The sequence below is a fragment of the Gardnerella sp. DNF01180P genome, from assembly GCF_049244205.1.
GTDB lineage: Bacteria > Actinomycetota > Actinomycetes > Actinomycetales > Bifidobacteriaceae > Bifidobacterium > Bifidobacterium swidsinskii.
Genome location: NZ_CP058386.1, coordinates 115,343 through 346,028 on the forward strand (window position 1 = coordinate 115,343; position 230,686 = coordinate 346,028).

Sequence of the window (230,686 nt, forward strand, 5' to 3'; positions counted from 1 at the left end):
ATGGCAAAATTCAAGGTATTGCAGATATGCGCGACGAAACGTCTGGTCGTACTGGTCAGCGTTTGGTTCTTGTTCTTAAGCGTGATGCTGTTCCAAAAGTTGTTTTAAATAATTTGTATAAGCATTCGCAATTGCAGCAAACTTTCGGCGCAAATATGCTTGCTTTGGTTGATGGCGTTCCTAGAACTTTGAGTTTGGATGCGTTTATTCGTCATTGGGTAACTCATCAGCTTGAAGTAATTGATAGGCGTACACGTTACTTAAAGCGTGAAGCTGAAGAGCGAGATCATATTTTGCAAGGCTATTTGAAAGCTTTGGATATGATTGATGAAGTTGTGGCTTTAATTCGTTCATCTAAAGATGTTGAAACTGCTCGTACTGGTTTAATGAATTTGCTTGATGTTGATGAAGTTCAAGCGGATGCCATTCTTGCAATGCAACTTCGTAGACTTGCAGCTTTGGAACGTCAGAAGATTCTCGACGAGCATGAAGATTTGATGATTAAAATTGCTGATTACAACGATATTTTGGCAAGCCCAGAACGTCAGCGCAAAATTGTTGGCGATGAACTTGATGAAATTGTTGCAAAATATGGTGATGATCGCAGAACTAAGATTCTTCCATTCTCTGGTGAAATGAATGTTGAAGATCTTATTGCTGAAGAAAACGTTGTTGTAACAGTAACTCGCGCAGGTTATATTAAGCGTACTAAAGCAGACGAGTATCGTGCTCAACACCGCGGTGGTAAAGGTATTAAGGGTGCAAAGCTTCGTGAAGATGATGTAGTTGATCACTTCTTCTTAACTTCTACACACAATTGGTTGCTCTTCTTTACTAATCGTGGTCGAGTTTATCGTCTGAAAGCCTACGAACTTCCAGAAGGATCTCGCGATTCTAAAGGTCAGCATGTTGCTAATTTGTTGCAATTTACTCCTGGAGAAACAATTCAAGCAGTGTTATCAATTCCAAATTATGATGTTGCTAAATACTTGGTATTGGCAACTCGTTCCGGGAAAGTTAAGAAAACTGCATTGCAAGAGTATGATTCTCCACGTCAAGGCGGTTTGATTGCTGTACGTTTGATGGCAAATGAAGAAACAGGTGAACCTGTCGACGAGCTTATTGGTGCAGCTTTGTGCAATTCAGAAGATGACATTATTCTTGTTTCTAAGCTTGGAATGAGTTTGAAGTTTAGAGCAGATGATGAACAACTTCGACCAATGGGTCGTCAGACTGCCGGCGTTCAGGGTATGAGATTCCGTGAAGGTGACGAATTACTCGATATGGACGTTGTTGCGGCAGAAACTAGTAAAGATCTTCTTGTTGTTACTAATGAAGGTTTTGCTAAGCGAACTGCTATTGAAGAGTATCGTTTGCAAGGAAGAAACGGCTACGGTGTTAAAGCTGTTCAACTTGCAGAGGGTCGTGGTTCATTAGTTGGAGCTTTGATTGTTGAAGAAACAGATCAAGTAATGGCAATTATGAAGTCCGGTAAGGTAATTCGTTCTGACGTTAATGAAGTGAAGCGCACTGGTAGAACAACTCAAGGCGTAACCTTAGCTAAGCCGGATAAAGGCGATGAAATTATTTCTATTGCCCGTAATGAAGAAACGGATGACGAAGAAAATCAATTAGAAGAAAAAGAAGCTACTTCAGAAAATGAGGAAGCTTAAGAAACTTCTTATGTGGAATAATATTAATAATATTATTCCACAAAAATTTGAGAGTACTAATAAAAACTGTTCTAGTCTGTTTTTATTGGTACTCTCATTGGTATAATGACACTGATTATAGGCAAATTAATAAGAGAAGGAACACTGAGATGAGCGAAAATTTTGAGCCATCGCAAAATCCGATGAATATGAATGAGGAATCTGCAAGATTTTTGTCTAATGACACAGAATTATCTGCAGAAAAAATGGTTCCTTCTAAGGAAGTTAATTATTCAAGTGAAGAAAATAATTTTGATGAAATATCTGGTAATTCTTCTTTAGGAAATATTGTTAAAAATTCATCATCTTCTGGACGTGTTAGTGGTAGTTCCAATACGTATCGTCGTACAATTGGTGGTGCTGCTTCATCTATTTCCAATAAATCAAATGCAACAAAATCGGGACGTGTTCCGCGTGCTCGTCGTATGAGTCTTTCTTTAGTAAGAGTAGATGCATGGTCTGTAGCAAAAGTAACATTCCTTTTAAGCGTTGCAGGAGGAATTATTCAAGTTATTGCTGCAGGTTTAGTGTGGTTGTTCTTGAATATGATTGGTGTATTTGATCAAGTAACGCAGATTGTTTCTTCTACTGGTTTGGATAGTAACGGTTTTAATCTTGCAGATGTGTTCTCACTCCCAACAGTATTAAGTACTGTGACTATTTTTTCAATTGTAGAAATAATTATAATAACCGTATTATCTGCAATAATTGCTCTTCTATATAACGTTGTTGGTTCATTAGTTGGAGGAATTCACATTACTTTAGGTGACGACTGATAGTGTGAATAATTTAGCTTTGGATAATAAAATTCCCACTGTTTACTACGAAGCAGTGGGAATTTTTTATAAGAAAAATAAGAAATTAACGTTTTACTAGTTCGTCACGAATATCTTGTAACAGTTGAATAGTTTTTTCTTCACGCTCTTTTCTTTTTTCTTCTTCAGTTTTTTCATGTTCAATTTGCAACAAATCTGCACCAATTTCACGCAATTTATTAATAGGTAAAACAATGCAGAAATAAACTGCTGTAGCAACAATAAGGAAATTCAATAATGCTCCAATTACTGCGCCAAAAGAAATTGTTGCACCATTCATACTAATAGTTAGAACACCATTAAGTTCTGGCTTTCCACAAATCATTGCAATAAGAGGATTAATAATATAATTAACTATCGTTGTTACTACTGCAGTTACTGCACTACCCATAACAACACCGACAGCCATGTCGATTACGCTGCCTCGTAAAATAAATTTTTTAAATCCTTTTATCATTAGTATTTTCTTCCTTTTATATATTATTGAATATTAGATTGTGAGTTAAAATCTAATATTTGTTCTTCGTAAGTAGATTTGTCATTATTTCTGTTGTCAATATATAAATTATGTCGCTGGAACGAGCGCAAAATTGTAACAGAAAGTAGTGGATATATAATTGCTGCAGCTAATACATCCGTAGGGAAATGAGCAGCGACAATAATACGTGAAACAGCAACTATAACAACAAGAATTGCGCTAAAAAGTAATCCAAATTGAATTGATGATGGTTTATTGATGTAAAGAATCAACATTGCCATAACGCAAACTGCTACAGCTGCTGAAGTGTGTCCACTTGGGAAACTTGGATCAGTTGGTAATTTAATATTCAAACCAATGTGGGGACGCGGACGATTTACAGCAAATTTAACTGCAAAAATGTAAATCATAGGAAGAAGCGAAATTAAAAGTTGAATTATTGTCATCTTCCAATTTTTATTTACAAATAATGAAAGCACTGCTAATAAAACGAGTATTGCTATGCAACCCTTAGTTGAAAAAACTAAAGCTAATATTTTTGAAATACTGAGAATTACAGAGGGAACACTCTTGTGGAACCAGGAGACTATGGATGATTCATAAGTGCGCTCTTTACTCGTAACTAATAGTGCTTTTCCTAAGAACGGAATAACAACTGCGAGTAATAGTGTAAAAATAGTAGCGGAATTTCTAGTGAAAACCGATAATCCGCTGTGATTACTGTTATTTTTCTGCATCATACTTGTTAAGATTACACGCACAATGATGTAAATGCACGTTGGAGAGTACGAAATAATATGTATAAAAAAGAAAATATATTAGAAGAAAAGCGTGTGGTAGTTGAACACCGTACCCGGTGACGAGTACTATGATGAACAGATAGAAAGGGTTTACCATGAGCGTGTTTGACCGATTTGAGAAGAGCGTGGAAGGTGCAATGAACAGCGTCTTCGCAAAATTCGGCTCCAAAGATTTGCAGCCAGTCGATTTTTCGAGTGCTTTGGAACGTGAAATTGACGCTGAAGCCATGCCTATTGGCAGAGATCACACAGTTGCTCCAAATGAGTACCGTTTTAAGCTGAGTACGCCTGATTTTGATCATATTGAACAATGGGGTAGTGAAGCATTAGCTAATGAGCTTGCAGATAATCTTACTCAATATGCTAAGAGTCAGCATTATGCTTTCGTAGGACCTGTAGTTGTTATTTTTGAAGAGGATTTGGAATTAACTAAAGGTAATTTCCATTTGACATCTGAATCTGTTCAGGGTAATGCTGTTCCTGTTACTACTGAGGATCAATCGCAGAATCACCCGATGCTTGAAATTAATGGTAACCAGTACTTGCTTACAAAGGATCGTACTATTTTAGGACGTGGGTCTGGTTGCGATATTGTAATAGATGATCCAGGTATTTCTCGTCATCATCTTGGTATTGATATAACTCCTGACGGTGTTATTGCTCGTGATCTTGGATCTACGAATGGTACATATGTAGAAGGTCATCAGGTTCCTGCAGCAACATTGGTTGATGGCAACACTATTACTATTGGTCGTACGCGTATTCTTTATTGGGCATCGTCTCAAGACCAGGAGTAATAAGTATTTCCGAGCTAGGAGACGATAACGCGCATGATGTTTACTGAATTAACGTTTGCAATACTTAAGTATGGCTTTTTAGTCTTACTTTGGATTTTTGTATGGTGCGCTATCCGTTCGCTTCGCTGCGATATTGAAGTATTTAGTCCTAAAAAATCTCGTTTTTGGAAGAAAAGTTCTCGTCGTAATTCTCGTGAAGCAAAGTTTTCACAAGTTATGCAAGTGCGTGAGACGCCAGTATTTGCCAAAGCAGAAAATCAAGAAAATACATCCGGTTCTCCAACTTTGTTAGTTGTTATTGATGGACCTTTGGCAGGATCTTCATTCCCATTGAACGCTGCTGGTGTGACTCTTGGTCGTGCTGCTTCTAATACAGTCGTATTAAATGATGAATTTGTATCTTCACACCATGCTCGTGTTTATTTTAATCAATCAGTTAATTCTTGGGTTCTTGAAGATTTAGGCAGCACAAATGGAACCATGATTGGTCATAATCGTGTTACTGAGCCTGTTATATTAGCTCCGCGTACTTCTGTGCGAATCGGCGCAACAATGTTTGAATTGAGGTAACAAATGAAACAAATCAATTCAAATAACGAAGAAGAAATTCAGACCGCAGTTACTGGGCAAATAGAAAAAATATCATCTATAACAGATAAAAATGATATTAAAGAAAATCGCGCAAATTCTGTAGAAAAAATACTTTTTATGTATGCTACGGCTGTCAGTGATGTTGGAACTGTTCGTAGTAATAATCAAGATTCTGCATTTGCTGGTGAACATTTAGCTGCAATTTGCGACGGAATGGGTGGTCATGCTGGAGGAGATACAGCTTCTACTATAGCGATTCGTTCTCTTGCACATATTGAACAAGATTCAAGACCGCATGATGTTAAAACTGTTTCTTCAATGATGGAAACATCGATTATGGCTGCTCATGATGCGATTGTTGGTAAAGCTAAGCGTGAGCGCCGTCTTGCTGGAATGGGAACGACAGTTACTGCAGTAACTCTTGTAAGAGGATACTGGGTTCTGGCTCATTTAGGTGATTCTAGAGCGTATCTACTAAGAGATAATCATCTTATGCGCATGACTACTGATCATAGTTATGTTCAGCATTTGATTGATACAGGTCATATTACGCCTGAAGAAGCGCGAAATCATCCTCAACGAAATGTTGTTATGCGAGTACTAGGTGATTTTGATATAGATCCTCGTCCTGATATTGCTTTGCGTTCAGCTCATCCTTCTGATCGTTGGCTTCTTTGCTCTGATGGATTGTGTGGAGTTCTTGAAGATTTAACTATTCAAGATGTGATGAGTAGTATTTCTAATCAAGAAGAATGCGCTCAAAAATTAGTATCTATGGCACTTCGTGCTGGTAGTACAGATAATGTTACAGCCGTTATTGCAGATGCAACGCTTGCACTTGATGCTGATGCATTTGATCTTCCGCATCAAACTCCACTTATTGGAGGAGCTGCAAGTAAGGATCTCGAGTCAATTGCAGATATCGTAAATAAAGCAGTAGCTTCAGCACCGGCATTGCGCGAAGATAAGAATTCACCAGCTCAAAGAGCAGCTGCGCTAGCTCAAGATGATGATAATTCTAAAAATCCAGATGAAGGAACAATATCTATTACAAGAATTGTGCAACCTTCACACATTCGTGAAGAAGTTGGAGAATTACATACACCTGACACTAATGAGATTCCTATAGTCAAAAAAAAGAATGGTAAAGTTTCAACAGATCCTCATGATCCAGATGTTGCTCGTGCTGTTAAACATGAGCAGGATGAGGCACATCGTGCTCATTCATTGAGGCGTAGATGGACTCGCATAGGCATATCTTTGGGAATATTACTAGTATTATTTGTTATTTCTGGAGTAGGCTACGGAGTATATGCGTGGACTCAAACGCAATATTATATTGGAAAAGACAGTAACAAAGTTGTTATTTATCAAGGAGTGCCAACAAATATTTTTGGTATTGCATTATCTCACAAAGTGGAATCTACTGACATCCCTGTTAATAAACTAGATAAATCTTGGCAGGATCAATTAAAAGAAGGTATTAGTTTTGGCAGCTTAGTTGAGGCTCGTGGTCATGCTTCGTTAATTCGTCGAGAAATGCGTGCGCGAGAACAAGAAAAACTTAATGAACAGAATCAAAAGAAATTAGAAAATAAAATAAATAAAAATAAAGATAACGCGAAGCAAGGGGGTAAAACCTCATGAATATGATTGCTACGCGTATCAGACAGATAGCATTGTTGCTTTTTGCAACATTGCTTTCTGGCATGGCATTTTTACAGATGTTTTTCCGTATTGACGGTTATATTTCTGCTAATTATGCAGCAATGTTGATTCTCGTTATGGCACTGTTTTTCGTATTTTGGGGTGTTCTTCTTGTTAAACAGCCATATGCAAGTCAAGCTATTTTACCTTGTATTATGCTTTTAACTGCAATTGGAACAGTTCTTATAGCTAGAATCGATAGGCAAAATAATACAAATGTTGCAATAAAACAAATGGTGTGGATTTGTGCAGCATTAGTATTATCAATTATTTTCGTTATTCTTTTGAAAGATTATCGCATTTTAAGGCGTTTTTCTTATGTGAATATGGTTATAGGCTTGATTCTTTTGCTTTCACCTATGGTTCCTGGATTAGGTAAAGAAATTGGTGGAGCGAGAATTTGGATAGGTTTTGGAGATCACACAGTGCAACCAGGAGAGTTTGCTAAGCTTTTCCTGTCATTCTTCTTTGCTGCGTACCTGTTTAATCATCGTGATCGACTTGCTGTAGGTGGAAATAAGGTTTTGGGAGTTCACCTTCCTCGCTTACAAGACATGGGACCTATTGCTTTAGTATGGGCAGCATCAATGGGTGTGCTTGTTATCCAGCATGATCTTGGAACGTCATTGATGTTCTTCGCAATGTTTGTGTCAATGTTGTATGTGGCAACAGGTCGCAGAGGATGGATTGCTGTTGGGGGTATTGCTTTTGTAGCTGGATGCTTGATGGCAGTAAAGTTATTCGCACATGTGCAATATCGTGTGGATTCGTGGCTTCATCCATTTGATAATGCGGTTTATAATCGTTTCCCTGGTGGCTCAGCGCAAATTGTATCTGGATTGTTTGGTTTGGCTGCTGGAGGAACAACCGGAACAGGTTTAGGACAAGGTCATCCTTCTATAACACCGCTAGCTAATTCTGATTTTATTTATGCTTCTGTTGGTGAAGAGCTTGGTCTTACTGGGCTTCTAGCCGTATTGGTTTTGTATTTAATTATTATTGCATCCGGAATGATTACTGCAATGAAAATTAAAGATGGCTTTGGAAAATTATTAGCTTCAGGGCTTGTTTTTACTATGGCTTTCCAAGTGTTTACTGTTGTTGGTGGAATTACTTTGGTTATTCCATTAACCGGTTTAACTTTGCCGTATATGGCAGCTGGAGGTTCTTCTTTAGTAGCAAATTATTTGCTTGCATCTTTGCTTATTGTTATTTCTCACGCTGCAAATAAACCTGAACCTGCTCCTGTTTCCGATACTTTCCAATACGCTGCCTTAGCAGCGTTGCGCGAGCGTGAATTGCAAGAGCGAGCTAATACGAATACAAATAATAGTGAATATAACAATACAGATTATGAAAATAATATAGATGCTTCTGCTGTTATTTCCTCTTCAGAAAGAGGTGATAACAATGAATAAAAGTCTTAGAGAACTTTTTACTGCAGTATTGGTACTTTTTGTAATACTTGGTATTTCAAGTACAATTATTACTTCTATTAAAGCGAATGCTCTAAATTCTGATCCTCGAAATCGCAGAGCTTTATACCATGAGTTTGGCGCTCCGCGTGGAGCAATACTTACATCAGATGGCACAGTTATAGTGAAATCTGAACCATCTAAAGATGCTTTTGTGTATCAACGTCAGTATTCTAACGGATTAGTATATGCTCCAGTTACTGGATATTTTTCTATTAGCCAGCGTGCAGATAGAGGAATTGAAGCTTCCCGTAATAGTTTATTAAGTGGAGAATCAGATGCTCTGTTCTGGCAAAGATTCCGTTCATTATTTACTGGAGCAACTAATCGCGGAGCTTCTATAGAAACATCAATTGATTCACGTTTGCAAAATCTTGCTTACAATCTTCTTAAAGGCAAAGACGCAGCTTTAGTTGCAATTGAGCCAAAAACCGGAAGAATTCGCGCCATGGTAAGCACTCCAAGTTATGATCCGAATGATCTTGCTCTTCACAATATTAATGAAGTAAATAAATCGTATGAGAGAATAACATCAGATGTGTCAAATCCTATGCTGAATCGTGCTGTTTCTGAGCTTTATGCTCCTGGCTCTACGTTCAAAACTGTTGTTGCAGCAGCAGCATTAGAATCTGGAAAATACAAGCCTGATACGAAAATACCTGCTGGTGCGAGCTATGTTTTGCCTGGAACCAAGACGTCTCTTACAAATGTCACTTACCAAGCGAATGGCGTTGATGGAAAAATATCTTTTGAGGATGCTTTAGCATATTCGTCTAATACTGCTTTTGCTCAATTGGGTAATTCTTTAGGATCTGACGTAATTGTAAAGCAGGCAAGAAAGTTTGGATTCTTCGATTCGCTGCCTATTGATGGTTCTGATTCTACTGGATTCCCAATACGATCCGTGAAATCTACTTTTTCTATTAAGCCAACTCCAGATAGACTAGCTCTGGAATCAATAGGTCAAGGTGATGCTAAGGTTACACCTTTGCAAAACGCTATGATTGCGGCAGCTATTGCAAATAATGGAACATTGATGAAGCCTACTCTTGTTGATTGTGTAAGATCTAGCGATTTGTCAGTATTGTCACAAACTAGACCAACCGTTATGAACCAAGTAATGAGTAGTGACAGTGCATCTAAATTAACTTCTATGATGCAGGCTGTTGTTACAAAAGAAAATCCTAATCTTGCTTTACCTAATATTCATGTTGCGGCTAAAACAGGTACTGCACAGATTGGAATGTATAATCAAGCTGCTAATGGTTGGGTTATTGGATTTGCTCCTGCTGAAAATCCTAGAATAGCTATAGCGGTTATAGTACATAACACAAGTACATTTGGTAGTTACGCGGCAGGACCTATTATGCGACAAGTGATGGAGGAGGCGCTTAAACAATGAAACTCGTTGAAGGACAGTTAGTTCATCATCGTTATAGACTTGATCGCCGCCTTGCTCAAGGCGGTATGGGAGAAGTTTGGAAAGGCTTTGATATTCAACTTGGGCGAATTGTTGCCATTAAGGCGTTACGTACAGATACCGTAAACGTTGAAGCAAAATTACGTCGTCTTCGTGCTGAAGCGCATAATTCAGCAAATTTAGCGCATCCTAATATTGCAGCATTATTTGACTATTATGAGCACGATGGTATTGGATTCCTAATTATGGAATATGTGCCAAGTAAATCATTGGCAGATTTGTATCATAAAGAAAAAATAATTGATCCTACCAAGTTACTTCCTATTCTTATTCAAACAGCTCGAGGACTTTTTGTAGCTCATTCTCATGGCGTAATTCATCGCGATGTAAAACCTGCAAATATTATGGTTTCTGATACTGGCAATGTGAAAATCACAGATTTTGGTGTGTCATATTCCAGTGACCAAGAACAGATCACTCAAGATGGCATGGTAGTTGGAACAGCTCAATATATTTCTCCAGAACAAGCACAAGGTGAACAAGCTACTGCACAATCTGATATTTATTCGTTAGGTGTTGTGGCATATGAAGGTTTGTGCGGACATCGTCCATTTACTGGAGCAACGCCGGTAGATATTGCTGCTGCACATGTTAATGATCCTGTACCACCTTTGCCAGAAAATGTTGATTTGCAATTACAACAGTTTATTATGTCTATGCTTGCAAAGAATCCAAAAGATCGTCCAAAAGATGCATTAGTTGTGTCGAAAGTATTATCTCGTATTGAGCGCAGACTGCTAGATCAAGAAACAGCCTTCAACAATACAACAGGAGTACTTTCTACAAATTTGCGACAACGAAGATGTATTAAAAGTATGCCGCAAAACCAAGTAAATATTATTAATATTTTTAATATCAATGATCGCAAGGAGCAGCAATGAATACCACAATGCCCACCTCATTAGCGAATGGTCGATACGAATTAGGGGAGCTTATTGGCCGCGGCGGCATGGCGGAAGTGCGTGTTGCTGTTGATAAGCGCTTAGGTCGTACAGTTGCTGTGAAAATCATGCGTTCCGATTTAGCGAACGATGAGATTTTCCTTTCGCGATTCCGCAGGGAAGCGCATGCCATTGCGCAGATGAACAATCCTAATATTGTGAATATTTATGATTCTGGAGAAGAATCTGTTATAGCAGAAAATGGCTTAGAAGAGCGTTTACCGTATCTTGTAATGGAATACATTAAAGGTAAAACATTACGCGATATTCTAAAAATGAATGGAGCTTTAAGTCAGAGAGACGCTGAACAAGTTATGCTTGGCGTACTCAATGCTTTAGAGTACTCACACAGAATGGGTATTATTCACCGCGATATTAAGCCTGGAAATATTATGATTTCCGAGCAGGGCATGGTGAAGGTAATGGACTTCGGCATTGCTCGTGCTCTTGACGATTCTGCAACAACTATGACACAGTCTCAAGGTGTTGTTGGAACAGCACAATATTTGTCTCCAGAGCAGGCTCGTGGTGAACAAGTAGATATGCGCTCTGATTTGTATTCTGCAGGGTGTGTGCTGTATGAAATGCTAACTGGACGTCCTCCTTTTATTGGAGATTCAGCTGTTGCCATCGCATATCAGCATGTTTCAGAAGTGGCGACACCTCTTAGCACACTTGTTCCAGGCATGCCTGCTATGTGGGACAAGATTTGTGCTAAAGCAATGGCAAAAGATAGACAAAATAGATATGCCACAGCATCAGAGTTTAAGAATGACATTCTAGCGTTTATGAACGGTGGAGTGCCTGTTGCAGCAGCGTTTAATCCATTGACTGATTTAGCTAATATGAAGGCGCGTAAGCAGGCTGAACAGGATGCTGCAACTATGGCTATGGGCATGACAGATGGTGCTGCAACTCAATCGTTCAATCCTATTACTGGTCAAGTTGAATCTGCAAATATTGCATTTTCTCCTAGCACGCGCGCGTCACAAAGAGCAACAATGCAAGCGCAACGTCGTAAACGAGTAGTAATCGGATCTATAGTTGGAGTATTAGTAACAGTATTAGTTCTTCTGGGTGTGCTGTTTATGCTCAATCGAAGTCGTGCTACTGGAGATGTTGTAGTTCCAACATTTATGGAGACAACAACGCAGGATGCTGCTCGTGAAAAGTTGCGTGCACTTGGTTTGGTCCCAGATATTCGTGAAGATGATCATTCTTCTCAACCTGAGGGAACTTTTACTAAGCAATCACCGCGTGGAGGTGAGCATGTTGCTTCTGGATCCAAGGTGACTGTATGGTTCTCGGTTGGACCACAATCAACTCGCGTGCCAGATGTAAGTGGTAAAACGCAAGAAGCTGCTCGTAAAATGCTTGAGCGTGCTGGGTTTAAGATTGCTAATGTTCGAGTAGAAGATAGTGCAGATATTAAGAAAGATCATGTAACTCGCACAGATCCTGACGCAGATTCGTTTGCTGATAAGGGTACGTTAATTACTTTATATATTGCATCTGGTTTAACTAAAATTCCTGACGGTCTTGTTGGCCAAAGCAAAGACATTGTGGTTAGCCAATTAGAGAATTTTGGTTTTACTACGGATGTAGTTAAGGAAGATTCAGATAATGTGCCTGAAGGTTCTGTAACTCGACTAAATCCGTCGTCTGGTTCCTCTGTTAAACCACACAGCTCTATTACTGTGTATGTTTCTCAAGGTGCTTCGAAAGTTGAAGTTCCTAGTATAGATCTTGGTACTGTTACCTTCAAACAGGCGAAGAAAATACTTGAAGCAAAAGGTTTGAGAGTAGTATCTGATTCAATGGCAAAAGATGACGATATAGTCATGAGTATGTCTGAGGAAGCAGGAAGCAAGGTTGAGAAGGGCAAAGCGATTACATTAGTTACACGTCCAAGCCTTGGTTCTTCATCTGATTCAGACTGATTTAGATTTGTATTAGATTAAGTCTGTAAAAATAATGTATATGCTGCTTGTTCTACAAGAAAAGTAGAACAAGCAGCATTTTTGTATCTCTAATTTTTGTATCTCTAATTTTTGTATCTCTAATTTTTGTATCTCTAATAAAATCCGTATATTACTTATAAAAATTGATGCGTGAAAATAGATTTGTATAAATAGACTTATATTAGGTTGCAAAGTATGTGATAAAACGAAAAAATAGCTGTTTAAGATATGTTTGTTTATTTAGACATAGTTTTACAGCAATGCGTTATTTTATGTGTTTCTATAGGCTTTTATTTTATTAATATAAACAAAAGGCGACTGCGCTTCATACGCAATCGCCTTAAATGTTTTTATTTTGTAAGTTTTAAAGCAATCGTAAGAATATTTAAAACTTACTACTTAACCCGTTATCATACAGTTGTTGAGTAATTAGACATCTGCTGAAGGAATGGAATTGTAGATGCGCCCCAAGGGAAAATCCACTGGAATAATGCTAATACAATGAAGAAATAAATCAGAATCGAAAGAATCCAACGAATCGCTGTAATACCTGGTTGTATGCGCAAAAGACCGCCAAAAATGCTTGCATCAGGCTTTTTCTTTAATCCAGAATGAATAGCGCGAAGTTCTGGCCATTGCCAAGCAATTGCTCCTGCTACGAAAATCATCATATACACTAATAAAACAACCACCATAACTGGCACTAGTGAAGAAAGACGAGAAACTAGAGATTGTTGCTCATTGTTAATAAACTTCACTTTTCCTTGCTCATCAATAGTAGAAAGTTCTTTTGGAATGCCATCGCTAATCTTTGCCCAATAAGCGAATTTTGCGTAGCTAATCCAGCGATGAGTTGCAGCAGTATACTTAGGTTCGCACGTTGTAAGAGTAAGCATACGTTTTGTTGGTTTCTCACCAGGATGATCAGGATTTGCATCAATAACTTCACCGTGATCTGGTGTAACAATCTTGTAAGAAGTGTACTTATAGACGAACCAATAATCCTTTGTACGAACTACTATTGCGTCGCCAGGCTTCAGTAAGTCTACATCTCCCAATGGCTGACCATAACCATTTCGGTGACCTGCTACTGCAAAATTACCTATTGCACCAGGCATTTGTGTGGTTGGATAATGACCTAAACCACGCTTGCTTAAGATGTCTGGCGTAATGCCTTCTACAACATTTCGTTCCCACTGATTTCCAAAACGTGGTATGTATAAACGAGCTACAAGGTCTTCAGACTTTGGTTTGCTTAAAGCAGGTGGGTCAGTATTCTGTGGTAAAGCAATCTTCGTTTTATCACCAGTTTTTGGGTTTTGCCAAGATATTGCTTGACGTGCCTCTACTTGAGTGTGCTCAGCCTGCTCTCCAGTCCACCACATTTGCCATGCAATGTACAATGCGCAAATAACTGCAAAAGCTATCAACAGTTCGCCAATAATTCCAGCGGCTTGCCACCAGAAATTCGAGCTGCTACGCTTCGTTTTTCCTTCCTGCATATTAGCAGATTGCATAGTGTGCTACTCCTTTATTGATGTATGAAGACTTTGCAACATATTTTATTTGTTTAGCACTTTAGGAACTGTTGCGTACCTTAATGGTTGCAACAAAGCCGATGCTTCAGGGAATCGCAGATTATTCTTTTTCTCCACTTTCCATCCTAATCCAAACGAACTTACATACTCCTTGTAGGTGTGTATGGCTGGTGAATTGTTTAGAGCATCAACCATGCTATCCATTGGACCAATAGCAGATATTTTATACGGTGGCGAGTACTGATGACCTTGCAACATAAGAACGTTACCAATACAAACAACTGCGGAGTTAAATAATACTCGCTGATCCTGAATAGTTATTGCTTCTGCTCCGCCGCGCCACAAAGCATTTACTACAGCTTCAATATCTTGCTGGTGGATTACGTAATCATTAATGGTTCCGGATGTTCCGGAACCATTAACTGCGCCTTTCCATAGAGGAGAGTCGTTGAGAGTTACAACAATTCCAGGTCCTTCAAGTTTTGGAAGTACGGTACTACTTCCAGTATCAGAAGATTCTTTTCCTTCATTAGTGCTGCTACCAAGCGTTTTATTAAGTAAATTAATTTTAGAATCTAAAGATTTTATATCTTCTCGTAAATTTTTTGTGCGCTGTGAATTTCTTTCAACCATTTGACTCGTATTAGAAGTCACAAAAGCAGAGCGGTTTACGCGCAAGTTAAGAACGAATAAATAGCCGGTAAGAAATACTGCAACGGCAACAGCAAAACTGCTTAACAGCGAGTGTTGAGCACGATGTTTCCCAGTTCTCTTAGCCATATTTTATCTTCATCCTTCACGCGTTCGAGTGTAACCACTATTATAGCGTGTAGCCGATTGATTGGAGAGTTACAGTTATGGCTGATGAAGAATTGCACACGACTGCAGCTGACGACGCTGCAAAGAAGAGCGATACGTCAAATGAGAATACTTATGGCGTTCCTATGGACGAAGTTGAAGCAGTGTTGAATGCTACTGCGGATAAAGCAGCGCTTTCTCCACAGATTCAGCAAATGATGCAGAGACAAGCTGAAAATAGGCGACGTGTCGAAGAAAGCATTAAAGGCACAAAAGCTAATGCTGCATGGTTTGTGCCGCTGTTCTGCACATTAATGGTCGTTGGATTAATTTGGGCTGTTGTTTATTATTTGAACCCTGTGCTTCCAATTCCTGGAATTGGTGCATGGAATTTAGTTATTGCATTAGTAATAGTAATGACTGGATTCATTATGACAATGTGGTGGCGTTAGTCTGTAAAACAAACTGCTTAATATGTTTTAAAAGTAGCTATGCAAATGTTGCGTAGCTACTTTTTATTTTGGTGCTGCTACTGCTCGAATAAGTATATGGTTTTTATTGCTATCAGTTGTTGCAATAATTCTTGTATTTCCGCCATCTTGTAGGTTTAATTTTTTGCGTAATGCTTCTACAGGTATTGGAAAGTTACGAGTAACAATATTTGCATGAGTGATATCATCAAAAGTTTGTTTTATTTCGCGTTTATTCATGCTGCATATATTTTCAATTTTCCATATTTTTCCTGGAAATTCTGAGTAGTATTCTTCCGATACGTAAACATGACTATTCGCACTGATTTGTTGTATATTGTATTGAGTTTCTAACAATGAAAAACAGCCAGCTTTCATGATTGCTGCATTTGGCTCATAAACGTATTGCGACCATTCTTGCCAGTTATTTATATCTAAATTTTCATATTTTTTATTATTTTCTTCTTTATTATTTAAAACATTTGATTCAGGCTGTATTGATACCTGATTTGTTGAAGTATTGTAAGTTGCTTGTACAACAGTTATCTGATCATCGTTTGCGCAATATACTGGTACTTTTGTGTGCTGAGAGTTGCTGAGTATTATCAATAGTTCCTTGCACTCGTTACTATGTGCGACTATATGTACGGCTTCTACATTGCCACTAAAATCGCTAACTGTTTTGTGCCAATCAAGCATTGGAGAAAGTTTAATAATCACTATTTCTGCTTTAGTGAGCAATTGATTTTTAAGATCTAATACGTTTGGAGTGCAATCTTCAATAGCGTATGTGCGAGATCCTTGTTTGTTACGACGAGCTGGATCGACGTATATTATCGTTGACTTAGGAATATTTTTGAGTGCATCAAGGCTATTGTTGTTGTAGCACTTTACGTTTGTAATACCAAGTGCATTCATATTGTGATGTGCAATGCTAGAAAGTTCGTTTTGCTGTTCAATGCAAATAGCAGAATCGAAAACTTCAGACATTATTGTGCAATCAACGCCAAAGCCGCCAGTAAGATCCACAAGTGTGCTACTAAAATTTTCTGAATTTAATTTGCTGAGTAATTCTTTTGCAACATTTGCTTTGTATTGTGCTGTTGATTGAGAAGAACACTGTTCCATAGAAATATGCGCAGGGTATATAACTTCGTTGCAGGAAGCCCATTTCGGTAGTTTTTGTTGCGCAATCTGTCTACCTGCTATTTGGTTAATTGCAAAAGGTATGTCGATATTTGCGTTGCGTGGTGCTTTAAGAGCAGCTTTGCTTGGTGACAATTGTGCGTTTTCTTTAATAAAAGTGAGTGTAGAAGCGTTTGCTGGTTCGATTGTTTTTGGAACTTGAAGTGTAGGCATGAATCTCATTCCTTGTTGAGGTGTAGAAAATTTTAGAGCAAGTAAAAGTTAAAATTATGTAGTCGATAGTTTAGTCCACAAAAAACTTAAATTGTGGATAACTCTTATACACTTGTGCACAGGTTCAAAAAAGGCAAGTTATCAACGTTTGTGATTAACTATGTGGATAACTTATATAGTTGTCACCAATTTAGGCACAACTTATACACAATCCTGTGCACATTGGTGGAAAACTACACACGTGTAATTTAACAAATTATGCCTTCAAACAAAACATTGCACAAGCAGTGAGAATAGCAAATAGTGATACAAAATATACTAAGAAACGCGTATTAAACGAAGCTTTTTTAAGTAGCGGATTTTGTACGCCGAGCAATGCTGCAATTGCGGTACCAGAAACTAAGCCTCCAACGTGTGCTTGCCAAGCGATATTAGGCACAATAACTGGCATAGCGAGAGTAATAGCAATCCAAATAATTGTTCCTCGCATGTTTTCTCCTAGTCGCCATTGCGCTACGAGAAGTGCGCCTATAAGCCCCATAATAGCTCCCGAAGCACCGTATGAAGCGACGAACCAATTATTAGTGAGTTTGCACCATACAATATCAGCTACGCTTCCGCCAAAGCCGGATATTAAATATAATCCAAAAAACTTCCATTTACCGAAGAATCGTTCTAATTCAACTCCGAGCGACCAAAGACATAGCATATTGAAGAAAATATGGGTTAAATTTGGTGCGTGAACAAACATTGATGTGAACCAAGTCCAAGGTGTCTGTAACGCAGTGATTGGAAGAAACGCAGTATAGCTTATTAGAGTCGAATAATAATTTGGATAGGCAAAGTTCAGTATCATTTCCAATATCCAAATAAAAATGCATGAATATACTAAAATGGCTGTGGTTGTGTTAAAACGAAATCTTATATTATTTAAAATATTTTTAATATCAAAGTTGTGCATATGCTTATGATATCGGTTTTACTTCACAAATTTAATCAATAACATTATTTAAAAAAGATGCAACTCTGAAGAAAAGCAACTATGATAGTTATTACGCGACAAAAAGCGGTATAGATTGTTGACTTGGACGAGCAGGTCAGCTTAACCGGAAAGGAGCCATCATGGAGAACAGATCCTCTGGCGGTTGGAAGTTCTTTGCACTGCTCTTCGGAGCACTGCTCGCAGGTATTGCTGCGTTGTATGTGTACAAGCAGCATAATCCTGATTATGACCCTTGGGAGGAACCATGGGAGAACAGTTCTTCGCCAATTGACCTAGGGTTAGAAAAAGAAGAGAAAGAAGCTAACGATACTCCTGCCGCCGAGGCATAAGTGACATTTGCTTTATACAGTCCAAAATGAAGGCGATTGCGTATATTCGTAGTCGCCTTCATTTGTAATTACTAAAGAATTGTTGTAAACAAAAGCGTTTGTCTTACATGCAATTTAACTAAAATTTACACAAATAAAAGGCGGAAACTGATTAACAGTCTCCGCCTTTTATTTTCTATGTATTGCTATTGGAGAATACTCAATTACTCAGCAACAGGTGTTGGAAGAGCACCAGTGTGCCAAATGCGATCGAGGTAATCTTCGATAGAGCGGTCAGAAGAGAAGTAACCAGAGTTGGCTACGTTCAAGACTGCCATGCGAGCCCACTTCATTGGATCGCGGTAAGTTTCCTCAATCTGAGCCTGAATATCCATGTAAGAGCTGAAGTCAGCCATTGCCATGAAGTAATCATGGGTGAGCCAATCGTTAACGAGTGGCTCGTACACGCTCTTGTCGCCATTGGAGAAGGTGCCGTCAGCAACCATGTCAACAGCGGTCTTCAAGCGAGGATCAGACTCGTAGTACTTACGGGAGCCGCCGTGATCGTATCCTTCAGCGTAGAGCTTATCAACTTCGTCAACGGTCATGCCGAAGAGGAAGAAGTTCTCTGCGCCAACGCGCTCGCGAATCTCAACGTTTGCACCATCGAGAGTACCAACAGTCAAAGCACCGTTCAAAGCAAACTTCATGTTACCGGTACCAGAAGCTTCCTTACCAGCCTGAGAAATCTGCTCATCCAAATCGGTGGCAGGAATCAAGTTCATAGCCAACTCGATGTTGTAGTTTGGTGGGAAGAACACTGCAAGCTTGCCCTTGCATGCTGGGTCGTTATTCACCACGCGAGCAACATTGTTAATGAGCTGAATGGTGAGCTTTGCCATAGCATAGCCTGGAGCAGACTTAGCGCCGAAGAACACGGTGCGTGGAAGCATCTTGTCTACGTCGATTGTGCCATTCTTGATTCCAGCGTATGTGGAGATAACCTGGAGGATCTTCATGGACTGGCGCTTGTACTCGTGCAAACGCTTAACAATGGTGTTGAACATTGTGTCTGGGTTGATCTCAAAGCCATACTTCTGCTTTGCAAAATCAACGAAGGCAAGCTTGTTCTGCTTCTTAACTTCAGCAAACTTCTTAACGAACGCCTTGTCGTCAGCCAATGGCTTCAAGCCTTCAAGAAGCTCCAAATTACCCTGCCATGCGTCTGTGCCCAAGCCCTCAGTAATAAGAGCAGACATGCGTGGGTTGCTCAAGCGCACGAAACGACGAGGAGTTACGCCGTTAGTAACGTTCTTGAACTTATCTGGGTAAACGCTGGAGAAGTCCTTCAAAGTGACATCCTTCAACAACTCAGAGTGAAGTTCAGCAACACCGTTAACGTAAGAACCGCCGTAGGTAGCCAAGTAAGCCATGCGAACTACAGCACCTTCGCCATTTTCGTCAGCGTCGGTAGCGATGCGCATGCGCTCAACCTGATCCTCAGCAACGCCCTTACCGCGAAGCTCGTTGCGGAACTGCTCGCTAATGCCCTGAATGATTTCAAGGTGGCGTGGCAACAGTTCGCCAATAAGCTTGGCTGGCCAAACTTCCAAAGCTTCTGGAAGCAAGGTGTGGCAAGTGTAGTTGAAGGTCTTGGTGGTGATACCCCAAGCGGTGTTCCAATCGTAGTCGTACTCGTCCATAAGAACGCGCATAAGCTCTGGAATGCCGATAACTGGGTGAGTGTCGTTCAACTGGAAGTTAATCTTGCTTGGGAAGGTAGTGAGATCCGGCTTATCCTGACCTGGGTAGAATACGCGGATTGCATCATGGATAGAAGCAGCTACGAAGAAGTACTGCTGCTCAAGACGCAAAGCCTTACCTTCTGGAGTGGAATCTTCTGGGTAAAGAATCTTAGAAATGTTTTCTGCTGCAACCTGTGGCTTTACAGCATCCAAGTACTCGGACTTGTTGAAGGTGAGCAAATCAAACTCATCGTAAGACTTAGCGGTCCACAAACGAAGAGTATTTACGCGACCAGAATTATAACCTGGAACCATGTAGTCAACTGGTACTGCGCGAACAGACCAAGCTGGCTTCCAAACGCGCTTGCCGTTTTCCTCTACAACTTCACCACCGAAGTTGACGCGCTGGTCACGACCATAATCAATGTGACCCCATGGCTCTTCGTTGCTAAGCCAGTAATCAGGGGTTTCAACCTGCTTACCTTCTTCATCAAAGCGCTGCTTGAAGATGCCGTAACGATACTGGATGCCGTAGCCAAATGCTGGAACGCCAATAGAGGCGAGTGAATCGATGAAGCAGGCTGCGAGACGACCCAAACCGCCATTACCTAAACCTGGCTCATACTCAGCATTGATAACTGCCTTTGGATCGAAGCCAAGCTTAGTAACAGCCTTATTGAATTGGTCAGTAAGACCAGCGTTCAACAAAGCGTTCTCAAGCTGCTTACCCATCAAGAACTCTGCGCTCAAATAGCCCACAGCCTTGGTGTTGCCATTAACCATGTCATGCTGAGTCTGCATCCAAGAGTCCATCAAGTGACGACGAACTGCGGTAGCAGCGGCAACATACACATCTGCCGTAGTGGCCTGCTCTGGCGTTACACCCTGGGTGTACTTGAGGTGCTCTTGAAGTTCTTTGGCAAATGCCGTCGCAGTAGTTTTGGCTTTCGGCGCGACGTGTTTAGTCATATTTGACTCCTTGTGCCGTTTGATATATTTCCTAAAAGTGTGCAGCCTAAAACTTTGTGTTTAGACAATTAAACCATCACCATTTTGCAGATAACCTTTGCAGATAACTACAAGAGGCATGTGAATGCACACAATAACCCCAAGAGTACCACAACCTAATCCCTTTAAATATTTGTATATAACGTCTTAATACAAATATATTGCTGAAAGTAGGTTGTTTAGAAGATAATAAAAATATGTCAGTAATACTTGAACGAGATATAAAACAAGGACAATGTGCTTGGCAATTCTGGCGTGAATCTGCTATTAAAGCACTTGGCAATGGCATAGAAGCCATGCAAATAAATAGTAATATTTTAAATATCTCTTTAAACGACGAAGCTTTAGCGGTTAGATATTCGCTATATCTTCTTGAGGATAAAGTGCCTGGGTGCGCAGTAGAAGTAAGAGTTGCGCCTTTTGGTGCAGTAAAAATTTTGGAAGGACCAGCTTCGGATCCGCATAATCTCACACCGCCAGATGTTATTGAACTTGAGCCTAAAGTATGGCTTAGATTAGCGAGTGGTGTTACTAAATGGCATCAGGAACAGGACTTTGGCAACATAAGTGCAATTGGCGAGCGTGATGATTTAAGCGATATTTTGCCGCTGTAAGTTGGCTTTATTGTAGCTTAATTGCGTATTTACAGCGTGTATTTACAAATATCCTGGGCAAACAGTATTTCGAATGCCCAGGATACGTAAATAAAATAATTTTAATAAATTTAATTTTTAATTGTCGTGTTTGTGTATGAAGTTTGGAATTGGCATAGGGATATGATGATGCGCTGGCGTGTGCGCTCCTGAGTTTGTAGAAGAGTTTTCGCTGCTAACGGCTTTTGCAGCTGCTTCCGCAGCCCACTTGGCATACTCGTCTAAATCATCTTCGTTTGAAGCATCAACGGCATCATTTTCTTGATCTGTGTCATTCTCTTCTGGAAGATATGTATCTTCCTCATAGCTTTCGCTCGACGCAAATGGATCGAAGGATCCTTGTCCGGGTTCGCTGGAATTAAGTTCCTTAGCAAGCTCGTCATAATCCGTATCGGTCGTCAGGTATTTGAGCTTACGGGCAATTTTCTGTTGCTTTGCCTTCTGTCGTCCGCGGCCCATCTGACCCCCTCTAAAAATTAAGTAACAATCAGTTCATCACACAAGAGCGTACCACTTAACCGCAACCGAGTATATTGTCTGTGTAAACTTTTACCATAAAAGCCATATTTTCAGCGTAAAAATACGCACAATTAAGGAGCCTAAAATGCCGGAAGAAGCACAGGTTACAGCTGCTGGTAATGAGATGAGCGCAAGCTTCCTTGCAGCGCGTAAACGTTCAGATGCAACGCTTGAAAAGTTACAAGCTAGCCCTTCGTCTTTTACTATGCTTACTGGAGATCGCCCAACTGGTCGTTTGCATTTAGGACATTATTTTGGATCTATTCGTGAGCGTGTTGCAATGCAGCAGCGCGGAGTAAAAACCAATATTATTATTGCAGATTATCAAGTAATTACTGATCGTGACACCACTGAGCATATTGAAGATAATGTTTTGAATTTAGTGCTGGATTATATGGCTGCCGGAATTGATCCTGAAAAAACAATGATATTTACTCATTCCGCAGTTCCTGCAGCAAATCAGCTTATGTTGCCTTTCCTTTCGCTTGTTACAGAAGCAGAATTACACAGGAATCCTACTGTAAAGTCGGAAATGGAATCATCTGGACATGCTTTAACCGGATTGCTCCTTACGTACCCAGTGCACCAGGCTTGCGATATTTTGTTCTGTAAAGCTAATGTTGTGCCGATTGGTAAAGATAATTTGCCGCATGTTGAAATCACTCGTACGATCGCGCGTCGTTTTAATGAGCGATATGCAAAAAAGAATCCAGTGTTCCCAGAGCCGGCAGCAATTTTGTCTGATGCTCCTGAAATTCCAGGATTGGACGGACGAAAGATGAGTAAATCTTACGGTAACTCGATTATGCTCGGGGCTACTGCCGAAGAAACTGCCAAATTAATTAAGAAGAGTCCAACTGATTCTGAGAGGATGATTACTTTTGATCCAGTAACTCGTCCGCAAGTTTCTGCGCTTCTTACTACCGCAGGTTTAGTTACAGGTAGAGATCCTAAAGATATTGCTGCAGAAATTGGTAACGCTGGTGCTGGCGCATTGAAAGCTTACGTAATTGAAAATGTAAATAATTTCTTGGCACCTCACCGTGAGCGTCGTGCAGAACTTGCAAAAGATATGGATACTGTTCGAGACATTTTGCATGATGGCAATAAGCGTGCAAATGCTATTGCAGAAGAAACGCTTTCCCAAGTGCGAGATGCTATGGGAATGAAGTATTAATTAAATTTCAATAAGTAAATTAATAAAAAATAAAGCCGCTCGCAAGAAAACTTGTAAGCGGCTTTTTGTTAAAAATTAACGAACTGAAACTTAGAACATCACACGTCGTAACGCCAGCTTTTATCTGTAATAACGCGTGCTACAGCAAGACCAATAGGTAAGCAAATAATTACCATGAAAGCGCGGAAAGTCCAGTCTAACGCTGGAAGCGTGTGAAATTGACCAAGATAAAACATTGCGCGATACATATAAAGTCCAGGAACCATAATTACGATAGATGGAACCGTAAGACCTATTCGTGGATAACCCAAATATTGAGGCGCTAATCCGTGACGAACGATAGTTCTCCAAGTAGAAGCTAGCAAACCTGCCAATAAAGCACCGCTGAAAGCTGCAATTTCGGCAGCAACTCCAAAATCTGTCATAGTTAAACGCAATGTGTCAGTAATAGCGCCAATAACGCCAGCAACTAAGCACATTCGTTGTGGAGAATTAAACAGAACTGAGAAGCCCCATACTCCGGCAAAAGCTGTAATAAATCGAAGAACTGCGTTAAGCCAAGGATTTAATCCGAGAGGAGGGAAGCCTTGAGGATTGAGATGTACAAGGCTTGCAACTGTCCATCCCGCAAGAGTTCCCATCAAAATAATAGCCATTGTGTAACAAAGTCGTTGAATTCCTGAAGGGAAATCAATTTTTGCAATATCTAAACCGCCTGTAATAAGAGGGAATCCAGGAATAACAAACAACACTGAGCCAATATATGCAGTTGTGTGATTGAGCGCGCTAGGGTCAAAGAAGCCAATAAGACGCAAAGCCCCAATGCATGATAGTGCACCTATTGCAACAGCTACGAATGTAACTACAAACTGGTTTAGATGCTTCATAAACATTCTGCGACGAATATAGTGACCGATTCCTGCTCCAATAAAAGCACCAATCATGTCGTAAATGCCACCGCCAAGCAAGAACGCAAAGGATGCGCAAGCAACTGCCGAAGCAAGACCAGCAAACCACGGTTTGTATAGCGGTTTCCTATTTTTAATCAAATCAAGACGGTCGTGTACTTCCCTAACTGTAAGAGGATGATCATTTTTAGATTCGTCATTACTATTAGATGCGTTTACGTGCGAAAAATGTTCAGCGTAAGCACTTTCTGGCTGCAATGCAAAAATGCCGCGTGGTTTTTCTTTTTTTATAGCTTCTTGCAACGCTTTCTTTTTTGCAATTTTAGTAGCATTTTCTTCAGACTGCTTAGCTGTTTGTACAATGGTATGTTCGTCGTCGCTCGCTTGCAATGTGTCAACTAATTCCTTAGAAACAGCAGCTTTAGAGTGATATAAAGAATCGTTTCCAAGCTTGACGTTAAACCAATCTGCAAAATGTTCTAGAAGCCAAATGCGCTCAGTGTTAACACCTGTGGTTGGAAGATCTACAACTTCAGTAATTCGCTCATGCTTATCAGTACAAGTTGCCTCAATATCTGTGAGATTCACGTCTGCGCGCACATGTACACCCATTGGTTCGCCGATTCTGTGCATAAGCTCGCGAACTCGGTAGCTTCCTGTGCCTGCTCCTAAACCGAGCGCACCGACGCGAATAATAATACTCGATTTCGCAGCAATTCCTGCTTGCGTAACTGGCTTATCCCAATCTCGCTCAACATCGTCCATATCGAGTGGAATAGCATGAGTATGAAAACGCCCAGAAGGTTTTCCGACTATATGACCAGTCGAAAGAATTTCAGGCTTATCGCAATCGCAGTTGTTGATGCTGTTGTCGTATTCATTATTCTCAATATTATTCTCTGCTGTACTCACAATTTTTTAGTATACGCAACCCCGTTGCCGAGTTATATTTTGTTGCTAAATCAGCATTCTTTACTACGTCCGGTGGTAGTTTCACAATTAACTTGGTATCTCGCTGGAAACAAGGCTGTGGGCTTGCAACTTCTGACCTACATAACCGCGGAGGAGCTGCGGAAGTCAGACGACCAAGCAACCTTAGTCTGGCGTAAGGAGGTCTGATGGCAACAGAAAATCAGCAGGTTACTCCGGCAGACGCAACTATTGTTACGTCTGGTTTAGGGCGAAAAGGCCCAGAGGAACGTGACCTTCCAGCATCACTTAAGCAAGACATGGATTTGTGCTTGCATATTCTTCGCGATGTTCTTGGCGAATTCGATGAAAAATTATTAGCAGTATTCGACGATGTGCGTTTGAATGCTGTAGAAGCTAGTGCGGCTCATTTTGCGCAAATGGTAGACGCAAAAGTAACTGCAGATGATGGCTTAAGTAAAGCTGTTAGCAAGCTCAACGGAATGAATTTGCACGATACGCAGCTTTTAGCTCGTGCTTTCGCAACATATTTCCACTTGGCAAATTTGTGCGAGGAAAATTATCGTGTTTCTGTACTTCATCAGCGTGAATGTGAAGTTGAAGATTCATTGCCTGTTGATCCAGTTAACGAACTAACTTGTGCTTATCACAAGTTGCTCACTGAAATGAGCCCTGCTGAAGCGAAAGAATTGCTTGCAAAGCTTGAGTTTCATCCTGTATTTACCGCGCACCCAACTGAAGCTCGTCGTAAAGCCGTTGCAGGTAAGATTCGCAGAATTTCGCAATTACTAAGCGAACATCATCGTTTAGGCGGATCTGATAAGCGCGAAAATTATCGACGTCTCTATAACGAAATTGATGCGCTTCTTCGCACTTCTCCGATTGCTTTAAAGAAGCCGACTCCAGTTGAAGAATCTGACACCATTCTCGACATTTTTGACGCCACTTTGTTTGACACGATTCCAGTCGTGTATCGTCGATTTGACGATTGGCTGCTTGGTAAGAAGGCTGGATTAGTTCCTCCGCGTTGCCCTGCATTCTTCCATCCAGGAAGCTGGATTGGTTCAGATCGAGATGGCAATCCTAATGTGACAGCTAAAGTGAGCCGTCAAGTCGCTCGAAAGTTTAGCGATCACGTGCTAGCAGCTTTGGAGAATCGCACGCGCGAAGTTGGCAAGTGCTTAACTATGGAAACTCGCACAACTCCTCCAAGCGTGGAGTTGCTTGAGTTGTGGAATCGTCAGCGCGAAATGAGCGAACAGCTTACAGAAAACGCTTCAGACGTTTCTAATAGTGAGCCACATCGTGCAGTAATGTTGGTAATGGCTGACCGTTTGCATCGCACTATTAGCCGCGATACGGATTTGATGTATCATTCTTGCGAAGATTTCATTGAGGATTTGCAAATTGTGCAACGCTCTTTGGCAGAAGGCGGAGATCCTCGTGCTGCATATGGTCCTTTGCAGGATTTGATTTGGCAAGCGCAAACCTTTGGATTCCACATGGTTGAAATGGAATTCCGTCAGCATTCTCTCGTGCATTCTCGCGCTTTGGAAGATATTCGCGAACATGGATTGCATGGCGAACGCGGTCCGCTTCAGCCAATGACTCGTGAAGTACTCGATACGTTCCGCGCTTTGGGAGCAATTCAAAAGCGCAACGGTATGCGCGCTGCTCGACGTTATATTATTTCCTTCGCAAAGTCTGCTCAGCATGTACGTGACGTATTTGAGCTAAATCGTCTTGCTTTCGCTCACCCACAGGATGCGCCAACAATCGACGTCATTCCGCTGTTTGAGCAGTTGGAAGATTTGCAAAACTCTGTAAATGTGCTTGAGGAGATCATTAAAATTCCTGAAGTGCAAGCTCGTCTTAAGGCTACTGGCCGCAAGATGGAAGTTATGCTTGGCTACTCGGATTCTTCCAAGGATGCTGGTCCTACTTCCGCAACGCTTGCTTTGCATTCTGCTCAGGAGCGCATTGCTAAGTGGGCTAAGAAGCACGATATTGATTTGACACTGTTCCACGGCCGCGGCGGTGCTGTTGGTCGCGGTGGCGGTCCTGCAAACCGTGCAGTGCTTGCTCAGCCAGTTGGTTCCGTCAACTGCCGCTTCAAGCTTACTGAGCAGGGCGAGGTTATTTTCGCACGATATGGCAATCCAATTCTTGCTATTCGTCACGTTGAATCCGTTGCTTCTGCAACTTTGCTTCAGTCTTCGCCAAGTGTTGAGAAAACTAACACTGATATGACGAAGAAGTATGCGGATATGGCTGCAAAACTTGATGTTGCAGCTCATGAGCGTTTCCTTGATTTGCTGCAAACGGATGACTTTACTCCATGGTTCTCTACGGTTACGCCGCTTAGTGAGATTGGTTTGCTTCCAATCGGTTCTCGCCCAGCTAAGCGCGGTTTGGGTGCGAAGTCGTTGGATGATTTGCGCACAATCCCGTGGGTGTTCTCCTGGGCTCAGGCTCGCATTAACTTAGCAGCATGGTACGGATTGGGTACTGCTTGCGAAAAGTTTGGCGATTTGGAAACTTTGCGTCGCGCTTACGAAGAGTGGCCGCTGTTTAGTACTTTTATTGACAATATTGAGATGTCTTTGGCTAAAACGGATGAGCGTATTGCTCGCATGTACTTAAGCCTTGGAGATCGCGAAGATTTGAGTGATAAAGTACTTTCAGAAATGCAGCTTACTCGCAAGTGGGTTTTGCAAATTGTTGACGACAAGTGGCCTTTGCAACATCGTCACGTGCTCGGTCAGGCAATTCGCGTGCGCTCGCCTTATGTTGACGCGCTATCTGTAATCCAGTCGCTTGCATTGCACAAGCTTCGCAACAAGGTAGACAAAGAAGAGCTTAGCGAAAGCCAGCAGGCAGAGTTCATCTACCTTATTCTTTGCACTGTTTCTGGTGTTGCTGCAGGCTTGCAGAATACTGGATGATTTTATAAGTTTATATGATTAAGAAAAGCCTTCGTACTGCTTTATTAGCTGTGCGTTGGCTTTTCTTTTTATAATCATATTTTATAAATTTTGTTAGCTTTTATAGCATATTTTCTATTTAACACAGTAACGATAGAATATGTTTTATAAGTCGAAGTGTTTTTCAAAATTTGTTGATAGCTTGTATTTGTCACCTTTGCGCAAGCGCATCAATACAAGGAGGTAATAATGCACGAGACAGTCAAAGAAGATCTTTTAAAAGAAGATTCACTTTTGGCTACATCTGTGTGGAGCGCGATGCTAGCTGGTAATCGTAAGTTTGCAGAAGGCTCATTAAATTGCCATGGACTTAGTGAAGAAACGAGATTATCTCTTATTGAAGGTCAGCATCCTGGAGCTGTTGTTCTTTCCTGTGCTGACTCGCGCGTGGCTCCAGAATTTGTGTTTGGTGCCGGTTTAGGTGATATTTTTTCTGTTCGCACTGCAGGCGAAGTGCTTGATGATGCTGTAATTGCATCTTTAGAATACGCTGTAAGCGATTTGGGAGTAAAAGTGCTTGTTGTTCTTGGACACGAGCATTGCGGTGCTGTACAAGCCGTTTTGCCGAATGTGCAAAAGCTGGTTTCTAAATACGGCGAAGATGAAGCAAACGAAATAATTGAGTCTAGCGAGTCAATATTGCTTCGTTCTTTAGGACCGGCTGCGCTCGCGGGTATTGAAGAAGACTTGAGCACGGACGATATTGAGCGCATTCACGTGTCTAATATGTTGACTGAAATTTGCGACAAATCTCAAATTATTCGTGAAGCCGCTTTTAACGATAACCTTATGCTAGTTGGCGCTAGGTATAGAATGAGTGATGGTTTAGTAGAGGTTCTTTCATGCTAAGTAGCATGTAGTCGCATTTTTAACAGAATTATTAATACGTTGTTAGGTTACAGATATGAATCAATCATCTAAAGATACGCTTGATGCAAATTCTGCAAATTCCACTAATTCTGCGAACTATCTTTTCTTGCTTGTCGGAGCTCCTTTAGTAGCTTTTATTATTGCAGCTGCTCCTGCTTTACAAGGGCAACATCCTTGGTTTCTCATTGATACAACAATTCGAGGTGTTTCCGGCTTGTTGCTACAAGCTATACCTTTTACGCTCATAGGTGTGCTTGTTTCTGCTGCAGTAGAAACTTGGGTAACTGCTGATTTTATTGAGAAACATGTTCCAAAATCTACAGCAAATGGTTTCTTGGCTGCCATATTAGCCGGCGTCTGTATGCCGGTTTGTGATTGTGTAGTCGTTCCAACGTTTTCTCGTTTAGTTGCAAGAAAACTACCATTGCCGTGCGCCATAACTTTTCTATGTGTAGTTCCTGTTGTAAATCCAGTATCTGTATTGGCAACATTTTATGCGTTTTCTGACGCTCCAGCTGTTGCTATTATGCGTATTGCGCTAGGTGTTGGTATTGCATTACTGGTTGGATTAACTTTTGTTATATTTCCTTCGAAAATCAATATTTTGCGTAAGAAAATTTTAGTAGAAAACGAATCTTCTTTACATTGTTCTTGCGAATTGAATAACGAAAGTAATCTCACAAAAAATAATATTGAAAAGCATAGTATTTCTGCGCAAATTCGCAAATATGTGCAGCATATACATCAGGATTTAATAAAATTAATTCCAATTATTGTATGTGGAACTATAGTTGCTTCTGTAATTCGCGCATGGCTCGGAGCTGATCCTGCTTCTCGCGTGCAAGTGAGTAATGTTTTCATTGCTATTCCTGTAATGATGGCTATTGCGTACGCAAGCTCTCTATGCTCCAGCTCAGATGCTGTAATTGCAAGAAGTTTAGCAACATCATTGCCTATGTCGTCGGTGCTAGTATTTCTGCTGTTTGGTCCTATGCTTGATTTAAAGAATACGCTTATGCTCGTTGAGGATTGCCGTGGTAAATTTGTGTGGCGCTTAACATTAACTATTGCTTTTGCGTGCTTCCTAGCGTCATTATTAGCTCACTGGGCTTGGGGGTTCATCGCATGAAAAAGCAAAAATGTGTTGAGCATAATGCTTGTAAAAAAATCACTTTAGCTCAATTGGTAGAAGCTATTTTATTGCTATTTTTTGCAGTCATAATTGCGGAAGTTACTTTAAGCGGTAGATATACGCTTTTTACTACGCCTAGAGCATATTATTATTTGTTAATTACTGCTATTTTGCTATTTATTTTGTCTATATGTGCTGCGATTGGATGGTTTTCTGTTTCTTCGCGCGATGTTTGGCGTATGTTTGTAGCTTTCGTTGTTCCTGCGCTACTTATTATTGTTCCTTTGCGTTACGCTCAAAATATTAGTGTAGATGGATTCGACCAGTATGCTGGCGGTCGTGCTATTGCTATTCGTAGCCAAAATTATCCTTTGCCAGGATTGTATGAAAAATCTCATGAGATAACAGTTGATGATGATGATTTCGGCTCCTGGTATGACGAAATCGATCATAATGCTGCAAAATATGATGGATATGCGATTACTCTTACAGGTTTTGTCAGCAGAGATTCTACGTTGAATGCAAATCAATTTAGGGTATCTCGTCAGCTTATGTCATGCTGTATTCTCGACATGTCTCCGTTTGGATTAGTTGCCGAAAAATCAAATATTGGCGAAATTCAAGATCATGAATGGGTGCGTGTTCGTGCACGCGTTTCTAGAGGCAATATTGGCATTCCTGGATATCAGCATCCTGGAGTTGTGCTGCACGTTATATCAATGCAAACAGCTCAAGCTCCAACTGGATATTTTTATCGCCCATAAATAATTTATCTTCGTTAATGGTGATAATTATTTTAGAATTGTTGATATCGCATAGAAGTAAACTAAGATAACAAGTATGGCGATTGGTTTTAATATTCTACTCATTATGATTTTTTTGCTATTTGGTTCCGTATTTGCGGCAACCGAATTAGCTTTAGTGAGCTTGAGAAGTTCGCAAATTGATCGCATGGAATTGCAGGATGCGCGTGGTGCTAGAGTTGCAAAAATTGCCCGCGATCCTAACACTTTTCTATCTGCTCTACAAATTGGAGTAACTCTTTCTGGCTTTCTTTCTGCATCGTTTGGTGAGTCTGCTTTAGCTCCGTATGTTGTGCCGGTTGTATGTTCATGGGGTGTTTCTTCGCACGTTGCTGGTCCACTTACAACAATCTTTCTAACTCTTGTTATTTCTTACTGTTCTATTGTTATTTCTGAATTAGTTCCAAAACGTATTGCTATGCAGCGTGCTGAGCAGATTGCGCGAGCGGTTGTGCCGGCGGTTGATGTTTTCTCAAAGATTTGCAAGCCTTTAATTTGGCTTATTGGAAAGAATACTAACGGTTTTGTGCGCATTCTTGGCTTTGATCCTAATGAGAAGGAAAGCGAAGTTTCTGACGAAGAATTGCGCGTGCTTGTCAATAGCAATAAACGTTTAAGTCAGGATGAGCGTACTATTTTGGATGATGTGTTTGATGCGTCTGAAACTATTGTTGCTGAAGTAATGCGTCCTCGTGCTGATGTTGAGTTTTTGGATGGTTCATTGAGCCTTGAAGAAGCTGCCGCGAAAATTCGTGAGCTTCCGTATTCTCGCTACCCTGTTATTGGCAAAGATTTTGATGATGTTATAGGTTTTGTGCATGTTCGTGATTTGCTAGATGTGCGTGATCCAAATGCAAAAACTGTTGCAGATGTAACTCGCGAAGGAATTAGTCTTCCTGGAACTTCCAAACTATTGCCGAGCCTGGAACTTCTTCGTAAACGTGGTATTCATTTGGCTGTTGTCATCGATGAATATGGTGGAACTGACGGTATTGTTACGCTTGAGGACATGACAGAAGAGCTAGTTGGAGATATTCGCGATGAATATGATTTGCCTGGTGAAACTGAGCAAAATAATGTGAATAAAACAACTGCTTTTGTAAATGGTGTTGCAAAAATTGATGGCGGTATGACCATTGAAGATTTTGCTGACATTACCGGCATTGAGCTTGAGGACGGTCCGTATGAGACTGTTGCAGGCTACTTTTTAGCGCATACTGGTTCAATGGGAAGTGTTGGAGCTGTTTTGCATGATGCGGATGGTTACGATATGACTGTGACTGCGGTTGATGGTAGGCGTATTGCGACGATTGAAGTGCGTCGCCGCGCGTAGTTTAAGCCATAGCAGTAGAATAATAACGGTATTAACAAACCTAAGGAAGGATAGAACATGGCTTTGTTGCATATTTTGCCAGGTCTCGACGAAGCGGCCAGTGAAAAGGCTGTTGCCATTTTACAGAATCGTTTAAGCCACGAGCAGGAAGCTGCTTTGGTGCTCAAGCATGCGCATTGGAATGTTACTGGTCCAGATTTTATTGCAGTGCACGAAATGCTTGATCCACAGGTTGCTGAAGTTTTGGCGCAGGCGGATGAAACTGCTGAGCGAATTGCAACTTTGGGCGGCTCTCCACTTGGCCGCGCAGACGATGTTGTTGCTGCTCGCACATGGAAGCGTTTTGCTTTGACTGGTCGCAAGTCTACAAAGGAGTATTTGCAAGCGCTTATTGAGTACTATAACGATATGATTGCAGACGATCGCAAGGCTATCGCGGAACTTGATGAGCTTGATTTAGTTAGCTCAAATATTATTCAAGATCATGTTCAACAGTTGGAAAAGTTCCAGTGGTTCATGCGTAGCCATCTTGATTAATTATTCTCTGTTTAATTTTTTTGATTCAAACCGCAACACGCTGTTTTCTTTTTATGGCGTGTTGCGGTTTGACATTTTCTGTGTCTGTGCTAATGTAACTACTTGTATGTTTTAGGCATACGAGTTGGGCCCGTAGCTCAGGTGGTTAGAGCGCATCCCTGATAAGGATGAGGTCGGAGGTTCAAGTCCTCCCGGGCCCACGATAGAATGACATCATTCTTTCGAATGGGGCTATGGCGCAGCTGGTAGCGCATCTGCTTTGCAAGCAGAGGGTCAGGAGTTCGAGTCTCCTTAGCTCCACGAACAGGGTTCTGATTGATTTTTCAATCAGAACTTTTTGTTTATCAATTTCTTTCTTGTCGCGTGCCCATTCAATTTTTGGGGAATAACCCAATTTTTTACTGATTACCCCTAATAAAATTAGGGTGACACCCTGATATTTGTCAGTGTTGTAAAAAATATAAAAATGTTTAAATAGTTGAATCTCTTCCCAGAGATTGCGGCATATATTTTGCTGTGGAACTATACACAATATATTGTTAACTTGAAAGGTATTAAAGAGAGATGAAAACCATAAAGGTTTTCATTTTAGACGGAAGGATGTAAAAAATGATTTATAAGATAAAACAAAATATTGCTGATATTTCTGCTGGCGTAGTTTCTTTATTAGTAGCTTCATTTGTTAAAGGTCAAGGTTGGAATATTCAAAATATTATGATTTGGCTTGCAACATTCGTAGCAACATATATCACACTACGTCTATTATTTATGCTTTTCAAAATTGTAAGAACTCTTTTCACTAAAGAACAGTAAATTTTAGGGTTATAGGCCGAATCTATGGCAAATAAATTGGCCTATAACCTAAATTTTAAAAAGATATGAAGCATAAACTTATTAATTTAATAATTCAAATAGTACAATTAGTAATTGTTGGAACTCATTATGGTGCTTTTTTGGAAGCATAATATTTACATGAGAATGCTTCTCATCAAGGCCTATTGGTACAATAATTACATATAAATAAACATAAGTATCTTTACGCCGTGTATTGAGTGCGCTATTTAAGTTGCGCCCAATGGGTTAACAAGGCGTGAAATCGTGTGTTAGCAGCGTCTTAAGCGGTTAACCTGATCAGCGTAAGGAAAGTGTATGCGTAAACTTTTAGCATATTGCCGTCGTGCACCTCAATTAACAGTCGTAATTCTTGCTTTTCCGTTTATTGCGGCTTTGTACTCATGCAATTTGCCTATATTGGCTACTTTTAATGAGAAAATTTATAATCTTTCGCAACGAATTTTTGATTTCTTAAATCTTGGTTGCGATATTTCAATAAGTATTAGTCTTGGCAAAACTATTATCGCTATTCTCGTTTTATATACCAGCCTTATTTCTTTGCGCAACATGATTAAAAATTTATTGCGCGGAACTTTAGGTATTGATTTGCTAGCTTTTGTTGCATTACTTGCAACGCTTTGTATTGGTGAGTTTTGGGCAAGCTATTTGATTGTTGTAATGGTTTGGACGGGAGAGGCAATTGAAGATTTTGCGCATATGAAAGCCCAGCGCAATCTGTCTCTTTTAGTAAGCGCAGCTCCAAAAACTGCTCATCTTATGACTTTGCCAGGTATTGAGTATGAAATGGATAATAATCAAGCAAATGATGAATCATACGAACCGCCATGTTTGAGTGAAAATCAGTGCAAGCCTAGCTCGTGTGTTCTGTGCCGGCATGCTGAATTCAGAAAAGTGGATGCCGCTAATTCTAAGCAATCTAATATTAGCGAGCAAAATTGCGACTATAAACACAATATTTGTCCATTTTTGCAATCAACTACAGACGGCGAAATCTCCTCAAATTTGCAGCGTTACAAAACGGTTCCAGTTGATGAATTAAATATTGGAAACGTAATTATTGTGCTTCCTGGCGAAACTGTGCCAGTTGATGGTGAGCTGTTAAGCGGTTCTGCAATTTTAGACACAAGTGCTATTAACGGAGAATCCGTTCCTAGAGAAGTCTATGCGGGAGCTGCAGTGCTTTCAGGCTGTGTAAACGGTGGAGTTGTGCTTATTATGCGCGTAACAAAGCTGTCTAAAAACTCGCAGTATCAGAAAATCATGCAGCTTGTTGAGTCTGCTAGGTCTTCTAAAGCTGCAGTAGTTAGATTTGCAGACATGTTATCTGTGCCGTTTACAGTATTATCTTTTGCGATTGCTGGCTTTGCTTGGGGCTTTTCTGGAGATGCTCTTAGATTTGCGCAAGTGCTAGTTTTGGCAACCCCATGTCCTCTGCTTATTGCAGTTCCAGTTGCTTGCATGGCTGGTACTGGGCGTTTAGCGAAACTTGGAATTGTTGTTAAAAGTCAGGATGTGCTTGAGCAATTAAGTCGTGTAACAGACGTATTTTTTGACAAAACTGGCACGTTGACGGTTAAACAGCCGCAAGTTGTAAACGTAGACGTAATCGATACTACCCAGAAGGCTGATCGTATTGTAATGCTCGCAGGTGTTCTAGAGACGTATTCTCAGCACATACTTGCAGGTGGTATTGCTAAAGCGGGAGCAAGCTTGTGGGAAAATGCTCACCCATCGTCGGTTCCGCAACTTCCTAGCGTGCGAGAATACCCTGTAGTGCACAGTGTTAAAGAAACTGCAGGTCAGGGTATTCAGGGCGTTGTAGACGGTATTTTAGTACGTGTAGGCAGACGCAAGTACGTTACAGAGCAAAACACGAATCAAACTATAGGCAAATCTCTCGCAGCAGACGAAATGGCAACCTACGTGTCTTTTGACGGCGTGCTGGTAGGAAGAATCGTATTAAAAGACGTGCCGCGCGATAATGCGAAATCAACTATTGACACATTGCGTACACTTGGTGCGCGCTCAATATCTATTCTTACTGGCGATAGTTTGCAAGCTGCAACAACAATTGGTAAAAGTGTTGGAATTGAAACAATATATGCAGATTTACTTCCGCAAGATAAATTAGCGCATGTAAAAAAGCACAATTACAATGCAGCCAAAAGTAAGAAAGATTCGACTGTAACAATGATGGTTGGAGACGGTGTAAACGATGCTCCAGTGCTTGCAGCTGCCGATATTGGCGTAGCAGTAACGGATGGCACAGATACGGCAGCATCTGAATGCGCACAGGTAGTTATTATGAACAACGATATTTCTTCTGCTGCAAGCGCAATAAGAGTAGCAAAACATACTAAACGCGTTATGGTTCAGTCAGTATTGATGGGCATTGGATTAGCAATTATAAGTATGATTTTTGCGGCTTTCGGTTTTATTCCAGCAGTTATTGGCGCAATGATGCAAGAAGCAATTGATGTTGTTGCTATTATGTGGGCTTTAACAGCATTGCGCGAACGAAAATAAAAATATTTTTTGGCAATATTTTTACGATATTCATTACGACACCTTTAATAATATTCGTTTGAGTATTTTATCGTTTGAGCATGTTGTAAGACGAAGTAATGCGCTAGTCTAATTATGAAAGCATACGAGTTAGCTGCAAACGGTAACGGCTCAAGCTTGTACGTAACTTATTTCTGGCGAAGAATTACATATAAACGCTTTACAGTTACGCTGCTGAGTGATTGAGGCAACCTATGCTTGTAGGCCGCGCTAAATAGCGCGAAAACGGCGAAAAGTGCCGTATAATACAGCTCAATATGGGGATAATAATGGAAAAAAATAACTTAAACGAAAATGTTTCACAAGAAACATCTCAACTGCGTATTGCTGTAATAGGAGCAGGTCCTGCAGGAGTGTACTCTTCCGATATCTTCTTACGTCAGATTGCAAAGCGTGGAGAAGAATTGGGATTAGGCTCTAGCGCTCGCATTGATCTTTTTGAAAAATTGCCAGTGCCTTTCGGCTTAGTGCGTTACGGAGTAGCTCCTGACCATCCAAGTATCAAATTTATTGCGGATGCGCTTGAAAAGACGCTTGATAATCCAAATATTCATCTTTATGCAAATGTTGAATTTGGTAAAGATATTGCATTAGAAGATTTACTTCATAGATATGATGCTGTGTTATTTGCAACGGGTGCTGTGAAAGATAGGTCTCTTCGAGGAGTTTCAGGTGCCGATTTAGACGGAGTGTATGGAGCTGCAAAATTCGTAGAATGGTACGATGGATACCCAACTAGCAATCGAGAATGGCCGCTTGAAGCCAAGGAAGTAGCTGTTATTGGTGGCGGAAATGTGGCAATGGATGTTGCTCGTGAGCTTTTACGAGATCCTGATTATTTGCGCGCTCATACGGATATTCCAGACGATGTGTATGAAGGATTGAAACAAAATCGCACTCAAACTTTACATCTATTTATTCGACGAGGTGTAGCTCAAGCGAAATTCTCAGTGCAAGAATTGCGTGAAATGGAAAAGTTACAGGGTGTGCAAATAATTATTAACGAAGATGATTTTGAACTTGACGATGAGACTATTGAAGTAGCCGGTAACGATAAGCTCACGCGTCAAATGGTTGAGGAGCTTTTCGCTATTCGCGATATGGCTGAAGACATGGAAGATGGCGGAAACGTTGATTTTGAGGGGAAGCCAGCCAACAAACGCTATATTATCCACTTCAACTGTGCGCCGGTAGAAATTCTTGGTGAAGATGGACATGTGAAGGCAATACGAGTTGAGCGCACGACTACAAGCGCCGATGGCAAAATGACTCGTACTGGAGAGTTCGAGGAATACGCCGTTCAAGCTGTATACCATGCCATTGGCTACCATCCTGCAGAAGTTGCAGGTATTGCTTACGACGAAAAGCGTACTTTGCTTGCAAATATTGATGGGCGCTTAGTGGAGTCTGTAGAAAATGGCGAAGTTCGTGAGCGATTGTATGCAACTGGCTGGGCTAAGCGTGGGCCGGTAGGATTAATCGGCTCTACAAAATCTGATGCTCTTTTGATTGTTAATAATATGCTTGAAGATTTATCTAAAGCTGGCAATGCTGGGCGAATCGCACCTGATCGCGATGAAAATTCTATAGATAAATTATTGGCAGAAAAGGGCATTAAACCAATTGATTACGCCGGTTGGAAGCGAGTTGACTCTTATGAGCGTGAACTTGGAGCCAATGAGCAGAGAACTCGAAAGAAAGTTGTTTCAGCTTCTGAACTTGTAAATATTGCTTTAGGTAGCAAATAATGCCCTAAATAAACTGAAAATATTACTTAGTATTTAAGTTTGTAGTTAGTAAATACGCAGTATATATTCAGAAAAATTTAAGTTCGCATTATTAAGATAGCTCATATGTTGAAAGGCTTGAGAATACACTATGGCAGCTTAAAAGCCGCACTATTTTTTGTTGTTGTGTGGCTTTTTCTTGCCTTATGTTGGGTTCTTACTGGCTCGCATCTGTCTTCACTAATATGGTTCATTATTCCTGGTATTGCATTTAGTGTTTTTGCTTATTGGGGCTCAAGTAAGCTTGCGATTATTGCTATGCATGCTACAGAGGTTAGTGAAGAAGAAGAGCCTGTGCTTTACGCAATGGTTAGAGATTTATCTGCTCGAATTGGTAAACCTATGCCGCGAGTAATGGTTTCTCCCTACGAAAGTCCTAATGCTTTTGCAACTGGTAGAAGTGAGCGTCATGCGAGTATATGTTGTACTCGTGGTTTGATTAATATTCTTAACGAGCGCGAGTTACGTAGTGTTATTGGTCATGAATTAACTCATATTTATAATCATGATATTCGCGCTTCTTCGCTGGCTACTGCTACAGCAACAGTATTAACGTACGTTGGTTCTTGGCTTGTTTATGTCGGTGATACATATCGTCGTGATATTCGCAAGTATTGCAAATTTATTGGTAAGTTTTTGAATATTTTATTCGCTCCTATTGCTTCTGTTATTATCAATGCAATTATTCCTGGTTCGCGTGAATTTGACGCAGATAAGGGAAGTAGTGAAATTACTGGAGATTTTGCTGCGCTTGCTTCCGCACTTAATAAAATTACTTACGGCATGCAGCTTCACGAGATGAAATCTACTGCTGGATTGCAGGCTGTTGCTTCTTTGATGATTATTTGTCCATGGGATAATAACGCTCCTGCGCTTGTGCGTTTGTGTACTGCGCGTCCTACTGTTCAGGATAGGATTGGGCGTTTAATGAGCATTGCTGCATGAATATTTTGTTTGTTGAACTTGCTTGTCTTGTTTATTGAGTTCATAAACTGATTCCTAAATATTGAAGCGGTAAGCTGTGCATGATACCCTTAGATGGTTGTTGAAACTAGTTTGCTTTTAAGTTACAGCATGCGGATGTAGTTCATCGGTAGAATGGAAGCTTCCCAAGCTTCAGAGGCGGGTTCGACTCCCGTCATCCGCTCCATTCAGATTGTAAAATTGTATAAGTTGTAGTTTTTGTACATTGGATGTATAAAAACTACAACTTACGCGTTAGTTAAACTTTCTTTTTCTTGCAATTGTCACGATTGTGCTAACAAACAGCATTAATGCAACGCTAAGTACAATTGGAATTATTTGTATTCCAGTACGAGGGAGTGCATTATTGGCTATTGTGGATTGTTTGTGTAAATGAGGGTCTTTCTTTACTAAAGTATTCGTCCACGCAACTTGTTTACCGTTTTCGTCAATAAGGACAATCGTATGATTGCCTTTATATTCTTCTGGGATAACTACGTCGAATACAATTCTGCCATATTCATTAATGTGAACTGTTACATATTTCATTCCATTTGCGCTATAAAGAAGTTTAGGGTTGGAATATATGTAGGCATAAGCTTTTACTGCTTTTTCTAGTTGTAATCTGCGCATGAATTCTGATGTTGCATTTACTGTAACAGTGATATGGTTATTTTTTCCCGCATAAGCAATGTTATTATTCCCGACGGTGAGAGTGTTGCACAACGCTGGAAGTAAATCTGCAATACTCTTTGGTGCTGATGGAATCTGTTGCTGTAATGTGTGTGATTCTGAGTTTGCGTTAAGCTCTATGTGGTTTTCGCGCATAGAATCGTTACTAACTGCAGGAGTTTGTAGAGTTTTGGAAGGATGTGTTGGTTCGGGAAATCCCATGCTTGGAATTTCCTTATGGTCTTGATCGAACTTATTAGTCTGTGGGGTTGTGCTATTTGCAGACTTATCAGGTTCGCCATTGCTAGAGTGTTCACTGTTGTCAGAATGAGATTCTGGTGTTGGTGGAACAGGTTGTGACTCTGGTTTAGGCGCAGGCGTTGGTTCCGGTGTTGGTGGTACAGGTGTCGGAGGTACGGGAGTTGGTGTTGGAGTTGGTGTCACTGGCGTCGCTGGTGTTAGCTCGGTCCATGGTGTTGATTTCTTTGCAGGAATTAACTCGGACCACGTAATACTCTTTTTAGCTGGGTTTAGTGGTGTTGCTGGAATGATTTCTACAATGTGAGCTTTAAGAGTTACTTTCTGTTTTGCTTTGTTTGCAAAGGTTATTTCTACAATAAATGTTGTTTCTCCAGTGTTTGTTGTGTTTGGTTGTTTTACAACTTGTACTGTGCTGTTTTCTGGTAAGTTTTTTAAGTATGGTTTGAAGTCGAAATTATCGGGGATTTTATTGTCTTTTTTGACTTCTATTTTCTTGCCGGATTCAGCAGTAACATTTGGAAGTTCCTCGATATTAGCCAATCGTTTATGAATAGTTATTGGAACTATAATAGTTTCTAATATTCTACCAGATAGTACGAGTAGTATTTTCCCTTCGTAGTTGCCGCATTGAGAAGTGTCAATTTTGTCGTATTCTGTAATGTCTGTAATGGTAGAGCCTTGCGGTATATCGTTAGGATTAAGAAGATGCTTTATTGTTGTGCCTTTTGGCAATGGATCATTTTCCATAATGTCAATATTCGTAATTTTAGGTTCGAAAGCTTGTTCGTCAGTTTTAATAACTGGCTCGTTAACTAATCCGTCGAGTGCATCAATTTTGCGACCGGTTCCCTCAATTTTATTGCGTTCGCCAACTGTGAATCCTTTGAAACTATCCATTCTAGGCTCAAAGTAACTACGAGATCCGTGACCTTCTCCAGATCTTCCTATGCTTATTGCACCTTCGAAATTTCCTATTCCGCCTATTACTGTATCGTTATCAACTTTATAATGAACGGCATAACCTTCTTTAGTTAGTTTATCGCCAAAATCAGATGTTTCCCAAAGCCATCTGTTGAATATATTACCTTTGATTCTCGGAGCGTTAAAAGTATAAGCTTTAATATTAAAAGTTGCGCCACTACTTTTAGCTCGAATTAAGGCTCTTTGTGCTAAGTACCCACCTAAAGAGTGACCTGTAACATATAAATTGCTTACAGTGTTCTTTTGTTTATATTCATCAATTAATTTATCTATATCAGCAGCTTGGCCTGGGTTTGAGCCAGTTCCAAGCAAGACATCATTCCATACATCTGTTGCGCCTTTAGTGCCGCGAATTGCTAATACTTGCACGCCGTTTTGCTTAATAAATGGGTACGCAGGATTCACATTTTCAAAAAGGATAGCGTCAAACCCACTCCCGAAGTGGTAGGTTTCCTTAACTTTCCAGAATGGTGCAAGCTCGTTGTGCATAAGGCGGTACTCATTGCGATTTTCATAAATAATCCTGAGCGGTTTTGAGTAGTCAAGTACTTCTTTGACGTAGCTGTCTTCCCTATACACAAGCTCCATAAAAAGCGCCATATCGCGAGGGCTAATATCCCACCTGCGAGGATTGCTATCGTTTTTGTCATCTAATCCGTCGCCGTCGGTGTCCTTAATAAGTGGATGCGAATTATATCCGTAATATGTGCGTCCGTTTTTTACGTAAGTGTAAAGCTCTTCGCTGTTCTTCAGACCGTCGCCGTCGCTATCTTGATCTGGATCTAGCGCGGCTTTATGGTAAAGCAAAGAATCAATCTGATTATTTTCCAAACGAATTCGACCAGTAGAAATGTCGTGAGCGGTTTGTGCGGTAAGAGGTACGTGCACTGGTGATGTTTCTTCTGCCGCTGCGGTTGTTGCTAGCGAAGGTATGTAAACCAGCGATGAAATGATCAAACCAAAAGTTAATACAATTCCACTAATTGTGTGAACGGTACTTACTTTTCTCATACTGCTATTCCTTACTTTTTGTACAGACTTCTACTTTATTTTGAAAATATTTTTGCGAGCAGCACAACAGATTTAGCTCAACGTGTTGGTTTTATCAGATTTAACAACTTTATAAAATTGTATCTAGTTGAATCAGATAATTTTAATAAGTACCAAAAGTTAATACTTAAGCTGATGCGGTGTAATAGGAAAGAATTTCATTAGATTAATTGATATAGGAAAAGCACTGAGCTACTTGTGATATTAATGAATCATCGGTAAATCAGCACTTAGCTTATTGTTAATAAATTACACGAGATAGCTATCTATTGCTGGTGCTAATTAATAATCATTAATTAGCAGTAATTAGAACGTGCGAACATCGTAGAAGTTGTTAAGTTCTTCCATCCAACGTCCAGTGCCAGAAATATCTCCTCTAGTACCTACGGTGAAACCTGGGAAATTGTTCATACGGGCCTCAAGATAGCTTCGAGAGCTATGTCCTTGCGCAGAATTGCTGACGCTTATAGCTCCAGCAAAATTGCCAACAGAACGAATAACCTTGTCGTTGTCTACTTTGTAATGAACAGCGTAACCTTCTCGAGTGAGCTTATCGCCAGTATTGGCGACGGCACGCAACCAACGGTTGAAAATATTTCCCCAAATTTGTGGTGAATTGAATGTGTAAATTTTCTTAATCCAGTTGTAGCCTTTGCCTTTAGCACGAATTAAAGCACGCTGTGCAAGATATCCTCCGAGGGAATGTCCGGTAATATACAAATTGCTAACAGTATTTTCGCGACCATAACGCTCAATCAACTGCTCAACATCTTTAGCTTGATCTGGGTTATGACCTACAGCTATTGCAAAATCATCATCGTAATCATTAAATTGGGAAGTTCCACGAATTGCTAGTACTTGAACAGTGCCTTGTTCTAAGAATGGGTATGGACTTACATTTTCAAACAAAACAGCATCAAATCCTCCCCTTTTGTGGTAGGTTTCCTTAACTTTCCAGAATGGTGCAAGCTCGTTGTGCATAAGGCGGTACTCACTGCGATTTTTGTAAATGTCGTGAAGCGGTTTAGTGTAATCGAGTACCTTATTTATGTAATTATCATCTCGATAAGAAAGTTCAGAGAATAAAGCCATATCGCGAGGACTAATATCCCACCTGCGAGGATTGCTGTCTTGATTATCTGGAATACCATCGCCATCGGTATCGTTCATCATAGGGTGAGAATTGTACCCATAATAAGTCTTACCGTCTTTAGTGTAAGTGTAAATTTCCTGACTATTAGTTAAGCCGTCACCATCTAAATCAGCTTGTGGATCAAGAGGCTTCTTGTGATATAAAGACATATCCAAAGCCCCAGGTAAATCTAAGCCTATAGTTCCATTTGCGATTTGTTTAGCTGTTTCAGCAGTAAGTGGAGTTTTTGCATAATTATCTGCGGTTGTTGCCATTGCTGGCATTGCGAAAGCAGATAGGCTCAAGAGCATGCATAGGCTAGTTAAAAACCCTGTTACTGCATTGCGTTTCATAGTATCCTCCCATATTTTGTTTAGTTTTGTAGTCAACAAATGTATAGGACGACTGTTTACGATTTGTAGCACCTCTTTGTTAACTACGTGCGTTATATAAATTAATCGAAATTTATTTTGCCGCCACAATTGCTATTCTACACAGTTCATCAATTGTATAGTCTACATAAACAAAAGTCCATACTTCTAAATAAATGTTGTTGCTCCTTTTTTGTTTACTAAAATCATTGACGATGTGTATAAGAGTCATAGAAAACATCTATATAACTAGAATTATCAATAGCCATAATCTATTCTTAATAATGAAAATAAAAGCGCAACGAAGGCGCAAATGACCTATTTAGGAGAATGATATGAGTTTAATGAACACACATATTCTTCCATTCAAAGTAAATGGTTATAAGAATGGCGAATTTGTTGAAGTAAGTGATACTGATGTTCTTGGCAAATGGGCAATTTTCTTCTTCTATCCAGCTGATTTTTCATTCGTATGCCCAACTGAATTGGAAGATCTTGCAAACCACTATGAGGAATTGCAAAAGCTAGGCGTTGAAGTTTACTCAGTCTCTACGGATACACATTTTGTACACAAAGCATGGCATGACGATTCTGAAGCAATTGCAAAAGTAAAGTACACTATGTTGGGTGATCCTTCCGGAGCTCTTTCGCGTAATTTTGACGCTTGGAATCAAGAATCCGGTTTAGCTCACCGAGCTACATTCCTCGTGAATCCGCAAGGTGTGATTCAGTTCTTTGAGATGACCGCAGACGGAATTGGTCGTAACGCCGACGAGCTGCTTCGTAAAGTTAAAGCAGCACAGTATATTGCAGCGCACCCAGGCGAAGTTTGCCCAGCAAAATGGGAGCAGGGCGAAGAAACCTTGGAACCTTCTATCGATTTAGTCGGCAAAATCTGATTTTTGCAATTAAATATTAAAGAATATTTTTTTAAAGAATCATCTCAATGCGTAGGGAGCTACGTTCATAGTTTCCTACGCATTTCTCTTATTTTTGCTTGTGACTAAAATTGCGGAAGGAAGTAAACTATGTCTTTGTTGAATGCATCATTAACTGCTCAGCTTTCAGAATTACTAAAAAAGATGGTATCTAAAATAGAAATCATTTCTTACGTTGATAATTCTGAAACATCTCAAAAAGTTAAATCCTTACTGGAAGAAGTATCTCAGCAAAGTGACAAAATCAGTATTTCTGAAGTAAATAATAATGAAATTAGCAATGTAAAGCGTAAGCCAAGCTTTGAATTGCGTAGAAAACTAGATAATCCAGTAAATGGAGAATCTACTGTATCGGTTAGTTTTGCGGGATTGCCTTTAGGGCACGAATTCAGCTCTTTAGTACTAGCACTTCTACAAGTAAGTGGCTATGCGCCAAAAATTAGTGATGAGCAACGCGATGCAATACTAAAGCTTGGTTCACACAATGTGACAACATACATGTCGGTAATTTGCCTGAATTGCCCAGAAGTTGTGCAATCGCTTAACACCATTTCTATTATTAACCCTAAAATCCAGCATACTGTAGTTGAAGGTAGCGCTTTCCGTGAAGAAGTAGATAAACTCGGTGTAATGAGCGTGCCAGCAGTTTTTGAAAATGGCAAACTTATTTCCTCCGGACGGGCAGGAATTGACGAACTTGTATCTGTGCTCGCAGAACAAGAAAAATCTGTTGAGCAAAATGAGAATGGCAATAATGGTAATAGCGTTTCTTCGGCAAATGTTGCGCTCGCAGAAAAAATGAATTCGCAAAATCCATACGATATTGTTATTGCTGGCGGCGGTCCTGCTGCTTCTGCTGCCGCAATTTACACTGCTCGTAAGGGTTTGCGTACAGCTATGATTATGGATCATCGTGGCGGACAGGTTGTAGAAACTGAAAGTATTGAAAATCATATTTCCCAAACGCATACGACTGGTTCTCAACTAGCAGCAGATTTAACTAAGCATATTTCGCAATACGATATTGACGTATTTACTCCTGATTGGGCAGACTCGCTCGATTTATCTAAGGAACCATATGGGTTACATACTATTCATGCGCGTTCTGGCGGATCTTTGAAAGCGCGTGCAGTGATTATTGCAACTGGCGCGACTTGGCGTACGTTGGGCGTTCCTGGAGAAGATGAGTATAGGAATAGAGGCGTATCATTCTGCCCTCATTGCGACGGCCCACTTTTCAAAGATAAGAATGTTGTCGTTGTTGGCGGCGGAAATTCTGGTGTTGAAGCTGCTATTGATTTAGCAGGAGTTGCAAAACATGTGACGGTGGTTGAGTTCATGGATGTGCTTAAAGCTGATCAAGTATTGCTTAATACTTTGCATAAATTACCTAACGCTGAAGTTATTACGAGTGCTGCCGTAAGTAGTATTGAAGGTAATGGTAGTAAAGTTACTGCAATACGTTACATAGATCGCAATAAAGCAGACGATGATGAAAACAGAGAACATATTGTTGAAACCGATGGGGTTTTTGTGCAAATTGGTTTAGCTCCGAATACTCGTTGGCTTGTAAATAATATTTCTCTCAATAATCGAGGAGAAATTATTACGAATCGCGCTGGATGCACTGATACTCCGGGTGTTTTTGCTGCTGGAGATTGTTCAGACGAACCGTATAAGCAGATTGTTACAGCGTATGGTTCTGGAGCCAATGCTGCGTTATCTGCATTTGACTATCTTATCCGCAGCCCGCAAAATAAATAATTTATAAAATTTATTATGCAATAAACAATGGGGGGCGTCTTATGAATATTAGAGCGTTAGAATATCTAATAGCTTTTGCACAAGAAGGAAGCTTTACCAAGGCGGCTGTTCGTATGCGCGTCTCTCAGCCTACTCTTTCAACGCAAATTAAAAAACTTGAAGAGACTTTAGACGTAGAACTTATTGAGCGCACTCCCGGGAAACAAATCTTAACTCCTGCTGGGAGGGAAGTGGTTTATTACGCTAAACGTATTCAGGCAGATATGTCACGTATTCGACAAGCTGCAAGACGCTCAGAAGATCCATGGTCATCTACAGTAGTTTTGGGTGTGTTCCCAACGTTAGGACCATACTTACTTCCAAGAATTATGCCTGCACTCAGGCGTTTAAAACCAAAACTTACTATTCGTTTTATAGAAGAAAAATCAGCGAAACTTATTGATTTGCTAGATAGTGGTCAAGTCGACGCAGTTATATTAAGCGAAAGTTTGAATGCGCCTTCAATAAAAGTGTGTCATGTTTTTGACGAAGATTTTCTTCTTGCGACTTCTACAAATTCTTTGCTAGGACACGAGAGTAAACCAATTGAACTTTCAGATTTGTCTACTCAGAAAGTGCTTTTACTAGAAGATGGGCATTGTATGCGTAGAAGCATGCTCGATGTATGCCAAAAAGTGGGGGCGAAGCAATCAGAATTTAGGGCAACGTCGTTAGAAACTTTGCGATATATGGTTGTAGGTAGCAAAGATGTGACATTATTGCCGCGTCTTGCAACTGTACCTCCAATTGTGCAACCAGTTGGTTTGATGTTGCGTGAGTTTAAGAATCCTAAACCTTATCGATCGTTATATTTGAATTGGCGCGCAGCTTCTCCAGTAGACAAAATTATGGAAGGATTGTGCACAATAATTAGTTCAGCATGCTCTGATTTGCATAAAAAATAAGTAGGATATTCTGTTTAAAAATAAAAATAGGCACTTCTGTTTGCTAAGTTAGCTACAGAAGTGCCGTATTCTTCTTCTCTTACTTTTTATTCTCACTTTATTTTGAGAATTATCTGCCTCGTTTTATTTGCTGTGTTTTATTTGTTGCTAAATTAATGATTTATAATTCAATTCCAAGATAGCGTGCTACTTGATTCACATCCTTATCTCCACGGCCGGAAACTGTTACTAAAACAATGTCATCCTTACTCATCTTTGGAACCATCTTCATAGCTTGTGCTATTGCATGTGAGCTTTCCAAAGCTGGGATGATTCCTTCAACTCTAGAAAGTGCGCGAAAAGCTTGAACTGCTTCATCATCAGTGATTGCGTAGTATTCTGCGCGACCAGAATCCTTTAAATATGAGTGTTCTGGGCCGACTCCAGGGTAATCCAATCCCGCAGAAATAGAGTAGGCCGGAAGCTCGTTACCGTCATCATCCATAAGAACATAAGTTTTCATGCCATCCGTAATGCCAACTTTTCCATTCGTCATAGTAGCAGCATTTTGAGGAGTATCAGCGCCTTTACCTGCGCCTTCAGCACCAATCAATCGTACAGACAGATCCTCAATATATGCTGCAAAAGAACCAATTGCATTAGAACCGCCACCAATGCAAGCAATTACAGCATTCGGCAATCTGCCTTCCTTTTCTAGGATTTGCCTTCTCGACTCTTTGCTAATAACGCTTTGAAAATCGCGAACCATTTGTGGATAAGGGTAAGGTCCCACTGCGGAACCAACGATGTAGAAGGTATCATCCAAGTGCTGTGCATAATCCATAAATGCTGCAGTTACAGCATCTTTTAAAGTTTTTGTGCCTTCTTGAACAGCATGAACTTTTGCACCGAGCAAAGTCATTCTAAAAACGTTAAGTTTTTGGCGTTCGCAATCAAGTGCGCCCATAAAAATTTCGCATTCCATACCGAATCGTGCTGCTGCAGCAGCAGTGGCAACGCCATGCTGACCGGCTCCGGTTTCAGCGATAATGCGCTTTTTACCCATGCGCTGAGCGAGTAAAATTTGTCCGAGAACATTATTCATTTTGTGAGCGCCGAGATGGTTTAAATCTTCGCGCTTTAAATATACTTTTGCGCCGCCTAAATATTTTGTGAAAGATTCAGCATAGTATAAAGGTGTTTCGCGACCGTCGTAATCTTTTAATAATCCAGCTAATTCATTGCGGAACTCTGGATCGTCTTTGTATTGTAAGTAAGCTGCTGCTACTGCGTCGAGTGCTGGACGAATCATATCTGGTACGTACTGTCCGCCAAATTCACCGTAATACATGTTTTGTTCAACTGCGTTTACCATAATTTTGCCCTTCTTGTGCGTGCCGAGGAAATCGGCATTAAGTTTGTTCTTTATTATTTTTATGTTGATTATTCTGTAAATTTGAAGGGCGTGTGCTCAGATAACAAAAAAGCTGGATGGCAGCTTATATGCCATTCAGCTCAAATAATGTTGATGATGAATCCGGCATAGCCCCGTTGATTGTTTAAAATCAGCAAGCCCACACCGATATGTGAACTCGCTTTTAACTACGCCAGCTGCGCCAGAAACGAGTATTCATGTTCATCAACCTCCAATCTTGTTGCACAAGTTTAGCCTTAGCTGTGACAATGTCAACCTTTTAGTGTTAATTCGGCGTTTCGTGCAGAAAAAATTTAACCCCGGCGTCCATGCGCCGGGGGAATAAAGGAGAGAAGAAAAGAATAAGTTTTAGGTGCTCTGCACCTGTCTTTTTGTCGACAATATTATATAATCACACTATTCTGAGCAGAACAGTAACGCTAACTGATAATTACCTGAGAATTATCTACTTTTCTTCTAAATCTTGCTATTTTAGGAATTACTTTTCTAAAAACGGAATCATTTTTCTAAAAATATTATTCGCTTAAATCAGCGCGATAGAAATGCTCATACGAACGTGACGGAGTTGGACCGCGCTGACCTTGATAGTGCGATCCGTTAACGGCTGAACCGTATGGGTTTTCACATGGTGAGCTTAACTGGAAGAAACACATTTGACCAATCTTCATGCCAGGCCAAAGTTTAACTGGCAAAGTGCTAACGTTTGAAAGCTCCAAAGTAATATGACCTTCAAAACCTGGATCAATGAAGCCAGCTGTGGAATGTGTCAAAATACCAAGACGACCAAGCGAGCTTTTGCCTTCCAAACGTGCAGCAATAGTAGCGTCAAGTTTTACATACTCCCACGTAGCGCCGAGTGCGAACTCTCCAGGATGAAGAATCCATGGCTCGTCAGGAGCTACCTCGAACTGTTCTGTAAGTTCACCCTGATTTTCTGCAGGATCAACATACGTGTAAGCATGGTTGTTAAATAAGCGGAAAAAACGGTCGAGGCGCACGTCAATCGACGCAGGCTGTACCATTTCCGGGGTCCATGGGGTCAAATCAATATGACCCTCATCATGAGCTTTGAGAATGTCGTGATCAGACAACAGCATGACGTCAAATCTCCTTGCAATAAAGCTTATACATCAGTAACTTCATTGTTCGCACGAAATATTTATTGCTATTTTGCGCGAAAAATACAATACGCACAATTGTAGCGCGTGCCGCGGTCTGTGAGTATTCTGCAAGCTATTTCCTGAAAACAAATAAATATTCATGAGCAATAAGCAAAAAATTATACTTGATACTATTTGTCTTCCAATACCCAGTTGCTTTACAGTTATGCTGTTCCTTAATGATTATTTCTTTGAGCGTAAATCCTACATTTTGAAATATTTTCATTACTTCAAACGACATAGGTATCATGCAACCTTTTCGCCTTGTGTCTCCCATCAATATCGCACAAAACTTCCCAGACTTTAGAACTCTATAGCTTTCAGATGCTACTTTTTTCATTTCGTCTAAAAATGGATTAATGTCCAAAAGCGATAAATCATCTGGAATGCATTCGCTATATTTAATTATATTTGCATATGGTGGGTGAGTGCAGACAAAATCAATGCTTTCATTATCTAGAAAATCTAGATTTCTAGCGTCTCCTTTTTTAATGAAAACCTTTCCGTTAGCTCCTTCGTGTTCAAAATCTACTTTTTCGTTGCACCTATTAAGCGCTAAATCATTAACATCCACACCGATGATATTCCTGTTAAGCAACTTTGCTTCCACAAGTGTTGTGCCTCCGCCAACGAATTGATCTAGTACTAAATCGTTTTCTGAAGAGTATCTCAAAAGAAGATTCCTAACAACATAAGGCGACCAGTTCCCGCGCCACTTTGCGTCATGAGTAGCCCAGTTTCCTCTGTTCGGGAATGACCAGTGAGTGGTCATTTCCAGTTCAAAATCATCTGGTTCCCAGCGCGCTATATGATTCTGAGTCACCTAAAAATCTCCTTCATAATGTTATGTTCCATATCGTAAATGTTGTAAAGATTTGGCATGACATCAAAGGTTTCTTCAAGATTATTACGCGCGCTTTCCCACCCCTTGCCGTCTGTAAACCATACGAATGTAAAGCCTTTTATATCTTTGCTTTCTAGTGCGAGTGTTTTATAGCTTCTAGAAGTTTCATTTAGTTTGCTTCCTCCTGTGCTGTAGAAATTTGTCTCTATCCCGTACACTGTTCTGTCTGTTTTTACAATAAAATCAAATCGTTTTTCCATTTTTCCTTGATTTGAAATTGATGAAAGATCGACATTCCATTTATCAGAAATTTCATGAATATACATTTCTTTAAAATAATTTTCATTTTTTACGAATCCTGCAGATTGTATGAAGCTTTCCACAAGATCTTCCATAAGATGACCGCCTCGATTCTTTCTTCCATTAGAATCAAGACCTGTTTCAATACCCGTGACATAATCAACTAGATTTGTAACAATATGATGCTGTAAAAGCTCAAATAATCCAGTTTTACGCATAAAGTATTTATATTTTTCGCGTTCAAGTTGTGATAATGAACTGAATCTTTTAGGATCAAAATAAAAAGTATTATTTTCACTATTATCTTGGCAGTATATTTCGTAGGATCTAACAGCCAAAAGTATTGGCACACACTTTATTACTTCTGGATATTTAACTAGTAATCCGTCAAAATCTTTTTCGATATTTTGTGAACCAATAAGTGAATTCAATATATTTAATTCAACTTTTATTGAATCAACATTAGAGTAGACTTTGTGAAAATCTACATAAAAATCATATGTTGCAATGCTTTCGCGAAATGTTGAAAGCCAATTGTTAAAATTTCGTTCCATAATGTTTCTCCATAACTATTTCTTGTGATAACGATTATTTCCGTAAGCGCAATTACTTTTATGAACCAAATTATTGTTCAACAAAATTAACTAGAAATTCGATATCAATAGTTCTTTTATTTTTCCGCGACCTTCCGATTTGCTGTTAATCATCCTGGTAGCGTCAACGCGTTTAATAGAGCATGAAGAGTAAATTTCGTCAAAGAAGTTATCTGCGTAATTAGTATTTTTTGGATCTGAATTGCTAACAACTATTTTCGCGCCTTTTTTATCTAAAAGAGATACAAAATTAGCAAGCTCTACCTGATTTTTATCATCAAAAGATTGGCTTGTATAGGCTGTAAAATTCGCTGTTTTTGTAATTGGTCTGTATGGTGGATCAAAGTAAACAAAAGTATGCTCATCAATAAAATCGGCTGATTCCTTGTAATCTCCGCACACGATTGTTACATTTTGCAATTTTTTAGAAATCGCCCTTAAATTATCTTCGTCGCAAATTAGCGGATTTTTGTACATACCCATTGGGACATTAAAATGTCCTTTTTTATTCACTCTAAATAATCCATTAAAGCAAGTTTTATTAAGGAAAATCATTAGTGCTGCTTTTAGGGTATTTTCTGACGAATCTCCAGAACCGATAGAATTAAATAATTCTCGCTTACTTAAGTAATATTCCTTGCGTGCAGGCGTATTTAATGGCAAAAATTCGTTTGATAACTTTTTAAGAGAAATAATCAGCTCCTCGATATTATCTCGAATTACTTTATAAGTATTAATAAGATCAGCGTTAATGTCGCTTATGTACACTTCTTGTAAATCGTACAGGCTTAAAATATCAAATAGCACAGCTCCGCCGCCAATAAATGGTTCTGCATACTTGGTAACTTCTGAATTTGTAAATCTATAGTACTTCTTAATTTCATTAAGAAGTTGACTTTTCCCACCGGCCCACTTCAAAAAAGGTTTTAGTTGTGCCACTTTAATCAAATTCTCCAAGCCTAATATATTCAATTTCCCTTGTTCAACTATTGTACTATCAGCTTTACAAATAAGATTTAGCTTATTTCCAACACTCATAATTGTTTCTCCCCCAAAAGCATACGTTTTATTTTCCCTATATCAGATATTTCACAATAGAATATGTTTTATGTAAAAATATTTCCCTTTAAATTCAATTGTTGAATATTACTTTATAAGTAAATGTTTCAATATCAATAAAATATAAAAATTGTGGATAACTTTAGTTTTTATATCTGTAGTTTATAAAGAAATATGAAAACAATAAAAACACAAAACGCGGCACAGAAACGTAGGTTATGTAAAAAACTACGTACTGTACCGCGTATTTGCAAAACAGCTTAATAATGTATTTTATTAAGCGGCAATAGTTAAGGCGTTCGCTGCTTTACGTTTTGCAATGAAACGAAGCACGCATTTACGCAATTCGGAAGCAATTAACACGACCATTGAAAGACCAAGGCACTCGAACCATTCCGTTACACTCAAAGGAACAGTGCCAAATGGCTCATTCAAGAACGGTATGTAAATTACAGCCAACTGAAGCACAATAGAAACTGCTATAGCACCCCAAAGCCAACGATTTGCAAATAAGCCTACAAATACGCTTTGTGAGTCTGAACGAGATGCTAACGCATTCAGCATTTGCGCAAACACAAGAATTGTAAAGCCCATTGTGCGAGCGTGAGTAAGCTGAGCAGCGTGATCCATAATTCCAACAGAACGGTCTGTAAAGAATCCGCCTGCCAAATGCATATCCATACCGATTAACGTAATAGCAGCCATGATTATGCCGATAAATACAATATCTCCCCACATTCGTCGGTCAATAACGCTATCGGTAAGCTTTCGGGGCTTTCGATCCATTACGTCGTCAGTTTGCGGATCAACGCCCATCGCGAGTGCAGGAGCTGCATCCGTAAGCAAGTTAATCCACAAAAGCTGAGTTGCAAGCAAAGGCAAAGTTACACCAACAGAGTTTGGCTGTGTAATTCCCAGTGCGCCAGCGAAAACAACGCCGCCGAAAACAGTACAAACTTCGCCAACGTTAGAACTGAGCAAGTATCGCAAGAATTTACGAATATTGTCGAAAATTCCGCGACCTTCGCGCACTGCTGCAACAATTGTAGAGAAGTTATCGTCAGCCAAAATCATCTTGGCAGACTCTTTAGTTACTTCTGTACCAGTAATGCCCATAGCAACGCCAATATCGGCAGACTTTACGGCTGGAGCATCGTTTACGCCGTCACCAGTCATAGCAACAATGTTTCCTTGACGTTGAAGCGAAGAAACGATAGCTAACTTGTGCTCAGGGGCTACTCGCGCGTACACGCTAGTTTTACTGATAGCTTCATCAAAAGCAATATTATCGTCGTTGCGTGAAAGCAATTCGTCAAGTTCGTCGCCTGTAAGTGCATGCTCATCTTTTCCAATAATTCCAAGATCTCGAGCAATACGCGTAGCCGTAAGAGGATGGTCGCCTGTAATCATAACAGTACGGATTCCAGCGCGATGAGCTTGAGCTACACTATCTCGAACTTCAATTCGCGGAGGATCAATAATTCCAACCATACCATTCCAAATCAAATCAGATTCTAGTACGTCACTTTGTTCCGCAACGTCCGCGATTTGACCTGCAGCGTTAGAAACCATGCCATCAACTTTTGAAAGACTATCGACTCCAAGCGGCCTATAAGCCATTCCAAGCGTGCGGTAGGCTTCTCCAGAAAGACGTTCAACAGTTGCTAAAATATCTTCGCGATCGCCGTCAGTAAGCGGACGCACGGCACCAGCTACTGCAATACGCGTGCAATAAGAAAGCAGCACGTCCGGAGCGCCCTTAGCGCAAACAATCAGATTTCCAGAATCCGAACCATCTTTAACAACAACAGACATACGTTTGCGTTCAGAAGTAAAAGGTACTTCCGCAACTCGAGTCAAATGAGCGTAACGTTTGTCCGCTTTTGTTTTACGAGCTGCTACTATTAGCGAAACTTCTGTAGGGTCTCCCACGGGCTGCCAACTTTTAGTAGTTTCGTCATAATGCAAATCGCCGTCGTTAGCCAAACATCCGGAGCCTAACGCGCCTAATACTTCTGTAGCAAGATTTTGTGGTACTGCTAAATCTGCATCCGCAGAACCAATTAATATCATGCGTCCTTCAGGCTTGTAACCGCTTCCTGTAAGCTGAACTTCGCCGCTAGGTGTTACTACGCGTTCAACAGTCATCTCGTTTCGAGTTAAGGTGCCTGTTTTATCGGAGCAAATAACAGAAGCAGAACCAAGTGTTTCCACGGATGAAAGCTTTTTTACAACAGCATGATGCTTCACCATTCGTTGCACGCCAAGCGCAAGAACTACTGTCAAAATCGCAGCTAAACCTTCTGGAACAGCAGCAACAGCTAGGGAAACAGAAAGCAGCAGAGAATCAATAATATCTTGAATACTGTGGAAGCCTTCAATCAGCCACATGGAAGCAAGAACAACAGCTGCAATAATGCACACCGCAATTCCAAGAACTTTAGAAACGTGTACCATTTCTTTCTCGAGAGGTGTTGCTTCGTCATCTGATTTTGAAAGCATATCCGCGATTTTGCCAACTTGTGTGCGCATACCTGTAGAGGTGACTACAGCGCGACCGGTTCCTTGCGTAACAGCAGTTCCGTTGAAAACCATATTTGTGCGATCGCCTAAAGCTTTTGCAGACGAAAGCGTATTCGGACGTTTGCTTACTGCAACAGATTCGCCTGTAAGACTTGCCTCAGCTACGCGTAATGAAGCCGCTGCTATAAGTCGACCGTCTGCAGACACGGCATCTCCTTCGCCAAGCACTAAGATATCGCCTGGCACAACTTCTGCAGTATTAATGCGCACCACGCTACCATCGCGCAAAACTGAAGTTTGCGGAGCACTCATTCTAGCTAAAGCTTCGACTGCTTCTTCTGCTCGCGACTCTTGAATGTAGCCAAGCACTGCGTTTGCAATCAAAATAATGATAATTACGATTGAATCAAACGGCAGAATCTCTCCACCGCTGTTTCCTTTATGTTGTGCGCGCTCAACAAACCACGCAATTGCAGAAATAATAGTTGCTGCAATAAGCAAGTAAACGAGCGGATCTTTAAATTGATCAAGGAACCGTTTCCATGCTGGAATTTTAGGAGCAGCAGCAAGTGCATTTGGACCGAATTGATTAAGTCTTTTTGCAGCTTCCTCAGAGCTTAAACCGCATGTAATATCTACGTTAAGTGATTTAGCTACTTGCTGAACATCGCACAATGATGGATCTTTGCTATTAGCTGAAGAGTCAGCTGTTTTATTGGATTGATCAAGAGCGTGATCAACCATATCTTCCCCCTTGGGAGTGCCGCGGAGTAGTCAATAATCGCAATGCTAACGCTATTTTTAGCGCTTCGTATTGTAACTATTGCGCGGTTGTGGAATATTGCAATAGTTTGCAACAATTAAGTACCGTTCTATTATGCCATACAACGCGCCGAGCTTAGAATCAGCAGACTTTGCCAGCTTCAGAAAGCTATTAAACAATGCCTTGGGGGCATGTGAGAATAGGAGTATGACTACGAAAAAAGGGCCGACCAAGGGGTCGGGTGGAAAACATCGCAATGCTTTGCGCGGAAAAGGTCCTACTCCGAAGGCTGAAGATCGCGTGTATCACAAAGCTTATTTTGCTAAGAAAGCTGCTATTAAGCGCACATTTGCAGATCCGCGTTTGGCTGCGCGCCGCAGAGTGGATAAGCTTGGTAGTGATTCAGATGAGTTAGTAATTGGTCGCAATGCTGCTTTAGAGGCGTTAAGAGTTGGAGTTCCAAGCACTCAATTGTATGTGGCTAATCGCATTGAGCATGACGATCGCACGCGCGAAATCGTGAAGTTAGCAGGCATGCAGGGTTTGCGTTTGCTTGAAGCGGATCGCCTTGAAATGGATCGTATTGCGCATAGTACGAATCATCAGGGCATTATTTTGAAAGTTCAGCCTTACCAGTATCACTCTTTGCAAGAATTGGTTGAACGAGCGGAAAAGAAGGCGCGCGCAATGGAAGCTGCTGATTCAGATTCTGCTCGCATTAATGCTCGACCATTGTTTATTGCTTTGGATGGCGTTACGGATCCTCAAAATTTGGGTGCTGTTATTCGTTCTGCAGCAGCTTTCGGTGCTAATGGTGTGATTTTGCCTGAGCGCAGAAGTGCTTCCGTAACTGCTGCTGCTTGGAAGGTTTCTGCTGGTGCTGCAGCTCATTTGCCAGTTGCTAGAGTTGTTAATTTAAATAAGGCAATTCAAGGTTTGCGAGAGCGCGGATGGTATGCAATTGGTCTTGATGGCGGCGGCGATAAGCTTGTTGGAGAAACTGGCTTTGAAACTGATCCGTTAGTTGTTGTGCTCGGCTCTGAAGGTAAGGGCATGAGTCGCCTTACGAGAGAAGCGTGCGATGCTATTGCTGGAATCCCAATTTCTAGCGCGGTTGAATCTCTTAACGCTTCTGTTGCAGCAGGCATCAGTTTATACGCTGTTGCTAACGCTCGTCGTTTGGCTGCATTGAATCAAAACTGAAATTTTCAAACTTTAAAATCACGCTTGCACTGTATTGTTACGGTGTTAGCGTGATTTTATTTGGTTGGGGCTTTGGATTTGCTGAAGTTTAGTACTTACGCAATTTTGAAAGAAATAATTAAATAGAAATATGCATATTAGCGAAAATACTATAGAAGAAAATAAAACACTTATGAACGAAAATACTGTTACAAATACAGGTACAAATACGAACACAAGTACGTCAAAAACAAAAAAAACTTTAAATGTGACAAAAACTTTAAAAACAACAAATAAATTATGGTTCGTAAAGAATGCTCGTTCACTTATTTTTATTGCATACCTATCTGTCGTCGTAGCAGTTATGTGCTTCCACGAGCCTTGGTTTGATGAAGCTCAAAGTTGGCTTATTGCACGCGATTCTTCGTTTGCTGATTTGTTAACTCTTCGCCCACATTATGAAGGCCATCCGCCGCTTTGGACTTTGCTTCTTTCCATACCTGCAAAAACAGGAGTTCCGTACGAAATTGGTCTTAAAGGCGTGCAACTTCTATGCACTGCGCTTTTGGGTGGCTGGCTTATTTTCCGCGCGCCTTTTAGTAAATTGGCTGTGTTTTTGCTTCCGTTTACGTATTTTTTGTGCTTCCAATATGGCGTTACTTCACGCCCGTATGCTCTTCTTTGCGCGGTTTTGTTCATGGTTGCGCATTATTGGAAACAATCTGATTCTAAGTCTTCTGATACTTGGAAACTCGCTTTAAGTCTTGTACTTTTATGTGCAATCAGCGCGTATGGCATTGCTTTAGCAGCAGGTTTTGCTTTTGCGTGGATTTGGAGAGTTGTAAAATCTGCAGGAATTAAAAAAGCTTTCGCTGAAATAGTCTCTAACACTAACAGATTAGTAAGCTGGATAATCCTTGCTTTAGTTGGAATTGCAAGCATTATTTGCATTTGGCCTGCTGCTAACGCTTTCGCATCGCGTGAAACATTCGACGGAAATTCTCCTCTTACGCAATTCTTGTCATTTATTTTCGTTATGCCATCAGAAAGTATGTTCACTCAATTTGCCGGCGATGTTTCTTTACGTAGACTTATGCTAAGCGTACCTTCCGCGATTATTTGCGTTATTATTTCGATTTTAATATGGTCTTTCGCTGTAAGAATCGCTTATCGAAGAGGCATGCTTGTTTCTTTGATACTTCCTTACTTGACTTTTGCGGCAATTGCCACGCAATATTTCACTTTGCATCACGCAGGAATCGTTTTTGCATTCTTCGTATCTCAACTTTGGATGTGTATTGCGCGTAAGCCACTGGAATCTAAAGATATTCCGGCGATTATTTTTAGGTTGTTCAAAGCTGCAAATAAAGCTGAAAATAGCAATAGTAAATCTGCAAGTAAATCTGCCGGAAGCAAAGTTATTGCTGGCATTATTATTGTTGTTTTATTATCCCCAAGCTTGATTTGGAACGGGTATTCTTGCGTTAACGATATTCGATTCGACTATTCAGGTTCGCGCGCACTTGCGCAATTTATTAAGCAAAATCATGCTGAAAACATGCGATTCGTAACGTCTTGGCTACATCAAGATGAAAAAACGGATAAACAAGGTAATGTTATTGTTCCTGAATTTGAAGATATTCATCAATATTCGTGGCAGCTTATTACAGCAAATCCTTATTTCTCGAAGAATCTTATTGATTGCAGTTATAAGAATAGCTCGTTTATTACAAATGAGCAGCCATCTCAAGAACAGGCATCAAATGAAATGGGTGCTTGCAAAGCAAAGAAAGAACCTAAATTCTTTGTCACAGAATCAGATAAGCCTTGGTATTATTTTGTGTATTTAAACTACAATATCGACCATTATACTGAGCATACTATTGCTAAAACAAAATCATCTTGGAAAGCAGGAGTCTCAGAAGGAAGAATTATTGTATATGAGCGCAAAAAATAATTAGCGCATTTATATAATTATATTTAAATATATTTAATTACATTATGAAAATGCCCCTGCGTAAGTTAACTAACTTATTTAGGGGCATTTTTATTACAGTGTCTTACTTTTTAATAGTAGAACATGCGGTTTTATTTACCAGAAACCGAATGGATCAAATATTCCACCATCGTCACCATCGTCATCTCCACGTTGTTGTAAATCGTCATCGTCACCATCGTACGAGTTACTTCCGCGTTTTTTACCAGGCTTCTTTTGGTTTTTCTTTAATTTCTTTTCTTGCTTATTTGTGCCATTAACAGCAGTTTCTTCTTGGTTGAATGTAACTTGCAACTTAAGTGTGTTGCCGTTACGAACTATTGTGAGCGTAGCTTTTTGATTGAACGCTGTTGCTCTCACATACCCGAGGAGTGCGTAATTATTGGATACAGGCTTATCGTCAAAGGCAACAATAGTGTCATTGGCTTTGAGTCCGGCTTTTTCAGCAGGGCTTCCTTGATTGACAGAAACAATTTGAGCTCCTCCGCGAGTAATTCCTTCGGACTCAACTGCTGTGCTTTTAATCATGATCCCTAGTGCTACGTGCTTTACAGAACCATTCTTAATAATTTCTGTAACTACTCGTTTCACCAGATTTGCTGGAATTGCAAAGCCGATGCCGATAGATCCTGTAGTCTCCCCTTGAGCTGATGTCGCTGCAATAGAAGAATTAATACCTATGACCTTTCCGGCAGCGTTAAAAGTTGGGCCGCCTGAATTTCCTGGATTAATAGCTGCATCAATTTGTACTGCATTAGTTACAATTTCAGAGCGGCTTTGGTCGTCCATAACTGATACTGGACGATTTAAAGCCGAAACAATGCCTGTGGTAGCTGTATCGTCATATCCAAGCGGATTTCCGATTGCCATAACCGGTTCGCCAACGGAAAGCAGATTAGAATCTGCAAATTGGACTGTCTTTAAATTATTTGGTGAATTGTCTAATTTAAGTACTGCCAAATCAGTAGTTTTATCTGCTCCGACTAATGTAGCTGAATAAATTTGACCATTAGAAAGGGTTACTTGAATTTCTTTTGCATTAGCAATTACGTGATTGTTTGTTACAACATAACCTTTTGAATCAATAATTGCTCCAGAACCCTTCCCCATGCCTTTCTCTAAACGAGTTTGTATAGAAACAACGGCTCCGGAAACATTTTTTGCAACTCCTTGCCAATCCGGAGATTGTCCGCCTTTAACTACTGCGGTCCCAGGGCCAGAAGAATGAGAGCCGATGTTTGCGAAAGAGCCGCTTTGTGGAATTGAAATAAGACCTTGCGAGATTACAAATAGAACTACAACTACGCAAACTATTGCAGAAATTGCGGAGGATAAAATGGCAACAAAAGCAGTTGACGAAGAGCTTTTTGTTTTTCTTTTGTTACCTTTTTTGTTTGTGTCGTTTGTATTTGCTGCATTTGTGCTAATAATGCTTGTTTTTGCTATATTTTCATTTTCTTCGTTACTTGCATTATTGTTAAAATTCTGTTGCGCTGGTGTTTGATTGCCAACTTCATTATTTGGGTAAGAATTATTGTCTGTGCCGTAATTATACGGATTTCCGAAGCCGTTAAAATTATTATTTCCGTAGTAATTTTGTGATCCAATGTATTGCGTAGGAGCATTGTTGATATTTGTATTATCCGCATCGTTATTTTGGTTTACGGCGTAATTGTTAGCTGGATACTGTGTAGTGTTTGTACCAACTTCATTTTCGTTATTTGTTGGGCCGTAAGCTCCGAATTCAGGAGCTGGGCTATATGTTTGTGCTGGTTGCGTTGTTTGCGTTGGTTGTGCTGGTTGCGTCGGTTGTTCCTGCTGCTCGTAATATCCATTATTTGCAGTTTCATTGGATTCCTGCTGATTTGCACCATACATATCGTCAGCCATTCATCCTCCTTACAAAAGACTCTTAACACACCATAATAAACCATGCCATTATCTATGTAAGAGATAGTATGTTTTTTTATAATTTTTTAAATAATTTGCCTTGTAAATTTCATAAATTTTGCAAATTAATTTGGATATTGTCACAGAAAAATATAAATTGTGTGTGTTTTTTATTTATACTCGTCATGCCTTCTAATAAAGTAAATGCTATGACAAGTCTTCTTGAACATCCACGCGGAGCTGAGCCTGGGAAGCCTGGTGACCGCAAAGAATTTTCGTTTACAACTAAAACGCGACTTTCCAATACTGCTGAAGGTAAAGGTCGTGACGGTGCTCGCTATGGGCGCACCGGCGTAATTCACACGCCTCACGGAGATATTCAGACCCCAGCATTTGTACCTGTTGCAACGCAAGCTGCAATGAAGGCAGTGTTGCCAGAAAGCATTAAGGATTTGGGCGCTCAGTGCATGCTTTCAAACGCTTTTCATTTGTACGAACGTCCTGGCGCGGATGTTCTTGACGAAGCTGGCGGATTGGGAAAGTTTATGAACTGGGATAAGCCAACCTTTACGGATTCTGGCGGTTTTCAGGTTCTTTCTTTGGGTGCTGGTTTTAAGAAGACCCTTGCAATGGACGTTACTGGCATGAAGTCGGATGATGTTATTGCAGCCGGTAAGGAGCGTATGGCTTTTGTTGACGAGGATGGCGTAACTTTTAAGTCTCCTCTTAACGGAGCTAAGCACCGTTTTAGTGCTGAAATTTCTATGGGAATCCAGCATAAGCTGGGCGCGGATATTATGTTTTCTTTCGACGAGCTTACTACTTTGATGAATACTCGCCGATATCAAGAGGAATCTGTAGAGCGCACTTTCCGCTGGGCAAAGCGTTGTGTTGCAGAGCATCAGCGTTTAACCGAGGAGCGTGTAGGCAAGCCGTATCAAGCATTGTATGGCGTTGTGCAGGGTGCTAATTATGAGGATTTGCGTAGGCATGCGGCCGAGCAGATTGCTTCTTTAGATTTTGATGGCGTAGGCATTGGTGGCGCTATTGAGAAGCGAATTATTGGTGATACTTGCGCTTGGATTTGCGATGCTATGCCGGAAAATCGCCCACGCCACGTGCTTGGTATTGCAGCCGTGGATGATATTTTTGCTTGCGTTGAAAACGGCGGAGATACTTTCGACTGCGTGGCTCCAGCTCGCTGCGGAAGAAACGGAGCAATTTTTACTCGTCATGGTCGCTACAACGTAAAACGTGCAGAGTTTAAGCATGATCAGCGTCCGCTTGAAGAAGGCTGCGATTGCTACACTTGCACGCATTATTCCAGAATGTATGTGGATCATTTGTTGCGCGCTAGTGAAATGAATGGATTTACGCTTGCAACCATTCATAATGAGCGTTTCTTTGTGAAGCTGCTCGACGATATTCGAGCTTCTATTGACGGCGGATATTTTGAAGAGTTCCGCGATGAGACTCTTGCACACTATTACGAAAACGGTTCTAAAGGCTGAGAGTAGTTTTGAGCGCAAAATGCTAGGTTAAATATTGCGAATTTATGTTAAATATGATAGCCTTGCACTTTGTATGCGAACGTGGCGGAATGGTAGACGCGCTGTCTTCAGGTGGCAGTGAGCGTATGCTCGTGCGGGTTCAAGTCCCGCCGTTCGCACTAGTTAAAAAGGCTGGAATTGCAAGGGCTTTGCCTCTTACTATTCTGGCCTTTTGTGCAAATATAAGGCAACTATATTGCAACTGCAATGCAAAAAAGTGCGAGTATTGTACAAACTTTTATTTATTACAAGCGACGGTGATGTAATGAACACTAACGATGAACTAAATATCAATAATGTAGGTGACAATTCTTACGATCCACATATTGGTCGCGAATCTCACGTTGTGCCGGGTCGTTTTGGTGAGCCTTTAAAAGTTATGAATGCACAGTATTCGCAAGGGAATGCTTCAGCTCATCCAACGCATCCGCTGCTTTTGCTCCTTCACGGTTGGGGTTCTAACGAGGAAGATTTATTGGATTTGTTGCGAGTAGTTGCACCATATAATGATGCAATCGCTTTACGTGCTCCACTTAAGCTGGCAGAAGGCGCTTACAGTTGGTTCCACGATGCTGTGCCGCAGCGAGAAGATTTAGATTACGATATGTATGCTGCTGCTGTAGCAATTGACGAATGGGTGCATGAAAATATTCCAGCGAATCGCGACATTGTGCCATTTGGTTTTTCGCAAGGCGCTGCGCTCGCGGTGCACGTTTTGCGTTTGAATCCTTCGCGCTACCGTGCGGCCGTTTCGCTTTCCGGGTTCATAGCGCCTAGTGTTCCTGCTTCCTCGGAAGAAATCGCATTACAAGATAACGATTTAGCTGAGCGTAATACTCCTGTATTTTTCGGCTACGGATTAGAGGATGGCGTGATTCCTCCTTACGAATTCTCGGCTGCTGCAGCGTGGCTTGAGGAGCACACTTGGCTTGAAGAACGTCGTTATCGCGGGTTGGATCACGCTGTTGATATGAACGAAATTGGCGATATTCGCAAGTGGTTCGTAACTCACGATATTTCTTCTGGGCTTATGTAAATTTACTTAGATTTATGTAAATTTATTCGATTTTGTTTTTTCTTAATCTGTAAATTAATTTGTAAAGTGATTTCATGAATATGCGCGATGAGATAGTATTTGCAATGAATCAAGCCTTGAATTTGGCTCGAGAGTCTGCTTCTGCAGGCGAAGTCCCAGTTGGAGCAGTTGTGCTTGATGGTAGCGGTAATATTATTGGCAAAGGCGCAAATATGCGAGAGCAGAGCGCTGATCCTTTGGCTCATGCTGAAGTGCTCGCTATGAAAGATGCTGCTACCTCGCGTAAATCTTGGAATCTATCTGACTGTACTCTGGTAGTAACTCTTGAACCTTGCCCTATGTGTGCTGGAGCTGTGCTGCAAACGCGCCTTAAACGCGTGATTTTCGGGGCGTGGGATGCCAAACTTGGTGCGTGTGGTTCTGTATGGGATATTTTGCGAGATCCTCATGTTGGCTCACGTCCGGAAGTCATTGGTTCAGTATGCGAATCTGAGTGTGCTCAACCCTTGCGAAACTTTTTTGCGCATCAACGTTAGATAAGTGTTGCATTATTTTTTAATGTTGCGTTTAATTCAAGATAACGCAGTGCATGAAAAGTAATTTTTAGCGTGTTCCCCTTGTGTTCATTCTAGCAAAATGTTATAGTTGCGGTAACGTTACCGCATGAGGTAAGTTGAAGAAACCGACAATTGTGGGAACGTTATCTCAATTGCGGATTCTATTCAGCGCTGATGAAGCTGCTCATTGAGAATAAGATTGCACAGAGGCTCTTATGCATGGTTGCATAGTGCTGTTTTTCTCCAACGAGAGGAGTATATGGAAAAACGTAGTATAAAACATGGAGTACAAGCTAAAATCAAAACATATCGATAACAGTGCAAAATTGTTAACACTGGTTGAGCATAAGAGATGAGCTGGAGGTGTCATGTCGTACATTACGATTCGCGATGTTGCGCAACGTGCTGGTATATCAGTATCAACTGTTTCTCGCGCATTGAATAATACGGGTCGTATATCGGCAAACACTAAGGCGAAAGTTGAGCGTGCAGTTGCGGAACTAGGTTATATACCAGATTCTCGCGCTCAGGCGATGCGGTCATCTCGTACTAAGACAGTGGGGCTACTTGTGCCAGATATACGCAATGCGTATTTTGCTGAGCTTGCGTATACTGTGCAAGACTCGTTGTTTGATGCCGGCTATTGTGCGTTTATTGGAACATCTTCTGAGAGTGCAGCTCGTCAAGATTCATTCATTACAAGTATTCTTTCTCAACGCATTGATGGTGCGATTATTGTGCCTCAAGGTGAGGAAACTGATGCTATGAGAATGTTGATGGAGCAGCATCTTCCACTTATGTTTATGGATCGACATGTGGAGTCTCGGACTGGCGATTTGACGCATGTGCCAGTTGTGGATTCGGATCCAGAGCAAGGTATTCGTGAAGCATTATTGGATGTTAAACAACATGGTTTTTGCTCAGTTGGCTACGTGTCGGGTCCAATTATCGCTTCACCGTCACTGCAAGAACGTGAACAAGTATTTCGTACAGTGGCTTCGGAGATATTTGGCGAAGAACATGTATTTGTAGAATCTACGGGATTTGAACAATCCTCATGCGCTAGCGTGTTGCATCGCATGATTAGCGTTGGTGTAAAAGCACTTATTGTCGGTTATTCGCCAGATGCGCTGCGAGTGATGGATGTAATGGCTCGTGAAGGATTAGTGATAGGCAGTGATATTTCACTTATCTCGTTTGATGATGTTGAAATATTCCGCTTAGCAACGCCGCGTATTTCTACTATTTCGCAACAAGTTCAGCGCATTGGTCGTACTAGTGCTGCACTTTTTTTGGATATGTTAGAACATAATGTTGATGTTCAATCGCAGCGAGTAGAAACTATGTATATTCCGCGTGAATCGTTAGGAAATGCGTAGCTGTAAGGCTGTTATTCTATAGCTTGACACTATTGTTATTGATTTTTGTACCGTGACTTTGTAAGCGTGTGCAGCAATCACCTGAGCGTACCGTTGTTGTTACGTTTTTGCATGCACATTGCGGCATAATTCTCATCCAAAGTACAAGCGTAATGTAGCGTAATTTATTGCATTTTCGTGGCAGCAGTGGTGCTGTAGCGAAGAAAGAGGTAAGACATGACGGAACTATCGCTAGTAGGAGTATCGAAAATATTCGGTAATTCTACGGTAGTTGACAATGTGTCTGTAACAGTAAAACCAGGTGAAGTGCATGTTCTCCTTGGTGAAAATGGTGCGGGCAAGTCAACAGTTATTAAGATGATGAGCGGCATTTATCAGCCAGATAAAGGTCATATTGAGATCAATGGTGAAACAGCGCGAATTCCTAATGTGGATACTGCTCGCAAATTGGGCATTGCTGTGATTCACCAAGAGTTAAATTTGGTGCCAGAACTTTCTATTATGGAAAATTTGTTCCTTGGTATGCTTCCTACGAAAGCTGGTTTTGTTAGTCGCGCGACGATGCGTGCTCGTGCGGAATCTGCATTGCAAGTTATCGGTTTAGATGAAGATGTCAATAAGCCAATGGGACAACTTGGTGTAGCTCGTCAACAGATGGTAGAAATAGCCAAAGCACTTATGCAGCATGCATCTATCCTTATTCTTGATGAACCAACAGCTGCTCTAACAAAACCAGAATGTGAACAGTTATTTAACATTATGGAAGATTTAAAATCCAAAAATGTTGGAATGGTGTTTATTTCTCATCATTTAGATGAAATTGCGCGTATTGGTGATGTTGTAACCGTACTTCGCGATGGCAAATACGTCGATACTGTTGATGCGCAAGTTCCTGAGAAGGAACTTGTAAAACTCATGGTAGGTCGTGATATTACAAATCAATTCCCTCATGGCAAACGTAGTCAAGGCAAAGAGCTGCTAAAAGTAGAAGGCTTAACGCGAAAAGGTACGTTAGAAAATGTATCCTTCAGCGTTCATGCTGGCGAAGTTGTGGGTCTTGCAGGTTTGGTAGGTGCTGGTCGTACCGAAGTTCTTCGTGCAATATTTGGTGCAGATAGTTATGATTCAGGTTCAATAACTGTTGATGGTAAATCTATTGCAAAAGCGAATATTGCAGGAAGCATCGCAGCTGGTCTTGGTTTAGTCCCAGAAGATCGTCGAGTACAAGGGTTGATTCTTGAAGCATCTGTTGCAGAAAATTTGGGAATTTCTACATTAGTTCCTACAGCACATGCAGGATTTGCGGATTTGAAAGGGCAGCGTACTCGCGAGGAAGAAACTGCAAAAAAATTGCGTATTCGTATGGCAAACATTGATCAACTCGCTGGTTCGCTATCTGGCGGTAATCAACAAAAAATCGTGTTCGGCAAATGGTCTATGGCGAACGTGAAAGTGCTATTGCTGGATGAGCCTACTCGTGGTGTTGATGTTGGTGCTCGTGTAGAAATTTACGAGTTGATTAACAGTATCGTAGAAAATGGAGGTGCTGTGCTGATGGCATCCTCAGATTTGCCTGAAGTGCTTGGCATGTCAGATCGCGTATTGGTGATGTCGAACGGCAGAATCAGCGGTGAATTAGCTGCAAGCGAGGCTACGCAGGAAAGTGTGATGGAACTTGCAGTGACTCACCTTAATACATCTGGTATTTGAGCATACAGGAATGAGTAAAACCTTACTGCTTTCAATATGAAACTGATACATGAGCCATATTGAAATCTTAAAAATTAAAGTTACCAATCAAACGTAAAACTTGCATACAACAATTTATTGCACACAGCAGTGCAGTGAGTTATAGCAAAATTTGTTAAAGGAGTATAAATTATGGCTGCTACGAGTAGTGCAAAATCTGAGCATTTGGGATACGGTGCAGTTGATAAAGGATTTTTGCCTGCAGCGAAAAAGTTTGCATCACGCAATGGCGCTCTTATCGGCTTGATTATCTTGTGTGCTGCGCTTTCGTGTGCCACGCCAGCATTTTTGACAAGTGTGAATATTCTCAATGTGGGTATTCAAGCTGCGACAGTTGCTATTTTGGCATTCGGTCAAACCTTTGTTATCGTGTCCGCTGGTATTGATTTGTCAGTAGGTGCGGTGGCTGCAATTTCTAGTATGTTGGTTGCGTATACAGGCGTTTCTATGGGTTTGCCACCAGTGTTAACTGTTGTTGTAGGCATAGTAACCGGTGCTCTTTTTGGTCTTATTTCAGGTGTTGCAAACGCTTTTCTTAAGTTACCGTCGTTTATTGCTACATTGGCAATGATGTCTGTTGCGCGTGGACTTACCCTTGTTGTTTCAGACGGTCGTCCTATTTCCACTTCTGGCATGGTGAATTTCTTTGGTGCCAAGATATTAGGTATTCCAATGCCAATTGTAATGATGATTATCATGGGTGTTATTGCTGCAGTAATACTGAACTTCACCACTACTGGTCGTTCTATGTATGCTGTTGGTGGAAATATGGAGGCTTCTCGCCTTTCTGGTATCAATATTCATAAAACGCAAATTATGGTGTTTGTTTTTTCCGGTATTTTCGCTGCCATCGCTGGTTTAGTTATTGCCGGTCGTTTACATTCCGCTCAGCCTCAGGCTGCCGCTGGCTATGAAATGGATGCTATTGCTTCTGTTGTTATCGGTGGTGCTTCGCTTTCGGGCGGTAAAGGTAAGATTTCTGGCACTTTCGTAGGAGCAATTTTGCTGGCTGTAATTCGTAATGGCTTGAATATTTTGAATGTTTCCTCCTTCTGGCAGCAAGTAGTTATTGGTTTGGTTATTGCCTTTGCTGTGAGCCTTGACACTTTGCGCCGCAAGGAAGATACGCACTGACAGCAAATTAATACTTTTTATAAACTTGATCTTCTCGTAGGAAGGAGGTGAATCTTGCAAATGTTGATTCGTAAGTGGCGAGTAATCAATATTTTCAGCAAGAATTGAGACGATTTGGAATATTATAACTGAACTTTATAACTCAAAACTACGTAACAATAAGGTAAAGAGATGGTGAAACATCAGCCTTATGTCACTGCAACATTGTGGATTTATCGAACTAAAACTTGCGGTAGCACAGGGCAATAATCAAAGGAGATATGATGAATTATCCAATTATGCGTCGAGGCGTAAAGATTGCTTGCGCGGTTGCAGCAGCATCTGCACTTATTGTCAGCATGAGTGCATGTGGTAGTACTAATGGTGGCGATAAAGTCGCATTGCTAGTTTCTACTTTGAACAATCCGTTCTTTGTGGATTTGCGTGATGGTGCCCAAGCTGAAGCAAAGAAACTTGGTGTTGATTTGCAAGTTTCCGACGCTCAGAATGATTCTGCAAAGCAGCAGGATCAAGCGCAGAATGCTCAATCACAAGGTGCAAAAGTTGTTATTATTAACCCTGTAGATTCTGATGCTGCTGGTCCTGCAGTTGCCCCGTTGCTAAGCGCGAACTTGCCTGTGATTTCTGTTGACCGTTCTGTAACTGGTGAAAAAGTTACTTCGCATATTGCTTCCGATAACGTTGCTGGTGGTGCTCAGGCTGCTGACACGCTAGCTAATAGTATGGGCGAAAAGGGTGAAGTTTTGATTTTGCAAGGTATTCCTGGAGCGGCTTCTACTCGCGACCGTGGCAAAGGATTCAAAGATCGTATTAAGAAATATTCAAATATTAAAGTTGTAGCAGAACAAACTGCTAACTTTGACCGTGCTGAAGCATTAAATGTGGCTACTAATTTGTTGCAATCGCACCCGAATGCAACCGGCATTTACGCCGAAAATGACGAGATGGCATTAGGTGCCATTCAAGCATTAGGAGCTAAAGCTGGTAAAGAAATTAAAGTAGTCGGTTTCGATGGCACTGCTGACGGTATGAAAGCTATTAAGGCCGGCGCAATGGCTGGAACAATTGCTCAGCAGCCAAAGGAACTTGGTCGTTCTGCCGTTGCTGCTGCTGTAAAAGCTATTAAAGGGCAAAGTGTTCCAAAGACTGAACCAATTACTGTGAAAACAGTGACAGTAAAGAATGTGGGTGATTTTGAGTAATACATATTTTGCATAAAACTATGTAATTCTGTATATAAACATTAAAGTTTATGTTGAGTAGTTTTATGGATTAATATAGCTAATGCAAAATTTATATGGTGTTGAGAGCATTCATGATGCTTTCGTGAAAATAATCGCAACAGTAAAATTTATTAATACCGTATGCTTTAGTGTTCTCAACGCCATTGTTTTCTTAATAAGATTTTTTATCATATATGTTCGTGGTGGCGCACTTGTTATGAAGGTGATGATCATTGTTGATGTCACTTTCATGAGCCACGATATGGGGTGAATTATGTTAACTCATGGTATTTTGAACGCACAATTAGCAGCTGCTATTGCAAAATTGAGGCATAAGGATCAATTTGTTGTTTCTGACTGTGGCTTGCCTGTCCCAGCGGGCGTAGAAGTTATTGATTTAGCTTTGGTTTTTGGAATACCGCGATTTCCTGATGTGCTTGCGTCAATAAAGGATGATCTTGTTCTTGAGTCTGGTATTATGGCGGAAGAAGCTTGTGATGATGTTCCAGAAACATGGATCAAGGATTTGCTTGGTGTGCCATTGACTTATGTGCCGCATGATGGCGAACGAGGGTTTAAGGCTCTTGTTTCGCAAGCTAAATTCGTGATTCGAACGGGTGAGACTACTCCGTATTCTAACGTGTTGCTGCGTTGTGGCGTTCCATTCTAAGCTTTGTTTTGCGCAATATTTAGGGAGAATTATGTGTAGTTATCATATGCTTGACTCGTTAGAGAGTTTAGAAAAGATTAAAGTCATTCAGCCTGTTAACGTGGCTTTGCAACATGAGACATTGCCTGCGTTACGAAATATGAAGATGCCTACTGTAGCGATAGTTGGTTCTATGAATGCGGATTATACTATTGTTGCTAATCGTCTTCCTATGCCTGGTGAGACCATTAAAGGTAACGAAATACGAATACTGCCTGGAGGTAAGTCAGGTAATCAGGCAGTATCTGCTGCAAAGCTTGGTGCGCACGTATGTATGTTCGGTGCTGTAGGTGATGATGCTAATGCTGATTTTCTTACTGGTGCTTTGCGAGAATCTGGTGTTGATACGACGTATGTACGTCATGTACCCAATTGCAACAGTGGCGCAACAGTGATTACAGTGGATGCGCAAAGTGGCGAAAATACTATTGTTTATGCGCCTGGGTCTAACTCGCAAGTTGATATTGATTATATTCAGTCGCCATCTGTGCAAGCTGCTATTACTAATGCAAAAGTATTAGGGCTTTGCTTGGAAAGTCCATTAGAATCGGTTACGATGTGCGCTCGCTTAGCGCATGAGCATGGCGTAAAAGTTTTGCTTAATAATTCGCCTTTTTTGGATACATTACCGCAAGATCTTATACGATCTGCAGATATCTTACTGGTCAATGAGCATGAAATGGCACAGCTATTGCATATTTCAGAACCAGATAGCGGTGATTGGGATTCATTTGATTGGAAGCATACGCTTCATGCAATGCATGAGTTTGGCTTTAATGAGGCAATAGTAACACTTGGCTCACGTGGGTCTATGGTTTTGGATTATGCTGATAATTCGGTGCATCGAATTATGGCTCAGCATGTCAATGCCGTTGATACTACGGGTTGTGGCGATGCTTTTATGGGTACTGTGCTTGCGTGTTTGTCTGTGGATATGCGGTTGGTTGATGCAGCGTCACTCGCTTCTTATGTAGCTGCATATGCTGCTACTGGTTTTGGTGCACAAGCTTCTTACGGTACAGTTGCTCAAATTCGTCAATTTTTTCACTTGTAAGTAGGTGATGCATGCATAAATTGTAAGTATATTCAGTTGACGTTCGCGCCTTGCCGATGCGCAGAATTTTGACATTCTTCTAAAACTGTGTAATATGCTATAAAAACCAAAAAGCAGTTGGCTGATTTTAGTCACTACAATCAGCCTTACTGCTTTTTACTATATTTACAGTCGCTTCGACGAATTTTCATGTATGCACGAATTTCGCCTAAGCACATTTTTACCTAAAAGGAGGTGTCACTATGAGTGGCATGAAATATGCAATGATCGGTTCGGGAGCTATGGGATATCGCTATGGCGTTTTGTTGCAGGAAACGGCTGGCATTCATGTTGATTTCATTGATGCCTGGGATGAGAATGTGAATAAAGTTCGCGAGCAAGGCGGCGTAATGGTGAGCCGTGACCATGAAAACCGTCATTTGGTGCCGATTAATATGTATACGCCTGAAGATTATGACGGCGATCCAGACGTGTGGATTGTGTTTATGAAGCAAATGCAGCTTGCGGAAATGTTGGAGCGTTGTAAGCATCTGTTTAAAGAGCATCAGGTTGTGTTTGCTGCTATGAATGGCTGGGGTCATTTTGAAAAGTTGCAGCAGTACTTCCCGGATGATCATATTTACGGCGGAACTGCCATGATTGCAACCGTTTTGAACGGTCCAGGCGACGTTGATTTTATTGGTAAAGTTGGCGTTGGAACTATGAATATGTGCGCGTTGAACGAGCAGGTGAGTGACGTTGAGCTTGCTATGCGAGACGACTTTAAAGCTGCCGGATTGAATCCTACTATTACGGAAGATTTCAAGGGTACGTGCATGGCGAAGGTAGTTTTCAATTCCGTAGTTAACACTTTGTGCACAATGTATCAGATTCAAATGGGTCAGTTTATTTCGTACCCTGGGGCTATGGATATGGCTCAACAGCTTATTAACGAAGCGTACGACGTGTGCGATCGTGCCGGAATTCGTATGGTTAATACGCGTCAGCAGGAGCTAGAGGCTATCGATTACGTAAGTCGCGTTGCAAATCCTCTGCACTATCCTTCTATGTACCAAGATATGAGTCGCGGACGAAAGACTGAAGTCGATTACATTAATGGTTACATAGCAAAGCTCGGTCGCGAAAATGATTACGTTTGCCGCACTCACGAATTCTTAACTCACGGCGTACACTTAGCGGAACTTGCTTTTAAATTGCACCATCAGCAATGATTTGGAGAGCATTCTACAATTCGTAACATGAATGAGAAGGAGGCGCGGCTCGCGGTTTTTACTGCGGGTCGCTTTTTATTATCCGCGCGTAACATCTAATATGCTGATAAAATTTAGAGTCTAAAATAATAAATACTACTAAATAAATAAAATTATTTGTAATGAATAAAACTGTAATAAAAATACTTATTAACGTAAATTGATGGGGATTAAATGACTACTTTTGACAGAGCAAACTTGCCAGAATCCGTGCGCACAAACGGCGCTACTCCAAACCCTTGGTGGGCGAATGCAGTTGTGTATCAGATTTATCCACGAAGCTTCCAGGATACGAACGGTGACGGCATTGGTGATTTGAAGGGAATTACTTCGCGCCTTGATTATTTGGCTGATTTAGGCGTTGACGTGCTCTGGCTCAGCCCTGTTTACAAGTCCCCACAAGACGATAACGGCTACGATATTTCCGATTATCAAGATATTGATCCGCTTTTCGGAACTTTGGAAGATATGGACGAGCTGCTGGCTGGAGCTCACGAGCGCGGTCTTAAAGTCGTGATGGATTTAGTAGTAAATCACACTTCTGACGAGCACGCTTGGTTCCAGGCTTCAAGAGATGCTTTTAGTGATTACGCTGATTGGTATTGGTGGAGGCCTGCGCGTGAAGGTTGTGTGCCTGGTGAGCCGGGTGCGGAGCCGAATAAGTGGGGTTCGTATTTCGGCGGTTCCGCGTGGACTTACGATCCGAAGCGCGGAGAATACTTCCTTCACCAGTATTCGCCAAAGCAGCCAGATTTGAATTGGGAAAATCCCGCGGTTCGCGCTGCCGTGTACAAGATGATGAATTGGTGGATGGATCGCGGAATTGATGGCTTCCGCATGGATGTGATTACGCAAATTTCCAAGCATGTTGATTCTGAAGGTCGTTTGCCGGGTGAAGATGGCTGCCAAATTGAAGATTTGCCAGCTGGTGCTGACGGCTATTCTTCGCCATTCCCGTTCTGCTCGGACGGTCCTCGTTTAGACGAATTCTTGCGTGAGATGCGTGCAGAAGTTTTCGACGGTCGCGAAGGTTATCTTACTGTCGGCGAGGCTCCGGGAATTTCTCCGCACCGTAATACTTATATTACTGACCCTGCCCACAGCGAACTTGACATGTTATTCCTGTTCAATCATGTGGATATCGATTGCGAAAACGGTACTAAGTGGAATCCTGTGCCGCTAAAGCTTACGGCATTAAAGAGCGTGATGGCAGAGCAGCAACAAGCGGTAGCGGATGCTGGTTGGGCGAGCCTGTTCTTTAATAATCACGATCAGCCGCGTGCGCTTTCTCGCTGGGGTAGTGAGGCTAGCGAGGAGATGCGCGTGCGCTCTGCTAAGGCGATTGCCATGCTTCTTCACATGCACCGCGGCACGCCTTACGTGTACCAAGGCGAGGAAATTGGTATGACTGACGCGCACTTTACGCGTCTCGAGCAGTATCGCGATTTGGAAGCGTTGAATATGTTTAAGCAGCGCGTAGAAGAAGCGCATATTCAGTCTGCTGAGTCGATGATGGATGCGCTCGCAAAGCGCGGCCGCGACAATTCTCGAACTCCAATGCAGTGGAATGCTTCTAAATACGCGGGATTCATGCCTTTTAATGTTCAGTCGGTAAATAACGCAGAGCCGTGGATTAGTGTGAATCCTAATTATGTGGATATTAACGCAGCAGAGCAGATGGAAGATTCAGATTCCGTTTACGCTTTCTATAAGTATTTGATTGCGCTTCGTCATTTGGAACCGATTGTTTCTGCTGGTTCTTGGGATTTGGTTGATGCAGATGACGAGTGCGTGTATGCTTTCGTGCGCGAGCTTAAATCTGGTTGCGAAAAGCAGGAAGATTCTGCAGAGACTGCTGCGGAATCTGCTGCAAATTCCGCGGAATCTACAGAACGCATGCTCGTAATGGTTAATATGACTGACTCAACTGTGCCTATCCCTACGCAGAGCGCGCAATTATTGCAAAATTGCGCCTCTAACGCTTTTGTAGGGCGTGACGTAATGGTTACGACCTACGACGTGAATCACGCGCTTACATCGCTTAAAAACGGTACGCTTGCGCCTTGGGAAGGTATAGCTGTTACTTTGCAATAGTTTTAATAGCGTTAATTTGCAATAATCACTTTGCAATAGTTTCGTCTACTAACTTTGGCAGAACTTTCGCAATATCTTCGCGAATAATACGCTCTGCCAAATAGTCGTATTGCGTAGAGCCCAGGTTCATTATCGTAATCGGCACTCCAGCGCGCGCAGCTAACGGCACGAGGCTGGCAGCTGGGAATACTTCCAGCGTGGAACCAATAACCCACAGCTCGTCCGCTTTAACTATTGCTTGCGCACTGCGTTCCATAGCACCTTCTGGAAGCGCTTCTCCAAAATAAACAACGTCTGTTTTTATGAGACCATTACAAGGCATATTGCTGCGGTACGGCAGAGTGCGCTTGCAATGCGGATCCGGGTGCTCATCTAAATCTGCCATAATATCGGCAGTTTTATAGCTCGCGTGGCAACTCATGCAGTGTGAGGTTCCAATGCTTCCGTGCAAGTTCACTATAATGTCTGGGTTATTGCCAGCTTTTTCGTGAAGTGCGTCAAAGTTTTGTGTGGCTATAAGGTCGAGCATTCCTGCCTTCTCGAGTTTTACAAGTGCTTTGTGTGCTGTTCCTGGCTGTGCGTTCCAAACGGGAGACTCTTTTTGCCAGCGCCAAGAGTAGACGCGTTCCTCTTTACTGCTTAAAAATGCGTCTATGTCATAAACGCTCATTTGCTCTGGGTGTTTAGTCCAAACTCCATCTGGACCGCGAAAGTCAGGAATGCCTGCGCTTGTGGAGATTCCTGCGCCTGTGAGCACAACAATGTGGTGTGCTTTATTGCTCGATTGCTTGTTGCTCATTCTTCTGCTCCTTCTTTTATTAATGTCTGTTAATACCCTATTCTTATTTTCTTATTTTTCTTTTTTCTTTATGCGCTTTACGCTTTTTGTGTTTTTATGTGCTTTGTATGCTTTATAAAAGTTTATTTAATAAGTATCTATTTATATAGGTATTTTTTATTCCGTATGTATTCCATATATCGCGCTCATATATTTTTGTGTATATCTAATCGTATATCTCATCTTTTTCTGCTTTTATTGTGTATTTTTCGCGTTGATTCTGTATTAATTGCGTTTTTTGCTGTTTTGTTTGGAGTATGGCGGTGCGACACTCCCGGTTTTGATGTTTTTGGGGCTATTCTTGATTATTTTTTGTTGGTTTTGATTATTGTTCCTGGTCTTGTGTTGGTTTTTTGGTGTTTTTTCGCGATTTTCGACACGCCGGTGTTTTGGCTTGTTTTCAATGGTTTTGGGGTGTTTGTTTTTGGTGGGTTTGCGTTTTAGTGTGGGTTGGTGTAAGTTTATCTCTTGCTGCTCAGCGCGGCTGGTTCTCCTCGGTTGAGGTTGATGGGCCGGCTGGTGTGGTGGTGGTTTGAGAACTCAAGAGCGTGTCTGTACTACTTATTAGTTAATTATTGCCAGTTCATTGCCTGCCTTGCAGATTGCAGGGTGCCTGAGAGATGGTTAAATGGTGGTGAGGTTTTTGTTGGGATGTTCTTTCCTTAAAGAATGTCTCGTCTTTTTCTTTTTAATATTGGAGCCTTTTGTTGGCTCTTCATTGAAGTTTTTCGTGGAGGGTTCGATTCTGGCTCAGGATGAACGCTGGCGGCGTGCTTAACACATGCAAGTCGAACGGGATCTAGTCAGCTTGCTGACTGGTGAGAGTGGCGAACGGGTGAGTAATGCGTGACCAACCTGCCCCATGCTCCAGAATAGCTCTTGGAAACGGGTGGTAATGCTGGATGCTCCAACTTGACGCATGTCTTGTTGGGAAAGTGTTTAGTGGCATGGGATGGGGTCGCGTCCTATCAGCTTGTAGGCGGGGTAATGGCCCACCTAGGCTTCGACGGGTAGCCGGCCTGAGAGGGCGGACGGCCACATTGGGACTGAGATACGGCCCAGACTCCTACGGGAGGCAGCAGTGGGGAATATTGCGCAATGGGGGAAACCCTGACGCAGCGACGCCGCGTGCGGGATGAAGGCCTTCGGGTTGTAAACCGCTTTTGATTGGGAGCAAGCTTTCGGGTGAGTGTACCTTTCGAATAAGCGCCGGCTAACTACGTGCCAGCAGCCGCGGTAATACGTAGGGCGCAAGCGTTATCCGGAATTATTGGGCGTAAAGAGCTTGTAGGCGGTTCGTCGCGTCTGGTGTGAAAGCCCATCGCTTAACGGTGGGTCTGCGCCGGGTACGGGCGGGCTAGAGTGCAGTAGGGGAGACTGGAATTCCCGGTGTAACGGTGGAATGTGTAGATATCGGGAAGAACACCAATGGCGAAGGCAGGTCTCTGGGCTGTTACTGACGCTGAGAAGCGAAAGCGTGGGGAGCGAACAGGATTAGATACCCTGGTAGTCCACGCCGTAAACGGTGGACGCTGGATGTGGGGCCCATTCCACGGGTTCCGTGTCGGAGCTAACGCGTTAAGCGTCCCGCCTGGGGAGTACGGCCGCAAGGCTAAAACTCAAAGAAATTGACGGGGGCCCGCACAAGCGGCGGAGCATGCGGATTAATTCGATGCAACGCGAAGAACCTTACCTGGGCTTGACATGTGCCTGTCGACTGCAGAGATGTGGTTTCCCTTCGGGGCAGGTTCACAGGTGGTGCATGGTCGTCGTCAGCTCGTGTCGTGAGATGTTGGGTTAAGTCCCGCAACGAGCGCAACCCTCGCCCTGTGTTGCCAGCGGGTTATGCCGGGAACTCACGGGGGACCGCCGGGGTTAACTCGGAGGAAGGTGGGGATGACGTCAGATCATCATGCCCCTTACGTCCAGGGCTTCACGCATGCTACAATGGCCGGTACAACGGGATGCGACATGGTGACATGGAGCGGATCCCTTAAAACCGGTCTCAGTTCGGATCGTAGTCTGCAACTCGACTACGTGAAGGCGGAGTCGCTAGTAATCGCGAATCAGCAACGTCGCGGTGAATGCGTTCCCGGGCCTTGTACACACCGCCCGTCAAGTCATGAAAGTGGGCAGCACCCGAAGCCGGTGGCCTAACCCTTTTGGGATGGAGCCGTCTAAGGTGAGGCTCGTGATTGGGACTAAGTCGTAACAAGGTAGCCGTACCGGAAGGTGCGGCTGGATCACCTCCTTTCTACGGAGTTTTTGTGCACGCTCGGTTTGAGTGTGGTTACTGGTGTGGAAAACAATAGTTAACGTTTTTAGATGAGTTTGTTGGGCATGCTTTTGGGTTCCCGGATTGCCACCCCCCTTTGTTTGGGGTTGCGGTCCTTGACTCACAGGATTTCAGGTTGATGCTTTTGAGTGTTTGGCTTGGGTTTTGTGGTGTTGTGGTGGTTTGAGAACTGGATAGTGGACGCGAGTAAAATGCGAAACTTTTTTTGTTTCGATTTTTTTGCTTTTATCAATTTCAACCGGCTCCTTTTGTTGGAGTCGCTTGATCGTTTTGTGATCGTTTAGTGTGATGATTTTTTGTCTAGAGAATTTTGCTGATGGGTTCTTACTTTAGTGTTTGTCACTGGTAAGGGCGTATGGTGGATGCCTTGGTAGACAGGACCGATGAAGGACGTGACGGGCTGCGATATGCCTCGGGGAGCTGCCGAGTGGGCTTTGATCCGAGGATTTCCGAATGGGGAGACCCGGCCACTGTTATGAGTGGTCACCACAGTTTTTGTGGGGGGTACGCAGGGAAGTGAAACATCTCAGTACCTGCAGGAAAGGATACTCCGTGAGTAGTGGCGAGCGAAAGCGGATCAGGCTAAACCGGGTGCGTGTGATAGCCGTCAGGTGTTGCGCATTCGGGGTCGTGGGATGGACTGTTCAGCCTCTGACGGGGTTGAGGAGAGTGATAAAATGTCGTGCTAGGTGAATGGGATTGAATTCCCAGCCGTAGAGGGTGATGGCCCCGTAGCTTGTCGTGCGATGTCTCTTTATGTTTATTCCCAAGTAGCGCGGGACTCGTGGAATCCCGCGTGAATCTGCCCAGACCGTTGGGTAAGCCTAAGTATTCCTGTCTGACCGATAGTGTACTAGTACCGTGAGGGAAAGGTGAAAAGCACCCCGGGAGGGGAGTGAAATAGTTCCTGAAACCGTGCGCTTACAATCCGTCGGAGCCTTCTTTGTGGGGTGACGGCGTGCCTATCGAAAAATGAGTCTGCGAGTCAGTGGTATGTGGCGAGGCTAACCCGGGTGGGGGAGCCGTAGCGAAAGCGAGTTTTAAAAGGCGTTTGAGTCGCATGTCCTGGACCCGAAGCGGGATGATCTAGCCCTGAGCAGGTTGAAGCGCGGGTAAGACCGTGTGGAGGACCGAACCCACCTAGGTTGAAAACTGGGGGGATGACTTGGGGTTAGGGGTGAAAGGCCAATCAAATTCCGTGATAGCTGGTTCTCTCCGAAATGCATTTAGGTGCAGCGTCGTGTTATTGCTTACAGGGGGTAGAGCTACTGGATGCTTGCGGGCCCATACCGGGTACCAATAGCAGCCAAACTCCGAATACCTGTTAGGTTTATCACGGCAGTGAGTCGGCGGGGGATAAGCTCCGTCGTCAAAAGGGAAACAGCCCTGATCGTCGTCTAAGGTCCCGAAGCGCGTGCTAAGTGGGAAAGGATGTGGAGTCGCATAGACAGCCAGGAGGTTGGCTCAGAAGCAGCCATCCTTGAAAGAGTGCGTAACAGCTCACTGGTCTAGTGGTTCCGCGCCGACAATGTAGCGGGGCTTAAGCACGCCACCGAAGACGCGGCTGCATGATTTGTTTCATGCGGGGTAGGAGAGCGTCCTGTATGGGGTGAAGCGGCAGTGTGAACTTGTCGTGGACTTTACAGGAGTGAGAATGCAGACATGAGTAGCGAGAGACGGGTGTGAATCCCGTCCGCTGAATGACTAAGGGTTCCGGGGCCACGTTCGTCGTCCCCGGGTGAGTCGAGTCCTAAGGCGAGGCCGACAGGCGTAGTCGAATGGATGAACGGGTTGATATTCCCGTACCGGTGTTACACCGTTCGAACTGAATCTGAGAGTACTAACCTTCATTTGCTGGTTGATTGCCTTTCGGGGTTGTTGGCTGGTTTGTGTTGGGACTGTATCGGTAGTAGGTTAGCGTGGGAGTGACGCGGGTAGGTAGCCGGCTGCGGAGGTGGTTTTCCGTGGCTAAGCGTGTGGGCTGTCTCCTAGGTAAATCCGGGGGGTGTTAAAGCTGAGGCGTGATGGGTAGGCTGTAAGGCTGATTCCGGTGATCCTGCTTGCCAAGAAAAGCTTCAACGTGAGGTGTGATTCCGCTCGTACCCTAAACCGACACTGGTGGTCTGGTAGAGTATACCGAAGCGATCGGGCGAATCCTGGCCAAGGAACTCGGCAAATTACTCCCGTGCCTTCGGCATAAGGGAGACCCCTGATGGTGATGTTTTTTACAAGCGGAGCTGTTGGGGGTGGCACAAGCTAGGGGGTAGCGACTGTTTACCAAAAACACAGGAGCGTGCGAAGGCGTAAGCCGCTGTATACGCTCTGACGCCTGCCCGGTGCCGGAAGGTTAAGAGGATCCGTTAGCTTCGGTGAAGCGGTGAATTTAAGCCCCGGTAAACGGCGGTGGTAACTATAACCATCCTAAGGTAGCGAAATTCCTTGTCGGGTAAGTTCCGACCTGCACGAATGGCGTAACGACTTCCCCACTGTCTCGGCCAGGAGCCCGGCGAAATTGCAGTACGAGTAAAGATGCTCGTTAAGCGCAGAAGGACGAAAAGACCCCGGGACCTTTACTATACCTTGGTATTGTCGTTAGGTGTGGATCGTGTAGCATAGGCGGGAGGCTGTGAAGCGTGGGCGCTAGCTTGCGTGGAGTCGACAGGTGAAATACCGCTCTTTCCATATCTGGCGTCTAACCTCGACACGTTATCCGTGTCAGGGACAGTGCCTGGCGGGTAGTTTAACTGGGGCGGTTGCCTCCTAAAGAGTAACGGAGGCGCTCAATGGTCCGCTCAGCCCGGTTGGCAATCGGGTGTTGAGTGTAATCGCACAAGCGGGCTTGACTGTGAGACTGACGGGTCGAGCAGGGACGAAAGTCGGAGATAGTGATCCGGTGCCGGCGTACGGACGTGGCATCGCTCAACGGATAAAAGGTACCCCGGGGATAACAGGCTGATCATTCCCAAGAGTCCATATCGACGGGATGGTTTGGCACCTCGATGTCGGCTCGTCGCATCCTGGGGCTGGAGCAGGTCCCAAGGGTTCGGCTGTTCGCCGATTAAAGCGGCACGCGAGCTGGGTTCAGAACGTCGTGAGACAGTTTGGTCTCTATCCTCTGCGCTCGTTGGAATGTTGAGGAGACCTGCCCATAGTACGAGAGGACCTGGGTGGACGAACCTCTGGTATGCCGGTCGTCACGCCAGTGGCGCTGCCGGTTAGCTACGTTCGGAAGGGATAACCGCTGAAAGCATCTAAGCGGGAAGCCTGCTCCAAGATAAGCATTCCTTGCACTTTAGTGTGTGAGCCCCCATGTAGAACACGTGGTTGATAGGCTAGATGTGGAAGCCCTGTAAGGGGTGGAGCTGACTAGTACTAACGGGCGATGGTGACATTCTTCCTCACTTTTGTGAGTGGGGAGGGTGAGTTTCTCATGAGTATTATTCTTCTAGCGTTAATGAGTACTGAATGTTTTGCTTAACGATCAGTTGGTAAGAGAGTTTTTATTCGCGTTCATGTCCGGTTCCCAAACCGCCACGTGTTGCCACTCACAGCTCGTGAGTGTATAATCTAGTTTTGCGGTGGTCATGGCTCAGGTGAGACGCCCGGTCCCATTCCGAACCCGGAAGCTAAGGCCTGACACGGCGAGGGTACTGCACTCGATAGGGTGTGGGAGACTAGCACGCTGCCGCATTATTTTTCTAGCGGGGAGTTTTCACTCCCCGCTTTTTTATTTTCGTATACTACTGTTTTTGTAATCCTCCAAACTCTGGACAACGCTTGCGCTATAAGCGCTCACTGCTGAGCTTGCACGGAAAGTCCACTGGACTTTCCGTCTGAGCAAGCTCACGCTCCGAATTGCTTTCGCGCGCGCAATGCTGCGCTCAAGCAGGTCGCCGCGCAAACGCGAGGAAAGTACTGCGTGCGTATTTGGTGCGATATACTAAAAGCATGACTACACAAACTTTTGAAGCACTCGCAAAGTCGCGATTTTCTGCACGTGATTTTCTAAATAAGCCAGTCGATTCTAAAATACTTGAAACTATTTTACAAACAGCTGCACAATCACCGAGCTGGTCCAACACTCGTGGCTACATGCTCGCTATTGCTCAAGGAGAACTAAAGCAGCAGCTAATCGACGCATATGTGCAAAAATGCAAAGCAATGTTTCGTACTAAAGACGCTACCCTTAGCGAAGACGAGCGCATGATAGCTCAGAAAATGAGCCAGCCGGATGGAGATTTTCCTGTAATGGCTCCGTATCCGCAATCGCTTAAAGAGCGCAGTGCGCGTTTAGGGTTGGCGTTGTATAAACATTTAAATATTGATCGCAAAGATTTTCCTGCTCGAGATGCTCACACTTTGCGCAACTTCCAGGCGTTTGGTGCGCCAGTTATGGGATTTGTGCTTGTGCGTCGTGATTTTCTGCCATTTGCTGCGCTGGATGCTGGAATTATGCTGCAAACGTTACTGTTGGCTGCTAAAGATCAAGGCGTAGATTCATGCCCGCTTGGCGTTCTTGCCACGTGGCGTTCACCGCTTGACGAAGTATTTGACATTCCGCCGGAGTATGCGCTTATTACTGGTTTTGCGCTAGGGTATGCGTCTGAAGCGCACGTAAATGCTTTCCGTGCGGAGCATCCGCCAATCGAACTTGCGCAAGAAAAGTAGTTCCACAAAAACCAATCTATCTTGCAAAACCCAAAGTACTTTGGAAAATATCAGATAGAATTGCGCACATTGCGGTTATGGATTTATACGATTTTTTTGTATGCAACGCCTATTTACTGAATTGATAAATAGGCACACACTTATATGCGTGAAGCGAAAAGAGTTGGAGAAAAGACTTAATCAATGAGTGCTACTGAGCATGATAATGCAACGACTTGTTTGCAAATGGTGACCGCTATAGCTCGCAGATGCGATGGCTGGTGGGCTATAGAAGTGCCAGAAATACCAGGATTGTTTACTCAAGTACGTAGACTTGATCAGGTTGCAGCAATGGTAAAAGACGCTGCTGCAACTTTAAATGTTAAAGTCAATGGCGTGAAAGTAACTCCGAAACTTAGTGAGCAAGATGAGCTTATGCTTCAGCGCATGCTAGATGCAAAATCTGCAGCTATAAAAACTCAGCAAGAGGCATCTATGCTTATGCGTGAAACGGTTCACATACTAAGGAATCAGGGCTTGACGGTTCGTGATGTTGCAGAGCTTACGGGGGTTACTCCGCAGCGAATAAGTTCGCTTAAAGCTTAGTGATTCAAATCAATGTGGTTGAGACTATGCGCAAGTAAGTTGCTCAGTAGTGGGGTTATAGGCCAAAAAGTGTGTAAGAAATCATGTCTTAGACCTTGCAATACAAGGGTTTTGCGGTAATCGAATCTGTTTTCTGCACATTCGCCACCTGGACAAAAAGTGTGTAAAAATAAGCTCATAACCCTTATAGCAGTAAGGCTCGCAGTATATCGAATGTGGGTTATTTCTTATGTTAAGCGGCGTTCGAAGCATGTATTAGCTGAGTATTTAACAATAAATCGTCAAAGGCTGTTACTAACGCAGATTACGTACTGCACCAGTAACATATAACCGTTACTTTCTTAAGATACTTGACTGAGTTTTTAACAGTGCTGAGACTAGTTTATGCCACAGAATACTCATCAGCTTAGTTTTACACACTTTTTGACCTATAACCCCAGTAGTGTATAAACTCTATGCAAAACAAATAAATAACGGATAAATAAGTAAAGGTCAAGCCGTAGGATGCATGGCTACAACTTGACCTTTGAAAATTGCGATATGTTTTTAAGTTAAAATCGCAATCTAATGCTTTTATTTATTCTTGGCAATTCCAAGAGCTTTTGAACTTTCATCCTTGTCAAGGCCTATAAATAAAAGCACGATTATACCAATAATCAGCGGAACATAACCGTATCCAGATCCGTGGATTATGCCGAATATTTCCATAAGCCCATTTGCTATTACAGCTAGTGAGGATACGATAAAATATAGTTGCGCGCACCACGGTTTTTTAATGAGAAACATGGTTGCAAGTCCAAATAATCCAGCGATAATTTGAGGCACTCCCCATAGATAATCATTACGCATTACAATCAGCGCAATTCCGCTAGCAAGAAATACGCCATTGGCTATTGTCCAAAATACGGACGGAATTTGTGCTTTTGTATCTTCTAAATTACTCATATTCTTCTCCTTCTAATACAAGAAAATAATTGCGTATATAAAACCTTTACAATTTATAAATTAATGGCGCGCTAAAAGGTAAACAATATCTTGTATATGAAAACCTTTACAAATAATTACTAATTAAAACTACTCAAGATTCATTAATCTTTTAAACTGAATCAGTAAAGTATACTATTTATACAGTTATGTTCATTTTTTAAAGGGATAACTGCATTACATTCCCAATACTTGCCAAAGGCTCGAAAATAAAGTGAACCGCCTAAATGCTTTAGGGTATCGCGATGAAGCAGAAGTCCTTTTTGAGATACTGCGCGAATCGCATCTTTACTTTTCCCACCCAAAAATCGAACATTGAACTGTTTTATAACAATTTGTTTTTTACGTATCGAAATTCTGATGTAATAAACTAAAGAAGCATATTTTCGCATGTTCAAATATAGCTCTTCGATTAATTCAATAACTTCACAGATGATTTCATCGCTAATGGCTTCAGGAATATCGTTACTAGATATATTGCATATGGATCTTCCTTTTAATCCACATGATTCATTGATTGAGTCGTTCATTTGTAGTGTATCTTCAATGTGCTGAATGAACTCGCTTCGAGCATCTTGCTTAGCAGTATTTCCGCGTAGAATGTCGATAATATTATGTCCTTCTTCAAAAGCCTGATCTGCCAAATCATTTATTGCCTCAATAGCACTTCGCTGTTTTTTAGAAATAGACTTGTCAAGTAATGCTATTTTACTTTGTAGTGCAATATCTGCAATCTTATTAGTTAATCTATCGTGCATTCGCACAGCCAGATGAAGATTATTAATTGTTTGCTTATCTTTTTCATAAAGAACCATTTTTTGGTGAGAAATACGCAAAATAATACCAGTGCAAACGCAAAATATATTTATTAAAAGGTAAGCAATAAGATACTTGAAAGATAAAGTTGATAGGTATCGGTATGCAACGTAGTGTAATGCGTCTATTACTAAGAATAAAGGTAGTGTAAATTGAATCGGATATAAATACGAAATAAAAACAAATGATATGATGAGCCCGAAAGTTACTGGTGGAAGATTCAGACTAGGAATAGCAAGAATGCTGAGATGCACAAAAATATAGCACATGCTCATAAAATGCGGAAGCAAGCAAAGGAACAGATTTATAGCAGCAAGAATCATGTAAACTATAACAAGTTGTATTGTGCTATTGTCGCTATTCGAGTAAATATACGCATCCATTGCGCTCGACAAACATCCCAATAGTAAAAATGTTTTATTGTCAATAAGCTTTTCTCGTAAACGACGCATTAAGAAAATAATCATTGTGTATCATTTCCTAAATATTCATCATGCAGCCATGTAGTAATAAGTTGTGAACGATTTGTCACATTCAATTTTTTGAACACGCGACGAAGTATAGTTTCCACAGTACAAGTTTCAACAAATAAATGTTTAGCGATTTGCGCATTAGTCATTCCTTTACTGCACAACTTTACAATTTCAGTCTCATGATCCGTTAAAGCAAGGCGTCCATTTTTTGGCTTATTTTGCAAACGTTGAAATGCTGTCGTCGTGTCGTCAAAATGAAGATCTCCTATTATTTGTGGCTTGAATGTGCCGTGGGCAATACTGCTAAGCATGGCGCAAATAGTTTCTGGGTGGTTCTTTCCAACAATGCCTTGTGCGCCTGCTGTTGATGCTTTTAAAGCATAATCGTTTATAGGGAATGAAGTTATAGCAATTATTATTGGGAGTGAGTATCTTCTTCGCAATTCGTATAATATTTTAATTCCCGAAACCCCAGACATATACATGTCAATTAGCAGCACGTCTGGGCATTGATTTTGACAAAACTGAATTGCTTGATCGGCGTACGCGGATAACCAGCAAATACTGCAGGACGGAACAACCTGTTCAATATATGTTTTTAGGCCGTGTAGACAAAAACAATCATCATCAACAATGCCAACAGTAATATGCTTTGCTATCATATTGCTCCTTTAGAAAAGCATTATTTAAGTAATAATAGTACTTGAATTTGTATGATGAATATCTTGTCTAGGAAAACCTTTACAAAGGTAATCTTATAAAGGTAGGCGCTGAGAGCTTACGGGGGTTACTCCGCAGCGAATAAGCTCGCTTAAATCTTAGTGATTTAATGCAATGCGGTTGGGGCTATGCACAAGCAAGTTGCTCAGTAGTGTATAAACTCTATGCAAAACAAATCATTCTCTGGTATTACACAAGCTTCAAGAATCATAAATAAAATCATCATTTAGTGTGATGCAAACTCTTTACGGAGGTTATAGGCTATTAAGCAAAAGCTGAAATCCTCAATAAAGTGTCAATCATAAAAGCGTCAATCGTAGCATTATCAAGCACTTTATTTATTTTGGATCAGTTTGAGAGGCTTGTTTCGACGCATCCTATGCGTTTACGAGTTTGGCGAGTAAGGAGATTTGTGTTATGCGTAAGTTTACGAAAGTACTCTTGCTTGCTGCGCTGCCAGTGTGTTTGCTTACTGCATGCTCTGGTAGGGCAGTTGATGATAGTCAACAGCAGGCATCGCATGATTCAGTTCCACTTATTTCAGTCAAAAAACAGCCTTTAACACAAGTTGTGTCGGGTAAAGCAACAATAGAGCAATCGTCTACCTTTGTTATCACTGCTGTAAGTAGAGGGAATTTTTCTCCATCGGTAAAAGCAGGAAGTGCTGTAAAAGCTGGAAGTATTTTAGGCTACAATGCTGATAACAAAGTTATTGCTCCAGTAGACGCTAAAGTTGTGTCAGTGGCTGAATCATCTGCGGACGTGCCTAAATCTTTCCCGCTATTTACTCTTAAATATGAAGGTTTTTCAATAAGCCTTAACGCAAAAGCTTTACTTCGTTCTGCGGATATTGCAGATATTAAAGGTCGCTTCCAAGTTGAAGATGGTGTTGGGCCAACCAATTGTTTGCAAATAGTACAAAGCGGTGGAACTTCTACAGATGTTGCAGCTTCGGGTAGTAGCAAGAATGATAATGCTGATTCAACTCAAACAGATGAGTCGAGTGCGCAAAGTACGCCTAGTGTATCGTCAAAAGTTTTAACGTGTTTAATAGATAAAAGCACAGAAGTAGAATCAGGCCAAAATGCGACGCTTGTTTTTAATGGCAAGCATAAACAATCGGTTCTAACTCTGCCTGTTAGTGCAGTTGCTGGAAGAGTCCAAAAAGGATTAGTCTCATACAAGAAAGGCGATAATTGGGAGCGTAAAGAAGTTGGTCTTGGAATCAGTGACGGCGCTAATATTGAAATTACGTCTGGTTTGCATGAGGGTGATGTTGTAGCAGGTGTTTCTCCTGATCTCATTCCAGGAGTGCAATGATTATGGAGAACAATCCTGTTCCACTGGTTGAACTACAAGACGTGTCAGCGCGTGTAAAACTAGGCAATGGCGAATGGCTTACCACTGTCAACTCTGCTTCTATGTTACTTAATCAAGGTGAAACATACGCGGTAGTTGGCAGGTCTGGCTCCGGCAAAACAAGTCTTATTTCTATTATTGGATTTTTGAATAAAAATTTTACTGGAAAATACTATTATTCTGGCAAATCAATCCAAAAGTGTAGTGATGCTACAGTATCGCATATGCGCGCTCGAAATATTGGTTTTGTTTTTCAAAACTATTCGCTTATTAAGCATTTAAGCATTAGAGAAAATGTTGAGTTGCCGCTTTTATACGCAGGACTACAACAAAGCAAGCAGACAAGAAGAAAAACGATAGAAGAAGCATTATGTGCTGTTGGATTGCAAGATAAACTAAATGAATACCCTGGAAGGCTATCAGGCGGTGAACAACAGAGAGTTGCGATAGCGCGTGCTCTCGTTACTAATCCCGAATTACTTATTTGCGATGAGCCAACTGGTGCGCTCGATAGTAGTACGGGAGAAAAAGTGCTTCAAGTGTTGCATGATCGTGTTCAAGAATCTGGAACAACATTACTATTAGTCACTCATGATATGAAAGTGGCTCGTTCTTGCTCTCACATTTTTACTATGGAAAGCGGTGTTCTTTATGATTATGCTGCTTAAAGATTTGCGCCTGTCTCCTATGAGATCCTTCCTCACAGGTTTTTCAATATTTATTGGCATCGTTACCGTTATTGCGTCAGTGCTTATTGGCACGGTTGGTAAGGACTATCTTATTGCAACTAACGAACAGCTAAACGGTCGTAGACCAACATACGAGATTACTTTTTCAGCACAAAATTTTGACGAATATTCAGTATTTAACAAATTCTTAAATCGCATTGAATCCGCAAATCGTAACGCTAACGTTATGCTACAACCAAACACTGGGCTACTGTTTAGCGCTTCTATGCCAGCTTTGAAGAGCGTAAAAATAAGCGAAGAATATAAAACTAGCAATCTTCAATATGTTGATGCTGTTTACACTACGTCAGGATACAATAAAGTTTATAACTTACCTATTGTAAGTGGAAGATGGTTTAGTAATAGCGCTAAAAGCAACGCATTAGAAATGGTAGTAAACCAATCTGCTAGCAAAAGATACAAGATTGGTGAAGTAGCATTTATTACTTCTCGCAAAACAACACAAATGAGTCCTATAAGGATTGTTGGAGTTGTGAACGATGGCGTAGACTCAGCAAAAGCATACGTGAATATTCTAGGCTTGTTACGTTACGCTCCAACTCTTTGGGAATATTCTGAAAAAGAAACTCACGGCTCAATCTACTGGTTAAATAAAGAAAATCGTTCTCAAAAATCAATTAAATCTTATGTTTCAGATGCTCTTTATGACTGTTGTGGTGGGCAAGTAAACGAAATTAGAAGACATGATAATAGTGATGATTACGAGAATGTGATAACAGTATTGCAATTAAGTTTTGCTATCGTAGCAGCATTATTGCTTTTTGTTTCCGCGCTAGGTTTAATCAATATTGGTTTAGCATCGTTGGAGCAGCGCACACATGAACTTCTTATACGCAGAGCTTTGGGTGCTACTAGATGGTCGATTGCTTCACTCGTGTTAGGCAGTGCGATTATTTTAGCACTAATAGTCTCGATTGCTGCCGTCGCTGTTTCTTTTGGTCTTGTGTCTATAGCATCAAGTTTTTGGGATGCATCAAGCCCAGTTAGTCCGCCAGTTTACCCATATGAAGCCGCTATTGGAGCTGTTATTGCGGCTTTTATCACAGCACTTGCTGGAAGTGTGGTGCCGGCAATAAAAGCATCGCGTTTACAACCAGCATTAGCATTGCGTTAATTTTCAAAAAATAAGAAAGAAGGAATAATGAATAATCATACTATTGGTAAAGCAACTCTTATTGTTGGTGTGCTTAGTGCGCTTCTTATGTTCAATGCTTGTGGAGGAGTAGACAACAATAATGCGAGTGGTATGGGTGGCGCGCGCTCGCAAAATAGTTCGCCTAGAGAGATTGTTGATTTTGCTCATATAGAGAAGGAATATCAGGAATCTGTGGCAAAGCTTAGTTGGCCTGAAAAATATAAAGCTCCTGCAAACTTGGTTGGAGAAGAAAAAGACAGTCAGTTCCAGAGTGGATATGGCGATACGCAAGCATCTAATTATTATCAGTGTGCTTGGGAGCGGCAATGGCTAGACACGTATGCTAGTGATGAACAAGCGGCAAGTAAAGCTTTGCATGAGCTTGAAAAAGTGCCTAGCATGCCGTTTATGGGTCCAGATCGTTGTGATGATGCAACGCGAAACTTTTTCAAAGAGCACATGCGTAAAGCAAAACTTGGAGATCCATCAGGATTCCAACAGGATGTGCAAACTAATTGTCCTGTGATGTAATTGCATTTGTATAGCTTTGTTGCGCTGTCGCGCTAAATGGCTTGTTATATGCTTCTTTTTACCCATGTTGATGGTGTCCAATAATCTTTGGTAAGCATTGATGGGTATGTTTGTTTACGAGCTTGAATAATCCATAAGGCTATACCTGTTGAAATAAGTATTACGCCAGAAGCAATCATTATGAATAATGATGAATTTAGATTTCCCCATGCTAGTACGCTTGCATACCCTACGATAATGCCGCATTGCTCCATAATAGAAGTAAAAGTAGTAGTTGCGCCGAGAATGCGTGTTGGTATGCCGTCGAGAAGAGCTGTTTGCCCATAGACAATAGTGGCGTCAAAAATAATACCTGCAATGAAAGCAGAGCAAAGAAAAAGAGCAATCCAATTATTAAGTGCGAAAATAAGTAAAGGAATAGAAAGGAATCCAGGTAATAAAATGGAGTATAAAATCTCATAATGTAGCACAATATATTTGCATAATACTGAACCTACAATCATGCCAATGTTAAATATGCTGACTATTGATCCCCATGTGGATGCCGAATGAAAAAGCGTGAGACAATGGTGTGCTCCCATTAGTCTAAATGCAGCAAGCCATGATCCAGATTGTAATGCTGATACTGCTCCTAAGACTATTAACCATGGTGTAGATTTCATATAGTGTAGAGAGGCTGCAAAACCAGCAGTTTTATTGCTTCCTGTCTTCGTATTGTTTGCGCTATTTTGTGCTTGCTGGCTTAGATTAACTAACAGTAGAGGTAGCGCCGCTAATATCATCACAATAGCAATGCTCGTAAAGAAAATGAGCGGATTGCATATATCAACAAATATGCCAGTAATCGCAGGTGCAGCAAGCCTGCTGAGATTAATCCACATGCGCATGCTTGCTAAAAATTTGGTTTTTTCGCCAGTCGGTACGCTATACGCCATCAATACTTTTTGATTAGGTGAAGAAAATGCAGTAAAGAACCCGAATATTATGCCGAGTAGCGTAACCATAATAGCAATAAGATTATGCTGTGCTACTAAAGCGAAACCATATCCAGCACACAACAAGGCAAAACAGAACGTTAGAGCTATAAACAATCTAGTTGGTGGATATTTATCTGCGATAATACCGCCAAGCGGTGCTGCTATGCAGGTCATAAGCGCTACCGATACCGCGTTAAGCGCTGCGTGAGATAAGTCAACATGTATTAAAAGATATAGGCTTACGCCAAATCTACAGCTTGTTAAAAGAAAAGCATTAAGTGATAAAACGGCAATAATAAGAGTTGTGTGAATCCGTGCCGCAGCGTTCATTTCTTTCTCTTTTTTCTTTCATGTTATGAATGTCTTTCATATTCTGAATGATATATGCCTATTGATATACACCTTTTTCTGGACTGTGAGTGAAATTAGTGTTTTCTTGCGGTGTTTTACTCTTAACTACTTCGAACTACCCTTAACTACTCCGGAATGTACGTACTTTTGCGCTTTGTTGTTTGTGTTGTGACTTGCATCGCTGCGGCTTGCAAGCAAGATGCATAAATAATTACTGACGATAGTAGGAGAGGAAGTTGGAGAGTTTGCCCATTGCGTCACGAAGTGTTTGCAAGCGTAGCAAGTAGATAACATGTAATTATTTTAAGGGATTGACGTTTGTTTAACAATGTAGTAAATTGATTTACAAGAGTTTAACATTACGGTTCAAAGGAGACTGAAATGAACTCTCGAGCGATGAAGTTTAGCGCATTTATGCGTAGGATTTTATTTTTTATAGTTTCATTTTTTATTAGTGTAATGTTACTTTTTAATTCATCTACTTCTGCTTTTGCGAACACTGCTCATAGTGTGCGACCATTGGAAGAAGGTGATGTTATTTATCAAGTCTTAGTTGATAGATTTGCGGATGGTGATTCATCCAACAATGATTTTGGTCATGGTGAATATAACCCTAATGATTTAGGTTTTTATCATGGTGGCGACTGGAAAGGTCTAACTAATCATTTGGACTATATAGCAGGGTTGGGTGTTACTGCAATTTGGATTTCTCCTGTGTCTGAACAAGAACCGTTGTCAAAAGACGGTAAAGAAGCAAGCTATCATGGTTATTTCACTAAAGATTTTGCAACACCAAATAAACATTTTGGTAGTAGAGCTGATTTGCAAAGGCTTATTAATGAAGCTCATAATCGTGGATTAAAGATGATTCTCGATGTTGTGCCAAATCACACGTCAGACTATCTTGATGCTTATGCTCGTAAATATAATGGGGCATATCATCCAGAAGGGTTTTTGAATAATCCAGCATTTTATCATCATTTTGGTGATTGTAAATTCGATAATACTGAATCGCAGTCTGATATAGAGCAATGTGATCTTGGTGGTTTAGACGATCTTGATCAGTCTAATCCGCAAGTCTCTAAATATCTTATTAAGACATATAAAGATTGGATTGATATGGGCTTTGATGGAATGAGAGTAGATGCTGCTCGTTCTATCCCGAAACCTTGGTTAAAGAAATTTGAGAAAGAAGTTGGGGTTCCATCATTTGGAGAAATATTTGTTGGCGATGTTGATTATGTTGCTGATTACCAAAACTACGAATGGGGTGCATTAGATTTTCCTTATTTCTTCACTGTGCGTAGAACTTTTTCAGCAGACACGGATATGCGTGACTTAGGGAAGCTATTTTCGCAGGATACGAAATATAGGAATCCAAACCAATTAGAGACATTTATTGATAATCATGACAGAGCAAGGTTTTTGACTTGGGCAAATGATGATTATCAACGTTTACGTTCTGCCTTGTCGTTTATGATGACTACCCGTGGTTTGCCAATTATTTATTATGGCACTGAACAGGCTGATGACGGTAATGGCAATGGTTCAGAAGTCCCTATTGCAAATAAGGATAATCGTAAAGATATGAAATCGTTTAACACTAAATCTCCGTTATACCAGCATATTAAACGATTAACAGAGATTCGTCGTAAGCACACTTCATTGAGGACAGGTCGTCAACTTGAGATGTGGTCTGCCAAAGATGTGTATGCTTTCTCTCGTATGGCCAAGGATAATAGCGATGAGGTTATTACAGTTGCTCATAATACTTGGGGTGAAAAGATGGTTACTATACCTCTTAGAGCAGAAAGTCATATCTCTGTAGGAACTGTTTTGACAGATATGATGAATACGAATCGTAAGGCAACTGTTGTGCCAGGAGGAGTAACCGGTAAACAGATTAAGGTGCTATTATCTTCGCATGATGTCGCTATTTTTGCCGCAGAGACGTCTACTTCTGAGTATCACCCAGTTCGTCGGAATCTTACGAAGATTATGGTTCATGCGAATGTTCCTTTAGGTCATTCGCTAACTGTAAGAGGAGATACTTATCCACTTTCTTGGAATTATGGTCGTGCATGTCATTATTTGGGTAACGACATATGGGAATTTGAAATGGAAAGAATACCTAAAGGTAAAAAGTTCCAATTTAAGGCATTGCTTGATGACAAACAGTGGGTGTCTAAAGATAATGTCTTCGGAGTTGGAGGGGAGGAGGTAGAAACAAGCATGCATTTTTGATTTGGTGTCTGTGTGAACATGACATGTAGATTTATATGAGCCAGTGTTTGTGGCAATTAAAAAACTGTTTGCTTGTTATGTAGTCATACAACAAAGAATACAAAAATTATTAGTTTGTTTTCTGATGCTTTAGAGAATAGTTCGTCATCCATTTTCTAAATGCAAAATGAGTGCAAGTTAACATATGAATATAAAAAGAAGGTTACAATGAAGAAACTTACAAAAATATGTGCACTGATTGGTGCTGCTGCAATGATTATTAGCGTAAGTGCGTGCGGTAGTGCAAAATCGTCCGACGCTAATGGTGCAACATCGCTTACCATTTGGCATTATTGGGATGGCGCTAATGCTGATACCTTTGATGCAATGGTGAAGGATTTTAATGCTTCGCATAAAAATATTAATATTAAGACTGCGAGCGTCCCGAATTCTGATTTTATGACGAAGCTTCGTGCATCGGCTTCGTCGAAGAGCTTGCCAGATATTTCTATAAGTGATTTGGTATGGGTGCCACAGATTGCAAAAATGGGCAATTTGACTGATCTTTCTAAGGTTATCAGCTCGAAAACGCTCGATGATGTGACTCCTGCATTGATTGACTATGGTCATATTGGCGGCAAACAAGTTTCTGTGCCAGTGACTGCTAATAATCTTGCGTACATGTACAACAAGGATGTTTATAAAGAAGCTGGGTTAGATCCTAACAAGCCACCGCAAACATGGGATGAGTTGAAGAAAGTTGCCAAGACAATCAAGGAAAAGACGGGCAAGCCAGGGTATGATTTGCTTACTCAAGCAGGAGATAACGGCGAAGGTTTAACTTGGAACTTCCAGGTCAACTTGTGGCAAGCTGGTGGCGAATTCTTGACGAAGGATAATTCTAAGGCTGCATTCAATACGCCAGAAGGCAAGAAGGCTATGAACTTCTGGATGGATCTTATCAAGAGCGGCGTGAGTCCATATGCTAAGTGGGGCGAATTTGAAAAGGGCAAGGGTGGTTCTGCTCAGGAAGGTAGCTGGATGGTTGGCATCTGGGCGCCAGATCCACCATTTGATTTCGGTGTAGCAAAAGCCCCTCATCCAAAGGATGGTAAGGAGGCAACCAATCTCGGTGGTGAACAAGCAATCGTCTTCCACAATTCTGACGCTCGTGCCAAGGCTGCTGGCGAGTTCTTGAATTGGTTCTTGCAGCCAGAACAGGTGATCAAGTGGTCGCAAAAGACTGGCATGCTTCCTGTAACGAAGAGTGTTGCAAAGTCTGATAAGTATTTGGATTGGGTTAAGAAGGAACAGCCTCGTTTAATTCCGTTTGTGGAACAAATGGAGATTGCTCATACACGTCCAAATACGCCATTGTATCCAAAGATTTCCTTCGAATTTGCAAAGGCTGTGGAGAAGGCTTTCGCTGGAGAGCAGAGTGTTGACGAAGCGCTTGCGAATGCTGAAAAGGCAGTAAACGACGTGATTGCCAAAGGCTGATTGCATAAATACTGTGCCGATAGCTGGGTCGAATGAAATAAAGTTGGCTCAGCTATCGGAGTTCTTTGTATCAAGGAGTATGTAATGAAAAAACGTCATTTTCTCAAGTCTGCGCACAGGCACTACCAGAAAGATCAGGTAATTTGTGCTGCGGTATTCTTGTTGCCAGCAGTGCTTATTATTGGTGGTTTCGTGCTGTACCCTGTGTTGTCTGCTGTATATATTTCACTAACATCGTGGGATGGATTCTCTCCGGAAAAGAAATTTATTGGCTTGGGAAACTATGCTCGTCTTTTCCAAGATCCTGAGTTTTTCAACAGCTTAATGGTAACAATTATTTATGCTGCTGGTGTATGTGTATTAAGTGTGCTGACTGGGTTATTTCTCGCACTTTTGCTTGATGCACCTATACGAGGTAGGAGTATTTATCGTAGTATTTACTTCCTTCCAGTGGTTACATCTTCTGTAGCTGCAGCCATTGTGTGGAAATATATGCTCGATCCTTCTGGATTTGTGAACAGTGTGTTGATGAAATTCAATATACACGGACCAGATTGGTTACAAAATCGCTGGCTTGCGCTTATTGCATTAATTCTTTTGACCGTGTGGAAAAATATTGGTTTTAACGCTATTTTGTATTTAACTGCGTTACAAGCATTGCCAAAAAGCGTGTATGAAGCGGCTGCATTAGATGGAGCTACTGGGTGGCAAAAATTATGGAAGATTACTTTCCCGTTGCTGTCTCCAATGACGTTTTTTGTAGTAGTTCAGGCATTGGTGACGAGCTTCCAATCCTTCGACCTTGCATACATGCTCACGGGTGGCGGGCCTCGCGGAGGCACGGAAGTGCTTGGCATGATGATGTATCGGGATGCGTTCAAGCTTGGTGATTTTGGCTATGGAACAGCAATAGCGTTTATTACACTTGCGCTAGTGCTAGGCGTGACGATGGTTCAATGGAAAGTTTCTGGAGCACAAGGAGAAGAATAATGAAATCATCATTATGGTCGCGTTTAGCGCGTCATGCGATTCTGATTTTAGGTTCAGCAACAGTAATCATTCCATTTTTGTGGATGTTCACTACTTCTTTGCAAATGCGTGCTGAAACATACACGAATACTTCAATTTTTCCTACATCATGGCATTGGGAAAACTATATTCACGCTTGGCAAGCTGCGCCGTTTGCACAATATTACTGGAATACGCTATTGATGACAGTAGGAATTGTTGTAGGACATTTAATATTTGATGCCTTTGCTGCTTACGCTTTTGCGCGCTTAGAATTTCCTTTGAAGAAAACAATATTCATTCTGCTGCTTTCTGCATTGATGATTCCTAATTTTGTGATTGTTATTCCGTCCTATGAGATAGTCGCTAATTTGGGGTGGGTTGATACGCTGTACGCTTTGGTTGTTCCTAGACTTGCAGATGTGTTTGGCATTATTTTACTTCGCCAATATTTTGCAACAATTCCTCGAGAGCTTGATGAGGCAGCGCGCATTGACGGTTGTGGCAGGTTTGGAATATTCTTCAAACTGATTGTTCCATTGTCATATCCAGCGTTTGCGACGCTTGGTATTTTCAGTTTTCTCTTTGCGTGGAATGATTTCCTTTGGCCGTTATTGGTTACGAATACGGATGAAACTCGTACAATCCAGATTGGTTTAGCATCCTTCGTAGGGCGTTATGGAACCTCTTGGAATTATTTGATGGCAGGAACTTTGACTGCAACAATACCAAGTATCATTGTGTTCCTTTTCTTCCAACGTGCGCTCGTTAGAGGAATCGCAAATACGGGTATGAAAGATTAGAAATTGTAGAAATATTAAGGATGGGGTTTATTATGTCTATACCACAGTGGTTGCCTGATGCAAGATTCTATCAGATTTTTCCTGATCGTTTCCATCGTTGTGAAGGCTACGGTATGCTAACTGAGGGTCATGTGCCGCTTGATCCATGGGATGCTGAGCCTACGCGTGAGAATTTCTTAGGTGGTAATATTGCTGGAATTACAGAAAAACTTGATTATATTCATGATTTAGGTTGCAATGCGCTCTATTTGAATCCAATTTTTTCTGCTGCAACAAATCATCGTTATGATGCAAACGATTATTTTAAAATCGATCCACTTTTAGGAACTCTTGAAGATTTCCATACATTAGTAGATGAAGCGCATAAGCGGAATATACGTATAGTACTAGATGCAGTTTTAAATCATTGTGGTAAAACTCATTGGATGTTTCAAGATGTTGTTAAAAATGAAGAGAATTCAGAATATGTGAATTATTTTTCAGTGAAAAACTTTCCAGTTAAGTCATTGCCTGTGCCTAATTATAAAACCTGTTCTGGTTGTGAATATCTACCGAAGTGGAATGTGTTTAATCCAAAGGTGCGTGAGCATCATTTTAATGTTGCAAGATATTGGATCGATCAAGGTATCGATGGTTATCGTCTTGATGTTCCATATTTTATTTATCCAGAATTTTGGCAGGACTTTAGGCAAGTTGTTAAAGCAAAAAATTCGGAATTATGTTTGATAGCTGAAGAGTGGAGAGACCCTGCTCAATGGTTGCAAGGAGACACTACTGATAGCACAATGAATTATACTCTGCGTGATTTAGTTTTAGGTTTTACTGCGACAAAGCGATTCAATGCATACGATTTTGTTGACGGTATTAACCGTTTGCAGGAGCGCATACCGTATGGATATCACCATGGAATGATGAATTTGTTGGGTAGCCACGATACTGAGCGTGTTTTAACTGCGCATCAAAATAATACTGAGGATTGCATAACCGCGTACTATTGCATGTTTGCCTGCGAAGGTGCTCCAATGATTTATTACGGTGATGAGCTTGGTATGGTTGGCGATAATGATCCAGGGTGTCGTTCTGGTATGCAGTGGGATAGTCTTGATGCAAATGCTGAAATATTCCGTACAATTGTTCAATTAAATGCATTGCGGCGTGATCATATTGCGTTGCGAAGAGGCACGCAAAGTTGTTACGCTGTTGACGAAGATACTGTCATTATTTCTCGAGAGCATAAGGAAGAATCTCTTTTGATGATTATTTCACGTAATAATTTGGTAGAATATAATTCATCGAAGCTACCTCAACAATTGCAAAATCATAATTGGCGAATTATAAATGGTGTAACTGTTGGAAATAGTTGGCGCCCCAATAAAGATAATTCTATGATTGTATTGCAAGCTCAACAGTAAAAATAATGTAGAAGTAAGAAGTGTGAGACATGGGAAAGAAAATTACAATGCAGGATATTGCTGATGCAGCGCGTGTCTCTAAATCTGCTGTCTCCTTTGCGTATAATACTCCTGATCGCTTATCATCAGAAACTGTAGAACACATATTTTCAGTTGCAAAGGAACTAGGATATGTGCGTAATCCTGTTGCTTATATGCTGCGAACTCAAAAGACAAATAGTTTGGGATTGTTACTACCACAGCAATTAGGGCGAGTGCTAGAAAATCCATACTATTCGGAATTTATTCAAGGTATTGGGCAAATCTGTGAGCGAGAGGGACTGACGCTTCTTTTAGTGCCTCCACTTCGTAATTCTATGTTAAAAGCAATTCCTTATGCTGCAGTTGACGGTTTTATAGTAACTGGTTTAGAAGAAGATCGTGGTGAAGTTGAAGCTCTTATGCAGCAAGGAAAGCCATTTGTTATTGTTGACAGTGAGGTGCATAGTCAGGCTCCAAGTATCAATATTGATGAGACGCGCGCTATGAAGGAATTAACTGAGCATCTTATTTCATTGGGCCATCGCAATTTTGTGGTGATTTCTCCAGAATCAGGCAATGATGATGGGTATCTTTCTTGGCATGGAACAATTCGTCGCCGTATTGATGGTGTGATTTCTGCTTTAGAAGAGAATGGAATAGCCCCACTGGTCGATAAGAAAAATGTTATTGAAGTGCCATGTACTCGTACTGGAGGAAAAGAAGCTTTTGCGCAAATAAAACAAAATAATTCTGTATTGCCAACTGCATTCATCTGTTTTAGTGATGTTATTGCGTTTGGAGTAATGGATGCTGCTAGACAGTTTGGTTTGCAAATCCCACGTGATATTTCTGTTACAGGTTTTGATGATCTAGATGAGTCTGCATGTAGTAATCCACCGTTGACAACAGTTAAACAGCCTGTTACAACTAAAGGACGTTTAGCTGCTGAATATATAGTAGAGACTTTGAATGCTGGGTATGAACGAGCATCATCCCGTCACGTATGTCTACCTATTACTGTGCTGCTGCGTGAGTCAATTGGCCCAGCAGCATCTATAAGAGAATAGGCTGCGTAGTAAATACTTTGATTCCTTCCTCCTATGAAAAATATAGTGCCACGTTAAGTTTTTTTAGCGTGGCACTATATGCATAATTTTTTTGTTTATATAAAAATTATTTTTTCTACTGGCGATAGTAGGAGAGGAAGTTAGAGAGTTTGCCCATTGCGTCACGAAGCGTTTGCAAGCGCGGCAAGTAGACTACGCGGAAGTAGCCCGGAGTCTGCCAATTAAAGCCTTTGCCGTGCACAATCAGCAACTTCTGATTGCGTAGCAAATCAAGAGCAAACTGTTCATCGTCGTGAATGTTGTATCGACTTGGATCGAGCTTTACAAACATGTAGAAAGCAGCGTCTGGTCGCTCAACGCTTACGCCATCCATCTCTTGAAGCGCGTTATAGCAATACTCGCGCTGCTCATACACGCGTCCGCCTGGTTCCAAATACTTTTCAACGCTCTGGTATCCGCCCAAAGCAGTCTGAATAATTGACTGCGCAGGAACGTTAGAGCACAAGCGCATATTAGACAGCATGTTAAGTCCCATAATGTAGTCGCGAGCCTTGGATTTATCTCCCGAAAGACTCATCCAACCAATACGGAAGCCAGCAATCATATGCGACTTAGAAAGTCCGCTAAAAGTTACGCAGAACACGTCTGGAGCAAGAGAAGCAATCGAAATATGTTTCTTGCCGTCCATAACAAGACGGTCGTAAATCTCGTCTGCAAAAATAATCAAATTAAACTCGCGCGCAATCTTAACAATCTCTTCCAAAACTTCGCGACTATACAGCACACCCGTAGGATTATTTGGGTTAATAATCACGATTGCTTTAGTGCGAGGCGTGATTTTAGAGTGAATATCGGCAATATCTGGGTACCAATGCGACTTTTCGTCACACATGTAGTGCACAGGAGTGCCGCCGGCCAGGCTCGCGCACGCAGTCCACAGAGGATAGTCCGGGCTTGGGATAAGAATCTCGTCGCCGCAATCAAGCAGCGCTTGCATAGAAAGATTAATCAGCTCGGAAACTCCGTTTCCAGTGTAAATATCTTCCATTTGCACGCCTGGAATGCCCTTAAGCTGATCGTATTGCATAATCGCCTTGCGAGCGGAGAAAAGTCCACGACTATCCGAGTAGCCTTCGCAGTCAATAAGCTGCTGTTGCATGTCGTAAATCACTTCGTCTGGAGCGCGGAATCCGAAAGGCGCAGGATTTCCAATGTTGAGCTTTAGAATATGCGTTCCGTTCGCTTCCATGCGGTTTGCTTCTTCAACAACTGGGCCGCGAACGTCATAAAGCACGTGCTCGAGTTTGGTTGATTTGTTGAAGGTTCTATGTTTGAGTGTTTGGGAAAGTTCAGCTTCTGTAAGCTGTGGCTGATTTAATTGTGGTTCTTCTGCAGACTGGCAGTTTTGCTCGATTTTTGCACAAGAATGACCGCCTTTGATTCCGTCGCTGCTGATTCCAAGAATTTCAGCTAGCATGTTACGTACGTCTTTGCGAGGCTCGGTTTTGCCGCTTAAATACTGGCTTAACTGGCTTTTGCCAAGCTTATGACCGTTTTTTGCTGCAAGCTCGATTACGTCAATCTGCTTGTACCCCTTACGCTTCATAGCTTTTTTAAGCTCATCAGCAAAATTCTGTGCCATAATCTGTCTTTCTTGTAAAATCGGCATTTATAAATTGAACAAGTTTATAGCAAAGTTCAAAATATAAGTATTAAATTGAACTATTTATATTTTTAGTGATGATTTTACGCGCAAATTTGTATTTTGCAAAGTAAAAATTGAATTTATTTTGAATTTATATTGAACTTTTGAACAAGTTCCTCTTTATTTTTAAATTATTTTGCATTTCAATAGATTTTATATTAGTTGCCATGTTTCGATAAGCTGAAAAATAAGGTAAATAAATAGAGGAAGTTATAATAGTATGCCAGTTTTTGAGCTAATTCTGTACATCATGGCGGTTGTAGTGCTGTCATCATTCTTGGAACGTTTTATACCGAGAGTTTCAGTGCCGCTTGTGCAGATAACCATGGGTGTTATAGCTTCAGAACTGCCTTTCTTCCCAAACGTTACTCTCGATCCAGAGCTTTTTATGATCGTAATTGTTGCGCCTTTAATTTATTTTGAATCGCGTGAGATAAATAAGTTAGCGTTATTGTCTTCATTTAAATACTCAGCAACTCTTGCTGTTGGTTTAGTACTGGCAACTATGGTCGCAGTTGCTGTGCTTTTACCTGCAATATGGTCATTTATACCGATTGCCGCTGCAGCTGTGTTAGGGGCAGCTTTGGGACCGACTGACGCTGTGGCAGTAAGTGCGTTAAGTCATGAAGTATCGCTTACTGACAAACAATTTAGCGTACTACAGGGTGAATCACTGTTTAATGATGCGTCCGGAATCGTAGGCTTCCAGTTTGCAGTTCTTGTTGCTGCGTCTGGTGTTTTCGATATCACGCCAGCACTAAGCAGTTTTGCATCAAAATTCTTTGGTGGAATTGCAATTGGCGTATTTGTAGGATTAGCTGCAAACTGGCTTTTTGAAAAGATTAGATCTTTAGGTTGGGAAACTACAAAAACAAGAATATTAATGGAACTATTTTTGCCGTTCCTGCTCTACATGGGTGCTGAAGGTGTTGGCGCTTCTGGAATGCTAGCGTTAGTTACCGCAGGAGTACTAGCAAGATTTGATCGTTCTGGAGTAGGTCCGAATGTTTCGCGCACTAATATTGTTGCCAATAGCGTGTGGAGTGTTCTTTCGTTTGGGCTGAATGGTGCAGTTTTTGTTCTTCTTGGCATTGCTTTGCCAAAAGTTGTAAGTTCAAGTTGGAATGATTATGGTGTTAATAACCTGTTGCTTGTGGCTATTATTGCTGTAACGTTGCTTGCGGTTGTTGGCATGAGGTTCTTATGGATGGTCACCATGGTTCGCATCGCAAGATCTTCTCAATTCCAATTAACAGGCGGATTAAAATCTGCTGTAATTATGACTTTAGGTGGAGCAAAAGGAACCTTAACTTTAGCGTTAATGTTCACATTACCGGTGAAGTTTCCACTTAGGAATGAACTTATTTTTATATCGGGAGTAGTGATCGTGGTTACGCTACTTATGGCGAACTTCTTGTTACCCATGATTTCTCCCAAAAAGAACGATACTGAACTTGAGGAAGTTACTCCTATTGCCATTGAAGTGCTTAGACGTACGGTTGAAGAATTAACCTCTAGTATTACTAACGAAAATCGTCGTGCAGTATTGTCTGTTGTTGACTCTTATACCGAACGAATTGAACGTTTAAAGCAAAATATTGGGCATAGAGACTCCAAAGAATATTTGGATTTGCGCATTGAAACTCTTAACTGGGAAAAAGATTATATTAAGCAGCGTTTGCGTAAGCTGAAGCAAGCTTGTTCTTTATCGAAACAGGAATTGCTGGAGGTTGAAGCTTGTGAGCGTCTGTTGGATCAAATTATGAATTCTTTACGTCACATTCACACTGATAGGCAGTTGGGAACCCTCATGTGGCATGTTCGCGGAAGGTTAAGAGCATTACAGCGTCGTATTGGAACAGTCATAATGCGAGTAAGTAATATGATTCGCAGAACAGCTCCACTCTTACAAGAAGACGTTATTTTTGTGCATATTCGTCAGTTGCATATTGAAGTTATTCAGCACGTTATTGAACGACTATATAATGTCATGAGCAATCAGGAATACGCAGCTGAGTACTGTTCTGCACTTTTGCGCGAGTACAGGAGTGTTGAACGATTGTTGCGTTCTAGACCTAATGTGAGCTTGAGCGTGCGTTTAATCGAAAATATTGAAGAAGTAAAGCGTGAAAGTTACGCAATAGAGTTACGTATAATTCATGACATGTACGAAGATGGGGATATTACGCGAATGCAAGAGCGGCAATTGCGCAATAACGTGTACGTTATGAACGTTGATGCTAACGTGGATATGTAATTATTGGACGTATCATAAACTGTTAAGCGGTTTGCTACCATAAAAGCTATGTATTTCTTTACTCCGAGACGCTGCGAATCTACCCAAAAAATCATGTACAAGAATAAAGGGCAGGCTCTTATGGCAGCGGAGCAAAGTTTGCGAGAGCGTGGAACACAGTTATGGGTTTATGCTTGTGAATATTGTGGTTGCTGGCATTTGACACATAAAAACCCGGTAAATCGCATGTATTCCGATATGCGCTCGCCATCCGCAAGCACGAAGCCTAAATCTAGAAAGCGCGGGTACAAGCCAAGACGGCGTTAAGTTAAAACGGCACTAAATTAAAACGGTGTTAAATCTTATGCGACATTAAAACCTTGCCTTGCAACCTGCTCAACATCTTCTGCTTCGTGTTTTTTGGCAATATCGTCTGCTGCTATAGCAAGAATTTGCGCGCTGAAAGCGTCAACCGGTCTGCTAGTATTTCGCAAATCGTAATATTGATGCACGCGATTGTCGAAATCGGCAAGATTCTCTAGTAATTCAGCATCGTCAGCAGGGTAAGTGTTTTCAAAAATCTGCATGCTAGTACTCATGCGCGGCTTTAATTCCGGATTTTGTGCAGGCTTACCAATTGCCAAGCCGAGCACGGGATACGTGTATTCAGGCAAATTCAAAATATCAATAAGCTGAGTTCTACTGTTCAAAATTGAACCGAGGATTACGCAACCAAGACCCAAAGATTCCGCGGCAGTTTCCATGGTGTGAAGTGCCAAAATGACGTCGTTTTGAGCTTGAGTAAAGCGGTAACGAGTTTTAAGCATAAATTCGTCGCTGCCTGTATCGATGCCATTTTTTTGTGCAATTGCAGCGTTTCTGTGCTGGTCAATAATAAAAACGTACAACAGCGGAGCTGTAGCAATATATGTTTGATTGCCAATTTCGGAAAGCTTCTGCTTAATTGAGCTATTCGTAATTTTAATCGCTGACCAGTCGTTCAAAAACTGGCTGCAAGCAGCGCGTTGAGCCACGGTTTCAAGAGTCGCGACTGTATCTTCGTCAATTGCTTCGTTGCAAAAAGCGCGAATAGATCGGCGGTTCAGTAGAGTATCAATAGTTTCGTTGTGACGTAAGTTTTGCACGTTATTCTTATTCCTTACTTTCCTTATTCTTCGATTATTTCTGCATTTAGTTTCATTTGTTCAAAATTAGAATTTATTTTTTCGAAACTGTCGCTTTCTTTGCCTTCGCGCAACATAAGACAAGGTTCCGTGACTTACTAAGCGACCAACAAGCGTAGTAAGAATCGCAGAAAATACTGCAAACCCAAGAGACATTAGCAATGGTTCTTCTTGCTTAACACGTTGCTTTTGTGTGATTTTTTCTTTAGAAAGATTGTTAGGACGATTATTAGAGTTTAAATTGATTTTTCTAGTATCAACATGTTTTTCCCATATTAAGTGCGCAATCTGCCCAGCTATAAACGTTGCAAAAGACGGAAGTGCGGCTTTAAGCAACGAATCTCCTAAAGTATTTGGATTTTTTAATCGGCGCTCGCGAAGCGCATCAATCTTACGATTCGCTGCATTCAGTCGTTGTACGGTAGCTTGAGTCGCACGATGGTTTCGTTGAGTTTTAGTATTAGCCGATGATAATTGCGTCATATTTTCTATGTTAGTGGTAACGAAATACCAATTTTGGCGGTACCATGGAACAGTAATCTTGATTTGCGGCAAAGTGGCTGCAAGTTAAGAAATGCTTACGTAAAGCAATCGTGCTGCTAGGCGTCCAGTGCGATGTGTGTACATGGCGCTGGTGAGGAATGTGAAGACTATGCAAAATAACGGCACTAAAGAATCCTCTCAGAAAGAATGCTCGAAGCAGGGTTGCTTGGTGTTACTTCGTCACGGTCAAACCGCTTGGAGTGTGTCTGGTCAGCATACTGGGCGCACGGATTTGCCTCTTACTGAAGTTGGTGTTGAGCAAGCAAAAGAGGCTGGTGCTAGATTGCAGTGTGTGTTCACAAAAGGTTTTGATGAGGATTGTGTGCTTGTAAGCCCGCTTCGTCGCGCGCAGCAAACAGCTCAGTTTGCTGGATTTGCTTCGTATACAATTTGTGATAGCGCGCTGGAGTGGGATTATGGTGCTGCTGAGGGTCGCACGCGCGCTGATATTTCTAAACTAAGTGGAGTTGAGGCGTGGGATGTGTGGAAACATGGTCCTAAAGTTCTTCCTTCTCACATGGTTAGTGATGCTAAAGAAGTGCTTCCTAGTGGAGAGACAGTGGATGTGCACAGGACTTCTGGAGAAAGCTTGCAAGAGGTTTCGGATCGTACTCAAAAGATTATTGATATGGCAATGCCTAAATTGAGATTAGGTAAGGACGTGCTTGTTGTTGCGCATGCTCATGTGTTGCGTATTCTTACTGCGCGCTGGCTTGGAGTAAACCCAGATTTTGCGCGACTTCTTCGTATGGATACCGCGCATTATTCTGTGTTGGGCACGTATAAAGGCGACAATGTAATTGTGCATTGGAATTGTTGAAATACGGTTTAAAATTTCAGATATTTCCATATATTTTAGTGCGATTTGCGCAAATTTTTTGCAAAGATATTTATATATTTGAGTCTTGCGTTTGCTGTAATATTAGTTCACTACGGTGATTTAAATAGTATTCAATAGCAGTAATTAGTTAGTTCGTAAGAGATTAGCAGTATATGGAAAGGTTCGATGATGAGTCGTTCGGTTAAGTCGATTATTGCGCTAGTGGTTTGCGCTGTTTTGGCGGCTTGTGCGTTTACTGCTTTTGGTTTTTCTCAGTCTTTTGGCGCAAATGCCGATAGGTCTGCTAATGGGAAGGTTATTTTCTTCAACTTGAAGCCTGAAGCTACTGCTATGTGGGAAGAAGTTGCTAAAGAATACACAAAACAGACTGGTGTTACAGTAAGCATAGTTACGCCAACTGGCGGTCAGTATGAAAAGAGACTTAAAACCGAAGTTGAGAAATATAAAGATAATCCAGATAGCATGCCTACGTTATTCCAGATTAACGGTCCCGTTGGCTATGCTAACTGGAAGGATTACACTGCTGATTTAACTAATTCCCCTCTTTATACGCAACTTAGCAATAAAAATCTTGCTTTTATGGATAACGGTAAGCCGGTTGCTGTGCCATATGTTACTGAAAATTACGGCTTGATTTACAACAAGGCTTTGCTTGCTAGGTATGCGGATCTTAAAGATGCAAAGTTGCAGCCAGAAGAAAACGGCAAATCTTTTGAAGATCAAATAACTAATTTCGCTGCGTTGAAGGCTGTTGCAGACGATTTGCAAAAGCGCAAGGATGAGCTTGGTATTGACGGTGCTTTTGCGTCCGCAGGTTTTGATTTAAGCTCCGACTGGCGTTTTAAGACGCATCTTGCAAATATGCCTTTGTATTATCAATTCGTTAAGAATAACGTTAATGGTCAGCCTCAGTCAATTAATTACGACTATGTTGATAATTTCAGGAAGATTTTTGACCTTTATATTTCTGATTCCACAACTCCTGTAAGCCAGTTAAGTGCTAAAACTGGCGAGGATGCTGTTTATGAGTTTGCTCTTGGTAAAGCTGTGTTCTACCAGAATGGTACTTGGGCTTGGGGTGATCTTTCAAAAGCTGGCATAAAGCCTGACGATGTTGGCATGCTACCAATTTATATTGGTGCTAAGGGCGAAGAGAAACAAGGCATGGCTACCGGTTCGGAAAATTATTGGTGCATTAATAAAAAGGCTTCAAGGCGGAATCAGGAAGCAACTAATGCCTTCCTTAATTGGTTACTTACTACAAATTATGGTAAGGATGCTTTAGCTAATAAAATGGGCTTTGCTGCTCCTTTCAAAGGTTTCCCTAAAGCAGAAAATCCTCTAGTTCAGGCTGCTGTTGATTACACTGCTAAGCCTGGCAAATTGCCTGTTAAGTGGGTGTTTGTTACTATGCCATCTAACGGTTGGAAAGACGATGTTGGCTCTGATTTGCTTACATACGCTCAAGCAACAAAAGACGGTATGACTTCTATTGGCGCTAATAAGGCATGGGCTACTCTTAAATCCGCGTTTGTTGATGGCTGGGCTAAGGAATATAAGATTGCTCATGGGCAGAGTTAGTTTAATTAAATAATTTGTTTTGAACTATAATCCTCAAGGGGTTGCACAATCGTTTGCTAAATTGTTGTGCAATCCCTTTAATTATTGCCAAAAATACGTGCTAATTTTATCGAATATATTAGTGGGTGGTGTTTTTATAATGACACGCGTCAATTTACTTATGCTATCGTTTGCAATATTGCAGCAGTTGAGGCATAATAAATATTGTCGATAAGGACACCTAGAGGTGTGGCAGTCCAATGACGGGATTGTCGGCATAGGAGAAAGGTTCGATGATGAATCGTACAATTAAATCAACAATTGCACTGGTAGCTTGCTCGGCAATGGCTTTTGGCGCGCTTGCAGCTTGCGGATCCTCCTCAAGTGACAGCTCTGCTAAAGGTAAGGTTTACTTCTTGAACTTTAAGCCAGAAGCTGCAGATCAGTGGAAGGAAGTAGCTAAGGCATACACCAAGAAAACAGGTGTTGAAGTTAAGGTTCAAACTGCTGCTTCCGGAACTTATGAGCAGTCTTTGAAGAGTGAAATCAGCAAGGGTAATGAAGCTCCTACACTCTTCCAGATCAACGGTCCAGTTGGTTACGCAAGCTGGAAGGATTACACTGCTGATTTGAAGGATACTGAGCTTTATAGCCAACTTCAGAACAAGGATATTGCTTTGAAGGATGGAGATAAGGTTGTTGGTATTCCATATGCAATGGAAACCTACGGCTTGATTTACAACAAGGCTTTGCTTAAGAAGTACACCGAGCTTAAGGATGCTAAGGTAAAGTCTGCTGAAGAAATCAACTCCTTCGATAAGTTGAAGGCTGTTGCAGATGATATTCAAAAGCACAAGTCAGATCTTGGCGTTGAAGGCGCCTTTACTTCTGCTGGTTTTGATTCCAGCTCTGATTGGCGTTTTAAGACCCACCTTGCAAATCTTCCTTTGTACTATGAGTTCAAGGAAGATCATGTTACCAAGCAGCCTGCAAAGGTAAAGGGTAGCTTCCTTGACGGTTATAAGAAGATTTTCGATCTTTACATTACTGATTCCACTACACCAGCAACAAAGATTGGTTCCAAGACTGGTGAAGATGCTAATGCTGAGTTCTCCCAGGGTAAAGCTGTGTTCTACCAGAATGGTACTTGGGCTTGGGGTGACCTCTCCAAGGCTGGTATGAAGGCTGAAGACCTTGGTATGCTTCCAATTTATATTGGTGCTAAGGGCGAAGAGAAGCAAGGCTTGGCAACTGGTTCTGAGAACTATTGGTGCATCAACGAGAAGACGTCTGACGCTAACAAGAAGGCAACTAAGGACTTCTTGAAGTGGTTGCTTACTTCCGATGCTGGTAAGGATGCTTTGTCTAAGAAGATGGGCTTCACTACTCCATTCAAGAGCTTCGCAGATATCAAGTCTGACAACCCATTGACTCAGGCAGCTGTTGAAGATGCTAAGTCTGGTAAGACTCCAGTAAGCTGGAACTTCACCGTAATGCCATCTGATAACTGGAAGAACGACCTCGGCTCTGCTTTGCTTGAGTACGCTCAGGGCACTGGCAAGTGGGATAAGGTTAAGACAGCGTTTGTGGATGGTTGGGCTAAAGAATATTCTCAAGCTCACGAAGATGACTAATAAACAAACAGACGTTACACCTGCTGACGTAAGCAAGCAAAGGTGACGTAAGAAAATCCGCTAGGATACTGGCACATCACAGTGCTAAGTCCTAGCGGATTTTGTTATTTCGATATTTTGTTATTTCGATATTTTCTAGAAAACTATAAAAGGTCTATTCTTTTAATAATGCAGCTGTGCTTGAACGCACAATAAGTTGCGCTGGAACAATGCGATACTGATCTTCAACTTTCTCTGCGTTTATAAGCGCAAGCGTGATATTTGCCGCAGTAGAAGCAATATCAACTGGATCCTGTCTAATAGTAGTTAAGCCAGTTTCATGCGCGTAAAAACTATCGTCAAAACCAATAATTGACACATCTTTTGGAGTAGAATACCCGCTGCGTGCAAGCTGAAACATAAGCGGTATTGCAATACCATCTTCTTGGCATGCAATTGCTGTTGGCATAATTGAACTTCCAAGAAGCATAGAAACTATGGCACTTATGCGATCAGAATTAGCAGGTGCCACAATTTCTGTAGGTGTGATCCCGCTATTTTGGCATTCATCAATAAAAGAATGGTAACGTTGCAATACGCTGAAATGTAGTGAAACGTCACGAGTTGTGCGCACATATGCAATATTGCGATGCCCTAAACCGATTAAGTGGCGTGCCATAAGTCTTGCACCTTGGTCATCGTCAATATTGATAGTCGCGTCAAAATCGCATTTTTGTGGATATAAGCAGTTTATGCCAACAATTGGCACGCCTGTTGATTTAAGTTGTGCGATTTCGTTGGTATTTACGTCAAAGGAGCACACAACAACGGCGTCAGCATTACGTCTAGTTGGGAGCATTGTGAAAAATTCACTACGCTCTTTACTGCTGGAAATCTGAAAAATAGACAAATCATATCCAGCTGTGTGGAATACTTGATTCAATCCTTGAATAATAGATGCAGAAAACCATAGACGAATTTGATCGCTAATCAATAAAGCGATGCGCAAGGTTTTACCAGATTTTAGTGCTGCTGCAGATTTCGAAATAGAAAAATTCAATTGTTCGGCAATGGCCAATACTTTATTGCGAGTGGATGCAGATACTAAGTTCGGTCGTGTAAATGAACGCGACACAGTAGAAACTGACACATGAGCTTTATTCGCTACATCTTGAATATTTGCCGACATGTGAACTCCTTTATTCGCGTATAACAAACGTGTAGCACAGCCTTGTGTTTAATTGTTTAGTGCGAACTTTTATAGTTCGAAACAAACAAACGTTTGCAGACATTTCTATTCTAGCAAATTTTGCTGGAATGCCAACGATAATAAGCAATTTTTTTAAAACTAAATTCTGATATTTGTTTGAAGTGACATATCGAAAATGACAACGTTTGACATAGCTAATTCATGTAGTAGAATGAAGTTATTGGTTCGGGACAGCGATGTCTACGTGGATGTCGCGCTCAAGGAGGAGAAAGTGACGAGTCATGATTAGTATGAGCGGAAAAGCAATACGTAAATGGTGGTGGTTATTTGCGCTGCCAACGTTTGCTGCGTTTATTGTTGGCTTCTTAGTGCCATTTATTATGGGTGTGTACTTGAGCTTTAGAAAATTCACTACTGTGACTGATGGTAAGTTTGTGGGTTTTCGTAACTACTATAGAGCTTTAAAAGATCCGCATCTTGTTTATTCGTTTTTGTTCACAACGCTTTTTGCAGTTATTACAACAATAATTATTAATGTTATTGCTTTTGCAATTGCGTACATGCTTACTAAGAAGTTCAAGGGCACGACGATATTCAGAGCCGTGTTCTTTATGCCAAATCTTATTGGCGGTATCGTTTTAAGCTATATTTGGCAGCTCTTGTTAAATGGTATACTCGGCTACTTCAATCGTACGATTACGTTCTCTGAAGTATTCGGTTTCTGGGGTCTTGTGATTGTTGTTTGCTGGCAGCAAATTGGCTATATGATGATTATTTATATCGCAGGAATGCAGGCTCTTCCAGGAGATGTTATGGAAGCAGCTGCTGTCGATGGTGCAAGCCCAAGGCAGACTTTATTCAAGATTACTATTCCATTGATGATGCCTTCTATTACTGTTTGCACATTCTTAACAATTACCAACGGCTTCAAGCTTTTCGATCAGAACTTCGCATTAACTAACGGTGGTCCGTCAAGGAAAACAGAGATGTTAGCTCTTAATATTTATAGAACTTTCACTACTCCAAGATGTGAAGGCGTTGGCCAGGCTCAGGCAGTCATGTTCTTCATTGTTGTGGCTGTTATTGCTATGGTTCAGAATATACTCACTAGGTCAAAGGAGGTAGCGGCATGAACGAGAAAACAAAGCATCCTGCGTTATGGACGGTGCTGTTCACTCTTATAAGCTTGTTATGGATTTTTCCTATAGCTTTAGTAGTGCTGAATTCTTTCAAGTCTAAGGTTGATATTGCCAGCAATCCTTTTACTTTTAGTTCAAAATCGTTTGTTGGAATGTCTAACTACGTATTAGGCTCAAATCGTACTGATTTTCCGATGAGTTTCCTCTGGACCATTGTTGTAACTGTTGGTTCTGTGATTCTCATTCTTCTGTGCACGTCAATGTGTGCATGGTGGATTGTTCGTGTGAACAATTGGGCAGCAAAACTTCTATACGTTTTGTTCCTGTTTAACATGATTGTGCCATTCCAGATGGTTATGTACACCCTTGCTTACATTACGAACGCTTTGAAGTTGAATACTCCATGGGGATTGTGGATTATTTACTTAGGCTTTGGTGCAGGACTTGCAGTGTTTATTTTCACTGGTGTGATTAAGGGTATTCCGCAAGAACTCGAAGAGTCTGCAATGATTGATGGTGCTTCTGTGCCACGTATATTCTTCCAGATTATTGTGCCGATTATGCGACCTGCTATTATTTCGGTTTCAATCTTGCAGGCAATGTGGATTTGGAATGACTTCCTGCTTCCATTCTTGACGCTCGATCTCAACAAGTATAAGACTATTTCTATAGCTGTTCAGTATTTGAAGGGCGGCTATGGATCTGTCGAGATGGGCGCAATGATGGGCTGCTTGGTTATGGCAATTGTTCCAATCATAATCTTCTACCTCATCTGCCAGAAGTACATTATTAAAGGTGTTATGTCTGGTGCAGTAAAGGGATAAATTAATTCTCCTCCAAAATTCAAGTGGCAGTGAAAGCGGCGGTGTGTGCATACTATTACGTTTGTGCACACCGTCATTATTTTTAATAGTTACGTTAGTTTGTAATTAGGTGGTAGAGTTCGTTATTAGAGTATCTATAGATAGTAAAGCATAGGAATTGCGTCATAAAACCAGGAGATAGTATAGAATGATTTTCTCGTTTGGAAGCCCAGATTCAAAGTTTGCGCAAAGCATGGAAACATTTGCTGATGCCGTGTGGCTTACAATATTGATGATTTTAACAAGCTTTCCTTTAATTACTATCGGCGCTTCTCTTTGTGCTGGTCATGATGCTGCAAGACGTACAGAGCAAGGTGAAGGACATATTACTGCAGCTTATTTTCGCGCGTTTGCTAGCAATTTTTTGGAATCTACTATTATTTGGGCTGTAATGGGACCAGTTTTGCTTGCTATTATTTGGCTATGGCTTTGCGTGTGGTTTACTCCACTTTTAATTATTAAATTTATTCTGAGCATATTGTGGGTTATTGTTGCCGAATGGGTGTTTGCATTACAAGCGCGTTTTAAAAATTCAATTGATAAAACAGTGGCTAATTCTCTTATTTTTGGTATTTCGTATTGGAAAGAAACTCTTATAATGACACTGCTAGATATAGTGTTTATTGTGTTAATATTTGCATCAATCGTATATTTGCCGCAGGGTTTGCCTTTGTTGGTATTCATTGGTTGGGGATCGCTTATTATGCTGCATACTCCGATTTTAGAGCGTGTATTTGCAAAGTATATTAAGAAGTAATTTCTGCGTTATGGCGTGACGACCTGCTTGAGCGCAGCATTGTGCGCGCGAAAGCAACTCGGAGTGCCGAGCTTGCTTAGGGTTGAAAGCACGGTGTGCTTTCAACGCAAGCGAGGCCTGCCTTCGTCAATAAAGACGAAGGCAGGGCAGGTTTGTGTGGCTGTGCTTTAGAAATTAGGTTGTGACTGGTGTGCGCTGATGACCTGCTTGAGCGCTGCGATTTAGCGCGCGAGTGTTGCTGCTTATTTGTGTTATTGACGCAGATTACGTACTGCGCGAGTAACGGTGTTGAGGCAGGGGGTTTGCTTCTTACTCCATAACCCCCATAACCCCATAATTAATGAGGCGAGCACTATTATAGATGCTCGCCTCACATAGGACATCATGTAAGAAATATTTTGATTTGCTACTATGCAAATCATATTCCTTACGAGGGGGGGGAAATAGAGTCAGTTCATCGGTAAACCAACTATTAAATTATACATGCTTCCGTGTATTTTCGCCGCGCATAACTGCCGTCATAGATAGCACTCGTGGTGACTTAAATACTTCATCGGTGTGAACTACACGACCATCAGCATCAGCAAGTGGAATACGCCAGTTTGGATACTCTGTACTAGTTCCAGGCTGATTCTGTGAACGCTTCTCGCCGACAGCATCAACCAAAGCTACTTGCAAAAGCAAAGATGGGGAAGTGAGCATAATTGCATGCATAGCTTCCACAATTTCTTGTGCATGACCTTCAACATCCTCAGCAGCATCTTTGCTAATCCAACCGTTCTCAAGAAGCATCTTCATCATTGCATCGCGTTCAGCTTGAGCAGCCTCCTGGAACGTTTCTACGGAGTCTGTAAGCAGATGAAGTTGCTCGCGAAGCTTGACATGCTCAAAGGCAAGATAACCAGCTGTAGGTGGCATATCGTGCGTAGTAACGGAAGCAAGAGCATACTCTCGATATGTAGACGGATTAGCAAAAATAATTTGCTTCTTTCCAGCCTTCTTAGTAGCGGCTTCAGCTTCGTCGTCGTGGGTGAACCACTCAACAACAGTGCCAAGCACGCCATGAGATGCAAGAACCTTAGAAACATACTTCGGCACAGTGCCCAAATCTTCGCCAATAACAACACCGCCTGCGCGAGTTGCTTCAATAGTGAGAACTGCGAGCATTGCATCTACATTGTAGTACACATACGCGCCGTTTCTAGCACCCTGTCCTTGTGGAATCCACCACAAGCGGAACAATCCAAGAACGTGATCAATACGAGCAGCTCCTGCATGCAAGAACACGTTATGAACCATGTCTCGGTAAGCAATATAGCCAGTTTCATCCAAATAATTTGGATCGAATGGAGGTTGACCCCAATCCTGACCTTGCTGGTTGTAGAAATCAGGAGGAGCACCAACGCTTACACCATTAGCAAATCGTTCCGGACTCCACCAAACGTCAGCACCGTAGCCGTGTACGCCAACTGCCATGTCTTGCATAAGACCAATTGCCATACCAGCAGCTTTAGCTTCAGCGTGAGCTGTAGCAACTTGCTCATCAGCAATCCACTGAAGCCAACGATGGAACTCAAACAAGTCAGCATGTTCGCGCTTAAGTCGCTCAATTTGCGGAGTGCCTTTGCCTGTAGTGTCAAACCACAAATTCTCGCCCCAAGGAGCACCCCAAACCTCAAACGCAACACACCAAGTTGCAAAGGCGTCAAGATCTTCACCAGAACGATGCTTAAACTCACTAAACTCGCGCTCGCGCTCGGTAGAACGAGGTTGCTTGAAAATAATACGCAACGCAGGAAGCTTGGCATCCCATGCAGCGTTGATATCTATAGGATTTGGATTATTGTTTTGAGGAGCAATAGACTCATGCAATTGCTCTACTTTAGCAAGATCTTCGCCACTTAATTCAGCATATTCCGGAATATCTTGCGGACGAATATAAGTGACATTCAAGAACCTACGAGACTCAGGTAAGTACGGTGAAGGCTCAAGAGGTGTTACTGGAGCGCACGCATGAATTGGATTAATCAGCATAAAATCAGCCTTGCCGATTTCTCCAGCATCCTTAAGTAGGCGACGCAAATCGCCATAATCGCCAATTCCCCAAGAATCTTTTGAACGCACAGAATACATTTGCGTCATGAATCCCCAACGGTGCTTTTGCTTAACGCTTTCAGGCAATGGAATACGCGCAGGTGCGGCAATCAATGTGACATCAGCATGTTGAGCCGTCTCGCCATTCGCGCTGATTACTTTGGCATGCAAAGTGTGGTAGCCCATTGGCAAATCATCCGGAAGTTCAATGAACAAGTCTCCATCGTCTTCGGATTGAATATCGCCTAACGAGTCTTCATAATCTGTTCCATCTTCGAGTGTAAGAGAAATGTGAATTTGCTCTTTTTTGGCATCTCCTGCGTGAATTGGTACGCAAGTTTTTGCGCCATTAAACGAAACGACAGTTGGTGGCAATAACTCGCTAGAGCGTTTGCGCTGAACCTTCTCGTATGAAATTGCAATATTGTCTTGAGTGTCGGCAGGCATGCCTAATGCATCAAGTACTCCAACTAATGCTTCATCTGTAATTTCGGTGTAGCTTCCTTGCTGATCAATATAAAAAGTGGCAACGCCGCACGCCTTAGCAAGCTTAATAAGTGGACGTGCAAGACGTTCTGCGCTTTCTTCCATAGGCTTATCAGCATCAGCTTTGCCAGTAGCTGTTGTTGTCATGGTGCTCCTTCTACTTTATGATTTGGCACATTCCTAACATCGTCGTAAGCGTGCCAAATGTGCAACTATGGCGATAGCGTGTAAATCAATACATCTCTGGATTGAAATACACCCTGCCTGTCAATTATATAAATACCTGACATCGTTTGCAAATTAGCGTTGCGACATATTTGCTAGTTTTTATAAGTAATTGCAACTAAACACAAGTGTTGTGATTACTCATGTTTAGTTGCAATCGTCTGACAGTTTATTATTTTTTTTACTTACTAAAACGCAATTACTTGTTGCTAAGCACAACAAAAGTTCTGATAGGCAAGTGTAGGGTAGCAGCGCTTTTTTCAGTTGTAATATTTACCGCGGTGTCAGGTTGTTTTCCAGTCCACTTAGCAAAATAATCACTTGAATTAAGTACGCAATGCCACTCTTGAGCCTTTGCGCTATGAATAGCAGGTAGCTGAATAGTTGCATCTTCATGATACATAGGATTTGCGCAAACAATTAAATTATTGCCAATGCGCGTAGCCAAAACAGTATGGTTAGACGTTTCAAGTTGTTTGCGTTTGCCATCATACAATGAGCTATATTCAGCGCGAAGCTTTATAAGTGCACGATACCATTGAACAAGCGGATTGAAACGTTCAGCGCGCGCCCAGTCAAGCTGGTTCATTAGTACACCGCGATTATAAGAATTATCGCAACCGTGCTTAGTGCGTCCAAACTCTTCTCCGCTTAGCATAAACGGCGTGCCTGCAGAGCACAAAACAATTCCAGCTGCAAACATATTAGCGTTCAAAATATCCGCAACTTGTTGTGCATCTTGAGCGTCAAACTCAAAATCGCTAGCATTCTCGCGCATAGAGATACAAAGCTTATCCCAGAAAGTCAAATCGTCGTGAGCAGAAGTATATTGAACAATCTGTCCAACTTCTTTACCTGCAGAAGGCGTATCACGCCATGCATTAAGAGTTTGGCGAGCCGCATCTGAGCACCAGAGCTCATTGCCATTTACATACCCGCGGTCGAGATGGTTCATGACGTTGCCTTTGAGGGAATCGCGAGACTCGTCACTAAACCAGCCTATGCGCTCGTTAAGAGTGCTTCTGCCGTCTTTATCTCCCATCGGAACTTTTTCATCAACAGCAGGATCCGAAGCACTCCACGGTTCTCCATACATAACAATATCTTTACCGCCAGGAAGCTCATCTAATGCAGCTCGTGCCTGATTTAAGGTTTCAGTATCAGTCAATCCCATAAGATCAAAACGGAAACCATCAATGTGATAGCAGCGTGCCCAATGCAGCAAAGATTCAATAATAAACCTGCGGAACATAGGATGTTCAGAAGCCATTTCATTTCCACAGCCAGAGCCGTTAGCAAAAGATCCGTCAGAGTCTCGCCTGCAGAAATACCCAGGAGCCATGCATTCGAAAGCGTTTTCTGCAGACTTGTACATGTGATTATAAACAACATCCATAATTACGCGTTGGCCATTAGCATGTAATGCCGCAATCATTGCTTTGCATTCGCGAATTCGCGCAGTGCCGTCGTAAGGATTGCTAGAATAAGCACCTTCAGGAACGTTGTAAGCGTGAGGATCATAACCCCAGTTGTATAGAGAATCTAATTCTTCTGCTGAAGCACCGTTTTTGCGCGCATTGTCGATTGCGGATTCGTCAACTGTTGCAAAATCGTAAATAGGTTCGAGTTGCACATGAGTAATGCCAAGCTGCTTTAAATAATCCAAGCCAGTAGGGAAGTTGCATTCAGAAGAATCTGGATTTTGCAAAGATGTATGTTCATCAGTAAAAGCGAGATATTGGCCTCTATGCTCTGGCTTAAAGCCGCCATTAGGATTGCTGCTGAAATCTGCAACATGCGTTTCCCACACAACCATTGCATGACGCACAAACTTAGGAGACTTATCTTTATGCCAATTGGCAGGAGACACTCGCTCATCGTCTATGACAAGGCTGCGCTCACCATTTACACCGCTCGCTACACCCCAAGGGTCACTAGTTCGATTTACTGTGCCATCTTGGAAAGTAACAAGATAATCGTAGTATATGCCGTCTAAACGCTTACGGAAATTAATCCGCCAAGCTCCGTCATGCAACGGTTTCAATTCGTGTGTTTGAATTGGCTCACTGTTGTTTCCGGTTTCAAAAAGTCTTAACGTCACATTCTGTGCAGTTGGTGCCCATACAGTAAATGTTGTAGATTTAGCGTTTAAAGTAAATCCAAGAGGTCCTTCGTATACAGGCCATGTTGCCGAAGATGGAGTCGTCATATAGGGTATCCTTCTTCCTTCGCTATTTTGCGAATTGTCTAAATTTTCTAAATTATTTAATCGTATTAGTAATTATACAGTTTTTAAATTTTATTATTTACTTATTGTTCTGTTATCAAGTTTTTTTATGTTTTGCGGCACTATTTGGCTAAACACGGTAGGGTTTATGCGATAGCCATTATCGTATTAAGTCAAACGGCGAGTGTGTTAAGTTATTTTTTATTTTTACGTGTTCGTGTTGTCTAGCGAAAGAGAAGGCTGAAACGCTCGAAAGCGTCTCAGCCTTCAGTAGATTTATATCCTGTAAATTATCAGCCTTTAACGGAGCCAGACATGGACTCTTCGTAGAAGCGCTGCATAATAATGAACAGGATTACGATTGGTATGGAAATGCACACAGCGCCTGCCGCGAATGCAGCGTACCAATCAGGTAGATACTTTTTGGTAAGCATCTCCATTAATCCGTAAGCAACTGTGTAGTTTTCCTTATTGTCTCTCACTACTGTCTTCACCATAACGAAGTCTAGCCATGGTCCCAAGAATCCAGTAATTGCTTGGAACACAATCATAGGCTTGCAGATTGGAACAATAATCTTCCAGAATACTTGCCACTTTGTGCATCCATCCAAGTATGCAGCTTCATCCAAAGACTTTGGAATAGTATCCATGTAGCCCTTCATAATGTAGAAGCCGGCACCGCTACCTGCAGAATAAACGATAATAAGTGCGATTAATACAATCGAACCTTTTGTTAAACCAAGAGCCTTCAAAATGAAGTAGATAGCAATAACAGCCATGATACCTGGGAACATACCAAGAATCAGAGCAAGATTCATGAATGTCTTACGTCCTTTGAAACGGAGACGAGACATGCAGAAGGACACCGCTAACACAAACACCAAAGAAATAATGCACACGAAAATTGACACAATCAAAGTGTTGAGGAACATTCGTGGGAAATTAATGTCATCGGTATCGGTAAATAACTTTATATAGTTATTTAGTGAGTATTCAGTTGGGAAGAAGGTTTTCTGATAGGAACCAGTGTTCTTGTTGAAGCTTTCTAACAAAACCCACAAGATTGGAATCAGCCAAATAACTGACAACACCAGCAAGAACAAATGTGAGAAAGTATCTCCAATTACTCTTCTGACATGTTGATCTTTAAGGAAAGAAACACTACGAGTGCTCTTTACAACAGCTTCTTCGTTCTTAGTTGTAGTTTTATCACTCACCGGAATCCCTCCTCATTCTTGTAAGATCCAGAGTTGCGATACGTAATCAGTGCTACGACAGCAAGCACAATGAACGTCAAAATACCAATTACTGCACCTGCGTTGTAGTTTTGCTGGTCAACAGTCAACTTGTAGAGCCATGTGATAAGCAAGTCGGTGCCGCCTGCACTGTTGACTTTGCTACTTGCTGGACCACCTTTTGTTAAGAGGTAAATAACGTTGAAGTTATTGATGTTGCCAGTAAAGGTAGTAATCAAATATGGAGTCATAACAAAGATGATGTACGGCATTGTGACGTTCATGAAACGTTGCCACCAACCTGCGCCATCGAGCTCTGCAGCTTCGTAAAGTTCTGCAGGAACGTTTTGCAAGATACCTGTAATCTGCATGATGGTGAATGGAATACCAACCCAAAGATTGATAAGAATTACCGTCACTCGAGCCCAAGTTACATCCGTAAGGAAAGGAAGCTCCTGATGTATCCAACCGTTTTGCTTAAAGACAATGTTAATAACACCGTTCTGGCTAAGCATATTGTTCATAATAAGCAATGAAACAAACTGTGGAACTGCAATTGTAAGGGAGAAGCAAGTTCGCCACAATCCCTTAAGACGAGTGGACTTTCTATTGATTATCATTGCAATGAACATGCCGAGGAAGAAGTTCAGGAAGGTTGCAAGGAATGCCCAAACAAGAGTCCAGATTAATACGTCAAAGAATACGTCAGCTTTAATTAAATCACTTTTTCCGGTTAAGAATTGAGAAAAAACGTCTAACCCAATCCAACTGAATTTTTGTTGATGATTCTCGTCATAGCTTGTGAAAGCCATAGAAATCATGAAGAACAATGGCAAAATTGTGAATAACACAATGCCAGCAGTTGGAAGAGTCATAAAACCGACGTGTGCTTTTTCGTCAAGAAGAGTCTTCGCATCATCAATGAAATTAAGTGGCTTCTTGCCGTCTGCCATTACAGATTGCGCTTTGTACGCGCTGCGAAGAGCGAGAGTTGCCAGATATACAAGCAATACAATCGCTAATATCGACATAACTCCATACAGTAAAATTTCTACAGAATTATCGCCTGCACTGTATCGCCAGAATCCGTTGACTTTAACTCTGCCTTGTTCTACTGTGCCAAGAGTGTTGATTTTTGGAAGATAATCCAATCCAATTGCAAATAAGAATACGAATAAAGTTGCTTCGCACGCTAAGAATATAACGCCTTTGATGTATTGCTTGCGGACAAAATTGCCAAAGCCAAATATGACAACAGAAATCCATGAAAGAATGTCCGCATGTTTTGCAGCCTCTTTCAGTGAATAAGGTGAAGGAGCAAAGCGTTCTGCAGTTGACGTCTTCTTCTGGCGTCTTTCTCGCTTTGTGGATGTCGTGCCAGTCATGACATGCCTTTCATGTAAACAAAATTATTTTGTAGAAGATAAACAATGCGCCCCACCCCTTGCCGGAGCGGGGGCTGGGGCGCATTGTTTTACTCAAAGTGCATAAAACACTGCTTATGCATCTATTTAGATTTGTTGGCTAGAGTAAGTTTTGTTTACTTACTTCTCTAAGCCCTTAGCAAATTCTGCGGTCTGCGCGGCAGCATTATCGCCAGTAATCTTACCGGTGGAGATAGAAGTGCCGAATGCTTGAACTGGATCCCAGAACTTACCCATTTCAGGAATTGCTGGCTGCAAGACAGAAGTCTTAGCAATTGTTTCCATCTGAGCAACAGCAGCTGGCTCTGCCTTTACGCTATCAGCAAGGGACTTGTCAGAAGGAATTGCACCTTCCTTTTCGAAAGCAATCTGCTGGGACTTCTTGGAGCCCAAGAATGCAGCGAACTTAGCAGCCATCTCTGGAGACTTGGTGTTGGTGTTGTAAGCAACAGCCTTAGAACCAGCGAAGGACTTCATCTGGTGCTCGCCAGACTCAGTCTTGAAGGTTGGAAGAGCAGCTGCAGCATAGTTATCCTTCAAGGCGTCCTTAACCTTGGCTGCATCCCAAGAACCGGAGAACATTGCATCAACGGAGCCGTCCTTCAAGCCAGCCAAGCCGCGACCATTTCCATCAAGTACGAAGTGCTTTTCGTTTCCAACGAGCTTTGTTGCAATGTACTTGGTAACTTCAGCAGCCTTATCACTGAGCTTCATGCCAGCCTTAGCATCGTTTCCATTTTCGCCGAAGAGCGTCATATTGCCATCGAGGTAGAAGCCTGGGAGATACCAAGCATTAGCAAGATCGAATGAAACCTTGCCCTTTTCAAGCATCTTGTCGAGGGACTTAACGTCATCAGCGGAGAACTTGGACTTGTTGTAGTACATGAACCAAGTGTTGCCGGTGTAAGGAACGCCGTAAAGTTTACCGTCCTGAGCGGTAACAGACTTAATCAAAGTATCTTCGTTCTGTTCCTTAACTTGCTTTGTGGCGTCATCGCTTAATTCGCCGATTGCTCCAGCCTTTACCAAGTCGCCGAGCTGATCGTTAGGGAAGAGGAACACATCAGCAGCAGCCTTAGCATCCTGCTTAACAGCCTTAGCAGCGTCTGGTGGCTCAACAACAGCGTTCTTGAAAGTAACGTTTGGATTTTCCTTCTTGAATTCTGCTTCAACAGTCTTAATCCAGCCGCCATCTTTCTGATCGTCAGCAGAACCCCAAACAGTGAGCTGAACAGGTGCTGAATCAGCAGCCTTCTTAGCGCTATTGTTAGTGCTTGAACCGCAAGCTGCAAATCCAAACAAAGTAGCAACTGCAAGACCTGCACCCAGCATCTTCTTAATATTCGTCATCCTTGACCTCCTATATCATGCCAAAAACTGGCATATCATTTGGTGGCGTAGTAACGGACTCCGTTGTGGCGCAACATCGCGATTGCTGCGTAGAGCAGCGTCACAAGTCTCACAAATCCGTTCGTAAGCACTGTGTAGTATACACGGATATCGTGTCGTTTGCAAATGAGTGGCGGGTTAATCTGTATATTTCGCCCTATAAATTTTTTCAAGTGGTTGCGTGTAAACTAAATAGCACAACGCTAGAAGGGTGAAATAATGGCATTATACGATCATGCTCAGTGGCTTAAAGACGCGGTTTTTTACGAAATCTATCCGCAAAGTTTTTGTGATTCCAATGGCGATGGCATAGGTGACATTCAAGGAATTATCAAAAAGTTAGACTATGTAAAATCGCTTGGCTGCAACGCAATTTGGCTTAATCCTTGCTATGACTCGCCTTTTAAAGATGCGGGCTATGACGTGCGCGACTACAAAAAAGTAGCTGCTCGCTATGGCACTAACGAAGACTTGCAGCAGCTTTTTAGTGAAGCTCACAATCAAGGAATCCGCATATTGCTTGATTTAGTGCCAGGTCACACTAGTGAAGAACATGAATGGTTCCGCGAAAGTTCAAAAGCTCAAGAAAACGAGTTCAGTAAGCGCTACATTTGGACCGACAGTGCGTTTAGCGGCTATTCTATGCCGTTTGTTGGTGGTGAAACTGAGCGTGACGCCACTTATATTCTAAACTTCTTCAAATGTCAGCCTGCATTAAACTACGGTTTTGCACATAGGGATAGAGCTTGGCAATCCGCTCCAGATTCCAAAGAAGCGGCAGAAACTCGCGCTGCAATGGTTGATATTATGCGATTTTGGCTTTCGCTTGGTGCGGATGGATTCCGAGTTGATATGGCTGATTCGCTTGTAAAAAACGATGACAATAATGGCGAAGGAAGTCTTGGAAAAGACAATACAATTCGCGCATGGCAGGAAATGCTTGGCACTGTAAAAGAAGAGTATCCGCAGGCTGCTTTTGTGTCCGAATGGGGCAGACCGCGTCAGGCTCTTGCTGCCGGATTCGACATGGACTTCTATTTGAATTGGCGCTGGGATGGCAATCCTAATGGTTATGCGCGTTTACTTCGTGACGTTGATAACGCTTTAGATAACAATTCTGAGCGCGATCACAGCTACTTTAATGCGCACGGTGGCGGCAGTATTTGCCCATTTTTAGACGATTATTACCCACAATATGAGTCAACCTGCAACCAAGGTTACTTTAGTTTCATCACATGCAATCACGATACGCCGCGTCTTGCTCCGCGTCTTGACGATCGTGAGCGTCGCGTGGCTTTTGGCATGATACTCACTATGCCAGGCGTGCCATTCGTGTATTACGGCGACGAAATTGGCATGAAATATCGCGATATTCCAACAAAAGAAGGCGGCTACGCTCGTACGGGCACTCGTACGCCAATGCAATGGGATGATGCAAAGAATTTTGGCTTCTCGACGGCTGCAAAATCTAAATTATACTTGCCTGTTGAAGCGCGAGCAGACGGAAGAACTTGCGCAAATTCTCGAAAACAAGCAGTGGAAAGTGGTGAAATTCCAACTGTTTCTGCGCAAATTAATTGCGAAGATTCCTTCCTTTCGTGGGTGCGCTCGCTTATTGCGCTTCGCCATAGTCGCAAATCTTTGCAAGCTGACGCGTCTTGGAGAGTTTTGTATGCTCCGGTTGACGGCCGCGGCTTTGCTTACGAGCGTTGCGCAAAAGGTGGCGCAGGAGAATCAGCTGTGGAACGAAGCATTGTGGTTATGAACCCAGGTGTAAATAGTGAAACAGTTTCATTAGAAGCATTAGCGAATCTTACGCAAGAATCTGCTTACAATCCATTACTGAAAATTGGAGAAATATCAGTTGATGGTGATTGCTTAACACTCGGCGCTCAAAGTTTTGCAGTGTTTGGAATGTAAATTACAGGTTAGGTAGATACGCGACTACGGATAAAGTTTATATAAACTAGGTATGCGCAAATAAACAAGGACGTGCAATGAGTATTAATAGTGGTAAAGCAATAATGCGTGATAGCGGTAACGCGAATAAGGAAATGCTTGATGCAAACGGCAAACCAATTCGTGCTGACCGTAACATAAAAACTGGAATCACGCTCAATAAACTCAAAATGCTCGGCGCTTTTATGCTTATGCTAGGTGCATTTAGTAACACAGTAATTGCACGAATGTTCGGCGGAACAGTAACCAATAATATGTTTGCATTGACAGTCATATTAGTTTGTGAATTTATAAGCTGGACTGCAGTGCCATGGTATGCGTGGATACTAGTACGCGGATACCATAACACGCATAATTTGAATCTTTACATGTTGAGATTGCTGATTTTAGCAGTGGTTTGCGAAGTTCCATACGATTTGGTGAATTCAAAATGTTTGTTCGACATGCGTTCGCAAAATCCTGTATTTGCAATGGTTATTTCCCTATTCGTACTTTCGAGTATAGATACAATTAGGGAACGTTTAAGCGGATTTAGTAAAGGTTTTGCTATTACCGTGCTTATCATTGCGGGTCTTCTTTGGAATTTGATAGGAAAAGTTTTTGTGCAGCATGGAATTTTCTTCGGCGGCGTAACTTTGCTTATTTTCGTACTTCTTTTTGAATTATTAAAAAAGCGCGAAATTACTATGGAGATGACTGCAGGAATGTTCGGCGCTATGTCGATGCTTACACCTGGTATTGGTGTAGCTGTGTTGCATTATCGTAGCCCTTATGGTGATGGTCCTAAAAACTCGACGACGTTCCGTTGTGTTATGTATGCGTGGTATCCGCTGATGTTGATCATTGCGTCAGTGTTTGCAGTATACATTCATTAAAGTTATAAGTTGTAAGCAAACAAAATAATACATAAAATAATACATAAAATTGTTAATAAGCAAAGTTGCAAGGTAACAGCAGAGATGTGCAGTAGTATGGACTCTTCCAAGTTGGGAATTTTTTATAAGTACGCAACTGATTCAAATGCAAAGGCGCAGGATAGTCAGGTAATTAAGGGCGAAAAGTGGCGAATTACGGTTATTACAGATTCGCTTATTCGTCTTGAATGGAGCGATGATGGAAAGTTTGTTGACAATCCTACGCAAACTGTAATCTGCCGCAATTTTGCTCACAAAAGCGCGGACGCTCAGCCGCAATTTAGTGCGCGCACAAACGAAAATGAATGGCTGGAAGTCGAAACTGAAAAGCTGCATCTTACTTATAATTGCGAAGCTTTTAGCAAAGAAGGTTTAAGTATTGTTGTGCGCGGAGTGCCGTGCACGCAGTTTAATACGTGGCATTACGGCGACGCGTGCCCGGGAAATCTTCTTGGAACTTTTAGAACTTTGGATCAGGCGAATGGCCCGGTAAAACTTGGTAAAGGAATACTTTCGCGCGACGGATGGTCTATTTTAGACGATTCTGCAACTTGCGAAATTGCTCCGGCTGAGGAAATAAATGGCAAACCAAACCCGTATGGGGCTTGGGTTAAGTCGCGTGCGCAAAAAGTTAGCGAGCAATCAGGTAGATACAAGGACTTGTATTTCTTCGGTTACGGACACCGCTATATTCAAGCAATTCAAGACTTTTATAAGCTTACGGGCGCTCAGCCGCTGCTGCCACGTTTTGCGCTAAGCAATTGGTGGAGCCGCTACTATCGCTACCGTCAAGACGAATATTTGCAATTGCATAATCGTTTTAAGCGCGAAGGCATACCTTTTAGCACGGCTGTTATTGACATGGATTGGCATGTTACTGATGTTGATCCGAAGTATGGATCCGGTTGGACGGGCTATACGTGGAACGAGGAACTTTTCCCGGATCATCGTGCTTTTTTGCGTAAACTTAACGCTGCTGGATTGTCTCCAACTTTGAACTTGCATCCGCGCGACGGCGTGCGTGCGTTTGAAAAAGATTATCCGCAAGTTGCGCAAGATGCTGGCATTGATCCGGCAAGCGGCAAAGCTGTGGAATTTGATTTAACGAATCCGCAGTTTGTGAAGGCTTACTTCAACATGCATCATCGTATGGAAGATGAAGGCGTGCGATTTTGGTGGATTGACTGGCAGCAGGGGGGAGTTACGCGCGAGCCTGGCTTGGATCCTCTTTGGATGCTGAACCACATGCATTATGAGGACGCTGCGCGCGAAGGTCGATGGCCTATTACGTTCTCTCGTTATGCTGGCCCTGGTTCGCATCGCTACCCAGTTGGATTCTCGGGAGATACCGTTACTACTTGGGATTCGCTTGCTTTCCAAACTTACTTCACTTCTACAGCTTCCAATATTGGCTACGGATGGTGGAGTCACGATATTGGCGGACACATGCTTGGCGTTAGAAATAACGAGTTGGAAGCGCGATGGTACGCTTTCGGCGCGTTTAGTCCTATTAATCGTTTGCACTCTACTTGCTCGCCATTCGCTGGAAAAGAGCCGTGGAATTTCCCTCGGGAGACTCGCGAAGCAATGGTGAAAATGCTTCGTTTGCGCGCGGAACTTTTGCCATACGTTTATACGATGAATTATCGCGCGGCTTTTGATGGCAGGCCGATTATTGAGCCAATGTACTGGCAGTCGCCGGAAGTTGGAATGGCTTACGAAATTCCTAACGAGTACCGTTTTGGAAGCGAGCTTATAGTATCGCCGATTGTTTCGCCTAACGACGCGGCTGCTTTGCGCGGATGTGCTGGAGTTTGGTTGCCGGAAGGCGATTGGTACGATTTGTTTGACGGACGCAGGTATGTGTCTCGCGGCTGGAATGGCCGCAGATTTGAAGCGTGGCGCTCACTTGACCGCGTGCCGGCTTTTGCGCGCGCTGGAGCGATTGTGCCTCTGCAAGTTTTGCCGGAAGTTGCAGATTGCGAGCGTAGTGCTGAGACCGCTGAATCTGTTAATAGCATTGAAAATCCGCGGGCTTTGCGAGTTCTTGCATTCCCTGGAGCTGACGGCGAATTTGTGATGCGAGAAGATAACGGCGATTTTGCTGCCGCGTCTGCTGGAAATACTGCTAATACACGTATGAATTTTGTGTGGCGAGACGGCAATGGTTCTTCGCAATTTATTATTTCCGGTGTTGCAGGATGTGATGCTGCCGTAGAATCTGTGCCGCAAAAACGCAACTGGAACGTTGTATTTAGAGGAGTTGCTTGCATAGATTTTGCTCACGTGCGCGTGTTTGTTGGGAGCCGAGAGCTTAACGCAAGCGAGTTTGCGGTTTCTTACGAAGGCGAAGAGGCGACTTTGAGCTTGTCGGTTTCTGTGAAAGACGTGCCAGCTCGTTCGGAAGTTTGCGTAATTGTTGACGGTGGATTGCAAATCGCTGCCGACCCTAAAGTTGGCGACGCTTACCGATTCCTGCTTCAAGCGCAAGTGCCGTACAGAGGCAAGGAAATGGCTTTTGATGCAGTGCGAGATTCTGGCGGAAGTGCAAGTGCTATTGCTGAAATCTCAACTCTTGAATACGAGAACGAATCGGAAGCAGAAAAGTATCGCAACAGCGTTGATATGCTTAACGCTTACGCAACCGACCAGCCTTCCGTAGTTAAGTGGGCGCAATGGCGTTGCACACTGCCTGTTTCGGTAAAGCACGCGCTTGAGGAGATTTTGCTGCGCTCGGTTGAGTAATTCCGTCAGCGCGAGCGCGACGACCTGCCTGAGCGCATAGAGCGTAGCGCGCGAAGGCAACTCGGAGCGGAAACTCGCTTAAGTTGGAAGTTCAGTGGACTTCCAACGCGAGTTTCGCGCGCGAGCGTAATCCGCGCGAGCGCTGTCTGCGCCAGTAACGAAAAAACGGAGTTATACGTTACTCGCGCAGAAACCGTACTGCGTCAGTAACGAAATTGCTTAGTTTTGCGATTTGACATGCCATCTCAATTAACCAATTTTTCACAGAAGTGCTAGAATGCTGCACGGTAGTGTGACGAAGCTCACATATTTTCGTTGCGTCTATCTGTAGCGTTTGTAATATCGCTAAAGTTGGCAATATTACAGCGTTTTACAATCGCAGTTTTGAAAGTCAAAGCTACGAAACGCGGGAGCTTGTTCTATACAGGCTGAGAGGGCGAAAGCCGACCGTAAACCTGATGCGGGTAATGCCGCCGTAGGGAAGGAGTATTATGCGAAATATTCGTATTATTGGTGCAGGTATTATTGGTTTAGCAACAGCGTGGAGACTTACGGAAGCTGGCGTAAAAGTTAGCATAATTGATCCAGATCCAGTCTCCGGTGCTTCTCACCATGCTGCCGGCATGCTAGCTCCTACCGCAGAAATGCAATATCAGCAAGAAGCGTTGTATCCTCTTATGTTTGAGTCTGCAACTATGTATAAGGAATTGGTTGATTCGGTTGCAAAGTACACCGATAAGCCAACTGGCTACTTAGAGTGCGGCTCTTACGTAATTGGCGGCGACGCTGCAGATAACGAGCACGTGAACGAGTTGCTAAACTTGCAGCATCGTTACGGCCGTAGAGCTGAGCATATTTCTGTGAGTAAGCTTCGTGAGATTGAGCCTGCGCTTTCGCCAACTATTGCTGGCGCTGTAAGCGTGCCGGACGATCATCAAATCAACCCTCGTCTTTTCACTGCAGCAATGATTGATGCACTCGAAAAGCGCGGTGTTGTTATTGAGCGTCGCGCAAGTACTCCGGATGATTTGGGTCCAGACACAGTTTTGGCATCTGGTTTGGGTGCTAAGGATATGCTTCCTCAGCTTAAGCTTCGCGCTGTGTGGGGCGATATGATTCGTATGACTATTCCAGAGCCTTTGCGCCCAATTTTGAGCTCTGTGGTTCGTGGATTTGTGCATGATCGTCCAGTTTATTTGGTGCCTCGCGCTAAGGAAACAGGCGAGCTCGTGCTCGGCGCTACTTCTCGCGAAGATGACCGCGATATTCCAAAGGTCGGTGGCGTGCTCGACTTGCTTCGCGATGCTGCAAGCGTGCTTCCTGGCATTCAGGAATGCTCTATTACTGAGGTTACTGCTGGCGGTCGTCCTGGAACTCCAGATGATCTGCCATTTATTGGCATTGATCCTAAGACGCACACCACGATTTCCACCGGTTACTTCCGTCACGGAATTTTGCTCACCGCTTTAGGCTCTTCTTTGACTACAAAACTTGTGCTTGAGCAAGAGTTGACTGAGAAGGAAAAGGGCTTCTTGGAGAGCTGCAATCCTGCTCGCTTCTAATCGCTAATTCCAGTGAATTCGTTATATTCCGCTGCGAATTGTGTGAAGCGTTCAAATATAGACGTAAGTGTGATGCAGAAAGTACTTTTAGTAATTCAGCTTTTAGTTAGTAAAGGTTAGATTATGCAAATCGTAGTCAATGGTGAAACTGTTGAAGTGCAAGACGGATTAACTGTTGCTCAGCTTATTGCGCAACGTTATGGTTCGGATGCAGGACCTGGTATAGCGGTCGCAATTGGCGACGATGTGCTTTCTCGCTCGCAATGGGAATCAGCCGTCATATGTGATGGGAATCAAATCGAGATTCTTAGCGCAGTTCAAGGCGGCTGATTTCAAATAATTTGAGTATAGTTTCAAAAAAATTTAAATAAAAGGCTTAAAATGACAGAAAATAATACAGAAGAAAGTGCCGATACTTGGCAGTTTTGCGGTAAGACTTTACATTCAAGGCTTTTGCTTGGCACTGGCGGCATGACGAGCATTGACATTATGGAAAAGTCACTTGTAGCTTCAGGTGCGGAAGTGGCTACGGTTGCAATGCGCCGTCACGCAAAAACAGGCGTGGATATTTACGGCATGTTGCAGCGTCACAATATTAACGTTTTGCCAAATACTGCTGGTTGCAAAACTGCGCATGACGCTGTGCTTACAGCAAAAATGGCTCGTGAATCGCTTGGAACTGATTGGATTAAGCTCGAAGTGATTGCAGACGACGATACTTTACTTCCAGATACTCGTGAAGTATTACTTGCTGCAGAAAAGCTTATTGAAGAAGGCTTTAGCGTTCTTTGCTACACGAATGACGACCCGATTGTGGCTCGTCGCTTGGTTTCGCTTGGTGTGAAGGCTGTTATGCCTGGTGGTGCTCCAATTGGAACTGGTCTTGGTATTTTGAATCCTCGAAATATTGAGCTGATTGTCCAAGAATGCAAGGAAGCTGGCGTTCCTGTGATTTTGGATGCCGGCGTTGGCACTGCTTCCGATGTTGTTAAAGCTTTCGAAATTGGCTGCTCTGGTGTGCTTCTTGCAAGCGCTGTAACTCGCTGTCCAGACCCAGTGAAGATGGGTCGTGCAATGGCTGCTGCTGTAACTGCTGGAAAGCTTGCTCACGATGCTGGCCGTATTCCTAAGCGTGAGCATGCGCTCGCTTCTTCGCCTGTTGAAGGTCGCGCTTGGGCTGATTCTGTACTGTAAATTTTGTACTGTAATTTTTCGGCATATTATTCAACATGACGATTAATAAAATTTACGACAACCTGCAGGAGCTTGAGGTGGAACGCACTAGCCGCCACTTGCTCCTGCCGGGCTTTACGCATGAACATCAGCAGTTACTTCGCGATGCGAAAATCTGCATGGTCGGAGCAGGTGGACTTGGTTCGCCATGCTTGCTTTCGCTTGCTGCAGCAGGAGTTGGCGAAATTACGATTTGTGATGACGATGTTGTTGAGCTTTCTAATTTGCAAAGGCAGACTTTATATACTGTCGATCAGTGTGGCAAATCTAAAGCGCAACTTGCGGCTAAGCGTCTGCAAGCGTTATCTCCGGGTTTAAAAATCAACCTTGTAGATAGATTTAATGAAGACAACGCAAAGCAACTTGTAGAAAGTCACGACTTAATAATTGATGGTTGCGATAATTTTGCTACTCGCTTTTTGATTGCGGATGCTGCTTGGAGTGCTGGTACGCCAGAAGTTTACGGATCGGTGCTTTATTATGAAGGTCAAGTAAGCGTTTTTATGCCTGGGGAGGGACCAGGATTGCGCGACTTGTACCCTTGTCCTCCGCCTAAAGAAAAAGTGCCAAAATCGGCAGTATTGGGCGCGACTGCAGCTATTGTTGGCGCAATGATGGCAACTGAAGCAATCAAACTCATAACCGGTATTGGCACGCCGCTTATTGGTGTTTTGGCGCGCTACAATGCTCTGGATAATTCTTTGCGTCGTTTTAAGTTCAGCGCGTGAATGCTACTGAATTTTGCAGAATTTCCCCTTAATTTTGCTTAAATTGCAAAACTTGAGTCTAGTTGTATAAAGTTTTTTGTAATTTTTGGGAATAAAAGTTGACTTTTATAAGTTGAGTGTAGTAGGCTCAAGTTTTGGAAAGTAAAAAAGCTGGTGATTTACCTAGTTTCCAACAAGGAATCTAAATAAGGTTCAGCTTACGTAACTACAAAACTTGAAGGAAAGCGTAATTGCACAAAAGGTGCAATACCTAGTTAAGGAGAAATTATGGGACGCGCAGTAGGTATTGATTTGGGAACAACCAACTCTTGCATTGCTACTCTTGAAGGTGGCAGCCCAACAGTTATTGTAAACGCTGAAGGCGCACGTACCACGCCATCTGTTGTGGCATTCAGCAAGTCTGGCGAAATCTTGGTTGGTGAAGTTGCTAAGCGTCAGGCTGTAACAAACGTTGATCGCACGATTAGCTCAGTAAAGCGTCATATGGGCACTGATTGGACTGTTGATATCGACGGCAAGAAGTGGACTCCACAAGAGATTTCTGCACAGGTTTTAATGAAGTTGAAGCGCGATGCTGAAGCTTACTTGGGCGAGTCGGTAACCGATGCCGTTATTACATGCCCAGCTTACTTCAACGATGCTCAGCGTCAGGCAACTAAGGATGCAGGTAAGATTGCAGGCTTGAACGTGCTTCGTATTATTAACGAACCAACTGCTGCAGCTTTGGCTTACGGTCTCGAAAAGGGCAAGGAAGACGAGCGCATTTTGGTATTCGACTTGGGTGGCGGTACTTTCGATGTGTCCTTGCTTGAAATTGGTAAGGATGATGACGGATTCTCCACAATTCAGGTGCAAGCAACTAATGGCGATAACCACTTGGGTGGCGACGACTGGGATCAGAAGATTATCGACTGGCTTGTTGGCGAAGTTAAGAACAAGTATGGTGTTGATTTGAGCAAGGATAAGATTGCTTTGCAGCGCTTGAAGGAAGCTGCTGAGCAGGCAAAGAAGGAACTTAGCTCTTCTACTTCCACCTCAATTTCTATGCAGTACTTGGCAATGACTCCTGACGGCACTCCAGTGCATTTGGATGAGACTTTGACTCGTGCTCACTTTGAGGAAATGACTTCCGACTTGCTTGGCCGCTGTCGTACGCCATTTAACAACGTTCTTTCTGACGCTGGTATTTCAGTAAGCCAGATCGATCACGTGGTTCTTGTTGGTGGCTCTACTCGTATGCCAGCTGTGAAGGATTTGGTGAAGGAACTTACTGGCGGTAAGGAAGCTAACCAGTCCGTGAACCCAGATGAAGTCGTGGCCGTTGGTGCAGCCGTGCAGTCGGGCGTTATTAAGGGAGACCGCAAAGACGTTCTGCTTATTGATGTAACTCCACTTTCCTTGGGTATTGAAACCAAGGGTGGAATTATGACAAAGCTTATTGACCGCAACACTGCAATTCCGACGAAGCGCTCGGAAGTATTCTCCACTGCTGAAGACAATCAGCCATCCGTGTTGATTCAGGTTTACCAGGGTGAGCGTGAGTTTGCTCGCGATAACAAGCCTCTTGGCACTTTTGAGTTGACTGGTATTGCTCCAGCTCCTCGTGGCGTTCCTCAGATTGAAGTCACTTTCGATATTGACGCTAACGGCATTGTGCACGTTTCCGCTAAGGATAAGGGCACTGGTAAGGAACAGTCTATGACTATTACCGGTGGTTCTGGTTTGCCAAAGGACGAAATTGACCGCATGGTGAAGGAAGCTGAAGCTCACGAAGCTGAAGATAAGAAGCGTAAGGAAGAAGCTGAAGTTCGCAACCAAGCAGAAGCCTTTGCTTACCAGACTGAAAAGCTTGTGAACGACAATAAAGACAAGCTTTCTGACGAAATTTCCAAGGAAGTTACCGACAAGGTTAATGCTTTGAAGGAAGCTTTGAAGGGCGATGACGTTGAGAAGATTAAGTCTGCTCAAAGCGAGTTAATGACTTCTGCTCAGAAGATTGGTCAGCAGCTTTACGCTCAGCAAGGTGCTGCTGGTGCCGAAGCTGGCGCTCAGTCTGCTGCTGGCGCTCAGGCTGGCTCTGCAGCTAAGGATGATGATGTAGTTGACGCCGAAGTGGTGGACGACGACAAGGACGATAAGGACAATAAGTAATGTCCGACTTTAACGCCAACGAATATTTGCAAGATATGGAAGATGCTGACTCGCTGGGTGTAAAAGCTACAGGTGATTCTGCGAAATCGTCTGCGCAATCTTCATCGAAAGCTGCTGAAGATGCAAATCCTGCAGAAACGAAAGCTGAAGCACAAGCTGATGCTAACGTTTCTGCGGATTCCGCAAATTCTGAGGATACAGCGAATTCCACTGAATCCTCAGAATCGAAAGACAGCCAAGACGCGGATAGCGGCAGTTTAACTCCATTAGGTAAAGCTAAGAAAGAAGCTGCAGAGTACTTGGAAGCGTTACAGCGAGAGCGTGCTGAGTTTATAAACTTCAGAAATCGTTCCGCCAAAGAGCAGGATCGTTTCAGACAGCATGGAATTATTGACGTGCTGACAGCATTGCTTCCGGCATTGGATGACATTGACCGCATTCGCGAGCATAGCGAAATGGATGATTCATTCAAGGCTGTTGCAACTAAGATAGATAAAGCTTTTGAAAAGTTTGGTGTGGAAAAGTTTGGTGAGAAGGGCGAAGATTTTGACCCGACCAAGCATGATGCAATTTTGCACAGGCCAGATCCAGACGCTACAAAAGAAACTGTTGATGCTGTAGTTGAAGCAGGATATCGAATAGGAGATCGCGTTATTCGCGCCGCTCGTGTGGTCGTTTCTTCGCCAAGTAATGACTAACGAAACTCTTAGTCGTGACTTTATTGCATAACTTGCTCGTGCTGACTCATAAGAGTTAGCACGAGCAGACTATATTTGGTCAAAAGCGAAATAGCCAATGTGCTTGTGAAGAAAGGAGGCACAAATGGCTGAAAATGAATGGTTAGCTAAGGATTTTTATAAGGTTCTCGGTGTCTCCAAAGACGCAGATGAGGCAACGATTACCAAAGCGTATCGCAAACTTGCTCGTAAATATCACCCTGATTTAAACAAAACAAAAGAAGCTGAAGAAAAATTTAAGGATGTTTCTGAAGCTTATGACGTACTAAAAGATAGTCAAACTCGTCAACGTTATGATGCTATCCGCCAATTTGGTGCTGGTGGTGCTCGTTTCGCTGGAGGAGCAGGTGGTGCTGGCGGTTTCGATGCGTCGAGCTTCTCGGACATTTTCTCTATGTTCAACGGCGGCTCTGGCATGGGCAGCATGGGTGGCATGGGCGGAAACGGTTCGCGCATTCGCTTTACATCCAACGGTGCTGGACCAAATATGAGCGACATTTTCTCTATGTTTGGTGGAGGTCAGCGCTCTCAAGATTCAGCAGGATTCCAGGGTACGAGTGGCTTTGGTGGTGAGAGGTATTCTCAACCGCAGGAAGCTAATGTGCCTGAAGTTGGCGAAGATATAACAACCGATATAAAGCTCACATTTAAGCAAGCTTTTAAAGGCGCTACAGTATCGTTGCGTGCGGCTGGTGAAACTTTTAAAACGCATATTCCAGCTGGTGTAAAAACCGGACAGAAAATTCGTTTGAAAGGCAAAGGCAAACCAGGTAAGTTTGGTGGTGCTGCAGGTGACTTATACTTGCATGTTCAAGTAGAAGCATCAGATAAATTTACTTTGCGAGGCGACGATTTGATTTCTACATTGCCGCTAACGTTAAGTGAAGCAGTGCATGGTGCAAAAGTTAGTATAAACGACCTAGACGGCAACCCTGTTACTTTCAAAGTTCCAGCTTGTGTTTCAAGCGGCGATGAAGTTCGTATAGAAGGTGCTGGAGTGCCGGGGGAAAATGGCGATTTTGTTGGCGTTGTGCAGATTCGTTTGCCAAAGCGTTCAAGTATGTCTCTTAGACGCGTTGCAAAAGAATTTGATAAAACTGCTGGCGAAACTTATGCTGAAGAAATTAAAAAATTAAGACAAAACTAAGTTAACAATAATTTAGTAGGTTAAACACTGTTGAATTGCTTGTAACAGTGCTTTAAACATACTAAAAAGGGCAAAGGAAGGCGTGCTATGACACCAATAACGCGTGAAACTAAAGCACTGTATGAAATGTGTGCAGTTGCTTTAGTGCGTGGTACTGCAACGCTTGACGGGGCAGATGAAGTAGGATTTGTTCTTGATTTGCCAATATTTACCGTAAGCCACGTGGCACGCCTAACTAATACGCATCCGCAAACTTTACGACAGTATGATCGGCTTCATTTAATAATGCCGCATAGAACTGAAGGTGGCGCTCGCCGCTATTCTTTGCGAGATATAGACAGGATTGTGCAAACTCAGCATTTAAGCCAAAATGAAGGCATTAATCTTGCTGGCATCATGCAAATACTTGATTTGCAAGAAGAAAATCGACAGCTGAAAAGACAAGTACGGCATTTGTTAGATTCTGCAGAGTCTTCAGAGCGCAATATTTTTGCTGCAAATGCAGATGGTGACATTGTGGAAATGCAGCGTTCTCGCAATGCGCGTCGCTGGAGGCGGGATATTCTTGCAGAGAGACGAGCGTTACCTTCGTCGTATTCTTCAGAAAGCTATAACAGTAATTATAAAAATCGAAAGTCTTTGGATGAAAAATCTGTGGTGTTGTGGAGAGCGTGGAGCATATAGTAACGTAGGCATGGCTACTTATTGTGCTTAAGTGAGAAATTAGCGAGAAGAATTAATAGTGCGAAAAGTAATACAAAATTAGTGCGAAATAATGCGCTACAAAAGCTAAAGCAAATATATGCAATATAAAGGATTGTGAATGGCTGAACAGACGACGAATGTGTGTGTAAGTACTCTTAACTCTAGTGAAGAAAAACATGTGTTGCGTGCAGTTTTTTGGGACATGGATGGCACTCTTATAGATTCCGAGCCGTATTGGCATGAGTCGGAATTTTATTTAGTAAAAAAATACGGTGGTTACTGGGATGAAGATTTAGCTTGGGAATGTTCCGGCGGATCCCTTGAAACTGTTGCCAATAAAATGATTCCAAGCGGTACAAAACTTACTGTAGAAGAAATCGGCAAAGGTATGGTTGATTACGTTGCTGCTCGTGAAGCTGAATCCGTGCCATGGGTTCCAGGAGTTTTAGACGTACTTAAAAGCCTTACGGATGCTGGCATTCCTTCAATTTTGGTGAGTAATTCGCCGCGTTGTTTGGTTGAAAATATTGTGAATCACGCTCCAGAAGGCGCTTTCGCTGGGTATGTGTGTGGAGATGATGGATTTAAACCGAAGCCTAGTGCTGAGCCATATCTTGCTGCAGGAAAAATGGTTGGCATTGAGGGTACGGACGAGGAAGTTGCAAAGCAGATGGCTAATTGCATTGCCATAGAAGATTCTCTATCTGGTCTTACTGCCGCAATTAATTCCGGAGCAACTGTAATTGCACAAACAGGTTTTTCGCGCGCAAACATATCTGAAAGCAAGCATCACGCAGAACTTAACGGTTATGAAAATGTGACTGCTAAAATGCTTGAGAACATTGTTTTGAGTCGAAACTAATTAACAAACAAGCAAAACTAATTAATAAACTATTTAGTTATTTATTTAGATAGCTATTCGCATATCTGTTTGTAAATTAGTTACAGTTGATTTACTAGTTTCCTCCAGTTGTGTCATAGTTATTGTCATAACCATGACCGCCAGAATTATTATCGTAACTGCCAACGCCGCCCGATGATGAATCGTCACGACCATACAGCTGGCTATCAAGGTCTAAATCGTTGTCGTTGTCCTTGTCTTTATCTTTGTCCTTGTTTTTATCCTTATCTTCATTCTCAGTTTTTGCGTGCGTGAATGTGTGTTGTTCGCCTAATCCCCATTTTCCATCAGGTCCGCCAATTTTGCCTGTGTCTTTTGCTTCAGGGAATTTAGTATTCGGGGTTCCTATTACCGCTTGACGCATGTATCTTGTAAACAAGTGTACAGGGTAGTCGCTTCCGCCAAGATATCCGTGGAACGGTTTAATTACTTGTGGGCTACCTTTTGCGTCTGGATTCCATATGGCAAATGCGGTAACAATATTTGGCGTAAATCCTACAAAGCTACCAGCAGTTTCATCGTTTGCTGTTCCAGACTTTCCTGCAATTTCTCTACCTACAGCGCGAGCTTCAGTTGCTGTACCATGTTGCACTACGCCAATCATTGCTTTTGTAGCTAAAGCGGCATCGGCTGGTGAGAATACTTGCTTTCCAGCTGTTGGTGCACGGTAGAACTCTTTACCGTCGGGATTTTTTACGCTGGCAACAATATGCAAATCTGGGCGTCTTCCTTGGTTTGCAAATGTTGCATATGCGCGCGCAATTTCGCTTACATGTACAGAATCGTTTCCGAGCACAGTAAACGGATTCTCACCATTGACTCGTTCAGGATTTAAGCCTGCCATAACTGCGGTATGAGCAACTTTTTTAGCGCCAAGTTTACTTTGCAAATCCATATACACTGTGTTCACAGAATTTGCAGTTGCATTGTATAAGTTAATGGTGCCATAGCTCATGTTTGCAAAGTTTCCAACAGGTTTATCGATTCCATCAAACTTGCGTGGAGAATTGCCATTGAACATCGTATCCAAGCTAGTGCCAGCCTGAATTGCTCCCATAAGCGCAAAAGGCTTCATAGTAGAGCCTGGCTCATAAAGCGCTTGTGTGGCGTTATTAAGCTGTTTCTTTAGATAATCGTCTCCTGCGTAAACGGAAATGATTGAACCATCTTTTGCATTTATTGAAATTCCGCCAACTTGCAGTCCTTCTGGCACAATTCCTCGTCCATCTTGAGAAGGACTTGCAACTTTGAACATTAAATCTTGCTTAGCTTTATCGATAGTAGTAATAATGCGATATCCACCACTGTCGAGATCTTCCTGTGTAAAAGCACCATTCCTAGTTAACTCATCGCGAACCATATGCAATAAGTAACCTTGTTGACCTGCGTAAATGTTTTGAGTCGTCTGAGTAATAGTTTTAGGCATTTTTGCTTGCGCTGCCTGAGAGGCTGTAATGTAGCCATCTTCTTTCATAATGCGTAACACGCGCTTAAAACGAATGCCTGCTTCTTTTGGACCAATTGCAGGATCCCAGCTACTTGGTGCTGGAATAATACCTGCTAAAAGTGCAGCTTGCGAAAGTGACAAATCTTTTGCTTCTATGCCGAAATATGCTTTGGCTGCAGCTTGAATTCCGTATGCTCCTCTACCCAAGTAAATAGTATTCATATAATTGCAAAGTACTGTATCTTTATCTTGAGTTTGCGCAATTTTCAAAGCTAAAATAGCTTCTTTTAGTTTTCCAAAATAAGTTTTTGTTTCACCGAGATAATATCTTTCCGCATATTGTTGCGTAATAGTTGAGCCGCCCCAACGCCCGTGCTTTGTGATGTTATGAAGTAGTGCGCGTCCAATTCCTTTAAAATCTATTCCGCCATCGTGGTAGAAGGAACGATTTTCTGAAGCAACTATTGCTTTACCAACATATTTAGGTAGTACTGAACAATTGATAATTTCGCGATTTTGCTCAGCGAACGAACCTAATTCAGTTTTGCCATCTGAATAATACACTTTCGTCTTATCTGCCATAGCAACTTTGTCTGGTGCCGGTATGTCTGTAGTTGCATACAGATAAGCAAAAACAATTGTGCCTAGCAAAATTGGCACAAAAATAACGATAAGCGCCCAAAAAATAATAGGATGTCTGCCTCGCCAAGTTCTACGACGCCTTCTGCGTGTTGCTGCGCGAGAACGTTCGAATCTTGAATTACGGCTGCTTTTGTTTGATTCAAAAGAATACGAATTTGGACGATATGATTCTTGTCCGCGTGGTGGGACAGATGAAGGCATATTCGTATTTTTTTGTGATTGTGACGATACGCTTCGAGTAGCTTTCTCATGCGAAGTAGACGCTCGTCTTCCATCTTTACGTGCAACCATACATTCCACCGTAGCGTCCGGTGTTGAATTTTTCTACAAAACAGCATGTTTTTGTTTAGAAAAGATTAAAAATATTGAATATTAGTACATATTTGTTAAAGCAATAGTATTATGAAATGTGTATGGTGCGGCATAATGTAATGTCGCTTATTTTGCAGGGCAAGGAGTCTATATGAGCATCCGCGTTGCCATTGCCGGTGTCGGCAATTGTGCTTCGTCGCTGGTTCAGGGCGTTGAATATTACAAAAACGCTGATGACGGTGAGAAAATTCCAGGGTTGATGCACGCTGTATTTGGTCAGTATCGTGTGCGCGATATTGAGTTTGTTACGGCGTTTGATGTTGATTCTCTAAAGGTTGGGCATGATTTAAGTGAAGCAATTGGCGCTTCACAAAATAACACAATTCGTTTTGCTGATGTACCAAATTTGGGTGTAGAAGTATTGCGTGGTCCAACTTATGACGGCTTAGGTGATTATTATCGCGAGATGATTGACGAGTCCGAGGCTGAGCCTGTTGACGTAGCTCAAGTTTTGCGAGATAAGCATGTGGATGTGCTTGTTTCTTATCTTCCAGTAGGATCTGAGCAAGCCGATAAAGCTTATGCAACTGCTGCAATGGAAGCTGGATGCGCATTTGTAAACTGCCTGCCAGTCTTCATTGCTTCTGATCCTGAGTGGGCGCAAAAATTCCGTGATGCTGGAGTTCCTATTATTGGCGATGACATTAAAAGTCAGGTAGGTGCAACTATTACTCACCGCGTTATGGCTCGACTTTTTGAGGATCGCGGTGTGCGTTTGGATCGCACGTATCAGCTGAATGTTGGTGGAAACATGGACTTTATGAACATGCTTCAGCGTTCAAGACTTGAGTCTAAAAAGATTTCTAAGACTCGTGCAGTAACTTCAATCGTGCCTCATGAAATGGATGAGCATAATGTTCATATTGGGCCTTCTGACTACGTAGCTTGGTTGGATGATCGCAAGTTTGCTTTCGTGCGTTTGGAAGGTACTACTTTTGGTGATGTTCCTTTGAATTTGGAGTACAAGCTTGAGGTTTGGGATTCTCCAAATTCTGCCGGAATTGTTATCGATGCTGTTCGAGCCGCAAAAATTGCTTTGGATCGCAAGCTTTCTGGTCCGGTTTTGGCTCCAAGTTCATATTTTATGAAGTCTCCTGCAGTTCAGCATGAAGATAGTGAAGCTCGTCAATTAGTTGAACGCTATATTGCTGGTGATGTTGAAGCTAACGAGTCTCAGCTTGATGAAGATACTGAATTTGCAAAAGAGCACGGCAAGAGCGTGTGGCGCGCATAATTTATTACTACTCGACATGTAGCGAAAATCGTGTAATATAGATAGAGCCTCCGTGTGGCACTAAGTCACCCAATCCCCCCAGGGCAGAAATGCAGCAAGGGTAAGTGGCCTCTGGTGGGTGCGCGGAGGTTTTATTATGCGTAAAACTAGCGCGGTCGTAAATACTGTCGTAAAGTCTAAAGTATGAGTGAAGAATTTGCAGGAATTCAATCCAATAGCATTGACAATCAGCATGATGATTCTGCTGAGAAAAATGATGCGCTGCCGGTAGGTGGAACTTCGCAAGATGTTAATCGCAACAGTGAAGGTGGTGACTATTCGCATCCTTTGGATTCGATTAATACTATTACGCCATTTTCTCCAATCTCATCTGAAGATAATGACGAAAAAATATCGCCTTTATTTCCAGAAAATAATGAAGAAAAATCTTCTAAACAGTCTGTAAAACAGTTTGTGAAACAAACTAAGCGTCAATCTGATTTGTCTGATTTGTCTGATTTGTCTGATTTGTCTGGCTCGTCCGATTTGTCGTATTCGACTAATCAGTTATCTTCTAAAGATTCTCTATCAGATGCAGATGATATTGATCAGCTTGGTCAGCTTATAAAGCGTCCTAGAATATCTACCATATTGTGGTGTGTTGCTATTGCAATTGTTTTCTTGGCTTCTGCTGCGTTCATATGGTTTATTAGTGTGCAAACAGTACTTGGTCAAAGCTATGAAGAAATGGTAATTGATGGATTTGGTTCTCATGGTACGCCATCTTGGCTTGCATTTTGCTTGCGACCTATAAGCGTTTCTATGGTTGTTATAGTTACTAGCATAATAATTGCTCTTGTTTCACTCATAGTAGTTTGTATTCGTAAACGTTGGTGGCTTCTTGGTCAATGTGCTGGAATTATTATTCTTTCGGCTGCTGCTGAACCATTGAAAAAAATTCTTCCGCGCCCAATGCTTATAAGTATTGAATATTTGTCTGCAAATTCAGCACCTTCAGGTCATACCTTACTTATTACTGCATCATGTGCGTTGCTTATTTGCGCAGTTTCGCGTGTTTGGCGCGCATGGGCAGCGGTAGCTGCAGCTTTTATAAGCGTTCTTGTGGAACTTTCGTTGGTTGCAGCGCATTGGCATAGAGTTTCTGACGTTCTTATGTCATTACTTATCGTTGGTGCTGTAACGCTTATTATGCTCGCATGCACTCGCAGTAGTGGAATGGATATGCCAGCTTATCGACGTTCCTCAATTAGCGTTCAAATTGTAGGAAGCTCTATGATTACGATTGGTGTGTTGGCGTGTTTGTATGCACTTTATTTAATATGGCAAATTCTTCCTGGTGTTGATATTTTTGCTCAATGGGCTGCAAGCGTATCTTATGTAGCAACTTATTGGCTGATTATAGGCGTGTCTTTGCTTGTTTTTGGCGTAATTATGGTAATGCGTCACTCTACAGCTTCGCCGTTGAGTAGGCTTGGATTAGTAGGCGCTCCGCCGACGCCGCCATCTGCTTCTAAGTAATATTGTCTACTCTATCTGCTTTTATCCACCGAGGTGGAATGTAATAGACGTATAACTTAAGTTGCGATACAGTTAGCGTGAAACATATAGTTCGGAATTATATGTTCGATTGTGTTAGGAAAGGAGCGAATATGGCAGCACAGAATAAGCTAGTCATTGTGGAGTCTCCCACGAAAGCGCGAAAAATTGGCGGGTATTTAGGAAATGGCTACACCGTCATGGCTTCAGTTGGGCATATTCGCGATCTCGCTCAGCCAAGCCAAGTTCCAGCCTCACGCAAAGCAGCGTTTGGCAAGTTTGGTGTAGATGTCGATCATGGTTTTGCGCCATATTACGTAGTTGGCTCAGATAAAAAGAAAACTGTTTCCGATTTAAAGTCTGCGCTCGCAAAAGCTGACGAATTATATCTGGCAACTGATGAGGATCGCGAAGGTGAAGCTATTGCGTGGCACTTGGTAGAAGCGTTGAAGCCAACTGTGCCAGTAAAGCGTATGGTGTTTCATGAGATTACTAAGGATGCAATTCAAGCCTCGCTTAGTAATACTCGAAATGTTGACGACAATATGGTTGATGCGCAAGAAACTCGTCGTGTGTTAGACCGTTTGTATGGATATGAGCTTTCTCCTGTTTTGTGGAGGAAAGTTGGTCCTGGTCTTTCTGCTGGACGCGTGCAGTCTGTTGCTACTAGGTTGATTGTCGAGCGCGAACGCGAGCGTATGGCGTTTACTAAGGCGTCTTACTGGGATATTAGCGCGGTTTTAAGTTCTAAAGGCTCAGATGGCGAAAATGTTGATTTTGAAGCGCGCATGAGCGAGCTTTCTGGTCGTCGTTTGGCTGGTTCTAAAGATTTCAATTCAAAAGGTGAGTTGGTCTCTACAAAAGATGAATCACAAAAAGCTTTGCATGTTGACGCTGATTTTGCATCTAAGCTTTCTAAAGCTCTTGAGAATTCAGATTTTGTAGTTGACTCTATGGAAACGAAGCCGTATCGTCGTCGTCCTTTGCCACCTTTTACTACATCAACTTTGCAGCAAACTGCTGGAAACCGACTTTCAATGAGCTCTCGCCAAACTATGCGAGCTGCGCAATCTTTATACGAAAACGGCTATATCACTTACATGCGTACGGATTCCGTAACGCTTTCCAAAGAAGCTATCGAAGCTGCGCGTAGTGCCGCTCGTGCAGCGTTTGGCGACGAGTATGTTTCGCAATCTCCTAAGCAGTACGCAACTACGTCTGCAGGAGCGCAGGAAGCTCACGAATGTATTCGCCCTGCTGGAGCGCGTTTCTTAAGCCCGGACGAGCTTGCAGATAAATTACCTGCGGATCAGCTAAAATTGTATACGCTTATTTGGCAACGAACCCTTGCGTCACAAATGGCTGATGCTACAGGTTTTACAGCAACTGTTAAGTTAAATGCTTCTGCTGGAGAATATGGAGAAGCTTTGTTCCAAGCTTCTGGAACAGTAATTACTTTTGCTGGTTTTATGAAGGTTTTTGGCAATGCGCATGCATCTGAAGGTGAAAGCGATAAGGCACTTCCTCAAATGCAAGCTGGGGATGTTCTTGAAGCTAAAAGTGTTAGTGCGGATTCTCACGAAACTCAGTCTCCTGCAAGATATACTGAAGCTTCTTTAGTTAAAACTTTGGAAGCTAAGGAAATAGGACGCCCTTCTACTTACGCAACGATTATTTCTACAATTATTGATCGCGGATACGTGTATGAGCGTGGACGTGCGTTAATTCCTTCTTGGCTTGCTTTTGCTGTAATTAAACTTTTGGAAGCGAATTTCCCAAAGTATGTTGATTACGCGTTTACTGCTGATATGGAAAATGGTTTGGACAGAATTGCGCACGGTGAAGAAACCGGTCGCGATTGGCTAACTAGATTCTATTTCGGTTCCGGTGAGGGTGCTGCTAATTCTGCTGATGAAGCTCATATTGGTTTGCAACAGCAGGTTGCAGAGCTTGGTGAAATTGATGCGCGTGAAATAAATACCATAGACATTGGCGATGGTTTGCATGTGCGTATTGGACGCTATGGTCCGTACTTGGAAGACATTAAGAATCTTGATGCTGAAGGCAACCCTCGTCATGCTTCTTTGCCAGAAACTTTAGCTCCAGATGAGTTAACTGTTGATGCTGCTCGAGAATTGCTTGAGAATAATGCTGAAGGTCCACGTGTGCTTGGAGTAGATCCAGAAACGGGTGGGAACGTAGAAGTGCGCAATGGTCGTTTTGGTCCGTACGTGGCACTGGTAGAAGAGCAGGATAACGCGGAAGATTCTAAGTCTTCTAAGGCTTCTAAAGCTCGTCCAAAAATGGCTTCTTTGTTTAAAACCATGGATCCAGCGACTTTGACTTTGCAAGAAGCGTTGCAACTCTTGAATTTGCCACGTTTGGTTGGTGAGTATGAAGAAGTTGATGCCGAAGGCGTTGTAAAACTAGCTCGTATCGAAGCAAATAATGGTCGTTACGGTCCATATTTAACTAAAACATATTCTGCTGTAGATACTTCTGCTGGAGAAACTGTGGAATCTAAGCCGGATACGCGATCCCTTTCTAGTGAAGATGCTATTTTTACTGTTACTTTGCAAGAAGCGAAAGATTTATTTGCGCAACCAAAGTACGTTAAGCGTACTCGTGGTGCCGCCAAGCCGCCTCTTCGTGAGCTTGGCGCAGATCCTGAAACTGGAAAGCCAGTAGTGATTAAGGATGGTTTCTACGGAGCTTATATTACTGATGGTGAAACGAATCGCACTTTGCCAAAGCAGTATACGCCTGAATCGATTGATCCGCAGGATGCGTTTGCACTTTTGGCGCAAAAGCGTGCCGCAGGTCCCGTAAAACGCAAAAAGCGCGCGACTAAGAGCACTGCAAAATCTTCTGAAAAGAAGTCTACTGCGAAAAAATCTACCGCAAAGAAAACTTCTACAAAGAAGACTACTTCAAAGAAATCTACCGCTAAAAAAGCATAGGAATGAAATCTAAAGATTAAATAAACCTTGCATATGGAGTCAAAAATATGGCATCTAAAAATGACGATTTTTCTGGTGGCTGCGCTTGCGGAGGAAACTGCGGCTGCAGAAGTGAGCAATCTTATGCAAATAAAGGCTTATTTATTTCTTTCGAGGGCATTGATGGCGTTGGTAAAACTACGCAAGTTGAGGCTCTTAAGGATTATTTGCAATCTTTGGGGCGAGAAGTTGTAGTGACGCGTGAGCCTGGCGGTACGCAGTTGGGTAAAACTTTGCGCGAAATACTGTTGCATGGCACGAGTGTATCTGCCAGAACAGAAGCTTTGCTTTTTGCTGCGGATCGTGCACAGCATGTTGCGCAAGTGATTCGCCCGGCACTTAGCCGTGGTGCAGTAGTAATAACGGATCGTTATATTGATTCTTCGCTTGCTTACCAAGCAGGCGGTCGCGAATTGACTATGGATGATGTGCGAACTTTAAGTGAGTGGGCAACGGATTCGCTATGGCCTAATCGCACTTATTTGCTAGATATGCAACCGGAAGATGCTTTTAAGCGTTTGCATCGCGAGCAAGATCGCATGGAATCAGCTGGAATAGATTTCGCTCGTCGCACTAGAGAAGCATTTTTAGATTTAGCGCAGGAGTCTGCAGATCGTTATCGCGTATTAGACGCAACGTTCTCGGCGAAATCATTATTTGAACTTATTGTGCAAGACGTACATAACTTAATTGAAGAAATTGAAACTAAATAAAATGGCGAACTTTATAAAGTGAAGAAGTAGAGAAGCTATGCAGGGGGTGAAGCGATGAGTGTGTGGGATAGCGTTATTGGGCAAGAACAGGTAGTTTCGCGATTGCGAAACATTGCTTGTGCGGACGCTAGCAAAATAGCGCAATCTTGGCTGATTTGCGGATCTGCTGGCTTCGGTAGTGCGCAAGTTGCGCGCGCTTTCGCTGCAGCTCTCGAAAGTCCGGATCATGGAGAAGGCAGTGATGGAATTAGTGGCGAAGGTGAGCTTAGTAAAACTGCCAAAGAAGTTTTAGCAGGATCGCATCCTGATGTGCATACGCTTGCAACAAAAGGCGTAACTCTTAGCATTGACGATGTGCGTGAGGCAATTGGGATTTCTGAGCAGATGCCTAGCACTGCTCCTTGGCGAATCATAATTATTGAAGATGTTGACCGAATGTTGGAACGTAGCACGAACGTTCTTCTTAAAGAGATTGAAGAGCCAAGTGAGCATACGATTTGGCTTTTATGCGCTTCAAGTGTTATGGATGTGCTTCCAACAATTCGTTCGCGTACACAACTTGTGCAATTAGCTACTCCAAACGAGCAGTCTATAGCAGAATATCTTACTAAAAAAACGGATGCGGATAATAAGCTAGCGAGTCGTGCAGCCAGGCTTTCTCAAGGAAATATAGCAACTGCTTTTATTTACGCAAGCGATGAGCGTGCTTTAAGTAGGCGAGATGAGCTTGTTGCAGGATTGCTTCGTATGCATGATGCTGCCGACGCAATTATGCTTGCTGCAATGCTTATTGACGATGCAAAAGCACAAGCAGAAGATGAGGTTCAGCGAAATGTTGAGGATCAACAAAAAGAATTTCGCAGAATTAACGGATTAGGCGATGAGGATCGCATTCCGCCCAAATTGCGCGCAAACTACAATGCAATTGGAAAAAAGGATGATGTAAAACGTAAAGTAACTCGTGTAAGCCGTGACGTGTTATGCCGTTCTCTTGACGCAATCGATAGCGTGTATAGAGACGTTTTAGTTGTTATTAACGACGCGCAAAAGTCTTCGCCAATTATAAATCAGGAATACAAGTCTAGAATTGTCCAGTTGGCACAAAGCATGACAGCAAGTAGAGCCTTGGATTGCGTTGACAGTATTGCTACTGCTCGTCGTCGGCTTTCGAGAAATGGTAACGCAACTCTTGTTTTTGAAGCGCTATTTTGCTCACTTTTGCAAAGTCAATAAAATGCAAAAGTATCATATCCTCCACGGAAGTGACATATCGCTTGTGCCTATTCTTGGTGAATTTGTTGATTCGCGTCGCATGATTTCTGGTCTAAACTCCATATGTGCAGGTAACCAATGTTGCTCTGATTTGTTGACAGCGGTTAGGCGGATTGCTTCGCGTGCAATTTGCTGGTACGGAGGACGGATTGAAGAAAGCTTTGGTTCAGATATTTCTGCCTGTCTGCTATCTCCGTAACCTATTACGAGAACATCCTGCGGAACTTGCAAAGAAAGCTCATCTAAAGCTAGAAGTGCTCCAAGTGCGACAGCGTCATTTGCGCAAATAACAGCGTCTGGTTTGCGAGATTGCTTAGCAGTAGAATCAGAAAAAAGCCGCATTGTATCCTTGAATCCACGTTGATAAGTAAGTTCTCCAAAAGTTGTCCAATCTGGCTCAGAAAGTAAACTTAATCGGCTTGCAGCAGTCTGAAAATTGGCAAATAGGTTTGCGCTTTGTGTGGAGTCAACATTTCCACTTAAATAAGCAATATTATGGGCATCGTGATGCGAAAGATGTATTAAAGCAGCTTCCATCATTGATTCTTGATCCATGCCAACCCAATTGACGTGGAATGAAGTAGCAGTGCCACCAATTTGCACAATGGGAAGATTGTCAACGTAGTTTTCAAGTGTTTTTGTTAAATCACTATTGTTAGATGGCATGACAATAAGACTGTCAACATTATGACCGATAAGCTCTTCTATGCGTTCTTCTTGAGCTTCTGCGTCTTTTCCAGTTCCAACAAGAAGTATTTTATCTATTTCATGAGCTGCTTCATCCAATGCAGAAAGCATATTTACACTGAATGAATCATCTACGTTGCTTGTGCCTATTACTACGCCGATTGTATTAGTTGTGTCACTTCTTAATGCGCTTGCTGCATAATTTACTGAATAATTAAGCTGCTCTGCAGCTTTTCTTACGCGTTTTGCAATATCGTCATCTTTGGCTCGTCTACCAGAAAGTACACGAGATACTGTTGCAATTGAAACTTTTGCAAGAGCTGCTACATGAGTTATGGAGGCGTTTTGATTAGTTTGATTTGTCATATTTGCCCCCGAATAAGTGCGGTGCTGTAATTATTGGTAAACAGCACCGCAAATTGAATATTATTTATTTGTCAGTTTATGTACACTTATTTATTTATATTATTCGCCTTTCGTGACTACATCGACAAGATTGTTAGCTACATTTTCAGCGTCTTCACCATCAACGGTAATTGTGATTGAATCTCCTTTAGTAATACCCAATCCCATAATTGAAAGAATGCTATTCGCACTTACAGGGGTACCTTCGCCTTTCGCAATCGTTACAATGCAATTTGAGGACATCGCGGCTTGAGAAAATTCTGACGCTGGGCGAGCATGTATTCCAACTGGGTCTTCAATAGTAACAGTACGAGTTGCAATTGCCATTTTTTCTCCTTTGAATAATAATTAACAAATTCTGCTTTTATTTTTATTTTTCATATAAAAGCAAACCATATTTTTTCTTAAGGTTTTTTTGTTTGCTATTTTCAACATTAAGTGTAGCATAATTAATTGAAAAATACAGAAAACGTTTTCACTTGTTGTAACAACGTTTTTAATGGTGTATAGTTTCATTAGTAAGAAACGTTTACCTACAAGAAATGCTTATGCGGCGTTGCGGCCGTAATAAAGTTTCTAAACCTAAAGGAGGGTTTTAAGTATGGTAATCACTGGTGTTGGCATTGGGCGCTCGATGGCATATGGTGAAGTATTGTGTATGGCACCTGCTTTGCATGAGCCAGAGGATTCTCCTCGTGCTGTTAGTGTGTTGGCTGAGGATGCAAAAAAGGCTGTTAAAAATGCTTTAGATGAAGTAAATAAAGACCTAAACCATCGTGCAAGTGAGGCTCTTGAAGCAAAGGATGAGGGGACTCGAAAAGCAGCACCAATTATGCAAGCTCTTGCACAGATGGCATCGGATCCAGCGTTAATAAGTGCAATTGAATCTGGTATTGATAAGGGGAAAACAGCGGAACGTGCCACTTGGGAAGGGTTCGCACAATTTGAAGACATGTTGCGTAATCTTGGTGGTTACATGGCTGAGCGTGCAGGAGATTTGCATGATGTTGGCCAGCGTGTTATTGCATCTTTGATTGGTGTTGAAGCTCCTGGGGTGCCGGAAAGTGATTCGCCTTTTGTGCTGGTTGCTAGGGATCTTTCACCTGCTGATACAGCTTCACTTGATTTAAGCAAGGTTCAGGCAATTGTCACTCTTGATGGTGGTCCTACAAGTCACACTGCTATTCTTGCTCGTGCTCGTGGAATTGTTGCTGTTGTTGGAGCACACGATGCCTCTCAGCTGAAGAATCATCAAATTGTTGTAGTAGATGCCGTTAATGGTCATGTTATAAGCAGTCCTAGTGAAGAAGAGATCGCGCATGTTAAAGAGTCTCGTGAGCGTTTAAGCCGCGCTCGTGAATTGCGTGGATTGCCTGGAAGTACAAAAGATGGTCATTTGATTCCTCTTTTGGCAAATGTAGGAAAGCCCTCAGATGCCGTAACTGCTCATGAGTATGGAGCAGAAGGAGTAGGTCTATTCCGAACGGAATTTCTGTTTATTGGTAACGAGCAACCGCCTAGTATAGAAGAACAAACAGAATCTTATACAGAGTTACTATCTCAGTTTGAAGGCAAGAAAGTTGTTATTCGATTGCTTGATGCTGGAGCAGATAAACCGTTACCATTCTTGACTCCTGAAGATGAACCAAATCCTGCCCTCGGACTTCGAGGTTTGCGTACTCTAAGACAGCATATGGATGTTCTAGATGGTCAGCTGGAGGCATTATCTCGTGCTGATGCTGTGACGAATGCTGACTTATGGGTGATGGCTCCAATGGTTTCAGACGAACATGAAGCAGCATATTTTGTAAAACTTGGTAAATCTAAAGGTCTTAAAAAGGTTGGCATTATGGCAGAGGTGCCTTCTATCGCTCTTGTTGCCGAGGAGGTTGCTCAAGTTGCTGATTTTGTATCTATCGGAACGAATGATTTGACGCAATACACTCTTGCAGCAGATAGAACCCTTGGGTCTGTTTCTAATTATCAAACTGCTTGGCACCCTGCAGTGTTGCGCGCGATCAAAATGATTGCAGACGCTGGTAACGCACATGGTATGCCAGTCGGAGTGTGTGGAGAAGCTGCAGCAGATCCAGACTTAGCGATTGTTCTTACAGGTCTCGGTATTAACTCGCTTTCTATGACGCCAGTTGCTTTGGACGATGTTCGAGCAGAACTTGCTCAAACTACATTTGATGAAGCTAAAGCTAAAGCTCATGAGGCTTTAGCTGGAAAGTTCTACCACTCAATCATGCAAGAATAAGCCAAGGGAGTAATTCAAAATATGATCGTTACGAAGAACATTAAAAATTCGATTACCAATCAGAAATAATCAAGAATAATTAACATGCTTAGAAAAGAGAAAATATGAGTGCTGATATTGATGAGCTTCTCCCGGATTCTGCAGTAAACCTTGATATTGCAGCGAAAGATTGGCGTGATGCTATTTGTCTTGCGGGCAATGCTTTGAAGGAGTCTGGCTTTACTACTGATGAATATACGGATCAGATGATTGAAACAGTTGAAAAAATGGGTCCGTATATTGTTATTGCCCCAGGCTTGGCTTTGGCGCATTCGCGCCCGTCGGAAGCAGTGTTAAAAAGTGGTTTGAGCTGGATTCGTTTAAGTACGCCCGTTAAATTTGGTAACACTGCCAACGATCCGGTCTCTTTAGTAATTGGTCTTGCAGGTCACGATGAAAATGAGCATATTGGCGTTATGTCCGCGGTTGCTGCAGCTTTGTCTAATCCTGTGAAGACTAGAGAACTTGCGCAAGCAAAAAACGCTAAAGAAATTCGCGCAATTCTTAAAAGTTAAATACTAAAGAATTAGCTAATTTTGCAAAATTAAAAAAATACAACTCAACGAAAGAGGTTATCTATGAATATTCTATGTGTATGCGGAAACGGCATTGGCACGTCTGTACTTTTAAAAATCAATGTTGAGGCTGCGGCAGCAGACTTAGGTCTTGATGTTACAGTTACTACTTCCGATGCTGGAAGTGCAAAAGGTACTGCCAATATGAATGATCTTGTGCTCACTTCTCCTCAGCTTGCTCCAGAGCTTGAGGGCACTACCACTCCTGTAGAAACAATTGAAAATTTCATGGATGTTGAAGAGGTGAAGGGTGTGCTTGAGCGTTACGCATAAATTATGTGTAACAAATAAACGTTTGATTATGCTGATTGCGTGCTTACTGCTTTGGCATAGTCATACTGTTATTTCATGCGCTATTCGCTTTTTCTAAATAAAAAGAAGGAAATAAGATGAACATTGTAGTTCAGGTTTTAAATTTCATAAGTCAGCAGATTTTGAATGTGCCGGCTTATTTGATTGGTATTATTGCAGCAATCGGTCTTATCGCACTCAAGCGTAGTGCAGGACAGGTGATTGCAGGTGGCTTAAAAGCTGCTATGGGTTACCTCATTTTGGGTGCAGGTGCTGGCGTTGTTGTTGGCGCTCTTGCTCCATTTGGTGACTTGGTTTTGAAGTCTACTGGTGCTCATGGTGTTGTACCTACAAATGAGGTTATTACTGCTCAGGCTGCAGGTCAGTACGGTGCTACTTCTGCGTACATTATTGTGCTCAGCTTCGTTCTTATGCTTCTTGCTGCACGCTTTACTCCTCTGAAGTACATATTCTTGACTGGTCACCACATGGTGTTCATGTCTATGCTTTTGGCTCTAGTTCTTTCCGTTGGTTTTGGCGCAAGCAACCAGTTGCTTATTGTTATTGTCGGCTCTGTCATTATGGCAACGGTTATGGTTGTTCTGCCAGCTTTTGCGCAGCCTTTTATGAACCGTATTACTGGTAGCGATAAGCTCTCGATTGGTCACTTTAACTCCTTAAGTTACATTGTTTCTGGTGCTGTTGGTGCTGCTGTTGGTAAGAAGTCTAAGTCTACTGAAGATATCAACTTCCCTAAGGGATTGAGCTTCTTGCGTGATTCAATGGTCTCCACGACTTTGTTGATGGTTGTGCTGTATTTGGTATTCGCAGTGTGGGCTTCGGTTGTGTTGCCAGTAAAGGAACTCTTCAAGATTTTCGCGTCTCATCCTACGGACTATAGTGCCTTCTACATGGCGGCTTTTGCTCAGGCTTTGCAATTTGGAATTGGTGTTAGTGTCATCCTCTACGGCGTTCGTATTATTTTAGGTGAATTGGTTCCTGCATTCCAGGGTATTGCTAACAAGGTCGTTCCAGGCGCTCGTCCAGCATTGGATATTCCAATCGTATTCCCATACGGTGCTAATGCTTCTCTTATTGGCTTCTTGTCTTCCTTCGTTGGAGGTCTTGTAGCTCTTGGACTTATTGCCATTTGGATGGGTCCAGCTTGGGGATTGGCATTGATTCTCCCAGGAATGGTGCCTCACTTCTTCGATGGTGGTGGTGCAGGCGTGTTTGGTAATGCAACCGGTGGTCGTCGTGGTGCTATTCTCGGTGGTTTTATTAACGGTTTAATTATTACATTCCTTCCAGCAGTATTGCTTACTGTTATGGGTTCCTTCGGCTTGGCAAACTCCACCTTCGGCGATGCTGACTTTGGTTGGATTGGTACTGTTGTGGGTAACTTCGCTCACCTCGGTGCTGGCGTTGGTGCTATAAGCTTGATTATTGTTGCTGTTATTCTGTTTGCCTTGGCTTGGGTATGGCAGGTTAAGGTTGTTAACACTGGCTGGCTTCCTGCAGTAAAGCATGCTGAGTTCATTGAAGAAATTAAGAAGCAAGAGCGTGCTGCTAAGAAAGCAGCTATGGCAGCTAAGGCTGCTGAAACTCATGAGGAGGCTGTTACAAAATAAATAGAGTACGGTAAAAAATTACATTTTAGTTAATGCGCCCAGTTTAGATTTTTCTGGGCGCACGTTTTATATTGACCGTCAAATTATGCAGTTAGCGTTGTTTCTGTAGTGTTTTTTGCTTGAGCGTCACAATCTGCTTGAACAATTAAATTACGTGAACGTTTGCGTTTATTTGTTACTCGCGCAGTTGATTAGTGTTGTGTAATGGTAGATACTTAAATTATGAATATTTCTACAGATTTCACTACTGTTCCAGACGATTATTCTAAAGCTGCGCCGGAGCAGAATAAAATCAATGGAATTCCAGTAGTTTCGTTTCCATTTTATATAGATAAATTGCCATCTTTCGTGCATTATTTGCATTGGCGTTTTGTTGACGACGACGCAATACCGGTATGCGGTTTTGAGTGGATTCACTGGACTGCTGCAAACGTGCCTGTTGAAGCGTTAATGTTTGATTTTAACGATTCTCACGCTTTGCAAATACCGGAAGATTTTTCTCGCACGATGACTTCTATGATTCCAGAAGCGCTTCAAGGACGTAACTCGCAAGCTAGCAGATTTATTGGTTGCACTGATCCAGCAATTACTATGCGTTACAACGGCCCGCAGCCTCCTGATAAAGATCACGAATACATGTTTGAAGTTTTTGGTACAGAAAAGCCTTTGCCAAACCTTAAACCGGGATTCTATATGAATGAATTGTTGCGTGAAGTAAGAAACGTAACTTCAGGTGTAGATGCTGATGGCATGTTCCTTACTGGTAAAGCCTAAACGCAAGCACGAGGGCAACCAATTAGGTCAGCAGTTAACGCCTAAGCGTTAGAATCAAACAGTAATAGATCTAAAATAAAATATAAAATCTAAAAACAGAGGATGCAAATATGGCATGCACAACAATTCTTGTTGGTCGAAAAGCAAGCTACGACGGATCTACGCTTATTGCGCGTAACGAAGACTCCGCAAATGGCGAATTTAATCCAAAGCGCTTAGTGGTAGTAAAGCCGGAAGATCAACCTCGCGTTTATAAGTCTGTTCTTAGCCACGTAACAGTTGAGTTGCCGGATAATCCAATGCAATACACAAGCGTGCCAAACGCAGACTTGCGCGAAGGAATTTGGGGAGAAGCTGGCGTTAACGAAGCAAACGTGGCGATGAGCGCAACTGAAACGCTTACATCCAACGAGCGTGTGTTAGGCGCAGATCCAATGGTTGAGCTTCAAAAAGCGCAAGGCAAAGTTGGGGATGCTGACTATAAGCCGGAAGTGCCGGGTGGAATTGGTGAAGAAGACTTCTTAACGCTTGTTTTGCCTTATATTCGTAGCGCTCGCGAAGGTGTTGAGCGTTTGGGCGCATTGCTTGAAAAGTACGGCACTTATGAGATGAATGGCGTTGCATTTTCGGATGTGAACGAGATTTGGTGGTTTGAAACTGTCGGTGGTCATCATTGGATTGCTAAGCGTGTGCCGGATGAAGCTTATGTTGTTATGCCAAACCAGCTTGGAATTGACGAGTTCGATTTAGATGATGCTTTTGACACTCAAGAGGAGCATATGTGCTCGGCTGATTTGCTTGAGTTTATTGAAGAAAATTACTTGGATTTGTCGGTTGAAAACGCTTCTCCTTTCAATCCTCGCGACGCTTTCGGCTCTCATTCGGATGCCGACCACGTTTACAACACTCCTCGTGCATGGTTCATGGAGCGCTTCTTGAATCCGTATGACGAAGTGTGGGATGGTAAAGACGCTGATCATCGTCCGGACAGCAACGATATTCCTTGGGCTCGCCAGCCTGAGCGCAAGGTAACAATTGAAGACGTTAAGTACGTTTTGAGCTCTCACTATCAGGGCACTGAGTATGATCCTTACGGCAAGCTTGGAGATGAGCATACTCGTCACATGTTGCGTCCAATCGGCATTAACCGTCAAAGCGAGCTTGCTGTAATGCAAATCCGCCCTTACATGCCGGAAGCAATGCGTGCAATTCAGTGGATTACTTACGGTTCTAATCCTTTCAATTCTTTGATTCCGTTCTATCCAAACGTAAATCGCACTCCAAAGTATTTGGAAGATACGACTACTCGCGTAACAAGCGAAAACTTCTATTGGGAGAATCGCATTATTGCTGCTCTTGCGGATGCCGCATTTAACGATACTGCAAATTCGATTGAGCGCTACCAGGAAGTTGTCGGTTCCCTTGGTCACGCAATGGTCAAGTCTACGGATGCTGCCGTGGCAGATCTTCTTGGCGTTGATTTGGCTGATTACGAGCCAGAGCGTGAAGGTGATGAAGGTGAAGATTACGATGATTTAGTTCGCGATCCTGAAGCTATTATTGCAGAGCTCCGTAACGACAAAGTGCGTGAGGCTTTGGCTGAAGCAAATGACGACATGGCAGCAAAGTTGAAGAAAGAAACCGATTCTTTGCTTGACACAGTTCTGTACATCACTAGCATGCGTATGAAGAATGGTTTTAATCGTTCCGATCACTGAAATGCAATTAAATAAGTTTTCTCGTAATTGATATGGAAAAACTTACGAAAATAATTTAATAACTCAGATGCCTTCCTAAGAAATGAACTTTTTATTTCATGTGGAAGGCATTTTTGTTATCTTTTGTTATTTTGCTATAGACGTTGCTAATAGCGCGTATAGATATTGCGTGTGGTGCCTATGCTGCGAACAAACAATCGTATAGTATGAATCATGTAATTAACATTATCCGCATGCATAGTTGTGCCAATATGCCTATGAAAGAGGGGTACATGAGCATTCTTGATTCATACACTACAACATTCGGTTTGGTTAAAAAATTGATGCCTTTGGGTACTTGGATTATTTAAAGCAACATCCAGAGGAGCCTAGGAAGCGCGGTAAAGTTCTGCTTGTTACTGCTGATACTCCTTTGAAAGCTTCTCGCGGAGAAGGTAAAACGACTACAACTATTGCGTTGGTTGATGCTTTGCGTGAGCGAGGTGTGGACGCAGCTGCAGTTCTTCGTCAGCCAAGCATGGGCATTACAGCTGCTGGTTCTAAAGGTGGTGCAAGTGGTGGCGGTAAGTCTTCGCTTTCTCACCCTGAGTTGATTGACTGGGGTTTGTGTGGTGAAATGGCTGCTATTGCTTGCGCGCAGAATTTGCTTGTGTCGTTTGCGGAAAAAGCAGTCGACGAGGGTGCCCTTGATACTATTTTAGTTCCTCGAGTTAGCGAAGTTCCTTCGCGATCTTTGCGAAGCATTGCTGTTGATTTTGGCAAGGGGACTGTTCCTGAGCGCGTCGTTTTGACGCCAACTTGCGAGCTCATGCAAATCGTAGTGTTGTCGCGCAGTATGGACGAGATTTCTCATCGTGTTTCTTCAATGATTGCTGGCACAAAAGACGGTAAGCCTGTTCAGTTTGGCGAGTTTGTGGATTTGTGGCGAATCACCAATATTCTTGCCGACGCTGTAAAGCCTGCTAAAACTGAGACGATTAATGGTTCTCCAATTTACGTTCATTGTGGCCCGTTTGCGAACGTTTCGCTTGGTATTCCAAGCCTTGTAAGTGTTGAAATGGCTTGCGCTGAGCATGATGTTGTGGTTGTAGAAGCAGGTTATGGTACGGATGCTGGTGCTCAAAAGTGGTTAGATATTGCTGCTCGCGAGTTTGGTGCAAAGTGGCCTGCTGCTGCAGTTGTAGTTACTCGCGCAACTACTTGGCGAGATGACGAAACTTTGGCTTGGCGTTACCCATTCCATGTTTCTCGTTTGGAATCTCTTAATATCCCTACGTTCCCGTTGATTAATTTGTGGGAAGGTGAAGATAATCAAGTTCCTGAATTGTTGGAACAAGCTAAGTCTTTAGGATTCAGAAAGCCGATTGTTGGCAATTTATTCCGCGATGGTGGCGATGGTTTGGCAAATCAGCTGGACGATTTTGTGTCTGCAATAACTGATGATGTTGAAACGAAAGTTCCAGAAAGTAGGCGTGGAAAGACGCTTAGGGAGCGAATTAACTTGCTGTGCGCAGAAGCTTACGGTGTTCCTACTGAGCGTGTGATCGATAAAGCAGGTTTTGCTGATTCATTGAAAGAAGCGCAGAATTTGTGTGCAAATTCTGGAGTTGTTTTCGATGGCCTCGCGCTTGTTGCTGTAAAGTCGCCAGCAACTATGACTGACGATGATCATGCACCTGAAGATTCTCGCACTGTGACATTGAAGAAAGTGGAAGTTCACGCTGGAGCTGGAGTTGTGCAAGTAAATCTCACATCTTCACTAACTACTCCAATGCCAAAAATAGTGTGAAATATTAATAGTGTGATTTTCTCTTAAATATTGAGATTAATTAAAATTACTTATTAATAGCAAGTAACAAAACGTCGTCGACATATCAATCATGGTGTGTGGGCGACGTTTTGTTTTTGCTTTGTTTACCAAATGGGTTAAAAAGGGAACAAACGCGGGAGAGTTGAAGTTAAATTACGCAAAAGTGCGATGCAACCAATCGCAAGCAAGCTTAACCCACTGCTGAACTTCTGGCTGCACAAATTCAGTAAGCACATTTCCGTTTTCGTCGCGTTTTGCTGTTTCTTTAACTGCCAAAGCTAAGCCGTGAGGTCCTTTAGGGAACAGGTGCGCTTCAACACTTACTCCAGCTTCAACGCAAGCGTTCACAAACATTATTGAATTTTCTACTGGAACTGTTTGATCAGTAATGGTTTGCCATACAAATACAGGTGGAGTTTTACGATCCACGTGATTTTCCAGCGAAAGTTTATTGACAAGTTCAGTTCGCTCTTCGTTGCTAACTTCTCCAAATAGACGATCGAACGTTGGCTTATGCGCATATTTCCCAGCAGAAATAACAGGATATGCGAGCATAAGAGCATTTGGTCGCACGTCATCAGCAGCATACCCGTTTGCTTCCTCAACTTCGTCGCTAACGCTAGTTGCAAGGTTTGCAGCCACATGCCCTCCAGCGGAGAATCCAATAATTGCAACTTTTTGCGCATCTACGTGCCATTCTTTTGCGTTTTTGCGAATTAAGCTCATCGCTTCTGCTGCTTCTAAAAGCTGAGTTGGGTATGTGCTTGGAGTAAGCGAGTATCGCAACACAAAAGTGTGGAATCCTTCTGCAGCAAACTTCATGGCAACAGGCTCTGCCTCACGATTCGATACGCGCAAGAAGCCACCGCCTGGCAAAATTAGAATTGCAGGACGGTTTTGCAAGCCTTTGCTATCTAAATTATCGTCTAAAATATACCCAATAAGCTGCGCATCGCTTCCATCTATACTTTTTATTTTCTGATTTATAATCTTCATAGTGTCTCTTTTCGTTTCGCTTATATTGCAATTACACTAAGCATAATTCTAATCAAATACCTCGCTTTGTAAGTGCGTTCTTTTATAAATTCGTGTAGAGTTTTAAGAAGTTTTATAAGGAGATTCAAGATGTGTAACGAAGAAGATAGTTTAGGTAAAGTTGTTTTAGCTGCTACGCCTATTGGGAATATGGCAGACGCTTCTGCACGATTAATTAATCTTCTTGAAACTGCTGATATTGTTGCTGCTGAAGACACGCGTAGGCTTTATGATTTAGCGAATCGCCTTGGTGTGCATGTTTCTGGTAGCGTAATCGCATATCACGATCATAATGAGCGGAATAAGGCAGATGGCTTGCTAGACAAAGTTGAGCAGGGTAGCACTGTTCTTGTTGTTTCAGACGCAGGTATGCCTACCATTAACGACCCGGGTCTTGCTGTTGTTCGACGTGCAATAGAGCGAGATTTGCCTGTTACTTGTGCGCCTGGTCCTAGTGCAGTTTTAGATGCGCTTGCTCTTTCTGGATTGCCAACCGATCGCTTCTGTTATGAAGGCTTTTTGCCTCGTAAATCTGGTGAGCGTCAACAGCATTTGCGCTCACTTAAAGCCGAGCGACGAACAATAGTATTTTATGAGACTCCACATCGTATTGCAGAAGCAATGGAAGACATATTGGCAGTACTTGGTTCTAATCGTCCAATGGCGTTATGCCGTGAACTTACAAAAGATTTTGAGGAAATTCGTCGTGGAACTGTGCAAAGTATTCACGATGGTGTTTTAGCGGATCCTCCTCGAGGTGAAATAGTTTTAGTTATCGGTGGTGCAAGTGATGAAGAAGTGCAGTCTGAAAGCACAGATTTAAGCATTGATGCTCTTGCAAAGCTTTCGCTTGAATGTGCAGAATCCGAAGGTTTGCGCATAAAAGAAGCAATTACAAAAGTAGTAAAAGAGCATCCGTTTGCTGACGGATCTTTTGCTAATCGTAAGCAAGTTTATGCGTCTTGTCTTGAGCATAAACCTGATCAAAAGTAAGATTTCTGCTTTTGCTACTATTTTTTGCTTTCTATTCATTGCTGTTATACGCAGAAAATAGCACTTCAAAACTGTAACGAACGTCAGGTCCACCTTGTTGAGAAATATATTCTAAAATTTGCGCGTCTGCTGAGGGGTTTGCAATAATCCATTTTCGAAGTTCCGGTATTTTTTGCGCGATGTACCATAGCACTTCCGTTTTTGTTGCAGGGTCGATAGCAACAGATGGCGTGAGTATTATAGGTGGTTTTGGGGGGCTGTTTGTTTTAGTTGCATAAGAGTTCTTCATTTCCATGGTTTGTTTGCTTCTTTCGCAATGTTTCGTATCCAATTTCTTGCATGTATTGAGCCTGGGAAATATGGGTTTCCGTCAATAATACGTTTGCATTTTCGCAAGTCAATGCTGTATTTAGATATCAATAGGTGAGCAATATCTTTTCTATAAGGTTCGTGCTCTTCGTTTTCGCTTGGAGTGTACGCTAAATCGCAAATTGTTCGTTCTGGCGTTGTTATTCTAATTTTTCCAAGTATTACGTATTCTTCATTGTTTAAGTGTCTTCGAAATGCGCGAATCGCATGACCGTGCGGCTTTTTTCTTCTGTGCCCATAATCAATAACATCTATATTTTCAGGAAAATGACCTCCTATCCAAACCCATGCTGCAGTAAATAAACAGGCTATGCTTTCTGTAGGCATAAGATTGCTCACAATATTGCTTCTTCCTTGAGTGGAAATAGCTGCCTTATTTGAATATCCTGCATTTAAATCAAGCCTATTGAATACACCAATTTGAGAAAGTTTTTTCATGCACATTGGACCTGGTAAATGGTTGTCGTCAAGTAATTCTGGGAATTGCGTTTGTGTTTCTTCGCAAATATCCAATAAATTGCGCATATTTTGTTGGTTTTTCAATTTTCTTTAATCCTTTCTTTTTGCATATTTATTTTTCAGCGCGATTATTTACGATTCGTATTGTGCATATTGTTGTTTTTTTAGTGCATGTTTTCTAGTGCATTAGTTTCGTAGTGCATAAGTTGAGATTATGTTTATATTTGCTTCAATTCCAGGCTGATTTTATAACTTGTGGATATGTGGATGAACTCGTGTGAGGCTTGTTATCCAGCGTGTTTTTCTCGTATATTTGGGATTCTTTTTGCAATGTTCTTATGTACTGTCCGCGTTGAACAAGATAATAATTGTCTATGAGTCATATTTTGGTGAATGTTGCTTGGCCGTATGCTAACGGCCCTCGTCATATTGGTCACGTCGCAGGCTTCGGGGTCCCATCAGACGTATATGCGCGTTACGAGCGCATGAAAGGTAATGACGTATTAATGGTGTCTGGCACGGATGAGCACGGTACACCTATTTTGGTTGAAGCAGATAAGGAAGGTGTTTCTGCACAAGAGCTTGCTAATCGTTATAATCGTGTGATTACTAAGGATTTGTGCGATTTAGGTTTGAGCTACGATTTGTTCACGCGTACTACCACTGCAAATCACGAGCATGTTGTGCAAGAAATGTTCCGTCAGTGCTTAAAGAACGGCTATATTTACAAGGGCACTCAGAAGGTTGCTATTTCTCCTTCCACTGGTCGTACTTTGCCAGATCGTTATATTGAAGGCACATGCCCATTGTGTGGCGCAGATGGTGCTCGTGGCGATCAATGTGATGCTTGTGGAAACGAGCTTGATCCGGATGAGCTTATTAATCCAGTTTCTAAAATTAATGGTGAAACTCCGCGCTTTGAAGAAACTGAACATTATTTCCTAGATTTGCCTGCTTTGGCTGAAGCGAATGTTAACTGGCTTCATTCTCGCGAAGGTTGGCGCACGAATGTTATTAATTTCTCGCTTGGATTATTTAATGAAGTAAAGCCGCGAGCTATTACGCGCGATATTGATTGGGGCATTCCTGTTCCTGTTGAAGGATGGATTGATAATCCAAATAAGCGTTTATATGTTTGGTTTGATGCTGTTATTGGCTACTTGTCTGCATCTATTGAATGGGCTCGTCGACAAGGCAAGCCAGAGGCTTGGCGTGATTGGTGGTGTGATCCTAAGTCTCCTGGATACTACTTCATGGGCAAAGATAACATTACTTTCCATTCTCAGATTTGGCCTTCGGAAATGCTTGCCTACAACGGTGCTGGTTCTAAAGGTGGTGAGGCTGGCATTTATGGCCCATTGAACATGCCTGAACAGGTTGTTGCTTCTGAGTTCATGACTATGGAAGGCAAGAAGTTCAGCTCTTCGCGCGGAATCGTGATTTATGTGAAGGATATTTTGGCACGTTACCCTGTAGATGCTGTGCGTTACTACATTTCTATTGCGGGTCCAGAAAATTCTGATGCTGATTTTACTTGGGCTGAGTTTGCTCGTCACAATAACGAAGAACTTGCTGCAAGCTGGGGTAATCTTGTCAATCGTGTGGCAAATCTTATTAATAAGAACTTTGGTGCAATTCCTCCTCTTGATGAAGATTCTATGACTGCAATGGATCGCGCTCTTCTCGATCAAACTTCTGATGCTTTTGCTTTGGTTGGTAGTTTGATTGAGCGTCATCGTCAGAAGAATGCTCTTACTGAAGCAATGCGAGTAGTTGCGGATATTAATAAATATATTTCTGCAACTGAGCCTTGGAAAATTAAAGATGATGAGGATCGCCTTGGTACTGTGTTGCATGTTGCAGCTCAGGCTGTTTCGGATGCTAATCATCTGCTTGCGCCATTCTTGCCTCATGCAGCTCAAAAAGTTTGGGAAGCACTTGGTGGCACTGGCGTATTCTCGCCTTTGCCTCATATTGAAGAAGTTGAAGATTTGGATAATCCAGACTTCAAGTATCCGATTATTACGGGCGATTATCGCTTGGGGGAAACTGTTCATCCTTGGGAGAGTGAGGAGTTGGTAGCAGGTACGCCTGTGCCTAAGCCAAGTCCTATTTTTGCCAAGATTCCAAAAGAAGCAGTTGAGGAGGAGCTTGAGCGTTTTGCATCTGCTTTGTCCGAGCGTCAGCGTGTCGAGGCGGAAAGACTTGCTGCAGCAAAAAAATCTTTGGAAAATAGTGAGAAATAGGTTGAAATTCTCAATAAATAAATTGTAAAATTAAAGAACATAGCAAATGGTTCTCTAAAAGAAAATATTTTAAGGAAATTTTAAGGAAAAACTCTTTTCTTTGGACGAATGTTTAGCTATACTAACATATGTTAATGGTTCGCCATTAGCGAGGTTCGTTTTCGAACCCCATAATTGAAACCTTCTTCTCTCTTTCTCTCTGCCCCGGCGGGTTTCTCTTCCCGCCGGGCTTCTTTTTAATTTGTGAAAAAAGTAAAACAACAATAAAAGCGCAGACTGCAAAAACAATCTGCGCTCACATAGTTACCAAACTTAATTTTAATGGTAACGATTTAACGGCAACGCTTCGAAAGTGGCGCCCACGGTTCAAGCATTACTGGTTCTTGATCCAATACAGCTAAAGTTTCTTTGTCAAGGTACTTTTTGTTGATGATTATTTCGTTCACATAACGATCGAACCACTCTGCTGAGCCAACATAATAGCCATCTTCGCCAGCATCCTTGCCCCAGCTGTTCTCGATCTTCCAGCGATCTGGCTCGCCATCTTTGTTAAGATTCACGCCAGTGAATGTCATTGCGTGATTTCCTGGGCAATCCATATATTCCAAGCCGTGAGCTTTATCGAATGTAAACTTCACGTCAAACAATTCATCTACGCGCACAACTGCAGGATCGAAGAATCCACTGTCACGCAAGGAGAACTGCGTGCAATCGCATGCAAACCAGATTGGATGACCATCTTTTAATTGGTCTACAGCTGCTTTTTTGAATACATCGAGAGGCACATTAACAAATTCCATTTCCTTTGTTTCAGCTACGTTGGTGCTGTACTTAAATTGGTAGAGCTTGTTGAATGGTGTGCGTTCCATAGGTGCGTTGCATATTGTTACGAAGTCGTTTACGTCAACTGGAACGTACTTCTTTGCGAACTCAAGTGGAGTAATTCCGTATTCACAAATCATTGGACGCTCATCTTTGCCGGTTTTTGGCTTGTCAGCTTTGCCGGTTTTCTCGCCATCTTTCTTGGTTTCGTCTTTTTCGCCGTCCTTCTTATCGTCATCGTCATCTTTAGTTCGTGCGAAGAAGTCAAACTGTGCAGGTGGTTCACCCAGGGCAATAGTTGTCATACGATAAACGGTTTCCAAATCGCGAACTTTCATTTCGCGCAATTCTTCCAAAGAAGTTCCGTTCTTATGAGCTTCACGCAATTCGTATGCAAACTCGCGCAACTTGGTATTGATGTATTGTACGAATGCATCAGAGTCGACTGAGTTCTGTGAATCTGGATATGCACTCTTTGGCACAAGTCCGTACTTGTTTACCAAGTTGACGAACATTTGCCACCAGCCGCCGTCATCGATTGGACCATAGTTAATGCTCTCAAAAAGTCGGCTATTAACATCTTCATCAAGTGTTGAAAGCACATTTTCCAAATAAGCGTTTGCTTTTTCAATCTTGTCCCAGAAGAATAGGTAGCTTTCTGAAAACTCAAAGTCGTCTAAATTCCACTTATGCATTACTTCGTATCGCAAAGTATTAAGTGAGGCGAACATCCAGCAGCGTCCGGAGCGCTTCTGATTGGTAATGCTGCCTTGTTTTAATTCTATTGAGAATTCGCGAGGAAGAGCACGCTTGCCTTGGTAGCTTGTTGCGGCTTTAAGCACACCATTTGTTACTGCTGCATTCGCGGCGAGAAGATTTGCGCGCTGTTCGTTAAAATGTTTGGAATAATTTTTTACATGTTCCAGAGTTACGGCTTTGACGTTTTCAGCCATGAGCTTATTCATTCTCCTTTTAGAGTTGAAAGTACGAATAAAAAATATTGTATACTGCTCAATGTCTCGCGTGTGTTTCTTGTCTATGCCTATTTTCGGCATTTGCTTGAATACTATTAATTATTTTAGTAAAACTACAATTTTTTCGGTAAATATTCAGTTTTTGTAATTAAATTTTGAATTTATTATATTTGCTTATAAAACGTATTTTGTATGTATAAAAATACTTTTTTGATTTTAAAATACATGTCTTTGTGTAAAAATATAGCTAGAAATCATTGATATTTTGCGCTTTTTTGCATGTTTAGATATGTATAATGTAACTTATATATACGAAATTTTTCCCTTGGGTATTGAGAAAAGTGTTGTGTAAAAATATTTTCTGTTTGTCTCTTTGTACATAGCTTGGCTAAAAATATACTAATTATGTGTCCCGGATTGACAAGGGTCGATTCAAACACGCCCTTTTCAAGGTCGAGTGTTAGATCGGCAATACTGTAAATCACAAGATTTATGGATGCCGAATGGAGGTAAAAAATGGCTAGTCGTAGAAAAGAGTCACAATGATACGATACATCATTAGGCGATGCCTGAATTATGTGGTGATGTTGTTCGTCGCCGTATCCATGACATATTTCTTGACAAGTGCTTTTATGAGACCGCGTTCGAACTACATGTCTAGGCATCCGCATCCACCTATTGCATCAATCAACCGTTCTTTGGATTTGGCAAATATTAACGACCAGACTCCAGTGTTTACTCGTTATTGCCGTTGGATTTACAACATTTTTACTAAGTGGGATTGGGGATTGAGCCCAGATCAGGCTCCAGTTGGCCCGGCAATTATGTCTCGTATTGGCGCATCTGTTCAGCTGGTTACTGGCGCTACAATTCTTGGCATTGTTCTCGGTGTTAGCGTTGGTGTTTACACTGCTATCCGTCAGTACAAGTGGCAAGATAGAGTTCTTAATTCCACCGCAACCTTCCTGTTGGTTGTTCCTGCAGCAGTTTTGGGTTTGATGGTTGTGCTTGCTGCTATTAGCATTAACCACGCAACAGGCGTGCGACTTTTCTACGTTACTGGTTTGCACTCTTACCAAGGTTCTGACCCGTTCATGTTCCTTCTTGACTTCCTTCAGCATTTGATTTTGCCGACGATTGTTATGACAATTCCTGGCATGGTTGGGTATCATTTAACGCAGCGCACGTATCTTCTCGATACTATGAATGCTGATTACGTTCGTACGGCTCGCGCTAAGGGCTTACCTTTGAATTTGGCTATTCGCCGCCACGCTTTGCGTACTTCTTTGATTCCAACAGCTGTTGACGTCGCCTTCTCTATTGCAGGGGTGTTTACGGGTGCTGTGATTACTGAAACCGTGTTTGCTATTAACGGCCTTGGTAGCTACTTCGTTCAGACCATTATGCAGAACGATATTAACGGTTCTGTTGCTATTGCAGCGTTTGGTGCTGTATGTACCTTAGTTGGTGCTCTGCTTGCAGATATCTTCTCTGCTTGGCTCGACCCACGTATTCGTTTGAACTAGCAGAACAGTGTAGGTGAATTTGATATGAATAAAAAAGATGTATCTTCAAAACCTCAAGAATCTGCTGCAGATAGAAAAGCTACTGCTGGTGCCTGGGGCAACTTTAAGCGCACTGGTAAGATGACGCTTTATACGCGTCGATTCTTCCGTCGCCCGTCTGCAGTTGTGGGCTTGGTTATGCTCGTAATTTTGATTCTTTTTGCTTTGTTTGGCTCAAAGATTTCAAAGTGGAGCTACGACGAACCAGACTTTTCTTCTCTAGCAACTCCTCCTTCTGCAGAGCATTGGCTGGGAACTACGCCAGGCGGTTCAGACATGTACGCAATGGTTGTGCGCGGACTTGGTCGTTCACTTTCCATTGGTATTGTTAGCTCTATTACCATTACAGTTATTGCTGCTTTGGTTGGTACTGCTATTTCTTACTTCGAAGGATGGTTTGAGCAGGTTGGTATGTGGCTTTTGGACATGCTGCTGATTGTTCCTTCCTTCCTGCTGATTGCTTTAATCATTAGTGCTTCTAGTGGTGGTAGCGATTGGCTGTGGTTGGCATTTGGCTTAACAGCTTTTGGTTGGATTGGTTACGCTCGTACTCTTCGTACGTTGACTTTGAGCTTGCGCGAACGTGAGTATGTTCGTGCAGCTAAGTTCGAGGGCGTTTCTTCGTTCCGCATTATTGTGCGCCACTTGGTTCCAAACTTGGGTTCTGTATTGATTATTAACACGGTTCTTGGTGTTATTGGTACGATTAACGGCGAAACTGCTTTGAGCTTCTTGGGCCTTGGTATTAAGGCTCCGGATACTTCTCTTGGTACTTTGCTTAATGCTGGCCAAAGCGTTGTGCAGACTTCTCCGTGGGTGCTTTTGGTGCCGTCTGCAGTGCTTGTTTTGCTAACCTTCTCCGTGCAGCTTATTGGTGACGGTTTGCGTGATGCCATTGATCCATATTCTAGGTCTGTTGGTAAGGCCGACTAACGAGCGTTTGGAGTGATAAACATGACTGATATTGCAAATAACGCTATTAAGGAAGAAACCACGATGGAAGATCAAAACAACGAACCGTTGCTTTCAGTACGCGACTTGCAAATTAGCTTCGCTTCTGAAGCTGGTACTGTGCATGCTGTGCGCGGAATGAATTTTGATTTGTACCGCGGAAAGACTATTGGTATCGTTGGCGAATCTGGTTCTGGTAAGTCGGTTACGTCCTTGGCTGTTATGGGCTTGCTGGATAAAAACGCTAGCGTTAAAGGCTCTGTAAAGTATAAGGGCGAGGAGCTTTTAACTAAGTCTGATGCAGAAATGAGTAAGATTCGTGGCAAGAATATTGCTATGGTGTTCCAGGATCCTCTTTCTGCTTTAACCCCTGTTTTCTCTATTGGTGATCAGCTTAAGGAAGCTTTGGTTATTCATAATCCTGACATGACTGAAGAGCAGATTCGCGAGCGTTCTATTGAATTGCTTGATTTGGTTGGTATTACTAAGCCGGCTGAGCGTTTGAAGGCTTTCCCTCACGAGTTTTCTGGTGGTATGCGCCAGCGCGTGATGATTGCTATGGCTATTGCCAATAATCCTGACATTATTATTGCCGACGAGCCTACTACCGCTTTGGATGTGACTATTCAGGCTCAGGTTTTGGAAGTTTTGAAGAAAGCTCAGCGCGAAACCGGCGCTGCAATGATTTTTATTACTCACGATTTGGGCGTAATTGCTGGCGTTGCAGACGAAGTTATTGTTATGTATGCGGGTCATTTGGTTGAGCATAATAGCGTTGAAGAGATTTTTGCTCACCCAACTCAGCCGTACACTATTGGCTTGTTGGGTGCTGTTCCTCGCGTTGATCAAAAGCGCACTCGTCGTTTGACTCCAATTTCTAAGCCGACTATGGATATGCTTATGGCTGAAGAAGAAAGCGGCGACGACAGCACAATGATGGGTCTTGAAGCTGAAAGCGAAACTGTTCGCTCGTTGCTTCATGCGGAAACCGAAAAGCCAATTAAGCCAATGTTTGAAGGCATTCCTCGTGAACAACGAAAAGTTGTTTTGGATGTTAAGAACTTGGTTAAAACATTCCCAATTACTAGCGGTGGCTTCTTGCGACGCAAGGTTGGCGAAGTTCGCGCGGTTGATGGTGTGAGTATTGAGGTTCGTGAAGGCGAAACTGTGGCTTTGGTTGGCGAGTCTGGTTCTGGTAAGTCCACGACTTTGATGGAGATTATGGGCTTGAAGAAGCCTGAGTCTGGTTCTATTACAGTTTTTGGTACTGAGTTGAACGATAAGTTGACTCGTGAGCAGCGTCGCGAACTTCGTTCTAAGATTCAGTACGTGTTCCAGGACCCAATGAGCTCGCTTGATCCTCGTATGCTTGTTTACGATATTTTGGCCGAGCCTTTGCTCGTGCAAAAGAAGTCGAAGGAAGAAATTCGCCAGCGTATTGCTGAGCTTATGCAATTGGTTGAGTTGAATCCTGATCAAGTTGATCGCTTCCCAACGCAGTTCTCCGGCGGTCAGCGTCAGCGTATCGCTATTGCTCGCGCTTTGGCTGTGAATCCTAAGCTTTTGCTTCTTGATGAGCCAGTTTCGGCTTTGGATGTTTCTATTCAGGCTGGAATTATTAACTTGCTTGAAGATTTGCAAGACAAGTTGGGTGTTGCTTACTTGTTCGTGGCTCACAACATGGCTGTGGTTCGTCACATTTCTAGCCGTATTGCTGTTATGTATCACGGTCGAATTGTTGAATCTGGTGAAACGGATGAGGTGTTTGATAATCCAAAGCACCCTTACACTCAGGCTTTGATTAGCGCTGTGCCAATTCCGGATCCTACAATTGAGAAGAACCGTAGGCGTATTATTCTTTCTGAAGAAGATAATTTTGACGATGTTAGGTAATTCATGACTTGTTGATTTTAGTTAATCTTCATCAATCTGAATAAATTACTTAGTCGCGCATGTTTATTACAACATGCGCGATTTTTTATTGTGTAACATAAATTTAAAAAACGTAATATATTTTGTTTTTTAGCCAAAATAAACTAAAAAATTTTCTGTTTTGCTCATTATAGATAATAAATTATTCTTTTTTGCCTAATTTTCATAAAGTTGAAAAGAAAAAAATCAATATTTTGTGAAAACGATTTGTCGAATGTCATAGAGTTGTATATACTCATACAACATACCGGAAGACGGACATCATCCGGGGAATGAGAGGAATCATGAAAAATACAAATGCAGGTAAACTGACTGTATTTGCCGCAGCTGCACTTTCTGTTGCAATGCTGCTCGGCGCTTGCGGCGGTGCTACTAACAATGCTGGTAAAGCAGGTATGACTGAAGAGCCAGCTGCTGGTGTTGACACTTCTTACACTGGCGAACTTCCAATGCCAGATGTCAACAAGCGTTACGATAATCCACAGTCACGTGACAACGTTAAGGACGGCGGCACTTACACCGTTGCTCTTCCTGTTCTCGGTCCAAACTGGAATTACGCTTCTAACGACGGTAACTCTGGTTACATGAATACTTTGTGGGGCTTCTACCAGCCAGATCTTATGGCTTATGACACCGTTAAGGGTGAAAAGCTTAAGTACAACCCTGACTACATCACTTCCGTCAAGAAGGTTAGCGATAAGCCACTCGTTGTTCAGTACAACTTGAACCCAAAGGCCAAGTGGAATGACGGCACTGATATTGATTACACCGCATTTAAGGCTACTTGGCAGGCTTTGAACGGAAAGAACAAGGATTACTCCGTCCCAAGTACTGAAGGCTATGACTGCATCAAGAGTGTTGAACAAGGTTCCACTCCAAAGCAGGTTATAGTGACTTATGAGAAGCCATGCGCAACATGGGAAATGCTTTTCGCTCCACTGGTTCATCCAAAGGCCGGTGACGTTAAGACCTTCAACCAGGGTTGGGTAAACAATCCTCACAACGAGTGGGGTGCAGGTCCATTCCAGATTGAATCCGCAACCGAAAATCAGGTTGTTTTCACCCGCAATCCAAAGTGGTGGGGTAAGAAGGCAAAGCTCGATAAGGTCGTTGTAAAGCGTATGGAAGATACTGCAGCTTTGAACGCTTTCCAGAACGGTGAAATCGATGCTGTAACCGATACCATTTCTTCTAAGGACGCAATCAAGTCTGCTCGTAGCGTTAAGGGTGCTCAGCTGCGTTACGGCTACAGCACCAAGGTTCGCGTGCTTAACTTCAACGCTAAGTCCAAGCCACTTAACGAGCTTGCAGTTCGTAAGGCTGTTGTTCAGGCATTCGACGTTGCTACCTACAACAAGATTCAGTTCCAGGGCATGAACTGGAAGAGCGAGCAGCCAGGTTCTGAGCTTCTCTCCATGTTCCAGGCTGGCTACAAGAACAATCTTCCTGCTGACGGCAAGTACAACACCGAAAACGCTAAGAAGACCCTTGAAGCTGCTGGTTACAAGATGGGCAAGGATGGCTACTACGCCAAGAATGGCAAGACTCTTGAGATTTCCTTCACCTTCTTCGGCGATGATTCTACTCAGGCAGCTCTTGCTAACGCATTCCAGGCCATGATGAAGAAGGCTGGAATTAAGTGCAAGACTGTGAACCATGCTGTTGCTAAGTTCTCCGAGGTTGTTGCTTCGCACGAGTACCAGGTGCTTCCATTGGCATGGCAGTCCACATCTCCATTGAGCTTCTTGTCTGCAGCAAGCCAGGTTTACAAGTCTGATAGCGATTCCAACCTCGGTCTCGTTGGCAATAAGAAGATTGATGCTATGCTCAACAAGATTGGCAAGACCTACGATTACAAGGAACAGACTGATTATGCAAACAAGGCAGAGTCTGCAGCTCTCGCACTCTACGGAACTCTTCCAGTTTCTGCTCCTCCTATTTACCAGGTGTTCAAGAAGGGCTTTGCTAACAACGGCCCTGCTGGTTACGCAAGCACCTACCCAGAGGATATGGGCTGGCAGAAGTAAGTAAATTTGTAGCGATAATTCGCGCAAGTTTACTAAGCTGATTGCTTAACTTATAGCATGTGGCGTGTAGTCTTTTGGCTACACGCCACATCTTTTTGTGTATGCTAATGTGAGAAAATAGTATAAATTTAAAATTAAGTCTCAAAAAGCAAAATCGGAAACAAAGGAGAAGCTGGCGCATGTACGTCAATCCGAATAAACGCAAAGATGCGAGTAACGTGCGCTGGGTATTGCAATACTGTAAGCCGGACATGTGGAAAGTTTGGCTTGCTATTTTTCTATTTATTATCAATGACACGATGGCAATGACAATGCCGTTGCTTTCGGGCTTTATTGTAGACAAAATCATTATTGGCAAACAGCATAATTTGCTTATAAGCGTATGCGTTTTGATGGTAGCAATGATGATTGTTCGCGTTGGCTCAAGGTATATTTACCAGCTTTTAATGGAAAAGTTTGGTCAAAATGCCGTGTATCGCCTGGTGAGCGACGAGTACGAAAAGCTTCATTCTCTCGATTTTACGTACTTTAATCACACGCGCACAGGCGACATTATGAGTCGTATGACATCGGATACTGACGCGATTCGTCATATTTTAAGTTGGGTTTCGTATATGGCGTTAGATTGTGTAGTAATGTTCGTGCTAGCGCTGGTTATAATGTTTTCAATTCAGTGGAAGCTCGCTTTAGCACTTATGTCAATTACGCCATTTTTGTTTCTGCTCGCAAAAATTATGGGCAAAAAAGCTAGACCGAAATTCCTTGCAATTCGTGAATCCTTTGCGCGCATGAATTCAATGGTGGAAGAAAATATCGAGGGGAATCGCGTAGTAAAAGCTTTCGTGCGTGAGGATTACGAAACTAAGAAATTCGATAAGTGCAACGAAGACTACTTTAATTGCAATATTACGCTTGCAAAAAATACTCAAAAATACATGCCTTGGCTCGATGGCATGGGTTTTGTGCTTGAGCTTATAACAGTTGGTTTCGGCGGATGGCTTGTTTTGAATGGCAACATGACTTTAGGTGCATTCGTCACTTTTAATAGCTTCCTTTGGATGCTACACATGCCTGTACGAATGGTGGGCTGGCTTATTAATGATTGGCAGCGTTTTAACGCAGGATGCGTGAATATTCGCAAACTTCTTACGCAAGAATCGCATATTAGACATCCAAAAGAAGCGGACGAAACCGTTAAAATTAGAGGTAAAATTACTTTTGAGCATGTTGATTTTTCATTCCCAGACGATCAAGACTCTCCAATCTTAAAAGATATTGATTTAGACGTTCCTGCTGGAAGCAAACTGGGTATTCTTGGTGAAACTGGTTCCGGCAAATCAACTCTCGTAAGTCTTATAGCAAGATTCTATGATCCTACGCGTGGTCGTGTTTTAATTGACGGAAAAGACGTGCGCGAATGGCCGTTAGAAACTGTTCGTAACCAAGTTAGCATAGTTGCGCAGGAAACATTCCTATTTTCGGACACTATTGCAGGAAATATTAGTTTTGGATTACCTCAAACTAAAGAAAATTGTAAGGAATTAGATAATACCATTCGCACGATGGCAACAATTGCTGCAGCAGACGATTTTATTATGGATATGCCAGAAGGCTATGAAACAGTAGTAGGCGAGCGTGGGGTAGGTCTTTCTGGTGGGCAAAAGCAGCGTTTGAGCTTAGCTAGAGCGTTGGCAAATAATCCTGCAATCTTGATTATGGACGATACAACTTCTGCTGTAGATATGGAAACGGAAGAGCATATTCAGCAGGAGCTGAAAAAGCTTGATGGCACGCGCACAATAATCACTATTGCGCACAGAATCTCATCCGTTAAAGATGCAGACATGATTGTTGTGCTAGATCACGGGAAAATTATTGAACGCGGCACGCATGCTCAGCTTGTTGCAGCGCACGGGAGGTATTGGGAGATCTATAGAAAGCAACTTGGCTTTAAAACTGGCAGGTCTGCAGGATTCGAAACGAAGGGGGAGTAGAAATGGCACAACGTAATACTTATCGTGAAGACGAAGGTCAAGAAGAACACATAAACGTGCACGAACTTATGCGCGTTAGAAAATATATGAAGCCGTATGCTACTAAACTTCTATTCGTAATTATGGTAGTTATTAGCGGCAGCATCATTATGACAGCGATGCCAATGATTACGAAAACGCTAATCGACGTTGTATTGTCTCAGAAAAACGTCAATTATTTATATACAATTATTGCCGTATTCGCACTGCTCATTATATTGTATGAGCTTGGTTTAGCGTACAGAACTTTAGCAATTACACGCATCGGCCAGATGATAATCAAAGACATGCGCCGCGATATCTTTACGCACGTGCAATCATTATCTTTTGACTATTTTGATTCGCGTCCGCATGGGAAAATTCTGATTCGCATCGTAAACTACATCAATACGCTTTCTGACACGCTTTCATCCGGTTTAATTAACGTATTTTCTGACGTTTTTGTGCTTATTATTACATTAATAACAATGTTTATTATAGATTGGCGAATGGCTTTGTGGAGCTTGGTGCTATTCCCAATATTTATAATTTGGACGCGAACTTTACAAATTTTGCAAAGAAAAGCGTCTAAAAAGTTATCAAATAAACAAAGTAATTTAAATGCGTATTTGCACGAATCAATCGCAGGAGTAAAAACAACGCAAACTTTTGCGCGAGAAGCTACAGCATACGCTACTTTCCAAGAGCAACAAGCAGAAGTAAGAAGTGCTTGGATGCGAAACGTTAGAGTGCAAATGTTACTTTGGCCTGGTGCTTCAATTATTGAGACTGCAGCAATAGCGCTTTTGTATTACGCTGGCATAGCAAACTTAGGTGCAATGAACGTGAGCACGGGAACACTTATAGCATTTGTTTGGTATTCGACTACTTTCTGGGATCCAGTAGTAAATATTGGAAACTTCTATACGCAACTTGTAACGTGCTCAGTTTATTTGGAACGAATTTTTGAAACTCTACGAATTAAGCCAAATATCGTAGATAAGCCAGATGCTATTCAATTGCCTCAAATCGAAGGAAAAGTAGACGTAAACGACGTTGTTTTCCGTTACGAAGAAGATGGAAGGCCAATATTAAACTTGGTTGATTTGCATGTTAATCCTGGCACTACTGTAGCTCTTGTGGGACCTACTGGTGCAGGAAAAACAACTCTCGTAAGTCTTCTTTCTAGATTCTACGACGTTTCAGAAGGCTCGATTACTATAGACGGGTACGATGTACGTTCAGTAACGCTCGCATCTCTTAGAAAACAAATGGGCGTAATGTTGCAAGATAGTTTTATTTTCAGTGGAACCGTACGCGAGAACATCCGTTATGGAAAGCTCGATGCCACTGATGAAGAAATTGAGATTGCAGCGCGTGCAGTTCATGCTCACGAATTTATTGAAGGATTACCGAACGGATACGATACTGAAATTGAAGAGCGCGGAGCCACTCTTTCTGCAGGTCAGCGTCAGCTTATATCGTTTGCGCGAGTATTGCTTGCGAATCCGCGAATTCTTATTCTAGATGAGGCAACAAGTAATATTGATACTCGTACAGAAGAAGCATTACAAGCAGGATTAGCTCAATTACTTAAAAATCGCACATCTTTTGTAATAGCGCATAGGCTTTCGACGATTGAGAATGCGGATTTGATTTGTGTAATCGATCATGGAGAAATTGTTGAAAAAGGCACTCATAACGAGCTTATGGAGGCAAGAGGAGCGTATTATCGTCTTGTAAAATCGCAATATGATGCAATTCGCAAAGCAGTTTTATAAATACTTATCATTCAATAAAAATTGACAGTTGAGTTTGCGAGTAGACTTAAAAATATGAGTAAACATCATCGCGAACATAATTGGGCGCCGGCTTTAGCAACGCAATCTGCAGTATGGGAAAATCTGCTACAAGAAGGAATAACAATTGCAGACGATCATACGCACATGCTTAGCGTTGTGGATTTTGCGCATAATCTAAATCAAGAATTAGCAGAAAAAGGCCGCGATGTAATAGCGGAACCTACTGTAGACGACTTAGTTGCTCAAGCAAAATCATCAGGCGTTTCGCACATGCTAGAAGTCGGATGTGAATATCCAGATTGGGAGCCGACGATTAAGTTTGCTCAAACGCATGAAAATTCAGTTCGCGCAGCAATAGCAATACACCCAAACGAAGCAGTATTACACGGTCACAAAGGAGCTAAAGGTCCTGACGGATTGCCAATAGTTTACAAGCCGTATCACGATATTCCATTTGACGAAGCTATGCAACATTTGCGCTCGCTAGTAATTGCTCATCCAAAAGAAGTAGTGGCAATAGGCGAAACTGGCTTAGACTACTTTCGTACGGGAGAGCCTGCGCGAGAAGCACAAATAGAGGCTTTTCGCGACCATATTGCGCTCGCAAAAGAGCTGAATTTACCTTTACAAATTCACGATCGTGATGCGCATGAAGACGTAGTAAAAGTCTTACTAAAAGATGGCGCTCCTGAGCGAACAGTATTTCACAGTTATGCTGGTGGTGTGGATTTAGCCGAAATATTGAAAGAGCACGGTTGGTACGCAAGTTTTTCTGGAACTATAAGTTACAAAGGCAATGATGAATTACGCGAATCTGCGCGAATTATTGGCGAAGACCATATAACTGTTGAAACGGATGCGCCTTATTTAACGCCAATGCCGTATCGTGGACGGCCAAACGCGCCTTATATGGTTCCTTATACGCTAGAAACACTTTCTGAAGTTCTAAATATATCGTTATTGCAAGCAGCGAAAGTTACACGCGAAAATACGCGAAAAATTTACGAATTTTAGGAATATAAAATCCTTAATTTTCAAGGATTTTTTAATATTTTTTGCGCGATGCACTATTGTTGTATACAATATCCAAGTACGGAAATAAAACTGTGAGGTGTGAGGTTTATGCGACTTCTTGTTGGCATCAAGAAGAAACCTCATATATGGAGGAACAATTAAGCATGACTAAGTCACGCACTACTGTACCATCAAACGATAGTACAAAGGATCCTCGCAACGGCGCGAAAGATTCCGAGAAAAGCACTAAATCCTTAAAAGGTACTAAGGATGCTATATTGCGAGCTGCCTCGTTTACTAAGGCTCCTCAGGTGTCAAAAAAAACGACAACACGCGAAGAGCGCAAAGTAATAGCTCAGCAGCAAGCGCAAGAGGTAAAAGAAGCAGAAAAGCTTGTTGCTAGTGCAGTACGAGGTCCGTTAGGTAGATGGTGGGCAAAATTGCAAACCAGTTCCGATCGTTTTACATTGGGAATGGCAATTGTTGCTCTTGGCGTTGTCTATGGCGATATTGGTACTTCTCCGCTTTATACTGCGCAAACATTTTTAGCAGGTCAAGGCGGCTTACAAAACATAAATCGCGCGACTATCTACGGAATGCTTTCGCTACTGTTCTGGTCAATCACATTAATTACAACCGTAAAATACGTATTTGTTGCAATGAGAACAGACAACAAAGGCGAAGGCGGCATTTTTGCTTTATATTCGCTTCTACGTAAAAAAGGCGCGTGGCTTGCAATACCGGCAATGATTGGTGGAGCCGCGTTTTTGGCAGATTCTGTGCTGACTCCTGCAGTTTCCATCTCTTCAGCAGTTGAAGGTTTGCGCACTATTGCAGTGTTTAAGCCAATATTCTTAGAAAATGAGAATTTGTCGATGATGATTACGGTTATTATAATCGTCATACTTTTCTCTGTACAGCAACGCGGAACCGAGCGAATTGGCAAAGTATTTGGCATTGTTGTGATGCTTTGGTTTGCTTTCCTTGCGCTGGTTGGTGTCATGAACATTGGCCAAGATTGGACTATTTTTGAAGCACTTAACCCGATTTATGGCATAAAATTCCTGTTTAGCACGCATAATGTGCAGGGATTAGCGGTTATGGGTGTGATCTTCCTTTCTACTACCGGTGCTGAAGCGTTATATTCTGATATGGGTCATGTTGGTAGAGGCAATGTGTACGCAACCTGGCCGTTTATTAAAATTGCTTTGCTGCTGAATTACTTTGGGCAAGGCGCTTGGATGTTGAAAAATCAAAACGATAAAGCATTATGGTCAATAGAAGGTTTGAACCCGTTCTTCCAAATGCTTGAACCGAATGTGCGATATGTTGCCGTTATTCTTTCGGTTACTGCTGGCATTATTGCTTCTCAAGCGCTGATTACAGGCGCATACACAATGGTTTCTGAGGCAACAAGCCTAAATTGGATGCCACATTTGCAAGTGCGATATCCTGCTAGAACTCGTGGACAGCTGTATATTCCAGTTGTGAATGTTGTGCTGTGTGTTGCCACTATTACGGTTCTTGCAGTATTCCGCGATTCTGAACATATCTCTGGCGCATACGGTTTAGCTTTAACTCTAACTATGCTTGCTACGACTATTTTGCTTACAGTGCACATGTGGTATCAGAAGAAGCGATTTGGTGCCTTCATATTTGCAATCGTATTCCTCATGATTGAGATGATGTTCTTTGTGGCTTCCATGGCGAAATTCATGCACGGTGGCTGGTTTACTATGCTGCTCGGTGTTTCAATTTTGATCATTATGGTCACTTGGAAAGATGGAACTAAAATTGAGCGTTCGCAACGTTTGCACATGAAACCGAAAGATTTCCTACCTGTGCTAGATAAGTTGCACGGAGATTTCCGTATTCCGTATTTCGCTGACAATATTGTGTATTTGACTTCCGATTGTGAAATGAAGCGTCTCGATACTGGAATCTTCTTCTCTATTTTTGCCGACCATCCAAAGCGTGCTAGAGCTTGGTGGGCTGTTTCTGTAGAAACAGATGACGCTCCGTTTACTCGTGAGTATTGTGTAGAGAATTTCGGTACGGACTACTTATTCCGCGTAAAAATTAAACTCGGATTTAAAGTGTCGCCTTCTATACCAGCGTATCTTCACCAAATTATGCATGACTTGTCGCACACGGGCGAACTTCCTCAGCAAAAATCCGTGTATCCGAAGGTTGATGCAGATCCAGATATTGGACCAATTCGATATGTTCTGTTGCACAAAGCGTTGATGCCGGAATCTAATATTTCTGTGCGTGGAGCGTTATCTTTAAAGATGAAATATGCAATTAGACATGTTGCTGGTACGCCTGTTAAATGGTTTGGTTTGGCTCCTTACAATCCAGTTGTTGAAGTGCAGCCGTTGTTTATTTCTACTCGCAGACCTCCGCGTTTGAAGCGTGAAGACTGTTCTCAGCGAGCAGTTCAATCTTTGCAAGGTGCCTCAGCGCTTGAAACTAATATTCACGTTGTGAAAGATATCAGACCTACTGATGCGGAGCAGACTGCTGTTATGAACGCACGAGATATTGCTGCTGCTAATGTGATGTTTGCTAACGAAAAACTTGCCAATACTGGGAAAATTAGCCCAGTTCCAATTAAAGAGACAAAAAAAGTTAGCGTGAAGAAGCCTAATAAAGATGGAGCAAATATCGATGCAGCGAATGTAACGCATGCTGTTGTGCAGGCTGTGGAGGATGCTGCTCGTGCCAATGATGCGAATAGTGTGAAATCTGAAAAGAGTGCAGCAACTGAAAAGAGTGCAAAAAATAATCTTAAGTAAGAATCTTAAGGAAGAGCCTTAAAATGGAAAATGGTGCAGAAAGTATACTTAATTGCAACTCGATAAAACTCGCTGATTTACCTGATTTTGGTGAAGCAGAGAAATTGCATAGTGCAACTGCACCATCTTCTGCTGCTTATGAGCTTATTCACGGTCATTGTGTTGTAATCTCAACAATTGCTTGGCAAATTGCTCATCATTGCAATATGCTTTTGTCCGCTGAAAATCGTGCTGCTCAAATGAGTGAAACTTTGCGTAAGCGTGCTGAAATAGCAAAAAATTGCCTTCAGGAGCTTGTCGGAGATAGTTATGCAATATTACCTGCGCTTAGTGGTGGCTTAGCTCCAAAACAGTATATTGATGAATACGCAGTTTTAATAGGTGGATTGTTGCACGATATTGGCACGTATTTTGTGCTTGAAAGTGATGGCAGTAGCAACGCTGGTGGTATATTGCGCTTTGATGGTCCGAATTATATTTTGCATGGCTTGCGCGGATATAAATATTTAATTGATAATGGTTTTAGTGAGGATGCTGCGCAATTTGCGCGCAATCATACTGGAGTTGGCTTAACTCGAGAGCAAGTTATTGCGCAAAATTTGTCTCTTCCTGCTGAAGACTATATTCCGCAAACAGTTGAGCAAGAAATTGTTATGGTTGCGGATAAATATAACAGCAAATCGATACCTCCTCGTTTTTTGACAGTCGATTCTTATCGTCGCAAGGCTGCGCGATTTGGCGAAGACAATGCTAATCGTTGGATGCAATTGGTTGCGAAATATGGTGAGCCAGATATTGCAGGTCTGGCAGAAATCTTTAATATGCGTGTTGATGCGTGAGCGTTATTGATTTTTTGCGTATTTTTATCCTATTTTTGTGTATTTTTTTAAGAAATCTATTATTTTTTAAAAAGTTTTTATAGATTCAATATCAGATAGCATGCTTTTTTGGTGTTTTTTCGTGGTTTTCGACACGCCGGTGTTTTGGCTTGTTTTCAATGGTTTTGGGGTGTTTGTTTTTGGTGGGTTTGCGTTTTAGCGTGGGTTGGTGTAAGTTTATCTCTTGCTGCTCAGCGCGGCTGGTTCTCCTCGGTTGAGGTTGATGGGCCGGCTGGTGTGGTGGTGGTTTGAGAACTCAAGAGCGTGTCTGTACTACTTATTAGTTAATTATTGCCAGTTCATTGCCTGCCTTGCAGATTGCAGGGTGCCTGAGAGATGGTTAAATGGTGGTGAGGTTTTTGTTGGGATGTTCTTTCCTTAAAGAATGTCTCGTCTTTTTCTTTTTAATATTGGAGCCTTTTGTTGGCTCTTCATTGAAGTTTTTCGTGGAGGGTTCGATTCTGGCTCAGGATGAACGCTGGCGGCGTGCTTAACACATGCAAGTCGAACGGGATCTAGTCAGCTTGCTGACTGGTGAGAGTGGCGAACGGGTGAGTAATGCGTGACCAACCTGCCCCATGCTCCAGAATAGCTCTTGGAAACGGGTGGTAATGCTGGATGCTCCAACTTGACGCATGTCTTGTTGGGAAAGTGTTTAGTGGCATGGGATGGGGTCGCGTCCTATCAGCTTGTAGGCGGGGTAATGGCCCACCTAGGCTTCGACGGGTAGCCGGCCTGAGAGGGCGGACGGCCACATTGGGACTGAGATACGGCCCAGACTCCTACGGGAGGCAGCAGTGGGGAATATTGCGCAATGGGGGAAACCCTGACGCAGCGACGCCGCGTGCGGGATGAAGGCCTTCGGGTTGTAAACCGCTTTTGATTGGGAGCAAGCTTTCGGGTGAGTGTACCTTTCGAATAAGCGCCGGCTAACTACGTGCCAGCAGCCGCGGTAATACGTAGGGCGCAAGCGTTATCCGGAATTATTGGGCGTAAAGAGCTTGTAGGCGGTTCGTCGCGTCTGGTGTGAAAGCCCATCGCTTAACGGTGGGTCTGCGCCGGGTACGGGCGGGCTAGAGTGCAGTAGGGGAGACTGGAATTCCCGGTGTAACGGTGGAATGTGTAGATATCGGGAAGAACACCAATGGCGAAGGCAGGTCTCTGGGCTGTTACTGACGCTGAGAAGCGAAAGCGTGGGGAGCGAACAGGATTAGATACCCTGGTAGTCCACGCCGTAAACGGTGGACGCTGGATGTGGGGCCCATTCCACGGGTTCCGTGTCGGAGCTAACGCGTTAAGCGTCCCGCCTGGGGAGTACGGCCGCAAGGCTAAAACTCAAAGAAATTGACGGGGGCCCGCACAAGCGGCGGAGCATGCGGATTAATTCGATGCAACGCGAAGAACCTTACCTGGGCTTGACATGTGCCTGTCGACTGCAGAGATGTGGTTTCCCTTCGGGGCAGGTTCACAGGTGGTGCATGGTCGTCGTCAGCTCGTGTCGTGAGATGTTGGGTTAAGTCCCGCAACGAGCGCAACCCTCGCCCTGTGTTGCCAGCGGGTTATGCCGGGAACTCACGGGGGACCGCCGGGGTTAACTCGGAGGAAGGTGGGGATGACGTCAGATCATCATGCCCCTTACGTCCAGGGCTTCACGCATGCTACAATGGCCGGTACAACGGGATGCGACATGGTGACATGGAGCGGATCCCTTAAAACCGGTCTCAGTTCGGATCGTAGTCTGCAACTCGACTACGTGAAGGCGGAGTCGCTAGTAATCGCGAATCAGCAACGTCGCGGTGAATGCGTTCCCGGGCCTTGTACACACCGCCCGTCAAGTCATGAAAGTGGGCAGCACCCGAAGCCGGTGGCCTAACCCTTTTGGGATGGAGCCGTCTAAGGTGAGGCTCGTGATTGGGACTAAGTCGTAACAAGGTAGCCGTACCGGAAGGTGCGGCTGGATCACCTCCTTTCTACGGAGTTTTTGTGCACGCTCGGTTTGAGTGTGGTTACTGGTGTGGAAAACAATAGTTAACGTTTTTAGATGAGTTTGTTGGGCATGCTTTTGGGTTCCCGGATTGCCACCCCCCTTTGTTTGGGGTTGCGGTCCTTGACTCACAGGATTTCAGGTTGATGCTTTTGAGTGTTTGGCTTGGGTTTTGTGGTGTTGTGGTGGTTTGAGAACTGGATAGTGGACGCGAGTAAAATGCGAAACTTTTTTTGTTTCGATTTTTTTGCTTTTATCAATTTCAACCGGCTCCTTTTGTTGGAGTCGCTTGATCGTTTTGTGATCGTTTAGTGTGATGATTTTTTGTCTAGAGAATTTTGCTGATGGGTTCTTACTTTAGTGTTTGTCACTGGTAAGGGCGTATGGTGGATGCCTTGGTAGACAGGACCGATGAAGGACGTGACGGGCTGCGATATGCCTCGGGGAGCTGCCGAGTGGGCTTTGATCCGAGGATTTCCGAATGGGGAGACCCGGCCACTGTTATGAGTGGTCACCACAGTTTTTGTGGGGGGTACGCAGGGAAGTGAAACATCTCAGTACCTGCAGGAAAGGATACTCCGTGAGTAGTGGCGAGCGAAAGCGGATCAGGCTAAACCGGGTGCGTGTGATAGCCGTCAGGTGTTGCGCATTCGGGGTCGTGGGATGGACTGTTCAGCCTCTGACGGGGTTGAGGAGAGTGATAAAATGTCGTGCTAGGTGAATGGGATTGAATTCCCAGCCGTAGAGGGTGATGGCCCCGTAGCTTGTCGTGCGATGTCTCTTTATGTTTATTCCCAAGTAGCGCGGGACTCGTGGAATCCCGCGTGAATCTGCCCAGACCGTTGGGTAAGCCTAAGTATTCCTGTCTGACCGATAGTGTACTAGTACCGTGAGGGAAAGGTGAAAAGCACCCCGGGAGGGGAGTGAAATAGTTCCTGAAACCGTGCGCTTACAATCCGTCGGAGCCTTCTTTGTGGGGTGACGGCGTGCCTATCGAAAAATGAGTCTGCGAGTCAGTGGTATGTGGCGAGGCTAACCCGGGTGGGGGAGCCGTAGCGAAAGCGAGTTTTAAAAGGCGTTTGAGTCGCATGTCCTGGACCCGAAGCGGGATGATCTAGCCCTGAGCAGGTTGAAGCGCGGGTAAGACCGTGTGGAGGACCGAACCCACCTAGGTTGAAAACTGGGGGGATGACTTGGGGTTAGGGGTGAAAGGCCAATCAAATTCCGTGATAGCTGGTTCTCTCCGAAATGCATTTAGGTGCAGCGTCGTGTTATTGCTTACAGGGGGTAGAGCTACTGGATGCTTGCGGGCCCATACCGGGTACCAATAGCAGCCAAACTCCGAATACCTGTTAGGTTTATCACGGCAGTGAGTCGGCGGGGGATAAGCTCCGTCGTCAAAAGGGAAACAGCCCTGATCGTCGTCTAAGGTCCCGAAGCGCGTGCTAAGTGGGAAAGGATGTGGAGTCGCATAGACAGCCAGGAGGTTGGCTCAGAAGCAGCCATCCTTGAAAGAGTGCGTAACAGCTCACTGGTCTAGTGGTTCCGCGCCGACAATGTAGCGGGGCTTAAGCACGCCACCGAAGACGCGGCTGCATGATTTGTTTCATGCGGGGTAGGAGAGCGTCCTGTATGGGGTGAAGCGGCAGTGTGAACTTGTCGTGGACTTTACAGGAGTGAGAATGCAGACATGAGTAGCGAGAGACGGGTGTGAATCCCGTCCGCTGAATGACTAAGGGTTCCGGGGCCACGTTCGTCGTCCCCGGGTGAGTCGAGTCCTAAGGCGAGGCCGACAGGCGTAGTCGAATGGATGAACGGGTTGATATTCCCGTACCGGTGTTACACCGTTCGAACTGAATCTGAGAGTACTAACCTTCATTTGCTGGTTGATTGCCTTTCGGGGTTGTTGGCTGGTTTGTGTTGGGACTGTATCGGTAGTAGGTTAGCGTGGGAGTGACGCGGGTAGGTAGCCGGCTGCGGAGGTGGTTTTCCGTGGCTAAGCGTGTGGGCTGTCTCCTAGGTAAATCCGGGGGGTGTTAAAGCTGAGGCGTGATGGGTAGGCTGTAAGGCTGATTCCGGTGATCCTGCTTGCCAAGAAAAGCTTCAACGTGAGGTGTGATTCCGCTCGTACCCTAAACCGACACTGGTGGTCTGGTAGAGTATACCGAAGCGATCGGGCGAATCCTGGCCAAGGAACTCGGCAAATTACTCCCGTGCCTTCGGCATAAGGGAGACCCCTGATGGTGATGTTTTTTACAAGCGGAGCTGTTGGGGGTGGCACAAGCTAGGGGGTAGCGACTGTTTACCAAAAACACAGGAGCGTGCGAAGGCGTAAGCCGCTGTATACGCTCTGACGCCTGCCCGGTGCCGGAAGGTTAAGAGGATCCGTTAGCTTCGGTGAAGCGGTGAATTTAAGCCCCGGTAAACGGCGGTGGTAACTATAACCATCCTAAGGTAGCGAAATTCCTTGTCGGGTAAGTTCCGACCTGCACGAATGGCGTAACGACTTCCCCACTGTCTCGGCCAGGAGCCCGGCGAAATTGCAGTACGAGTAAAGATGCTCGTTAAGCGCAGAAGGACGAAAAGACCCCGGGACCTTTACTATACCTTGGTATTGTCGTTAGGTGTGGATCGTGTAGCATAGGCGGGAGGCTGTGAAGCGTGGGCGCTAGCTTGCGTGGAGTCGACAGGTGAAATACCGCTCTTTCCATATCTGGCGTCTAACCTCGACACGTTATCCGTGTCAGGGACAGTGCCTGGCGGGTAGTTTAACTGGGGCGGTTGCCTCCTAAAGAGTAACGGAGGCGCTCAATGGTCCGCTCAGCCCGGTTGGCAATCGGGTGTTGAGTGTAATCGCACAAGCGGGCTTGACTGTGAGACTGACGGGTCGAGCAGGGACGAAAGTCGGAGATAGTGATCCGGTGCCGGCGTACGGACGTGGCATCGCTCAACGGATAAAAGGTACCCCGGGGATAACAGGCTGATCATTCCCAAGAGTCCATATCGACGGGATGGTTTGGCACCTCGATGTCGGCTCGTCGCATCCTGGGGCTGGAGCAGGTCCCAAGGGTTCGGCTGTTCGCCGATTAAAGCGGCACGCGAGCTGGGTTCAGAACGTCGTGAGACAGTTTGGTCTCTATCCTCTGCGCTCGTTGGAATGTTGAGGAGACCTGCCCATAGTACGAGAGGACCTGGGTGGACGAACCTCTGGTATGCCGGTCGTCACGCCAGTGGCGCTGCCGGTTAGCTACGTTCGGAAGGGATAACCGCTGAAAGCATCTAAGCGGGAAGCCTGCTCCAAGATAAGCATTCCTTGCACTTTAGTGTGTGAGCCCCCATGTAGAACACGTGGTTGATAGGCTAGATGTGGAAGCCCTGTAAGGGGTGGAGCTGACTAGTACTAACGGGCGATGGTGACATTCTTCCTCACTTTTGTGAGTGGGGAGGGTGAGTTCCTCATGAGTATTATTCTTCTAGCGTTAATGAGTACTGAATGTTTTGCTTAACGATCAGTTGGTAAGAGAGTTTTTATTCGCGTTCATGTCCGGTTCCCAAACCGCCACGTGTTGCCACTCACAGCTCGTGAGTGTATAATCTAGTTTTGCGGTGGTCATGGCTCAGGTGAGACGCCCGGTCCCATTCCGAACCCGGAAGCTAAGGCCTGACACGGCGAGGGTACTGCACTCGATAGGGTGTGGGAGACTAGCACGCTGCCGCATTATTTTTCTAGCGGGGAGTTTTCACTCCCCGCTTTTTTATTTTCGTATACTGTTATTTATTTTCTATTATCTGTAATTCTCCATTCGTGAGAACGTCCTCTCACGAATGGAGCAAATAATCAGGTTAAACCCTCCAAACGTGAGAGAGTGTTCTCGCAAATGGAGCGTAGAGCGAGGGTTAACCCTCCAAACACGAGGAAAAAACTTACGGCAAATGTAGTTAAAAACAGACAACAGAGACATGCGCGCAGAAACCGTACTGCACCAGTAACGAAAAATCCCCGGCAAACGTTTTGTAGCATCATTTGCCGCAAGGTAGTGATTAAATGATGATAGTCGGTGCAGAAGCAAGTGAGCTTTGAGTATTCTTTGAATATTAAGGTATTGCGCCGATTGCAATTGGGCCAGCAATTGAGTTGATAATTGGGCTATCAATTGAAATAAAATCAAGCAATTAAGAATGCGGAATATTGTAACTAAAGCGATTATGCTATTGCAGTAGAGCTATTTGCAATAATGCTGTTAGCAGTAATGCTATTTGCGATTATTCTGTAAATTTCATACAAGGAGTAGGTATGAATAAAGCCCTTATTAACATTGATTATACGAATGATTTTGTGGCAAGCGATGGCTCTCTGACTGTAGGTGAGCCTGCGCAAAAGCTTGAGAAGCGTATTACTGAGATTTCGCAGGAATTTCTTGACGCTGGAGAGTTCGTGGTTTTTGCGATTGATACGCATCATTTGAACGATCCGTATCATCCTGAAACTAAACTTTTCCCACCTCACAATATCGCCGGAACTCACGGTCAGAAGCTGTACGGCGCGCTTGGTGATTTTTACGAGGAAAATAAAGATAAAAGCAATGTGTATTACATTCATAAAACTCGCTACTCGTCGTTTAATGGCACGGATTTGCTGATTAAGCTGCGCGAACGTCATATTGAGGAGTTGCACTTGGTGGGTGTTTGCACGGATATTTGCGTGCTTCACACTGCTGTTGATGCGTATAATCTTGGCTTCAAAATCGTAGTTCACAAAGATGCAGTCGCAAGCTTTGATCCGCAAGGTCACGAATGGGCTTTGCGCCACTTTAAGACTTGCCTTAATGCGGATATTGTAGAAGGCTGAGAATTTTAGCTAAAAATATTTAAATAAGTATTCAATAGTTATTGAGAATAATAGACGCTGGTTGCTTTAAGCTACCAGCGTTTTTGTTTATTCGGAGTGTCGACTTGCTATTAATGAGAATCATTATTATTATTAATAGACGTTGTTAAAAATCTTCCATAATTATTTGCGAAAAGAAGAGCGCATATAACGATAAGAAGATGAAGTGTAGAGAGCGAAATAGTAATTATGACTCAGGTCATTAGGGATATTGTGAAACGTGCTTTTGCAATGGCAAGTGTTGCAATACTTGCCATTGCCGTGCTCGCATCAGGATTTAGTGCAGCTTTACCGGCAGTTGCATTAGAAAATAGTAATCCTGGCGAAAAATACGATCCTACAAAAAAGGAAGTGCTAAGTCACGGCCATACGGACGTATTTTACCCAATTCAATACAACGGTAAATTCATTATGGCCGTCGAAAAAGACGGTGCCACTTTCTTAAAGCCTGAAAACACTACTTTGCGTGTAGCAAAAAACACGTATACTACAAAATCGCAGCTTCCTGCGCTCGCTACTGAATACTACTATCTCGATGGTTCCGGAAATCAAAAAGGAAACCCCCTCTTCCCGGGTTGGGACACAGGTTATGCTGCAACTTTAGTTGGCGCACCTCACGCAGATGACGCAACAGCAGATATTGCAATTCAGCAAGTTACTGGACCAATGAACGGGCGCATTCTGCTTTGGACTACCGATGGTGCTGGTAAAAATTCGAAGAAATTATCGTTTGAAGAGAACGATTTAGACGACGAACCTGATACTGATGGCAGTCGATTTATGCTACCTGGCGTAATTCACCAACATACTGCTGGCCACGTGCATGCAAACTGGGGATTTACGCAGCCTGGCGTTTACAAACTAAAAGTAGCAGCAACTATTACAAATAAGAACACTAAGAAGCAGATTACAACCGAACCTGCAGAATACACTTTTGAAGTAGAAGATACATATTCAGGCGAAGTACCTGCTTCTGGCATTACGGAAACGCTTGATTTGCACCGTCGCGGTGATTTTATTAATCCTGACGATGATGAAGAAGCACACGAAGCTTCCAAAGATCATAAAGACACGGATAAAGACGATGGCGGCGATATGCGCATCGGCAATATTCGTGATTCCGGACCTCATCCGCATTATCATTCATACGAAGGTTATGGTGGTTTAGACTTAAAAGTAGTTAACAAACCAAAGGGTGCTCGTATTGAGTGGAGATATGTGCGTGCTGACGAAGGTCCTGACGCGTATGGAACCACTCTTTTTGCTGAGAGATTGCAGCTTCCAGCTGAGCCTGCAATGAACAAGATGAAAGTGTATGCTCACGCAACTGAAGGTGAAACGCAAGTTGGCAAAGATACTGCGTCTGCAACCATCGCCGTTGAAGATCACGGTGCTGACGGACATCCTGTAGTAAAAGCAATTGCTCCTTATAAGCGTTTCAAACCAGGGGATACTTTACACGCGAAAACAGTATTGCTTAACCCTCATGTTGCAACCGACGGTGTTACCGGTGCGCCAATTGACGATCCGACAAGTCCAGTAACTTCCATAGTCAAAGATTATGTTTGGTTGATAAAAAAGGAAGGAGAAAGCGAATTTAAGCGCATTCCTGGTGCCGTGAACAGCAAGTTGGAGCTAAAACTTGATGCGTCAATGCAAGGTGCAACGATTCGTCCTTCCTTAGTTTTAAAGAACGGTGAACTTTACCGTAATAAAATGTTTGATGAGTTTTGCGATTATGTTATTGAGATGAAAGGTGTTCCTCACTCTCATAACCATGATGGCGATGATGATCAAAGTGGTTCTGATTCTGAAGATGATGAGAACTCTCACGGGAAAAAGCACCATGAGAAGCGTCGTAATAAGCGCAAAAATAAGACTAAGCATTTTGTTGGTGGAAAGAACTTTTTGAAAGGTGTATTCGGCGGCACTGCAAATTCGGGACTATTTGGATCTAGTTCTAATGGTGGATTCCAATTCGAATCTAATTTCTTTAAGAAATCCAACAGAAAATTCAAGCGCACAAAGAAGAATCGCAATAAGACTAACCGCACTAATCGTAAGAATAATTCTAAAAATAATACGCAAAGTGGTGCTAGTTCTGGTTCTAGTTCTTTTACAAGAACAGAAAATTCAAGCGGAACATCGTTACATAATTCATCGCGACGAACTTCTGGCGGAACTCATACTAAGAACAAGAGCTCTAAGAAAAGTGGACAGACTATTCGTAATTTCGTAAGAACAGATAATAATTCTGGCAATAAGTCTAAAAATAGTTCTGTCAATAACTCTGATTTTGTTAAGAATACTGAACGTCATGCTTTGCAAGGTGCAAGGCAATACAACGAAGAATCTGATGAAGCGTATGAAGATGATTCAGATGATACAAAAGGTGATGGTTCCTCGACTAAGTGGATTGCGGTTGCAGCTTCAGGTGCGAGCGTCGGCTTATGCACAATAACTGGCGCATGCGGAGCATTGATACGTTCTAAATTGAAATTGTTGTAAATAATATTCGTATTATTACTAGAAAGTTTAAATAATGAATTACAAACAAAATGAAACATTGCAAGTAAAACGAAAGCATGTATATTCTACTGCGTTGCTTGCGCTCATATTTTCTTTAGTAACTTTGGTTGCATCTTTATGTGCACCAAATCCAATGCAGGAAACTGCTTATGCTAATGAAGGCAATCAGCCAGTTATGATTCAAGCAGGTCATGCTGATTTTGGACCAACGCTAATCGACGGCAAATGGAAATTGAAGATTCGTGATGATACTGGTGACGAACCAGTGTGGCGAGACCCAGAAAATGTGGTATTTAAATTAGGTGGCAATTCAATAATTCCTATGCCTGATGATGCTGCCTACAGTTTTATTGGCGAAAAGCCTGGAACCAAGCTTTACGTAATTCCACAAACTCAAAATCCTGATGTGCCGTGGCTTGGTTGGAATACGCAGGAAGGTGGCGTGCTTAACGAGCTCGATCGCGGTGCAAACCTTTCTCTTGAAGGAGTAAGCGGCCCGGGTAAACTGCATGTTTACTTAGAAAATGGCAACAACAATCCACAGCAACTTTGGGATAGTACTAAAGGATATCCGCAAAACAGCTGGATTGAAGCCAACGCTCATACTCACGTGAATTGGGTGTTTTCTAAGCCTGGAATTTATCATGTGAAGCTTACTTTTTCAGGAAAGCTTAAAAATGGACGCGCAGTAAGCGATACGCGTGTTCTTAATTTTGCAGTTGGAGATAATACCGATCCTAATGCTGCTTTAGGTGCGGGTGCTGCTGGAGCAAGTGGCAACGAGGGCGACGAAGAGGGTCAAGATGAAGAAGATAACGATGAATCCGAAAAAGATGAAGCTAATCATCATCACGAACTCCTTCACAACAAGCATAAGCATTCTCACAAAGTATCTGAAAAAAGTGACGATACAGCTTTAGTTCTTCAAATTGTAGGTATTTTTGTGGCTATTATTGCCGTAATTATTGTGATTTTTGTACTAATAGCTGTAGTTAAAAGCAAGAAAGCACGAAATCTTGCGCTTGCTAAGCAAGTTTCTGCACAAGCTAATCAACAGTATGCAAATAATGCAAATTCTGTGAATAATGCAAATGGTGACAATACCTTGCCAAATCTAGTGCGTGATCAAGAAACGACAGTAATGTCACCAATTAATAATTCTCAATATTCTCAATCAGACAATGTGCAATCTGATGGCAATCAGTGGAAATAATGGTGTGACGAAAATGGTTCGTAATAGTATAAAGAAATTATCTCGCGCTTTGTTGGTGGGCGTGTGCTTGTGTGGCATGATGATGGGAACTCCCACGGCTTTTGCTGACAATGGCAGTGACGCAACTGTTGTAAGCGGAAAGAAATCTTCTAAAGATTTTGACGCAATAAAGCAAGCCAATTTTAAAGCGTGTGCAACTGCTCGCTTAGATAAAACTGCTTCACAACCTGCGGCTGACAGTAAAGTTGCAATGTGCCACGCATATAAAGGTCATACTGACGTTTTTGCAACTTTCTTTGATGCTACAAGCAGGCGCATGGTATTAGGAACCTTGGGAGATGCGTTTGAAAGTGAAGATCATAATGGCACTCGTTACGATACGAATCGGCTTATTTTTGAAGTCGGCTCTAAAAATATCATGCAGTTTTCCAAAGATGAGAACGATCCGATAATAAAAGAAATCTACGCAACAACTCGCGAAGGTGTAGTCTGGTTCTTTGATCAATCTGGAGCTGGAAATACTGGTGCATTATGGCCTGGTTTAGATACTAGACCGTTATATGAGGGAGCTGGTTCTACAACAAAAGTTAATCCAACAGTTAAATTGTCGCTAACTGGTATCGAAGCACCTCGCAACGGCGAAGTTTTTATGTACAGTCGCAGCGGTGACGATTATGAGAAAATGCTCGGCTCTGCTGAAAACTGGCCGAAAGATGTTGACATTACTGAGACTGGTGGCAAGCATTCGCACATGTATTGGTCTTTTAACCGTCCTGGTGTGTATAAGTTAAAAATGAAGGCTACTGCTACCGTTGGTGACGAGGAGCAAAGTTCTGAGCAGACTTATATATTCCATGTAACTAATCATGATGTAACAGCTGGGGATTTTGCTGATTATGATGGCGCATCTTTTGACGGTGGCGAAGATGGCGAAGACGACGAAGACGACGAAGAAGATTCAGATGATGACGATTCTCAAAGTGAGGATCACAGCATTAATGTGCAACAAAGTAACGGATCTTTCTTCATTAACGGTAACAACAACACTGTGTATGTGACTCCATGGCCTGGAGCAAAAATGCAACAACAAGGGCTTCTTGGAAGTAATAAAGGACTTTTTGGAAGTAATAATGGTGGTCTTATTCATGGGGAACATAACGCTAAAAGCGGAAAGCAAGTTTCTCAAAGTCAGCAATCTGCTGTGACAAAGTTCAAAGACATCAAGGGCGACAAGCTTGTTATAGACCACGGTCACGTTGATATCGCTGTATATACTGGCGATTCGAATAAAGTTGATATGGCTGTGCAAGAAGATGTGACAGGAAGCCACGTCTTTAGAGACACAGACACAGTTGTATTCGCAGTTGGTGATGCTGGTAAAACTAACGGCGTGTATCGTATACCGCAAACACAAATTGATGGTGTGCCATGGATGGGTTGGAATAATCAGTCTATGAATCCGCATAAGCCAACTCAATTGAGCCTAACGGGAGTTGAAGGTCCTGGAAACGTACGCGTTTGGATGTTCGGCGGCTTGGGCGGTGGAGATCAAGAGATTTTCTCCACTCAAGGAGCAACAGATTATACGATACCTGCAAATACGCATGCTCATGCGAATTGGGATTTCGACGAACCGGGATATTACACATTGCAATTCCAAGCTTCTGACGGAAATTCTACAGTAACTCGCAATATTCATGTTGCTGTTGGTGTTGATCCACAAGAAACGCCAATGGGGTATGCTGGCGGCCGCGAAGATAATGTAAAAAAGGATCCACGAGGCAGAAAAGGTGATCCTTTTGTACCTTATAATCCACCAAAACCTGCTGATTTGTCTCGTTTTGGCGGAAATCCTTTTGGTTTAGGATTGAACAATTCACACTCTGGAAAACAATTGCCAAGAAAAGCTAAAAAGCATAAAGGTCTTGTTTCAAAAATTAGTAACAAGAGGCTCGCTAAAAGTTTGTACCGACAGAAATTGAACGATAATGACGATGTTGCGAAGTCTGAAGCAAAAGGTGTAACAGGATTATTTAAGCGAAATCCTTTACTTGCTTATTCGCTTCTTGCTGGTGGAATTATTGCTGTGCTTGGCGTTTTGGGTGCAGGGATTTGGTATCTCTACAATCGCGGACTTATTAACTTCAACTGGCTGTTGCGCTATTAGTAGTAGGAGTGTGTGAGGGTGATTCATAGGCCCAGAAGAGTAAAGCAAACTTTGTTTTCTTCGATTGGTGCAATTGCAGTCGTCGCGCTTATTTTGCCGCTTTCTGCTTGTGGTAGTGTTAACGGGAATCGTGCAGGACATCGCGATGGTCGCATTAATGTAGTTACAACTACAGGCGTTTTGCGTGATATGGTGGCGAATGTAGCAGGGGATGCTGCAAATGTGAGTTCAATCGTACCTGATAATGCAGATCCGCACTCTTACGAGCCACGATTGCGTTCAATTCGAGACGTTGTGTATGCGGATGTGGCTTTTAGTAATTACATGATGCTTGAGGAGCATGGTGTTATTACTGCTTTAGACGCAAATTTGCGAAAAGGCGTGCCAAATGTGCAACTTGCTGAAGAAAGCGTGAAACATGCGGCGGATATTATTCCAATGGTCGAAGATGTGTCGTTGGACACTATTTGGCTTGGTCTTGCTACAGAACGCCAAACTTCGCAGACGGTTGAGGAAGCTAAAGATGCTAAAGAGCAACAAAAATCTCAAGAGAAACCTGATAAGTCGCAGTCTTCTCAGGTTTCTCAATCTTCGCAATCAAACGCGCCTTCCACTGTAACGAAAGAAGGACGCGCTACTGTAATAAAGCCAAAAGCATACAACATGAAGCGTTCGGACAGGATCCGCTTAACTGCAACTAAAGTAACTGGTCCTGGTTCGCTTTTCGCTTACCTTACTGGCACTTTTGGAAGTGTAGAAACTTACGTTAATTCAGCAAACGGAATTAACGATGAAGATCATGTAGATTTGCCTGCGGACGCGCACACGCATTTAAGTTGGGCTTTTAGTAAGCCAGGAGAATACACTCTCGACTTTCATGCAGATATGCTCAATGCTCAAAACGAAAGAGTTGCAAGTTTAGGAAACGCAACTATGCGTTTTGCTGTTGGCATTAACGCGCAGAAATTAGCGAAAAAGCGTGGAGCTAGCGTAGTTTTGAATCAAGGCCATGCAGATTTGGCTTACGATTTAGCTAAACGCGGATTTTTGTACAGAGTTGACACTTTGCAAGAAAAGCGGTCAGTTGCGCCAAAGCGCGTATACTATGAGCCGCGAGACGTAGTAGTAGAAGTGCCGACTAATGCTTTAAAAGAAATTCCAGCTGAACAAGGCTATAGATTCCTTGGATTTGCAAGGCAGAAAATTTATCAACTTCCTCAAGCTGTTCTTGGAAAACATGTTCATGGAGATATTGATCCGCATTTATGGCAGTCAGTGAAAAACGGAATTGCTTATGTGCGCACAATAGCTGACCGCTTGTGCGAAGTCGATCCTAAAAATGCTCGCAAATATCGCGCAAATGCGGATCGATATATTAATAAACTTCTCGACGTAGACGCTTATATGCGTAAAAAAGTTGCGTCAATTCCAAAAGAGCGTCGCAACTTGGTTACAACGCATGACGCTTTTGCATACTTAGGTAAAGCTTATGGCGTAAATATTGCGGGATTTGTAACAATCAATCCTTCAAGCGAACCGAGCGTGCAAGATAGGCGCAGACTTTCGCAAATTTTACGCGACTTGGAAATCCCTGCAGTGTTTTTGGAGCCGAATTTGATTTCTCGCTCGTCTGTGCTTAAAGAGCTTGCGTCTGAAGCACATGTGAAAGTTTGTCCAATTTATGGTGACGCTTTCGACGCGAATGTGCGAACTTACGCGGATATGATGCGAGCTAACGCGGATTCTTTAGCGAAATGTTTGAAGTGAAAGTGTTAAAGGTAATAAATATGGAAGAAAATGCAGTAATTTGCGCACAAAATTTGAATATTTCGTACGGGAATCGCGCTGTTGTAAAAGATGTTTCTTTTACCATTAATAGTGGCGAATTCGTGGGATTACTTGGCGCAAACGGTGCCGGTAAAACAACGCTATTTCGTGCAATTATGGGTTTGATTCCGCATACTGGAAAACTCGAAGTGCGTGCTCCTCATATGGAAGGTGCGAAACTTAATTCTCGCGTATCTTACGTTGGATACGTGCCTCAACGTCACGATATTGCGTGGGATTTCCCACTTTCTGTTTTAGATGTAGTGATGATGGGTAGGATTCGTCATATTGGTTACGTTCGTCGCGCTAAAAAAGAAGATTACGAGATCGCATTAAACTCGCTTGAACGCACAGGAATGGCTGATTTCCAAGATCGCACGATTGGTGAACTTTCTGGAGGTCAGCGGCAACGCGTTCTTGTTGCGCGAGCATTGGCTGGAGAGCCGCGTTTACTTTTGCTAGACGAACCGTTTACTGGACTTGATATGCCTACTCAGGAGCTGCTTACCGATTTGTTCTTAAAATTGTCTGCTTCTGGTGAAGCAATTCTCATGAGCTCGCACGATATTATTGGTTCAATTAACTCATGCTCGAGAATAATGCTATTTGATGGCACTATTGTGGGCGACGATGAGCCGCAACATTTGCAAACAGAACAGTGGGTACGAACCTTCCACGTAGCTCCGCAAAATCCGCTTATTAAAGCAGTTGAGCGCGTAATTGGTAAGGAAAGTGTGGTGAAAGAGTAATGTTATCTCCAATAGAATTTATACAAGATTTAACAAATCCAGACCTTTGGTTTTTGCTAAAAGCGCTTATTGTAGCGTGCCTTTCTAGCGTAATTTGCGGTGTAGTTGGATGCTACGTAGTACTTAGAGGAATGGCGTTTATTGGAGATGCTGTAGCTCACTCAGTATTCCCAGGACTTGCTATAGCCTTCGTATTGCAAGGAAATCTGCTATTTGGAGGAGCACTCGCAGGAGTTGCAACTGCGCTAATCGTATCTATTTTTAGCCAAAATCGCAGGCTTCGCGAAGACTCATTTATTGGCGTATTTTTCGTATCTGCTTTCGCTCTTGGAATTGTGATTATTTCTAAAGCATCTGGCTACGCCGGCTCTTTGGAATCCTTCTTGTTTGGCTCGATTACAGGTATTCCTGATTCAGATATTGCTGTTGTTGCTTTTACTGGTTTGATTATTTTGGCTATATTATGCATGTTCCACAAAGAGCTTGTGTGCGTATCGATGGATCGAGAAACTTCGCGCGCAATGGGATTGCCAGTTGCATGGTTAGATGGAATGTTGTACGTGTTAGTGGCTATCGCTGTAGTTGTTTCCGTGCAAATTATTGGAAACGTGCTTGTGCTTGCTCTGCTTGTGACTCCTGCTGCAACTGCGCGACTGCTTACGGATAGGCTGCCAAGAATGATGATTTTAGCTCCTGTTATTGGGTGCGTTTCTTCGATTGTTGGAATGTATATTTCGTGGAGCTTTGATACAGCAACAGGCGGAACAATTGTGCTCGTAGCAACCGCTTTATTCGTGCTCGCTTGGGTGTGCTCTCCTAAACATGGGTTGATTGCAAAAGTGGGTCGTAGCGTAGGTTTATAGCGTGCGGCACAATAGACGTATGGTATCAAAAGGAAAACCTTCGCCAAGAAGTGCAGTAAAACCACTCAGTGATGAGCAAGTAAAGCTTTTAGCAAGTAAACACAATTTAGTTGATCCAACGTATTACTATCCAACAGGAAAACGTAAGCCAAATCAGGCAGAAATTGACGCGCAAAATCCTAAAGCCGCCGAAAGACTGCTCGAAGGAACGTCGCGCGTATTGCGTTCGCGCTGCAAAGTAAAGGCGTGGGGATTGGAAAACGTGCCAGAAGAAGGCGTGTTTATTACAGCTTGCACACACGTGACGATGTTTGACGTTTTCATACCTATGACTGCACTATTTCACCAAGGTCGTCGTCCGCGCTACATGGCAAAAGCGGAACTCGCTCACTGGCCAATCTTAGGCAAATGGTTCCAGCTTGTAGGCATGCAGCCGGTTCCTCGCAGAAGTGGAAAAGCGCGAGAAATAGAAGAAGAATCTATTAAAATCCTCACCAATGGCAGACCTTTAAGTGTATGGCCTGAAGGAACAGTTACGCGCGATCCTAAAAAATGGCCTATGAGCATGAAGCCCGGAATTGGTATAATTGCTCTCGAAGCATCGCGCAGACTCGGACATCAGATTCCGCTATTTTGCGCTGTCACATGGGGCGCAGCAAGCATTAACCACTGGTGGCCGTGGCCAAAGAAAAATGTTGTAATGTGCTACGATACTCAGCTTGATTATGCTGACTTGCTAAAGGGAAGCGAAAACTGGGGAGAGTTACCTCCTCTTGAATCTGCTGAAGAGTTGGCTCGTCGCGTGCGTGTGCGTATGACGCAGATTATGGAAGAAATTCGTGGAGAAAAATCTCCTGCAGGATACTTCGATTACAGGCAGATGAAACGCGTTACGGAAGAATAAAAAATATACAGAAGAATAAAATAAAGTATCTTTTAAAAATCCCGTAAAGCGGCATGTGTAGAATTATGTAATAGTGTGATTACAAATAAATAGCTATACAGTAGCTTATAAAACTCACAACCGAAAGGCAGGACGTAAAACATGAACGTTACGGTGTTGGGTGCTGGTGCTTGGGGAACTGCGTTTGGACAAGTGCTTGCGGATGCAGGAAATCAAGTGACAATGTGGGCAATAGAGCCGGAAATTGTTGAAGGAATTCGCGACCATCATCATAATGGCGTGCGTCTGCCTAGCGTTGAAAAACTTCCAGAAAACATGACTGCAACTGGGGATCGAGCAGAGGCTGTTGCGAACGCGGATATTGTAGTCGTGGCGATTGCGGCACAGTTTGCTCGCGTTGCGTTGGAAGGTTTTGTGGGTTTGATTCCACAAAATGCGATCGTTGTTTCGCTTATGAAAGGCATTGAGCGCACAACCGGCAAACGTATGGATGAAGTTGTGTGCGAAGCTTTGAACTTACCGCGTAACCGTTTTGCTGCACTTTCCGGACCAAACTTGAGCAAGGAAGTTGCATCTCGCCACCCGGCTGCAGCGGTAGTTGCTTGCGCAGAAAAGTCTCAGGCAGAAGTAGTTGCAAAAGCATGCTCAAACAGCTACTTTAAAGCATTTGTGTCAACAGACGTAATCGGTGTAGAAATGTGCGGATCGCTTAAAAACGTGGTTGCGCTCGCAGTTGGCATGGCTCGAGGCGCGGGATACGGTGAAAACACGGCGGCTATGATTGAAACGCGCGGTTTGGCAGAATTGACGGCATTGGGCGTTGCAGAAGACGCAGATTCGCGCACTTTTGCAGGTCTTGCTGGCTTTGGTGATTTAGTTGCAACTTGTGGATCTCCTCTAAGCCGAAATTACACTTTTGGGTCAAATCTTGGTAAAGGCATGAGCGTTGAAGAAGCAACTGCCGTGAGCAATGGTGTTGCAGAAGGCGTGCCAACCACAAGCGCAGTAGTTGCAATGGGCAAGCGTTTGGGTGTTGCGACTCCGCTCGCAAGTGCAATGGCTCGCGTGCTTGAAGAAGGAATCTCCTGCCAAGAAATGCTCGCAATGCTTTTCGACGACGACGTTTGCGAAGAGTAAGTAGCGTTTGCGAAAATAATCAAAACTAGTCCAAAATAATTAGAATAATTCAAAATATATAAAGGAAAAAAATGACGAAAAAGCGTGTAGTGTTCTTGTATGGCGGTAAGGCAGACGAACATTCGATTTCTTGCATATCTGCTGCTGGAGTGCTCAGTGCTGTAGACGAAAATCGTTTTGACATTGTGCGGATCGCAATCACAAAACAAGGCGAATGGATTGTTGGTGGTGAAGATCCTCGTAACTTCCACATGGAAGAGGGTGAGTTGCCAGTAATCACAAAAACCGCTGGAACGCGCGATGTTGTGCTTGACCCTGCAAAGGGTGCAGATGGATTCTTGGTGCGAAAAGCGGACGATACGCTTGAAAGTTTAGGTCATGTTGACGCTGTTTTCCCAGTTCTTCACGGTCCGAACGGTGAAGATGGCACTTTGCAAGGCTTGCTAGAAATGATGCAAGTGCCGTACGTCGGTTGCGGAGTGTTGGCTTCGGCTGCATGCATGGATAAATACTACGCAAAGCAGCTGTTTAAGGCTGCCGGAATTGATGTCGCTCCAGGAATTGCGTTGGATGCTAGAAAATTTGCAAGTGACTCGACGAATTGCTTTGCTGCGTACGCAAACGAAATGCTTGCGCAAGTTGAGGCAGCAAAACTCGAGTATCCGCTTTTTGTAAAGCCAAGCCGCGCAGGATCTAGCTTTGGAGTTACAAAAGTTGAATCGCGCGATGCTAAAGCCTTAGCAGAAGCCGTTTTTGAAGCTTCAAAGCACGATTGGCGAGTGTTGGTAGAGCAAGGAATTGATGCGCGCGAAATTGAGTGCGCAGTTCTTGCAGCTCGCGATGGCGAGGAGCCGAAAGCAAGCTGGCCTGGAGAAGTTGTGCTCGACAAGCGCGAGGCTGGTGAAGACCAGTTCTACGATTTTGACAGCAAATACATGGATTCCGCAGCTTCGCACGTTGAAGTTCCAGCAAATCTTCCTGCGGAAACTTTGGAGCTAGTGCGTAAAACAGCGCTCGCAGCATTCAAAGCAGCAGACGGTAGAGGATTAAGCCGTGTTGATTCGTTTGTGACTCCTGAAGGTCATGTGATGATCAATGAAATCAACACAATGCCTGGATTTACGCCAATTTCCATGTATCCAAAAGCTTGGGAAGCAACCGGAATAAGCTACAGCGATTTAATCACAAAACTTATTGAAGGCGTTTTGAAATAATTTAATCAACTGTAAAGCAGCAACAAAAGCAGAAACAAAAAGCAGCAATTAAATCAGCAGCAAAAGCAGCAATAAAAAGGAATAAGTATGCAAGATTTGCAAAATTCATGGCGCGACGACACTTATTTGTTAGCGCGCAAACGTCAAGGAACTATTGGCATGTCTTTATGCGTATTCCTCGTAGTTTGGATTGCTGTTGCCTATGTTCTTGGAGTTCTTTCTTCACAGTTTGTGCCTAAGAGCATGCTAAGCGACTCTCTTAACACATTACTTGTGTCGGATATTTCGCAGTGTTTAGTCGCTTTACCAATCGCAATGCTTATTATGCGCACTGTTCCTGCGGCAAAAACCCGACAATTCTCTATGAAATTTAGCCAATTTGGCGGATTCTTTGCTGTGTGCATACCGATTATGTACATTGGTAATATAGTTGGCGTTTTCCTAGCAACAGTTCTTAGCGGTGGCAAAGCAGAAAATCGCGTATCAGACACTATTGCAGCGGGAAATATGTGGGAAACCTTCATATTCGTGGTAATTCTTGCGCCAATTGTGGAAGAATGGCTTTTTAGAAAACAGCTGCTTTCTCGTTTGCGCGCGTACGGAGAAAAGCGAGCTATTGTATTTTCTGCACTTGCTTTCGCGCTTTTCCATATGAACATTTTCCAATTCTTCTACGCATTTGGACTTGGACTTGTTTTTGGCTACATTTATATTCGTACGTCCAAGTTGAGCTACAGCATATTTCTTCATATGATTGTGAATTTCCAAGGAAGCATAGTTGCAATGTGGTTGGAAAAGCAGCTGGTTGATGCAAGCGGAAATATGATTGACGTAGAAAAGATGTCTCGTCAGGAATTAACTAGACTGCCAACCGGTTTTATTCTAGCTGGAATTTATGGGATGTTTATGATTGCCATGCTTATAGTAGGCGTGGTTTTGCTAGTTCGTCGCCGCAAGTATCTTGTATTCTTCAATGCTCCGCAAGAACTTCCGAATAAAGCTGGCAACAAAGCATTGTACGGAACTGTTGGAGTAATAGCATTTTTGATTATTTCAATACTTCTTAATTTGCTAATGTTATTTGTGTAAAAGCGAGTAAAAAATAATCGCATAAAAATAAAATATAAAATAAATCAACGAAGGAGGCGAAAGTTATGCAAAGCAATCAGTCGACTAAAACTATTCGCGTAGGCCTACTTGGGGCTGGAACTGTTGGGTCTCAAACAGCGCGACTAATAGTTGAACAGTTCAATGAGCTTAAGAAGCGAACTGGCGCTGAAATTGAGCTTGCAGCAGTTGCATGCTTACGCCCGGAAGAAGTTGATGCGCCTTGGATTAAGCGTGATTTGCTAACTACAGACACTGCCTCTTTGTGCGCTCGCGAAGACATTGATATTATAGTCGAGCTTATTGGCGGACTTGAGCCGGCTCATACTTTTGTAAAAAGTGCGCTATGCCACGGAAAATCTGTTGTTACTGCAAATAAAGCGTTGCTTGCGAAGTTTGGTCCGGAATTATACGAGTGTGCAGAAAGTCACGGAGTTGACTTGTACTTTGAGGCGTCTGTAGCAGGAGCGATTCCTATTGTTCGACCGCTTCGAGAGTCGCTTATTGGTGACAAAATTACGCAAATTTTCGGAATTGTAAACGGAACTACCAACTATATTCTTGACGAAATGACTGTGCGCGGACTTGATTTTGATTTGGCTTTGCACGCGGCTCAAGAAAAGGGTTATGCTGAGGCAGATCCGACCGGAGATGTTGAAGGTTTCGATGCTGCAAATAAAGCTGCGATTCTTGCAACTCTTGCATTCCAAATGCCAGTAAGTATTGACGACGTATCCGTTGAAGGAATTAGCGCGATTACTGCTGAAGATATTGCTGCAGCGAGCGCGGAAAAGCGTGTAATTAAGCTACTTGCAGCAGTCGAAAGGCATTGCGACGGTAAGTCAAAATCGGATGGCGGAGTAAGTGTTAATGTGTATCCGGCGCTTGTTGGTGCGGAGCACCCTTTGGCGTCGGTTCACGGCAGTTTTAATGCTGTGTTTGTGAAGGCGCAGGCTGCAGACGATTTGATGTTCTACGGACGCGGTGCCGGCGGCGCTCCAACTGCAAGTGCTGTTGTTGGAGATGTTGTTAGTGCTGCTCGAAATCTTGTGCGTGGATGCGCAGGTTTTGGCGTGCCAATGTACAACAAGTATGTGCCGGCTTCTAGCGAGCAGACTAGAGCGGATTTTGTGATTCGTTGCAATATGGAAGATACTTCTTTGGCTTTGTGCAGCGAAGTTATGGATGTTTTTGTAGATCATGGCGTTGCGGCTGAACGTTTGGCTTCGGCGTGCCAAGCTAAGTATGCGCAAACTGAAGCTGATTCGGATTGCCCACAGTGCGGTCTTGGTGGACCTGGCAGTGTGCGCGTGCTTGTGCGCGAATGTTCGGAAGCTGCAGTTCAAGCTATTTGTGAGGATTTGCAGAAGTTGGATGTTGTGTGTGGAAAGCCGCTAGTTTTGCGCGTTATAAAGTAGAGAAGCTGCAGGTGATCGTATGAAGCCAGTGTGTAACAGTGTTTCCGTGCGCGTGCCAGCGACTAGCGCAAATCTTGGTTCTGGTTTTGATACAGCCGGTATTGCGCTTGATTATGCGGATTCTTTAGTTTTTACTCTGGATGATAATCATTCTAAAAATTCGCTTGATTCGCTCGATTATGCTGGAAACGTGCGCGTAATTATTCACGGCGAAGGCGAGGATACGCTTCCAAAAGATGAAACGCATCTAGTTGTAGCGACTTTTCGCAAAGCTTGTAAAATATTTGGTCTGCCAAACTTGCGATTTACGTTAGAAGCGCATAATCGGATTCCGCAAGCGCGCGGTATGGGCTCTTCTGCAGAAGCGATTGTTGCTGCAGTTGCTGCTGCTTGGGCTTTTGCGCACGAAGGTGATCTTAACCGCGAAGCAATTTTCGAAATCGCGGCCGCAATTGAAGGTCATCCAGACAATGTTGCTCCTGCAGTTTTTGGCGGTTTGACGATGAGCTGGAAGCTTGATGCTGGGGAAGGCAAAGGCTCTGTGCGCGTGGCTGGAGATTGCGAAGCTCCGCTTTCTACCGGTTTTCATACTGTACGATACAAAGTTTCGCAAGATATTTCCGTGTCTGTATTCGTTCCTGATTTCGAGCTTTCTACAGAGCTTGCTAGGCGCGCGCTTCCAGCAAAAGTGCCGTATGGTGACGCAATATTTAACGTGTCGCGAACTGCAATGCTACCGGTTGCTTTTGGTGAGTTAAATAGCGATTCTGAAAATAAATTAGGCACAGTAAAATCTGATATTTCGAGAAATGCGTTACTTTTTGCAGCAACTCAAGATGCTCTTCATCAACCGTATCGTGCAAATCTTATGAAAGATTCATGGAAGCTAGTGGAAACGTTGCGCGAGCATGGTTTTGCTGCAGCGATTTCGGGAGCAGGATCGTGCGTTGCTGTATTTTATGCAGGAGACGCTGAGTGCAACAAGAGTGCAGCTCAAAAAATCGACTCAATTGCTGAGCCGTGGCTTTCGCGTGCTGGCTGGCGTGTTTTGCATGTGCAGGTTGATTCTATTGGCGTTGCAATAACTCGCGAATAACCTATGTGAAGTTGTAATGAAGCAACAAGTCAATAAATTGTGGTACAATTAGTTAATGGTTATTAGATTTGATCCCAAATCTGCATACAAACATTTTGATGAAGATCATCTAAATGAGGAAGAGATACGAAAAGCTATGGCTGAACCTATATGGTTTGCTTTAGTTAATCCTAATGATGTGTCAAATCCGCCTAGTTCAAACGGAACATTCGTTGCGCTAGTCATATGTTTAAGGCATCCAGGTGCGTGGAAGGATGATTTAATTGAAGTGCTTGCAAGACCTCAAGGTAAAGATTTTTTGGTGTTTCACGTAGAGCATCTGACTGATAAATGGTTTAAATATTGGAAAAGATGGGGCAAATGAGGTGAGTGAAATGGATATGTATGAGAATTTAGCTGATGAAAATGTGTCTGTTCCAAATAATCCTCCTGTAATGCAATTTTCTGGCGAAGAAGCTGCAAAAATTATGCAAACTTTGCTTTCTGAAGATTCTGATGCAACTGAAATATTTGCATCCTTATCTGGACCAGGAAGACCAAATTCAAAAGAAAGGCGCGAAAGCAGTGTTCAAGAGCGTTTTCGTGTACCTAAATCTTGGAGTGAATATATTTCTCGCGCTGCTAAAAGAGATGGCATGCCAAATAAAAGCAAGTATTTACAGTCTTTGATTTTGAGAGATGCTCAGATGCATAATGAACAATGCCAGCTACAGGCAGTATTGCAGTAACCAGAAAATAGACTGTGTGAAGGATAAAAAGGAAGAGTAAGGTATGACAGTTTCGTTGATTTTAGCCTCGCAGTCTCCTTCGCGTAGAGCGGTTTTGGCGGCAGCGGGCGTGATTCCGGTAATTCACGTAAGCGAAGTGGATGAGCTGGCGGCTTTGCGTGATGCCGCTAGTGAGCGAGGTGCGAGCGTTGAGCAGTTGAACGTTGAGCAGCGAGTTTCTATTTTGGCTCGTGCAAAAGCTCAAGCTGTGTACCATGCGTGGAAGTGTGTGGCGGATGCGGCTGCTTCGGCTAGTGGCGATTTAGTTGTGGGGTATCCGCTGGAAGCTGAACCTGCGGGATCTGAATCTTCTGAATCTGCTGGTAATGCTTTAGCAAGCGATTCGCAATCAGACGTAACGCATAACGTAGATACGGCGCAAACTCGCGATTTTTCAGGCGTTACTGTTCCTACAAAAACTTTCGATATTCACGATTTTGCATATACGAGTAAATCTTCTCATGATTGTAGCGGTGTGCTGATTGTTGGCTGCGATTCCATGTTCTTACTCGATGGTGAGTGCTACGGAAAGCCGCATACTCCTGAAGTGGCATTTGAGAGAATCAAGCAGATGAGTGGAAAAACAGGACAATTGTGGACTGGTCACTGCTTAATCGACGCAAAAACCGGCAAAACTATTTGCAAAACAAGTCATGCAAGCGTAACTTTTGCGCAAATGAATGACGCGGAAATTCGCGCGTATGTAGCAACTGGTGAGCCTCTGGAAGTGGCAGGATCCTTTACGTTAGAAGGTTTTGGCGGAGCTTTTATTGAAAGCATTAATGGAGATCCTCACGGTGTTCTTGGAATCAGCTTGCCGCTGCTGAGACAAATGGTTTCGGAGCTTGGATACGCTTGGCCGGATTTGTGGAATAAGGAAAGCTTGGAAGAAACTGGCGAAAAGAATGATCCGACTTCCACGGAAGTGCCTAAAGAAAATGTGCATCAGCCGGGAGATGGCTGGGTGCATTGCGATTGTGGCCGCAGACATTGGGGTCATAACGGAGCTGCTGGAGTGCTGCTTGCTAGGCGAGATGCTGAAACTGGTCGCGTGACGCACGTTGTGATGCAACATCGTGCTCTTTGGAGCGCTGAAGGTGGCACTTGGGGCATCCCTGGTGGCGCAATTTCCGACGGAGAAAGCGCGATTGAGGGCGCGTTGCGTGAGTCTTTCGAGGAAGCAAATATCACTTCGGGAGATATTGAAGTTGTTGGAGCTTACCGCGAAGATCATGGAAATTGGTGTTATACAACGGTTTTTGCGTTTGAAAAGCCGGGGCATAGTGTGGATCCTTGCGCGCACGACGACGAGAGTATGGAAATTAAGTGGGTGCCGATTGACGACGTGCCTAAGCTGAAGCTGCTTACGGCAATGCGCACTGATTGGCCGTCGTTCCGCGCTCGTCTCGATTCTCTTGCCTCGATTCGCTAGTTGCGCAAAGGTAAGTGCGCAAAGATAGCTTCAATTTGGAAGTAGACTTCTAAGTATGAGTTAGTTTTGCGGAATTTGGAAGTAGACTTCCAACTTGCGAAATTTTATTTAGAGTATTGTTTTGGGAATTAACTTTTTTATTTTATCTACGTGTCTGCGTTGCTTTTAATCTATGAAATCTTATAAAATACTACTTATGCGCTGGTGCATGCTAGTTTTCTGCTAGTTGTTAGATGTTTTGTGGCTTGTGCTTGATTTTGTAATTTTGCTTGTGATTCATGGGTTTTGTGTTAAGCGCATAGAAATAAAGTAAACAAATCAAATAAAGCAACTAATTGCGTAAATTTGCGTAAATATTAGGAGGCAATTATGTCTAATGCATCAAATATTAAAAAAGATATTATTACAGCAAAAGGCTTTACAATTCAGGTTTATACGGAAGATTTTAGGAATGATTACGTTAGTTTAACCGATATCGCGAGATATAAAAACAAAGAAGAGCCTAAAGATGTTGTTAAAAACTGGCTGAGAGTGAAGAATACTATTGAGTTCTTGGGATTGTGGGAGAGTATTAACAATCCTAATTTTAAAGGGGTCGAATTCGACTCCTTTAAGAATGAGGCTGGTTCTAATGCTTTTACTTTATCTCCTAAAAGATGGGTAGAATCAACAAATGCTATTGGCATAGTTTCCAAATCTGGTAAGAATGGCGGAACTTACGTTCATAAAGATATAGCATTTAAGTTTGCGGCTTGGATCTCAGCAGAATTTGAACTATATATTATCAAAGATTATCAAAGACTTAAATCTGATGAGGGTTCCAGGCTTTCGTTGAATTGGAATTTGAACCGTGAGATTTCGAAGATTAATTACAAGATTCATACGGATGCTATTAAAGAATATTTGTTGAAGGATTTGACTTCTGGGCAGTTGATGTATAAGTATGCAAATGAAGCAGATTTGTTAAATGTTGCATTGTTTAATAAGACTGCTAAGCAATGGAGAGACGCAAATCTTAAGTCAAAAGGCAACATTCGAGACGAGGCGAGTATTAATGAGCTTCTGGTATTGGCGAATATGGAAAGCTATAACGCTGTTTTGATCTCTAAGGGTTTGCCACAGGCTGATCGAATGGCGGAACTTAGAAATTTGGCGCGAACGCAGATTTTATCTCTTGAGAATTTGAATAATCCTGGAATAAAGAGTTTGGATTCCGTGCTAAAAAATTGAGTCTAATCACTTTTTAATTCTGCACTTAATGCTGATATTTACCCCGTCTTCTGGTACGTGTGCAGTACAGTTTCCGCGCGTGTCTTGATTCTCTTGCCTCGACTCGTTAGCTGTGCAAAGATAGCTGCGCAAAGGTAGCTTCAATTTGGAAGTAGACTTCCAAGTATGAGTTAGTTTTGCGGAATCTGAAAGCAGACTTCCAACTTTTGCCAATTTGCATTAGGCTTTTTGCATGCTTTTATTAGTTCGATTAGCCATATTTTGATAATCTCTGGCACAATGTGATAATATTTCGTATACGAAAGTATTGAGAGTTGGGAGATAATATTTATGAAGGTTTTAGTGCATCCTAGAGTTATTCGAAAACGACCTTGGTTCAGCGAAACTGAAGTAATAAATATGTGGAACTCATCTTGTAGAGAGCTTCCCAGGCAAGGTGAATATGAGCCTAGTCAGATGCTTTCACTTGCTTGGGATTCTCGCGGAGTTATTACGGAACTTATTGCATATAAGGGCGAAGATGGGGAATGGATTATTTTTCATGTAGTGCCTGCAACTAAAAAGTTTCTTGCTGAAATGGGATTTAGTCAAGAAGAAATTAGACAAATTTTTGGTAGAAGATAGGTAGGAGTGATTATGGCTAATTTTCGTGGTGAAGGTGGCGTTGATGTCACTGATGAAATGCTTGATAAATGGGAAAGTGATGCTGAAAAAGGCAAATATCACGGTAAAGCTGGTAATTTGCGTATTAAAAAGCCGCTCGGCAGACCGCCTCTTTACAAAGAAGCTATGTTGCCTATAACTTTTCGTATATCTGCTGAAGATGCTGATGCTCTAAAGGCTTCTGCCGATAAGCAGGGTGTGAAAGTTGGGGACGTTGTGCGCGAAGCATGCAAACTGCTTCTTGCTCAAAAAGCAAGATGATTACAAAGTGTTGTGATTACAAAGTTCTACGATTGCGCGCGGATTAATCACCCCAAAATAGCGGCGATTACTGCTATGCAAATTGGGCTAGTGACAGTAGAAAACAGTATGCCGTCGCGCGCAAAACTTAAGCCGACGTTGTAGCGCGCAGCATAATTGTAAACGTTTTGACCGGTTGGAAGCGCAGCCAGCACAACGCACGCGTACAAAGTTGCCCCGCGAAAACCCATAACAAAATAAGCTAGCAAAAATGCAATTGCAGGCATAATAAGATTTTTTAGCACAGCAACCGTGGCAATAGCAGCGCGATTGGAATCTTTTCGTAAAGGTTTGCTTCCGTAAAGCGACATTCCAAAAGCCATTAAAATCATTGGAACTGCAGAATCGCCAATCATCTTAATTGGATCGTAAAGAAAATTAGGAACAGGGAAGTAGCCAACTTTTGCGGAAATTGCAGAAATAATAATTCCACCAAGCGAACCAATTAAAAGTGGCTGTTTTAAAGGCTGCTGAGCGATGCGTTTAAGCGAACATTTTCCAGTAGTTGTAATGTCGAGAACCGTCAAACCAACAGGAGTAAATACAGCCTGTTGCATAACTAAAATCGGAGCAACAAGCGCAGGATTTCCCAAAATATAAGTCGCAACCGGCAAGCCAATATTGTTTGAATTTAAATAAAGAGAATTGAGAGCACCTACAGTGCAGTCGGCTGCAGGAAGATGGAAGCAAAAGCGATTAAGCAGCACGAACGCAACTCCAACAATCATCGCAGAAAAGAATGCAACAAAAATCGAAGAGTGAAAAATCTCAAAAATAGGCTCTTTAGAAAGTATTGCAAACATTAAGCAAGGGCTGGAAACGAAAAAACTTACGCGATTTAGGACCATTTGAGCCTGTGAACCGCCAACGCGCATGCGAGCAGTAACATAGCCTGCAGCAATAACAATGCCAATTACGCAAAAGCCTTGCATTGCGCTGATTAAGCCCATTTCTTGCCTCCAAAATTCGTTAATTGCACGCAAATTGCATGCGTGCGAACCTATGCTGTAACTATAGGAGAGATACGCAACTTTTATGTGCGTTATGGATGAGTTTGAAATTATTGGAATTTTTAGTAACTGCTAATTGGCTTAAAACAGCGATGCAAATTTTAATATTCAACGAGTCATATATTTGACTCGGCAATATGGCATACTAGAGAGCGGTGGCACTGCAAGCCGCCAGGCAATCGATGGCGTCGATCCCCTCGTGAGCGTTTTCCGAGGCTGGCGTCCGCTGTCGCGCAGCTAGACTTTGTAAAGAGCTTTGGGGTGGCTCGCGCACGTGCGTGCTCAACTTAAAGCCAGGGATGCGAGACGATGCAGCGTCTCGTGAGGAGCATAGTGCCCAGAATAATAAGAGAACGCTTCAATGAATCTGAAGCTGAAAATAGTAGAACTGTGTCTAAAACCGCTACTTCTGCGGAAATGTCCGGAATAATGCAATCTACAGATTTTGCGGAAAGTAATATAGCTGCCGGCGATACTTTGCAGCAAAGCTCTGGCGTTACGCGTCGCCGTCGCGGTCGACGAGTTACTCGTGGTGCTGGTGCGGCTGGAGAAGCAATGGAATTAAAAGTTGAGGATTCTAGTACGAAGAATTCTGAGCCGCATGTTGTTAAATCGCGCCCAATAACTTCGCTCCTATTCCAGGAGCCAGTTCTTCCTAAGGTAGTGAACAATCGTAGTGAAGAAAGCAGCAGTTCGCGTAATGACTTGCGTGACAACTCGCGTGATGACTTGAATGATGATTTGCGTGATGATTTACGTGATATTTCTCGCGGAAGGCGCGGTGGACGCAACAGCCGCGATAGCCGTGATAGTCGCGATAGTCATGATAGCCGTGATAGTAGCGAACGCAAGTCACGTTCTGAAAGACGTGAGAATTCAAGCGAAATAAAGCGTGATAGTGGCAGAGGGAATAGTCGTGAAACATCGCGTGAAACAAGTCATTCTATGTATTCTCAAGATTCTGGGTACGCTAAGAATTTTCAGGATTCGCAAGATGATCGCGATGAAAAAACTCGCAAAAGCCAGCGTTCTCGCCGTTCTCGCAGATTGAATGCTGTTGAGCGACGTGCTGCAGCTGAAGTTGAGCAAATTGAAGAGGATCTTGCATACGACAATATTGTTTATGCTCCCATTGATACGCGCATCGATGAAACTCTTGATATTAGCGATATTTTATCTGCGGAAAATGCTTCAAATAGGCGTTCTAATCGTCGCAATATGTCGAATAACATCTCTAATGATGATGACGCTCGAAATGAAAATGGTGCAGTAGGCAGCAGAGATGGTAGCAATATCAGAGATAACAGAGATAGCCGCAATAGCAGTGACGAAGGCGATAACAGAGGTATAAACGACGATTATAATGCGAATAATGGCAACGATGACGATGAAATAATGATTACGCGTCGCCGTCGTCGCCGTCGTAGCTCTCGCGCTGATCGCAACGAAAACCGCAACGAAAGTCGCAACGAAAGCCGCGATTTTGACATCGATATTTCTAATGATATTGACGATGACGCGAATTCTCGCACAAAACGCGCAAGAATAGATGAAGTTTCTCAAGAAGATCGCGATTTAATTCCAGATCCAGAAGAACTTCGTGAGCAAGATGAGGAAGAAACTCTTTATACGCGTCGCCGTCGTCGCCGCCGTTCTAAATCCTCCGATGACGCAAATTCCGCGTCTTCTCAGGAAGAGTCATCCGACTACACTAATGCGAACGAAGACGACTTGACTTCTCGCCGCTCGCGCAAGCAGCAGTATATAGACGAAATTACGGATATTGAAGGCTCTACGCGACTTGAAGCAAAGCGCCAACGCCGTAGAGATAATAGGCGTGAGCGTAGCCGTCAAAACCTTCTTATGGAGCAAGATTTCCTTGCTCGTCGCGAAAATGTTGAACGATTAATGGTTGTTCGTGAGCGCGATCGCCACACGCAAATTTCTGTTATTGAAGACAATATTCTTGTAGAACATTATGTTTCTGATATTCAAGAAGTTGCTACTGTTGGAAATATTTATCTTGGGCGCATTCAAAACGTGCTTCCAAGCATGGAAGCGGCATTCGTAGATATTGGTCAAGCCAGGAATGGCGTGCTTTATGCAGGCGAAGTTAATTGGGATATGGCTCGTCTTGAAGGTCAGCCTCGTAGGATTGAGCTTGCGTTTAAGTCTGGTGATCCTGTGCTTGTGCAGGTTACTAAGGATCCAATTGGGCATAAGGGTGCTCGATTGACTTCGCAAGTAACTCTTGCAGGGCGTTTCTTAGTGCTTGTGCCATCTGGCGGCATGACCGGTGTGAGTCGCAAGCTTTCGGATCGAGAGCGCTCGCGTTTGCGTGCTATTGTGTCGAAGATTGCACCAAAAGATATGGGCGTTATTATTCGTACTGCTGCTGACGGCGCAAGCGAGGAGTCGATTGAAAAAGATTTAGATTCGCTTGTTAAGCAGTGGGAGCGCATTGAAGCTAAGCGCGAAGAATACTTGCATGGAAAGCGCCCTAAACTGTTACAGGGTGAGCCTGATGTGGCAATTCGTGTTGTGCGCGATATTTTCAACGATGACTTCCAAAAGCTTATTGTTGAAGGCGAGGGAGTGCGTCAGCGAATTGATGAATATCTTGAGATGATGGCTCCAGATTTGCGCAGCAAGGTTGAATATTGGGATCCTGCTGAGCATGAAGGCAAGGACGTTTTCGATAAGTGGCAGATTGATAGTCAACTTCGTAAGGGTATGGAGCGTCAGGTTTATTTGCCGGCTGGTGGCTCTATTGTGATTGACCGTACGGAAGCAATGACTACGATCGATGTGAATACTGGACGATTTATTGGGCGTGGTAAGTCTTTGGAAGAAACGGTTACTCGTTGTAATTTGGAGGCTTCTGAAGAGATTGCGCGCCAGCTTCGTTTGCGCGATATTGGTGGCATGGTCATGATCGATTATGTCGATATGGTTATGCCAGCGAACCGCGATTTAGTTTTGCGTAGGCTTTTGGAATGCTTGGCTAGGGATCGCACGAAGCATCAAGTTGCTGAAGTTACGTCTCTTGGTCTTGTGCAAATGACGCGTAAACGCGTTGGTCAAGGCTTAGTTGAAGCGTTCTCTGAAGAGTGTCCAACGTGCAAGGGACGTGGGTTTATTTTGCACGATGAGCCTACTGTTTCTTCGGAATATGCAGATCCTTACGCGCTTAAGGGCGGAGATCCTTTTGTTAAAACAAACAAGTATGGTCACGGAAGCGCAACGGAACAGCCTGCGCCTGTTAAGCAGCAGGGTTCTAGTGCGGAAGTGAGAGCTAAGTTAGCGCGTATAGCTGCCGCGTCTGTAATTACTGACGCAGCTCATAAATCTGAAGAAGAAACGCAGTATAGCAATTTTTTGAATTCTGATGAAGAGTCTGTATCTTCTAAGGCGGATGAAACTAGCGAAGTTGCGGATGCTGGCGAAACCGCGAAAACTAGTGAAGTGGATAAAACTTCTGAAGAATTAGTTGAAAATAATTTAGAGGATACTACGCAAGAGATTGCTGAGTATACTGCGGAGCAACCTACGCAAGAAACTATGCAGGAAATTATGCAAGAAACTACAGAAAGTGATGATTGAGCCTCTGAATAGTGACTAAGTATATGCCTTGAGTACAATATTGAATATTGTCTGCATTGACTCATGAATCTAGCGACTTGACGTTAGTACATGGGTAGGTGTATTTTTGATAGTCGGTGTCTTGCCGCGCGTGTTTTGCTGTGCGCAAGGCAAAAGTAAGCTTTCAATTGAGCTAAGGAACGAATTATGTACGCGATTGTGAAGGCCGGTGGCCATCAAGAGAAGGTCGAGGTTGGCGACGCCATTCTCGTGAACCGTCTCGATGCAAAGAAGGGCGATACCGTGGAATTCCCGGTCGCGCTCGTTGTTGACGGTGCTAAGGTAACCTTGAGTGCCAAGGATCTTGCTAAGATCACGGTGAAGGCAGAAGTCTTGAACGACGAAGCCAAAGGTCCAAAGATTAGCATTATGAAGTATAAGAACAAGACTGGTGTGGCTCGTCGCAAGGGTCATCGTCAGAAGTTGACTCTCGTCAAGATCACGGCCATCGCCTGATTGACGGTGTTATAAACCTGAAAGGACAGTGAGATGGCACATAAGAAGGGTGCGTCTAGCTCGCGCAACGGTCGCGACTCACAAGCGCAATATCTTGGTGTTAAGAAGTTTGGCGGTGAAGCTGTAGTGGCTGGCAACATTATCGTTCGTCAGCGCGGCACTAAGTTCCACGCAGGTCAGAACGTTGCTTTGGGCAAGGATCACACGCTGTACGCTTTGGTGGACGGCAATGTGAAGTTCGGTATTCGTCGCGACCGCAAGGTTGTTGACGTTGTTACCGCCTGAATCTTAGCTAAGCCTAAACAGATTCGACAATAAGTCGACAATAAAACGTTTAAGCCGCACCCCCGTTCGGTGCGGCTTTTTTGTTCTCGCATGTTCCCGAGAATTTAAGTGTTTATCTTCGAGTAAGGTAGCAGTATGAGTGATTTTGTAGACCGCGTAACAGTGCATGTAAAAGGCGGAGATGGTGGAAACGGATCTGCCGGAGTTCGTCGCGAAAAGTACAAGCCATTAGCAGGTCCAAATGGCGGTAATGGCGGTGACGGTGGTTCCGTTATTTTTGTAGCTGATCGTAACGCAAACAGCTTACTTGACTACCGCTTCATGCCTCACCGCACTGCAGAAAACGGTACGATGGGCTTAGGTGACACTAAAGACGGTTCAAAAGGTGCAGACTTAGTACTTCCTGTGCCTGTTGGAACTGTTGTTTTTACTGCACGCGGTGCTGTAGACTCTCAAAAGCGACCAGGCGAAGTTTTGGCGGATTTGCAACATGTTGGAGACAAATTCGTTGTGGCGCAGGGGGGTGCTGGCGGTCTTGGCAACGCAGCACTCGCAAACAAAACTCGTCGTGCCCCAGGATTCGCGCTTTTAGGCGAGCCTGGTGAAGAACGCGACGTAATTTTGGAACTCAAGTCTATTGCAGACGTAGCTTTAGTTGGATTCCCTTCTGCAGGAAAATCAAGCTTAGTTGCTTCAATTAGTGCAGCTAAGCCGAAAATTGCTGACTATCCGTTTACTACTTTGGTGCCAAACCTAGGTGTTGTAAGCTTCGGCAACTATCGCTACACAATTGCAGACGTTCCAGGCTTAATTCCAGGAGCTTCCGAAGGAAAAGGCTTAGGTCTTGAGTTTTTGCGTCATATTGAGCGCACAGAGATTATTGCGCACGTAATTGATTGCGCAACGCTGGAGCCAAATCGCGATCCAATTAGCGATTACCACGCTCTTGAGCATGAGCTTGCGCAATACGCTGATAAGCTTGAGCTTCCGTTGGGTGCGATTCCAATTCCTGAGCGTCCGCGCATTATTGTGCTAAATAAGGTCGATGTGCCTGAAGCTAAAGAATTGGCTGATTTTGTACGCGGTGAATTTGAGAAAATGGGATTGACTGTATTTGAGATTTCTACCGCGTCTCACGAAGGCTTGAAAGAGCTCGGTTTTGCGCTTGGACGATTGGTTGAAAAGATGCGCGAGAAGCTCGCTGCCGAGGAAGCAGCGCGTGAAGAAGAGCGTGTTGTCATTCAGCCTCTTGAGCAGCAGACTTCAGCTTTGCGTCGTCGCCGCGATGATGGACGTGGAAATAGTGCAGACTTTGAAATTAAGCGCGAGGAAGACAGGAATGGTGATTTTTGGTTCACTGTTACTGGCGCAAAACCTGAGCGCTGGGTTATACAAACGAATTTCGACAACGACGAAGCCGTTGGTTATTTGGCGGATCGCTTGGCAAAGCTTGGCGTTGAGGATGAATTGCGCAAGAAGGGCGCGCGTCCAGGAGACGAAATTCGTATTGGCGCTGGGAATCATATGGTTTGCTTCGACTGGGATCCAAGTATCGCTGCCGGTGCAGAAGGATTGGACGGCGCTAACTTGGGTGCGCGTGGCAAGGATTTGCGAATCGAAGCGAACGATCCTCGCGGAGCAAGGCGCACGAATGCTGAGCGTAGACGAGATTATCACAGCATGATGGATGCAAAGAGCGCAGTTCGAGACGCGATGATGGCTGAGCGAAAGTCGGGTCACTGGGCGGATCCTTCTGTGGATGACGATCGCCATGATGAAAATAGCTTGTTTGGCCGTGGCGAAGAGCAAGAAAACTAGAAGAATCAAGGTCAAGGGGAATCTTATGAATAATCCAGAAATTGAGCTTACCGAAGATGGGGTTCGGTGTTCAATTCGTGAGGCGCGCACAATCGTTGTAAAAGTTGGCTCAAGCTCACTTACGAGCGCGTCTGGGCAGCTGGATGTGCAAAAGTTGCGCGCTCTTGTGACTGCAATAAGTCACGCGCAAATGCAAGGTGCTCGCATTGTGCTTGTGTCTTCTGGTGCAATTGCAGCTGGATTTGGTTTGCTCGGCTTTAATGAGCGTCCTAAAGATGTGCCAACTCAGCAGGCAACAGCTTCAGTTGGTCAAGGATTGCTTATGGCTCAATACGAAGCAGCATTTTCGCAATTTGGTTTCAGAGTCGGGCAAATGCTTCTTACTGCGGACGTTACTATTTCGCCGTCTCGCTACCGTAACGCTCAGCGCACAATGCTGCGGCTTCTTGAACTTGGCGTAATTCCAATCGTAAACGAAAATGATGCGCTTTCTAGCAACGAAATTCGATTTGGTGATAACGACCGTTTGGCGGCTCTTGTAGCAAATATTGTGCGAGCGGAAGCTCTTGTGTTGCTTACGGATGTGGATTCTCTTTATACTGCACCGCCTAGTGAACCGGGTGCTAAACGTGTGAGTTTTGTGCCAGATGTGACGCGCGCGATTGAAGAAGTGAAAGTTGGCGCAAGTGTTTCGGGCGTAGGTACCGGTGGTATGGTGACGAAGATGGAAGCTGCGCATGTTGCTGCAGTTTCGGGAATTCCAACTGTGCTAACTTGCGCTGGAAATGCCGGTCCGGCACTGGCTGGAGATGCTGTTGGTACTGTGTTTGCGCCGGTGCATACGCGCGATTCTTCAAGGCGACTTTGGATTGGTTTTGCTTCGCATCCGCACGGAGTTTTGGTAGTTGACGATGGTGCTGCGAAGGCGGTTCGCGGAGGTCGCGCGAGCTTGCTTGCGGCTGGTATTGTTGGCGTGCGCGGTGAGTTTTCGGCGACGGATCCTGTGTGGATTGACGATGAGCAGGGTAACCATTTGGCTAAGGGTTTGGTTGCTTTTGACGCGGAGGAAATTCCGGAGATTATGGGGCGTACGAGCGATGAGCTTGAAGAATCACTCGGCCGTCAGTATGCGCATCCGGTTGTGCACCGCGACAATCTCGTGCTTGTGTAATTACTAGTGGCTCGTGTTTTGTCGATTTCACCAAATGGTTTTGTGTTTTCGACAGTTTCGCTTGTTTCGCTCGTTTCGCGGCTTAAGGTTACACTGTAAATCATGGCAGAGAATATTGCAGAAACTTCATCCTCAGAAAATTGGCGCGTATTAAGCGAGCGTATTAACCGGGTCGCTCCGAGTGCAACTTTAGCAGTAGACGGCAAGGCAAAAGCTATGAAAGCTGACGGCATTGACGTCGTAAGCTTTGGCGCAGGCGAGCCAGATTTTCCTACTCCCTCTTACATTGTTGATGCTGCAACACAAGCGTGTAAAGACCCGCGCAACTATCGTTATACTGCTACGGCAGGTTTACCGGAGCTTAGGGAGGTGATTGCGCGCAAAGTGCAGCGAGATTCCGGCTACGAAGTTTCCTCAAATCAAGTTGTAGTTACAAACGGCGGAAAGCAAGCTGTGTATGAGGCTTGCCAAATCCTCTTAAATGATGGCGACGAAGTTATTATTCCAGCTCCGTATTGGACGAGTTATCCGGAGGCTGTGAAGCTTGCAGGCGGCGTGCCTGTGCCGGTTTTGGCAGGTGCAGATTGCGGTTTTGAGCCAGATATTGAGGCAATTGAGTCCGCTCGCACTTCACGCACGCGCGCAATTATCGTAACTTCGCCTTCGAATCCTACAGGCGCTATTTGGAGCGCGCAAACTATTCGCGCAATCGGCGAGTGGGCTGTAAAACACCATATTTGGGTTATTTCTGATGAGATTTACGAGCACTTGCATTACGACGGCATTTCGACTTCGTATATTGGCGTCGAGGTGCCGGAAATTCGCGAGCAGCTGCTGATTTTGAATGGTGTTGCTAAAACTTACGCCATGCCTGGCTGGCGTGTTGGCTGGATGGTGGCACCAGAAGATGTTGCTAAAGCTGCAATTAAGCTTCAAAGCCATATGACTTCTAATGTTTCTAATATTTCGCAGCGCGCAGCAATTGCTGCAGTCGGCGGTTCGCTGGATGTGGTCGCCACTATGCGTGAGGCTTTTGATGCTAGACGCAAAGCAATTGTGGGAGCGTTGAACAATATTGACGGCGTTACTTGCCCTCTTCCTCACGGCGCTTTTTACGCGTTTGCTAACATTGAGGCGTTGCTTGAGCGTCCGCTTGGCGAGAAATGCGAACTGCCGCATACTTCTTCTCGATTTGCTGAAATGTTGCTTGACGAAGCGCATGTTGCTGCGGTTCCGGGAGAAGCTTTTGGTGCTCCTGGCTATTTGCGATTCTCTTGCGCTCTTGCTGACGACCAGCTTGCTGAGGGCATGCGTCGCATGAAGAAGTGGGTTGAAGCTTAAGCAAGTATTTATTGCAAAATAAGAACTTGCTTGCCGTTGCACAATGCGACACTCGCTTTTTGTGCGATGATATAACGAAATCATGCCCATGAGATAGTATGTCTATCTGGCGGTTTGCTATTTCGTTCCTTTTGGGGTATGATGAGCAAGTTCACCTTAGGGATGTGGCGCAATTGGTAGCGCAACGGTCTCCAAAACCGTAGGTTGTGGGTTCGAGTCCCGCCGTCCCTGCCAGTTTTTTGTTCAAGTTTTTACACGAAGGATTCAAGCATGGCGCAGGCACGCAGTACTAAGAAAGCAGTAAAGCATAACTTGTTCGTGCGTATTGGCATGTTCGTTAAGCAAACTATTGACGAGACGCGCAAGGTTATTGCACCTCATGGCAAAGAGTTGTTTGCTTGGTCGTCTGCAGTTTTCATATTTGTTGTGTTTTTGATGGCTTTCGTCACCTGCATGGACTTCGGTTTGGGTAAGTCCGTAATGTGGCTGTTCGGCTGAGTTGAAATTGGCTGAGTTGAAATTTTGAAGGTGTATGCAAGATGACTGATGAATTCAATTTCGAAGAAGCGAGTGAAGCTGATGAGGCTTTTGCTTCTCATGATGCTGACGAAGCAAACGAATCAGCTGTGAATAATGAAGTTGCTGCTTCTAGCGAGTCCGTTGAAGCTGATGTGGATGAGGAATCTGCTGATGTTGCAGCTGATGTAGCTGATGGCGCTGCTGCTGACAGTGTTGCTGATGTTTCTAACGAAACTGACGAAACTAGCGATGCTGATGAAACTACTGATGCTGACGATGCGAACGAAGCTGACCCAACTGATGCCGGCGCAATCGCTGTAGCAGAATTTTCTAAGAAACTTCGCACTTTGGAAGGCAAGTGGTACGTTCTTCACACGTATTCTGGTTACGAAAAGCGCGTGAAAACTAACGTCGAATCCCGCGTGCAGAACTTTGGTTTGGAAGATAAGATTTTCCAGATTGAAGTTCCTATGGAAGAAGTCGAGAAGCATACGGAAAAGGGTAAGAAGGTTATTACCCGCGTGCGTGTGCCAGGATATGTGTTGATTCGCATGTGGCCGGATGAGAACGCTCGCCGCATTGTGCGCGAGACTGAAGGCGTGACTGGTTTCGTTGGTCCTTCTAGAGAGCCTGCACCATTGAGCCGCAAGGAAGTTGTATCAATGATGGCTCCGATGATTGCTTCTGAAGCTTTGAAGAATGCTGGCGATAAGCCGGCTGCAGCACGTAAGCGTAAGGTTGAGGTTGCTTACAAGGTTGGCGATCAGGTAACAGTTACTGATGGTCCATTCTCAACGATGGCAGCTGTGGTTTCGGACGTGGAGCCTACAACTCAGAAGCTTACGGTGTTGGTTTCCATCTTTGGACGTGAAACTCCTGTGGAGCTTGGATTCAACCAAGTGGAGCCGATTGTTTGAGATGAAAGACTGATCCAAAAGCTTGAGTGAAAAGCTTTAAGTTTTTGTAACTTTTACAAACCGGGGTGTGTTAATTCGCGCCCCGGTTTTTATTATTTACTGCAACACGCCGTAAAATGGGGAAATAATCCTAAATTTTCTTGCAATTACAGTGCTTTTATCAATGTAAATAATAAATATTTCCAAATATTTCGTTTGGCTTGCAAATAGGCGTGGGGGGGGGGTATAGTGCTGAGTGTTTAAGCAGAGTAATTGAGTTGTTTTTTTTTTAAGTGTCATCGTAATGATGACATCATGATTCGTAAGCTTTGCAGATTAGAAGGTAGGTGTATATGTTTAATTCGCATATATTTAGCCGTTTCCTTCGACTAGTGCGCTCAATTCGTCGTTCGTTATTTGCTTTTTTCGTGGCGATTGCAATGTTGCTTGCTACATTTGTGATTGCTCCAACTTATGCGTTGAGTGCTGGTGAGAATACTACTGTTACTGAGAAGGTTGAAGGTGCTAAGTCTGGTTCTGCTAAAAATGATGATGAGAATAAGCAGCAGACTAAGCAGAGTGAATCTATTAATACTGAGCCTAATAAGAAAAATACTGATACTTCAAGTACTTTAAATAAAGATAATAAGGAATCGAAGCCTGTTGAAAAGCAGCAGAATGCAGATGTGTCTGTCGATAAAGCTAAGTCTGAGACTGCTGTAAATAAAAAAGCTAAAGATGCTAAAAATAAAGCTGCTGATTCTACGAAAGCTGTTAAAGGCACTGACAGAGGTGCGAATGAAGATCCTCAGCTTCCGAAAGAGTGCAAGGGGAAGAAGAGTTTAAGTTCATGCTACAAGATTAGCTACAATATTGGTAGTCCTACTGTAGATAATGATGGTAAGACTATTTTAATAAAGCGTGGTGAAACTAGAACTATTACCCCAGAGTTCAAATTAAGAAAGACTAGAAAACAAACCGGTGTACCAGGCGGCTTGTGGTTTACGTTAGAAAAAGATGGTGAAGATCCTGTACCAAGTTGGGCGAATTTTGAAAAAGATAATGGTGCCACTAAAGTTAAGGATACTAGTAAAGATAAAACAGGCTTTGATGGTTCTGTTACGTTGCGCCCAGGCAAATGGGATCGCGGTAGTTATACATTCAAAATTGGCATATACCACCCTACTGATACAAAAGGTAAAAAAATTGATGTAAGTGTAAAAATTGACGAATCTGATATATCAAAAAATGATTTATCGCTGAGCTTATACGATTTTAGGAAAGAGAATGATAAAGTTCCTGTAAGCGATGACAAAATTATTATAAAACAGAAGTCTAAAGCTATTACTAATAAGCTTTTTATTGATTCTCAATCCAAAGAAGAGCCTGGTTATATTCATCACCATATGATTTGCCATAAAGAGACTAGTACTAATGGTAGTGCAGAAACTAGTGATAGTGCCGATAGTTATACGTTAGACAGTGTTAATGGTTTGAGTTTAGGTACGCAGACTCAGTTCAAGCACATGGATGGTAAGGATCGACCTTCTACTGGTGCAGAGGATTCTGCTGTATATGAGAATGATGATTATACTGAGGAATCTCAAAGCTGGATTAGTGGCACGCCTACAAAGGCTGGGACTTTTGAGTGCAAAGTGTTTGCTATTAAGGATACTAAGTTAGTAAGTAGCGGTGGAGGTAAACATTTCGAAAGTTCTACAGTATCAGACGAGTTTAATAAAAAAGTCAAAGATGATGCAGGTAAGAAGTCTCTGTTTGAGGGAAACATTGTTGAAGATAAGTGGGACAATAAAACATCTATTGCGAAGGGCGTTGACTGGGATTATAAGACTGTAATAATCCAGTTTGGAGATAAGCCAAAGCCAAAAATTGGTGATAATGATCTTACGCTGAAAGTGTATCCGTTTAAAAACGGCACGGATCCGTTGCCAGCGGCGTTGACTAGCACCAATAACAATATTTCTGCGATGCTCGGTATGGAGCTTAAGCCGTTTGTTGATGCTACTTCTGCGGCGGATAGCACGAAGAAGATTACGTTGCGCGTGCTGTGCTCGAAGGGCGAGAAGAAGAATAAGTCTCTTGAATACAATACTTGGAGCAGAAATCTTGACGAGCTTGGGTTGAGTGTGCCTGGGGATAAGGATCAAACTAGATGCAATAAAGCAGGAAAAGGCGATAACGAATGTACTGCGATAAAGATTGCGTCTCAAGCTTCTATGGAAGTGAGCATAAAGCCGACTAAGGTTGGCGATTACAGTTGTGTTGTATACGCGCTGAAGCCTGAAGCTCTAAATAAGTTTGATACTTTAACAGGTACCTTAACTCCTGATTCAATAAAATCTGCGCTAACTTCTGCAACTCCTACTGCTTTTAAAGAAAAGAAGGAGTTTGCTGCTTTTACGTTCAATATTCACTTGGCGAGTAATTTTACTTTGCCGAATACGGGCGGTCAGAGTTGGAATTTGCAGTTTGGTATTCTTGCTGCTCTGTTGGTAAATCTGCTGGCGGCTGGCTTCGTGGTAAGTCAAAGTGAGTGCGCTCGCAAATTAATTTTTGGAAGGCGGCGAGGCTTATGCAATCACGTATGAAGCAGTTGTATATGCATTTACTCGCCGTGCTTCGCATAAGGCGACTACGTACGCATTTGCGCATCAAGCCTTCCTGTTTCGCGCATTGTTTTATTGCGTATTGTTTTATTGCGCAGTCTTTCGGGATTCGGGAGCGTGATAACACAAGGTAAATGCCAAAAATTTTAAAACTCTACTCGTCAAGAGCATTATCAATGCAAACTAATTCTCTACTTGCCGTAAAACGGCATACGAAAGGAGTGAACATGAAAAAGTTCACTAATAAATTCGTGGCGGCGGTTGCGTCGCTTGCGATGGCTGGCACGCTGTGCGTCGCTGGCGCTGTAACTGTGGCTGGAGTTGCGTGGGCTAATAAGCCTGGTGTTTCACAACCTTCTGTTAATAAGGGTTCTAAGGCTCCATGGGAGAGTAAAGCTCCGACAACCGGTAGTTTAACTATTGTTAAGTGCAGGAAAAAGGATGTCTCTACAACTACTACTACCGTTGCTTCGTCTAGTACTGCTAATGCGTCCGCATCTAATGAGACAGGCAAAACGCAAGATACATCTTGCCCTGCTGGTTTTGAATCTCTTAAAGATGTTAGTTTCACTGTAACTAAAGTTGCATCCATTAAGGAAGGAACTAATGATGTTACTTTGAATCTTGCTCAGTATGATTCTTGGCAGAAGATTGCTGGTATTGTTTCTAAGTTAAATGCTCATCCGGAAGAAGCTGGAGTTGTAACTCTTGGAACTGGAACTGATGTGCACAATATGACTGCTACAGACAAGGATGGTAAGTCTACACTTAATAATCTTTCTGTTGGTTTGTATAAGATTGTTGAGAAGGTTCCTGATGGTTATGGTGCTTACGATTTCAGTAGTTTCTACATGACTTTGCCTTTGATTGAACAGAAGACTGATAATGGCAAGACCACAACTGTGTATGAGTATAATCCTGTAGTTAAGCCAAAGAATATTGATCTTTCTTCTGCAATTAAGAAGAATGTTGATAAATCTCACATTTTTGCTGGTGTAAAAGATAAAATTTACTACACAATTACCGCAAAGGTGAACAAGACTAAGATTGACAAGGATTTGACTGAGAAGAATCTCAAGGATTACGCTGTGTTCGATGATGCTCCAACCTCAGCGTTTACAGAACCTAATAAGGGACTTGATGCTGCTGTGCAGTCTGTAAAGTTCGGTACAGGTAGTGATTCTACCCTTACTAAGGGTGAGAACAACGACTACACCGTTACTGCAAAGGCTAATTCTGATAATGCTGAGATTGCTACAGCTGGAGATACTAAAGGTCTTGCTGCTGGTCACACTCGCATTCTTGTGAAGTTCACTGAAGCAGGTTTGAAGAAAATTGCTTCTAAGTTGAATAACGTTGCTGCTGGATCTGAGGCTCCTCAAGTTGAGGTTGAGCTTGCGTTTGACATAAGTAAAGCCTTCAAGGATTCTACTACAGATAAGACTATTACTAATAAGTCTGGCTTCTTCCCAGCTCATGATGAGGGTACTACTGCACCGAATCCTATAATTCCTAATGTTGATGGCAGTAAGCCTACAGTCAAGTTTGGTTATTTGCAGGTTGATAAGTACAATTCTGAAGATGAGAGTAAAAAGCTTTCTGGTGCTGAATTCAAGATATTTACCGACAAAGGTAAAGCAGATTTGTGCACCAAGTCTCTTAAGGAAAATACAGCAGTAGATGCGAAAGATAGTCCTTGCAAGGCCGCTTCTGCATTTGATGAAACTACTGTTGAAGGCGGTAAATTCTCTAATCCTTACAAGGCTGAAGCTGGTTCAACGCTGTACGTTGTTGAGGTTAAGGCTCCTGAAGGATTTGCTTTGTCTCCTGTGGTTAAGGAAATAACTGTTAAGGATACAACTACCAACGATAATCCTGATACTTTGAAATTCCCTAACATTCCATTGCATGGTGAAAAAGGCGGTAACAAGTTCTGGTTCAATCTTCCTGCAACTGGTGCTGCTGGCGTGATTCTGTTTGCGCTTGCTGGCATGGGCTTGATTGCAGCAAGCGTGTTCCTCTACATGCGCAATCGCAAAGAAGAGGAACAGCAGCAGAACGCTTGATCCGCTTTCTAAAGCTGGTCTTGTAGTCTAATAGCAAAGTGTGAGTCTAGGGTTTACTGAACTAAATCCTAGACTCACTTGCTCTAAAAACGTGTGTTTTCACGCGTAATTTGAAACAAAATTTACGTGTATAAACGTTACAAGGAAGAAGCATGAAATTAAACGACGCTGTTGTTAAAGTATATGCTTTCTTCAAGCAACTCAAAGCAAAACCCGTCGCTTCTGCAACCGAAACAACACCAGCCTCCACAGCAACGCAAACCGCAGCCTCCGCAACTGTAACAAAACCCGCTAAAAAACCCAAATCCAAACTCCGCCGTATTTTAGAGCCAATCGTTCTCGCGCTTGCAGCGATTCTGTGCTTCACGTACCCGATTGCGTCAACGTTGTGGAATAACAAGGTGTCGAAGGAGATTTCTGTAGCTTATGATCGGCTGAGTCGTAAGCAGACTGCGAGCGCTAGAGAGAAGATTTTGAACGCGGCTCGTCGTTATAATGCGCGCCACAAGTCGATTATTACGGCTGATCCGTACGATGGCACGACGGATTATATGAAGACGCCGGAGTATAAGGAGTATGCGAAGCAGCTGGATGAGCCGATGGGGATTATGGGTATTGTGAAAATCCCGAAGATTGGCGTTAAGCTGCCGATTTACCACGGTAGTTCGCAGGAGGTTTTGGCGTATGGCGCTGGACACTTGTATGGCACAGATTTGCCGGTTGGGGGTAAAACGCGTCACGCTGTTGTGACGGCGCATACGGGTTTGCCAAATGCGACCATGTTTGATGATTTAGTGGAGTTGAAGAAGGGTGATTTCTTCTACTTTGACGTGCAGGGGGAGACGCTGCGTTACAGGGTATTCCGCATTAGCGTGGTCGATCCGCATGATATTAGGTTGCTTCAACGCGAGAATGGGCGTGATCTGGCGACGCTGCTTACGTGTACGCCGTATGGTGTTAATACGCAGAGATTGCTGGTGACAGGCTATCGCGTGCTGCCGGATCCTGTTTCCGCGCCGGGCGATAAGTTGCAGTGGCCGCTTTGGATGACGATGTTTGTGCTCGCGCTTATTGGTTGCGCTGTGATTCTTACGACGATGATTATTGCCGCGGTTCGCAAGCGCCACCGCCGTGCTGCTTCACTTGCTCATGCCAAACATATAACTGCTTAGAATTGCTGTAATGCAGCGTGTCGCGAAGATTTAGAGAAATAACACCTTGATTTTCGTGAAAATTCGGCATATATTTACCCCTGATTTCGTGAAAATTTAGCATAAATTGACATTGATTTTCGTGAAATATATACTATAAAACAATAGTATTTTCAACGGTTTTGTGGTAATTAAGAGTGGTGTTATATGTTAAGGCGAAAATTTTATCAAAAAATGCTCGATTGGAAGAATGCTGATCGCGGTTCAACAGCGCTTTTAGTAACAGGTGCTCGAAGAGTTGGGAAAAGTACTATAGTTGAAGAGTTTGCAAGAAACGAATACAAGTCTTATATTCTTATTGATTTTTCGCAAGCATCAAAAGATGCGCTTCGGCTATTTGAAGATTATCGTTCAGATTTAAGCACTTTCTTTACATACATATCTGCACTATATGGTGTGAAACTTTATAACCGTGAATCGGTAATGGTTTTTGACGAAGTGCAATTTTTCCCACAGGCTAGAGAATTTGTAAAACAACTAGTTGCAGATGGCAGATACGACTATATAGAGACTGGCTCGTTATTGTCTATTAAACACAATGTTGAAACAATATTGATTCCATCTGAAGAACAAGAAGAACGCATGTATCCTCTTGATTTTGAAGAATTTTTGTGGGCTTTTGGAGAAGAAAATCTATCGAAAGTTATTAAAGATTCATTTGATGAGTTAAATCCTTTGCCAGATGTTTTACATAAAAAAGCGATGCGACTTTTTAGAGAATATATGCTAGTTGGTGGCATGCCGCAGTCTGTAAATGAATATGTTGATTCGAGAGATTTTGCTCGAGTAGATAGGGTTAAGCGTCGTATTCTTTCGCTCTATAGGCAGGATGCTGCAAAGTTTGCAAAAGGTTATGAAATGAAAGTTATGTCTGTGTTTGATGGAATACCAGCACAGCTTTCCAGACATGAAAAAAGATATAGGATTACTTCCTTAGGTAAGAATGCTCGTATGCGTGACTATAAGGATGCGTTTTTTTGGCTTTCGGATGCGAGTATTACAAATAATTGCTACAAATCTACAGATCCAAATGTGGGATTGAATCTTAATGCAGATGATGCGTTAGTAAAATGTTATATGGCTGATACCGGTTTGTTGACTTCTATGATACTTTCAGATAGTAGTATTGCGTCTAATGATCTGTATAAAGAAATTTTATTTGGAAAAATCTCAATTAATGAAGGAATGCTAGTTGAAAACGTTGTTGCGCAACAGCTAATAGCATCTGGACATCGCCTATTCTTCTATTCAAATAGAGACAAAGAAAATTCGGAAAATACTATGGAAATAGATTTTTTGATTTCTAAAGCTTTTCAGGATTCTGCTGGCAAAATGCGTATATCTCCTATTGAAGTTAAATCTGGGAATGTGTTTAAAACAGTTTCTCTTGATAAATTTAAGAACAAGTTTTCAAAAAGAATTGGAACTAGTTATGTATTTGCTCCTAAACAGCTTAGCGTTAGAAAAGATTTGAATCTCGTAATATTACCACTTTATATGTGTGGATTGGTGTAGCGTTCCGACCTGCCTTCGCGCTGCTATGTAGTGCACTTATTCCTCACGGCTTAGCCGTTTGGCTGATTTGGCATGACATGCCGTAAATCAGGTACAAGCGCACTACATAAATGTGCTGTGCGTTTGTATTAAAACCGATTTTTTTGTTGCTTTTTATTTGTGGAATCTTATAGAATTATATTTATGCGCTGATGCATGCTAGTTTTGCTAGTTGTTAGATGTTTTATGGCTTGTGATTGATTTTTGGGAATAACCCTGATTGCTTGCGATTCATGGGTTTTGTGTTAGAAATGTAGTTTTTGTTGTACAGCGCTAGGTTTTACGCACATTTTTTAGGAGTGATCTTATGGTAGAGGGGAATAAAAATCTAATTATCGCTGACTCTAAAAACGCGTCTGTTGGAATGATAATAGACGCTGAAACAATAAAAGAGAAAATCTACAACATTCGTAATCAAAAAGTCATGCTTGATTTTGAGCTTGCTGAAATATATGGGTATACTACGGCAAGATTCAACGAGCAGGTAAAAAATAACATAGAAAAGTTTGATGATGACTTTATGTTTCAGCTAACTGCTGATGAGTTCAAAAACTTGATGTCGAAAAATTCTACATCAAGTTGGGGTGGTCGCAGAAAGCTTCCATATGCTTTTACGGAGCAAGGTATTTATATGCTCATGACTGTGTTAAGAGGCGAACTTGCCATAATTCAGTCGAAAGCGCTTATTAGAACCTTTAAGCAAATGAAGGATTATATTGTTGAAAATAAGGATTTTATTGGCGCGAAGGAATTAGCTAAGCTTGCGATTCAAACGAATCAGAATACTAATGATATAGCGGAAATAAAATCTCAAATGGCAACGAAGGAAGATTTTAATAAGGTAATGGATAATTTTATTAATCCAGATTCGTATAAACATTTTCTTCTTATGGACGGCAATAAAATAGAAGCGGATCTTGCGTATTGCAAAATATATAAATCAGCTAAGAAAAGCATTTACGTTGTTGATAATTATATTGGTCTTAAAACATTGGAACTATTACGGTTTGCTGGTGAAGGGGTTGAAATCGTAGTTTTTAGTGATAACGCTAGGAGCAAGAATATGCTTACGGAAAGCATGTTGGGTGATTTTGTAAGCGATTGTCCTGGTGTTGATTTGAAGTTTAAGACTGCTGGCAGAAAGTATCACGATAGGTATGTGGTTATAGATTATGGAACGGATGATGAGGCTGTTTACGTTTGTGGCGCTTCGTCGAAAGATGCTGGCGGCAAAATTTCGACTATTACGCGAATAGAGTCTTTGAATTTGCGCTTGTATCATGCGATGTTTGATGAGTTGTTAAAGAATCCTGAGTTAGAGTTTTAACATTTTATAATGTTCTAGTGTTTTGCGCTCAACTTGGAAGTAGACTTCCAACTTTTGCTGTTGCGCAAATGTAGTTGCGCAAAGGGAGGTGCGTATGACAACAATCTTTAACGTGGCATCGTACATCCTTGATATTGCTGGAACTATTACTACTATGAAGCGTCAGAAGTTAGCTTACTATTCGCAAGCGTATTCTTTGGCTACTACTGGATATCCATTATTTAACGAGGATTTTCAGGCATGGAGAAATGGTCCTGTTTGCCCAGAATTATTCGCATTGCATCGCGGTAAGTTTTTGATTCGTAAAGGGGAGTTTGTGCTTCCTAGCACTGATAAGTTGAATGATGATTCTTTAACAGATGGTCAAAAGCTTCTTGTGGAAAAAGTGTGCAAAAAGTTTGCTGAGTGTTCTGGTAGTGATTTGAGTGCTATGACACATCGTGAGGATCCATGGAAGAATGCTTATGATGCTACTAATAGTTCGGCAATATGCGTTCAAAAAATTACTAAGGATTCTTTGAAAGAGTACTATTCAGTTCATAATTTGCTTAAGTAAATGTGATATTCTCTTGTTCTCTTATTTGCTCTGAGTTAGTTATAGCGTTGCTCGAGATTTGTGGAGTTTGTATTAAGAGCATAGAAGTAAAGCATGATATGGTAGCTTGAAAACAACGCAATACTTATAATTCATGCGAATCGTCTTACAAAGGGATTTTTACAAGAGATAAGGGATGCGAGATGAGTAAGAATACGTATACTGCGGAAAATGGGTTCGTTATTACTGACGATATTGTTGATAAGTGGGCTGAGGAGGCAGAAGATAATTTTCCTGGTGCCACTATTACAGAGTTTGCTGGAAGAGCTTAGGAAGATGAAACTCAGCCGTTGAAACCGCGTACTGTTAGGTTAAGTGATACCGTTTGGCATTTAATCGAAGCCGATGCAAAGCGCAGAAAAATGACTGTGAGTGCGTGGACTAGAAACGCTATACTTAACGAATTGTCTACTGAGATAGCTGCGCAAAGATAGTTGCGCAAAAGTAGCTGCGTAAAAATAGTTGCAGATTTCGTAATGCAGCGTGTCGCGAAGATGTGGCATAATAGGAAGGCTTGTGACTGGAGGAGGAATCCGCTAGCACAGCACAGCAATACAAGATGCGGGAGGAAGCTGCAAAACAGCTTTATAGCAACGTTTCGTAAGTGCTTTACTTCTGTAAGAAGCGACTATATCAGCGTTTGCAACAACCGTTTGAACCGCTTGTACAAGAAAGAAGAACCATATTATGGCTCCGAAAAAGAAAGTCTCCGCGCTTATTAAGCTCGAGATTCAGGCTGGTAAGGCAAATCCAGCCCCACCACTGGGTCCAGCATTAGGCTCCCACGGCGTGAACATCATGGACTTCTGCAAGGCCTATAACGACCAGACGAAGGACAAGATGGGGCAGATTGTCCCAGTAGAGATCACCGTTTATGAAGATCGTTCCTTCACCTTCATTTTGAAGACCCCACCAGCCGCTGCTTTGTTGCTTAAGGCTGCTGGCATTCAGAAGGGCACCGAGAATCCATTGACTCACAAGGTTGGTTCTGTGACCAAGGCTCAGGTGCGCGAAATCGCCGAAATTAAGATGCCTGACCTCTCCGCACGTGACGTCGAGGCCGGTATGAAGATCATCGCGGGCACCGCTCGCTCGATGGGTATTACCGTTACCGACTGAAAGGGAGTGTAGAATGGCTAAGCGTTCTAAGAAGTATCGTGAAGCGGCTGAGAAGATCGACCGCAATAACCTGTACACCCCAGCTGAAGCAATTGCTTTGTTGCAGAGCATGCCAAAGCACGCTTTCGACGAGTCCGTTGAGGCTGTTATGCGCCTTAATGTGGATCCTCGCAAGGCTGATCAGTTGGTTCGTGGCGTTGTGAACTTGCCAAACGGCACCGGTAAAACCGCTAAGGTTTTGGTGTTTGCTCGTGGCCCAAAGGCTACTGAGGCTCAGGAAGCTGGCGCCGACATCGTTGGTGATGACGAATTGATCGAAAAGGTTGCCGGTGGCTTCCTTGACTTCGATGCAGTTGTTGCAACCCCAGACATGATGGGTAAGGTTGGCCGCTTGGGTCGTGTTCTCGGTCCTCGTAGCTTGATGCCAAACCCAAAGACTGGCACCGTGACTATGGATGTAGCCAAGGCTGTTGCTGACATTAAGGGCGGTAAGATTGAGTTCCGCGTGGATCGCCAGGGCAACCTGTCCTTCCTCTTCGGCAAGCTCTCCTTCGATGCTAAGGCTCTTGAAGAGAACTTCAAGGCTGTCGCAGACGAAATCCGCCGCTTGAAGCCAAGCACCATCAAGGGTCGTTACATTACTAAGGTAACTGTGACTTCTACGATGGCTCCTGGTGTTCCAGTTGATATCGCCAGCATTGCTGCCTGATTTATTGCTTGCGTAGCTTATGCGAAAGCATGGCTGGTACGTAGTAAATTAAGTTTAAAACTTATAAACGCTGAAAATGTGCTCTTTTGAGTCATGTTTTCAGCGTTTTTTGTTACTGCGTTTCTGCGTTAGTAACGAGTAATTGCGATTAGCGTTGCTGGTGCAGTACGCAAACTGTGTTGGTAATGAATAGGTGACTGGAGAGGTTGAGGGCGCGTGGTCGTGCGCGGCGTGTCGCGCAAGAGTGGCTATATTGCAACGGTTTTGCGGCTGGTTGGGGGAGTATTCAGGAGTTTTCTGAGAGTTTTCTGAGAAAAATCTTTAAAAACCTTGAAATTGACATTTTTACGAAAAATAATGCGTAATACTGTATTTTTTACTTTTAAAAATAGTTTGACTGAAATATTTCCGTAAAAATATAAATGTTTTCTGTTAATGAGTTGTGCGTCTGCTCTTGACTTTTTCGAACGGGGGGGGGGTATGTTAATAACAGCTTCCGGCTGGATATTCTGCGCTGGTAGTTATTCACAAAACTTAAGTTGTGAATGTTAATTTTTTCTTCGCGCGTTTGGCGTGAAGGAGAAGAAGAAAGGAAAATATTATGTTGAATAAGAAGGCTATCGCCGCACTCGCTGCTGGCGCCACCCTCGTTTCCGGCTTGGCTTTCGCCGCCCCAGCAATGGCAGAAGAACCAGGTGCTGGTGCACAGAACCCTCCTGCAGCGAATAAGCCTGCAGAGAATAAGCCTGCAGAGAATAAGCCTGCTGCTCAGGATGAGAAGGATGATAATTGGCTCTATGAGACTGAGGACCCTGGTGCTCTTGCTGATCGTTTGAATGCTGAGAAGGCTGCTAAGGTTGCGGCTGACGAGAAAGATAAGTATGAGCATACTCCATTTGGCAATATGGACACGGATTACAAGAAGTGTGTGAAGCTTTACGGTGAAGATTCTCTCGAGTGCAAGGCTGTCGCTGACTACCTCAAGCGTCATGGTCAGAAGGTTGATGACAAGGCTAACGACAAGAAGGATGATAAGAAGGCTGGTAAGAAGGCTGCTGGTAAGAAGGCTGCTGCTCCATTGGCTAAGACCGGTGCTGCTGTAGCTTTGGCTGCTGTTGCTGCTTCCGTGCTTGCTGGCATGGGTGCTGCTCTTCGCAAGATCCGTCACTAAGCTTTTAGCACATTAAGTGTGTTGATTGTTTAATGATTTGTGAGCGTGCTGTACGTGAGTATGGTGCGCTCACTTGTTAAATCTTTCACTCAACGTGCTGCGAATGCTGTTTAGTGTTTTGTGGCGGGTTTGCTTTCGGGCTTTTGCATGATTCTACTGTTTTGCCAAATCTCTTTCTTCACGGTAGTGTTGTGCGCTGGTTTTCGGGGGCGTGACTGTTGAGTGTTTGGCTGGCTTGTTTGTTAGGGAAACGAGTCGGTTTTGTTAAAGGGCTTGGGTTTGGTGCTACTAGGGGCATCAGGCTCCAAGCCCTTTCTTCGTATGTGTCTGCTTGCTGACTGTACTATTGCTAGATGTTGTTGTTGCGATGCGACCAAAACGACTCAGCTGTGAGTAGTTTATGTCGCCTGCGCTTTTAGTGACCAACTTGTCTAGCGGTTCACTTGCTTACTCATCTGCTCACTAATCTACACATCTATCTACTTATATAATTAACCATCCTCCAACAAGCATATTTACTCTTCCTGCTTCTCATGTTCTTTTTTATACTTGAATCATTAAATAAAAAATAAATAGTTTTGTTAAATTTGTGTTGGGCTATTTTGGTTGTGGATGGGGGTGTTTTATGTTAAAGACAGAGCAACTTATAGATAAACTAAAAAGTAAGGGTGTTGCTTTTCAAGAATGTACAGTTGAGGATGCTGTTTCATTTTTGAATGAGCATAATTATTATGTTAAAGTTACTGCCTATAAGGCAAATTTTCATAAGCATAATGGTAAATATGTGGGTCTTGAT

General features: G+C 42.8%; 172 protein-coding genes, 5 tRNA genes, 6 rRNA genes, 1 other RNA gene and 2 pseudogenes (2 of these 186 cut by a window edge). 146 read left to right on the plus strand and 40 right to left on the minus strand.

Annotated elements, in window-relative coordinates:
- Nucleotides 1-1,673, plus strand: partial view of a DNA gyrase subunit A gene (gene gyrA / locus HXT40_RS00495; protein ID WP_004109576.1) — the 3' portion only. 958 nt of this gene lie to the left of the window's left edge; the window shows 1,673 of its 2,631 coding nt (coding positions 959-2,631); its start codon lies beyond the left edge, outside the window; the stop codon is at nucleotides 1,671-1,673.
- A gap of 245 nt (nucleotides 1,674-1,918) precedes the next feature.
- A complete protein-coding gene (locus tag HXT40_RS00500; RefSeq protein WP_369827461.1) occupies nucleotides 1,919-2,488 on the plus strand; it encodes a DUF3566 domain-containing protein in 570 nt (189 codons plus the stop codon).
- 85 nt (nucleotides 2,489-2,573) lie between these two features.
- On the opposite strand, the gene mscL is transcribed toward HXT40_RS00500, so the two are convergent.
- Both mscL and HXT40_RS00510 read right to left on the minus strand, forming a co-directional pair.
- Complete coding sequence (gene mscL, locus HXT40_RS00505; RefSeq protein ID WP_004106097.1) at nucleotides 2,574-2,984, minus strand: large conductance mechanosensitive channel protein MscL; 411 nt, start codon at nucleotides 2,982-2,984, stop codon at nucleotides 2,574-2,576.
- 23 nt (nucleotides 2,985-3,007) lie between these two features.
- Nucleotides 3,008-3,745 carry a phosphatase PAP2 family protein gene (locus HXT40_RS00510; protein WP_004109555.1) on the minus strand — a complete coding sequence of 246 codons (738 nt, stop codon included), beginning with the start codon at nucleotides 3,743-3,745 and terminating at the stop codon, nucleotides 3,008-3,010.
- A gap of 155 nt (nucleotides 3,746-3,900) precedes the next feature.
- On the opposite strand from HXT40_RS00510, the gene HXT40_RS00515 reads away from it, so the two are divergent.
- The 7 genes from HXT40_RS00515 to pknB are packed head-to-tail and all read left to right on the plus strand — an operon-like array spanning nucleotide 3,901 to nucleotide 12,736.
- Entirely contained in the window at nucleotides 3,901-4,602 is a 702-nt protein-coding gene (locus tag HXT40_RS00515; RefSeq protein WP_012913694.1) for an FhaA domain-containing protein, read from the plus strand.
- Between the two features lie 33 nt (nucleotides 4,603-4,635).
- Nucleotides 4,636-5,172, plus strand: a complete 537-nt coding sequence (locus HXT40_RS00520; protein WP_004109549.1) for an FHA domain-containing protein FhaB/FipA — start codon at nucleotides 4,636-4,638, stop codon at nucleotides 5,170-5,172.
- 3 nt (nucleotides 5,173-5,175) lie between these two features.
- Nucleotides 5,176-6,840, plus strand: a complete 1,665-nt coding sequence (locus HXT40_RS00525; protein WP_421777250.1) for a protein phosphatase 2C domain-containing protein — start codon at nucleotides 5,176-5,178, stop codon at nucleotides 6,838-6,840.
- Entirely contained in the window at nucleotides 6,837-8,318 is a 1,482-nt protein-coding gene (locus tag HXT40_RS00530) for an FtsW/RodA/SpoVE family cell cycle protein (RefSeq protein WP_004109544.1), read from the plus strand. The genes HXT40_RS00525 and HXT40_RS00530 overlap by 4 nt, the downstream gene beginning before the upstream one ends.
- Nucleotides 8,311-9,777, plus strand: a complete 1,467-nt coding sequence (locus HXT40_RS00535; protein WP_004109541.1) for a peptidoglycan D,D-transpeptidase FtsI family protein — start codon at nucleotides 8,311-8,313, stop codon at nucleotides 9,775-9,777. The genes HXT40_RS00530 and HXT40_RS00535 overlap by 8 nt, the downstream gene beginning before the upstream one ends.
- Nucleotides 9,774-10,736: a serine/threonine-protein kinase gene (locus HXT40_RS00540; RefSeq protein ID WP_116431998.1), complete on the plus strand. Its 963-nt coding sequence runs from the start codon at nucleotides 9,774-9,776 to the stop codon at nucleotides 10,734-10,736. The genes HXT40_RS00535 and HXT40_RS00540 overlap by 4 nt, the downstream gene beginning before the upstream one ends.
- The gene (gene pknB, locus HXT40_RS00545) at nucleotides 10,733-12,736 is read left to right on the plus strand and encodes a Stk1 family PASTA domain-containing Ser/Thr kinase (protein WP_076002513.1); all 2,004 of its coding nucleotides are present in this window, start codon (nucleotides 10,733-10,735) and stop codon (nucleotides 12,734-12,736) included. The genes HXT40_RS00540 and pknB overlap by 4 nt, the downstream gene beginning before the upstream one ends.
- Nucleotides 12,737-13,167: 431 nt before the next feature.
- On the opposite strand, the gene HXT40_RS00550 is transcribed toward pknB, so the two are convergent.
- Entirely contained in the window at nucleotides 13,168-14,274 is a 1,107-nt protein-coding gene (locus HXT40_RS00550) for a class E sortase (RefSeq protein ID WP_004109532.1), read from the minus strand.
- 45 nt (nucleotides 14,275-14,319) lie between these two features.
- On the minus strand, nucleotides 14,320-15,075 hold the full coding sequence (locus HXT40_RS00555) for a DUF881 domain-containing protein (RefSeq protein ID WP_076002512.1): 756 nt from the start codon (nucleotides 15,073-15,075) through the stop codon (nucleotides 14,320-14,322).
- A gap of 77 nt (nucleotides 15,076-15,152) precedes the next feature.
- Between HXT40_RS00555 and crgA the strand changes: the two genes are divergently transcribed.
- Nucleotides 15,153-15,545: a cell division protein CrgA gene (gene crgA, locus HXT40_RS00560; RefSeq protein WP_004109527.1), complete on the plus strand. Its 393-nt coding sequence runs from the start codon at nucleotides 15,153-15,155 to the stop codon at nucleotides 15,543-15,545.
- A gap of 63 nt (nucleotides 15,546-15,608) precedes the next feature.
- Here the strand turns inward: crgA and HXT40_RS00565 are convergent, their stop codons facing one another.
- Together HXT40_RS00565 and HXT40_RS00570 are read right to left on the minus strand one after the other, a co-directional pair.
- Nucleotides 15,609-16,922 carry a THUMP-like domain-containing protein gene (locus HXT40_RS00565; RefSeq protein WP_103013747.1) on the minus strand — a complete coding sequence of 438 codons (1,314 nt, stop codon included), beginning with the start codon at nucleotides 16,920-16,922 and terminating at the stop codon, nucleotides 15,609-15,611.
- A 256-nt stretch (nucleotides 16,923-17,178) separates the two neighbouring features.
- The gene (locus tag HXT40_RS00570; RefSeq protein WP_004109516.1) at nucleotides 17,179-17,883 is read right to left on the minus strand and encodes a rhomboid family intramembrane serine protease; all 705 of its coding nucleotides are present in this window, start codon (nucleotides 17,881-17,883) and stop codon (nucleotides 17,179-17,181) included.
- 161 nt (nucleotides 17,884-18,044) lie between these two features.
- On the opposite strand from HXT40_RS00570, the gene HXT40_RS00575 reads away from it, so the two are divergent.
- Nucleotides 18,045-18,254, plus strand: a complete 210-nt coding sequence (locus tag HXT40_RS00575) for a hypothetical protein (protein ID WP_004106126.1) — start codon at nucleotides 18,045-18,047, stop codon at nucleotides 18,252-18,254.
- A gap of 203 nt (nucleotides 18,255-18,457) precedes the next feature.
- Here HXT40_RS00575 and HXT40_RS00580 read toward each other — a convergent pair whose 3' ends face one another.
- Nucleotides 18,458-20,947, minus strand: coding sequence for a glycogen/starch/alpha-glucan phosphorylase (locus HXT40_RS00580; protein ID WP_103013746.1), 2,490 nt, complete (start codon nucleotides 20,945-20,947; stop codon nucleotides 18,458-18,460).
- Between the two features lie 236 nt (nucleotides 20,948-21,183).
- On the opposite strand from HXT40_RS00580, the gene HXT40_RS00585 reads away from it, so the two are divergent.
- Nucleotides 21,184-21,600 (plus strand): sterol carrier family protein, encoded by a 417-nt coding sequence (locus HXT40_RS00585; protein WP_103013745.1) that lies wholly within the window; start codon nucleotides 21,184-21,186, stop codon nucleotides 21,598-21,600.
- Between the two features lie 117 nt (nucleotides 21,601-21,717).
- On the opposite strand, the gene HXT40_RS00590 is transcribed toward HXT40_RS00585, so the two are convergent.
- Nucleotides 21,718-22,098, minus strand: a complete 381-nt coding sequence (locus HXT40_RS00590) for a DUF3073 domain-containing protein (RefSeq protein WP_103013744.1) — start codon at nucleotides 22,096-22,098, stop codon at nucleotides 21,718-21,720.
- A 145-nt stretch (nucleotides 22,099-22,243) separates the two neighbouring features.
- On the opposite strand from HXT40_RS00590, the gene trpS reads away from it, so the two are divergent.
- Nucleotides 22,244-23,335, plus strand: coding sequence for a tryptophan--tRNA ligase (gene trpS, locus HXT40_RS00595; RefSeq protein WP_103013743.1), 1,092 nt, complete (start codon nucleotides 22,244-22,246; stop codon nucleotides 23,333-23,335).
- 98 nt (nucleotides 23,336-23,433) lie between these two features.
- On the opposite strand, the gene HXT40_RS00600 is transcribed toward trpS, so the two are convergent.
- Nucleotides 23,434-25,155, minus strand: coding sequence for a threonine/serine ThrE exporter family protein (locus HXT40_RS00600; RefSeq protein ID WP_103013742.1), 1,722 nt, complete (start codon nucleotides 25,153-25,155; stop codon nucleotides 23,434-23,436).
- Nucleotides 25,156-25,361: 206 nt separating this feature from the next.
- Between HXT40_RS00600 and HXT40_RS00605 the strand changes: the two genes are divergently transcribed.
- From HXT40_RS00605 to HXT40_RS00665, 13 genes are all read left to right on the plus strand, one after another.
- Nucleotides 25,362-28,118 (plus strand): phosphoenolpyruvate carboxylase, encoded by a 2,757-nt coding sequence (locus tag HXT40_RS00605; RefSeq protein ID WP_012913687.1) that lies wholly within the window; start codon nucleotides 25,362-25,364, stop codon nucleotides 28,116-28,118.
- A 228-nt stretch (nucleotides 28,119-28,346) separates the two neighbouring features.
- Nucleotides 28,347-29,006, plus strand: a complete 660-nt coding sequence (locus HXT40_RS00610) for a carbonic anhydrase (RefSeq protein ID WP_064621678.1) — start codon at nucleotides 28,347-28,349, stop codon at nucleotides 29,004-29,006.
- A 55-nt stretch (nucleotides 29,007-29,061) separates the two neighbouring features.
- Complete coding sequence (locus HXT40_RS00615) at nucleotides 29,062-30,156, plus strand: permease (protein WP_064621677.1); 1,095 nt, start codon at nucleotides 29,062-29,064, stop codon at nucleotides 30,154-30,156.
- Complete coding sequence (locus HXT40_RS00620) at nucleotides 30,153-30,923, plus strand: TIGR03943 family putative permease subunit (RefSeq protein WP_004109484.1); 771 nt, start codon at nucleotides 30,153-30,155, stop codon at nucleotides 30,921-30,923. Before HXT40_RS00615 ends, HXT40_RS00620 begins: the two co-directional genes overlap by 4 nt.
- Before the next feature lie 76 nt (nucleotides 30,924-30,999).
- Nucleotides 31,000-32,295 carry a hemolysin family protein gene (locus HXT40_RS00625; protein ID WP_012913683.1) on the plus strand — a complete coding sequence of 432 codons (1,296 nt, stop codon included), beginning with the start codon at nucleotides 31,000-31,002 and terminating at the stop codon, nucleotides 32,293-32,295.
- Nucleotides 32,296-32,352: 57 nt separating this feature from the next.
- Nucleotides 32,353-32,832, plus strand: a complete 480-nt coding sequence (locus HXT40_RS00630) for a Dps family protein (RefSeq protein ID WP_012913682.1) — start codon at nucleotides 32,353-32,355, stop codon at nucleotides 32,830-32,832.
- Nucleotides 32,833-32,958: 126 nt separating this feature from the next.
- Nucleotides 32,959-33,032 (plus strand) — tRNA-Ile (locus HXT40_RS00635).
- Nucleotides 33,033-33,059: 27 nt separating this feature from the next.
- Nucleotides 33,060-33,132 (plus strand) — tRNA-Ala (locus HXT40_RS00640).
- Nucleotides 33,133-33,441: 309 nt separating this feature from the next.
- Entirely contained in the window at nucleotides 33,442-33,645 is a 204-nt protein-coding gene (locus tag HXT40_RS00645) for a hypothetical protein (protein ID WP_012913681.1), read from the plus strand.
- A gap of 336 nt (nucleotides 33,646-33,981) precedes the next feature.
- Nucleotides 33,982-36,213 (plus strand): heavy metal translocating P-type ATPase, encoded by a 2,232-nt coding sequence (locus tag HXT40_RS00650; protein WP_410310269.1) that lies wholly within the window; start codon nucleotides 33,982-33,984, stop codon nucleotides 36,211-36,213.
- Between the two features lie 308 nt (nucleotides 36,214-36,521).
- The gene (locus HXT40_RS00655; RefSeq protein ID WP_004109461.1) at nucleotides 36,522-38,000 is read left to right on the plus strand and encodes an FAD-dependent oxidoreductase; all 1,479 of its coding nucleotides are present in this window, start codon (nucleotides 36,522-36,524) and stop codon (nucleotides 37,998-38,000) included.
- Between the two features lie 105 nt (nucleotides 38,001-38,105).
- Complete coding sequence (locus tag HXT40_RS00660; RefSeq protein ID WP_421777251.1) at nucleotides 38,106-38,984, plus strand: M48 family metalloprotease; 879 nt, start codon at nucleotides 38,106-38,108, stop codon at nucleotides 38,982-38,984.
- A 131-nt stretch (nucleotides 38,985-39,115) separates the two neighbouring features.
- Nucleotides 39,116-39,189: transfer RNA gene (locus HXT40_RS00665), tRNA-Gly, on the plus strand.
- Between the two features lie 68 nt (nucleotides 39,190-39,257).
- Here HXT40_RS00665 and HXT40_RS00670 read toward each other — a convergent pair.
- Together HXT40_RS00670 and HXT40_RS00675 are read right to left on the minus strand one after the other, a co-directional pair.
- Entirely contained in the window at nucleotides 39,258-41,927 is a 2,670-nt protein-coding gene (locus HXT40_RS00670) for a Rib/alpha-like domain-containing protein (RefSeq protein ID WP_410310270.1), read from the minus strand.
- A gap of 345 nt (nucleotides 41,928-42,272) precedes the next feature.
- Nucleotides 42,273-43,451: a lipase family protein gene (locus tag HXT40_RS00675; RefSeq protein WP_012913676.1), complete on the minus strand. Its 1,179-nt coding sequence runs from the start codon at nucleotides 43,449-43,451 to the stop codon at nucleotides 42,273-42,275.
- A 353-nt stretch (nucleotides 43,452-43,804) separates the two neighbouring features.
- Between HXT40_RS00675 and ahpC the strand changes: the two genes are divergently transcribed.
- From ahpC to HXT40_RS00690, 3 genes are all read left to right on the plus strand, one after another.
- A complete protein-coding gene (ahpC, locus tag HXT40_RS00680; RefSeq protein ID WP_012913675.1) occupies nucleotides 43,805-44,368 on the plus strand; it encodes an alkyl hydroperoxide reductase subunit C in 564 nt (187 codons plus the stop codon).
- Nucleotides 44,369-44,497: 129 nt separating this feature from the next.
- On the plus strand, nucleotides 44,498-46,171 hold the full coding sequence (ahpF, locus tag HXT40_RS00685) for an alkyl hydroperoxide reductase subunit F (RefSeq protein WP_102704530.1): 1,674 nt from the start codon (nucleotides 44,498-44,500) through the stop codon (nucleotides 46,169-46,171).
- 41 nt (nucleotides 46,172-46,212) lie between these two features.
- A complete protein-coding gene (locus HXT40_RS00690; protein WP_004109449.1) occupies nucleotides 46,213-47,115 on the plus strand; it encodes a LysR substrate-binding domain-containing protein in 903 nt (300 codons plus the stop codon).
- A gap of 160 nt (nucleotides 47,116-47,275) precedes the next feature.
- Here HXT40_RS00690 and trpB read toward each other — a convergent pair whose 3' ends face one another.
- The 6 genes from trpB to HXT40_RS00720 form a co-directional block, all read right to left on the minus strand.
- A complete protein-coding gene (gene trpB / locus HXT40_RS00695; protein WP_416090722.1) occupies nucleotides 47,276-48,469 on the minus strand; it encodes a tryptophan synthase subunit beta in 1,194 nt (397 codons plus the stop codon).
- Between the two features lie 575 nt (nucleotides 48,470-49,044).
- On the minus strand, nucleotides 49,045-49,626 hold the full coding sequence (gene dcd / locus HXT40_RS00700) for a dCTP deaminase (RefSeq protein ID WP_004109442.1): 582 nt from the start codon (nucleotides 49,624-49,626) through the stop codon (nucleotides 49,045-49,047).
- A gap of 136 nt (nucleotides 49,627-49,762) precedes the next feature.
- Nucleotides 49,763-50,512: a TRM11 family SAM-dependent methyltransferase gene (locus HXT40_RS00705; RefSeq protein WP_233186329.1), complete on the minus strand. Its 750-nt coding sequence runs from the start codon at nucleotides 50,510-50,512 to the stop codon at nucleotides 49,763-49,765.
- Nucleotides 50,509-51,387, minus strand: a complete 879-nt coding sequence (locus HXT40_RS00710) for a type II restriction endonuclease (RefSeq protein WP_180963727.1) — start codon at nucleotides 51,385-51,387, stop codon at nucleotides 50,509-50,511. Before HXT40_RS00710 ends, HXT40_RS00705 begins: the two co-directional genes overlap by 4 nt.
- Before the next feature lie 90 nt (nucleotides 51,388-51,477).
- The gene (locus tag HXT40_RS00715) at nucleotides 51,478-52,464 is read right to left on the minus strand and encodes a DNA adenine methylase (RefSeq protein ID WP_102703278.1); all 987 of its coding nucleotides are present in this window, start codon (nucleotides 52,462-52,464) and stop codon (nucleotides 51,478-51,480) included.
- 297 nt (nucleotides 52,465-52,761) lie between these two features.
- The gene (locus HXT40_RS00720) at nucleotides 52,762-55,752 is read right to left on the minus strand and encodes a cation-translocating P-type ATPase (RefSeq protein ID WP_416090725.1); all 2,991 of its coding nucleotides are present in this window, start codon (nucleotides 55,750-55,752) and stop codon (nucleotides 52,762-52,764) included.
- A gap of 226 nt (nucleotides 55,753-55,978) precedes the next feature.
- On the opposite strand from HXT40_RS00720, the gene rlmB reads away from it, so the two are divergent.
- Together rlmB and HXT40_RS00730 are read left to right on the plus strand one after the other, a co-directional pair.
- Nucleotides 55,979-56,974, plus strand: a complete 996-nt coding sequence (gene rlmB, locus HXT40_RS00725) for a 23S rRNA (guanosine(2251)-2'-O)-methyltransferase RlmB (RefSeq protein WP_064621762.1) — start codon at nucleotides 55,979-55,981, stop codon at nucleotides 56,972-56,974.
- 130 nt (nucleotides 56,975-57,104) lie between these two features.
- On the plus strand, nucleotides 57,105-58,910 hold the full coding sequence (locus HXT40_RS00730) for a hypothetical protein (RefSeq protein WP_004109435.1): 1,806 nt from the start codon (nucleotides 57,105-57,107) through the stop codon (nucleotides 58,908-58,910).
- 135 nt (nucleotides 58,911-59,045) lie between these two features.
- Here the strand turns inward: HXT40_RS00730 and HXT40_RS00735 are convergent, their stop codons facing one another.
- Complete coding sequence (locus HXT40_RS00735) at nucleotides 59,046-60,839, minus strand: S1C family serine protease (protein ID WP_004109433.1); 1,794 nt, start codon at nucleotides 60,837-60,839, stop codon at nucleotides 59,046-59,048.
- A 185-nt stretch (nucleotides 60,840-61,024) separates the two neighbouring features.
- On the opposite strand from HXT40_RS00735, the gene tgt reads away from it, so the two are divergent.
- The 12 genes from tgt (at nucleotide 61,025) to HXT40_RS00795 (ending at nucleotide 74,574) form a co-directional block, all read left to right on the plus strand.
- Complete coding sequence (tgt, locus tag HXT40_RS00740; protein WP_004109431.1) at nucleotides 61,025-62,350, plus strand: tRNA guanosine(34) transglycosylase Tgt; 1,326 nt, start codon at nucleotides 61,025-61,027, stop codon at nucleotides 62,348-62,350.
- 75 nt (nucleotides 62,351-62,425) lie between these two features.
- A tRNA-Leu gene (locus HXT40_RS00745) sits at nucleotides 62,426-62,508 on the plus strand.
- A 146-nt stretch (nucleotides 62,509-62,654) separates the two neighbouring features.
- Nucleotides 62,655-63,425 carry an alpha/beta hydrolase gene (locus tag HXT40_RS00750; RefSeq protein ID WP_004109429.1) on the plus strand — a complete coding sequence of 257 codons (771 nt, stop codon included), beginning with the start codon at nucleotides 62,655-62,657 and terminating at the stop codon, nucleotides 63,423-63,425.
- A gap of 74 nt (nucleotides 63,426-63,499) precedes the next feature.
- Entirely contained in the window at nucleotides 63,500-63,961 is a 462-nt protein-coding gene (locus tag HXT40_RS00755; protein WP_064622043.1) for a nucleoside deaminase, read from the plus strand.
- A 389-nt stretch (nucleotides 63,962-64,350) separates the two neighbouring features.
- A complete protein-coding gene (locus HXT40_RS00760; RefSeq protein ID WP_004109425.1) occupies nucleotides 64,351-65,361 on the plus strand; it encodes a LacI family DNA-binding transcriptional regulator in 1,011 nt (336 codons plus the stop codon).
- A gap of 216 nt (nucleotides 65,362-65,577) precedes the next feature.
- Nucleotides 65,578-67,071 carry a sugar ABC transporter ATP-binding protein gene (locus HXT40_RS00765; RefSeq protein ID WP_033888531.1) on the plus strand — a complete coding sequence of 498 codons (1,494 nt, stop codon included), beginning with the start codon at nucleotides 65,578-65,580 and terminating at the stop codon, nucleotides 67,069-67,071.
- A gap of 171 nt (nucleotides 67,072-67,242) precedes the next feature.
- Nucleotides 67,243-68,244, plus strand: a complete 1,002-nt coding sequence (locus tag HXT40_RS00770; protein WP_004109423.1) for an ABC transporter permease — start codon at nucleotides 67,243-67,245, stop codon at nucleotides 68,242-68,244.
- Between the two features lie 263 nt (nucleotides 68,245-68,507).
- Nucleotides 68,508-69,446, plus strand: coding sequence for a D-ribose ABC transporter substrate-binding protein (locus tag HXT40_RS00775; protein WP_410309431.1), 939 nt, complete (start codon nucleotides 68,508-68,510; stop codon nucleotides 69,444-69,446).
- 295 nt (nucleotides 69,447-69,741) lie between these two features.
- A complete protein-coding gene (gene rbsD / locus HXT40_RS00780) occupies nucleotides 69,742-70,137 on the plus strand; it encodes a D-ribose pyranase (protein WP_004109421.1) in 396 nt (131 codons plus the stop codon).
- Between the two features lie 46 nt (nucleotides 70,138-70,183).
- Nucleotides 70,184-71,230, plus strand: coding sequence for a ribokinase (locus HXT40_RS00785; protein ID WP_004109420.1), 1,047 nt, complete (start codon nucleotides 70,184-70,186; stop codon nucleotides 71,228-71,230).
- Between the two features lie 242 nt (nucleotides 71,231-71,472).
- A complete protein-coding gene (locus HXT40_RS00790) occupies nucleotides 71,473-72,441 on the plus strand; it encodes a ketopantoate reductase family protein (RefSeq protein WP_012914555.1) in 969 nt (322 codons plus the stop codon).
- 213 nt (nucleotides 72,442-72,654) lie between these two features.
- A complete protein-coding gene (locus HXT40_RS00795; RefSeq protein WP_421777252.1) occupies nucleotides 72,655-74,574 on the plus strand; it encodes an alpha-glucosidase in 1,920 nt (639 codons plus the stop codon).
- A 25-nt stretch (nucleotides 74,575-74,599) separates the two neighbouring features.
- Here the strand turns inward: HXT40_RS00795 and HXT40_RS00800 are convergent, their stop codons facing one another.
- Nucleotides 74,600-75,373, minus strand: coding sequence for an SIR2 family NAD-dependent protein deacylase (locus HXT40_RS00800; protein WP_421777253.1), 774 nt, complete (start codon nucleotides 75,371-75,373; stop codon nucleotides 74,600-74,602).
- Between the two features lie 428 nt (nucleotides 75,374-75,801).
- On the opposite strand from HXT40_RS00800, the gene HXT40_RS00805 reads away from it, so the two are divergent.
- The 6 genes from HXT40_RS00805 to HXT40_RS00830 all read left to right on the plus strand — a co-directional run bounded on the left by HXT40_RS00805 (nucleotide 75,802) and on the right by HXT40_RS00830 (nucleotide 82,961).
- Nucleotides 75,802-75,948, plus strand: a complete 147-nt coding sequence (locus tag HXT40_RS00805) for a hypothetical protein (protein ID WP_421777254.1) — start codon at nucleotides 75,802-75,804, stop codon at nucleotides 75,946-75,948.
- Nucleotides 75,949-76,139: 191 nt separating this feature from the next.
- Nucleotides 76,140-77,666, plus strand: a 16S ribosomal RNA gene (locus tag HXT40_RS00810).
- Nucleotides 77,667-78,043: 377 nt separating this feature from the next.
- A 23S ribosomal RNA gene (locus HXT40_RS00815) occupies nucleotides 78,044-81,103 on the plus strand.
- A 179-nt stretch (nucleotides 81,104-81,282) separates the two neighbouring features.
- Nucleotides 81,283-81,399: ribosomal RNA gene (rrf, locus tag HXT40_RS00820) — 5S ribosomal RNA — on the plus strand.
- The 16S, 23S and 5S rRNA genes sit together here, the layout of an rRNA operon.
- 257 nt (nucleotides 81,400-81,656) lie before the next feature.
- Nucleotides 81,657-82,376, plus strand: coding sequence for a nitroreductase family protein (locus HXT40_RS00825; protein ID WP_102703492.1), 720 nt, complete (start codon nucleotides 81,657-81,659; stop codon nucleotides 82,374-82,376).
- A gap of 183 nt (nucleotides 82,377-82,559) precedes the next feature.
- A complete protein-coding gene (locus HXT40_RS00830; RefSeq protein WP_116773608.1) occupies nucleotides 82,560-82,961 on the plus strand; it encodes an XRE family transcriptional regulator in 402 nt (133 codons plus the stop codon).
- 573 nt (nucleotides 82,962-83,534) lie between these two features.
- Here HXT40_RS00830 and HXT40_RS00835 read toward each other — a convergent pair.
- From HXT40_RS00835 to HXT40_RS00845, 3 genes are all read right to left on the minus strand, one after another.
- Entirely contained in the window at nucleotides 83,535-83,906 is a 372-nt protein-coding gene (locus HXT40_RS00835) for a hypothetical protein (RefSeq protein WP_004112863.1), read from the minus strand.
- A gap of 161 nt (nucleotides 83,907-84,067) precedes the next feature.
- On the minus strand, nucleotides 84,068-85,228 hold the full coding sequence (locus HXT40_RS00840) for a histidine kinase (protein WP_410310273.1): 1,161 nt from the start codon (nucleotides 85,226-85,228) through the stop codon (nucleotides 84,068-84,070).
- Nucleotides 85,225-85,896, minus strand: a complete 672-nt coding sequence (locus HXT40_RS00845; protein ID WP_410310274.1) for a response regulator — start codon at nucleotides 85,894-85,896, stop codon at nucleotides 85,225-85,227. The genes HXT40_RS00840 and HXT40_RS00845 overlap by 4 nt, the downstream gene beginning before the upstream one ends.
- 475 nt (nucleotides 85,897-86,371) lie before the next feature.
- Here HXT40_RS00845 and HXT40_RS00850 point away from each other — a divergent pair, with 475 nt between their 5' ends.
- Genes HXT40_RS00850 through HXT40_RS00865 form a run of 4 tightly spaced genes read left to right on the plus strand, consistent with a single transcriptional unit; the run spans nucleotide 86,372 to nucleotide 89,728 of the window.
- The gene (locus HXT40_RS00850; protein ID WP_410310275.1) at nucleotides 86,372-87,274 is read left to right on the plus strand and encodes an efflux RND transporter periplasmic adaptor subunit; all 903 of its coding nucleotides are present in this window, start codon (nucleotides 86,372-86,374) and stop codon (nucleotides 87,272-87,274) included.
- Nucleotides 87,271-87,981 carry an ABC transporter ATP-binding protein gene (locus HXT40_RS00855; protein ID WP_004108211.1) on the plus strand — a complete coding sequence of 237 codons (711 nt, stop codon included), beginning with the start codon at nucleotides 87,271-87,273 and terminating at the stop codon, nucleotides 87,979-87,981. Before HXT40_RS00850 ends, HXT40_RS00855 begins: the two co-directional genes overlap by 4 nt.
- Nucleotides 87,965-89,176 carry an ABC transporter permease gene (locus HXT40_RS00860; protein ID WP_421777255.1) on the plus strand — a complete coding sequence of 404 codons (1,212 nt, stop codon included), beginning with the start codon at nucleotides 87,965-87,967 and terminating at the stop codon, nucleotides 89,174-89,176. The genes HXT40_RS00855 and HXT40_RS00860 overlap by 17 nt, the downstream gene beginning before the upstream one ends.
- A gap of 27 nt (nucleotides 89,177-89,203) precedes the next feature.
- Nucleotides 89,204-89,728, plus strand: coding sequence for a hypothetical protein (locus tag HXT40_RS00865; RefSeq protein WP_102703483.1), 525 nt, complete (start codon nucleotides 89,204-89,206; stop codon nucleotides 89,726-89,728).
- Between the two features lie 44 nt (nucleotides 89,729-89,772).
- Here HXT40_RS00865 and HXT40_RS00870 read toward each other — a convergent pair whose 3' ends face one another.
- A complete protein-coding gene (locus tag HXT40_RS00870; RefSeq protein WP_421777256.1) occupies nucleotides 89,773-91,035 on the minus strand; it encodes an MFS transporter in 1,263 nt (420 codons plus the stop codon).
- 480 nt (nucleotides 91,036-91,515) lie between these two features.
- Here HXT40_RS00870 and HXT40_RS00875 point away from each other — a divergent pair.
- From HXT40_RS00875 to HXT40_RS00900, 6 genes and pseudogenes are all read left to right on the plus strand, one after another.
- Nucleotides 91,516-92,523 (plus strand): annotated as a pseudogene (locus tag HXT40_RS00875) (alpha-amylase family glycosyl hydrolase); the annotation flags it as partial.
- A 984-nt stretch (nucleotides 92,524-93,507) separates the two neighbouring features.
- On the plus strand, nucleotides 93,508-94,779 hold the full coding sequence (locus HXT40_RS00880; RefSeq protein WP_162863161.1) for an extracellular solute-binding protein: 1,272 nt from the start codon (nucleotides 93,508-93,510) through the stop codon (nucleotides 94,777-94,779).
- 84 nt (nucleotides 94,780-94,863) lie between these two features.
- A complete protein-coding gene (locus HXT40_RS00885) occupies nucleotides 94,864-95,769 on the plus strand; it encodes a carbohydrate ABC transporter permease (protein WP_064621607.1) in 906 nt (301 codons plus the stop codon).
- Nucleotides 95,769-96,590 carry a carbohydrate ABC transporter permease gene (locus tag HXT40_RS00890; RefSeq protein ID WP_004108195.1) on the plus strand — a complete coding sequence of 274 codons (822 nt, stop codon included), beginning with the start codon at nucleotides 95,769-95,771 and terminating at the stop codon, nucleotides 96,588-96,590. Before HXT40_RS00885 ends, HXT40_RS00890 begins: the two co-directional genes overlap by 1 nt.
- 32 nt (nucleotides 96,591-96,622) lie before the next feature.
- The gene (locus tag HXT40_RS00895; RefSeq protein WP_076003109.1) at nucleotides 96,623-98,002 is read left to right on the plus strand and encodes a glycoside hydrolase family 13 protein; all 1,380 of its coding nucleotides are present in this window, start codon (nucleotides 96,623-96,625) and stop codon (nucleotides 98,000-98,002) included.
- A gap of 29 nt (nucleotides 98,003-98,031) precedes the next feature.
- Complete coding sequence (locus HXT40_RS00900) at nucleotides 98,032-99,090, plus strand: LacI family DNA-binding transcriptional regulator (RefSeq protein WP_076003108.1); 1,059 nt, start codon at nucleotides 98,032-98,034, stop codon at nucleotides 99,088-99,090.
- A gap of 115 nt (nucleotides 99,091-99,205) precedes the next feature.
- Here the strand turns inward: HXT40_RS00900 and HXT40_RS00905 are convergent, their stop codons facing one another.
- A complete protein-coding gene (locus tag HXT40_RS00905) occupies nucleotides 99,206-100,732 on the minus strand; it encodes an aminotransferase class I/II-fold pyridoxal phosphate-dependent enzyme (RefSeq protein ID WP_421777257.1) in 1,527 nt (508 codons plus the stop codon).
- A gap of 283 nt (nucleotides 100,733-101,015) precedes the next feature.
- Between HXT40_RS00905 and HXT40_RS00910 the strand changes: the two genes are divergently transcribed.
- Both HXT40_RS00910 and HXT40_RS00915 read left to right on the plus strand, forming a co-directional pair.
- Nucleotides 101,016-103,052, plus strand: coding sequence for a cation:proton antiporter (locus tag HXT40_RS00910; protein WP_421777258.1), 2,037 nt, complete (start codon nucleotides 101,016-101,018; stop codon nucleotides 103,050-103,052).
- Between the two features lie 48 nt (nucleotides 103,053-103,100).
- Nucleotides 103,101-103,358 (plus strand): hypothetical protein, encoded by a 258-nt coding sequence (locus HXT40_RS00915; RefSeq protein WP_076003106.1) that lies wholly within the window; start codon nucleotides 103,101-103,103, stop codon nucleotides 103,356-103,358.
- A gap of 35 nt (nucleotides 103,359-103,393) precedes the next feature.
- On the opposite strand, the gene HXT40_RS00920 is transcribed toward HXT40_RS00915, so the two are convergent.
- Together HXT40_RS00920 and HXT40_RS00925 are read right to left on the minus strand one after the other, a co-directional pair.
- The gene (locus tag HXT40_RS00920; RefSeq protein WP_004108178.1) at nucleotides 103,394-104,176 is read right to left on the minus strand and encodes a nitroreductase family protein; all 783 of its coding nucleotides are present in this window, start codon (nucleotides 104,174-104,176) and stop codon (nucleotides 103,394-103,396) included.
- Between the two features lie 66 nt (nucleotides 104,177-104,242).
- Nucleotides 104,243-104,698 carry a DUF4235 domain-containing protein gene (locus HXT40_RS00925; RefSeq protein WP_004108175.1) on the minus strand — a complete coding sequence of 152 codons (456 nt, stop codon included), beginning with the start codon at nucleotides 104,696-104,698 and terminating at the stop codon, nucleotides 104,243-104,245.
- A gap of 169 nt (nucleotides 104,699-104,867) precedes the next feature.
- On the opposite strand from HXT40_RS00925, the gene HXT40_RS00930 reads away from it, so the two are divergent.
- The 3 genes from HXT40_RS00930 to HXT40_RS00940 all read left to right on the plus strand — a co-directional run bounded on the left by HXT40_RS00930 (nucleotide 104,868) and on the right by HXT40_RS00940 (nucleotide 108,793).
- Nucleotides 104,868-105,578 (plus strand): histidine phosphatase family protein, encoded by a 711-nt coding sequence (locus HXT40_RS00930; protein ID WP_421777328.1) that lies wholly within the window; start codon nucleotides 104,868-104,870, stop codon nucleotides 105,576-105,578.
- Between the two features lie 186 nt (nucleotides 105,579-105,764).
- On the plus strand, nucleotides 105,765-107,180 hold the full coding sequence (locus HXT40_RS00935) for an ABC transporter substrate-binding protein (protein ID WP_102703479.1): 1,416 nt from the start codon (nucleotides 105,765-105,767) through the stop codon (nucleotides 107,178-107,180).
- Nucleotides 107,181-107,452: 272 nt separating this feature from the next.
- Nucleotides 107,453-108,793 carry an ABC transporter substrate-binding protein gene (locus tag HXT40_RS00940; protein ID WP_004108164.1) on the plus strand — a complete coding sequence of 447 codons (1,341 nt, stop codon included), beginning with the start codon at nucleotides 107,453-107,455 and terminating at the stop codon, nucleotides 108,791-108,793.
- 154 nt (nucleotides 108,794-108,947) lie between these two features.
- Here HXT40_RS00940 and HXT40_RS00945 read toward each other — a convergent pair whose 3' ends face one another.
- Nucleotides 108,948-109,961, minus strand: a complete 1,014-nt coding sequence (locus HXT40_RS00945) for a LacI family DNA-binding transcriptional regulator (protein WP_033888411.1) — start codon at nucleotides 109,959-109,961, stop codon at nucleotides 108,948-108,950.
- Nucleotides 109,962-110,263: 302 nt separating this feature from the next.
- Here HXT40_RS00945 and HXT40_RS00950 point away from each other — a divergent pair, with 302 nt between their 5' ends.
- The 3 genes from HXT40_RS00950 (at nucleotide 110,264) to HXT40_RS00960 (ending at nucleotide 112,741) form a co-directional block, all read left to right on the plus strand.
- The gene (locus tag HXT40_RS00950) at nucleotides 110,264-111,115 is read left to right on the plus strand and encodes a carbohydrate ABC transporter permease (RefSeq protein ID WP_248893559.1); all 852 of its coding nucleotides are present in this window, start codon (nucleotides 110,264-110,266) and stop codon (nucleotides 111,113-111,115) included.
- Nucleotides 111,112-111,945 (plus strand): carbohydrate ABC transporter permease, encoded by an 834-nt coding sequence (locus HXT40_RS00955; protein WP_076003104.1) that lies wholly within the window; start codon nucleotides 111,112-111,114, stop codon nucleotides 111,943-111,945. The genes HXT40_RS00950 and HXT40_RS00955 overlap by 4 nt, the downstream gene beginning before the upstream one ends.
- A gap of 187 nt (nucleotides 111,946-112,132) precedes the next feature.
- Nucleotides 112,133-112,741: a hypothetical protein gene (locus tag HXT40_RS00960; RefSeq protein ID WP_004108152.1), complete on the plus strand. Its 609-nt coding sequence runs from the start codon at nucleotides 112,133-112,135 to the stop codon at nucleotides 112,739-112,741.
- Between the two features lie 477 nt (nucleotides 112,742-113,218).
- Here HXT40_RS00960 and malQ read toward each other — a convergent pair whose 3' ends face one another.
- From malQ to HXT40_RS00985, 5 genes are all read right to left on the minus strand, one after another.
- Nucleotides 113,219-115,468 (minus strand): 4-alpha-glucanotransferase, encoded by a 2,250-nt coding sequence (gene malQ / locus HXT40_RS00965; protein ID WP_004108143.1) that lies wholly within the window; start codon nucleotides 115,466-115,468, stop codon nucleotides 113,219-113,221.
- Nucleotides 115,469-115,745: 277 nt separating this feature from the next.
- Nucleotides 115,746-117,755 carry a type I pullulanase gene (pulA, locus tag HXT40_RS00970; protein ID WP_004108138.1) on the minus strand — a complete coding sequence of 670 codons (2,010 nt, stop codon included), beginning with the start codon at nucleotides 117,753-117,755 and terminating at the stop codon, nucleotides 115,746-115,748.
- 311 nt (nucleotides 117,756-118,066) lie between these two features.
- Nucleotides 118,067-118,990 carry a sugar ABC transporter permease gene (locus tag HXT40_RS00975; protein ID WP_004104797.1) on the minus strand — a complete coding sequence of 308 codons (924 nt, stop codon included), beginning with the start codon at nucleotides 118,988-118,990 and terminating at the stop codon, nucleotides 118,067-118,069.
- Complete coding sequence (locus tag HXT40_RS00980) at nucleotides 118,987-120,393, minus strand: carbohydrate ABC transporter permease (protein WP_410310280.1); 1,407 nt, start codon at nucleotides 120,391-120,393, stop codon at nucleotides 118,987-118,989. The genes HXT40_RS00975 and HXT40_RS00980 overlap by 4 nt, the downstream gene beginning before the upstream one ends.
- 159 nt (nucleotides 120,394-120,552) lie before the next feature.
- The gene (locus HXT40_RS00985; RefSeq protein WP_004108134.1) at nucleotides 120,553-121,782 is read right to left on the minus strand and encodes an extracellular solute-binding protein; all 1,230 of its coding nucleotides are present in this window, start codon (nucleotides 121,780-121,782) and stop codon (nucleotides 120,553-120,555) included.
- Between the two features lie 258 nt (nucleotides 121,783-122,040).
- Between HXT40_RS00985 and HXT40_RS00990 the strand changes: the two genes are divergently transcribed.
- The 12 genes from HXT40_RS00990 (at nucleotide 122,041) to HXT40_RS01045 (ending at nucleotide 136,564) form a co-directional block, all read left to right on the plus strand.
- Nucleotides 122,041-123,741 carry an alpha-amylase family glycosyl hydrolase gene (locus HXT40_RS00990; protein WP_410310281.1) on the plus strand — a complete coding sequence of 567 codons (1,701 nt, stop codon included), beginning with the start codon at nucleotides 122,041-122,043 and terminating at the stop codon, nucleotides 123,739-123,741.
- Nucleotides 123,742-123,818: 77 nt separating this feature from the next.
- Complete coding sequence (locus HXT40_RS00995) at nucleotides 123,819-124,655, plus strand: TraX family protein (RefSeq protein ID WP_004108130.1); 837 nt, start codon at nucleotides 123,819-123,821, stop codon at nucleotides 124,653-124,655.
- A gap of 96 nt (nucleotides 124,656-124,751) precedes the next feature.
- Nucleotides 124,752-127,439 carry a TIM-barrel domain-containing protein gene (locus HXT40_RS01000; RefSeq protein WP_410310282.1) on the plus strand — a complete coding sequence of 896 codons (2,688 nt, stop codon included), beginning with the start codon at nucleotides 124,752-124,754 and terminating at the stop codon, nucleotides 127,437-127,439.
- Nucleotides 127,440-127,930: 491 nt separating this feature from the next.
- The gene (gene thiO / locus HXT40_RS01005; RefSeq protein ID WP_004104781.1) at nucleotides 127,931-129,001 is read left to right on the plus strand and encodes a glycine oxidase ThiO; all 1,071 of its coding nucleotides are present in this window, start codon (nucleotides 127,931-127,933) and stop codon (nucleotides 128,999-129,001) included.
- A gap of 123 nt (nucleotides 129,002-129,124) precedes the next feature.
- The gene (gene thiS / locus HXT40_RS01010; RefSeq protein ID WP_064621649.1) at nucleotides 129,125-129,331 is read left to right on the plus strand and encodes a sulfur carrier protein ThiS; all 207 of its coding nucleotides are present in this window, start codon (nucleotides 129,125-129,127) and stop codon (nucleotides 129,329-129,331) included.
- Between the two features lie 51 nt (nucleotides 129,332-129,382).
- Entirely contained in the window at nucleotides 129,383-130,195 is an 813-nt protein-coding gene (locus HXT40_RS01015) for a thiazole synthase (protein ID WP_102155821.1), read from the plus strand.
- A 35-nt stretch (nucleotides 130,196-130,230) separates the two neighbouring features.
- Complete coding sequence (locus HXT40_RS01020) at nucleotides 130,231-130,962, plus strand: HesA/MoeB/ThiF family protein (RefSeq protein WP_033888410.1); 732 nt, start codon at nucleotides 130,231-130,233, stop codon at nucleotides 130,960-130,962.
- Nucleotides 130,963-131,229: 267 nt separating this feature from the next.
- Nucleotides 131,230-133,113 (plus strand): molecular chaperone DnaK, encoded by a 1,884-nt coding sequence (gene dnaK / locus HXT40_RS01025; RefSeq protein ID WP_410310283.1) that lies wholly within the window; start codon nucleotides 131,230-131,232, stop codon nucleotides 133,111-133,113.
- Nucleotides 133,113-133,811: a nucleotide exchange factor GrpE gene (grpE, locus tag HXT40_RS01030; protein WP_288231308.1), complete on the plus strand. Its 699-nt coding sequence runs from the start codon at nucleotides 133,113-133,115 to the stop codon at nucleotides 133,809-133,811. Before dnaK ends, grpE begins: the two co-directional genes overlap by 1 nt.
- A gap of 124 nt (nucleotides 133,812-133,935) precedes the next feature.
- A complete protein-coding gene (locus tag HXT40_RS01035; protein ID WP_012914518.1) occupies nucleotides 133,936-134,997 on the plus strand; it encodes a DnaJ C-terminal domain-containing protein in 1,062 nt (353 codons plus the stop codon).
- Nucleotides 134,998-135,084: 87 nt separating this feature from the next.
- A complete protein-coding gene (locus HXT40_RS01040; protein WP_004108108.1) occupies nucleotides 135,085-135,681 on the plus strand; it encodes a heat shock protein transcriptional repressor HspR in 597 nt (198 codons plus the stop codon).
- A 139-nt stretch (nucleotides 135,682-135,820) separates the two neighbouring features.
- Nucleotides 135,821-136,564, plus strand: coding sequence for an HAD family hydrolase (locus tag HXT40_RS01045; RefSeq protein WP_004108086.1), 744 nt, complete (start codon nucleotides 135,821-135,823; stop codon nucleotides 136,562-136,564).
- A gap of 94 nt (nucleotides 136,565-136,658) precedes the next feature.
- Here HXT40_RS01045 and HXT40_RS01050 read toward each other — a convergent pair whose 3' ends face one another.
- Complete coding sequence (locus HXT40_RS01050; RefSeq protein ID WP_116440690.1) at nucleotides 136,659-138,983, minus strand: transglycosylase domain-containing protein; 2,325 nt, start codon at nucleotides 138,981-138,983, stop codon at nucleotides 136,659-136,661.
- 172 nt (nucleotides 138,984-139,155) lie between these two features.
- Here HXT40_RS01050 and HXT40_RS01055 point away from each other — a divergent pair, with 172 nt between their 5' ends.
- The 6 genes from HXT40_RS01055 (at nucleotide 139,156) to HXT40_RS01080 (ending at nucleotide 146,779) form a co-directional block, all read left to right on the plus strand.
- A complete protein-coding gene (locus HXT40_RS01055) occupies nucleotides 139,156-140,298 on the plus strand; it encodes an inositol-3-phosphate synthase (protein WP_033888408.1) in 1,143 nt (380 codons plus the stop codon).
- Nucleotides 140,299-140,339: 41 nt separating this feature from the next.
- Nucleotides 140,340-140,436: signal recognition particle sRNA small type (ffs, locus tag HXT40_RS01060), an RNA gene on the plus strand.
- A 45-nt stretch (nucleotides 140,437-140,481) separates the two neighbouring features.
- Entirely contained in the window at nucleotides 140,482-141,816 is a 1,335-nt protein-coding gene (locus HXT40_RS01065) for a phosphatase PAP2 family protein (protein ID WP_004108062.1), read from the plus strand.
- 131 nt (nucleotides 141,817-141,947) lie between these two features.
- Nucleotides 141,948-144,794 carry a type I DNA topoisomerase gene (topA, locus tag HXT40_RS01070; protein WP_421777259.1) on the plus strand — a complete coding sequence of 949 codons (2,847 nt, stop codon included), beginning with the start codon at nucleotides 141,948-141,950 and terminating at the stop codon, nucleotides 144,792-144,794.
- Between the two features lie 47 nt (nucleotides 144,795-144,841).
- Nucleotides 144,842-145,546: a dTMP kinase gene (gene tmk / locus HXT40_RS01075; protein ID WP_162861150.1), complete on the plus strand. Its 705-nt coding sequence runs from the start codon at nucleotides 144,842-144,844 to the stop codon at nucleotides 145,544-145,546.
- A gap of 54 nt (nucleotides 145,547-145,600) precedes the next feature.
- Nucleotides 145,601-146,779: a DNA polymerase III subunit delta' gene (locus HXT40_RS01080; protein WP_064621982.1), complete on the plus strand. Its 1,179-nt coding sequence runs from the start codon at nucleotides 145,601-145,603 to the stop codon at nucleotides 146,777-146,779.
- 12 nt (nucleotides 146,780-146,791) lie between these two features.
- Here HXT40_RS01080 and HXT40_RS01085 read toward each other — a convergent pair whose 3' ends face one another.
- On the minus strand, nucleotides 146,792-147,871 hold the full coding sequence (locus HXT40_RS01085; RefSeq protein WP_004108041.1) for a LacI family DNA-binding transcriptional regulator: 1,080 nt from the start codon (nucleotides 147,869-147,871) through the stop codon (nucleotides 146,792-146,794).
- A 99-nt stretch (nucleotides 147,872-147,970) separates the two neighbouring features.
- A complete protein-coding gene (locus HXT40_RS01090; protein WP_004108039.1) occupies nucleotides 147,971-148,237 on the minus strand; it encodes an HPr family phosphocarrier protein in 267 nt (88 codons plus the stop codon).
- Between the two features lie 274 nt (nucleotides 148,238-148,511).
- Here HXT40_RS01090 and ptsP point away from each other — a divergent pair, with 274 nt between their 5' ends.
- From ptsP to HXT40_RS01125, 7 genes and pseudogenes are all read left to right on the plus strand, one after another.
- Entirely contained in the window at nucleotides 148,512-150,170 is a 1,659-nt protein-coding gene (gene ptsP / locus HXT40_RS01095; RefSeq protein WP_116440691.1) for a phosphoenolpyruvate--protein phosphotransferase, read from the plus strand.
- 104 nt (nucleotides 150,171-150,274) lie between these two features.
- On the plus strand, nucleotides 150,275-150,724 hold the full coding sequence (locus tag HXT40_RS01100; RefSeq protein WP_004108034.1) for a PTS sugar transporter subunit IIA: 450 nt from the start codon (nucleotides 150,275-150,277) through the stop codon (nucleotides 150,722-150,724).
- A 63-nt stretch (nucleotides 150,725-150,787) separates the two neighbouring features.
- Nucleotides 150,788-151,057: a PTS sugar transporter subunit IIB gene (locus HXT40_RS01105; RefSeq protein ID WP_004104746.1), complete on the plus strand. Its 270-nt coding sequence runs from the start codon at nucleotides 150,788-150,790 to the stop codon at nucleotides 151,055-151,057.
- A gap of 116 nt (nucleotides 151,058-151,173) precedes the next feature.
- Nucleotides 151,174-152,706, plus strand: coding sequence for a PTS ascorbate transporter subunit IIC (locus HXT40_RS01110; protein ID WP_012914509.1), 1,533 nt, complete (start codon nucleotides 151,174-151,176; stop codon nucleotides 152,704-152,706).
- A 222-nt stretch (nucleotides 152,707-152,928) separates the two neighbouring features.
- Complete coding sequence (locus HXT40_RS01115) at nucleotides 152,929-153,480, plus strand: YbhB/YbcL family Raf kinase inhibitor-like protein (RefSeq protein ID WP_004108030.1); 552 nt, start codon at nucleotides 152,929-152,931, stop codon at nucleotides 153,478-153,480.
- Nucleotides 153,481-153,590: 110 nt separating this feature from the next.
- The gene (locus tag HXT40_RS01120; RefSeq protein ID WP_116440692.1) at nucleotides 153,591-155,198 is read left to right on the plus strand and encodes a C69 family dipeptidase; all 1,608 of its coding nucleotides are present in this window, start codon (nucleotides 153,591-153,593) and stop codon (nucleotides 155,196-155,198) included.
- Nucleotides 155,199-155,470: 272 nt separating this feature from the next.
- Nucleotides 155,471-156,987: pseudogene (locus HXT40_RS01125) on the plus strand (formate--tetrahydrofolate ligase).
- 174 nt (nucleotides 156,988-157,161) lie between these two features.
- On the opposite strand, the gene HXT40_RS01130 reads toward HXT40_RS01125, so the two are convergent.
- Nucleotides 157,162-158,004 (minus strand): alpha/beta hydrolase, encoded by an 843-nt coding sequence (locus tag HXT40_RS01130; RefSeq protein ID WP_004108020.1) that lies wholly within the window; start codon nucleotides 158,002-158,004, stop codon nucleotides 157,162-157,164.
- Between the two features lie 129 nt (nucleotides 158,005-158,133).
- Between HXT40_RS01130 and rsmI the strand changes: the two genes are divergently transcribed.
- Nucleotides 158,134-159,036: a 16S rRNA (cytidine(1402)-2'-O)-methyltransferase gene (gene rsmI / locus HXT40_RS01135; RefSeq protein ID WP_116440693.1), complete on the plus strand. Its 903-nt coding sequence runs from the start codon at nucleotides 158,134-158,136 to the stop codon at nucleotides 159,034-159,036.
- A gap of 31 nt (nucleotides 159,037-159,067) precedes the next feature.
- Here rsmI and HXT40_RS01140 read toward each other — a convergent pair whose 3' ends face one another.
- Both HXT40_RS01140 and HXT40_RS01145 read right to left on the minus strand, forming a co-directional pair.
- Complete coding sequence (locus HXT40_RS01140; protein WP_116440694.1) at nucleotides 159,068-159,331, minus strand: hypothetical protein; 264 nt, start codon at nucleotides 159,329-159,331, stop codon at nucleotides 159,068-159,070.
- Complete coding sequence (locus HXT40_RS01145; RefSeq protein WP_116440695.1) at nucleotides 159,322-159,930, minus strand: hypothetical protein; 609 nt, start codon at nucleotides 159,928-159,930, stop codon at nucleotides 159,322-159,324. Before HXT40_RS01145 ends, HXT40_RS01140 begins: the two co-directional genes overlap by 10 nt.
- A 308-nt stretch (nucleotides 159,931-160,238) precedes the next feature.
- Between HXT40_RS01145 and metG the strand changes: the two genes are divergently transcribed.
- Nucleotides 160,239-162,110, plus strand: a complete 1,872-nt coding sequence (metG, locus tag HXT40_RS01150) for a methionine--tRNA ligase (RefSeq protein WP_162861151.1) — start codon at nucleotides 160,239-160,241, stop codon at nucleotides 162,108-162,110.
- 332 nt (nucleotides 162,111-162,442) lie between these two features.
- Here the strand turns inward: metG and HXT40_RS01155 are convergent, their stop codons facing one another.
- Entirely contained in the window at nucleotides 162,443-163,885 is a 1,443-nt protein-coding gene (locus HXT40_RS01155) for an aminopeptidase C (RefSeq protein ID WP_033888419.1), read from the minus strand.
- A 563-nt stretch (nucleotides 163,886-164,448) separates the two neighbouring features.
- Between HXT40_RS01155 and HXT40_RS01160 the strand changes: the two genes are divergently transcribed.
- The 32 genes from HXT40_RS01160 (at nucleotide 164,449) to HXT40_RS01315 (ending at nucleotide 206,334) form a co-directional block, all read left to right on the plus strand.
- Nucleotides 164,449-165,432 (plus strand): ABC transporter permease subunit, encoded by a 984-nt coding sequence (locus tag HXT40_RS01160; RefSeq protein ID WP_081378950.1) that lies wholly within the window; start codon nucleotides 164,449-164,451, stop codon nucleotides 165,430-165,432.
- 24 nt (nucleotides 165,433-165,456) lie between these two features.
- Entirely contained in the window at nucleotides 165,457-166,404 is a 948-nt protein-coding gene (locus tag HXT40_RS01165) for an ABC transporter permease (protein WP_421777260.1), read from the plus strand.
- A gap of 21 nt (nucleotides 166,405-166,425) precedes the next feature.
- Nucleotides 166,426-168,315 (plus strand): ABC transporter ATP-binding protein, encoded by a 1,890-nt coding sequence (locus tag HXT40_RS01170; protein ID WP_116432085.1) that lies wholly within the window; start codon nucleotides 166,426-166,428, stop codon nucleotides 168,313-168,315.
- Nucleotides 168,316-168,638: 323 nt separating this feature from the next.
- Nucleotides 168,639-170,381 (plus strand): ABC transporter family substrate-binding protein, encoded by a 1,743-nt coding sequence (locus tag HXT40_RS01175; RefSeq protein WP_165845956.1) that lies wholly within the window; start codon nucleotides 168,639-168,641, stop codon nucleotides 170,379-170,381.
- Nucleotides 170,382-170,560: 179 nt separating this feature from the next.
- Nucleotides 170,561-172,375, plus strand: coding sequence for an ABC transporter ATP-binding protein (locus HXT40_RS01180; protein WP_033888404.1), 1,815 nt, complete (start codon nucleotides 170,561-170,563; stop codon nucleotides 172,373-172,375).
- A gap of 2 nt (nucleotides 172,376-172,377) precedes the next feature.
- The gene (locus HXT40_RS01185; protein ID WP_421777261.1) at nucleotides 172,378-174,174 is read left to right on the plus strand and encodes an ABC transporter ATP-binding protein; all 1,797 of its coding nucleotides are present in this window, start codon (nucleotides 172,378-172,380) and stop codon (nucleotides 174,172-174,174) included.
- 54 nt (nucleotides 174,175-174,228) lie between these two features.
- Nucleotides 174,229-175,209 (plus strand): TatD family hydrolase, encoded by a 981-nt coding sequence (locus tag HXT40_RS01190; RefSeq protein ID WP_033888403.1) that lies wholly within the window; start codon nucleotides 174,229-174,231, stop codon nucleotides 175,207-175,209.
- A gap of 164 nt (nucleotides 175,210-175,373) precedes the next feature.
- On the plus strand, nucleotides 175,374-178,007 hold the full coding sequence (locus HXT40_RS01195; protein ID WP_033888418.1) for a KUP/HAK/KT family potassium transporter: 2,634 nt from the start codon (nucleotides 175,374-175,376) through the stop codon (nucleotides 178,005-178,007).
- Nucleotides 178,008-178,030: 23 nt separating this feature from the next.
- Nucleotides 178,031-178,846, plus strand: a complete 816-nt coding sequence (locus HXT40_RS01200; RefSeq protein ID WP_421777262.1) for an HD domain-containing protein — start codon at nucleotides 178,031-178,033, stop codon at nucleotides 178,844-178,846.
- A gap of 144 nt (nucleotides 178,847-178,990) precedes the next feature.
- Entirely contained in the window at nucleotides 178,991-179,137 is a 147-nt protein-coding gene (locus HXT40_RS01205; protein ID WP_162720529.1) for a hypothetical protein, read from the plus strand.
- A gap of 191 nt (nucleotides 179,138-179,328) precedes the next feature.
- Nucleotides 179,329-180,855: ribosomal RNA gene (locus HXT40_RS01210) — 16S ribosomal RNA — on the plus strand.
- A gap of 377 nt (nucleotides 180,856-181,232) precedes the next feature.
- Nucleotides 181,233-184,292, plus strand: a 23S ribosomal RNA gene (locus tag HXT40_RS01215).
- Nucleotides 184,293-184,471: 179 nt separating this feature from the next.
- Nucleotides 184,472-184,588 (plus strand): 5S ribosomal RNA (gene rrf / locus HXT40_RS01220).
- Between the two features lie 575 nt (nucleotides 184,589-185,163).
- Nucleotides 185,164-185,718, plus strand: coding sequence for a cysteine hydrolase family protein (locus tag HXT40_RS01225; RefSeq protein ID WP_012914495.1), 555 nt, complete (start codon nucleotides 185,164-185,166; stop codon nucleotides 185,716-185,718).
- A gap of 228 nt (nucleotides 185,719-185,946) precedes the next feature.
- Nucleotides 185,947-188,265, plus strand: coding sequence for a choice-of-anchor M domain-containing protein (locus tag HXT40_RS01230; protein ID WP_416090750.1), 2,319 nt, complete (start codon nucleotides 185,947-185,949; stop codon nucleotides 188,263-188,265).
- Between the two features lie 34 nt (nucleotides 188,266-188,299).
- Nucleotides 188,300-189,499 carry a choice-of-anchor M domain-containing protein gene (locus HXT40_RS01235; protein ID WP_415693477.1) on the plus strand — a complete coding sequence of 400 codons (1,200 nt, stop codon included), beginning with the start codon at nucleotides 188,300-188,302 and terminating at the stop codon, nucleotides 189,497-189,499.
- A gap of 13 nt (nucleotides 189,500-189,512) precedes the next feature.
- The gene (locus tag HXT40_RS01240) at nucleotides 189,513-191,666 is read left to right on the plus strand and encodes a choice-of-anchor M domain-containing protein (RefSeq protein ID WP_421777329.1); all 2,154 of its coding nucleotides are present in this window, start codon (nucleotides 189,513-189,515) and stop codon (nucleotides 191,664-191,666) included.
- Nucleotides 191,667-191,717: 51 nt separating this feature from the next.
- Nucleotides 191,718-193,433 carry an anchored repeat ABC transporter, substrate-binding protein gene (locus tag HXT40_RS01245; RefSeq protein ID WP_231875275.1) on the plus strand — a complete coding sequence of 572 codons (1,716 nt, stop codon included), beginning with the start codon at nucleotides 191,718-191,720 and terminating at the stop codon, nucleotides 193,431-193,433.
- Between the two features lie 20 nt (nucleotides 193,434-193,453).
- Nucleotides 193,454-194,242, plus strand: a complete 789-nt coding sequence (locus HXT40_RS01250) for an anchored repeat-type ABC transporter ATP-binding subunit (RefSeq protein WP_012914491.1) — start codon at nucleotides 193,454-193,456, stop codon at nucleotides 194,240-194,242.
- Nucleotides 194,242-195,105, plus strand: coding sequence for an anchored repeat-type ABC transporter permease subunit (locus HXT40_RS01255; RefSeq protein ID WP_004109107.1), 864 nt, complete (start codon nucleotides 194,242-194,244; stop codon nucleotides 195,103-195,105). The genes HXT40_RS01250 and HXT40_RS01255 overlap by 1 nt, the downstream gene beginning before the upstream one ends.
- Before the next feature lie 19 nt (nucleotides 195,106-195,124).
- Nucleotides 195,125-196,009: a lysophospholipid acyltransferase family protein gene (locus tag HXT40_RS01260; RefSeq protein ID WP_116431517.1), complete on the plus strand. Its 885-nt coding sequence runs from the start codon at nucleotides 195,125-195,127 to the stop codon at nucleotides 196,007-196,009.
- A gap of 141 nt (nucleotides 196,010-196,150) precedes the next feature.
- Entirely contained in the window at nucleotides 196,151-197,146 is a 996-nt protein-coding gene (locus tag HXT40_RS01265) for an NAD(P)H-dependent glycerol-3-phosphate dehydrogenase (protein WP_102703270.1), read from the plus strand.
- A gap of 71 nt (nucleotides 197,147-197,217) precedes the next feature.
- On the plus strand, nucleotides 197,218-198,360 hold the full coding sequence (locus tag HXT40_RS01270) for a D-alanine--D-alanine ligase family protein (protein WP_102703269.1): 1,143 nt from the start codon (nucleotides 197,218-197,220) through the stop codon (nucleotides 198,358-198,360).
- 87 nt (nucleotides 198,361-198,447) lie between these two features.
- The gene (locus tag HXT40_RS01275) at nucleotides 198,448-199,449 is read left to right on the plus strand and encodes a CPBP family intramembrane glutamic endopeptidase (RefSeq protein ID WP_102703268.1); all 1,002 of its coding nucleotides are present in this window, start codon (nucleotides 198,448-198,450) and stop codon (nucleotides 199,447-199,449) included.
- Between the two features lie 65 nt (nucleotides 199,450-199,514).
- Nucleotides 199,515-200,885 (plus strand): homoserine dehydrogenase, encoded by a 1,371-nt coding sequence (locus HXT40_RS01280; protein ID WP_102703267.1) that lies wholly within the window; start codon nucleotides 199,515-199,517, stop codon nucleotides 200,883-200,885.
- Nucleotides 200,886-200,904: 19 nt separating this feature from the next.
- Nucleotides 200,905-201,981 carry a homoserine kinase gene (gene thrB, locus HXT40_RS01285; protein WP_102703266.1) on the plus strand — a complete coding sequence of 359 codons (1,077 nt, stop codon included), beginning with the start codon at nucleotides 200,905-200,907 and terminating at the stop codon, nucleotides 201,979-201,981.
- Nucleotides 201,982-202,036: 55 nt separating this feature from the next.
- A complete protein-coding gene (locus tag HXT40_RS01290) occupies nucleotides 202,037-202,345 on the plus strand; it encodes a hypothetical protein (protein WP_016636827.1) in 309 nt (102 codons plus the stop codon).
- Nucleotides 202,346-202,355: 10 nt separating this feature from the next.
- Complete coding sequence (locus HXT40_RS01295; RefSeq protein WP_064621518.1) at nucleotides 202,356-202,709, plus strand: hypothetical protein; 354 nt, start codon at nucleotides 202,356-202,358, stop codon at nucleotides 202,707-202,709.
- A gap of 43 nt (nucleotides 202,710-202,752) precedes the next feature.
- Nucleotides 202,753-204,180, plus strand: coding sequence for a Maf family nucleotide pyrophosphatase (locus HXT40_RS01300; RefSeq protein ID WP_416090756.1), 1,428 nt, complete (start codon nucleotides 202,753-202,755; stop codon nucleotides 204,178-204,180).
- A 369-nt stretch (nucleotides 204,181-204,549) separates the two neighbouring features.
- On the plus strand, nucleotides 204,550-205,410 hold the full coding sequence (locus HXT40_RS01305) for a KilA-N domain-containing protein (RefSeq protein ID WP_416090757.1): 861 nt from the start codon (nucleotides 204,550-204,552) through the stop codon (nucleotides 205,408-205,410).
- Between the two features lie 330 nt (nucleotides 205,411-205,740).
- A complete protein-coding gene (locus tag HXT40_RS01310) occupies nucleotides 205,741-206,034 on the plus strand; it encodes a hypothetical protein (RefSeq protein ID WP_041160532.1) in 294 nt (97 codons plus the stop codon).
- Between the two features lie 12 nt (nucleotides 206,035-206,046).
- Nucleotides 206,047-206,334 (plus strand): toxin-antitoxin system antitoxin subunit, encoded by a 288-nt coding sequence (locus HXT40_RS01315; protein ID WP_248893526.1) that lies wholly within the window; start codon nucleotides 206,047-206,049, stop codon nucleotides 206,332-206,334.
- A 47-nt stretch (nucleotides 206,335-206,381) separates the two neighbouring features.
- Here the strand turns inward: HXT40_RS01315 and HXT40_RS01320 are convergent, their stop codons facing one another.
- Nucleotides 206,382-207,323, minus strand: coding sequence for an AEC family transporter (locus tag HXT40_RS01320; protein ID WP_012914484.1), 942 nt, complete (start codon nucleotides 207,321-207,323; stop codon nucleotides 206,382-206,384).
- 393 nt (nucleotides 207,324-207,716) lie between these two features.
- On the opposite strand from HXT40_RS01320, the gene HXT40_RS01325 reads away from it, so the two are divergent.
- The 20 genes from HXT40_RS01325 to HXT40_RS01420 form a co-directional block, all read left to right on the plus strand.
- The gene (locus HXT40_RS01325; protein ID WP_416090759.1) at nucleotides 207,717-210,986 is read left to right on the plus strand and encodes an Rne/Rng family ribonuclease; all 3,270 of its coding nucleotides are present in this window, start codon (nucleotides 207,717-207,719) and stop codon (nucleotides 210,984-210,986) included.
- Nucleotides 210,987-211,172: 186 nt separating this feature from the next.
- Nucleotides 211,173-211,481 carry a 50S ribosomal protein L21 gene (rplU, locus tag HXT40_RS01330; protein WP_004111933.1) on the plus strand — a complete coding sequence of 103 codons (309 nt, stop codon included), beginning with the start codon at nucleotides 211,173-211,175 and terminating at the stop codon, nucleotides 211,479-211,481.
- A 33-nt stretch (nucleotides 211,482-211,514) separates the two neighbouring features.
- The gene (gene rpmA / locus HXT40_RS01335) at nucleotides 211,515-211,766 is read left to right on the plus strand and encodes a 50S ribosomal protein L27 (protein WP_004106248.1); all 252 of its coding nucleotides are present in this window, start codon (nucleotides 211,515-211,517) and stop codon (nucleotides 211,764-211,766) included.
- Between the two features lie 135 nt (nucleotides 211,767-211,901).
- Nucleotides 211,902-213,584 carry a GTPase ObgE gene (obgE, locus tag HXT40_RS01340; protein ID WP_421777263.1) on the plus strand — a complete coding sequence of 561 codons (1,683 nt, stop codon included), beginning with the start codon at nucleotides 211,902-211,904 and terminating at the stop codon, nucleotides 213,582-213,584.
- A 25-nt stretch (nucleotides 213,585-213,609) separates the two neighbouring features.
- Nucleotides 213,610-214,755, plus strand: coding sequence for a glutamate 5-kinase (gene proB, locus HXT40_RS01345; RefSeq protein ID WP_410309325.1), 1,146 nt, complete (start codon nucleotides 213,610-213,612; stop codon nucleotides 214,753-214,755).
- Nucleotides 214,756-214,857: 102 nt separating this feature from the next.
- Nucleotides 214,858-216,096 (plus strand): pyridoxal phosphate-dependent aminotransferase, encoded by a 1,239-nt coding sequence (locus tag HXT40_RS01350; RefSeq protein ID WP_410311054.1) that lies wholly within the window; start codon nucleotides 214,858-214,860, stop codon nucleotides 216,094-216,096.
- A 158-nt stretch (nucleotides 216,097-216,254) separates the two neighbouring features.
- Nucleotides 216,255-216,330 (plus strand) — tRNA-Trp (locus HXT40_RS01355).
- Between the two features lie 36 nt (nucleotides 216,331-216,366).
- Complete coding sequence (gene secE, locus HXT40_RS01360; RefSeq protein WP_004106254.1) at nucleotides 216,367-216,594, plus strand: preprotein translocase subunit SecE; 228 nt, start codon at nucleotides 216,367-216,369, stop codon at nucleotides 216,592-216,594.
- Nucleotides 216,595-216,635: 41 nt separating this feature from the next.
- Nucleotides 216,636-217,532: a transcription termination/antitermination protein NusG gene (gene nusG / locus HXT40_RS01365; RefSeq protein WP_410311055.1), complete on the plus strand. Its 897-nt coding sequence runs from the start codon at nucleotides 216,636-216,638 to the stop codon at nucleotides 217,530-217,532.
- A gap of 332 nt (nucleotides 217,533-217,864) precedes the next feature.
- Nucleotides 217,865-220,120 carry a hypothetical protein gene (locus HXT40_RS01370; RefSeq protein WP_421777264.1) on the plus strand — a complete coding sequence of 752 codons (2,256 nt, stop codon included), beginning with the start codon at nucleotides 217,865-217,867 and terminating at the stop codon, nucleotides 220,118-220,120.
- Nucleotides 220,121-220,365: 245 nt separating this feature from the next.
- On the plus strand, nucleotides 220,366-222,204 hold the full coding sequence (locus HXT40_RS01375) for a SpaH/EbpB family LPXTG-anchored major pilin (protein ID WP_421777265.1): 1,839 nt from the start codon (nucleotides 220,366-220,368) through the stop codon (nucleotides 222,202-222,204).
- A gap of 152 nt (nucleotides 222,205-222,356) precedes the next feature.
- Nucleotides 222,357-223,376, plus strand: coding sequence for a class C sortase (locus HXT40_RS01380; protein WP_421777266.1), 1,020 nt, complete (start codon nucleotides 222,357-222,359; stop codon nucleotides 223,374-223,376).
- A 186-nt stretch (nucleotides 223,377-223,562) separates the two neighbouring features.
- Nucleotides 223,563-224,930, plus strand: a complete 1,368-nt coding sequence (locus HXT40_RS01385) for an ATP-binding protein (RefSeq protein WP_033888488.1) — start codon at nucleotides 223,563-223,565, stop codon at nucleotides 224,928-224,930.
- Nucleotides 224,931-225,276: 346 nt separating this feature from the next.
- Nucleotides 225,277-226,296, plus strand: a complete 1,020-nt coding sequence (locus tag HXT40_RS01390) for an ORF6N domain-containing protein (protein WP_012914476.1) — start codon at nucleotides 225,277-225,279, stop codon at nucleotides 226,294-226,296.
- 94 nt (nucleotides 226,297-226,390) lie between these two features.
- Nucleotides 226,391-226,852 carry a Panacea domain-containing protein gene (locus tag HXT40_RS01395; protein ID WP_116994980.1) on the plus strand — a complete coding sequence of 154 codons (462 nt, stop codon included), beginning with the start codon at nucleotides 226,391-226,393 and terminating at the stop codon, nucleotides 226,850-226,852.
- 182 nt (nucleotides 226,853-227,034) lie between these two features.
- The gene (locus HXT40_RS01400) at nucleotides 227,035-227,163 is read left to right on the plus strand and encodes a hypothetical protein (protein ID WP_004109178.1); all 129 of its coding nucleotides are present in this window, start codon (nucleotides 227,035-227,037) and stop codon (nucleotides 227,161-227,163) included.
- A gap of 415 nt (nucleotides 227,164-227,578) precedes the next feature.
- A complete protein-coding gene (rplK, locus tag HXT40_RS01405) occupies nucleotides 227,579-228,010 on the plus strand; it encodes a 50S ribosomal protein L11 (RefSeq protein ID WP_004118588.1) in 432 nt (143 codons plus the stop codon).
- Between the two features lie 13 nt (nucleotides 228,011-228,023).
- A complete protein-coding gene (gene rplA, locus HXT40_RS01410) occupies nucleotides 228,024-228,719 on the plus strand; it encodes a 50S ribosomal protein L1 (protein ID WP_004106273.1) in 696 nt (231 codons plus the stop codon).
- 601 nt (nucleotides 228,720-229,320) lie between these two features.
- On the plus strand, nucleotides 229,321-229,890 hold the full coding sequence (locus tag HXT40_RS01415) for a peptidase (RefSeq protein ID WP_421777267.1): 570 nt from the start codon (nucleotides 229,321-229,323) through the stop codon (nucleotides 229,888-229,890).
- A gap of 625 nt (nucleotides 229,891-230,515) precedes the next feature.
- Nucleotides 230,516-230,686, plus strand: partial view of an Abi family protein gene (locus HXT40_RS01420; RefSeq protein WP_102704457.1) — the start only. The gene runs 720 nt beyond the window's last position; only the first 171 of its 891 coding nucleotides appear in the window; it begins with the start codon at nucleotides 230,516-230,518; its stop codon lies off the right edge, out of view.

Coding starts and splice junctions, on each gene's coding strand:
- HXT40_RS00710 (WP_180963727.1), bottom strand. CDS start 51,387: ATGGAACGAAATTTTAACAATTGGCTTTCAACATTTCGCGAAAGCATT.
- HXT40_RS00885 (WP_064621607.1), top strand. CDS start 94,864: ATGAAAAAACGTCATTTTCTCAAGTCTGCGCACAGGCACTACCAGAAA.
- HXT40_RS01310 (WP_041160532.1), top strand. CDS start 205,741: ATGAAGGTTTTAGTGCATCCTAGAGTTATTCGAAAACGACCTTGGTTC.
- HXT40_RS00615 (WP_064621677.1), top strand. CDS start 29,062: ATGAATCAATCATCTAAAGATACGCTTGATGCAAATTCTGCAAATTCC.
- HXT40_RS01185 (WP_421777261.1), top strand. CDS start 172,378: ATGGCACAACGTAATACTTATCGTGAAGACGAAGGTCAAGAAGAACAC.
- HXT40_RS01315 (WP_248893526.1), top strand. CDS start 206,047: ATGGCTAATTTTCGTGGTGAAGGTGGCGTTGATGTCACTGATGAAATG.
- HXT40_RS01235 (WP_415693477.1), top strand. CDS start 188,300: ATGAATTACAAACAAAATGAAACATTGCAAGTAAAACGAAAGCATGTA.
- trpS (WP_103013743.1), top strand. CDS start 22,244: ATGCCGGAAGAAGCACAGGTTACAGCTGCTGGTAATGAGATGAGCGCA.
- rlmB (WP_064621762.1), top strand. CDS start 55,979: ATGACTACGAAAAAAGGGCCGACCAAGGGGTCGGGTGGAAAACATCGC.
- HXT40_RS00715 (WP_102703278.1), bottom strand. CDS start 52,464: ATGAGTGTTGGAAATAAGCTAAATCTTATTTGTAAAGCTGATAGTACA.
- HXT40_RS01250 (WP_012914491.1), top strand. CDS start 193,454: ATGGAAGAAAATGCAGTAATTTGCGCACAAAATTTGAATATTTCGTAC.
- HXT40_RS00880 (WP_162863161.1), top strand. CDS start 93,508: ATGAAGAAACTTACAAAAATATGTGCACTGATTGGTGCTGCTGCAATG.
- obgE (WP_421777263.1), top strand. CDS start 211,902: ATGAGTGATTTTGTAGACCGCGTAACAGTGCATGTAAAAGGCGGAGAT.
- trpB (WP_416090722.1), bottom strand. CDS start 48,469: ATGGTAAACGCAGTTGAACAAAACATGTATTACGGTGAATTTGGCGGA.
- tgt (WP_004109431.1), top strand. CDS start 61,025: ATGCCTTCTAATAAAGTAAATGCTATGACAAGTCTTCTTGAACATCCA.
- HXT40_RS00500 (WP_369827461.1), top strand. CDS start 1,919: ATGGTTCCTTCTAAGGAAGTTAATTATTCAAGTGAAGAAAATAATTTT.
- HXT40_RS01400 (WP_004109178.1), top strand. CDS start 227,035: ATGAGTAAGAATACGTATACTGCGGAAAATGGGTTCGTTATTACTGAC.
- HXT40_RS01035 (WP_012914518.1), top strand. CDS start 133,936: ATGGCTGAAAATGAATGGTTAGCTAAGGATTTTTATAAGGTTCTCGGT.
- HXT40_RS01145 (WP_116440695.1), bottom strand. CDS start 159,930: ATGCGCAATTTATTGGATATTTGCGAAGAAACACAAACGCAATTCCCA.
- HXT40_RS00735 (WP_004109433.1), bottom strand. CDS start 60,839: ATGGCTGACGATATGTATGGTGCAAATCAGCAGGAATCCAATGAAACT.
- HXT40_RS00620 (WP_004109484.1), top strand. CDS start 30,153: ATGAAAAAGCAAAAATGTGTTGAGCATAATGCTTGTAAAAAAATCACT.
- HXT40_RS01230 (WP_416090750.1), top strand. CDS start 185,947: ATGACTCAGGTCATTAGGGATATTGTGAAACGTGCTTTTGCAATGGCA.
- ahpC (WP_012913675.1), top strand. CDS start 43,805: ATGAGTTTAATGAACACACATATTCTTCCATTCAAAGTAAATGGTTAT.
- HXT40_RS00990 (WP_410310281.1), top strand. CDS start 122,041: ATGGCATTATACGATCATGCTCAGTGGCTTAAAGACGCGGTTTTTTAC.
- HXT40_RS01020 (WP_033888410.1), top strand. CDS start 130,231: ATGACGATTAATAAAATTTACGACAACCTGCAGGAGCTTGAGGTGGAA.
- HXT40_RS00610 (WP_064621678.1), top strand. CDS start 28,347: ATGCACGAGACAGTCAAAGAAGATCTTTTAAAAGAAGATTCACTTTTG.
- dcd (WP_004109442.1), bottom strand. CDS start 49,626: ATGCTGTTGTCTGATCACGACATTCTCAAAGCTCATGATGAGGGTCAT.
- HXT40_RS00720 (WP_416090725.1), bottom strand. CDS start 55,752: ATGGTTGATCACGCTCTTGATCAATCCAATAAAACAGCTGACTCTTCA.
- HXT40_RS01255 (WP_004109107.1), top strand. CDS start 194,242: ATGTTATCTCCAATAGAATTTATACAAGATTTAACAAATCCAGACCTT.
- secE (WP_004106254.1), top strand. CDS start 216,367: ATGGCGCAGGCACGCAGTACTAAGAAAGCAGTAAAGCATAACTTGTTC.
- HXT40_RS01270 (WP_102703269.1), top strand. CDS start 197,218: ATGACGAAAAAGCGTGTAGTGTTCTTGTATGGCGGTAAGGCAGACGAA.
- HXT40_RS00915 (WP_076003106.1), top strand. CDS start 103,101: ATGTATTTCTTTACTCCGAGACGCTGCGAATCTACCCAAAAAATCATG.
- HXT40_RS00980 (WP_410310280.1), bottom strand. CDS start 120,393: ATGACTGGCACGACATCCACAAAGCGAGAAAGACGCCAGAAGAAGACG.
- HXT40_RS01350 (WP_410311054.1), top strand. CDS start 214,858: ATGGCAGAGAATATTGCAGAAACTTCATCCTCAGAAAATTGGCGCGTA.
- pknB (WP_076002513.1), top strand. CDS start 10,733: ATGAATACCACAATGCCCACCTCATTAGCGAATGGTCGATACGAATTA.
- HXT40_RS01370 (WP_421777264.1), top strand. CDS start 217,865: ATGTTTAATTCGCATATATTTAGCCGTTTCCTTCGACTAGTGCGCTCA.
- rplU (WP_004111933.1), top strand. CDS start 211,173: ATGTACGCGATTGTGAAGGCCGGTGGCCATCAAGAGAAGGTCGAGGTT.
- HXT40_RS01375 (WP_421777265.1), top strand. CDS start 220,366: ATGAAAAAGTTCACTAATAAATTCGTGGCGGCGGTTGCGTCGCTTGCG.
- HXT40_RS00825 (WP_102703492.1), top strand. CDS start 81,657: ATGACTACACAAACTTTTGAAGCACTCGCAAAGTCGCGATTTTCTGCA.
- HXT40_RS00930 (WP_421777328.1), top strand. CDS start 104,868: ATGCAAAATAACGGCACTAAAGAATCCTCTCAGAAAGAATGCTCGAAG.
- rsmI (WP_116440693.1), top strand. CDS start 158,134: ATGTGTAACGAAGAAGATAGTTTAGGTAAAGTTGTTTTAGCTGCTACG.
- HXT40_RS01300 (WP_416090756.1), top strand. CDS start 202,753: ATGACAGTTTCGTTGATTTTAGCCTCGCAGTCTCCTTCGCGTAGAGCG.
- HXT40_RS00860 (WP_421777255.1), top strand. CDS start 87,965: ATGATTATGCTGCTTAAAGATTTGCGCCTGTCTCCTATGAGATCCTTC.
- HXT40_RS01090 (WP_004108039.1), bottom strand. CDS start 148,237: ATGGCAATTGCAACTCGTACTGTTACTATTGAAGACCCAGTTGGAATA.
- HXT40_RS00830 (WP_116773608.1), top strand. CDS start 82,560: ATGAGTGCTACTGAGCATGATAATGCAACGACTTGTTTGCAAATGGTG.
- HXT40_RS00865 (WP_102703483.1), top strand. CDS start 89,204: ATGAATAATCATACTATTGGTAAAGCAACTCTTATTGTTGGTGTGCTT.
- HXT40_RS01105 (WP_004104746.1), top strand. CDS start 150,788: ATGAATATTCTATGTGTATGCGGAAACGGCATTGGCACGTCTGTACTT.
- HXT40_RS01080 (WP_064621982.1), top strand. CDS start 145,601: ATGAGTGTGTGGGATAGCGTTATTGGGCAAGAACAGGTAGTTTCGCGA.
- metG (WP_162861151.1), top strand. CDS start 160,239: ATGAGTCATATTTTGGTGAATGTTGCTTGGCCGTATGCTAACGGCCCT.
- HXT40_RS00855 (WP_004108211.1), top strand. CDS start 87,271: ATGATTATGGAGAACAATCCTGTTCCACTGGTTGAACTACAAGACGTG.
- topA (WP_421777259.1), top strand. CDS start 141,948: ATGGCAGCACAGAATAAGCTAGTCATTGTGGAGTCTCCCACGAAAGCG.
- ahpF (WP_102704530.1), top strand. CDS start 44,498: ATGTCTTTGTTGAATGCATCATTAACTGCTCAGCTTTCAGAATTACTA.
- HXT40_RS01385 (WP_033888488.1), top strand. CDS start 223,563: ATGTTAAGGCGAAAATTTTATCAAAAAATGCTCGATTGGAAGAATGCT.
- HXT40_RS00675 (WP_012913676.1), bottom strand. CDS start 43,451: ATGAAACGCAATGCAGTAACAGGGTTTTTAACTAGCCTATGCATGCTC.
- HXT40_RS01280 (WP_102703267.1), top strand. CDS start 199,515: ATGCAAAGCAATCAGTCGACTAAAACTATTCGCGTAGGCCTACTTGGG.
- HXT40_RS00750 (WP_004109429.1), top strand. CDS start 62,655: ATGAACACTAACGATGAACTAAATATCAATAATGTAGGTGACAATTCT.
- HXT40_RS01380 (WP_421777266.1), top strand. CDS start 222,357: ATGAAATTAAACGACGCTGTTGTTAAAGTATATGCTTTCTTCAAGCAA.
- HXT40_RS00905 (WP_421777257.1), bottom strand. CDS start 100,732: ATGGCACAGAATTTTGCTGATGAGCTTAAAAAAGCTATGAAGCGTAAG.
- HXT40_RS01115 (WP_004108030.1), top strand. CDS start 152,929: ATGAATATTTCTACAGATTTCACTACTGTTCCAGACGATTATTCTAAA.
- HXT40_RS01275 (WP_102703268.1), top strand. CDS start 198,448: ATGCAAGATTTGCAAAATTCATGGCGCGACGACACTTATTTGTTAGCG.
- HXT40_RS00565 (WP_103013747.1), bottom strand. CDS start 16,922: ATGCCTACACTTCAAGTTCCAAAAACAATCGAACCAGCAAACGCTTCT.
- HXT40_RS01050 (WP_116440690.1), bottom strand. CDS start 138,983: ATGGTTGCACGTAAAGATGGAAGACGAGCGTCTACTTCGCATGAGAAA.
- HXT40_RS01195 (WP_033888418.1), top strand. CDS start 175,374: ATGACTAAGTCACGCACTACTGTACCATCAAACGATAGTACAAAGGAT.
- HXT40_RS00630 (WP_012913682.1), top strand. CDS start 32,353: ATGGCTTTGTTGCATATTTTGCCAGGTCTCGACGAAGCGGCCAGTGAA.
- HXT40_RS00935 (WP_102703479.1), top strand. CDS start 105,765: ATGATGAGTCGTTCGGTTAAGTCGATTATTGCGCTAGTGGTTTGCGCT.
- HXT40_RS01065 (WP_004108062.1), top strand. CDS start 140,482: ATGAGTGAAGAATTTGCAGGAATTCAATCCAATAGCATTGACAATCAG.
- HXT40_RS01190 (WP_033888403.1), top strand. CDS start 174,229: ATGAGTAAACATCATCGCGAACATAATTGGGCGCCGGCTTTAGCAACG.
- HXT40_RS01165 (WP_421777260.1), top strand. CDS start 165,457: ATGAATAAAAAAGATGTATCTTCAAAACCTCAAGAATCTGCTGCAGAT.
- HXT40_RS01120 (WP_116440692.1), top strand. CDS start 153,591: ATGGCATGCACAACAATTCTTGTTGGTCGAAAAGCAAGCTACGACGGA.
- HXT40_RS00770 (WP_004109423.1), top strand. CDS start 67,243: ATGGCTGCTACGAGTAGTGCAAAATCTGAGCATTTGGGATACGGTGCA.
- HXT40_RS00910 (WP_421777258.1), top strand. CDS start 101,016: ATGCCAGTTTTTGAGCTAATTCTGTACATCATGGCGGTTGTAGTGCTG.
- rbsD (WP_004109421.1), top strand. CDS start 69,742: ATGTTAACTCATGGTATTTTGAACGCACAATTAGCAGCTGCTATTGCA.
- HXT40_RS00835 (WP_004112863.1), bottom strand. CDS start 83,906: ATGAGTAATTTAGAAGATACAAAAGCACAAATTCCGTCCGTATTTTGG.
- HXT40_RS00585 (WP_103013745.1), top strand. CDS start 21,184: ATGTCAGTAATACTTGAACGAGATATAAAACAAGGACAATGTGCTTGG.
- HXT40_RS00995 (WP_004108130.1), top strand. CDS start 123,819: ATGAGTATTAATAGTGGTAAAGCAATAATGCGTGATAGCGGTAACGCG.
- HXT40_RS01045 (WP_004108086.1), top strand. CDS start 135,821: ATGGCTGAACAGACGACGAATGTGTGTGTAAGTACTCTTAACTCTAGT.
- HXT40_RS00985 (WP_004108134.1), bottom strand. CDS start 121,782: ATGACGAATATTAAGAAGATGCTGGGTGCAGGTCTTGCAGTTGCTACT.
- HXT40_RS00785 (WP_004109420.1), top strand. CDS start 70,184: ATGCTTGACTCGTTAGAGAGTTTAGAAAAGATTAAAGTCATTCAGCCT.
- HXT40_RS01040 (WP_004108108.1), top strand. CDS start 135,085: ATGACACCAATAACGCGTGAAACTAAAGCACTGTATGAAATGTGTGCA.
- HXT40_RS00550 (WP_004109532.1), bottom strand. CDS start 14,274: ATGCAATCTGCTAATATGCAGGAAGGAAAAACGAAGCGTAGCAGCTCG.
- HXT40_RS01085 (WP_004108041.1), bottom strand. CDS start 147,871: ATGACAAATCAAACTAATCAAAACGCCTCCATAACTCATGTAGCAGCT.
- HXT40_RS00850 (WP_410310275.1), top strand. CDS start 86,372: ATGCGTAAGTTTACGAAAGTACTCTTGCTTGCTGCGCTGCCAGTGTGT.
- pulA (WP_004108138.1), bottom strand. CDS start 117,755: ATGACGACTCCATCTTCGGCAACATGGCCTGTATACGAAGGACCTCTT.
- HXT40_RS00535 (WP_004109541.1), top strand. CDS start 8,311: ATGAATAAAAGTCTTAGAGAACTTTTTACTGCAGTATTGGTACTTTTT.
- HXT40_RS00525 (WP_421777250.1), top strand. CDS start 5,176: ATGAAACAAATCAATTCAAATAACGAAGAAGAAATTCAGACCGCAGTT.
- HXT40_RS00945 (WP_033888411.1), bottom strand. CDS start 109,961: ATGTCGGCAAATATTCAAGATGTAGCGAATAAAGCTCATGTGTCAGTT.
- HXT40_RS00655 (WP_004109461.1), top strand. CDS start 36,522: ATGGAAAAAAATAACTTAAACGAAAATGTTTCACAAGAAACATCTCAA.
- HXT40_RS01290 (WP_016636827.1), top strand. CDS start 202,037: ATGGTTATTAGATTTGATCCCAAATCTGCATACAAACATTTTGATGAA.
- HXT40_RS00940 (WP_004108164.1), top strand. CDS start 107,453: ATGATGAATCGTACAATTAAATCAACAATTGCACTGGTAGCTTGCTCG.
- HXT40_RS00570 (WP_004109516.1), bottom strand. CDS start 17,883: ATGCACAACTTTGATATTAAAAATATTTTAAATAATATAAGATTTCGT.
- HXT40_RS00765 (WP_033888531.1), top strand. CDS start 65,578: ATGACGGAACTATCGCTAGTAGGAGTATCGAAAATATTCGGTAATTCT.
- HXT40_RS00900 (WP_076003108.1), top strand. CDS start 98,032: ATGGGAAAGAAAATTACAATGCAGGATATTGCTGATGCAGCGCGTGTC.
- HXT40_RS00775 (WP_410309431.1), top strand. CDS start 68,508: ATGAATTATCCAATTATGCGTCGAGGCGTAAAGATTGCTTGCGCGGTT.
- thiO (WP_004104781.1), top strand. CDS start 127,931: ATGCGAAATATTCGTATTATTGGTGCAGGTATTATTGGTTTAGCAACA.
- HXT40_RS01225 (WP_012914495.1), top strand. CDS start 185,164: ATGAATAAAGCCCTTATTAACATTGATTATACGAATGATTTTGTGGCA.
- crgA (WP_004109527.1), top strand. CDS start 15,153: ATGGCTGATGAAGAATTGCACACGACTGCAGCTGACGACGCTGCAAAG.
- HXT40_RS00790 (WP_012914555.1), top strand. CDS start 71,473: ATGAGTGGCATGAAATATGCAATGATCGGTTCGGGAGCTATGGGATAT.
- HXT40_RS01320 (WP_012914484.1), bottom strand. CDS start 207,323: ATGGGCTTAATCAGCGCAATGCAAGGCTTTTGCGTAATTGGCATTGTT.
- HXT40_RS01305 (WP_416090757.1), top strand. CDS start 204,550: ATGTCTAATGCATCAAATATTAAAAAAGATATTATTACAGCAAAAGGC.
- grpE (WP_288231308.1), top strand. CDS start 133,113: ATGTCCGACTTTAACGCCAACGAATATTTGCAAGATATGGAAGATGCT.
- HXT40_RS00690 (WP_004109449.1), top strand. CDS start 46,213: ATGAATATTAGAGCGTTAGAATATCTAATAGCTTTTGCACAAGAAGGA.
- HXT40_RS00730 (WP_004109435.1), top strand. CDS start 57,105: ATGCATATTAGCGAAAATACTATAGAAGAAAATAAAACACTTATGAAC.
- HXT40_RS00650 (WP_410310269.1), top strand. CDS start 33,982: ATGCGTAAACTTTTAGCATATTGCCGTCGTGCACCTCAATTAACAGTC.
- HXT40_RS01260 (WP_116431517.1), top strand. CDS start 195,125: ATGGTATCAAAAGGAAAACCTTCGCCAAGAAGTGCAGTAAAACCACTC.
- HXT40_RS00890 (WP_004108195.1), top strand. CDS start 95,769: ATGAAATCATCATTATGGTCGCGTTTAGCGCGTCATGCGATTCTGATT.
- HXT40_RS00870 (WP_421777256.1), bottom strand. CDS start 91,035: ATGAACGCTGCGGCACGGATTCACACAACTCTTATTATTGCCGTTTTA.
- HXT40_RS01130 (WP_004108020.1), bottom strand. CDS start 158,004: ATGAAGATTATAAATCAGAAAATAAAAAGTATAGATGGAAGCGATGCG.
- HXT40_RS01000 (WP_410310282.1), top strand. CDS start 124,752: ATGGACTCTTCCAAGTTGGGAATTTTTTATAAGTACGCAACTGATTCA.
- dnaK (WP_410310283.1), top strand. CDS start 131,230: ATGGGACGCGCAGTAGGTATTGATTTGGGAACAACCAACTCTTGCATT.
- HXT40_RS01200 (WP_421777262.1), top strand. CDS start 178,031: ATGGAAAATGGTGCAGAAAGTATACTTAATTGCAACTCGATAAAACTC.
- tmk (WP_162861150.1), top strand. CDS start 144,842: ATGGCATCTAAAAATGACGATTTTTCTGGTGGCTGCGCTTGCGGAGGA.
- HXT40_RS00845 (WP_410310274.1), bottom strand. CDS start 85,896: ATGATAGCAAAGCATATTACTGTTGGCATTGTTGATGATGATTGTTTT.
- HXT40_RS00555 (WP_076002512.1), bottom strand. CDS start 15,075: ATGGCTAAGAGAACTGGGAAACATCGTGCTCAACACTCGCTGTTAAGC.
- HXT40_RS01155 (WP_033888419.1), bottom strand. CDS start 163,885: ATGGCTGAAAACGTCAAAGCCGTAACTCTGGAACATGTAAAAAATTAT.
- HXT40_RS00800 (WP_421777253.1), bottom strand. CDS start 75,373: ATGAGCAACAAGCAATCGAGCAATAAAGCACACCACATTGTTGTGCTC.
- nusG (WP_410311055.1), top strand. CDS start 216,636: ATGACTGATGAATTCAATTTCGAAGAAGCGAGTGAAGCTGATGAGGCT.
- HXT40_RS01265 (WP_102703270.1), top strand. CDS start 196,151: ATGAACGTTACGGTGTTGGGTGCTGGTGCTTGGGGAACTGCGTTTGGA.
- HXT40_RS01390 (WP_012914476.1), top strand. CDS start 225,277: ATGGTAGAGGGGAATAAAAATCTAATTATCGCTGACTCTAAAAACGCG.
- HXT40_RS00795 (WP_421777252.1), top strand. CDS start 72,655: ATGACTACTTTTGACAGAGCAAACTTGCCAGAATCCGTGCGCACAAAC.
- HXT40_RS00510 (WP_004109555.1), bottom strand. CDS start 3,745: ATGATGCAGAAAAATAACAGTAATCACAGCGGATTATCGGTTTTCACT.
- mscL (WP_004106097.1), bottom strand. CDS start 2,984: ATGATAAAAGGATTTAAAAAATTTATTTTACGAGGCAGCGTAATCGAC.
- HXT40_RS01055 (WP_033888408.1), top strand. CDS start 139,156: ATGAGCATCCGCGTTGCCATTGCCGGTGTCGGCAATTGTGCTTCGTCG.
- HXT40_RS01175 (WP_165845956.1), top strand. CDS start 168,639: ATGAAAAATACAAATGCAGGTAAACTGACTGTATTTGCCGCAGCTGCA.
- rpmA (WP_004106248.1), top strand. CDS start 211,515: ATGGCACATAAGAAGGGTGCGTCTAGCTCGCGCAACGGTCGCGACTCA.
- ptsP (WP_116440691.1), top strand. CDS start 148,512: ATGGTAATCACTGGTGTTGGCATTGGGCGCTCGATGGCATATGGTGAA.
- HXT40_RS00660 (WP_421777251.1), top strand. CDS start 38,106: ATGTTGAAAGGCTTGAGAATACACTATGGCAGCTTAAAAGCCGCACTA.
- HXT40_RS00840 (WP_410310273.1), bottom strand. CDS start 85,228: ATGATTATTTTCTTAATGCGTCGTTTACGAGAAAAGCTTATTGACAAT.
- HXT40_RS00955 (WP_076003104.1), top strand. CDS start 111,112: ATGAACGAGAAAACAAAGCATCCTGCGTTATGGACGGTGCTGTTCACT.
- HXT40_RS01295 (WP_064621518.1), top strand. CDS start 202,356: ATGGATATGTATGAGAATTTAGCTGATGAAAATGTGTCTGTTCCAAAT.
- HXT40_RS00520 (WP_004109549.1), top strand. CDS start 4,636: ATGATGTTTACTGAATTAACGTTTGCAATACTTAAGTATGGCTTTTTA.
- HXT40_RS00580 (WP_103013746.1), bottom strand. CDS start 20,947: ATGACTAAACACGTCGCGCCGAAAGCCAAAACTACTGCGACGGCATTT.
- HXT40_RS01140 (WP_116440694.1), bottom strand. CDS start 159,331: ATGGAAATGAAGAACTCTTATGCAACTAAAACAAACAGCCCCCCAAAA.
- HXT40_RS00590 (WP_103013744.1), bottom strand. CDS start 22,098: ATGGGCCGCGGACGACAGAAGGCAAAGCAACAGAAAATTGCCCGTAAG.
- HXT40_RS01240 (WP_421777329.1), top strand. CDS start 189,513: ATGGTTCGTAATAGTATAAAGAAATTATCTCGCGCTTTGTTGGTGGGC.
- HXT40_RS00755 (WP_064622043.1), top strand. CDS start 63,500: ATGAATATGCGCGATGAGATAGTATTTGCAATGAATCAAGCCTTGAAT.
- HXT40_RS01110 (WP_012914509.1), top strand. CDS start 151,174: ATGAACATTGTAGTTCAGGTTTTAAATTTCATAAGTCAGCAGATTTTG.
- HXT40_RS00645 (WP_012913681.1), top strand. CDS start 33,442: ATGATTTATAAGATAAAACAAAATATTGCTGATATTTCTGCTGGCGTA.
- HXT40_RS01170 (WP_116432085.1), top strand. CDS start 166,426: ATGACTGATATTGCAAATAACGCTATTAAGGAAGAAACCACGATGGAA.
- HXT40_RS00530 (WP_004109544.1), top strand. CDS start 6,837: ATGAATATGATTGCTACGCGTATCAGACAGATAGCATTGTTGCTTTTT.
- HXT40_RS00575 (WP_004106126.1), top strand. CDS start 18,045: ATGGAGAACAGATCCTCTGGCGGTTGGAAGTTCTTTGCACTGCTCTTC.
- proB (WP_410309325.1), top strand. CDS start 213,610: ATGAATAATCCAGAAATTGAGCTTACCGAAGATGGGGTTCGGTGTTCA.
- HXT40_RS00605 (WP_012913687.1), top strand. CDS start 25,362: ATGGCAACAGAAAATCAGCAGGTTACTCCGGCAGACGCAACTATTGTT.
- HXT40_RS00950 (WP_248893559.1), top strand. CDS start 110,264: ATGATTAGTATGAGCGGAAAAGCAATACGTAAATGGTGGTGGTTATTT.
- malQ (WP_004108143.1), bottom strand. CDS start 115,468: ATGACAACAACAGCTACTGGCAAAGCTGATGCTGATAAGCCTATGGAA.
- HXT40_RS01015 (WP_102155821.1), top strand. CDS start 129,383: ATGACAGAAAATAATACAGAAGAAAGTGCCGATACTTGGCAGTTTTGC.
- HXT40_RS00670 (WP_410310270.1), bottom strand. CDS start 41,927: ATGAGAAAAGTAAGTACCGTTCACACAATTAGTGGAATTGTATTAACT.
- HXT40_RS01415 (WP_421777267.1), top strand. CDS start 229,321: ATGTTGAATAAGAAGGCTATCGCCGCACTCGCTGCTGGCGCCACCCTC.
- HXT40_RS00540 (WP_116431998.1), top strand. CDS start 9,774: ATGAAACTCGTTGAAGGACAGTTAGTTCATCATCGTTATAGACTTGAT.
- thrB (WP_102703266.1), top strand. CDS start 200,905: ATGAAGCCAGTGTGTAACAGTGTTTCCGTGCGCGTGCCAGCGACTAGC.
- HXT40_RS00760 (WP_004109425.1), top strand. CDS start 64,351: ATGTCGTACATTACGATTCGCGATGTTGCGCAACGTGCTGGTATATCA.
- HXT40_RS01160 (WP_081378950.1), top strand. CDS start 164,449: ATGATACGATACATCATTAGGCGATGCCTGAATTATGTGGTGATGTTG.
- rplA (WP_004106273.1), top strand. CDS start 228,024: ATGGCTAAGCGTTCTAAGAAGTATCGTGAAGCGGCTGAGAAGATCGAC.
- thiS (WP_064621649.1), top strand. CDS start 129,125: ATGCAAATCGTAGTCAATGGTGAAACTGTTGAAGTGCAAGACGGATTA.
- HXT40_RS01395 (WP_116994980.1), top strand. CDS start 226,391: ATGACAACAATCTTTAACGTGGCATCGTACATCCTTGATATTGCTGGA.
- HXT40_RS00895 (WP_076003109.1), top strand. CDS start 96,623: ATGTCTATACCACAGTGGTTGCCTGATGCAAGATTCTATCAGATTTTT.
- rplK (WP_004118588.1), top strand. CDS start 227,579: ATGGCTCCGAAAAAGAAAGTCTCCGCGCTTATTAAGCTCGAGATTCAG.
- HXT40_RS00625 (WP_012913683.1), top strand. CDS start 31,000: ATGGCGATTGGTTTTAATATTCTACTCATTATGATTTTTTTGCTATTT.
- HXT40_RS01100 (WP_004108034.1), top strand. CDS start 150,275: ATGAGTGCTGATATTGATGAGCTTCTCCCGGATTCTGCAGTAAACCTT.
- HXT40_RS00925 (WP_004108175.1), bottom strand. CDS start 104,698: ATGACGCAATTATCATCGGCTAATACTAAAACTCAACGAAACCATCGT.
- HXT40_RS01180 (WP_033888404.1), top strand. CDS start 170,561: ATGTACGTCAATCCGAATAAACGCAAAGATGCGAGTAACGTGCGCTGG.
- HXT40_RS00960 (WP_004108152.1), top strand. CDS start 112,133: ATGATTTTCTCGTTTGGAAGCCCAGATTCAAAGTTTGCGCAAAGCATG.
- HXT40_RS00515 (WP_012913694.1), top strand. CDS start 3,901: ATGAGCGTGTTTGACCGATTTGAGAAGAGCGTGGAAGGTGCAATGAAC.